At 35.2% G+C, this 230686-nt stretch carries 222 protein-coding genes, 1 tRNA gene, 4 pseudogenes and 1 riboswitch (2 of these 228 only partly in view); of the genes and pseudogenes, 150 read left to right on the top strand and 77 right to left on the bottom strand.

The window, feature by feature from the left end:
- On the bottom strand, nt 1–126 hold the 5' portion of the coding sequence (locus tag BCI01S_RS07375; RefSeq protein WP_061797721.1) for a YhdB family protein. The gene continues 120 nt to the left of window position 1, outside the view; 126 of the gene's 246 nt are visible here — the first part of the coding sequence; the start codon lies at nt 124–126; the stop codon falls past the left edge of the window.
- A gap of 205 nt (nt 127–331) precedes the next feature.
- Between BCI01S_RS07375 and BCI01S_RS07370 the strand changes: the two genes are divergently transcribed.
- The 8 genes and pseudogenes from BCI01S_RS07370 to BCI01S_RS07335 all read left to right on the top strand — a co-directional run bounded on the left by BCI01S_RS07370 (nt 332) and on the right by BCI01S_RS07335 (nt 6478).
- Nucleotides 332–1336 (top strand): M14 family zinc carboxypeptidase, encoded by a 1005-nt coding sequence (locus tag BCI01S_RS07370; RefSeq protein WP_061797715.1) that lies wholly within the window; start codon nt 332–334, stop codon nt 1334–1336.
- Between the two features lie 24 nt (nt 1337–1360).
- On the top strand, nt 1361–1693 hold the full coding sequence (locus BCI01S_RS07365) for a DUF3889 domain-containing protein (RefSeq protein ID WP_047942740.1): 333 nt from the start codon (nt 1361–1363) through the stop codon (nt 1691–1693).
- A gap of 165 nt (nt 1694–1858) precedes the next feature.
- Nucleotides 1859–1960: riboswitch (purine riboswitch) on the top strand.
- A gap of 148 nt (nt 1961–2108) precedes the next feature.
- On the top strand, nt 2109–3404 hold the full coding sequence (locus BCI01S_RS07360) for an NCS2 family permease (RefSeq protein WP_061797709.1): 1296 nt from the start codon (nt 2109–2111) through the stop codon (nt 3402–3404).
- A 245-nt stretch (nt 3405–3649) separates the two neighbouring features.
- Nucleotides 3650–4447 carry an aminoglycoside adenylyltransferase domain-containing protein gene (locus BCI01S_RS07355; protein WP_061797703.1) on the top strand — a complete coding sequence of 266 codons (798 nt, stop codon included), beginning with the start codon at nt 3650–3652 and terminating at the stop codon, nt 4445–4447.
- Nucleotides 4448–4653: 206 nt separating this feature from the next.
- Nucleotides 4654–4827: pseudogene (locus BCI01S_RS25900) on the top strand (cysteine hydrolase); the annotation flags it as partial.
- 180 nt (nt 4828–5007) lie between these two features.
- Nucleotides 5008–5562: a TetR/AcrR family transcriptional regulator gene (locus BCI01S_RS07345; RefSeq protein ID WP_061797696.1), complete on the top strand. Its 555-nt coding sequence runs from the start codon at nt 5008–5010 to the stop codon at nt 5560–5562.
- A 1-nt stretch (nt 5563) separates the two neighbouring features.
- Complete coding sequence (locus tag BCI01S_RS07340; RefSeq protein ID WP_061797909.1) at nt 5564–5920, top strand: DMT family transporter; 357 nt, start codon at nt 5564–5566, stop codon at nt 5918–5920.
- A 144-nt stretch (nt 5921–6064) separates the two neighbouring features.
- Nucleotides 6065–6478 carry a YvaD family protein gene (locus tag BCI01S_RS07335; protein WP_061797694.1) on the top strand — a complete coding sequence of 138 codons (414 nt, stop codon included), beginning with the start codon at nt 6065–6067 and terminating at the stop codon, nt 6476–6478.
- A 142-nt stretch (nt 6479–6620) separates the two neighbouring features.
- Here the strand turns inward: BCI01S_RS07335 and BCI01S_RS07330 are convergent, their stop codons facing one another.
- From BCI01S_RS07330 to BCI01S_RS07320, 3 genes are all read right to left on the bottom strand, one after another.
- On the bottom strand, nt 6621–7490 hold the full coding sequence (locus tag BCI01S_RS07330; protein ID WP_061797691.1) for a carbohydrate ABC transporter permease: 870 nt from the start codon (nt 7488–7490) through the stop codon (nt 6621–6623).
- On the bottom strand, nt 7487–8386 hold the full coding sequence (locus BCI01S_RS07325) for a carbohydrate ABC transporter permease (RefSeq protein WP_061797906.1): 900 nt from the start codon (nt 8384–8386) through the stop codon (nt 7487–7489). The genes BCI01S_RS07330 and BCI01S_RS07325 overlap by 4 nt, the downstream gene beginning before the upstream one ends.
- Nucleotides 8387–8555: 169 nt before the next feature.
- Complete coding sequence (locus tag BCI01S_RS07320; RefSeq protein ID WP_061797686.1) at nt 8556–9848, bottom strand: ABC transporter substrate-binding protein; 1293 nt, start codon at nt 9846–9848, stop codon at nt 8556–8558.
- Nucleotides 9849–10168: 320 nt separating this feature from the next.
- On the opposite strand from BCI01S_RS07320, the gene BCI01S_RS07315 reads away from it, so the two are divergent.
- Entirely contained in the window at nt 10169–10369 is a 201-nt protein-coding gene (locus BCI01S_RS07315) for a hypothetical protein (RefSeq protein ID WP_061797682.1), read from the top strand.
- A 290-nt stretch (nt 10370–10659) separates the two neighbouring features.
- Here BCI01S_RS07315 and BCI01S_RS07310 read toward each other — a convergent pair.
- A pseudogene (locus BCI01S_RS07310) lies at nt 10660–11209 on the bottom strand (substrate-binding domain-containing protein); the annotation flags it as partial.
- On the opposite strand from BCI01S_RS07310, the pseudogene BCI01S_RS25895 reads away from it, so the two are divergent.
- The 11 genes and pseudogenes from BCI01S_RS25895 to BCI01S_RS07265 all read left to right on the top strand — a co-directional run.
- Nucleotides 11207–11431, top strand: a pseudogene (locus tag BCI01S_RS25895) (hypothetical protein); the annotation flags it as partial. The pseudogenes BCI01S_RS07310 and BCI01S_RS25895 sit on opposite strands and share 3 nt — an antisense overlap.
- 99 nt (nt 11432–11530) lie before the next feature.
- Nucleotides 11531–11893, top strand: a complete 363-nt coding sequence (locus BCI01S_RS07300; protein WP_061797672.1) for a hypothetical protein — start codon at nt 11531–11533, stop codon at nt 11891–11893.
- A 786-nt stretch (nt 11894–12679) separates the two neighbouring features.
- A complete protein-coding gene (locus BCI01S_RS07295; protein ID WP_061797668.1) occupies nt 12680–13684 on the top strand; it encodes a DUF3231 family protein in 1005 nt (334 codons plus the stop codon).
- A 214-nt stretch (nt 13685–13898) separates the two neighbouring features.
- Nucleotides 13899–14042 (top strand): hypothetical protein, encoded by a 144-nt coding sequence (locus BCI01S_RS25190; protein WP_156485397.1) that lies wholly within the window; start codon nt 13899–13901, stop codon nt 14040–14042.
- 43 nt (nt 14043–14085) lie between these two features.
- A complete protein-coding gene (locus BCI01S_RS07290) occupies nt 14086–15033 on the top strand; it encodes a helix-turn-helix transcriptional regulator (RefSeq protein ID WP_061797666.1) in 948 nt (315 codons plus the stop codon).
- 67 nt (nt 15034–15100) lie between these two features.
- Entirely contained in the window at nt 15101–15640 is a 540-nt protein-coding gene (locus tag BCI01S_RS07285; protein ID WP_061797662.1) for a DinB family protein, read from the top strand.
- An 11-nt stretch (nt 15641–15651) separates the two neighbouring features.
- On the top strand, nt 15652–15828 hold the full coding sequence (locus BCI01S_RS24670) for an EVE domain-containing protein (RefSeq protein WP_235844457.1): 177 nt from the start codon (nt 15652–15654) through the stop codon (nt 15826–15828).
- A 213-nt stretch (nt 15829–16041) separates the two neighbouring features.
- Nucleotides 16042–16425, top strand: a complete 384-nt coding sequence (locus BCI01S_RS07280) for a VOC family protein (RefSeq protein WP_061797659.1) — start codon at nt 16042–16044, stop codon at nt 16423–16425.
- A gap of 257 nt (nt 16426–16682) precedes the next feature.
- Nucleotides 16683–17234: a hypothetical protein gene (locus BCI01S_RS07275; RefSeq protein WP_235844456.1), complete on the top strand. Its 552-nt coding sequence runs from the start codon at nt 16683–16685 to the stop codon at nt 17232–17234.
- A gap of 177 nt (nt 17235–17411) precedes the next feature.
- Nucleotides 17412–17801 carry a tautomerase family protein gene (locus tag BCI01S_RS07270; RefSeq protein WP_061797649.1) on the top strand — a complete coding sequence of 130 codons (390 nt, stop codon included), beginning with the start codon at nt 17412–17414 and terminating at the stop codon, nt 17799–17801.
- Between the two features lie 221 nt (nt 17802–18022).
- Nucleotides 18023–18403, top strand: coding sequence for a DUF4279 domain-containing protein (locus tag BCI01S_RS07265; RefSeq protein ID WP_373694324.1), 381 nt, complete (start codon nt 18023–18025; stop codon nt 18401–18403).
- Between the two features lie 624 nt (nt 18404–19027).
- Here the strand turns inward: BCI01S_RS07265 and BCI01S_RS07255 are convergent.
- The 5 genes from BCI01S_RS07255 to corA form a co-directional block, all read right to left on the bottom strand.
- On the bottom strand, nt 19028–20008 hold the full coding sequence (locus BCI01S_RS07255; protein ID WP_061797640.1) for an ABC transporter permease: 981 nt from the start codon (nt 20006–20008) through the stop codon (nt 19028–19030).
- On the bottom strand, nt 20001–20915 hold the full coding sequence (locus BCI01S_RS07250) for an ABC transporter ATP-binding protein (RefSeq protein WP_082810010.1): 915 nt from the start codon (nt 20913–20915) through the stop codon (nt 20001–20003). Before BCI01S_RS07250 ends, BCI01S_RS07255 begins: the two co-directional genes overlap by 8 nt.
- Entirely contained in the window at nt 20908–21702 is a 795-nt protein-coding gene (locus tag BCI01S_RS07245; RefSeq protein ID WP_061797632.1) for an SGNH/GDSL hydrolase family protein, read from the bottom strand. Before BCI01S_RS07245 ends, BCI01S_RS07250 begins: the two co-directional genes overlap by 8 nt.
- A gap of 196 nt (nt 21703–21898) precedes the next feature.
- A complete protein-coding gene (locus BCI01S_RS07240) occupies nt 21899–22744 on the bottom strand; it encodes a YitT family protein (RefSeq protein ID WP_369989488.1) in 846 nt (281 codons plus the stop codon).
- 175 nt (nt 22745–22919) lie between these two features.
- A complete protein-coding gene (gene corA, locus BCI01S_RS07235) occupies nt 22920–23867 on the bottom strand; it encodes a magnesium/cobalt transporter CorA (protein WP_061797628.1) in 948 nt (315 codons plus the stop codon).
- Nucleotides 23868–24099: 232 nt separating this feature from the next.
- Here corA and BCI01S_RS07230 point away from each other — a divergent pair, with 232 nt between their 5' ends.
- The gene (locus BCI01S_RS07230) at nt 24100–24798 is read left to right on the top strand and encodes a response regulator transcription factor (protein WP_061797625.1); all 699 of its coding nucleotides are present in this window, start codon (nt 24100–24102) and stop codon (nt 24796–24798) included.
- A gap of 268 nt (nt 24799–25066) precedes the next feature.
- On the opposite strand, the gene BCI01S_RS07225 is transcribed toward BCI01S_RS07230, so the two are convergent.
- From BCI01S_RS07225 to BCI01S_RS07215, 3 genes are all read right to left on the bottom strand, one after another.
- Nucleotides 25067–26443 carry a hemolysin family protein gene (locus BCI01S_RS07225; RefSeq protein ID WP_047945012.1) on the bottom strand — a complete coding sequence of 459 codons (1377 nt, stop codon included), beginning with the start codon at nt 26441–26443 and terminating at the stop codon, nt 25067–25069.
- A 497-nt stretch (nt 26444–26940) separates the two neighbouring features.
- Nucleotides 26941–28278: a hemolysin family protein gene (locus BCI01S_RS07220; protein ID WP_235844455.1), complete on the bottom strand. Its 1338-nt coding sequence runs from the start codon at nt 28276–28278 to the stop codon at nt 26941–26943.
- Between the two features lie 299 nt (nt 28279–28577).
- Nucleotides 28578–29126: a GNAT family N-acetyltransferase gene (locus BCI01S_RS07215; RefSeq protein WP_061797621.1), complete on the bottom strand. Its 549-nt coding sequence runs from the start codon at nt 29124–29126 to the stop codon at nt 28578–28580.
- A 311-nt stretch (nt 29127–29437) separates the two neighbouring features.
- Between BCI01S_RS07215 and BCI01S_RS07210 the strand changes: the two genes are divergently transcribed.
- From BCI01S_RS07210 to BCI01S_RS07185, 5 genes are all read left to right on the top strand, one after another.
- The gene (locus BCI01S_RS07210) at nt 29438–30736 is read left to right on the top strand and encodes a methyl-accepting chemotaxis protein (RefSeq protein WP_167555726.1); all 1299 of its coding nucleotides are present in this window, start codon (nt 29438–29440) and stop codon (nt 30734–30736) included.
- Nucleotides 30737–30972: 236 nt separating this feature from the next.
- Nucleotides 30973–31425, top strand: coding sequence for a helix-turn-helix transcriptional regulator (locus BCI01S_RS07205; protein WP_047943022.1), 453 nt, complete (start codon nt 30973–30975; stop codon nt 31423–31425).
- A 487-nt stretch (nt 31426–31912) separates the two neighbouring features.
- Complete coding sequence (locus BCI01S_RS07195) at nt 31913–33202, top strand: MFS transporter (protein WP_047943023.1); 1290 nt, start codon at nt 31913–31915, stop codon at nt 33200–33202.
- Between the two features lie 418 nt (nt 33203–33620).
- Nucleotides 33621–35381, top strand: coding sequence for an ABC transporter ATP-binding protein (locus BCI01S_RS07190; protein WP_047943024.1), 1761 nt, complete (start codon nt 33621–33623; stop codon nt 35379–35381).
- Nucleotides 35378–37390, top strand: coding sequence for an ABC transporter ATP-binding protein (locus tag BCI01S_RS07185; protein ID WP_061797611.1), 2013 nt, complete (start codon nt 35378–35380; stop codon nt 37388–37390). The genes BCI01S_RS07190 and BCI01S_RS07185 overlap by 4 nt, the downstream gene beginning before the upstream one ends.
- Before the next feature lie 432 nt (nt 37391–37822).
- Here BCI01S_RS07185 and BCI01S_RS07180 read toward each other — a convergent pair whose 3' ends face one another.
- Nucleotides 37823–38632, bottom strand: coding sequence for an alpha/beta hydrolase (locus BCI01S_RS07180; RefSeq protein WP_047943026.1), 810 nt, complete (start codon nt 38630–38632; stop codon nt 37823–37825).
- 127 nt (nt 38633–38759) lie between these two features.
- Between BCI01S_RS07180 and BCI01S_RS07175 the strand changes: the two genes are divergently transcribed.
- The 5 genes from BCI01S_RS07175 to BCI01S_RS07155 all read left to right on the top strand — a co-directional run bounded on the left by BCI01S_RS07175 (nt 38760) and on the right by BCI01S_RS07155 (nt 44342).
- The gene (locus tag BCI01S_RS07175; RefSeq protein WP_061797604.1) at nt 38760–40379 is read left to right on the top strand and encodes an AraC family transcriptional regulator; all 1620 of its coding nucleotides are present in this window, start codon (nt 38760–38762) and stop codon (nt 40377–40379) included.
- 103 nt (nt 40380–40482) lie between these two features.
- Nucleotides 40483–41439 (top strand): iron-hydroxamate ABC transporter substrate-binding protein, encoded by a 957-nt coding sequence (locus tag BCI01S_RS07170; RefSeq protein WP_061797598.1) that lies wholly within the window; start codon nt 40483–40485, stop codon nt 41437–41439.
- Between the two features lie 90 nt (nt 41440–41529).
- A complete protein-coding gene (locus tag BCI01S_RS07165) occupies nt 41530–42552 on the top strand; it encodes a FecCD family ABC transporter permease (RefSeq protein WP_061797900.1) in 1023 nt (340 codons plus the stop codon).
- Nucleotides 42536–43576 carry a FecCD family ABC transporter permease gene (locus BCI01S_RS07160; protein WP_061797596.1) on the top strand — a complete coding sequence of 347 codons (1041 nt, stop codon included), beginning with the start codon at nt 42536–42538 and terminating at the stop codon, nt 43574–43576. The genes BCI01S_RS07165 and BCI01S_RS07160 overlap by 17 nt, the downstream gene beginning before the upstream one ends.
- A 10-nt stretch (nt 43577–43586) precedes the next feature.
- Nucleotides 43587–44342 (top strand): alpha/beta hydrolase, encoded by a 756-nt coding sequence (locus BCI01S_RS07155; RefSeq protein WP_061797590.1) that lies wholly within the window; start codon nt 43587–43589, stop codon nt 44340–44342.
- 53 nt (nt 44343–44395) lie between these two features.
- Here BCI01S_RS07155 and BCI01S_RS07150 read toward each other — a convergent pair whose 3' ends face one another.
- Nucleotides 44396–44599 (bottom strand): alpha/beta-type small acid-soluble spore protein, encoded by a 204-nt coding sequence (locus tag BCI01S_RS07150; protein WP_031535675.1) that lies wholly within the window; start codon nt 44597–44599, stop codon nt 44396–44398.
- A 114-nt stretch (nt 44600–44713) separates the two neighbouring features.
- On the opposite strand from BCI01S_RS07150, the gene BCI01S_RS26435 reads away from it, so the two are divergent.
- Entirely contained in the window at nt 44714–45163 is a 450-nt protein-coding gene (locus BCI01S_RS26435; RefSeq protein ID WP_373694325.1) for a hypothetical protein, read from the top strand.
- Between the two features lie 65 nt (nt 45164–45228).
- On the opposite strand, the gene BCI01S_RS07140 is transcribed toward BCI01S_RS26435, so the two are convergent.
- The 7 genes from BCI01S_RS07140 to BCI01S_RS07115 all read right to left on the bottom strand — a co-directional run bounded on the left by BCI01S_RS07140 (nt 45229) and on the right by BCI01S_RS07115 (nt 53075).
- Nucleotides 45229–46326 (bottom strand): ABC transporter ATP-binding protein, encoded by a 1098-nt coding sequence (locus tag BCI01S_RS07140; RefSeq protein ID WP_061797584.1) that lies wholly within the window; start codon nt 46324–46326, stop codon nt 45229–45231.
- Nucleotides 46327–46487: 161 nt separating this feature from the next.
- Nucleotides 46488–47390 carry a PucR family transcriptional regulator gene (locus BCI01S_RS07135; protein WP_061797579.1) on the bottom strand — a complete coding sequence of 301 codons (903 nt, stop codon included), beginning with the start codon at nt 47388–47390 and terminating at the stop codon, nt 46488–46490.
- A 471-nt stretch (nt 47391–47861) separates the two neighbouring features.
- A complete protein-coding gene (locus BCI01S_RS25620; protein WP_162837586.1) occupies nt 47862–48038 on the bottom strand; it encodes a hypothetical protein in 177 nt (58 codons plus the stop codon).
- 11 nt (nt 48039–48049) lie between these two features.
- The gene (locus BCI01S_RS07130; RefSeq protein WP_047943033.1) at nt 48050–49267 is read right to left on the bottom strand and encodes a YheC/YheD family endospore coat-associated protein; all 1218 of its coding nucleotides are present in this window, start codon (nt 49265–49267) and stop codon (nt 48050–48052) included.
- On the bottom strand, nt 49264–50628 hold the full coding sequence (locus BCI01S_RS07125) for a YheC/YheD family endospore coat-associated protein (RefSeq protein ID WP_047943035.1): 1365 nt from the start codon (nt 50626–50628) through the stop codon (nt 49264–49266). Before BCI01S_RS07125 ends, BCI01S_RS07130 begins: the two co-directional genes overlap by 4 nt.
- Nucleotides 50594–51694: a YheC/YheD family endospore coat-associated protein gene (locus tag BCI01S_RS07120; protein WP_047943036.1), complete on the bottom strand. Its 1101-nt coding sequence runs from the start codon at nt 51692–51694 to the stop codon at nt 50594–50596. The genes BCI01S_RS07125 and BCI01S_RS07120 overlap by 35 nt, the downstream gene beginning before the upstream one ends.
- Entirely contained in the window at nt 51687–53075 is a 1389-nt protein-coding gene (locus BCI01S_RS07115) for a YheC/YheD family endospore coat-associated protein (RefSeq protein WP_061797573.1), read from the bottom strand. The genes BCI01S_RS07120 and BCI01S_RS07115 overlap by 8 nt, the downstream gene beginning before the upstream one ends.
- 252 nt (nt 53076–53327) lie before the next feature.
- Between BCI01S_RS07115 and BCI01S_RS07110 the strand changes: the two genes are divergently transcribed.
- Nucleotides 53328–53684, top strand: a complete 357-nt coding sequence (locus BCI01S_RS07110; RefSeq protein ID WP_047943039.1) for a YlbF/YmcA family competence regulator — start codon at nt 53328–53330, stop codon at nt 53682–53684.
- Nucleotides 53685–53815: 131 nt separating this feature from the next.
- On the opposite strand, the gene BCI01S_RS07105 is transcribed toward BCI01S_RS07110, so the two are convergent.
- Nucleotides 53816–54016, bottom strand: coding sequence for an alpha/beta-type small acid-soluble spore protein (locus tag BCI01S_RS07105; RefSeq protein ID WP_047943041.1), 201 nt, complete (start codon nt 54014–54016; stop codon nt 53816–53818).
- A 280-nt stretch (nt 54017–54296) separates the two neighbouring features.
- On the opposite strand from BCI01S_RS07105, the gene BCI01S_RS07100 reads away from it, so the two are divergent.
- The 11 genes from BCI01S_RS07100 (at nt 54297) to BCI01S_RS07050 (ending at nt 67341) form a co-directional block, all read left to right on the top strand.
- Entirely contained in the window at nt 54297–55163 is an 867-nt protein-coding gene (locus BCI01S_RS07100) for a Cof-type HAD-IIB family hydrolase (RefSeq protein WP_047943043.1), read from the top strand.
- A 176-nt stretch (nt 55164–55339) separates the two neighbouring features.
- A complete protein-coding gene (locus BCI01S_RS07095; protein WP_047943044.1) occupies nt 55340–56851 on the top strand; it encodes a coproporphyrinogen III oxidase in 1512 nt (503 codons plus the stop codon).
- A gap of 217 nt (nt 56852–57068) precedes the next feature.
- Entirely contained in the window at nt 57069–58367 is a 1299-nt protein-coding gene (locus BCI01S_RS07090; protein ID WP_047943046.1) for an NCS2 family permease, read from the top strand.
- A gap of 180 nt (nt 58368–58547) precedes the next feature.
- Nucleotides 58548–59447 carry an ABC transporter ATP-binding protein gene (locus BCI01S_RS07085; RefSeq protein ID WP_047943048.1) on the top strand — a complete coding sequence of 300 codons (900 nt, stop codon included), beginning with the start codon at nt 58548–58550 and terminating at the stop codon, nt 59445–59447.
- A complete protein-coding gene (locus BCI01S_RS07080; RefSeq protein ID WP_061797568.1) occupies nt 59440–60687 on the top strand; it encodes an ABC transporter permease in 1248 nt (415 codons plus the stop codon). Before BCI01S_RS07085 ends, BCI01S_RS07080 begins: the two co-directional genes overlap by 8 nt.
- A 130-nt stretch (nt 60688–60817) precedes the next feature.
- A complete protein-coding gene (locus tag BCI01S_RS07075) occupies nt 60818–62029 on the top strand; it encodes a metallophosphoesterase family protein (RefSeq protein WP_061797566.1) in 1212 nt (403 codons plus the stop codon).
- 1 nt (nt 62030) lies between these two features.
- Nucleotides 62031–65027 (top strand): ATP-binding protein, encoded by a 2997-nt coding sequence (locus tag BCI01S_RS07070; RefSeq protein WP_061797564.1) that lies wholly within the window; start codon nt 62031–62033, stop codon nt 65025–65027.
- A gap of 2 nt (nt 65028–65029) precedes the next feature.
- The gene (gene yhaM, locus BCI01S_RS07065) at nt 65030–66031 is read left to right on the top strand and encodes a 3'-5' exoribonuclease YhaM (protein ID WP_235844453.1); all 1002 of its coding nucleotides are present in this window, start codon (nt 65030–65032) and stop codon (nt 66029–66031) included.
- Nucleotides 66032–66190: 159 nt separating this feature from the next.
- Complete coding sequence (locus BCI01S_RS07060) at nt 66191–66385, top strand: sporulation YhaL family protein (protein WP_047943053.1); 195 nt, start codon at nt 66191–66193, stop codon at nt 66383–66385.
- A gap of 694 nt (nt 66386–67079) precedes the next feature.
- Nucleotides 67080–67163, top strand: coding sequence for a YjcZ family sporulation protein (locus BCI01S_RS07055; protein ID WP_035416275.1), 84 nt, complete (start codon nt 67080–67082; stop codon nt 67161–67163).
- A gap of 88 nt (nt 67164–67251) precedes the next feature.
- Nucleotides 67252–67341, top strand: a complete 90-nt coding sequence (locus BCI01S_RS07050) for a YjcZ family sporulation protein (protein ID WP_035416274.1) — start codon at nt 67252–67254, stop codon at nt 67339–67341.
- Nucleotides 67342–67445: 104 nt separating this feature from the next.
- Here the strand turns inward: BCI01S_RS07050 and BCI01S_RS07045 are convergent, their stop codons facing one another.
- The 3 genes from BCI01S_RS07045 to BCI01S_RS07035 all read right to left on the bottom strand — a co-directional run bounded on the left by BCI01S_RS07045 (nt 67446) and on the right by BCI01S_RS07035 (nt 69318).
- A complete protein-coding gene (locus BCI01S_RS07045; protein ID WP_035416273.1) occupies nt 67446–67625 on the bottom strand; it encodes a hypothetical protein in 180 nt (59 codons plus the stop codon).
- A 218-nt stretch (nt 67626–67843) separates the two neighbouring features.
- Complete coding sequence (locus BCI01S_RS07040) at nt 67844–68398, bottom strand: DUF3267 domain-containing protein (RefSeq protein WP_047943055.1); 555 nt, start codon at nt 68396–68398, stop codon at nt 67844–67846.
- Between the two features lie 350 nt (nt 68399–68748).
- Complete coding sequence (locus tag BCI01S_RS07035; RefSeq protein WP_047943056.1) at nt 68749–69318, bottom strand: HTH-type transcriptional regulator Hpr; 570 nt, start codon at nt 69316–69318, stop codon at nt 68749–68751.
- A 224-nt stretch (nt 69319–69542) separates the two neighbouring features.
- On the opposite strand from BCI01S_RS07035, the gene BCI01S_RS26170 reads away from it, so the two are divergent.
- Nucleotides 69543–69668 carry a hypothetical protein gene (locus BCI01S_RS26170; RefSeq protein ID WP_268874801.1) on the top strand — a complete coding sequence of 42 codons (126 nt, stop codon included), beginning with the start codon at nt 69543–69545 and terminating at the stop codon, nt 69666–69668.
- A 122-nt stretch (nt 69669–69790) separates the two neighbouring features.
- On the opposite strand, the gene BCI01S_RS07030 is transcribed toward BCI01S_RS26170, so the two are convergent.
- The 3 genes from BCI01S_RS07030 to BCI01S_RS07020 form a co-directional block, all read right to left on the bottom strand.
- The gene (locus BCI01S_RS07030; RefSeq protein ID WP_047943058.1) at nt 69791–70141 is read right to left on the bottom strand and encodes a YtxH domain-containing protein; all 351 of its coding nucleotides are present in this window, start codon (nt 70139–70141) and stop codon (nt 69791–69793) included.
- A 90-nt stretch (nt 70142–70231) separates the two neighbouring features.
- A complete protein-coding gene (gene serC, locus BCI01S_RS07025) occupies nt 70232–71317 on the bottom strand; it encodes a 3-phosphoserine/phosphohydroxythreonine transaminase (RefSeq protein WP_061797561.1) in 1086 nt (361 codons plus the stop codon).
- Between the two features lie 309 nt (nt 71318–71626).
- On the bottom strand, nt 71627–72049 hold the full coding sequence (locus tag BCI01S_RS07020; RefSeq protein ID WP_061797558.1) for an HIT family protein: 423 nt from the start codon (nt 72047–72049) through the stop codon (nt 71627–71629).
- A 697-nt stretch (nt 72050–72746) separates the two neighbouring features.
- Between BCI01S_RS07020 and BCI01S_RS07015 the strand changes: the two genes are divergently transcribed.
- The 3 genes from BCI01S_RS07015 to BCI01S_RS07005 all read left to right on the top strand — a co-directional run bounded on the left by BCI01S_RS07015 (nt 72747) and on the right by BCI01S_RS07005 (nt 75542).
- Nucleotides 72747–73487 (top strand): ABC transporter ATP-binding protein, encoded by a 741-nt coding sequence (locus BCI01S_RS07015; RefSeq protein ID WP_047943061.1) that lies wholly within the window; start codon nt 72747–72749, stop codon nt 73485–73487.
- Nucleotides 73480–74700 carry an ABC transporter permease gene (locus tag BCI01S_RS07010; RefSeq protein WP_047943062.1) on the top strand — a complete coding sequence of 407 codons (1221 nt, stop codon included), beginning with the start codon at nt 73480–73482 and terminating at the stop codon, nt 74698–74700. The genes BCI01S_RS07015 and BCI01S_RS07010 overlap by 8 nt, the downstream gene beginning before the upstream one ends.
- Nucleotides 74701–74822: 122 nt before the next feature.
- Nucleotides 74823–75542, top strand: a complete 720-nt coding sequence (locus BCI01S_RS07005) for an EcsC family protein (protein WP_061797555.1) — start codon at nt 74823–74825, stop codon at nt 75540–75542.
- Between the two features lie 50 nt (nt 75543–75592).
- Here the strand turns inward: BCI01S_RS07005 and BCI01S_RS07000 are convergent, their stop codons facing one another.
- Nucleotides 75593–76801, bottom strand: a complete 1209-nt coding sequence (locus BCI01S_RS07000) for a M20 family metallopeptidase (protein ID WP_061797549.1) — start codon at nt 76799–76801, stop codon at nt 75593–75595.
- A gap of 167 nt (nt 76802–76968) precedes the next feature.
- Here BCI01S_RS07000 and BCI01S_RS06995 point away from each other — a divergent pair, with 167 nt between their 5' ends.
- Nucleotides 76969–77637 (top strand): phosphatase PAP2 family protein, encoded by a 669-nt coding sequence (locus tag BCI01S_RS06995; RefSeq protein ID WP_061797543.1) that lies wholly within the window; start codon nt 76969–76971, stop codon nt 77635–77637.
- A gap of 146 nt (nt 77638–77783) precedes the next feature.
- Here BCI01S_RS06995 and BCI01S_RS06990 read toward each other — a convergent pair whose 3' ends face one another.
- Nucleotides 77784–79187 carry a hypothetical protein gene (locus BCI01S_RS06990; RefSeq protein WP_061797537.1) on the bottom strand — a complete coding sequence of 468 codons (1404 nt, stop codon included), beginning with the start codon at nt 79185–79187 and terminating at the stop codon, nt 77784–77786.
- A 340-nt stretch (nt 79188–79527) separates the two neighbouring features.
- Between BCI01S_RS06990 and liaF the strand changes: the two genes are divergently transcribed.
- From liaF to BCI01S_RS06975, 3 genes are read left to right on the top strand one after another with little or no spacing between them, the layout of a single operon-like run.
- A complete protein-coding gene (gene liaF / locus BCI01S_RS06985) occupies nt 79528–80262 on the top strand; it encodes a cell wall-active antibiotics response protein LiaF (RefSeq protein ID WP_167555725.1) in 735 nt (244 codons plus the stop codon).
- Between the two features lie 9 nt (nt 80263–80271).
- On the top strand, nt 80272–81303 hold the full coding sequence (locus tag BCI01S_RS06980; RefSeq protein WP_061797529.1) for a sensor histidine kinase: 1032 nt from the start codon (nt 80272–80274) through the stop codon (nt 81301–81303).
- Nucleotides 81296–81931 (top strand): response regulator, encoded by a 636-nt coding sequence (locus BCI01S_RS06975; protein ID WP_047943071.1) that lies wholly within the window; start codon nt 81296–81298, stop codon nt 81929–81931. The genes BCI01S_RS06980 and BCI01S_RS06975 overlap by 8 nt, the downstream gene beginning before the upstream one ends.
- A gap of 28 nt (nt 81932–81959) precedes the next feature.
- Here BCI01S_RS06975 and BCI01S_RS06970 read toward each other — a convergent pair whose 3' ends face one another.
- Complete coding sequence (locus BCI01S_RS06970) at nt 81960–82484, bottom strand: hypothetical protein (protein ID WP_047943072.1); 525 nt, start codon at nt 82482–82484, stop codon at nt 81960–81962.
- 547 nt (nt 82485–83031) lie between these two features.
- Here BCI01S_RS06970 and hemE point away from each other — a divergent pair.
- The 6 genes from hemE (at nt 83032) to BCI01S_RS06935 (ending at nt 91026) form a co-directional block, all read left to right on the top strand.
- Nucleotides 83032–84093, top strand: coding sequence for a uroporphyrinogen decarboxylase (hemE, locus tag BCI01S_RS06960; protein WP_061797523.1), 1062 nt, complete (start codon nt 83032–83034; stop codon nt 84091–84093).
- 67 nt (nt 84094–84160) lie between these two features.
- Complete coding sequence (gene hemH, locus BCI01S_RS06955) at nt 84161–85105, top strand: ferrochelatase (RefSeq protein WP_061797518.1); 945 nt, start codon at nt 84161–84163, stop codon at nt 85103–85105.
- Nucleotides 85106–85363: 258 nt separating this feature from the next.
- The gene (locus tag BCI01S_RS06950) at nt 85364–85948 is read left to right on the top strand and encodes a TetR/AcrR family transcriptional regulator (protein ID WP_047943077.1); all 585 of its coding nucleotides are present in this window, start codon (nt 85364–85366) and stop codon (nt 85946–85948) included.
- 112 nt (nt 85949–86060) lie between these two features.
- The gene (locus tag BCI01S_RS06945; RefSeq protein WP_061797513.1) at nt 86061–88280 is read left to right on the top strand and encodes a YhgE/Pip domain-containing protein; all 2220 of its coding nucleotides are present in this window, start codon (nt 86061–86063) and stop codon (nt 88278–88280) included.
- Between the two features lie 256 nt (nt 88281–88536).
- The gene (gene lplA / locus BCI01S_RS06940) at nt 88537–89526 is read left to right on the top strand and encodes a lipoate--protein ligase (RefSeq protein WP_047943079.1); all 990 of its coding nucleotides are present in this window, start codon (nt 88537–88539) and stop codon (nt 89524–89526) included.
- 222 nt (nt 89527–89748) lie between these two features.
- The gene (locus BCI01S_RS06935; RefSeq protein ID WP_061797511.1) at nt 89749–91026 is read left to right on the top strand and encodes a M48 family metallopeptidase; all 1278 of its coding nucleotides are present in this window, start codon (nt 89749–89751) and stop codon (nt 91024–91026) included.
- A 95-nt stretch (nt 91027–91121) separates the two neighbouring features.
- On the opposite strand, the gene BCI01S_RS06930 is transcribed toward BCI01S_RS06935, so the two are convergent.
- Nucleotides 91122–91352 (bottom strand): IDEAL domain-containing protein, encoded by a 231-nt coding sequence (locus BCI01S_RS06930; RefSeq protein ID WP_061797508.1) that lies wholly within the window; start codon nt 91350–91352, stop codon nt 91122–91124.
- Between the two features lie 188 nt (nt 91353–91540).
- On the opposite strand from BCI01S_RS06930, the gene BCI01S_RS06925 reads away from it, so the two are divergent.
- On the top strand, nt 91541–92122 hold the full coding sequence (locus BCI01S_RS06925) for a competence protein ComK (RefSeq protein WP_061797506.1): 582 nt from the start codon (nt 91541–91543) through the stop codon (nt 92120–92122).
- 20 nt (nt 92123–92142) lie between these two features.
- On the opposite strand, the gene BCI01S_RS06920 is transcribed toward BCI01S_RS06925, so the two are convergent.
- Nucleotides 92143–92508: a YhjD family protein gene (locus tag BCI01S_RS06920; RefSeq protein ID WP_061797503.1), complete on the bottom strand. Its 366-nt coding sequence runs from the start codon at nt 92506–92508 to the stop codon at nt 92143–92145.
- Nucleotides 92509–92749: 241 nt separating this feature from the next.
- On the opposite strand from BCI01S_RS06920, the gene BCI01S_RS06915 reads away from it, so the two are divergent.
- From BCI01S_RS06915 to addA, 6 genes are all read left to right on the top strand, one after another.
- Nucleotides 92750–94735: a S9 family peptidase gene (locus BCI01S_RS06915; RefSeq protein ID WP_061797498.1), complete on the top strand. Its 1986-nt coding sequence runs from the start codon at nt 92750–92752 to the stop codon at nt 94733–94735.
- Nucleotides 94736–95057: 322 nt separating this feature from the next.
- Nucleotides 95058–95999 carry an LCP family protein gene (locus tag BCI01S_RS06910; RefSeq protein WP_047943088.1) on the top strand — a complete coding sequence of 314 codons (942 nt, stop codon included), beginning with the start codon at nt 95058–95060 and terminating at the stop codon, nt 95997–95999.
- Between the two features lie 216 nt (nt 96000–96215).
- Complete coding sequence (locus BCI01S_RS06905; RefSeq protein WP_047943089.1) at nt 96216–96836, top strand: TVP38/TMEM64 family protein; 621 nt, start codon at nt 96216–96218, stop codon at nt 96834–96836.
- Nucleotides 96837–96873: 37 nt separating this feature from the next.
- Complete coding sequence (lepB, locus tag BCI01S_RS06900; RefSeq protein ID WP_061797496.1) at nt 96874–97428, top strand: signal peptidase I; 555 nt, start codon at nt 96874–96876, stop codon at nt 97426–97428.
- Between the two features lie 258 nt (nt 97429–97686).
- Nucleotides 97687–101178 (top strand): helicase-exonuclease AddAB subunit AddB, encoded by a 3492-nt coding sequence (addB, locus tag BCI01S_RS06895; RefSeq protein WP_061797494.1) that lies wholly within the window; start codon nt 97687–97689, stop codon nt 101176–101178.
- The gene (gene addA / locus BCI01S_RS06890; protein ID WP_082810008.1) at nt 101165–104908 is read left to right on the top strand and encodes a helicase-exonuclease AddAB subunit AddA; all 3744 of its coding nucleotides are present in this window, start codon (nt 101165–101167) and stop codon (nt 104906–104908) included. The genes addB and addA overlap by 14 nt, the downstream gene beginning before the upstream one ends.
- 86 nt (nt 104909–104994) lie before the next feature.
- On the opposite strand, the gene BCI01S_RS06885 is transcribed toward addA, so the two are convergent.
- The 7 genes from BCI01S_RS06885 to BCI01S_RS06855 form a co-directional block, all read right to left on the bottom strand.
- Complete coding sequence (locus BCI01S_RS06885; protein WP_047943093.1) at nt 104995–105213, bottom strand: spore germination protein; 219 nt, start codon at nt 105211–105213, stop codon at nt 104995–104997.
- Nucleotides 105214–105267: 54 nt separating this feature from the next.
- On the bottom strand, nt 105268–105486 hold the full coding sequence (locus BCI01S_RS06880; RefSeq protein ID WP_047943094.1) for a spore germination protein: 219 nt from the start codon (nt 105484–105486) through the stop codon (nt 105268–105270).
- 82 nt (nt 105487–105568) lie between these two features.
- A complete protein-coding gene (locus BCI01S_RS06875; protein ID WP_082138364.1) occupies nt 105569–106081 on the bottom strand; it encodes a spore germination protein GerPE in 513 nt (170 codons plus the stop codon).
- Nucleotides 106082–106083: 2 nt separating this feature from the next.
- Nucleotides 106084–106263 (bottom strand): spore germination protein GerPD, encoded by a 180-nt coding sequence (locus tag BCI01S_RS06870; protein WP_047943096.1) that lies wholly within the window; start codon nt 106261–106263, stop codon nt 106084–106086.
- A complete protein-coding gene (gene gerPC, locus BCI01S_RS06865) occupies nt 106260–106895 on the bottom strand; it encodes a spore germination protein GerPC (RefSeq protein WP_047943097.1) in 636 nt (211 codons plus the stop codon). Before gerPC ends, BCI01S_RS06870 begins: the two co-directional genes overlap by 4 nt.
- 36 nt (nt 106896–106931) lie before the next feature.
- Nucleotides 106932–107171 carry a spore germination protein GerPB gene (locus BCI01S_RS06860; protein ID WP_061797492.1) on the bottom strand — a complete coding sequence of 80 codons (240 nt, stop codon included), beginning with the start codon at nt 107169–107171 and terminating at the stop codon, nt 106932–106934.
- Nucleotides 107172–107195: 24 nt separating this feature from the next.
- Nucleotides 107196–107417 carry a spore germination protein gene (locus tag BCI01S_RS06855; protein WP_047943099.1) on the bottom strand — a complete coding sequence of 74 codons (222 nt, stop codon included), beginning with the start codon at nt 107415–107417 and terminating at the stop codon, nt 107196–107198.
- Nucleotides 107418–107707: 290 nt separating this feature from the next.
- Between BCI01S_RS06855 and BCI01S_RS06850 the strand changes: the two genes are divergently transcribed.
- The 4 genes from BCI01S_RS06850 to BCI01S_RS06835 all read left to right on the top strand — a co-directional run bounded on the left by BCI01S_RS06850 (nt 107708) and on the right by BCI01S_RS06835 (nt 110849).
- The gene (locus tag BCI01S_RS06850) at nt 107708–108613 is read left to right on the top strand and encodes a fumarylacetoacetate hydrolase family protein (protein ID WP_061797488.1); all 906 of its coding nucleotides are present in this window, start codon (nt 107708–107710) and stop codon (nt 108611–108613) included.
- A gap of 65 nt (nt 108614–108678) precedes the next feature.
- Nucleotides 108679–109017: a DUF1516 family protein gene (locus tag BCI01S_RS06845; protein ID WP_047943101.1), complete on the top strand. Its 339-nt coding sequence runs from the start codon at nt 108679–108681 to the stop codon at nt 109015–109017.
- Complete coding sequence (locus tag BCI01S_RS06840) at nt 109001–110245, top strand: sensor histidine kinase (protein WP_061797485.1); 1245 nt, start codon at nt 109001–109003, stop codon at nt 110243–110245. The genes BCI01S_RS06845 and BCI01S_RS06840 overlap by 17 nt, the downstream gene beginning before the upstream one ends.
- Nucleotides 110205–110849, top strand: a complete 645-nt coding sequence (locus tag BCI01S_RS06835) for a response regulator transcription factor (RefSeq protein ID WP_047943102.1) — start codon at nt 110205–110207, stop codon at nt 110847–110849. Before BCI01S_RS06840 ends, BCI01S_RS06835 begins: the two co-directional genes overlap by 41 nt.
- A 148-nt stretch (nt 110850–110997) precedes the next feature.
- Here BCI01S_RS06835 and BCI01S_RS06830 read toward each other — a convergent pair whose 3' ends face one another.
- Both BCI01S_RS06830 and BCI01S_RS06825 read right to left on the bottom strand, forming a co-directional pair.
- The gene (locus BCI01S_RS06830; RefSeq protein WP_047943103.1) at nt 110998–111837 is read right to left on the bottom strand and encodes a YitT family protein; all 840 of its coding nucleotides are present in this window, start codon (nt 111835–111837) and stop codon (nt 110998–111000) included.
- Nucleotides 111838–112232: 395 nt separating this feature from the next.
- A complete protein-coding gene (locus tag BCI01S_RS06825; protein WP_061797483.1) occupies nt 112233–113561 on the bottom strand; it encodes a hemolysin family protein in 1329 nt (442 codons plus the stop codon).
- A gap of 198 nt (nt 113562–113759) precedes the next feature.
- On the opposite strand from BCI01S_RS06825, the gene BCI01S_RS06820 reads away from it, so the two are divergent.
- From BCI01S_RS06820 to BCI01S_RS06805, 5 genes are all read left to right on the top strand, one after another.
- A complete protein-coding gene (locus tag BCI01S_RS06820; protein WP_047943105.1) occupies nt 113760–114692 on the top strand; it encodes an ABC transporter ATP-binding protein in 933 nt (310 codons plus the stop codon).
- An 11-nt stretch (nt 114693–114703) separates the two neighbouring features.
- Nucleotides 114704–115960 (top strand): ABC transporter permease, encoded by a 1257-nt coding sequence (locus tag BCI01S_RS06815; RefSeq protein ID WP_047943106.1) that lies wholly within the window; start codon nt 114704–114706, stop codon nt 115958–115960.
- The gene (locus BCI01S_RS06810; RefSeq protein ID WP_047943107.1) at nt 115957–117051 is read left to right on the top strand and encodes an ABC transporter permease; all 1095 of its coding nucleotides are present in this window, start codon (nt 115957–115959) and stop codon (nt 117049–117051) included. Before BCI01S_RS06815 ends, BCI01S_RS06810 begins: the two co-directional genes overlap by 4 nt.
- A gap of 92 nt (nt 117052–117143) precedes the next feature.
- Nucleotides 117144–117272, top strand: coding sequence for a hypothetical protein (locus tag BCI01S_RS26165; protein ID WP_268874800.1), 129 nt, complete (start codon nt 117144–117146; stop codon nt 117270–117272).
- A 189-nt stretch (nt 117273–117461) separates the two neighbouring features.
- A complete protein-coding gene (locus tag BCI01S_RS06805; protein ID WP_047943108.1) occupies nt 117462–118223 on the top strand; it encodes a class I SAM-dependent methyltransferase in 762 nt (253 codons plus the stop codon).
- Between the two features lie 202 nt (nt 118224–118425).
- Here BCI01S_RS06805 and BCI01S_RS06800 read toward each other — a convergent pair whose 3' ends face one another.
- Nucleotides 118426–119280 (bottom strand): MurR/RpiR family transcriptional regulator, encoded by an 855-nt coding sequence (locus tag BCI01S_RS06800; RefSeq protein ID WP_047943109.1) that lies wholly within the window; start codon nt 119278–119280, stop codon nt 118426–118428.
- A 166-nt stretch (nt 119281–119446) separates the two neighbouring features.
- Here BCI01S_RS06800 and BCI01S_RS06795 point away from each other — a divergent pair, with 166 nt between their 5' ends.
- A complete protein-coding gene (locus BCI01S_RS06795; protein ID WP_047943110.1) occupies nt 119447–120463 on the top strand; it encodes a Gfo/Idh/MocA family oxidoreductase in 1017 nt (338 codons plus the stop codon).
- A gap of 1 nt (nt 120464) precedes the next feature.
- Nucleotides 120465–121463, top strand: coding sequence for a Gfo/Idh/MocA family protein (locus tag BCI01S_RS06790; protein WP_047943111.1), 999 nt, complete (start codon nt 120465–120467; stop codon nt 121461–121463).
- 117 nt (nt 121464–121580) lie between these two features.
- Here BCI01S_RS06790 and BCI01S_RS06785 read toward each other — a convergent pair whose 3' ends face one another.
- Complete coding sequence (locus BCI01S_RS06785) at nt 121581–122483, bottom strand: ArsR/SmtB family transcription factor (protein ID WP_061797481.1); 903 nt, start codon at nt 122481–122483, stop codon at nt 121581–121583.
- 168 nt (nt 122484–122651) lie between these two features.
- Complete coding sequence (locus BCI01S_RS25185; RefSeq protein ID WP_047943113.1) at nt 122652–123515, bottom strand: AraC family transcriptional regulator; 864 nt, start codon at nt 123513–123515, stop codon at nt 122652–122654.
- A gap of 139 nt (nt 123516–123654) precedes the next feature.
- Between BCI01S_RS25185 and BCI01S_RS06775 the strand changes: the two genes are divergently transcribed.
- Together BCI01S_RS06775 and BCI01S_RS06770 are read left to right on the top strand one after the other, a co-directional pair.
- The gene (locus BCI01S_RS06775; protein ID WP_047943114.1) at nt 123655–125619 is read left to right on the top strand and encodes a glycoside hydrolase family 127 protein; all 1965 of its coding nucleotides are present in this window, start codon (nt 123655–123657) and stop codon (nt 125617–125619) included.
- 421 nt (nt 125620–126040) lie between these two features.
- Nucleotides 126041–126532 carry a GNAT family N-acetyltransferase gene (locus tag BCI01S_RS06770; RefSeq protein ID WP_047943115.1) on the top strand — a complete coding sequence of 164 codons (492 nt, stop codon included), beginning with the start codon at nt 126041–126043 and terminating at the stop codon, nt 126530–126532.
- Between the two features lie 79 nt (nt 126533–126611).
- Here BCI01S_RS06770 and BCI01S_RS06765 read toward each other — a convergent pair whose 3' ends face one another.
- A complete protein-coding gene (locus BCI01S_RS06765; protein ID WP_047943116.1) occupies nt 126612–127175 on the bottom strand; it encodes a DUF2777 domain-containing protein in 564 nt (187 codons plus the stop codon).
- 38 nt (nt 127176–127213) lie between these two features.
- Nucleotides 127214–127351 (bottom strand): hypothetical protein, encoded by a 138-nt coding sequence (locus tag BCI01S_RS25180; RefSeq protein ID WP_156485392.1) that lies wholly within the window; start codon nt 127349–127351, stop codon nt 127214–127216.
- Nucleotides 127352–127415: 64 nt separating this feature from the next.
- Here BCI01S_RS25180 and asnB point away from each other — a divergent pair, with 64 nt between their 5' ends.
- Nucleotides 127416–129263, top strand: coding sequence for an asparagine synthase (glutamine-hydrolyzing) (gene asnB / locus BCI01S_RS06760; RefSeq protein WP_047943117.1), 1848 nt, complete (start codon nt 127416–127418; stop codon nt 129261–129263).
- A gap of 186 nt (nt 129264–129449) precedes the next feature.
- Here the strand turns inward: asnB and BCI01S_RS25740 are convergent, their stop codons facing one another.
- The 6 genes from BCI01S_RS25740 to BCI01S_RS06740 form a co-directional block, all read right to left on the bottom strand.
- Nucleotides 129450–129587 carry a hypothetical protein gene (locus BCI01S_RS25740; RefSeq protein ID WP_235844464.1) on the bottom strand — a complete coding sequence of 46 codons (138 nt, stop codon included), beginning with the start codon at nt 129585–129587 and terminating at the stop codon, nt 129450–129452.
- 170 nt (nt 129588–129757) lie between these two features.
- Entirely contained in the window at nt 129758–129928 is a 171-nt protein-coding gene (locus BCI01S_RS25735) for a GerAB/ArcD/ProY family transporter (RefSeq protein WP_172885224.1), read from the bottom strand.
- A gap of 255 nt (nt 129929–130183) precedes the next feature.
- Nucleotides 130184–131089, bottom strand: a complete 906-nt coding sequence (locus BCI01S_RS06755; RefSeq protein ID WP_047943118.1) for a DMT family transporter — start codon at nt 131087–131089, stop codon at nt 130184–130186.
- Nucleotides 131090–131227: 138 nt separating this feature from the next.
- Complete coding sequence (locus BCI01S_RS06750; RefSeq protein ID WP_061797876.1) at nt 131228–133006, bottom strand: alpha-glycosidase; 1779 nt, start codon at nt 133004–133006, stop codon at nt 131228–131230.
- 158 nt (nt 133007–133164) lie between these two features.
- Entirely contained in the window at nt 133165–134040 is an 876-nt protein-coding gene (locus BCI01S_RS06745) for an SDR family oxidoreductase (RefSeq protein ID WP_047943119.1), read from the bottom strand.
- A gap of 382 nt (nt 134041–134422) precedes the next feature.
- Entirely contained in the window at nt 134423–134917 is a 495-nt protein-coding gene (locus BCI01S_RS06740; protein WP_047943120.1) for a YajQ family cyclic di-GMP-binding protein, read from the bottom strand.
- A gap of 197 nt (nt 134918–135114) precedes the next feature.
- On the opposite strand from BCI01S_RS06740, the gene BCI01S_RS06735 reads away from it, so the two are divergent.
- On the top strand, nt 135115–135996 hold the full coding sequence (locus BCI01S_RS06735) for a CvfB family protein (protein ID WP_047942505.1): 882 nt from the start codon (nt 135115–135117) through the stop codon (nt 135994–135996).
- A gap of 258 nt (nt 135997–136254) precedes the next feature.
- On the opposite strand, the gene BCI01S_RS24660 is transcribed toward BCI01S_RS06735, so the two are convergent.
- Together BCI01S_RS24660 and BCI01S_RS06730 are read right to left on the bottom strand one after the other, a co-directional pair.
- On the bottom strand, nt 136255–136386 hold the full coding sequence (locus BCI01S_RS24660; protein WP_082138337.1) for a DUF3941 domain-containing protein: 132 nt from the start codon (nt 136384–136386) through the stop codon (nt 136255–136257).
- Nucleotides 136387–136476: 90 nt separating this feature from the next.
- Nucleotides 136477–137337 (bottom strand): DegV family protein, encoded by an 861-nt coding sequence (locus tag BCI01S_RS06730; RefSeq protein WP_047942504.1) that lies wholly within the window; start codon nt 137335–137337, stop codon nt 136477–136479.
- 207 nt (nt 137338–137544) lie between these two features.
- On the opposite strand from BCI01S_RS06730, the gene BCI01S_RS06725 reads away from it, so the two are divergent.
- Together BCI01S_RS06725 and BCI01S_RS06720 are read left to right on the top strand one after the other, a co-directional pair.
- Nucleotides 137545–138369, top strand: coding sequence for a YitT family protein (locus BCI01S_RS06725; RefSeq protein ID WP_047942503.1), 825 nt, complete (start codon nt 137545–137547; stop codon nt 138367–138369).
- A gap of 13 nt (nt 138370–138382) precedes the next feature.
- Nucleotides 138383–138745 carry a hypothetical protein gene (locus BCI01S_RS06720; RefSeq protein WP_053215682.1) on the top strand — a complete coding sequence of 121 codons (363 nt, stop codon included), beginning with the start codon at nt 138383–138385 and terminating at the stop codon, nt 138743–138745.
- Nucleotides 138746–138874: 129 nt separating this feature from the next.
- On the opposite strand, the gene BCI01S_RS06715 is transcribed toward BCI01S_RS06720, so the two are convergent.
- The 3 genes from BCI01S_RS06715 to BCI01S_RS06710 form a co-directional block, all read right to left on the bottom strand.
- On the bottom strand, nt 138875–139060 hold the full coding sequence (locus BCI01S_RS06715) for a DUF3813 domain-containing protein (RefSeq protein ID WP_047942502.1): 186 nt from the start codon (nt 139058–139060) through the stop codon (nt 138875–138877).
- Nucleotides 139061–139213 carry a hypothetical protein gene (locus tag BCI01S_RS25615; protein WP_162837581.1) on the bottom strand — a complete coding sequence of 51 codons (153 nt, stop codon included), beginning with the start codon at nt 139211–139213 and terminating at the stop codon, nt 139061–139063.
- A 135-nt stretch (nt 139214–139348) separates the two neighbouring features.
- A complete protein-coding gene (locus BCI01S_RS06710; protein WP_047942500.1) occupies nt 139349–140167 on the bottom strand; it encodes a Cof-type HAD-IIB family hydrolase in 819 nt (272 codons plus the stop codon).
- A gap of 320 nt (nt 140168–140487) precedes the next feature.
- Between BCI01S_RS06710 and BCI01S_RS06705 the strand changes: the two genes are divergently transcribed.
- The 4 genes from BCI01S_RS06705 (at nt 140488) to BCI01S_RS06690 (ending at nt 144209) form a co-directional block, all read left to right on the top strand.
- On the top strand, nt 140488–141276 hold the full coding sequence (locus BCI01S_RS06705; protein WP_047942499.1) for an alpha/beta fold hydrolase: 789 nt from the start codon (nt 140488–140490) through the stop codon (nt 141274–141276).
- Between the two features lie 120 nt (nt 141277–141396).
- Nucleotides 141397–141705, top strand: a complete 309-nt coding sequence (locus BCI01S_RS06700; protein WP_047942498.1) for a metal-sulfur cluster assembly factor — start codon at nt 141397–141399, stop codon at nt 141703–141705.
- Nucleotides 141706–141838: 133 nt separating this feature from the next.
- Nucleotides 141839–142840, top strand: coding sequence for a GTP 3',8-cyclase MoaA (moaA, locus tag BCI01S_RS06695; protein WP_061797479.1), 1002 nt, complete (start codon nt 141839–141841; stop codon nt 142838–142840).
- Between the two features lie 103 nt (nt 142841–142943).
- Complete coding sequence (locus BCI01S_RS06690) at nt 142944–144209, top strand: molybdopterin molybdotransferase MoeA (RefSeq protein ID WP_047942496.1); 1266 nt, start codon at nt 142944–142946, stop codon at nt 144207–144209.
- Nucleotides 144210–144263: 54 nt separating this feature from the next.
- On the opposite strand, the gene BCI01S_RS06685 is transcribed toward BCI01S_RS06690, so the two are convergent.
- Complete coding sequence (locus BCI01S_RS06685) at nt 144264–145949, bottom strand: L-lactate permease (protein ID WP_061797477.1); 1686 nt, start codon at nt 145947–145949, stop codon at nt 144264–144266.
- Between the two features lie 254 nt (nt 145950–146203).
- Here BCI01S_RS06685 and BCI01S_RS06680 point away from each other — a divergent pair, with 254 nt between their 5' ends.
- The 13 genes from BCI01S_RS06680 to clpB all read left to right on the top strand — a co-directional run bounded on the left by BCI01S_RS06680 (nt 146204) and on the right by clpB (nt 163484).
- Nucleotides 146204–146941, top strand: coding sequence for a FadR/GntR family transcriptional regulator (locus BCI01S_RS06680; protein ID WP_061797474.1), 738 nt, complete (start codon nt 146204–146206; stop codon nt 146939–146941).
- A gap of 433 nt (nt 146942–147374) precedes the next feature.
- Nucleotides 147375–148094 (top strand): (Fe-S)-binding protein, encoded by a 720-nt coding sequence (locus BCI01S_RS06675; RefSeq protein ID WP_047942491.1) that lies wholly within the window; start codon nt 147375–147377, stop codon nt 148092–148094.
- 18 nt (nt 148095–148112) lie between these two features.
- Nucleotides 148113–149540: a LutB/LldF family L-lactate oxidation iron-sulfur protein gene (locus BCI01S_RS06670; protein ID WP_047942489.1), complete on the top strand. Its 1428-nt coding sequence runs from the start codon at nt 148113–148115 to the stop codon at nt 149538–149540.
- Nucleotides 149540–150256: a LutC/YkgG family protein gene (locus BCI01S_RS06665; RefSeq protein ID WP_047942488.1), complete on the top strand. Its 717-nt coding sequence runs from the start codon at nt 149540–149542 to the stop codon at nt 150254–150256. The genes BCI01S_RS06670 and BCI01S_RS06665 overlap by 1 nt, the downstream gene beginning before the upstream one ends.
- 550 nt (nt 150257–150806) lie before the next feature.
- The gene (gene argC / locus BCI01S_RS06660) at nt 150807–151841 is read left to right on the top strand and encodes an N-acetyl-gamma-glutamyl-phosphate reductase (RefSeq protein ID WP_047942487.1); all 1035 of its coding nucleotides are present in this window, start codon (nt 150807–150809) and stop codon (nt 151839–151841) included.
- Nucleotides 151842–151862: 21 nt separating this feature from the next.
- Nucleotides 151863–153089 carry a bifunctional ornithine acetyltransferase/N-acetylglutamate synthase gene (gene argJ / locus BCI01S_RS06655; RefSeq protein ID WP_144545354.1) on the top strand — a complete coding sequence of 409 codons (1227 nt, stop codon included), beginning with the start codon at nt 151863–151865 and terminating at the stop codon, nt 153087–153089.
- Nucleotides 153090–153100: 11 nt separating this feature from the next.
- A complete protein-coding gene (argB, locus tag BCI01S_RS06650) occupies nt 153101–153874 on the top strand; it encodes an acetylglutamate kinase (RefSeq protein ID WP_047942484.1) in 774 nt (257 codons plus the stop codon).
- Nucleotides 153871–155028, top strand: a complete 1158-nt coding sequence (gene argD / locus BCI01S_RS06645; protein ID WP_047942482.1) for an acetylornithine transaminase — start codon at nt 153871–153873, stop codon at nt 155026–155028. The genes argB and argD overlap by 4 nt, the downstream gene beginning before the upstream one ends.
- A gap of 78 nt (nt 155029–155106) precedes the next feature.
- Nucleotides 155107–156189: a carbamoyl phosphate synthase small subunit gene (locus tag BCI01S_RS06640; protein WP_047942481.1), complete on the top strand. Its 1083-nt coding sequence runs from the start codon at nt 155107–155109 to the stop codon at nt 156187–156189.
- Nucleotides 156182–159304: a carbamoyl-phosphate synthase (glutamine-hydrolyzing) large subunit gene (gene carB, locus BCI01S_RS06635; RefSeq protein WP_047942479.1), complete on the top strand. Its 3123-nt coding sequence runs from the start codon at nt 156182–156184 to the stop codon at nt 159302–159304. Before BCI01S_RS06640 ends, carB begins: the two co-directional genes overlap by 8 nt.
- Nucleotides 159301–160248 (top strand): ornithine carbamoyltransferase, encoded by a 948-nt coding sequence (argF, locus tag BCI01S_RS06630; RefSeq protein WP_095258834.1) that lies wholly within the window; start codon nt 159301–159303, stop codon nt 160246–160248. The genes carB and argF overlap by 4 nt, the downstream gene beginning before the upstream one ends.
- 244 nt (nt 160249–160492) lie before the next feature.
- A complete protein-coding gene (locus BCI01S_RS06625) occupies nt 160493–160672 on the top strand; it encodes a YjzC family protein (RefSeq protein ID WP_047942478.1) in 180 nt (59 codons plus the stop codon).
- A gap of 211 nt (nt 160673–160883) precedes the next feature.
- Nucleotides 160884–163484 (top strand): ATP-dependent chaperone ClpB, encoded by a 2601-nt coding sequence (gene clpB, locus BCI01S_RS06620; protein ID WP_061797471.1) that lies wholly within the window; start codon nt 160884–160886, stop codon nt 163482–163484.
- Between the two features lie 174 nt (nt 163485–163658).
- Here clpB and BCI01S_RS06615 read toward each other — a convergent pair whose 3' ends face one another.
- Nucleotides 163659–163838: a YjzD family protein gene (locus BCI01S_RS06615; protein WP_235844452.1), complete on the bottom strand. Its 180-nt coding sequence runs from the start codon at nt 163836–163838 to the stop codon at nt 163659–163661.
- A gap of 296 nt (nt 163839–164134) precedes the next feature.
- Here BCI01S_RS06615 and BCI01S_RS06610 point away from each other — a divergent pair, with 296 nt between their 5' ends.
- The 11 genes from BCI01S_RS06610 (at nt 164135) to BCI01S_RS06560 (ending at nt 174086) form a co-directional block, all read left to right on the top strand.
- Entirely contained in the window at nt 164135–164872 is a 738-nt protein-coding gene (locus BCI01S_RS06610; protein WP_061797466.1) for a lipase family protein, read from the top strand.
- Nucleotides 164873–165036: 164 nt separating this feature from the next.
- The gene (locus tag BCI01S_RS06605; RefSeq protein ID WP_047942473.1) at nt 165037–165822 is read left to right on the top strand and encodes a Rossmann-fold NAD(P)-binding domain-containing protein; all 786 of its coding nucleotides are present in this window, start codon (nt 165037–165039) and stop codon (nt 165820–165822) included.
- 22 nt (nt 165823–165844) lie between these two features.
- Nucleotides 165845–166855 carry a BMP family ABC transporter substrate-binding protein gene (locus BCI01S_RS06600; protein WP_235844451.1) on the top strand — a complete coding sequence of 337 codons (1011 nt, stop codon included), beginning with the start codon at nt 165845–165847 and terminating at the stop codon, nt 166853–166855.
- A 262-nt stretch (nt 166856–167117) separates the two neighbouring features.
- Entirely contained in the window at nt 167118–167918 is an 801-nt protein-coding gene (locus tag BCI01S_RS06595) for an SDR family oxidoreductase (protein WP_061797462.1), read from the top strand.
- Nucleotides 167919–168037: 119 nt separating this feature from the next.
- Entirely contained in the window at nt 168038–169972 is a 1935-nt protein-coding gene (locus BCI01S_RS06590; RefSeq protein ID WP_156485391.1) for a BglG family transcription antiterminator, read from the top strand.
- An 11-nt stretch (nt 169973–169983) separates the two neighbouring features.
- Nucleotides 169984–170433, top strand: coding sequence for a transcriptional regulator GutM (locus tag BCI01S_RS06585; protein ID WP_061797461.1), 450 nt, complete (start codon nt 169984–169986; stop codon nt 170431–170433).
- A gap of 15 nt (nt 170434–170448) precedes the next feature.
- Nucleotides 170449–171000 carry a PTS glucitol/sorbitol transporter subunit IIC gene (gene srlA, locus BCI01S_RS06580; protein ID WP_061797460.1) on the top strand — a complete coding sequence of 184 codons (552 nt, stop codon included), beginning with the start codon at nt 170449–170451 and terminating at the stop codon, nt 170998–171000.
- A gap of 16 nt (nt 171001–171016) precedes the next feature.
- Nucleotides 171017–172039, top strand: coding sequence for a PTS glucitol/sorbitol transporter subunit IIB (gene srlE, locus BCI01S_RS06575; RefSeq protein ID WP_047942467.1), 1023 nt, complete (start codon nt 171017–171019; stop codon nt 172037–172039).
- Complete coding sequence (locus tag BCI01S_RS06570; protein ID WP_285850738.1) at nt 172020–172463, top strand: PTS glucitol/sorbitol transporter subunit IIA; 444 nt, start codon at nt 172020–172022, stop codon at nt 172461–172463. The genes srlE and BCI01S_RS06570 overlap by 20 nt, the downstream gene beginning before the upstream one ends.
- 148 nt (nt 172464–172611) lie before the next feature.
- Nucleotides 172612–173289 (top strand): transaldolase family protein, encoded by a 678-nt coding sequence (locus BCI01S_RS06565; RefSeq protein WP_061797456.1) that lies wholly within the window; start codon nt 172612–172614, stop codon nt 173287–173289.
- Nucleotides 173290–173309: 20 nt separating this feature from the next.
- Complete coding sequence (locus BCI01S_RS06560) at nt 173310–174086, top strand: Cof-type HAD-IIB family hydrolase (RefSeq protein ID WP_061797453.1); 777 nt, start codon at nt 173310–173312, stop codon at nt 174084–174086.
- A gap of 64 nt (nt 174087–174150) precedes the next feature.
- Here BCI01S_RS06560 and BCI01S_RS06555 read toward each other — a convergent pair whose 3' ends face one another.
- Nucleotides 174151–174549, bottom strand: coding sequence for a hypothetical protein (locus tag BCI01S_RS06555; protein ID WP_053215681.1), 399 nt, complete (start codon nt 174547–174549; stop codon nt 174151–174153).
- Nucleotides 174550–174939: 390 nt separating this feature from the next.
- Here BCI01S_RS06555 and BCI01S_RS06550 point away from each other — a divergent pair, with 390 nt between their 5' ends.
- The 5 genes from BCI01S_RS06550 (at nt 174940) to BCI01S_RS06530 (ending at nt 180098) form a co-directional block, all read left to right on the top strand.
- Nucleotides 174940–175878, top strand: a complete 939-nt coding sequence (locus BCI01S_RS06550; protein ID WP_047942464.1) for a beta-ketoacyl-ACP synthase III — start codon at nt 174940–174942, stop codon at nt 175876–175878.
- A 70-nt stretch (nt 175879–175948) separates the two neighbouring features.
- Complete coding sequence (fabF, locus tag BCI01S_RS06545) at nt 175949–177190, top strand: beta-ketoacyl-ACP synthase II (RefSeq protein WP_047942462.1); 1242 nt, start codon at nt 175949–175951, stop codon at nt 177188–177190.
- Nucleotides 177191–177459: 269 nt separating this feature from the next.
- A complete protein-coding gene (locus BCI01S_RS06540) occupies nt 177460–177882 on the top strand; it encodes a Fur family transcriptional regulator (RefSeq protein ID WP_047942461.1) in 423 nt (140 codons plus the stop codon).
- Between the two features lie 336 nt (nt 177883–178218).
- Nucleotides 178219–178974, top strand: a complete 756-nt coding sequence (locus BCI01S_RS06535; protein WP_156485390.1) for a DUF2268 domain-containing putative Zn-dependent protease — start codon at nt 178219–178221, stop codon at nt 178972–178974.
- Between the two features lie 377 nt (nt 178975–179351).
- The gene (locus tag BCI01S_RS06530; RefSeq protein ID WP_047942457.1) at nt 179352–180098 is read left to right on the top strand and encodes a YjbA family protein; all 747 of its coding nucleotides are present in this window, start codon (nt 179352–179354) and stop codon (nt 180096–180098) included.
- Nucleotides 180099–180612: 514 nt separating this feature from the next.
- On the opposite strand, the gene trpS is transcribed toward BCI01S_RS06530, so the two are convergent.
- On the bottom strand, nt 180613–181602 hold the full coding sequence (gene trpS / locus BCI01S_RS06525; protein WP_047942455.1) for a tryptophan--tRNA ligase: 990 nt from the start codon (nt 181600–181602) through the stop codon (nt 180613–180615).
- 672 nt (nt 181603–182274) lie between these two features.
- Between trpS and BCI01S_RS06520 the strand changes: the two genes are divergently transcribed.
- The 12 genes from BCI01S_RS06520 to pepF all read left to right on the top strand — a co-directional run bounded on the left by BCI01S_RS06520 (nt 182275) and on the right by pepF (nt 197250).
- On the top strand, nt 182275–183888 hold the full coding sequence (locus BCI01S_RS06520; RefSeq protein WP_061797451.1) for a peptide ABC transporter substrate-binding protein: 1614 nt from the start codon (nt 182275–182277) through the stop codon (nt 183886–183888).
- A gap of 191 nt (nt 183889–184079) precedes the next feature.
- On the top strand, nt 184080–185015 hold the full coding sequence (locus BCI01S_RS06515; protein WP_047942453.1) for an ABC transporter permease: 936 nt from the start codon (nt 184080–184082) through the stop codon (nt 185013–185015).
- Nucleotides 185016–185017: 2 nt separating this feature from the next.
- Nucleotides 185018–185935, top strand: coding sequence for an ABC transporter permease (locus BCI01S_RS06510; protein ID WP_047942451.1), 918 nt, complete (start codon nt 185018–185020; stop codon nt 185933–185935).
- 12 nt (nt 185936–185947) lie between these two features.
- A complete protein-coding gene (locus tag BCI01S_RS06505; RefSeq protein WP_061797449.1) occupies nt 185948–187015 on the top strand; it encodes an ABC transporter ATP-binding protein in 1068 nt (355 codons plus the stop codon).
- Between the two features lies 1 nt (nt 187016).
- On the top strand, nt 187017–187943 hold the full coding sequence (locus BCI01S_RS06500; RefSeq protein ID WP_061797448.1) for an ABC transporter ATP-binding protein: 927 nt from the start codon (nt 187017–187019) through the stop codon (nt 187941–187943).
- A gap of 175 nt (nt 187944–188118) precedes the next feature.
- Nucleotides 188119–189324 (top strand): putative glycoside hydrolase, encoded by a 1206-nt coding sequence (locus BCI01S_RS06495; RefSeq protein ID WP_047942447.1) that lies wholly within the window; start codon nt 188119–188121, stop codon nt 189322–189324.
- A 5-nt stretch (nt 189325–189329) separates the two neighbouring features.
- Nucleotides 189330–189905, top strand: coding sequence for a GNAT family N-acetyltransferase (locus tag BCI01S_RS06490; RefSeq protein ID WP_061797445.1), 576 nt, complete (start codon nt 189330–189332; stop codon nt 189903–189905).
- A 584-nt stretch (nt 189906–190489) separates the two neighbouring features.
- Nucleotides 190490–190885, top strand: a complete 396-nt coding sequence (spxA, locus tag BCI01S_RS06485) for a transcriptional regulator SpxA (protein WP_061797442.1) — start codon at nt 190490–190492, stop codon at nt 190883–190885.
- A gap of 518 nt (nt 190886–191403) precedes the next feature.
- Complete coding sequence (gene mecA, locus BCI01S_RS06480; RefSeq protein WP_047942445.1) at nt 191404–192066, top strand: adaptor protein MecA; 663 nt, start codon at nt 191404–191406, stop codon at nt 192064–192066.
- Between the two features lie 294 nt (nt 192067–192360).
- Nucleotides 192361–193878: a cardiolipin synthase gene (cls, locus tag BCI01S_RS06475; RefSeq protein ID WP_047942536.1), complete on the top strand. Its 1518-nt coding sequence runs from the start codon at nt 192361–192363 to the stop codon at nt 193876–193878.
- A gap of 199 nt (nt 193879–194077) precedes the next feature.
- Nucleotides 194078–195247 (top strand): competence protein CoiA, encoded by a 1170-nt coding sequence (locus BCI01S_RS06470; protein WP_061797440.1) that lies wholly within the window; start codon nt 194078–194080, stop codon nt 195245–195247.
- A 179-nt stretch (nt 195248–195426) separates the two neighbouring features.
- On the top strand, nt 195427–197250 hold the full coding sequence (gene pepF / locus BCI01S_RS06465) for an oligoendopeptidase F (protein ID WP_047942535.1): 1824 nt from the start codon (nt 195427–195429) through the stop codon (nt 197248–197250).
- A gap of 331 nt (nt 197251–197581) precedes the next feature.
- On the opposite strand, the gene BCI01S_RS06455 is transcribed toward pepF, so the two are convergent.
- The 4 genes from BCI01S_RS06455 to BCI01S_RS06440 all read right to left on the bottom strand — a co-directional run bounded on the left by BCI01S_RS06455 (nt 197582) and on the right by BCI01S_RS06440 (nt 200341).
- The gene (locus tag BCI01S_RS06455; protein ID WP_047942441.1) at nt 197582–198454 is read right to left on the bottom strand and encodes a ClpXP adapter SpxH family protein; all 873 of its coding nucleotides are present in this window, start codon (nt 198452–198454) and stop codon (nt 197582–197584) included.
- Nucleotides 198454–198861 (bottom strand): globin domain-containing protein, encoded by a 408-nt coding sequence (locus BCI01S_RS06450; protein ID WP_047942439.1) that lies wholly within the window; start codon nt 198859–198861, stop codon nt 198454–198456. Before BCI01S_RS06450 ends, BCI01S_RS06455 begins: the two co-directional genes overlap by 1 nt.
- Before the next feature lie 106 nt (nt 198862–198967).
- Nucleotides 198968–199594 (bottom strand): lytic transglycosylase domain-containing protein, encoded by a 627-nt coding sequence (locus BCI01S_RS06445; protein WP_047942438.1) that lies wholly within the window; start codon nt 199592–199594, stop codon nt 198968–198970.
- A gap of 159 nt (nt 199595–199753) precedes the next feature.
- Nucleotides 199754–200341, bottom strand: coding sequence for a CYTH domain-containing protein (locus BCI01S_RS06440; protein WP_047942437.1), 588 nt, complete (start codon nt 200339–200341; stop codon nt 199754–199756).
- Between the two features lie 338 nt (nt 200342–200679).
- Between BCI01S_RS06440 and BCI01S_RS06435 the strand changes: the two genes are divergently transcribed.
- The 4 genes from BCI01S_RS06435 to BCI01S_RS06420 all read left to right on the top strand — a co-directional run bounded on the left by BCI01S_RS06435 (nt 200680) and on the right by BCI01S_RS06420 (nt 203633).
- Nucleotides 200680–201048 carry a UPF0738 family protein gene (locus BCI01S_RS06435; protein ID WP_061797435.1) on the top strand — a complete coding sequence of 123 codons (369 nt, stop codon included), beginning with the start codon at nt 200680–200682 and terminating at the stop codon, nt 201046–201048.
- A gap of 149 nt (nt 201049–201197) precedes the next feature.
- Nucleotides 201198–201830 carry a GTP diphosphokinase gene (yjbM, locus tag BCI01S_RS06430; RefSeq protein ID WP_047942435.1) on the top strand — a complete coding sequence of 211 codons (633 nt, stop codon included), beginning with the start codon at nt 201198–201200 and terminating at the stop codon, nt 201828–201830.
- A gap of 78 nt (nt 201831–201908) precedes the next feature.
- A complete protein-coding gene (locus BCI01S_RS06425; protein WP_047942434.1) occupies nt 201909–202703 on the top strand; it encodes an NAD kinase in 795 nt (264 codons plus the stop codon).
- A gap of 45 nt (nt 202704–202748) precedes the next feature.
- On the top strand, nt 202749–203633 hold the full coding sequence (locus BCI01S_RS06420) for an RluA family pseudouridine synthase (protein ID WP_061797851.1): 885 nt from the start codon (nt 202749–202751) through the stop codon (nt 203631–203633).
- A gap of 40 nt (nt 203634–203673) precedes the next feature.
- Here BCI01S_RS06420 and prpE read toward each other — a convergent pair whose 3' ends face one another.
- The gene (gene prpE / locus BCI01S_RS06415; protein WP_061797433.1) at nt 203674–204432 is read right to left on the bottom strand and encodes a bis(5'-nucleosyl)-tetraphosphatase PrpE; all 759 of its coding nucleotides are present in this window, start codon (nt 204430–204432) and stop codon (nt 203674–203676) included.
- Between the two features lie 181 nt (nt 204433–204613).
- Between prpE and mgtE the strand changes: the two genes are divergently transcribed.
- The 4 genes from mgtE (at nt 204614) to BCI01S_RS06395 (ending at nt 209584) form a co-directional block, all read left to right on the top strand.
- Complete coding sequence (mgtE, locus tag BCI01S_RS06410; RefSeq protein ID WP_047942432.1) at nt 204614–205984, top strand: magnesium transporter; 1371 nt, start codon at nt 204614–204616, stop codon at nt 205982–205984.
- Between the two features lie 19 nt (nt 205985–206003).
- Entirely contained in the window at nt 206004–207857 is a 1854-nt protein-coding gene (locus BCI01S_RS06405) for a monovalent cation:proton antiporter family protein (protein WP_047942431.1), read from the top strand.
- A 263-nt stretch (nt 207858–208120) separates the two neighbouring features.
- Nucleotides 208121–208894 carry an enoyl-ACP reductase FabI gene (fabI, locus tag BCI01S_RS06400; RefSeq protein WP_047942430.1) on the top strand — a complete coding sequence of 258 codons (774 nt, stop codon included), beginning with the start codon at nt 208121–208123 and terminating at the stop codon, nt 208892–208894.
- Between the two features lie 183 nt (nt 208895–209077).
- A complete protein-coding gene (locus BCI01S_RS06395; protein ID WP_047942429.1) occupies nt 209078–209584 on the top strand; it encodes a CotO family spore coat protein in 507 nt (168 codons plus the stop codon).
- A 395-nt stretch (nt 209585–209979) separates the two neighbouring features.
- Here the strand turns inward: BCI01S_RS06395 and BCI01S_RS06390 are convergent, their stop codons facing one another.
- On the bottom strand, nt 209980–210468 hold the full coding sequence (locus BCI01S_RS06390; RefSeq protein WP_047942428.1) for a CotY/CotZ family spore coat protein: 489 nt from the start codon (nt 210466–210468) through the stop codon (nt 209980–209982).
- A 154-nt stretch (nt 210469–210622) separates the two neighbouring features.
- On the opposite strand from BCI01S_RS06390, the gene BCI01S_RS06385 reads away from it, so the two are divergent.
- The 8 genes and pseudogenes from BCI01S_RS06385 to spoVIF all read left to right on the top strand — a co-directional run bounded on the left by BCI01S_RS06385 (nt 210623) and on the right by spoVIF (nt 216372).
- Complete coding sequence (locus BCI01S_RS06385) at nt 210623–210985, top strand: DUF1360 domain-containing protein (RefSeq protein ID WP_309325346.1); 363 nt, start codon at nt 210623–210625, stop codon at nt 210983–210985.
- Between the two features lie 382 nt (nt 210986–211367).
- Nucleotides 211368–211847: a hypothetical protein gene (locus BCI01S_RS06380; protein ID WP_047942426.1), complete on the top strand. Its 480-nt coding sequence runs from the start codon at nt 211368–211370 to the stop codon at nt 211845–211847.
- 12 nt (nt 211848–211859) lie between these two features.
- On the top strand, nt 211860–212342 hold the full coding sequence (spoVAC, locus tag BCI01S_RS06375) for a stage V sporulation protein AC (protein WP_047942425.1): 483 nt from the start codon (nt 211860–211862) through the stop codon (nt 212340–212342).
- Nucleotides 212342–213352, top strand: a complete 1011-nt coding sequence (gene spoVAD, locus BCI01S_RS06370) for a stage V sporulation protein AD (RefSeq protein ID WP_061797430.1) — start codon at nt 212342–212344, stop codon at nt 213350–213352. The genes spoVAC and spoVAD overlap by 1 nt, the downstream gene beginning before the upstream one ends.
- Before the next feature lie 57 nt (nt 213353–213409).
- Nucleotides 213410–213766, top strand: coding sequence for a stage V sporulation protein AE (gene spoVAE, locus BCI01S_RS06365; protein ID WP_061797428.1), 357 nt, complete (start codon nt 213410–213412; stop codon nt 213764–213766).
- 219 nt (nt 213767–213985) lie between these two features.
- A pseudogene (locus BCI01S_RS26160) lies at nt 213986–214069 on the top strand (YjcZ family sporulation protein); the annotation flags it as partial.
- Nucleotides 214070–214671: 602 nt separating this feature from the next.
- Complete coding sequence (ltrA, locus tag BCI01S_RS06355) at nt 214672–215934, top strand: group II intron reverse transcriptase/maturase (RefSeq protein WP_061797426.1); 1263 nt, start codon at nt 214672–214674, stop codon at nt 215932–215934.
- Between the two features lie 183 nt (nt 215935–216117).
- The gene (gene spoVIF, locus BCI01S_RS06350; protein WP_047942421.1) at nt 216118–216372 is read left to right on the top strand and encodes a sporulation-specific transcription regulator SpoVIF; all 255 of its coding nucleotides are present in this window, start codon (nt 216118–216120) and stop codon (nt 216370–216372) included.
- A 109-nt stretch (nt 216373–216481) separates the two neighbouring features.
- Here spoVIF and BCI01S_RS06345 read toward each other — a convergent pair whose 3' ends face one another.
- Nucleotides 216482–218812, bottom strand: a complete 2331-nt coding sequence (locus tag BCI01S_RS06345) for a UvrD-helicase domain-containing protein (RefSeq protein ID WP_061797424.1) — start codon at nt 218810–218812, stop codon at nt 216482–216484.
- 161 nt (nt 218813–218973) lie between these two features.
- On the opposite strand from BCI01S_RS06345, the gene BCI01S_RS06340 reads away from it, so the two are divergent.
- On the top strand, nt 218974–219231 hold the full coding sequence (locus BCI01S_RS06340; RefSeq protein ID WP_047942419.1) for a hypothetical protein: 258 nt from the start codon (nt 218974–218976) through the stop codon (nt 219229–219231).
- 6 nt (nt 219232–219237) lie between these two features.
- Here the strand turns inward: BCI01S_RS06340 and BCI01S_RS06335 are convergent, their stop codons facing one another.
- The 4 genes from BCI01S_RS06335 to BCI01S_RS06320 all read right to left on the bottom strand — a co-directional run bounded on the left by BCI01S_RS06335 (nt 219238) and on the right by BCI01S_RS06320 (nt 221949).
- Nucleotides 219238–219921, bottom strand: a complete 684-nt coding sequence (locus BCI01S_RS06335; protein WP_047942418.1) for a YetF domain-containing protein — start codon at nt 219919–219921, stop codon at nt 219238–219240.
- 163 nt (nt 219922–220084) lie between these two features.
- Nucleotides 220085–220510 (bottom strand): GNAT family N-acetyltransferase, encoded by a 426-nt coding sequence (locus BCI01S_RS06330; protein ID WP_047942417.1) that lies wholly within the window; start codon nt 220508–220510, stop codon nt 220085–220087.
- 6 nt (nt 220511–220516) lie between these two features.
- A complete protein-coding gene (locus BCI01S_RS06325; RefSeq protein WP_047942416.1) occupies nt 220517–221026 on the bottom strand; it encodes a YjcG family protein in 510 nt (169 codons plus the stop codon).
- Nucleotides 221027–221223: 197 nt separating this feature from the next.
- A complete protein-coding gene (locus BCI01S_RS06320) occupies nt 221224–221949 on the bottom strand; it encodes an alpha/beta hydrolase (protein ID WP_047942415.1) in 726 nt (241 codons plus the stop codon).
- A 209-nt stretch (nt 221950–222158) separates the two neighbouring features.
- Here BCI01S_RS06320 and BCI01S_RS06315 point away from each other — a divergent pair, with 209 nt between their 5' ends.
- Nucleotides 222159–224003, top strand: a complete 1845-nt coding sequence (locus BCI01S_RS06315) for an anaerobic ribonucleoside triphosphate reductase (RefSeq protein ID WP_061797421.1) — start codon at nt 222159–222161, stop codon at nt 224001–224003.
- Nucleotides 224000–224488, top strand: coding sequence for an anaerobic ribonucleoside-triphosphate reductase activating protein (gene nrdG, locus BCI01S_RS06310; RefSeq protein ID WP_047942412.1), 489 nt, complete (start codon nt 224000–224002; stop codon nt 224486–224488). Before BCI01S_RS06315 ends, nrdG begins: the two co-directional genes overlap by 4 nt.
- Before the next feature lie 143 nt (nt 224489–224631).
- Here nrdG and BCI01S_RS06305 read toward each other — a convergent pair whose 3' ends face one another.
- On the bottom strand, nt 224632–225162 hold the full coding sequence (locus tag BCI01S_RS06305) for a DoxX family protein (RefSeq protein ID WP_047942411.1): 531 nt from the start codon (nt 225160–225162) through the stop codon (nt 224632–224634).
- Nucleotides 225163–225430: 268 nt separating this feature from the next.
- Between BCI01S_RS06305 and ssuE the strand changes: the two genes are divergently transcribed.
- Both ssuE and BCI01S_RS06295 read left to right on the top strand, forming a co-directional pair.
- Nucleotides 225431–225958, top strand: a complete 528-nt coding sequence (gene ssuE / locus BCI01S_RS06300; RefSeq protein ID WP_047942410.1) for an NADPH-dependent FMN reductase — start codon at nt 225431–225433, stop codon at nt 225956–225958.
- A 125-nt stretch (nt 225959–226083) separates the two neighbouring features.
- Nucleotides 226084–226155: transfer RNA gene (locus BCI01S_RS06295), tRNA-Val, on the top strand.
- 374 nt (nt 226156–226529) lie between these two features.
- Here the strand turns inward: BCI01S_RS06295 and BCI01S_RS06290 are convergent.
- Both BCI01S_RS06290 and BCI01S_RS06285 read right to left on the bottom strand, forming a co-directional pair.
- Entirely contained in the window at nt 226530–226751 is a 222-nt protein-coding gene (locus tag BCI01S_RS06290) for a hypothetical protein (RefSeq protein WP_047942409.1), read from the bottom strand.
- A 144-nt stretch (nt 226752–226895) separates the two neighbouring features.
- Nucleotides 226896–228314 (bottom strand): polysaccharide deacetylase family protein, encoded by a 1419-nt coding sequence (locus BCI01S_RS06285; RefSeq protein ID WP_061797419.1) that lies wholly within the window; start codon nt 228312–228314, stop codon nt 226896–226898.
- Between the two features lie 265 nt (nt 228315–228579).
- Here BCI01S_RS06285 and BCI01S_RS06280 point away from each other — a divergent pair, with 265 nt between their 5' ends.
- Nucleotides 228580–229911: a GntT/GntP/DsdX family permease gene (locus BCI01S_RS06280; protein WP_061797417.1), complete on the top strand. Its 1332-nt coding sequence runs from the start codon at nt 228580–228582 to the stop codon at nt 229909–229911.
- A gap of 393 nt (nt 229912–230304) precedes the next feature.
- A protein-coding gene (locus BCI01S_RS06275; RefSeq protein ID WP_235844450.1) for an ABC transporter ATP-binding protein crosses the window boundary here: on the top strand, nt 230305–230686 show its 5' portion. The gene runs 377 nt beyond the window's last position; 382 of the gene's 759 nt are visible here — the first part of the coding sequence; its start codon is at nt 230305–230307; the stop codon falls past the right edge of the window.

Genomic DNA, 230686 nt, shown 5'->3' with positions numbered 1-230686 from the left:
ATGCAGAAATTGTTCAATTTTTTTTGAGAGAAAGTTATCATGGGTTCTTACCATCAATATGAGAAGATTATCCCACTCTGATCGATGAGTATAGTATAGGGCTCGATCATAATCTGTTTTGTTCATCTTAATGCCTCCTTTTGTGGGAAGGAGATGATTATATTATATGGATAAAGGTAAGAATGTTACCCACTAAAAGTTGGCTATATTGATTTCAAAGGATTTTCTATTTTTACCTGTATAAATTCTTATGGCTTCATTGAAGATAAATTCAACGCAATATGAATAAGGACTCCTGCATATCCACAATATAAAGAAAAAAGGGGTTATTATGAAAAGGCGACTTATTATTATTTTAACTGCAATTTCAGTCTTTCTTTGTGTAAATACAAAGGAGTCCTACGCGAAATCAGTTGTAGATGCGAGTGAAGTGTATACATATGAAAACTTTCAAGACGATGTCTGGATTTTAAAAAGTAAATATAAGAAACAGCTCCAAGTCCATGCGATTGGGAAATCAGAATTTGGCCGAAAAATTTATGCGATCCAAATAGGGACAGGAAAGAAAAGTATCCTTTTGTCAGGTGCACATCATGGAAGGGAATGGATTACTTCTTTATTAACCATGAAAATGGCAGAGGATATTGCAGGGACAATAAAGAATGGAGACAATTTTCTTGGTTCCTATTCGATTTGGATTGTACCGATGATCAATCCAGATGGAGTCACCATTCAACAGGGGAAAATCAACAAATTTCCGTTTTTCTCGAAAATAAAAATAAAGAAGATGAATGGCGGCCAAAATGATTTTACGCGTTGGAAAAGTAATGGGCTAGGAGTGGATCTAAATCGACAATATCCTGCTGGATGGGAGTATATAAAGGATTCCAAAAAAGAACCTTTTTATAAAAATTATAAAGGGAAAGCTCCATTTGAAGCACAAGAGGTACAAGCCATAGTCAAGTTAACAGAAAAAATAAAACCAACCATTGCAGTTGCTTACCATTCTTCTGGTCAGGAGATTTTTTGGCAATATAATAATGGGGCGAATGAGAACAGAGATCGGATGATTGCAGAAGTTCTCGCAAAGGAAACTGGGTACAAGATTGGGATTCCTCCGAAAGATGCCGTAGGGGGCGGATTTACAGATTGGTTTATTACGACCTATCATTTACCCGCATATACAATTGAAATATGTCCATTGGTAGATGAGCGCCACCCTTCCTTGACAAACTTTTCTAAAGAATGGGCCAGAAATAAAACCATTCCCAGAACGCTGATTGAGGAAGCAAAAAAAATAGATGCGATACATAAAAAAATGCTGGGAGATTCATAATAAGAAAAAACATTGGAGGTAAATATGAAGACTAAATCTTTATCCGTTCTTATTGTTAGTATATCAGTATTAGTTATGGCATTTATGTTTCCATCGCATCATTTAGCTGTCCAGGAGTTAGATTATAAGAAATTTGGGTCTGTTGCAATTGCTGTAGTAAAGGCAGATTATCCAGAAGAGTCTGTAACTGATTATAAATATTTAGGGCGTAAAAAAATATCTCCGCAAGAAGAACAAGATTCCTTTCAATTTCTCGTAAAAGAGGGTGGAAAGGAAAAAACAGTTATTGTTACGGTGAATCATAATACAAAAAATGATAAATTCATCTCATTAGTAGTAGAAGAAGCAAAGCCATAAAAAAGACCGAAATGGTCTTTTTTTATGGCTTTTACCGAATTATTTTCCTTTAATTCTTTTTACATTCAATCTTCTCAGTACTTTGATTTGTTACTAGACAATCCTATTCCAATTTATACTATTGACATAATAAATTAATCTTGTTATTATTCTCCTATTGTTTTTTTTAAAGAATAGATAGAACCTTGTATAAATTCAAGAATATGGCTTGAAAGTTTCTACCAGCTACCAATAAATAGCTTGTCTACAAGGAATGGAAATTTTATAACATTTTTATTCCGTTTTGTAGAAAAGCTTTGACCAAATAAGGGTCAAAGTTTTTTTTATTAAGGGGAAAATAAAATGAATTAGTGGTAAAACTAATCTTAGAATCACTCCCTATCGATCTATAATTTAGCAAATAGGAGACGACAACATGAGAGATTTTTTTAAATTTGCAGAACGGAACACTTCTTATGCGCAGGAAACACTTGCAGGAATAACCACTTTCCTGTCTATAGCGTATATATTAGTTGTAAATCCAATTATCTTAAGCCAATCTGGGATGGATAGCGGGGCTGTATTCACAGCAACTGCGCTCACTGCAATCATCGGAACATTACTTATAGGTTTACTTGCTAACTTTCCAATCGCAATTGCACCTAGTATGGGCCTGAATTCGTTCTTCACTTTTTCTGTATGTATAGGAATGGGAATAGAATGGCAGGTCGCTTTAACTGGTGTTTTTGTTGCAGGAATCATTTTTATGTTATTAAGTTTAATGAAAATCCGCGAGAAGATCATTAATATCATTCCAGCGAGTTTAAAACATGCAATCGCTGCTGGAATTGGATTTTTCATTACGTTTATTGGGTTGAAAAATGGTGGAATTATTATTGGTAATCCAGATACATTTGTCTCGATTGGTGATTTATCGTCCCCTATGACTCTGCTGGCAATTATAGGTCTTATTATTACAATTGTTATGTTAGTACGCGGCATTAACGGCGGGATTTTTTATGGAATGGTCATTACTACGATTGTGGGAATGATTTTTGGATTAATAGAAGTTCCCTCTTCGCTTGTTGGAGATATACCAAGCCTTAAACCAACATTTGGTGTTGTGTTTTCTCATTTAGATAAGATTTTTACGCCAGAAATACTAACAGTTATCTTTACCTTTTTAATTGTTGCCTTCTTTGATACTGCAGGTGCATTAATTGCCTTAACTAGCCAAGCAGGAATGATGAAGGATAATAAGATTCCTAATATCGGTAAAGGGTTGCTTGCTGATTCTGCTGCAGGTGCTATTGGAGCTATTTTAGGTACATCGACACCAGCTACGAGTGTGGAATCTTCTGCAGGTATTGCTGTCGGAGGAAGAACAGGTTTTACGTCTGTCGTCATTGCAGCTTGTTTTGTAATTGCATTGTTCTTTTCCCCACTTGTTGCCGTGATTTCAGTAGAAGTTACAGCTGCTGCATTAATTGTGGTAGGGGCATTAATGGCAATGGAAATTAGGAGAATAGACTGGACGAAGTTAGAAATTGTCATTCCATCCTTTTTAACAATTATTATGATGCCTCTTACTTCTAGTGTGGCAATCGGGATTGGATTAGGATTTGTTTTTTATCCAATATGTTTAGTAGCACAAAAGCGTTATAAAGAAGTTCATCCAATTATGTATGTACTTTGCTTGTTATTCATTTTATACTTTGCTTTTATCGTGTGAAGCTTTTAGTAGTTAAGGATGATAAAATATCATACAGTATATGCATTGAAAGAAAAAGGATAGAAGAGTGGAAGGCATTCGCTCTATCTATCTTTTTTTTGTACGATGTTCTTATTTCCTCAGAGAACAGCAATATGGTAGTTGTGAATGTTTACATTGGCGATAGTTAGTATTAATATTAACTAAAATTACTATTTTTAACAAATAAGCATATTGGTAACGGAGTAAGAACAGGGGGGGGAAAGATGGGGGATGTTTGGAAAACATGTTCTTCTGAAGTGAAGGATTTTGTCTTTCATCTAAATAAAAGTATGAAGGAAATTATAAAAGACAATTACCTTGGTTTTTATATACATGGTTCTTTGGCTATGGGAGGATTTAATCCTAAAAGCAGCGATGTGGATGTTTTGGTTATTACGCATCAATCATTAGAAGTAGAAGATAAAAGAAAATTAGCGCGGTTCTTATTAGGTTATTCCAATTCTCCATATCCCATTGAAATAAGTTTTCTAAATACGGGTCAATTACGGCATTGGCAGCATCCATGTGTATTTGACTTTCATTATAGTGAGTTTTGGAGAGAACGCTTCGAAAGAGATTTGTTAAATGGTACCTATCAGTATATAAATGGTGATATTCATTCAGATGCCGATTTAGCAGCTCATTTAACGATTACTTATCAAAGAGGCATATGTGTAGAAGGTAAACCTATAAAGGAAGTATTTCCTTTAGTTCCAAGCGCAGATTATACATCTTCCATACTAGGTGACTATTATGATTGTTTGAAAAATAACGAAAAAGACCCTATTTATTGTTCGTTAAATTTAATAAGAGTATTTTGGTTTCTTAAAGAAGGAGTCGTTTCCTCCAAGCAAGAAGCTGGTAAATGGGGGCTTAAAACATTCCCAAAGGATGTAAGGATCATCATTAGTAAAGTCGTCGATTCTTATGAAAATGGAAATGTTACTAATACTTTTGAGAAAGACGAACTTGTCTCATTAAGAGATTATATTGCCGATAAGGTTCAAAAACTATTAAACTAACGAATGTTTATATGGGAGATTGCTTGAAAAGAAACCATTTTGATTAACGACTCTTCAAAATGGTTTCTTTTTACTTATAGTAAAAATAGGGGATGCTAAAAGAATTTGTGTAGTTCTGTTGGACAATTATTAATACAAGGAAAGCAGAGTGATAAAATGGAATTATATGAAGACGGTTTCTCTCGATATGGGTTTGTCAAGCTACTTTTGACGTAACGTTAGTAGGTGATGGACACTCTACTTTGGGCAATGATGTAATAAAGGAAGAACAAATCATCAAGCACCATAATACAACTCTTCATGGACATTACAATATGGAACATTTTTCAGTTGTCAGAAATTTAACGGAGGACCTGTTTCAACCAATTCATGATTCTTTTAGTGAAAATCTAGTAAGTTATCTCTACTATAATGCAGCTCCTCTCAATTCGGAAATAGAGTTCGAGTATCTGTCATTATTACATTTTATAACAAAAACTATTGTGCAAATTTAGATATTATATTATACTGGTACCGATAAAACCGAATGAGTTTCATTCGTATTGGTAGGAGGTCTGTTTTTGCATAATAGAATTATTGATGAAACAATTAGATTGATTCAAGTAAAAGGATTTAGTTTTACAGTGAGTGAGTTAGCTGCTAATTTAGGAACAAGCAAACGAACAATTTATCAATACTTTTCTTCAAAAGATCAGATTGTTGACGAGATTATCGAAAAACTTATTCATAGTATAAAGCAAAATGAAGAAGAGATTGTTATGGATGAGAATACAAATGTGTTAGATAAGATTAAACTTATCCTTTGTAGTACTCCTGAAGAGTTCGGGATTATGGATATTCGCTTATTGTCCGATTTAAAAAAGCACCATTTTCAACAATGGGAGAAATTAGATATTTTCCTAAGAGAAGAATGGTCAATTGTTCTTACTTTGATGAAGCAAGGGATAGAACAAGGAAACCTTCGAGATATTAATCTAGATATCTTTATTGAATTGTATCTAGGTGCCATTAATCAAATTTATGCTTCGCAAAGCTCATTAACAATTAAAGAAAAATTAGAAGCAGTTATGGATATATTGTTGAATGGCATTTCGAAATATAAGGATGGTGATTAATATTTCTTGGCTATATTTATGTTTGGCAATAATATTTGAGGTTGCTGGTACAACAAGTATGAAATTATCTGAAGGCTTAACAAAGTTATTACCAAGTATTTTATTAATATTCTTCTATCTAAACAGTTTAGTATTTTTAACTTTGGCATTAAAGACGATCGAAATCTCTGTGGCTTATGCAATCTGGTCAGGTATAGGAATCCTAATTATTTCAATTATTGGAGTATATTATTTTAATGAGAGTTTAAGTCTTGTGAAAATAATTGCGATTTGTCTTATTATTATCGGCGTTGTAACTCTTAACTTTACTGTCGATCATAGTGAAGCATCTGATTACAAATCTCAGATGAGCGAGTAGTCATACTAGTTATTTAAATTTTATGCTATTTTACTTCTATTACCTGCAGGGATGAATACTCTTTTAATTCTTTATTGTAGCTATGACTACATTTGTTCTTATTTCAGCAGTAAAGAAATATTAAAATAAGAAAGGATTTTGTTAATGAAATATTTAAAGCCTTTTTTTCTCATCACAGATATAGGCTTTATCATTTATTGGATTATTACATATTTCAGTCTTATTCCTATAGACTGGGCCTTTAAGGATTATGATAATCCCATTATTATTGCTTGGAACTGGTCGTTTTTGCCTTTAGATATTTTCATCTCAGCAACAGGTCTCTATAGCTTATACTTATATAAGAAAACAAGCGCAAAATGGAAGCCGTATGCCTTAATTTCATTAGTGCTGACCTTTTGTTCGGGTTTGCAGGCTATTGCATTTTGGGGATTTAGTTTAGAGTTTGATTTAAGCTGGTGGGCAGTAAATTTGTATTTAATGATTTACCCACTGTTTTTTATTCCCTTTTTTATTAAAAGTGACAAATCAACTTCTAAAGAGTTGGCTGTAAAGTAGATCTGTAATTATTACCGGCAACAAGATTTGTTTAATCACATTGATTTTAAAAAAATTTCTTCAAAAGAATAAATTATATATGGAGAGTGAAGAAATCCATAAAAAAGTACCACCCGTTCACCGGATGGTACTTTTATCAATATTAACCTTTTCTGCTCGAAGAAATATTGGAGCCTTCGATAAAATAGCGTTGAAAGAAGAAAAATAATAATAACACGGGCAATAAAACCATTACGGACATGGACATTAAATAATGCCATTGTGTCTGTACTGTTCCTTTGAAAGTTGTCAGGCCGATTTGTAAGGTGTATAAATTCTCGTCATTTATGTATAGCAATGGTCCTAATAAATCGTTCCAGGCTCCATTGAAGGAAAAAATAGCTACTGTTATTAAGGCTGGTCTAGTTAATGGTAAAATAATTTTCCACCAAATTTGCAAGTGACTGGCTCCATCTAGCATTGCTGCTTCAATTAGCTCATCAGGGATAGAGGCAGTAAACTGTCGTAATAGAAAAATGAAAAACGTGCTCCCTAAAAAGGCTGGTACTATTAATGGTAAATAAGTGTTCAGCCAACCTAATTTAGAAAATAAAATATACTGCGGTACTAATGTGACAAAACCAGGGATCAGCATTGTTGAAATAACTAGAACAAACAAGATATTCTTTCCTTTAAAAGGGATTTTTGCAAAACCATATGCGATTAATGAATTTACTAATACATTTCCAATCATGACGAAAACAGCAATAAATAAAGTATTCATTGTCCATCTTGTAAAGGCAGCTGTTTTCCATGCTTCTATGTAATTAGAAAAATGAAATTCTTTCGGTATCAAGGATGGAGGATATTGAGCTATTTCGGCTGGAGATTTTAGTGACGTCGATATCATCCAAAATAAAGGTGATAAAATAATGATACTTCCAGTTAATAATAAGAAAAGAACGAATAGCTTTCTAAGCTTTATGGACGAAGATTTTTGTTTGGATAATTTAGAAGTGCTTATAGATTTCATTTATCATTTCCTCCTTCATAATGAACCCAGCGTTTACTGATTTTTAGCTGAAATACAGTAAGAATCATGATAATAACGAATAATATCCATGCCATTCCAGAGGCATATCCCATATCAAATGTTTTAAAGGCATTATTCCACATATGTAAATTATAGAATAAGAGTGAATTTGCTGGTCCGCCATTTCCTGATTCCGACATTACGTATGCTTCCTGGAAAATTTGAAAAGAACCGATTGTGCTTGTTACTAAATCAAAAAAAATTACCGGAGAAACCATGGGCAAGGTGATATGAAAAAACTTTTGAAATATATTAGCACCATCTATTTCGGCAGCTTCATACAAATTTTTCGATACCCCCTGTAAACTAGCTAAATACAGAAGCATGCCTCCACCTACGCTCCATATCTTCATGAGTATTAATGCAGGCTTTGTCCATTTAGGATCAAACAGCCAAGCAGGTCCTTCTATTCCAATCCAGCTTAACATGGTATTGACCATTCCAGTGGAGGGGCTTAGCAATTGCATCCATAAAAAATAAACCGCTACACCTGAAAGTACTGCAGGTAAATAAAAAATGGTGCGAAAAATTTTCATTCCCTTAACCTTCTGATTAAGCAAAACCGCGAGCAGCAAGGCTCCTGCTGTGGTTATCGGCACAGAAAAAAGTACATAATATAAAGTATTCCATAATGATGTCCAAAACATATCGTCTACTGTAAACATCTGTTTATAGTTTGCTAGGCCAATAAAATTCATTTTCGATGTTATATTGTAGTCAGTAAAACTTGCATAGAAAGAAAAGAGCATAGGACCCAGCATTAGTCCGATGAATCCGATAATCCATGGGCTGATAAATAGATAGCCAATCACATTATTTTTTCTTGCTCTTGTCATTTTTGCCGTTTTTATAGGTCGTTTCTTTTTCGGTGATTCTAAATTTTTGGAGATGCCTATTTCTGTTTTTCCCGTCATAAAGTTTTCTTCTCCTTTATTGATGATTTTTCTTCATTGTCCCTTTTCAAATATAGAGAAGAGAAGGAATTACTATCCCTTCTCTTACGTATTATTGCTTCAACTTTTTGACTTGCTCCTCGGCCTGTTTAAGCCCTTTTTCTGGGGTAGTTTTTTCCAGCATTACATTATCGATAATCGGGTTGATTGTATTTTGATAATCAGGATATTCAACAGGTGTTGGGTATATATTCGTTACTTCCAGATTTTTGACCATTGCATTATATATTTCCTTTTCCATCCCTGTTAAATGAGTGGCTGCTGTTTCTGCACCCTTAATATTTGCCACATTGTCAAAATTCTTTTCAGCCCAATACGTTTGTGCTTCTGAACCTGTTAAATATTTTATAAATTCCATCGCTTCCTTAGGATGCTTGGAGCCTTTTGGAATTTCAGCAACAAATCCTCCACCTTCGGCCCAATGCCCTTCTCCTTCTTCAAAGGAAGGGATAGCTGCTACTCCCACCTCTAAGTCCTTACCATAGTCACGAATTTGGGTATAGAATGTACCAACATCCATCCACATAGCAACTTTACCCGCTATAAAGGGATTTGATTGTTCACTCCCAAACTCCGCTTGGAATGCTTGAACTGTTTTATCCCCTAGACGATTTTTCCATTGTAGCAGCCATTCTAAAGCGGCAATTTTTCTTGGAGTATGGATTGCTAGCTCTCCATTATTCATATAGCCTGTACCATTGTCTGCATTAGTCATCCACGAGGAGGGTCCTGTACTTCCCCACAATGGGTAAAAGCCAATTCTTTCATATGTATTTCCTTGTTTTTTATCTAATTTTTCTGCATATTCTTCTAGTTCTGTCCATGTGGAAGGTGGTTGATTAGGATCAAGACCTGCTTCTTCAAAAGCTTTTTTATTATAGAATAAGAGTCTAGTATCTGTATTAAAGGGCACTCCATAAACCTTATCTTTATGTACAACTGCGTTCCATAAATGTGGATAGAACTGCTTTTGGAAATTATCATCCACATATTCCGTGATTTCCTCTACTTGTTGATTCTCTGCTCTTTGGGCAACTGTATTAATATCATTTATGATGACATCAGCTGGACTACCGGCAGCAACGGAAGCTAAATTTTTCGTCCAGATGTCTCCCCATGGCAAGTAAGTATGTTTTACTAGAATTTTATCTTGTGATTCATTGAAATCCTTTACGATTTTCTCGATAATGGGTCTTCGTGTTTCCGATCCCCAGAAACTCCAAAAATTAACTACAGTCTTTCCGTCCTGTGTTTTCCCACTTGCACTGGAATCCTTGCTGGAACAACCAGAAAGAATTCCGATTATCATCATCATTACTATAAAAAAAGAAATACTTTTTTTCATAATTTTTCCTCCAGTAAGTAAGTTAGTTACCGCAATTTATAAAATACCCTTATCATTATCTATTAAACATATAACCGTCTATTTTAGATTTCCCTGCATTTTATATATTCACTATACTAAGGGAGCTACTATTGAAAATGTGCGGGAGTTCGTAGAAATAGGGCGTTCCAGCTTTCATTAGGGGAGGAAAACCTTTTCGCAGTCTAGAATCTTAGAGGAATACTTAATGGAAATTCTTTTAAGTTTGCGTATATTGAAAGGAGATATTGTAATAAAAGGGAGCGTTTAATAGGGTAGTAGATTTAAAGAGTAATGCTCAAATGGAGCCTATTGTTGGAATGTTTTCCTCCATGGTAGAAAGTAATTTTCAAAGACTTAAATCGATTGTGGCGGGTATGAAGCAGGAGGAGTTAGAATATAAAGTTTCTATCGAAATTGAACAGTTCTGCTCAATTACTGAGGCATTTAATGTGGACATTGGGTTTATAGAATTAAAGGAAAGTTATTACCAAAAGAATTAGAGGATAAATATGGACAAATGCTGGATAAAACAACCAATTACCTTATTAGAAGTTCTTCTAAATGATTATGACCAACCTTAAGCTTATTTAAATCTTATGTTACCAGTTAAGAGATAAAGAGTTAAATCATAGTATAGGAGAACATGAATACATCTATTTAAAATCATGGGGGTGAAGGGAGGAGAATAAGTGAAACTTCTATTTTATGAATCAGGATAAGGTAAGGCATCTAGTTAATAAACCAAGATGCCTTTTTTTGGCAGAAAGAATTTTTTATAAGAATCAATCGCTCATATGCTCTTATTAATAGCCTTTATAGCTAATACTTCTTTTGCTGCTTCTATGAAAGATAATATAATAGGTGAAAGCCATTTGTCTTTATGCCATAACATTTGGGTATAAACATGTAAGTCTGGATTTTGCCATGGAAGAGCAACATGGTCACCCCGTTCAACTTCAGCTTCGACTGTTATTTCAGGAGGAAGGCAATACCAATTTCTGTAATTGCACATTGTTTAATCGCTTCAGCGTTTTGAAATTCTAAATAAGTAACAGTATCAATACCTTTTTTCTCAAAAGACTGATCAAACATAGTTCGATAGATACACCCTTTTTCATTAACCAGAAATACTTCTCCGTGAAAATCTTCTTCCGGCAGGACAGTATTTTTGCAAGAGGATAATCACGTGCTGCAAAAAATCGAAAGGTTTCTTCTATTAAAGGCTCTACTTCAAGCCCTGTGGAAAGAATGGGTTCGTCGAGCATAAAAACTATATCTGCAGTTCCATCAAAGAGCGTTTGTTTAAGCTCTAGATTTGAAACGGAACGGAAGAGGAGACGCTCAAAAGTATTAAAGCGCTTACGTTAGTTATGCCAGGACGCACAGAACTTTTCTGTACTTCTGCAGATAACGCATACGAGGCAAAGCTTATACCTAATTCTGAATTTTATCCTATTAATTCCGTCTGGGGACATTTTGCGGGGCGTGGAATAAATAAAGCTAATAATAAATTTATTGATGATAACTTAAAACGTTTGTTGGCACAAAGTAAAAAGGAATAAGTTTTCTATATGATTCTTTGTTAAAATATATGGCTAGGAATTGTTTATCGTTTTTTCTGCAAAATAGATTACCAATGAAAAGACAAAGGAGGTTTGCAGATGAGAAATATTAGCCAAGAAATTCAAGATTTGTCCATTAAATCCTTGGAATCAACTTTAAACAAACTTTCAAACGCCTATAATAGTATGACAGAAAAAGGTGCAAATACAACCATTGTTAAAAAGAGACGAAATTCCATAAAGATAGGATTGGAGAGCCTCAAAGACGCATGGGGTAGGGGAGACTTTCTCTATGATAAAGAGAATATTTTGGCGTCTAAAGATATTTTACAGGGGATTATGCCATCAATAGAAAAACAGATAGCAAAAGCGAAGGAAGGTAGTTCCCAAGAAACATTAAATAAGCGTCGCTTAGCTGCAATTAAACTAGCAATCGAATCCTTGGAGAACCGTCTAAAATGAATCGATTTTTTATTTTTGATTAAAAATACTTTTGTTATTGTGCTAACGGGTGCTTTCCTGAAAGAAGGAAAGCACTTTTTTATGGTTCCAGAGAGCTTAATCGAGGTAATAAAAAAACTTCTCCTGGTAGGATAAAGTTACTGTTCCCACCCATTTATCTCATTTTATTGGTATCGTTTATCATTTGAACAGTTTTTGCTTTATCTGCACTATTCATTCTGAAATAGTATGTATATCCTTATAATTAAATTTGATCAAAAATACTCGATAAATTCATATTTTAAGGGGAAAGAAAAGATAAACTTTAATTACCCAAAGCCAGTACATTTTATAAAGACGGATAGTAATCAAGAAAATGTTGAACAAATTATGCATTTAATTTGTTCGTCGTATCCATATAGCGGGTGGGATTCCTGCCAAGTAAGAACGAGCCATTCGCTTGTAGCGAATCTGGGAGGATTAAAGTACTTTAGTCTTTAAACATAGAAAGTTAGGAGGGGGTCGAAAGCCATAATTTTGAAGGGATGAATCTCCATAACCATTTGTAAACTGAGAGGGCTGTTGCCTTTTCATGCGGAAGAAAGAAACGGCCTTTAAATCAATAGTTATACTGTTATTATTCAGCTTATTTACATGATTAATACTTATTATTTGAAAGGGTTTGAAAGAAGTGTATAGTTGGGCGGAGCAGGAATAATGTTAGGGCAACTCGATTTCACGGTATATATAGCTTTGTACTGAGCATACTTAAATTAGAAAAAATATTATTGTAAAAGGAGATTTTCAATGGAGCCAAGACATTCAGTAGGCTTATCATCAACTGAAATTGCAGGTTTGTGGGGAACTTATATATCCGATAGTTTGTCCATCTGTCTTACAAAGCATTTCTTACATCATTCGAACTATAAAGATGTTAACCCTCTAATTCAACTAACTTTAGATATATCTAATAAACATATAGAAGAAATAGAAAGTATATTTAAAAGTGAAGGTTTTCCTATTCCAAAGGGATTTTCAGATGATGATCTTGACCTCACAGCACCACCTTTGTTTTTTGATTTATTTTCAGTAAGCTATATCTATGGGATGAGTCGGATAGGTTTAATGAACTATAGTATTCAGCTTTCTAATGTTGCAAGAGAAGATATTAGAACTTTTTTCTCTAATTGTTTGACTTCTTCATTAGACCTTTATAATAAATCAGTTGATCTGATGCTATCTAAAGGAATATATGATAGACCAACAATGATTCCATATCCTGATTCAGTCGAGTTTGTTACTAAAGAAGGCCTATTATCTAAATTTATTGAACCAAAACGACCACTAAATGTACTTGAAATTTCTGAAATGTTTTTTAACATTGAAAGGAACTATTTTGGTTTAATCTTACTCACAGCTTTTATTCAAGTTGTAAAAGATAAAGAGATAAAAAATTATTTAATTAAAGGAAAAGAGTTAGCTAAAAAACAAATACGCTTTCTGAATGATGCCTTAATTAAAGATGATTTACTTGGCACTATCATGATTAATACCGAAGTTTCAACCTCTACTATATCTCCATTTTCGGAAAGGTTAATTATGAACCTTGTAACCACGCTTAATACGCAAGGGTTGACCTATATTGGGCATGCATTATCTATCACATCACGAATTGACCTGTCTACTGAATATTTGAAATTAATTCCTGAAATTTTGAAGTTTGGAAAGGATGGGGCTGATATTTTAATGGACAGGGGATGGATGGAGGAACCACCACATGCCCCAAATAGAAAAGAATTAGGGGGATATTAAAACCAGGAGCGTTGTTGATCTCAGTTCAACAACGCTTTTGTTAATGTAAGCTGCATCATTTTTCCTTATTGGACTAACGGGGCATTTAGTACAAAACTTTTTATGATATTATAAGAAATAAATCTGCAAATTGAGGATAGAGATGATTAATTCTGCTGAAGAATATTTGTTAGATTAAGAATTGGTGAACATGGATGGAAACCAGAGAGTTGCTATGGGGAATTTTAGTTGGATAGCGAAATTTAGAATCGTTACGAGGCAACAAATCGAAGCATTTAGCGCGTATACATTGCAAAGTGGATCCTTTTTTAGAAATCTGCATGCTGCTATTCAACTATTGGGCGGGAACTTTGATTGAATTAATAGATTTTTGAAAGATAAACTGTGGAGGACAGCAAAAAATGAACAAAACCGAGCGGCAGCTTGCAATCACGCTTGAATTACAGCGAAGCAAAACGCTGAGGGCAGAAGATTTAGCTTCTCAATTTGAGACAAGTGTGCGTACGATATATAGGGACATTCAAGCACTAAGTGAGGCTGGGGTTCCGATTTTAGGCGCTCCTGGTCTGGGTTATTCCTTAATGGAAGGATATTTTCTGCCCCCGGTTAGTTTTACAGCAGAAGAGGCAGTATCTCTGCTCATGGGAGCTGATTTTATTGAACAAAGGTTGGATACTGATTACGGTATTTATGCTAAGACTGCTAAAAGAAAAATCGAGGCTACTTTATCGGAATCAGTTCGCAACCAGTCAACACTTGTTCGGGAAACCATGCGACTGCTTCATATAGGTGAACCATCAACTGAAGATAGGGTAAGAACTTATCTTAATCAAGTTCGTGACGCAATATTGAAACAATGCAAAATCAGTTTTGTGTATATCAAAAATATGCCAGGAAATGATGGGAAGCGGAAAAATAAGCGTAAGGTTTCTCCATATGGATTAACACTAGTTCATGGAAATTGGATATTAATCGCACACTGTGATTTGAGACAAGATATACGTCATTTTCGCTTGTCACGGATGACCGAACTTTCTGTGTTGGAGGAACGATTTCTTTTACCAAATAATTTTGACCTAAGCAGCTATCGGCCACCTGACAATCGAGATGAAAAAATCTTAATTAGGGCAACCCCAGAAATCGCCGACAAGATTATAGAGGCAGTTAATTTTTATATTGATACCATTGAAGAGCGGGAGAAGGAGGTTATCTTTCAATTTCGTGTTCGATATCCGGAGGAAATATTGCATTTTTTACTTGGCTTTGGCGGAGATATTGAGGTGATTGAACCGAAATCTTTGCGTCACAAGGTTCGAGAAGTAGCGAGAAAAATTTTAGAACACTACTGACATACACCTGTCAGTAGTGTTTTTTTATACTATGAATATATCAAAATGATGAGGAGTTGCTAGATGGATGAGTAGTACAAAAGAAGTTTTGAAGTCATTTGAAATTACAGTAGAAAGATATTTGGCAGAACTAAAAAAATTTAATATGGAGAAATTAAATAGAAAGTTGAACGAGGATGATTGGTCCATTGGACAGATGTATGTACATTTAATTCAATCAGCTTTTATTCATCTGCATAATGCCGAGCAATGTTTAGATGGCAGCGAATCGACATTGAATCCAGCGATGGAAAAAACGGAGCAGGGGAAGGCAGTGTTTAAAATAGAACAATTTCCTGCCGTTCGTATTAAGGTCCCTGCTTCGCCGAATTATACTCCGCAACCACCTGAGAGCATGGAGTACCTGGTAGATGGGCTTCATAGGGTTGTAGAACGGATGAGGAATATGGAGTCAATCTTACATCAATCGGTCGTAAGTAATAAGATGCTTCATCCGGCATTTGGTGCATTAAACGCACAGGAGTGGTTTTTGTTGATTGTAATGCATTACAGACATCATTTCTTACAACTAGATCGGTTGAAAACGAGTTTAGCATTTGAGGAGTAGGGGATTGAGTCATGGCGGATCTAACAAGTCAGAATAGCAGATATTGGATTGGTGTTGAATCCGCCTCTCATAAAAATTTAGCCATAGAAGGTGGGTTTGCAAAGCTGTGTCACGGTATGGCAGCCAATCACTTTTGCGTCAAATGTCTGCAGGTGATTGGCTGCTATATTACATTTATTGATATCTAATGTAAGAAGCAGAGTAAAAGAAGGAATTTACAAGTGTACACTAACTGCAAATGAATATTTTTTATGTAACTATAGGTTCAGGTTTATTGTAGAGAGAACCATTGTTTCTCCCAAAAATTGAGCTGACTTTATTATTCGCTCTTAATAGTATAATATAAATAGTTAATGAGACTAGAGCAACATACATTTCAATATCAAAGGAGGAAAAGAAATATGAAAATCATTGTTACCAGTATATTCGTACAAGATCAAGACAAGGCACTTGAGTTTTATTCAGAAACCTTGGGCTTTGTAAAAAAGCATGACGTTCCAGCAGGAGAATATAGGTGGATAACGCTTGTTTCTCCCGAAGACAAAGAAGGTACCGAGCTTTTGCTCGAACCTAATAACCATCCAGCCGCTAAAGAGTATCAAAAGAAACTGTTTACCGAAGGCATCCCGGTTACAATGTTTGGCGTGGCAGATATTCGTAAAGAGTATGAACGATTATTGGAAAACGGCGTGAAGTTTACAATGGAGCCGAAAAAAATGGGCGAAGTAACAATAGCTGTTTTCGACGATACATGCGGCAACCTTATTCAGATAATGCAGGAGTAACTTTATGATAGAATATATTATCCAATAATGTGTTTTTTCTAAACAATTTAACAACAACTTTATGACCCCTGTCTTAATTTTAGGACAGGGGTATCGCATTTTTTATTGAGGGAGGTTAGTTAAACAAGAAGATAAGGTATCATTGAGTTATATAAATCAATAAAGGAAGTGTACAAGTGTTTTATTTTTCAAAAAAGAAGAAAATACGAGGTTGGAAAAGACATAAAAGAAAAATCGAAAGATGGAAGCAAAATGCAATGAATTTAGATATGGACTACTTAAGGAATTATCAAAGACAATACGAAAAATTATGGATTAATCCTTTTTATAAATTAGAACGAAGAAATCCTCCTAATTGGTATAAAAGCCTTTTACTTGATGCAATGATCGAAGTTTACCTAGAGTGGCATCAAAAAATGAAAAAAGAAGATGAAGACTTTTATTTGAAACTCTGGCTTTATGACCCTCATTTTATTAATTCACAAATTGTTGTCGCATATAGAAATTGTCTTGATTTTTATGATGAAACCTTCAAAAGAAGGCAAGAAAATAAGGGGTTTCCATTTGATAAATTTCATTCTTTGAGAGACAAGTTAGAACAATTTGAATGGGATTTGCATATAGAGAGTGATTATTACGATGAAAATGACTTAAATGAATGGTTAGAAGAAGGTGCTTTAACCGAAAAAGAAGTATCAAGAATTAAGGGGAAAGTCTATGATGCCGTAAGAATTAAAGATGAAGATGGGAGTTTCCTGCAATATAGTCTCGACAAGGGTGATGTTTGGATAGGGACTTTAAAGAGATAAGATAATACACTAGTTCTTTAGCTAACTGTTGCATTGATTCAAGAAGGATGAATGCACTTTTATCTATTAAGGTATTAAAGGAGCAGGATAGTTGAAGAAGGATTTTTATAAAGTTTATTGAATATCTTTTAATTAAGTCAGATGAGTTTAGAGTAGATAAGGAAGGATGAATCGAGAATGGCACAAATTAGAGTGTTTGGTCTCAAAGAAAGTTTAAACCCAATTAAAAAACAATTATCTGAGGTAATACATTCTTGTGTTATGGATGCATTTCAGTATCCATCAGAAAAGAGGTTTCATCGCTTCTTTCCTATGGATAAAGATGATTTTTTATTTGCGGACGGAAGAACAGAGGATTATACCATAATTGAAATAAGTATATTTGAAGGTAGGACAATAGAAAGTAAGAAGAAGTTGATTAATTTACTGTTCAAACGAATTAAAAACGAGTTAAACATAACCTCTTGTGATGTGGAAATCACCATATATGAAACCCCTAAACATAATTGGGGAATTAGGGGATTACCAGGTGATGAACTTACACTAAATTATAAAGTTAATATTTGAAAATAAGGTGGTCAGCTGATTGCTCAACGAACGAGTGCTGAGCACAAAAAGATTCGCTGCGGCGTTCCTTTTTTGTTATGGGGCTAACGGGGAAGGATAGTTCAATAATGAATTGCATAATCATTTTATGGAAAATCGGACTCAATGGGGGATTTTCACTTGGATAAAACTCAGGTTAAGGTTTATTTTAATTTATACGGAGATAACTTTCCAATTACAATGTGACTGAGATACTGGGAAATAAACCAACTAAATCCTATAAAAAGGGTGAAGTCATAGCAAAAAAATATAATCCAAATGTTGTTTCAACTAAAGTCCAATTTCGAAAAGAAACCGCTTGGAAATTCGGTACGGACTATCAAGAATCCTATGATGTAAAAGAACAACTGGACCAGATTATAGGACCATTAAAAAATAAAGCAACTATTATTAATCAGTTAAAATCCAAGTATAATCTGGAATGTAATTTCTCAATATTAATAATTATGGAAAATGGGGAAACGCCAGGTTTACAACTTGATAATGAACAAATTGAATTCGCAAATAGTATTAGAGCTGAATTTGATATTGATTTGTATGCTAACCCTTACAAGGGCATTTGAATAATCCCTTATTGAAGTAATGGTGGATTAATTAAAGAAGGGATTAACGCTATTTATAGGGGAGTTGGAATTGTATGAACCTCTTTAAATTTTTTGTTTATCAAGTCATTTTTTCTATGATTGGTATAGCAAATAATTATTTTTTTAAGGACTTTATTTATGAACAGTTCCATATCAATAATAAATTAATTGTTTCACTGATAAAGACACCTATTGATTTGATAATAATTTATTTCGTCTTTAAGTTATATTTCTTATTAAAAATTAAGTTGAGATATAAGATTTTAATTCATATAGGTGCTTTTATTGTTGGGTTTTTAATTTTAGGGCTAATACTTAATCAAATTGTTATTTAAAATCTAATGGTCAAGGAATGAGTTCTTATTCAACTAAACCAGCTAGGAGAACAGTTTAGTTGTCGGGATCAAGTCCCACGGGTGCGTTCGTTCTTCCCCGGCTACTAGCAATCTATAAATTGAATAAAAAATAGTCAACCAGAATTCTCTGGCTGACCTTATAATACGAAAGGGTGCGTTAGTCAAACAAGCTGAAAGTATATAAGCAAAAACGGAACTTCTCCCAAAATGGGAAGTTCCGTTTTTATGCGTATAACAACATTAAACTTTAGTAAACATCCCTTCTCGTAAAGACAAGGAAGGAGATAATAATCCCTGCTAATCCCCAAATAGATAGTACCATCAGGGAAAATGGCAGGGACATGCCTTCTATTGGCGGTATATTCCCTTGGAGATAATCTGTTAGACGCAAGTTTACCATGAAAAAGTATTTGGCTGATTCCCATGAAGAAGCGATCGAACTAATGATAGTACCAGAAATCAAGAATGCGAGCATAGCGCCCATTCCTGCAGCTGTACTTTTAATAAGGACAGAGAACATAAAGGAAAGTGTCCCTACGACAACAGACACAAACCAGCCGAGTCCAAAAATCATGAGAATGTATTGCCATTGCGGGACTAAATGGACATTGGCAGTATTTAATTCACCAGCCTCCACGGTAAATCCAGTTAGCATTGGTGCGGTCCACCCTGTATATCCAAAGAATAATCCGGAAATAAGATAAGAAAATAGCCCGAACATAAGTAAGATAAAGGAGACCGAGAGAATAAGCGTAATATATTTGCTTAAAAGAATTTTCCAACGCCGTACCGGTCTTGTCAGCAGCAGCTTAATGGTCCCTAAACTTTTTTCTGAAGAAACCATATCAGCTGAAATAATCATTACCATTAACGGTAGAAGCAGCTGAATGGAATTATCGAGAAACACGCGCAAAAAGGTGGGAGCACCTGGATCTTGCGGGTTGATGTTATGATCGAGATAATACTGACTTTGGTCGATGCGAACTTTTAACTGGGAGCGGAATTCTTCGGAAATCCCACTTGAACCGATTCTGTTTTGCATATCGACAATTGATTGCTGCAGGGTGACACGCCAGTCTGTATCGCCAATTCTTTTTTTGACATTTTCCATTTCACGATGCTGTGCGTAGGTGAACATCGTGATCATTATTCCGATAATAATCGTTACAACCAATAATCGCTTACTTTTCACAAGCTTTAGCATTTCATTATAGATGAGTTTATTCACCGGCAGAATCACCTCCTGTCAGCTCTAAGAACAGATGCTCAAGAGAAGGGATTTGCCGATTCATTTCTTTTATAGCGACATTGGCTTCCATCAATGAACGGCTCCACATAGAAACTTCTTCTTCTATGTAGGGGGTAATCACCATTTCTTCCCGGACTGTGACAGATGGAGCAAGTTTATTCAAGATTTCTATTCCCTTTTCTAACGGGGTAAATCGCCAAATTAATTTTTCCTTTTGCGTCAGTAAAGTATGTACTGATTCAGTATGGATAATTTTTCCGTCTAAAATAATGGATACACGATCACATAAGAGCTGAATCTCACTTAATAAATGGCTGGATACTAATACACTTAGACCTTCTTCTTTTGCCAGAAAACGAATGAACTGCCTCATTTCTCTTATACCAGAAGGGTCTAATCCATTGGTTGGTTCATCTAGTATCAAAACTTTCGGCCTGCTTAATAATGCCTGTCCAATTCCAAGACGCTGGCGCATTCCTAGGGAATATGTTTTTACTTTGTCATGAATGCGTTCCGTTAATCCTACTAATTCCACAACTTCTGCTATTCGCTTATCATCTGCATTTGTCAGCATTCGGGCAAAGTATTTTAAGTTTTCCCATCCGGTCAAATAAGGATAAAGCTCTGGATTTTCCACAATACAGCCTAAGCGCTCCATTGCTTTGGCAAAATCTTTTTTGACATCATAGCCGCAAATGGATATTTGACCAGAGGTAGGTTTGATTAATCCAACAAGCATCCGGATGGTTGTTGTTTTCCCAGCACCATTTGGTCCAAGAAAACCAAATACTTCTCCGCTTTTTAATTCAAAGCTAATGTCTTTAATAATAGCCCGCTTTCCGATTTTTTTCGTTAAATGCGAAACTGATAACGTAATGTCACTCATTGTCATTTACCTCCCAGGAAATAAGGGATGCTACCCGTTCAGCCATCAGCTGATAGCCCTTTTTATTTGGATGGAAATGGTCAGAATATAAATATTGCTGAACATTCTGCTGAAAAATATCATAGGTTGGAACAAAAATAGTTTGCGGATAATTAGCACATATTTCAGCAGTCGCATTATTCCAAGTGCGGACTACCTGGGAAGTTAAAGCACTATTGTCTAAATCATTAAAAGGATTATATAAGCCCATTAAATAGATGGAGGCGTCTTTATTAATGGATCGAATCGATGTAAGTACCGCCTGCAATTGCTTGGAATAAGCTTTCATTAATTTGTTTATAGAATCTTCATTGAGTTCGGATAAGGATTCTCCCCCTTGAAAAAGATCGTTCCCGCCAATTGTTATAAAGAGAAGATCAGCATGAGTTATTTGTCTTTGTACTTCGTCTTCTTTTACTTGTTCGGCCAATTTATCGGTCGTTAATCCTTTGATCCCATAGTTGGTAATAGTGATATCTTCCTCTGTTTTTTCTTCTAGAGCATCAGAAAGATAACCAACATAACCCTTCCCAGTATCATCGCCGGTTCCACGGGTAAGGGAATCACCTAGAGCTAAAAGGCGGATGCCATCTTTCTCCATTTCTTTTATTTTCTCTTCACTAGCTATTTTGGCGCTTCTTTCAGGCTGAATGTTATAGTCGATTAATACCCAGCCTAAGCCAATTAGCCAAAGTAAACAAACAAAGCTTGAGCCGATTATAATCGATAATGTTATGTTTTTCCGCAAATCATAACCTCCTATCAAATGAAATTTTTCACAAAAAAGAAGAGAAATAAACCTAGGAATAGTTTTGATTTTCTATTTTCCTGACTAAGTATGGAGTTATTTGGAAGGTTCCAAAGTGCCCATAGAAGGAAGATTGCGTAGAAAGAGGGAGCCTAAAAAATGTTTAGCTTTTTAGGCAATAACAAAGAGAAAAATATTAATGAATATCTTTTTTCTTAAACCTGCCTCCGCGAACTTCCGAGATGTTGGCAACGGCAAGAAAGGCAGCAGGGTCCAACTCTTCAATAATTGTTTTAAGTTTTGCTTCTTCGAGACGGTTAATGACACAGAAAATGACTTTTTTCGTGTCACCAGTATAGGCACCTTCACCCTTTAGATATGTAACGCCGCGCCCAAGTCTTGCTAATATCGTTTCTCCGATGATTTCTGAATGATCGCTAATAATCCAGACTGATTTTGATTCATCCAGACCAGCTATAACAATATCAATGACCTTAAAAGCAATAAAATAGGCAATTAGTGAATACATTGCTCGATTCCACGAGAAAACAAATCCAGCACTAATAAAGATGAAGACGTTAAAAAACATAATGATTTCGCCAACAGAAAAGGGGCTTTTTTTACTGAAAAGGAGAGCTAATACCTCTGTTCCATCAAGGGAGCCGCCGAAACGGAGGACAATTCCCACACCAATGCCGAGGATAATACCACCAAATACCGTTGCGAGAAGTAAATCAGATGTAAATACAGGTACATCGTGTAATAAAATTGTAGTAAGAGAAAGGACTGTGATACCTAGCATAGTGGAAAGAGTAAAGGTCTTGCCAATTTGCTTGTAGCCGATATAGAAGAAGGGAATATTAAGTAAAAAGATAAAATAGCCTAATTTCGCACCAGATAAATGGGAGAGAATGATAGAAATTCCGACAATTCCTCCATCTAGTATTTTATTAGGAACAAGAAACTCCTCAATGCCTATTCCCATTAAAATACTGCCGATAATAATGAAAATTATTCTCTTTGCTAAAACTCTTTTCGGCATAATCTTATGCTGTGGTTTTTCTAGGATAGCCTCTGTTTGAAAATTTGATGACTCCATCGTTAATCCCCCCAAATTCTATGTAATAATCCTATATGGTGAAAATAGTGATAATTCTATTTTATCATAATAGTTTTGAAATATAGCTAATCAATGCTCTGCATTTAATAACAGAATATTATTTAAACCATCCTTTTCTTTTGAACAATATAAACATGCCCACTCCTATGCTGGCCATAACAAATAATAGAAGGAAGTATCCATATTGCCAGTGCAGCTCCGGCATATTTAAAAAGTTCATCCCATATAAGCCTGCTAAGAAACTTAGTGGCATAAAAATAGTTGTAATAACAGTAAGGATTTGCATAATTCGATTGGAATGATGAGAATTATAGGATAGATAACTATCCCTTATGTCTGTTGTTAATTCACGATTGGATTCAATTAATTCACTGATTTTTAATAAATGGTCATAGATATCAGAATAATATTCTCTTTTCATTAAGAGAGCAGCCAGTTTTTCCGTATTAATCATTTGATGTAATAAATCTTTCATTGGGACGACTGTATGTCGCAAGGAAAGCAGCTGGTGCCTAGTAGAAAATAATTCATCCAGCAATGCTTCCATCGTTTTATTAGTAGGATTTTCATCGATTTCTGCGAGAGAATCCTCAATTTCATAGACAATAGGAAAATAATTATCTACAAGGTGATCGAGTAGCTGATAAAGAACCGTGTATTGTGTCCATGCTGCAGTTTCCTCTTTTAGTAACATTTCTTTTACGGCATTGACTTCCACAGAGGCATGATGATGGAAAGTAACGATAAAATTTTTCCCCAAAAAAATATTAAGCTCGTCCTTCTTCACTGTTTTAGGATTTAAACAATGAGTGACAAAAAAGGTATAGGTTTCAAAATAATCAATTTTAGGCCTTTGTAAATTATGAAGACAATCTTCAATAGATAAGGGGTGAAAATTAAAAGGATGATGTAATTTTTCAATTTCTTCATCGATTGGCTGATCAAAGTCAACCCAAAACCATTCATAATCACCTGCAACTAGCTCTTCAACGGAAAGATTAGTGAGTAGCTGCTTCTCTTTATTTATAGCGAGAGAATGAATCATATCAATAACTCCTTTATAGGTGGTGTTATTAACTAGGATAGTTCATTTTATTAGTTTACTACAATTAAAAAACTTTTTATGCAGAAATATTGGATGAATCGTTTAGAGTTTTGGTTGTTTCAAATAAAGACACTATTTTTCTTCCTTTTCGCTAGCTGGAAATGAAACTTGCACATTACATCTGCTATAATAAGTAGCAAAGAAGGAATGCTAGAAAATAGGAAGTGTTAGGATGAAAATACTTGTAATCGAAGATAATGAGAGTGTTTGCTCCATGCTGGAAATGTTTTTCTTAAAAGAAGGATATGAAGGGAATTTTATTCACAATGGAAAAGAAGCTTTAGACTTTTTCCTAGAAAATCAAAACTGGGATATTATCATTATTGATTGGATGCTGCCAGGAATGGAAGGCGTTACGATTTGCCGTAAGATTAGAGAAGTTAGTTCTGTTCCGATTATTATGCTTACTGCAAAAGACAGCGAATCAGATCAAGTGCTTGGCCTGGAGATGGGGGCAGATGATTACGTAACAAAACCATTCAGCCCGTTGACATTGATGGCAAGAATTAAAGCGGTAACGAGAAGATACCAAAAAGAAACAACGAACCAGGTTGAAGACAAGTTTCTTACAACAGAGCATTTTAAAATAAGCAAGGAAACAAGAGAAGTCATCTATAATAATAAAGTAATGACTAATTTAACACCGAAAGAATTTGATCTACTCTATTATTTAATCAGTAATCCAAAACAAGTTTTCACAAGGGAACAGCTATTAGATCGAGTGTGGGGCTATCAGTTCTATGGGGATGAGAGAACGGTAGATGTCCATATCAAACGGTTAAGAAATAAGATTGGCACAAAGGAACAACCTTTTATTCATACTATTTGGGGTGTAGGTTATAAATTTGATGAGTCAATGGTGAATGACTAAAGAAGAGAAAATTTATTTCCATTCTGCTTCAATCAGCTACGGCCATTGAATGAAATCTCTTAGAAGGAGAACATAGCCTTAACGAGTACCCTATCGAAAGCGAAGTGTATTCAGGCTGCGGTGATCACCACAAACCTTCGTTCTTAAATTTAATTAACCCCCGAACAATTATACGAGTATTTTTTAGTGTGTACGTATAATTGTTCGGGGGTATATTTGATTGAAATACTTATGTCCCACCCTCTATTTAAAGTTGGTATTAAATGTTTTAGGACACAATCTCAGCCTCAGATGAAGGAGAGGGAATGGATTGCTGCACCGTAATATGCTTTGTTTGCTGTACCGGGACATCGGATAATTTTTTTACTTCGACGTATTTAATATGATGGTCTTCCATTTCCACAATTTTAAAAGCGTAAGATTTGAACATAACTGTGTCTCCTTCTGACGCTTCGTAATTAGAAGTGAGAATCCAGCCGCCTAATGTATCGATGACTTCATCGTTTATGTCTATTTGCAGTAAAGCATTTACTTCATTTATTAACACCTTAGCATCCAAGATATAATGATTTTCCTTTATAGTGCGTACAGTAGGGACCTCTTCCTGATCAAATTCATCCCATATATCGCCAACAATTTCCTCAATAATATCTTCCACTGTAACTAATCCAGATGTTCCACCATATTCATCCATTAAGATGGCCATATGAATACGATCTTTTTGCATTTTTAACAATAGATCTTGAATAGGATAGGTTTCAATTACACGGATGACAGGCCTTATATATGGCTTTAATGTTTTAGTCGTTAGATCTCTTGATTTAAGTAACTCTGTCATGATTTCTTTTACATTAATCATGCCGATAATATGATCTTTATCCCCATCTGTAATTGGATATCGAGTAAATTGCTCTTTTTGGATAAGGTTAAGCAACTCCTCTAATGTACTTGATTGTTCAAGAGAAGCAATTTCTGTTCGTGGTACCATAATTTCTTTAGCTATTCGATCATCAAAATCAAAAATATTATTTACATATTTAAACTCCGATTGGTTGATTTCACCATTTTTATAACTTTCAGAAACAATAATACGAAGTTCTTCTTCTGTATGTGCTAACTCATGCTCAGAAGCAGCCTTTATTCCAAACATTCTTGTAATAATTCTAGAAGAGCCATTCAAAGTCCATATAAAGGGATAAAGCAGTTTATAAAATAGGATTAATGGTTTTGCTGCCCATAAAGTAATTTGTTCTGCCTTATGAATGGCGAATGTTTTGGGAGCAAGTTCACCAACTACTACATGTAAAAAAGTAATGAAGGCGAATGCTAAAGAGAAGGATAAGACGGTTATTGCTGTATCAGGAACATGGATAATTTGTAGTAATGGTGCTAAAACGTGCTGAACTGTTTCTTCGCCAATCCAACCAATACCGAGCGCTGTAACAGTTATCCCTAATTGGCAGGCAGATAAGTATTCATCGAGATTGCTAGTAACCTTTTTGGCGGAAAGGGCATTTTTATGACCTTCCTCTATAAGCTGATTAATCCTTGAACTACGAACTCTAATAATAGCAAACTCTGAAGCTACAAAAAAAGCAGTCAAAGCAATTAAAATGGCTATTATAACCAAGTTAAATATGTCCAAATAAATTTCCTTATCTCGTTTACCGAGTAAGGAGTCACCTCCTGATTAATTCAGATTGAAATGAGCGAAATCTCTATCGAGTACAATCTAGTAATAAAGTTCTTTATTTTCTACACATAATCACAGTTTTTCCAGCCATGAGGATGCACCAGTGATTTATATTTTATAAAAAAATTACATTTATAAAGCAGGTTCGATGCGGAAGCTAGTATAATAAACGTTTGTATGAAAGAAGCTGTATGAAGTTTCTTTATTTAGATAAACAATCCCATTATACCACCTCGCAATTGTTTAGTTTTACTAATTATTATACGGTAAGCCAAACTATCCAGTCAAACTTGATAACGATTACTTTTTTAATTTTCTGTCTATAAAATAAATATATGAGAAAAGAGAAATTTCATGTTAATTGTCTTATATCCAAGATATGAAAGAAGAGGGAACAAAAATAGTACGATGAACCGTTCTTACACATAAAACGGCTCATCGTACAAAATTTATTTATCTTCTGCTAAGGGTGCAGGTATTTTTTGAACATCAAAGCTAAAAATATGCTGTCGAATCATTTTATCAATCTTGAATAAGTAGCCATTATATTCGATTGTTTCCCCTTTTTTTAAATTCGGATTTTGATATAAAATCCATCCACCAAGTGTATGAATATCTTCTCGATCGATTGATAGCGATAAAACCTCGTTTACCTCTGTCAGGGGAAGCTTGGAATCAAGAATATAGTGATGATCATTAATTTTTTGAATAAGAGGCGTTTCCTCTTCGTCAAATTCATCTCTAATCTCGCCAACGATTTCTTCTAAGATATCTTCCGCGGAAATTAGACCAGCTGTTCCACCGAATTCATCATGAAGAATGGCAATAGACGTTCTTTCCTTCTGCATCTTTAAGAAAACAGCTTGAATTGGAGTTGTTTCGATTATATGAATAATCGGCTGTGCATACTCCAATAATGATTTATTTTCATAACCTTCATTTTTTAACCAGTCCGTTAGTAATTGTTTAATATGGATAAAGCCAATAATGCTGTCTTTATCATCATTTTTGGTAAGTGGATACCTCGTATAGCGTTCTTTTTGAATAATATTTATTGCTTCATCAATAGATAAATGGTCTGATAAAGTAACCATTTCTGTTCTTGGAATCATAATTTCATTTGCTAGCCGGTTATCAAAAGCAAAAATACGATTAACATAGTTGTATTCAGATAAACTAATTTCCCCATTATTATAACTTTCCTTTAGTACAATCTGCAGTTCTTCTTCTGACAAGGCGTCACTATTGGTTGTAGGATTGGTAATTCCCCATAACTTCGCTACTTGTCTAGATGATTTGTTGAGAATCCATATAAAAGGATACATAATGTTATAAAACCAGATTAATGGTTTACTCACTAATAAAGAGACCTTCTCTGTAAGGATAATAGCAACAGACTTCGGAAAGAGCTCTCCAATCACTACATTAATATATGTAATAATAGAAAAAGATAAAACAAAGGCTAAACCTTGTGATAAAGCAGCTGGTACAGCCAACTCATTCATTAAAGGCTGAATCAATTTTAAAATAGTAGGTTGTCCCAACCATCCTAATCCTAAAGACGTAATAGTAATTCCTAATTGGCAAGCCGAAAGATAAGCATCAATATTTTCAATGATTTTTTTTACAGTACGCGCATTTTTGTGGCCTTCCTCTGCAAGTTGCTCAATTCTTGCAGGTCGCACACGAACAATAGAAAATTCTGTTGCTACAAAAAAAGCAGAAAAAGCAGTCAGTATGACAATTAATAGTAGTTGCATTCCAATCATTATTTCGTTCATCACCATTCTTTTGTTCTCAAGGCAGTATTAGTTTACAATCTTTTTTGTATCCTAAAACTTCTATTTTCTTATATTATACCTTTTCTTACATAAAATAAAATCTTGGAAGATAAAGAGAGGAAGAGGATTCAAGCGATTCTTTGTTATTATTCCACTCTTAACGGGCAATAAAACGGCTAAAATAGAAAATGTGTGTTAGCGAAATTTGCCCGTAAAGTAGTTAAGTGTATAAACCTCCAGTAAGATGAGAAATACGTCCTGCAGATAAAAAATTCTTTCTTCTCGTGTACATGTGGAATAGAAATCTAATATTTGGCTGCCCATTCTCTGGCCAGCATGCTATAGGAATATAGGTCATGGAAATGGTCATAAAGAAATTCGCCATCTCTGATAATTCCTTCTTTTTTAAAGGAAAGTTTCTCAGGAATTGCTTGGCTTTTGCTATTTTTCACCCCACATTGTATTTCGATTCTGTTTAGCTTTAAATAGTAAAACGCATAATTTAAGATAGCAACAACACATTTTGTCATAATGCCATGCCCTTGTGCATCTTCAGCTAAAAAATAGCCGATGCTAGCTTTGCGGCTTGCCCAATCAATTTGTTGTAATGTAACCATTCCTACTAATCTACTATTAAAAAAAATACCTGCATTTAGTTCTGTTTGCTCTGTGAAAAGTTGATTCCATATGGGAATGATTGTTTGATATTGATAAGGAGAAGTTATTTGATCCACCCATGGAAGCCATTTTCTTAAATACTTCCTATTTTTATTCACTAATTGAAATAGTTCATGAGAGTCCGTCCGCTCTAATAAACGTAATTTAATCTGTTGATCTACAAATATATTAAACAACATCAGTCATCCTTTCTAATTTTCTAAGAAGGAGATATCGTTGTATTTTATGCTTAGAAAAAAATTTGGCTAAGTAAACTTTCCGATTCTTACGTGAATCAATAAAAATTAGGCATTTCTCCTATTTTTATTTCTGTAAAAAAATTTATAAAAGAATTACAAATAAAGGCTAAAAAATGGGTAAAAATTACCGATATTAAAGACATAGAGAGAGAACAAAGTTATTATATGTGAAAGCGTTTTAAGGATATTTAAAGGTGTTGCTAGGAGATGGCTCCTTATTATGGACGGCGGAAGAGAGGATGTTACGAATGAAAAAGAAAGATAATTTTAAAGGGAAATCGCTTATTGGGTTTAATGTGCTTCTCCTTATTACTACTTGTATTAGTGCTTTTAGCGGGTTTTTTATTGCTAAAAACGAAAATTTGCAAGGTTTGTTATCCTTCACTTATAGCGATTATTTAATCATAGTAGCTTCAGTAATTATTCTTACTATATTAAGCGCACTGGTTTTTAATGTGCTAATGAAGGGGAAATTAAAAGCCATATCCCGTCTTAATGACAAGGTACATAGGTTGGCACATGGTGATTTATCTGTTGAATTCAATGATAAATCGAAAGATGAAATTGGCCAGCTGAATCGTTCTATTAGCGAATTGCAAGAAAAGTTTGCCTTCCTTGTTTCAAGCTTGAAAAATGTAAATGAAACTGGAATAAGTCAAGCTAGTGATGTATCTGTAATTGCTGAGGAAACATTGGCTAGTGCCGAAGAAATTGGTAGAGCAATGGCTGAAATTGCTGAGGGAGCTGTTAGCCAGGCTTCCGAATTAGAAGAAGTGAAAAGAGAGATAGATAGCTTAACCAATTCCATCGATAATATGGAAGGGAAAAATCAAATCATTAAGAAAGCAACTGAAAATGCTCAAGAAGCATCACATAATGGACAAAAGACTATTAATACTTTAAAAATTTGTAATGAAAATGCTAGCAAATCAACGAATGAAGTAAGTATTGGAATTAGTGGCTTATATCAAAAAGTCTTAGATATCTCTAAAATTACTTCTACAATTAATAGAATAGCAGAACAAACAAACCTGCTTGCTTTAAATGCAAGCATTGAAGCTGCTAGAGCCGGTGAGCATGGAAAAGGCTTCTCAGTTGTTGCCAATGAAGTTCGTAATTTAGCAGAAGAGACAAATTCGGCTACTAAACAGATTCAAGATATGATTCAAAATATCGAGAAAGAAATGGAAAGCACGGTTATGTCCATTTATGAAACAACTAATCAAACTGCTGAATTAGATACTGCCGTAAAGGATACAGAAAAAGAATTTACAGCAATTGCTAGGGCTGTAGTAAATAGTATTGAGGCAGTGAAAGAAATGAGAGTAGAGCTAAATCGAGTTGTAGAGCAAAATAATCATATTTCTAGCTCTATTGCAAAAGTATCAGAAGTATCAGAGTCAGTTGCAGCGGCAGTGGAACAAATTGCTTCTAGTACAGATGAACAAACTTCTGCTATTGGAAATGTGGCAAAAACAGCAGAAATAATGAAGAGCAGTAACGAGGAATTAAAGGATTCGCTAACACAATACAATCTAGCAAAATAATAAACAGGAAAGCCTTGTTTTCATGGAGAACATAGGCTTTTTTATTTTTATTTAGCTTCTTCTATTACTAGTTCTTTTTTTAGGAAGTAAAGCAAATATTTAGTCAAATAAAGTTGGAGAATAAAAATAAATTTTAAATAACAAATAGTTTTAAATTGAAATTTGTCTAAAGGAAGCTTATAATATAGTAAATATGGTGTAAAATTACACATAACTAATAAGGGAATGAAGAAACTTTGACTAGAGAAGAAATTATTGAGAGTGTATCAGAAAAGATGAGATTAATACGCACAGAAGCGGGATATACCCAAGATAAGATGGCAGAGGTTATTGGCTTGTCAAAAAAGACGTTAGTGCAAATTGAGAAAGGTAGGCTATATGCTGGCTGGTCTACTGTAGTAGCGGTTTGCGCACTCTTTAGAGAAACTGAAACAGTTCGCTTCTTATTTGGTAATGAACCTTTAGAGGTGTTGGAGACCGTTGCTCGTGATGGAATGGATTACCGAAAAGAGAAAACATTGGGCGGAAAAGTATGGTGGAGAGAAGTAGAAAAAAAGAACGGATTTATTCTGCAGCAGAATATCATTAGTCAGCATTTTCGTATTATTGACGAAGATCATTTCCGGATTTTTTCTAGCTTTGACGAAAAAGAATCAAAGGATCGTTTTAATGAACTTTTAGGCGAATAAGCACCGTGAAATAAGATATAGGCTGTTTTTAAATTAATCTTGAATGACTGACCAATTCAAGATTAATTTAGGGACAGCCTATTTGTTTTGGAGAAAAGGTATATGTCCGTGCATGTCCGTGCAAGTTTTGCTTGCTACTTGCTAAGGGGACAGAAGCGTTCTTTGTGCCTGAGAGGAAGAGAAGTCAAGGGAAAAGGGAAAAGAGGACGGGTCACTGTACCGAAAGAAAGCAGAACAAAGAAAGAAGAGAACAGTGAGAGCAAAGAGCCTCCCATCCTGCTGATATAGTTAATAAGTAACAACAGAGCAATCTCTATTTTTCATCGGAAGAGAACCCCCACTTCCTTACTGAAATGGAGGGGCATCAGCCTTTATAATGGAATTTCTTTCCGTCTGTAGACCGACGAAGAAACCATCGGATGAATGTTCTTATTCCAAAGGAAGAAAGCTAAAATGAACTCATCAACTAAAGGATGAGGGATAATAGATGAAGAAATTTGCAGAAATATTCAAAAATACGAGCTTTACTAGACTCTTTATTGCCAATGTCACTTCCCAAATGGGCAGTGTTATTGGTTTAACGGCTTTTATGTTTTATATTCTCGATCGTTTCTCTGAGCAGCCTGCTTATGCAACAGTGACTGAATTAATGTTTTCTTTGCCAACTTTAGCGGTGTTTTTTTTAGTCGGAGTTGTAGCAGATCGGATGGACCGCCAAAAGATTGCCTATTATTGTGAGATGATTGCAGCTGTATTGTCACTATTTGTGTTGGGGGCAGTTCTTATTGGCTGGATGCCACTTATTTTTATGATGTTGTTTTTAAGAAGTGCCGTTCAAAAATTCTTTTTCCCAGCGGAACAAGGTATTCTGCAAGGCGTATTAAAAAAAGATGATTTTACAACCGCAGCAGGATTAAATCAATTAGTGAATAGTATCTTTATGTTATTTGGTAATGCGATTGGAATATTTGTTTATTGGACACTAGGCATTTATGGCGCAATCTTAGTGGATGTAGCAACCTTAACTATTAGCGGATTGCTTATTAAATCAATGAAGCTGGATGAAACTGTTCGAAAACCTAATGGCAGTCATACTTTAAAGGAATTAAATATTCGCTTTATATGGAGTGACTTTATGATTGGCTTAAAATATATATTGACCAATAAGTTATTGATGGCATTAATATACGGATTTATTGCCTTTGGAGTGGTCAATGGTGGATTTAGCGTCATGCAGGTCTTTATTTTGAAATATAAACTAGCACCTGATAATTACGAACAAGTATCGATTTATTTTGGAATTGTCTTTGGAGCAGGGGTTATGATTGGAAGTTTCCTTTCCTCTCTTCTTGCACAGAAGGTTAAATTGTATAAGTTGATTATCACTGGCGCATTTTATATTGCCATAATGACTATTTTGGCATCTTATTCACCGAATATCTTAGTCTTCTTAACCATCTGTTTCTTCTTAGCACTGGGGCTTCCGCTGATTAATATTGCAATAGGAGGCTGGATGCCGACGATTATTGAGCCGAAGATGATGGGAAGAGTTCAAGGGTGGATAACCCCGTTAATGATGCTGTCACAGTCTATTACATTAGGACTTATCTCTATTGGTTATCCTAAATGGTTTTCTATTGAAATAATATACTGGTTTGTCGGTGCTTGCTTCCTTTTAGTCGGTTTTTATTACAGCCTAGTATTACCTAAATTGGCAAAAGAAAAGGAGGCAAAAGACGCAATAGCTGGAAAAGAAGAAGTTCAATTAAATTATTAAAAATCTTTAATTTTCGGAATAATGGCAATTGACATTATAAAATCTACATGTTAATCTCAATTATATTGGAAAATAAATGTAGAGAAAGGAGGAGTTACCGATGAGAAGACTAAATAGACATGATGTATTTATAACTTCATATGTCGGTAACCTTCTGCTTTCTTTTCGATCATTTTAGTGCGGATGTAGATGGTTGCCATATAGGTAGCCTGTGTAGTTTTCTGTCATAAAAGAGATAGATCGCATGGTTGCGGTCTGTCTCTTTTTTGTGGAAAAATTCTTAATTGGGTGATCAACATTTGTTTTCAAAAAATAAAGGAGGAGAAGGTAATGATTGTTATGATCAAAGAAGCAAGAAAGGCATTAAAGGATTTAGAAAGTGGCTAGTTGCAGATGAAGAGAGACAGGGGATGAGTGAATGTTTTCGATATTTTTTAAATTAAAATGGTTTTTTAAAGAACATTGGAAGAGTTATACAATAGCTATTATTCTTTTAATTTTTGTAGGGTTTATAGAAGTGTTACCGCCCAGAATCCTCGGCATGTTTATTGATGAACTAACGATTGGATCATTAACGAGCAATAAGACATTGGTCTATATACTTGGGGTGGCAGGGATCACCATAAGTACGTATATTATCACTTATTTTTGGATGTATAAGCTATTTGGTGGAGCCAATATTTTAGAATTGAAGTTAAGAAGTAAATTTATGAATCATCTATTTAAGATGACGCCAACTTTTTTTGAAAAAAATAAAACAGGCGATCTAATGGCCAGAGCAACCAATGATTTAAAGGCTGTTTCCGTTACAGCAGGATTTGGAATTTTGACATTGGTTGATTCTACGATTTTTATGCTGACGATTTTAATTACAATGGTGATTACCGTAAGCTGGAAATTAACATTGGCAGCAATTCTTCCACTGCCTATTATGGCCATTATCATGCAAATATATGGGGAGAGAATCCATAAACGCTTTATGGAAGCACAGGATGCATTTGGTGATATGAATGATAGTGTTCTTCAGTCTATTTCAGGAGTCCGAGTAATCCGTGCTTATGTTTTGGAAAAAGAAGAACAAAAACAATTCCATCATTTCACAGAAGATGTCTATAAGAAGAATTTACATGTGGCTAAAATAGATTCTTTATTTGATCCAACTGTTCGAATTCTTGTTGGTTTAAGCTATCTAATTGGACTTGGATATGGTGCTTACTTAGTGTTTCAACAGCAGTTGACAATTGGGCAGCTTGTTACATTCAATGTTTATTTAGGAATGATTGTTTGGCCAATGTTCGCTGTTGGTGAATTAATGAATATTATGCAGCGAGGCAACGCTTCTTTAGATCGGGTCCAGGAAACATTGAGTTACAAGGCGGATGTAAGTAATCCGGAGAATGGAAAGACAGAAGAAGTTCCTGAAATTATTCAGTTCAAAGATGTGCAATTTCAATATCCATCGTCTAAACAAGAGAATCTTCGTGACATCTATTTGACCATTAGAAGAGGAGAAACAGTTGGGATTGTTGGGAAAACAGGTAGTGGAAAGACAACGATAATTAAACAGCTGCTTCGAGAATATCCGAAAGGGGAAGGGAAGCTGGTGATTAATGGGAATAGCATTGATTCCATTGATTTGCATACATTAAGAGGCTGGATTGGCTATGTTCCCCAAGATCATGTCCTTTTTTCAAAAACAGTGAGAGAAAATATCTTATTTGGAAAAGAAGGTGCTGCTGAAGGAGAATTAGAAGAAGCAATTCGTCTTGCCTCTTTTGACCAGGATATCGAAATGCTTCCAGAGGGGTTAGAAACACTTGTAGGGGAAAAAGGAGTAGCTTTGTCTGGGGGACAAAAGCAGCGGATATCGATTGCGAGAGCACTTATCCGTAAACCAGAAATTCTCATTCTAGATGATTCTTTATCAGCGGTAGATGCAAAAACAGAACAAAAAATTATCACGAATATAAAGAAAGAACGACAAGCAAAAACAACGATTATTTCGACTCATCGAATGACTGCTGTTCAGCATGCCGATCATATTATTGTGATGGAAGATGGCCATATTGCAGAACATGGAACACATGAGGAGTTAATGAAACAAAATGGCTGGTATAAGGAACAATATATAACGCAACAGACAAAAGTGGAGGCAGATGAAGCGGAGGTGAAAGCATGACTACTGGTAAACGATTATTTCAATATGCATTAAAATTCAAAGGTATTATTATTGCTGCGTTAATCATGCTGACAATTGCTGTTATCGCCGATCTGGCTGGTCCATTTGTTGCTAAAAAGGTAATTGATGATCATATAACGGGGATTGAATCACAATGGTATCAAACAGAACCAACAAAAGAGGCAGTAAAATATAAGGGGAATTTCTACAAAAAAGCAGCGTATCTTGATTCCGATGAAGAAAAGCTTGCAGAAGTAAGAATCCTCCAAGTGGGAAGACAATTTCTTTTTGTGGAAGGGAAGATTTCATTTGATGGAAGTCGCGAGTTTCATGACGGAACATTGACTATAAGAAAAGGGACAGACGTAGAAACATATCCTGCCACGCTGTTATCAAATGCGGAAGTATTTGATTTCTATAAACCCGAGATTACGCCTATTTTAAAGCTGTTATCTTTTTATTTTGGATTAGTCATTATTTCTGCCATTTTCCAATATGGCCAGCACTATTTATTACAAAAGTCAGCCAACCGAATTATTCAGAAAATGCGCGAAGATGTATTTGCCCAAATTCAGCGGTTGCCTATCAAATATTTCGATAATCTTCCTGCAGGTAAAGTAGTTGCTAGAGTAACAAACGATACAGAAGCAATTAGGGAACTATATGTAACAGTCCTATCCAACTTCTTCTCTAGTGGAATTAATATTATTGGAATCTATATTGCCTTATTTATCTTAAATCCACCACTTGCGGCAATATGTTTAATTTTACTGCCGATTTTATATATATGGATGATCGGATATCGCAAATTTGCTTCCCGATACAATCATGTTATTCGAGCGAAAATTAGTGATATTAATGGAATGGTTAATGAATCTATTCAAGGGATGCATATCATTCAGGCGTTTAGCAAAGAAAAACAAACGAGAAAAGAATTTGAGAATTTAAATAACGAGCATTTTCGCTATCAAAATAAGATGCTTCGGTTAAACAGTCTTACTTCCCATAACTTAGTGAACGTGTTAAGAAACATCGTATTTGTTGTTTTCATCTGGTATGTTGCTGGTCAGTCTTTATCAGCAGCTACAGCACTTTCTCTTGGAATGCTCTATGCCTTTGTTGATTATATAAACCGACTATTCCAGCCAGTACAAGGTATTGTCAATCAATTGGCCAATTTAGAACAAGCACTTGTTGCAGGGGAACGAGTATTTGAATTATTGGATGAAGATGGAATAGATGTGAAAGATGTTACATTAGAAAGATATAAAGGAAATGTCACCTTTGATCAAGTTAACTTTGCCTATAAAGATAACGACTATGTGTTAAAGAATATTTCCTTTAAAGCAAAACAAGGTGAAACAGTTGCATTGGTTGGTCATACGGGATCTGGAAAAAGCTCGATTATGAATCTTTTATTCCGTTTTTATGATATTCAATCAGGAAAGATTAAGATAGATGGAAAAGATATTATGTCATTTTCAAAGCAAGATCTTCGTAAATATATGGGAATTGTTCTCCAAGATCCTTTTCTATTTACAGGAACTATCGCGTCCAATGTAACCTTAAACGATCCTTCTATTTCACGAGAAGCTGTGGAGAAAGCATTGAAGGATGTTGGGGCAGATAGAGTATTAAAGCATTTAGAAAAAGGATATGATGAGCCTGTGATAGAAAAGGGAAGTACTTTATCCAGCGGACAAAGACAGCTCATTTCCTTTGCAAGAGCTCTGGCCTTTGATCCAGCAATCCTAATTCTAGATGAAGCAACAAGCAGTATTGATACAGAAACAGAACAAATAATTCAACATGCAATGGAAGTCCTAAAAGAAGGCAGAACGACTTTTATTATAGCCCATCGTTTATCAACGATTCGCAATGCGGATCAAATACTTGTCCTTGATCATGGGGAGATAGTAGAAAAAGGGAACCATGACGAATTAATGGCAAGAAAGGGCAAGTATTATCAGATGTATCAGTTGCAGCAAGGGGCAAGTTTAGTAAGTTAGGAAAAGTTAATTATTGTGGAGAAATAGGAACACCCGAGATTTGCCGCATTCGTTTTATATGGCAAGCCTCGGGTGTTTTTTTGCTGTAAACTTTAACTATTCTATTATTTTGCAAACGCTAGTACCATTTTTTGGTTATGGGAAGACTTCCTTAACTTAGTATGCTATTTTTATAAAAATAGCGATATCAAAACGGATTAAATTGACTTCTCCGCAGTTTAAACAAAATGGTATAAATTTTATTTGCGCTATTTATAGACATTTTGTTTGTTTTAAAGGCCATAAAGTCTGTACCTTCTGTACATTCACTTCTTCCGCATTTAAGTTCATTTTTATTTTGATAATAACCACGCCTCCATCTCTTCTATCCGATTTAACCTCCAAAAAAGGGATTAGCCCACCTGATTGCTTTAAAACCTTTTTTAGTAAAATTCATTTATCATTTATAAAACGTATCGTTTTATTGATTAATGGCAGTAATACAGTAAGATGATCTTCTTCTTTAAATTCATGAAAAATATGCTGGAAGGAAGGAGAATGATAATACTGCAATTTCTCAGAGAGAGTAATTGCCTTTTGATGCATTTGTGTAAAATGTGATTTCTCTTTTTCTCCAACGGTAAGCAGCAATTTATTTGTGTCTAGATTGTTTAGCCTTTTGGGAAAGAAGTCTAGCTCTTTTAATAGCTGCTCTTCGTTCCAATGGATGGATGGGCTGCTTGCCAGATAATATTGAAACGAAGAAGGGACGGTGAAGAGTGTATAAAGAACAAAAAGACCTCCGAGTGAATGACCAGCAATCATTTGCTTTTTTGTGTTTATTGGAATGTTTTGCGCTACTAATGGCTTTAATTTCTGTTCGATAAAGGAAAGAAATTGTCTGCCGCCGCCAAGAGGAGGCCATTGTGTGCCAGTTGGATTTTTAGGAAGCTGTGTCTGGTCTGCATGAAAAGTAAAGTCGAAATATCTTTCCTCACTATAAGGTTCAGTAGTTTCATAGCCTATACCAATGATAACAGCAGGATGTAATCCGGTTTTTTCTCGTGTTCTAGTCTGCAAGCGTACCGCTTCTACATAACTACCAAAATTAGCGTTGCCGTCCAAAAGATAGAGGACAGGAAATCCATCTTCAGGAACGGGGATATTTGGGATATAGACAAAGAGTTTATATTTTTTTGTCTCATCAATAGAATATGTCCAAATTTCTGTATTGGGAATATAAAAGCTTTCTTTCCATTTCATCAAGAATATCGCCACCTATTTCTTTCTATGCAATAATTTGGTAAAATAAGTGATAATGATTATCAATATTAATTAGGTGAATATATTGTACATATAAATAAAGAAAATAACAAGAGAGGAAAATGAGATGATTCATAACTGGGAGAGTATGGAATTAGACTATGGCCGTATAGAACGATTATATGACAAGAAGATAGAGCGAGTTTTATCGACTAGTTATCTATTTATTTATATTAATAGGGGAGAAGGGATGCTATCGATTGATATCGATAAGTTTCTCTTCAGTAAAGGGGATCTTTTATTTATTCCAGCGGATAGCACCTATCAACTTCAATTTAAAAAAACTTGCAGTGCAGATTATTATTTGCTGCCATTTCAATTGTATCAAACGAAAGCGATAAATAGGGATACATATACAAAAGTAGTGCTAAAGAATGAGAAAAGTATCTTGAAATCATTTGTTTTTCAGTCAGCTGACACAATTCAACCTATAATGGAGGACCTGTTCAAATTAGAACAAGATGAATCAATAAATAATCATTTTCTAAAAAAGGCAAAACGTTCGATGATTTTTCATTATTTTGTGACCAATCAACAGCAAAAAATTCCAAAAGATACAATGATTGCGATAGAAGAGACCAAAAGATATATGGAGAAGCATTATGCTGATGCGATTTCTACCGCTTTATTAGCAAAAAGAGCGGGGCTAAGCCCTAAATACTACTCCCAGCTTTTTAAAAAAGAGTATGGAATAGGTGTGCAGGATTTTTTAACAGAAATCCGTATACGCGGGGCAAAAGAATTACTAATCAAAACATCGAATAGCTTGCGAGTAATTGCAGCAAGCGTTGGTTATGCGGATGAATTTTATTTAAGTAGAGTGTTCAAAAAAATCGTTGGAATACCGCCAACGATTTATAGGAAGAAGCGAGAGGTGAAGATTGCATCTTATGATTTTTCGACTACCGGTCATTTACTTGCACTTCAGATAATTCCCTATGCAGCTCCACTGCATCCTAAATGGACCAATTATTATTATCAGAATTTTCGAGATGATATTCTTATCCATTTAAATACCTACAAGATTCATTCAGAATGGGAAAACAACATACAAAAACTGTCTGCAGTGAAACTAGATAAAATAATCGCGAAGGATGACATATCAGCTGAAGAGAAGCAGGAACTCGAAAAAATTGCACCAGTCTATTATTATTCATTCAAAAATAGCAGTTGGAAAAACCAATTGTTAGAAATAGCGACCTATATTAATTGCGAAACAGACGCAGAAAACTTTTTAAAAATATATGAAGATAAAGTAAAGGAAACAAGAAAGTTATTGAAGGAATCATTGCAGAACGAAGCTGTGTTAGTAGTAAGCCTATTTAAAAATACAATAGTCCTCAATCGTTCTAGAACAGCTATTGAGCTTGTGTATAAAGATTTAGGATTTACGTCAGCACAGCCTGAAGAAGATATTCAATTAAGCGAAGCCATTACACTTTCTGACTTAGTAAGCTTAAATCCAACTTATTTATTTGTTAATATTCGCCAGGATATGGAGACAATTGACGCTTGGGACAAATTGAAATGCTCAATAGAATGGAATTGTATAGCAGCAGTTAAAAATAGGAAAGTTGCTTTTATCCATTCAGATCCATGGAATGAGTATTCTGCAAGTTCCCATTTAAGAGTTCTTGATAATCTCCGAGAGCTGATGATAGAAAAGGAAAAAGTACAAGCATATTAGCGGAAATTATCCATGTTATAATCAGAGCTTTTTTCAGTATAATTCTAATTGATAAAGGTTATCAATCTCAATTAGGGTTATATAGAGAAAGGAAAGAGAGTATATGAAAAAGAATTTATTTTTTATTTTCCTAGCGGCTTTTTTATTATTAACAGCTTGTAGTCAAACGGGAGAAAAAGATACATCTTCATCGATAAAAGATAGTAAAGGGGACGGACAAAGTACGACTCAAGAGGTTACCTATTTAGGGGAAAAATACGAAATTCCTGCAAAAGTGGAGACAATTGTAACAGCAAGCCAAGAAGCGATGGAAGATGCAGCGATGCTGGGGATTAAACCAGCAGGTGCCATTGCAACAGCTGGAAAATTCCCTGCTTATCTAGGCGACTCGATGTCGGAAGCAGAGCAAATTGGCGAAAAAATGCAGCCAAGTGTAGAAAAGCTCTTGCAGCTAAAACCAGATGTTATTCTGGGCACAAGTAAATTTCAACCAGAGGTGGCGGACAACCTAAATAAAGTTGCACCAATGATTCCTGTTTCTCACATTTCAACAAACTGGAAAGATAATTTAATATTACTAGGGCAATTGACAAATAAAACAGAAAAGGCAGAAACAATCATTGCGGATTATGAAAAAAACGTTACAGAGACAAAAGAAGGCATTCAAGATAAGCTGGCTGAGAAAAAAGTTGTTATGCTGAGATTAAGAGGCGGCAGCTTATATATTTATCCTGAAACGGTATATTTTAACCCCGTTCTATATGGAGACCTTGGCCTTGATGTTCCTGAAGAAGTAAAAAAAGCAAAAGCACAGGAAATGATTTCATTAGAGAAATTAGCGGAAATGAATCCAGATTACTTATTTATTCAGTTTGAGGAAACAGAAAACACCGATAGTCCAACAGCATTAGCTGATTTAGAGAATAATTCTATTTGGAAGAGCCTTGATGCTGTTAAAAATAATCAAGTGTATGAAAATGTAGTCGATCCATTGGCAGCTGGGGGAACTGCATGGAGTAAAACAACTTTTCTTAAAGCTTTTGCTGGTTTATTTAAATAAGAGAGCGAACAAGGAAACGGAATTATCCCCACCTCATTTCTCCATCTTGGTGGGGGTCTTTTTTTGAAAGGAGGTTCATTCGATCAGGTGATGTCAAATTTGGATAAAGAGACAGTAAGAGCATATGCGATTATATATAGTGCGCCTTTTTTATGTGTTGCAGTTATTCTTTTATCTATTTCGTTAGGGACAATGAATATTTCATTAAAGGAAGTCTTTGATGCCTTTTTTAATTTTGATGCAGAAAATGTGGAGCATACCATTATCCGGACAGCCAGATTTCCTAGAGCAGCAGGAACATTATTAATAGGCGGCCTTTTGGCAATGTCCGGAGCTATGATGCAGGGAATGACAAGGAATTATTTAGCATCGCCGTCCATAATGGGAGTTTCGGATGGTGCAGCATTTATGGTAACACTTGCTTTTGTATTTTTTCCAGGATTGAACTCCTTTCAAATGGTTGCTTTTTCTTTTCTCGGATCTGCCTTAGGTGTTTTCTTAGTTTTAGGTTTAGCTTCCGTTGTGAAGAATGGTTTTTCTCCTTTAAGACTTGCTATTATAGGCACCGTTTTTGGATCTTTTTTAAGCAGTTTATCTTCTGCCATTGCCTCCTATTTTCAAGTATCCCAAAATATGAGCTTCTGGTATAATGCCCGCTTGCACCAGCTTAATAATGATCTATTGCTTATTTGCTTTCCTATAGCCATTATTGGAATTGTTTTGGCATTATCGCTTTCCAAATCGATTGCTATTTTATCGTTAGGAAAAGAAATTGCTACATCCCTTGGTCAGAAAACATTCATTATTCAACTTTTAACGATGACAGCAGTTGTAGTGATGACGGGGATCTCTGTTTCGCTGGCGGGAAAAATAGGTTTCGTCGGTTTAATTATTCCCCATATTACAAGAATGATAGTTGGAGTTGACTATCGAAAAATAATTCCATGCTCTGGAATTATAGGGGCCATATTTCTCGTTATATGTGATACTCTCAGTCGCTTCATTAATTACCCTTTTGAATCGCCAATTGGAATCGTAACAGCCTTCTTAGGTGTTCCTTTCTTCTTGTATTTAATAAAGACAAAGGGAGGAGGGAATACTCAACGTGGATAATGAAAGAAAAAGAACCTATGTATCGATCTATGTATTAATTGCTTTATGTCTCATCATCATGATCATTAGTTTATCCAAAGGAGAATATATTCTTTCTTTTCAAGATATAGGAAGGAGTATTTTTCGTTATCATCCTGATGCTAATACGGATCTAGTTATATTTGAGTTCCGTCTGCCTAGAATTATTTTGGCCATTTTTGTTGGCTTCGGATTGGGGATTGCAGGTTCTATCCTGCAGAGTATAACGAAAAATGGTCTTGCGGATCCTGGAATATTAGGAATTAACAGTGGAGCCGGAGCTGCGATTGTTGCCTATATGTTTTTCTTTCAAGGAGTGCTTAATCTTAATCTTAATAAGGATAGCTTATGGATTGTGTTAAGTATGCAGCTTATTGGCTTAGTTGGAGGATTTATTGCTGCATTTGTTATTTTTTTATTAGCAAAAGATAGAGAAAGACTGAACTCGCAAAAACTCATTTTAACTGGAATAGCCATAAATTCTGGATTTGGTTCTTTGGCCATGTATATGTCCTTAAAAATGAAAGCACAGGATTTTGAAATGGCAGCAGTATGGCTGACTGGAAGTATTTATAATGCCAATTGGTTATTTATTCTTGCAATGTTACCATGGTTTTTACTAATCATTCCATTTATTATTCGAAAGGCGTACTCGCTTGATTTATTTCAATTGCAAGAAACAGTAATGATTGGTTTAGGAGTAAAAGTGGAAAAAGAAAAATGGCTATTATTATTATGTGCTGTTGGCATGATTGGAGCATGTGTGTCTGTTTCAGGGAGCATAGGTTTTATTGGACTAATGTCTCCACATATGGCAAGACTGTTAGTTGGATTAAAACATCGAAATTCTATGATAGTTTGTGGGTTAATTGGCAGCCTCTTCATGTTAATAGCAGATTTTATCGGCAGAACAATTGTCGCACCTGCAGAAATTTCAGCTGGGATAATTTTAAGTATAATTGGCGCACCTTATTTTGTTTATTTATTAGTAAAAGCTAAAGTGTAGAGGTAGATAAATGGATGGTCACAGAAGTAGGAAAATGAGGGGAACGTTAAGGGAGGTCCAGATACAAACTCGAACTTTGAGTATCTACCTGCCACCTTCTTATAATAAATTATCAAGTAGTTTTCCAGTAATCTACGTTCATGATGGAGGAAATCTTTTTCATCCTATCTTACATGAATTAGAAGAATTATTCTCTTTAGATATAGCAGAGGAAGTAATACTTGTAGGAATTGAACCAAAGGAGAGGCTTAATGAGTATACGCCTTGGTATTCACCTAGTCTTAATCCCACTTTGCCTCCATTTAAGGGGGAAGGAAAAGCCTATTTATCCTTTGTTACGCAAACGATTAAACCATATATTGATACAATGTTTCAAACAAAAGCAGATCGACAAAACACAGGAATGATAGGAGCCTCCTTAGGAGGGCTGATTTCTTTATATGCCATGTATGACTTTGCTGACTATTTTTCTAAATTTGGGCTCCTTTCCCCGTCACTATGGTATCCGCACAGCCTTTCCTATGTACAAAAAAATGAGATGCAGAAGGAGAATAGTGTTTTTTTGTATGTTGGTGAGGACGAGGGAAAGAGCAAGGGGAATATCCAAAGGTATATGGTTGAAAATGTTTTGCTGGTAAATGAAGTATTTTTTAAAAAACTGCCAAAGGAACAATATCAATTTATTCTGGGAGAAAGTGCGGATCATAAAAGAGAGTACTTTATTCAAGAATTTCTCCATGCGATAAAGTGGTTATACACTAAATAAAGCAAGCCCCCCTAAAAATTAGGAGGGCTCTAGCCATTATATTAAATTTTCAATTAGCCTTGAAATCCACCTAGTTGCTTTTCAGCCATTTGTACTAAGCGTTTTGTGATTTCTCCACCAACAGATCCGTTAGCGCGAGAAGTTGTTTCTGCACCAAGGTTTACACCAAATTCAGATGCAATTTCGTATTTCATTTGGTCTAGAGCTTGAGATACTCCTGGTACTAAAAGTTGATTTGAAGAATTGTTGTTTGCCATTGTGTTCCAGCTCCTTCTAGTTGTTTTTTTGGTTGGGTTAACTGGAATTGCACCAGTCTGTAAGATATATCTTACTACCACTAGGTATAACCCAATAATCATGGAAAGTGATAGATGCTTATGTTTGCTCTTACCTTGGTTGCTGCTTGTACTATTATTATGGTTGGATTTCATTATCTTATTCTAGAAAAAATCAAGGAAATTAATTCCTTTTATTCCTGCTGGATAGTTTCTAAATCAATAGAGAAACTAAAGGTAAGAATAAATTTAACGCATAAAAAAGATGATTTTAGGGGCGGAATCAAGAGAGGTGGATTTGAAATGGGCTCCATTTGTCCTATCTGTAATGGCTTGGAAAGTTTAGAAAGAACTTGCTCTAATTGTGGTTATCGCATAGAAGACAAGGGCAGAGTGATGGATTATTATGATGACTATAGTGCCTATATGCCGATTGATCAAATGAAGCTAGAAAACGGCTATCAGGATTTATCTGCACATTTATGCCCCCATCTTGTGCTTTGTCCACAATGTGGACAAGAAGAGGTATTGTTTATCCAGGAATAGAGGCTAACCATTAATAAAAGCTTACCATGCATCAGCAAGGTAAGCTTTGAATTTAACTTTTTTTATTAGCGAATACGAAGTTCTGTTTCTTTATCAAAGAAGTGACCTTTATTCATATCAAGTGCTAATTTTACAGATTGACCAGCTTGAAGGTCTGCTCTAGAATCTAAGCGAGCAACAAATTCCTTCCCAGAAAGAGTAGAATATACAAGACTTTCTGCACCTGTTAATTCAAACACTTCTACTTTCGCATCAAAACTTGTATTTTCTGAACTATTTAAGAATACCAATTCATCGTGAATATCTTCTGGTCGGATACCAAAAATAACTTCTTTACCGATATAATTTTGTTCACGTAATGTCTTTAATTTTCCTTCTGGAATAATGAAAGCATTATCGCCGAGTACTAATTTATTGTCTACTACTTTTCCTTCAAAGAAGTTCATTGCTGGTGAACCAATGAATCCGCCAACGAAAACATTTTCAGGTTTCTCATAGACTTCTTTTGGAGCACCAACTTGTTGGATAACTCCGTCCTTCATAACAACAAGTCTTGAAGCCATTGTCATTGCTTCTGTTTGGTCATGCGTTACATAAATAGTAGTAGTTTGCAGTCTTTGATGAAGCTTTGAAATTTCAGCACGCATTTGCACACGTAATTTAGCATCTAAGTTTGATAATGGCTCATCCATTAAGAATACTTTTGCATCACGAACAATAGCACGGCCTAGTGCGACCCTTTGACGTTGTCCACCGGATAATGCTTTTGGTTTTCTTTTTAAATATTCTTCTAATCCTAAAATTCTTGCAGCGTTATTTACTCTTTCTTCAATTTCCGCTTTAGGGAATTTACGAAGCTTTAAACCAAATGCCATATTATCATAAACTGTCATATGTGGGTATAGAGCGTAGTTTTGGAAAACCATCGCGATATCACGATCTTTTGGTGCAACATCATTCACACGTAACTCATCAATATAGAAATCACCTTTTGAAATATCTTCAAGACCAGCAATCATACGTAGAGTTGTAGACTTACCGCAACCAGAAGGACCAACAAATACGATAAATTCTTTATCCTGAATGTGTAAATTAAAATCTTTAACCGCTTCTACTTTTTCATCATAGATTTTATAAATATTCTTTAACACTAGTTCTGCCATTTTGTTTTCCCCCTACCAATTTGATAATTCTACTTTACCATTTTTGTTACCGTTTTCAAATTGGCGAAATGCATGAAAAACGCTTACAGAGTTTTGAGCAAAATGCCTAAGAACTTGTATAGAAATTTCTCCATAAAAAAAGCCAATAATGGCTTTATGAGCTACTTCCCGCTAGTGTAGAATAGGCAGGAAAGATAGGTGGTGATATAGGAATGATAATTCTTTAGGTTCAAACCTGTTTTTTCTGTAAACTTATCAAGTCGGTATTGTAAGGTATTGCGATGGATAAACAATTGTTTTGCTGTATTAGTGCTGTGTCCATTATTTTCAATAAATGTTTTGATGGTAAGCAGTAATTCTTTGTCTTCTTCAAAAATGGAAAACCATTCTTTAAATAAATCAAGTTCGTCTTCCTTCAGTCTGCTGATTAACAGGTTAGGAAGAATCGTTTCTAAGCTAAGAACGGTGGATTTCGGCATAAATGCTAAACCCTTTGAAAATAAGTTTCGTTCTTGTCCAAAAATAACCGGAATAGAACTATTAAGTTTCAGCTCTTTTCCCATGTAAAAGCAAATGGAAAAAAAGAAATCGGATTGCAAAGCTTGTGCAAGAGCGGTGAAATCTTCCTCCTCTAAATATTGTGCATTCTGCTCTATTACAGCCCCTTCATTGGAGCCGTTCCAAATAATAAGACTATTTTCATGAATAAAACCATCAAATGCCGATTCAATTAATTTTCTTTCAATAGAAGCCGTATCACCTTTAATATGAAACTGGATAAAACGTACTGTCTCCATATTTTTGAAAGAGGGCTGTTCTCCGTTAAAATATAGATATTGATTCCAAGCATATTCTTCCTTTTCTAGAGTTTCATCTGGTTGGAAAAAATCATAGCAAGCTTTCAATAATTCTAGCTGAGAGCCATCAATCTCCTGTTTTTGAATCCCAATCCAATCATCTTGAAAATCAACCTTGAACCAATAGTAATCGGAAAGCTGTGATGGTGAAGGGGGGGCTGCTTGCTCCAAACTATGTTTATAATAGGCTAATAATTTATGCTTCAATAGATGGATCCCTCCGAAATTTTTTCATAATTTTATTCTATACCGTTTTATAGAAAAGGGGCAAGTGATGATGATGGTTTATGGTGAGGAAGTTTGGCTGAAAAGAGTGGTGTTTTGGCTGATAAAAGGGGAGTTTGGCTGAAAAGAGTGGTGTTTTGGCTGATAAAAAGGGAGTTTGGCTGAAAAGAGTGGTGTTTTGGCTGATAAAAGGGGAGTTTGGCTGAAAAGTCCGGTGTTTTGGTGGATAAAATAAAAGTTTGGCTGAAAAGAGTGATGTTTTGGCTGATAAAATAAAAGTTTGGCTGATAAACCAAAAGTTTGGCTGAAAAGCCCACAGATTTGAGTGATAAAACAAAAATCTGGCTGGAAAATCCGTCACATTAGCTGACAAAATCTTAAAATCAATCGAATGAAAGCAAAAAAGCATCCCCTTTGCCAATAATAAGCGAAAGGAGGGGATGCCTAAACAGTTTATTCGATTAGATGAGGGGGTTCTTCTTCCGGTAGTTCTCTTGCTTCCTCCATATTTGTGTTATTTTCTCTATTTATTACTGCTCCACCTGCTAACCCTTCATTTATGATTCGATCAATATCTAAATAAGCTTTTTCTTTTCCCTCGTATGCGAGATCTTTTTTAGCTTTTTTCATGATAATCCCTCCTAAGTTTTAGGATGGGTCATCTCCTGCGATTTATTCTGAAAGGGGAAATTAGTTAATGAATAAAAAAGCTTTATTAGCTGCTGGCATCGTTTTTCTTCAATTTCTTTTTCGTCAAATAACATTGGTTTGGCATTAATCTCGAAAAGATAATACCGGCCATTCTTATCAACACAGGCGTCGATGGAAAATTCTCCGGTAAAACCATATTTTTGCGTTAACAAGATTCCACAGTGATCAACTATTTTTTGGAAAAATAAGTCATGCTCTTTTTGTTGTACTTCCTGATAGGAAAGTAATTTTCCGCCGGAAGGTATATGGGTTGTAACATTCTGCTGGGTTGATTGTCTCACCCCCACCCCAGTAAGGACATAGTGATTTTCTTCAAAGGTAACTAATAGGCGAAAATCATAGCGATTTCCATTGTATAAAGCTCCGTCAATTTCTTCTTGGAGCAAATACTGTCTTTGGAGCCAATCTTGCTGATACTGTTCCCAGACTTGATTTAAAGTAGAGTAGTATTTGGTCTCCTCGGTTGTACTGACATGGATAGAATCGTTTTGTTTTAATCTGATACGGTAAATATTTTTCCCCTTAAAGCCTTCTACTGGTTTTAAATAAATATTTTTATACGTAAGCAGAAAATCAGCAAAGTCTTCTTTCTGCTTTAAAAGAATGGTTTTAGGCAAATGCTCTTTTAATAAGGGAGAATCACGAAATAATTGATGAAGCTCCCATTTATTAATAAATGAAGCGTTAAAAAAGGGGATTTCTTGTTCTTTCAATAAAGATACGGCTGTCTGAAAGGGTTCCTGCTTCTCTGTTTTTCGAAAAGGAACACGATTATAGACGATGTTTGGTAACGGAGTAATCGCTTTTATCCAACTGTTTCTGCTGGAACAAAATATATATCCCGTTAGTTTTTCTGTCTGTAAGTTTTCAGGAGGAAAGATAACGATAATTCCTCCTGCATGGTGTTGAAGTTTTTCCTGTAGCTGTTTAAAGAGCTCTCCATTTCCAATTAATTTATTATGCTTATTTCTTGCAATCATAATTCCGATTAATGGACCAACCTTATTTTCGTGTGGGACAATTGGGAAAGCTGCATGGTTGGCAGCTGGCTTTGAAGTAGCTAAGCGCATGTTAGATGTCCCAAAAAAGTAAGTGTCCCGCGAGGCTGTGTACCAACATTCTTTTTCGGAATCATAAAAAATATTCATTGGTAGATATCCTCAAGACTTTTAATACTTTGATCCATTAGGAAGACTGCGTATTCGAGTGATTTTCTGCGTGTTTCTAAATCGAATTTTCTAAGAGAAGGATGCTTAAAAATACTTCTTCCCGGCTTTGCATTGGCTTCGAATAACCATACGCGTCCTTTTCGGTCCAATCCTAAATCAAAGCCGATTTCTCCGATATATCCTTCCATTTGTTTTTCCAGGGCCTTACTTATTTGCAAGGAAGCCTTAGATAGTTTATTGCTTATTTCTTCGCAATTAAGATCTGTATTGGTTAATTCCTCGATTGCTTTAACCGTACCACCATTATTAAGATGAGTGGTAACACTGCCGGTGCCTGCAATTTTTGCGGCCATTGCCGTCATTTCCCATTTGCCATCTTTATTTTTATTGGTATGCACACGGAAATCAACTGATTTTTTTTCTGAACGAATTAAGTGAATACCTTGTTGAACGATATAATGAGATAAATTCTGATTTTCAAATAAGTGATTCATTAATCCTTCTAAATGATCAAATTTCATCAAGCGATTGCCCTGCTCCTCATCTTTAAAGCGAGTATAATAGCAGCCATCCTTTTTATCAAATAGTATTTGGTAGATTCCCTTACCAAGGCTTCCATTTTTAGGCTTGATATAAACATTGCCAAAGTTGCTCAGCATTCTTTCAATGACAGAAAAATTAGTGAGTGCATGGGTTTCAGGCAAATAATCGGAAATACTGTCATCCTGAAGAAGCCGTTCATAAATATCGAGCTTGTTAAAGAAGCCAGGATTATACCAGGATATAGAATATTCTTTCTGTAATCGGGTTTTAACGGTCTGGATTCGGTGGAGATTTTCAATTCGGCGATTTGGGATACGGTCATAAACGACATTAGGAAAAGGAACCTCTACTGATTTCCAGCCATCTTCATAAAATAGTCCATGAATCGTTCCTGTTTCCCAATTAATATGCTGCTCTCCAAATAGGAAAGCAATGACTCCAACTGTTTTTTGGACAGAAAGAAGTTTAGAAAATAGAATCGAACGATCTCCGATTGGGCGAACTTTAATTGTTGAAAAGCCTGAAGTGAATATGCCTACGAGTGGTCCAATATAGATGGTTTCGTCATCTGAAAATAAGTGCACATTTGAACTGCTGGAAGGCAGTAGTAAATCTTTAAAAAGATCGGAACTAATGCCTATCATATTTTTTGATTTTTTATGTTTTTTTATAGTGGCTTCTTTGCTGACGGCTCCAAATGCAATCATTTTCAAATTTTTATTTGTTTCAAAGTCCGTTGGTAAGTAGACAGTATGTTCGCTGTTAGAGATTATTTCGATAGGATATAGTTTCTTCATCTCGATTCCTCCTTTTTTCATCAGCAAGTTTAGCAGCATAAAGGATTGGGGCTTTATAGAGCTTTTCACATAGATGTGGATATGCTGTCATGATTACCTTTCTCCCTGGTTTTGAATTTACATCAAGCATCCATAACGACCCATTTGGTGAAATGCCAATATCTACGCCAATCTCAAATAATGCAGAGAAGGAATTTTCTAAAATAGAAGGAAGGAGAGTAAGAATTTCCTCCATCTCTTGTTTAAGAAAGCCTTTTAATGGAAAGTGAGCAGTTTGAAACCAATCTTCAAATGGGAAAATCGACGCACCAGCACTTAAATTAGAAATAATTCTTCCTTTTTCGCCAATGCGGACTCCTTTTTCGATAATGTTCCATTCTTCGTTTGGATTTTTTTGCAGAAAAGCACGAATATCAAATGGCTGGTCTTCTTTGTTAGCAAGGGGAAGATGTGCTTGCATGATATAAGCGTTTCTATTTAAAAGCTGGTCAAGCCATTTATTAAAAGTCACCCGATCCGAAAATATTTTTTCTATTGTTTTTTCTTTTTTATCTGTTCTAACTAAGATTTCATTATTTTGCTTTCTAATAAAATAAAGTCCATTTCCTTGAGAACCATTTATTGGTTTAATAATGACGGGATTTAAGTGTTGAAAATTTATTTGTTTGGCTGATTGTAAGAGAAAAGTTTCAGGAATATATGCAGAAAGTTCTGACTCGCATAATATTTGGTATAGTTTCCATTTATTTGGCAATCCATTGCCGAGAAAGGTAATTGTTGGCTGTTTTTTCAGCCACTGAATAATATTTTTGCATTGAATGGAATGTGAATCATCATGATAAAAGCAGCGATCATATAGAATAGAAGGAACTGGAAATTCTGCTTCTATCCAACTATCTGAATCTGGTATATATTGTTTTCCTTTTACGGTATGTGTAAAGGGATGATAAGTAGAAGGGACAAAATGATAAATAGTAAATCCGAAATCCCTTCCATATTTTGCGATTTGGTGAATGTAATGATTTTCATGGTCGAGGGATAATGACATGATCCCGAAATTATTCATCGTCTGATAGCTCCTTTAAACAAGGGGAAAAGGAAAGTGTAATAAAATATTCAAGTAAAGCTTTTGTGGATGGCCTTGTTTTTTCAATATGTTCCTCTAATTTCTTAGAAGGTTTAGAGTTTACCTCAATGATCCATAAGTGTCCTTGTTTATCCATACCGATGTCAATTCCAAGTTCACCTAAGTATCCATCTGTATTTTTATTGAGGAGATTGGCAATTTTGATTGCTAATATTTTTAATTCCTCTAATTTTTGTTCTGCATTTTCTGTATGCAGCAATTCATTTAACACAGCTTTTGCAGGCTTCATCTCTGCGCCTTGGGCAAGATTGGCAACAATTGCATTCTTTTGGGCAATCCTAGCAACGGTAGATGTTATCGTCCAGTTCCCTTGGTAGTTTTTGTGGCAAAGAATACGAAAGTCAAGGGCGCGCCCTTGCCATTTTTGAAAGTCTATTCCTTGCTGGCAAATATAGGATCTTCTCTTACTATAGCGTTCTAGCCATTTCCAGAGTTTTTTTTCTTCCGTGAAAAGCTGGCTTTTTCCTTTCTTTTTTCCAGAAGAAATGGTAGCAATATAATTATTGTTAATGGACTCAATATGAATGATATTTCTGCCTTGGCTTCCATGAACAGGTTTCACATAGAGAACTGGAAAATGCTTTAGCATAAAGTGTAAGTTTTCAGCAGTTAAAGGCTCCGTTACCGGTAAATGGAGAGCAGCTGCTGCATCTTTAACGAGAAGTTGATATGTTTCATCCTTTGAAAAAAATTTACTATTAAAAATAGGAATTTCTTTGTCTTCTAATATTTTTTTGAGCTTCAAAAAAGAAGTACTTGCCTCTGCCTTTCGCGAATGAAGGCGATTATAAATAACATTCGGATAAGGGAATGGTTGTTTAGACCAGGTGTTATTAGCAAAAAAATAACCGTGAACGAAATCATCTTGAACATGCTGTAATCCGAACAGATAAAAGAATCCGCCTATTTGCGTTAATTCTTCCGTCAATTCCTTGCATAGATGTTGAATAGCAGGAAAAGAAATATCCTCTTTATCGTCGTTCACTTCTGTTAATATACCAATAACAGGGCCTAAATGGATTATTTGATTCTTGTGATAATAGGGCAGAAGATAGGTGTTGATTTCTTTAGGAATGGGCAAGTTTTTTTCTAAATCTGTACTAAAAACAATATCTTGTTTTTCAAGAGAATGTGTTTGTACATTTACTGGAATAAGCATTTTAGCTATACATACATAAACGGCATCATGGAGATCCACTTGTAAAAATTTTAATAAAGAGGGACTGATTGCAATAGATAATCCTTTTAATGTTTTTTGAAAATCATCTTTTTTTGTTAGTTGCAAAAATTTCAGAGTCATCCAGATTCCCCATTTGTTTTCAAGTTATGAAGAGGCAATACGGATATTCGCCTATTTTGGTGCTGATATATCTTATGAAAGATGAGCAGAGTTGTGAAAGACATAGGAAAAAGATTTATCGATTAGATGGGAAGAACAGCATATATAAGTTTTTAGAAGCTTTCTTGAATTTCTGAAATAGAGGTATTTCTGGTATTATGATGCATAGTTTGTTATAGTGGAGTCAATTGTTAATGAAAAGGAGTTGTTTAAATGGCAGTAAATTTACATGATCCTGCTAATGCTTTAGAGAAAGCGATTCGTCAAAGTGATGAATATACAGAATTGAAAAAGATGTATGATACGGTAAATGGAGATCCTTCTGCGAAAGCAATGTTTGATAATTTCCGTAATATTCAATTACAGCTTCAGCAAAAGCAAATGTCTGGTCAGGAAATTACACAAGAAGAAGTAGAACAAGCCCAAAAAACAGTAGCACTTGTTCAACAACACGAAAGTATTTCGAAACTGATGGAAGCAGAACAACGTATGAGCGTATTAATTGGTGAATTGAACCAAATCATCATGAAACCATTAGAAGAGCTTTATGGTCCTGCTCAACAACAATAATACTGGCAAAACTCCTCTACTTTTAGTAGGGGTTTTTTTTGTAGCGGGATGTCTTTCTTTTTGCTATTTTTATAAAACAAGAGGACGGCATGGCGCCGTCCTCCATTTAGCCAAATTTATTTAATTATTACTTAGAATCTGCTGCCGCCAAGTTGTTGCTCAGCCATTTGTACTAATCTTTTAGTGATTTCGCCACCAACAGAACCGTTAGCGCGTGAAGTAGTTTCAGCTCCAAGGTTTACTCCAAACTCTGATGCAATTTCATATTTCATTTGATCCAATGCTTGAGATACTCCAGGAACTAATAATTGATTTGAATTGTTATTTGCCATGATGAATGTTTCCTCCTTGAGTAATTTAATTTGTGTTACGTTTATTATTTTAAAAAAAATGACCTATTTTATTCAAAAAAGTAAAAAGAAATTTTTTCCATAGAGATGGATACCAGAATGGATTAGATTTTACTATCTAACAACCAACCCTTACATTGCAAAATCTTACTAGAATAAATCCATACATCTTTTGTTTAATCTTCCCTCAAAAGTTCTATTATGCTTGTTTTCTACATAAATGATATATAAAGACAATACATCGAAGAAATGGGGGAAATTTATGATATATCGCTTACTAGCTTTAAATATCGATGGTACTCTCCTTCAATCAAATGGGCGCTTAACGAAAGCGACGAAAGAGGCGATTGAATATGTACAGCAAAAGGGAATTTATGTAACGCTTGTAACCGCAAGGAGCTTGCCCTCTGCGAAAAAGGTGGCAAAAGCGTTGAAATTAAATAGTTACATCGTGGCACACGAAGGAGCATTAGTGGCCAATCATGAAGATGATACTATTTTTGTTAAACGAATCGCAGAAGACCTTACATCAGATATTGTCCGATTCTTAGAAGGATTCATATGCCAAATTCGTTTAGTGCATGAAAAATTCTCACTAGCTAACAAATCAAAACTCCATCATAACATGCTTGCAAAAACGGTCTTGTCGTCTGGAGATCCAGTCTTTTATTCCCACCAATTTGTCGATGTTTTAAGTGATGTTTTATTAGAAGAACCAGTAAGTCCGCCCAAAATGGAAGTTTATTTTGAAGAGAAAAAAGACTGCCAGGATGCAAAAGAAGTGCTTGAAAAGATGTTTGACAATATCCATATTGTTCAACATAATGAGCTGCGTCTAGATATTTTACCAGCTGGTGTATCGAAACGAAGCGGGTTGTTACTTTTAGGGGAGAAGCTTGGAATAAAGAGCAGCGAAATGGTTGCCATAGGAGACGGCTTAGACGATTTAGAGGTAATTGAAGCAGTAGGTCTTGGTGTGGCAATGGGAAATGCTCCAAATCAGTTGAAAATTGCGGCTGACTGGGTAACGAGATCTAATGATCAAGAAGGGGTTGCTTATATGGTCAAGGAACATTTCCGTAAACAGCATCCCATTGATTTTTTGCGCAAGATGAATATTATAAAATAGCTATTATTTATATTTTTATAGAGGAGAAGTCATACGGAGACTTCTCCTGTTCCCTTTTTTTGAATAGCTAACAGAAAGTCTTTTGACCTTTCTAGTTATTTTTTTTACACTACAGTATAATTGGTTAAATAAAGCATGATAATATTTCAGAATAAAAGGTGAGTTGAAAAATAACGATGAAACAAATATATATAAAAGGGTTAACAGATGAACGTTATATTAGGCCGTTAGAGCACATAGGCAATTTGTTTTTTGAAGATACAAAGGTGCTTTATAGGGAACCAGAAGAAAAGGCAGACCTTCATGTTGAGTTCGAAACAGAAATTATTGGACATGAATTTATCGTAAAAGGCAAGCTCAAGGAATTAAAAGAAGAAACTATATGTAACGGCCATGCAGATCTTAGTCAATTAACGGATAAAGAAATATTTAAGCAAATGAAAAAAGCCATTTCCAAAAGTTATTTATTAATGCTGCAAGAGTATACAGGTATGGTGCAGAAATGGGGGATTTTAACGGGCATTCGCCCAACAAAACTTCTTCATCGTCATATGCAAAAGCAAACACCGATAGAAGAGGCGCATCAATCTCTTCGTGAGGAATATTTAATGTCCGATGAAAAAATCGAGCTCATGCAGAAAATCATTGATCGCCAACTAGCAGTGATTCCTGATTTATATGATTTGAAAAAAGAAGTAAGCATCTATATTGGAATTCCGTTTTGTCCGACAAAATGTGCTTACTGTACGTTCCCAGCGTATGCCATTAATGGACGACAAGGCTCTGTTTCCTCCTTTTTAGGCGGTCTTCATTATGAAATGGAAAAGATAGGGGACTGGCTGAAAGAAAAAAATATTAATATAACAACCGTCTATTATGGTGGAGGGACACCAACAAGTATTTCAGCCGAAGAAATGGACATGCTTTATGAGCGTATGCATGATTCTTTTCCAAATGTAGAAAACATTCGTGAAATCACGGTTGAAGCAGGCAGACCGGATACGATTACGCCAGATAAACTGGAAGTGTTAAAAAAATACAATATCGATCGAATTAGTATTAATCCCCAATCGTATACACAACAAACCTTAAAAGCGATTGGCAGGCATCATACAGTAGAAGAAACAATTGATAAATATCATTTAGCACGTAAGCATGGCATGAATAATATTAATATGGATTTAATTATTGGACTTCCAGGTGAAGGTGTGGAGGAATTTCAATATTCTCTTGATAAAACAGAAGAGTTAATGCCTGAATCACTGACTGTTCATACCCTGTCATTTAAACGTGCGTCTGAAATGACGCGTAATAAATCCAGATACAAGGTAGCAGATAGAGAGGAAATTCAGGAAATGATGAAGATGGCGGAAGAATGGACAGAGAAACATGATTATGTTCCTTACTATTTATACCGTCAGAAAAATATTCTAGGAAATTTAGAGAATGTCGGCTATTCGAAGAAAAACCAGGAAAGTATCTATAATATTATGATGATGGAAGAACTGCAGACGGTTATTGGTGTAGGCTGTGGAGCGTCCAGCAAGTTTATTCATCCTGTTACGGGGAAGATTACCCAATTCTCTAATCCCAAGCATCCTAAAACATATAATGAAAGTTTCGTGGAATATACAGATAAAAAAATTGCTTTGTTAAATGAACATTTTTCATTAGAAGCATCTAAATAAGGATCATTAAAAATCTATTAGAACTATTTCCGTTCTGGTAGATTTTTTTTGTTTCTGTGAATTATTTTCGTATGGAAAAGAAAGACTGGTGTCAAACTAATAAAGGTATTTCACTAAATTGCCATTTTTCGATCGAGAAAAATAGTTGCTTTTTGCAGTAAAAACGAATAACATAGATAATGTTGTTTTTAAATGTTCGTTTTTTGGAGGTTCTTTCATGTTTAAGTTAAAGGAAAATAATACAACTGTGAAAACAGAGTTAATGGCAGGATTCACAACTTTCTTAACAATGGTTTACATAGTAGTAGTCAATCCAGGAATTTTAAAAGAAGCAGGAATTCCATTTGACCAAGTATTCCTAGCAACCATCATAGCAGCTACTATCGGGACATTGTGGATGGCTTTATTTGCAAACTATCCTATTGCTATTGCACCGGGTATGGGGTTAAACGCATACTTTGCTTTTTCGGTTGTTGGAAATAATAACGTCGATTATACGGTAGCACTGTCTGCAGTATTTGTTGCCGGTATTATTTTTGTTATCTTGTCATTAACATCATTTAGAGAAAAGTTAATTCAAGCTATTCCAGATAATTTGAAACATGGAATAACAGCTGGTATTGGTTTATTTATAGCATTTATCGGGTTGAGACAAACGGGAATTATTGTTGCCAATCCAGAAAATCTAGTTGGACTAGGAGATCTTCAGTCTCCCACTGTTATAATCGCCCTTATTGGTTTAGCTATTACGATTGTTCTGTTTAGTCTGAATATGAAAGGTGCGTTATTTATTGGGATGATTGTAACAAGCATTATCGCTTACTTTACTGGTTACTTATCCTTTGAAAATGGAATTATGGCAAGCCCGCATTTACCAGAAGGCCTTATCATTAGCAATCCAATTTCAGCATTTGGCGATGTTATTCAACATGGATTGTACGCTGTCGTTTTCTCCTTTTTATTGGTAACGATTTTTGATACCACTGGTACGATGATTGGGGTGGCTGAGCAAGCTGGATTAATAAAAAATAATAAGCTTCCAAAAGCAAGGCAGGCACTTCTTGCTGATTCACTTGGAACATCTGTTGGCGCAATGTTTGGGACAAGCCCAACCACTGCTTTTATTGAATCGACATCAGGTGTTGCAGCAGGCGGCCGTACTGGTTTAACTGGTGTTACAATTGCGGTTTTATTTATTATTTCTGCCTTTTTTGCTCCTTTAGTGAGCAGCATTTCTGGTTTATCTGCTATTACAGCTCCAGCCCTAATAATTGTAGGAAGCTTGATGATGGGGGCAATAAGTGATGTGAAATGGTCAGAGTTTGATGAAGCATTCCCAGCCTTTATAGTCATCCTAAGCATGCCGCTTACATCAAGCATCGCAACAGGAATTGCTCTTGGATTTATCTCTTATCCATTATTAAAGCTAGTAAAAGGAAAGGGAAAGACGGTTCATCCACTCGTTTACGTATTTGCCGTATTATTCCTTTATCAATTAGTGTTTTTACCACATTAAAGAAAAAAGCTGCTGCTAGAGACTCAATGGAGTAAACAGCAGCTTTTTTTATGAAAATCAACATAACTCCGTTCTATTCCACTAAATGTTTAAGCATTTTGTATTTCCTACAAATAATAGCCAATATTCATTGAAACCTTTTACTGTTCTATTCGTATAAAAGAGTGAGGAGGGGATTTTGTGTCATTAGAGCTAAGAAACGTGACAAAAAAATTTGGTTCGTTCACAGCAGTAGATGATTTATCTATTTCGATTCCTGAAAATGAAATGTTCGGCTTTCTTGGAGGAAATGGAGCAGGAAAGACGACAACTTTTCGCATGATTTTAGGAATATTAGAAAGTACAGCAGGACAAATAACTTGGGATGGTAAGCCGATTAATTACTCAACAAGTCCATATATTGGATATCTGCCGGAAGAGCGAGGTCTATATCCAAAACTAAAAGTACGAGATCAGCTTATCTATCTAGCGAGACTTAGAGGCATGGAAAAAAAAGCAGCATTAAGTGAGCTAGAATATTGGCTAAACCGCTTTAAGGTTCCTGAATACATGGATAAAAAAGTTGAGGAGCTCTCCAAAGGAAACCAACAAAAAATTCAATTTATTAGTGCTGTTTTACATAAGCCTAAACTACTAATTTTAGATGAGCCATTCAGTGGGTTAGACCCAGTAAATGTGGAGCAGTTAAAAAGTGCTGTAGTAGATTTGAAAAATAAAGGAACAAGTATTGTTTTCTCTAGTCACCGGATGGAGCATGTCGAGGAATTATGCCAGCATCTATGTATCATGCATAAAGGAAAGCCTGTTGTTCATGGCTCGCTTAAGGATATTAAGAGGAGCTTTGGGAAGAAGAATGTAACCATACATGCTGATTTTGATTTGACACATTTAATTCGCTATCCAGGCGTATTAAAATTAAAAGAAACAGCAGAAGGTGTTTCTCTGCAAATTGAAGGAGAAGAAGTTGCGGAGCGAATCTTAAATGATATAGTTGGAAAAGGCTTTATTCGCAAATTTGCATTAGAAGAGCCTTCTTTAAATGATATTTTTATCGAAAAGGTAGGTGCTTCTCTTGAATAGTTTTTGGGTTATCTTATTTCATACCTTTTTAAGTAAGTTCAAAACGAAATCATTTCTAATTACAACGGCTATTACTTTAATATTTGTGGTTGCACTAACAAATATTACTACCATTATCGATACTTTTTCTAGTGATGAAGGAAAGACGGAAGTAGCCGTAATTGATCAAAGCAATTCTTTATTACCAGCAATTCAAGAGGCGACAGAGACGTTAAATGAAGATTTAAAATTAGTTGATTATAAGGACAGTGAAGAAGCAGCTAAACAAGAAGTAGAAGAAGGAAAGTATAGTGGCTTACTGATAGTGGATATGGATGAAAGTAAATTACCTATAGCGACTTATTATACAATGGATATTGCAGAAACAACTATTTCTGATAATATTACCAACAGTATTCAAATGGTTAAAAGTCAATTAGCAGCGAATCAACTCAATTTAACGAATGAGCAGCTTACGAAATTGAATGAACCCGTTGCTTTTGAAAAAATTGCTCTTGAGAAAGATGCAAAGACAGAAGAAGAATTAAACCAGGCTAGAGGGTTAGTCTATGTTCTCTTATTTTTAATATATTTTGCCGTTATCCTATATGCCAATATGATAGCGACAGAAGTGGCGACTGAAAAATCATCCCGAGTAATGGAAATCTTAATTTCAAGTGTATCTCCAATTAAGCATATGTTTGCCAAAATTCTTGGAATCGGATTATTAAGCTTAACACAGCTGGCGATATTGATGCTTGTAGGTTATTTTTCATTAACTCGCAATGAAAGCCTAGGTTCGGTGGAAGGATTCCTCGGATTTAGCGAGGTGCCAGTAAGCACCATTATTTATGCAGCTATCTTCTTTATTTTAGGTTATTTCCTATATGCCACTCTGGCTGCATTGCTAGGTTCGCTTGTAAGTAGAATTGAAGATGTGCAGCAAATGATAACGCCAATGACATTATTAATTGTGGCCGGATTTATGATTGCGATGTTCGGATTAAGCGCACCTGATACCACTTTTGTAACAATTACTTCTTATATCCCATTCTTTACACCAATGCTTATGTTTATGAGAGTAGGAATGCTGAATTTGCCAGTTTGGGAACCTATTTTAGGAATTGTTGTTTTAGTGGCAACCATTATGATTCTTGCTATTTTTGGTGCAAGAGTATATAAAGGCGGAGTTCTTATGTACGGAAAATCTAACTCTTATAAAGATATTAAAAAAGCCCTGCAGCTAACGAAAAAAGAATAATTCGGAAAATGCCTCATAATAAGTGGGGCATTTTTTATTATCCAAAAACAAGCAGCAAATAAGGATAAGAACGTGCATTCGTATTTTTAGCATGGTAGAATAGAAGCAAATAGTTTTAGGACGTGAGAGTATGGGAATATCCTTTATACATTGTGCAGATTTACATTTAGACAGCCCCATGGTTGGATTGAAGAATTTGCCTACAACAATACATAACAAACTAAAAGAAAGTACGTTTACTGCATTTAAAAAGGTTATTGATGCAGCCATCAGCAAAAAAGTAGACTTTATAATTATTGCCGGAGATATATATGATGGGGAAGATAGAAGTATAAAAGCGCAAATTCGCTTTCGAAATGAAATGCTTCGCTTAGAGGAAGAGCAAATAGAAGTGTATCTGATACATGGAAATCATGATCACTTAAATGGAAGCTGGGTACAAATAGAATTGCCTCCTAATGTTCATGTTTTTCCATCAATGGTAACAGTAAAAAAATATGTGAAAAATAATTTATCGGCGAATCTCTATGGGTTTAGTTACGAAACAAGACATATTAAAGAGCGAAGAATTGATGAATACGAACGAAGCGATGATGCGCATTTTCATATAGGAATTTTGCATGGCAATTTAGAGGGATCGACTGAACACAGTGCCTATGCTCCTTTTCAAGTGAGTGATTTGCTTGCTAAAAAAATGGATTATTGGGCATTGGGACATATCCATAAACGGGAATTGTTAGAGTCTGTTCCCCCGATTGTCTATCCAGGAAACACACAAGGAAGACATAAAAAGGAAACAGAAGTAAAGGGATGCTACTATGTGGAACTAAGCGATGGGGATGCCAGCTTAGAATTTATCCCAACATCGGAAGTGATTTGGAAGAATGTGAAAATAGATGCCAGCTCTGTCCATACCTTTGATGATTTATACAAGCTCTGTCGGAAAGAAATGGATGCAATAGGAGATAGGAAATATTCTTACATTATTTCACTAGAGATAGAGCAACTGCGCTTACAAGACTCTTTTCTAGCTTCTGATTTATTGGAGATCCTTCAGCAAGAGGAGATAGAGGCAGACTTCTTTGTCTGGATTAACTCGATAAAAGTACAGGAAAATATAGAATGGTTAAAAGAGAATTTGTTAAGGGAATCGGCATTTTATGAAGAATTATTTGCTGTAACAAAGGATTTCGAACTAGTGAATGAAGCAGTTGCACCTTTATTTCAGCATTCAAAGGCCCATCGCTTTTTAGAAGAGCTTACAGCTGAAGAAAAACAAGAATTAGCAGAAGAGGCAGAAGATTTACTGCTGACAATGCTTGTGAAGAGGGGAGGCAGCTAATGTGGAATTAAAGAAAATAACGATTTACGGATATGGAAAGCTAGAAAATATAACGTTTTCCATTAACTCCCCCATCCATGTGTTTTATGGAGAAAATGAGGCAGGAAAATCGACCATTATGAGTTTTATTCATAGCATCTTATTCGGCTTCCCAACAAAACAGCAAACAGAATTACGCTATGAGCCAAAGCTGCAGCATAAATATGGCGGGAAATTAGACATCTATTTTCCAGAATTCGGACTAACAACAATCGAACGTGTAAAAGGAAAAGCTACAGGGGACGTGACAGTTACTTTAGAGGATGGGAGAAGAGGACAAGAGGAGCTTTTAGATGAACTATTAGCAGGAATCGATAAAGCTCTCTATCAATCAATCTTCTCTTTTAATTTACACGGATTGCAAAATGTCCAGCAATTAAGAGGAGAAGAGCTGGGACGATTTTTGTTTTCCACTGGTGCTGTTGGCTCTGACCGCTTATTGAAAGTAGAAAATGAGCTTCAGAAAGAACTAGATATACGCTATAAGCCTAGCGGGAAGAAGCCTGTCCTTAATGAAAAACTGCAAGTTTTACGAGATAAGCATAGCCAATTAAAAAGTGCAGAGAAGGATAATAATCAATATGAACAATTACTTGCAAAGAAAAGAAAGATAGAACAAGAAAGACAGCTGACAGAAGCAGATTTAAAAAAAGAAGAGCATGAAAAATGGTTATTGGAAGAATGGATAAAAATTAGGGGAATGGTCCGCGAGCAGGAATTGTTAGAGCAAAAATTAGCTGCTTACAAGGACTTCAAGTTTCCTCAAAATGGATTAATTAGATGGGAAGCATTGAAGGAGAAATTGCTTTCTGTAGAAGCTGAAATCCGGCATATAGAAGCACGGATGGAAGAAATGGACCAAGAAATAGCAAGCATTCCTATACAGGAAGAACTTCTTATCGCTGAAAATAATATTTTACTTGCCGTAGAAAAGTTCCCCGTGTATGAACAATTACAAAATCGGCAGACGCAAGTGGAAAATCAAGTTAATAAGATAGAAGAAGATATTGATAGTTTAAAGAGTAAGTTGCATCTACCGATTGAAGAAGAAATATTATTGAGGGAAAGTAATACAAGCATCTTTATAAAAGAGCAATGTGCACAAGCAGCCTCTAAGCAACGGAGATTAAAAGAGCAGAAAGAAGAGCTTGACGAGCGGCTGAAGGATGAGCAAACAGCTTTAGAATCTTTAGAAGAGGCAGTAAAGGAGAATAAGCAGAAGCTCTTGCCAAAAGAAGAAAGAGCTAGATTAGAAGAACGTATAAAAACAGAAAATCAATATAGCTGGAACAAGGAAAAGGCAGAGTTACTTTCTAGAGAAATAAATCAATTGGAAGATCAGAGGAAGTTAGAAGAGAAACGCTTGAAGCATAATACAATGATAACTAGTGTTTTAACGCTGTTTCTTCTACTGGCTGGAGCGGGAGCTTTGTTTTTTGAGCAATGGTTCATAACCGTTATTTGCATCGTTGTATGTGTTGTTTATGTGTTATTTTTCCTGTCTGGAAGAAAATTGGCTAAAAACGAAATCAGCAAAAAAGAGAAGAGATTAGTGCTTATTAAGGAAGAACGGGCTCAGTTGGTCGAAAGCTTTGAAAAAGGACAAGGCATTTCTCGTTATGAAGCTCAGAGGCTTGAAGAGGATACAACGAGAAGAGAGAAATTCACACAGCTCCAATTTAAATTAGAGCAGCAAAATGAAAGTTATGAGAGAGTATTAGAGGGATTTGAAAAGTGGGAAGGGGATTTTCTTTCCCATCAGAAGTTGTTAAGACAATTGGCCGATGAACTTAAAATTCCATATGAACTTGCGACACAACAAATATATGATGCCTTTTTATTAATTGAAGAATGGAAAGGAAAGGATAGAGAAAGAAACTCTTATCATCAAGAACTGGATGAGATTCATCGAGAGCGTGAGGAAATTATTAGCAAGATCAGCAATTTCTTCATACAGTTTTTGGAAGATGAGAAAGATACCATTGCTAATATGTGCTACCGTTTAAAAACGGCACTAAAGGAAGAAAAAAAGAAAACGGATCGAAAAGAAGCATTACGGACAAAGCAAACAGACCTATCAGAGAATCTGGATAAATATCAAACAGAGTATAATCGCTATGTAGAAGAAAAGACTGCTTTATTTTCCCTTGCAGGTGTTGCGGATGAAGAGGCATTTCGTGAAAAAGCCATCTTGGAAACGGAGAGAGCTAAATATAAAGAAAGACTTGCTGCGATTAATGTTCAATTAGAAATGACTAATATATCAAAAGAACATATTTCATTGTATCAACAAATTCTAAATCCCGAGCTGCAATTAGAGGAAAAGAAAACGAAAATGGATAAATTAGCATCTCGCTTACAGGAACTCGTAGAAGAGGCAGCTGCAATTAACTTTACCATTTCTAGAATTGAAGGCGGAGGGACATATACAGATTTATTGCATTCCTTTAAACAAGCTCAGTCGGAGTTCAAGGAAGATGTGAAAGAATGGGCAAAATTTGCTGTAGCCAAACAACTGTTAGCGAAAACCGTTGAACAATATAAACAAAAACAGCTGCCTGCTATGCTGCAACAGGCAGAGGAAAATCTTGCTTTTCTAACGGAAGGGAAATATATTCGGATAGTTCCAAAGGAAGAAGGAGCTGGGTTCTTAGTAGAGAGTCAGCATCATCTTTTTTATGAAGCGAAGGAATTAAGCCAGGGAACGACCGAACAGCTTTACTTATCCATTCGCATTGCTTTGGCGCAAACATTTTATAAAAGCTTTTGTTTTCCGTTTATTATTGATGACAGCTTCGTTAATTTTGATGAAAAACGTACAGAAAAAGTAATTCAATTACTGCAGAAATGTAAAGAAAATCAGCTGATTTTCTTTACTTGTCACCGTCATCTACTAAAATATTTTCCCGATGAAAGCTTGCATGTATTACCAGCAGAGGAAAGAGAAACAAGCTTATAAAGATGGAAGGACTTCGTGCTATACTAAATAAAGAGAAAGATAAAGGAGAGAGTGAGTTGGAGAAAAAAGGAGTACTTCAGTATGAAGTTGGGGAGCAATTTGAATCATATTTATTAATAAAGAATGCAACAAAGGCTATTGCAAGTAACGGAAAACCGTTTATGACGCTTATTTTTCAAGATAAAAGTGGAGAAATTGAAGCAAAGCTTTGGGATGCTACAGAAATGGATGAGCAGAGCTATCGCCCGGAAACGATTGTTAAAGTGAATGGAGATATTCAAAGTTATCGTGGAAAACTGCAATTAAGAATTCGCCAAATTAAGGTGGCAGCAGGAGAAGAGGGCATTCGATTGGCTGATTTCCTTGAAACAGCGCCCTTAACTACAGATGAAATGTTAAGTAAAATTACACATTACATTTTTGAAATGCAGAATCCTAATATACAAAGAATAACAAGACATTTAGTAAAGAAGCATCAAGAAGCGTTTTTGCAATATCCAGCAGCAACGAAAAATCATCATGAATTTGTTTCTGGATTAGCTTATCACGTTGTTAGTATGCTTGATTTGGCGAAGGCGATTGCCTCTCTTTATCCGAGCTTGGATAAAGATTTGCTATATGGAGGGATCATTCTTCATGATCTAGGCAAAGTAATTGAATTATCTGGTCCGATTTCTACTTCTTATACTTTGGAAGGGAATTTGCTTGGACATATTTCTATTATGATTAATGAAATAGGAAAAGCAGCAGATGAATTAGGGATAAGAGGAGAAGAAGTAGTAATACTTCAACACTTAGTATTATCCCATCATGGGAAACCTGAATGGGGAAGCCCGAAAGCGCCGTTAATTAAGGAAGCAGAAATCTTACACTATATTGACAATTTAGACGCCAAAATGAATATGCTAGATCGTGTGTTAGATAGAGTGAAACCAGGTGAATTTACGGAAAGAGTATTTCCGTTAGAAAATCGTTCTTTCTATAAGCCGACTTTCCATAAATAAAACTAAGGAGGAGTTCCCATGGGTTCTCTTCCTTTTTGTGTTGGGAGATTTTAATATAGTTAACTTCCAGCTAGATAAATTATGTTCAAGGGAATAATCTAGTTTTCCTAGCATAGGATGAAATAAAAGATAGAAATTACTAGAAAGGGGAAATTTTCAATGCTAGGAATTCCACTTTGGGTTGTTCTTGTATTAGGAGGAATAGCGATTAGTGCCTTTATGGCGGTTAAAACCGGGAAAGAGGATAGAGCAGCAGAAAATGAAATAATTGAACGAGAAGGAGAGGTATACATGAAAAGGTTAGAAGAAGAGAAAAAACGTAGAGATAGGGAAGAAAGAGTATATGAAAATTAAATGGCACGTAGATATTTTAGAATTATTGAAATAGAGAAGATCGGTGCACCTTTTAGGGAAAGCGGCTGGATATCTCCAAAAAATTCAGATTATGTGTAGAAAGTAGTTGCTTTGATCTTGTAAGACTTGGTCGAAGTTAATAAGGACATCTTATGGAAATTAGAAGATGATAGGTGGGAATAAGGCCTGAAGGGTTACTTATTTAATATCACAAAGGATGACATGTATAAGATTCGTTCCTAACCAGGGGTTCATTTAGGAGGGATTTTGTAGATAGGATCCTTTGTTTTTTTTTGCGGGTAATCTAAACCCTATCTTCTTGCCCTTTCTATCCCTATAAAAAATGGGTATATGTCCTGTTCCGAAATTAGGGCAAATACATATGATAAATTGAGCTTGAAAAAGAGCTCTAAAGAATTCGCTCTTAGCAAATTCAGAAGGTTGTTACGGTTTATAGAGAAAAAAAGACAGTAAGAAGGGTGGACTATTCATAATAATGTTCCTAACAGCAATGTCTTTTATTTAGAACTAGCTTCTTAAGATGTGACCAATAGGGCCTTAGTGTGATTTATATGAGCAAACATTATGGGGCATGTATAAAAGGACTCTTAAGCTATTAAATAAAAGAATAAGAAAAACCGAAACACCATGAAATGAATGAACAAATGGTAGCAACCTTAAAGGAGGTGTTACTATGGGTAACGTTTACGGCGGAGGTTTTGCTTTAATCGTTGTATTGTTTATCTTATTAGTTATCGTTGGCGCTGCATGGCTGTAAGCTATAAGCGTATAAACGGCAATCTTACTAGGGGGTTGCCTAGATGCGCCAAAAAACAACTGGAACGATAAAGAGAGGAGGAATCTTCATGTCTGGTGGAGGAGTTTACGGTGGAGGCTTTGCTTTATTAGTAGTACTATTCATCTTATTAGTAATCATCGGAGCAGCTTGGCTATAAGTTGACCTGAAGGAATATAAAAAGAAGCAGTACGATAGTTGGTTACTTACCAACTACACACTGCTTCTTTTCTACATAGCTCTAATTAATGAAAATAGAGTTTGTTAAAAAAGAATATCTACATAGGAAGAAATCAAAAGAATCGTAATAAGAACATTTATTGTACGAAAAACTTTTGGCTGCTTTTCTTCAGGAATTTCTTTTTGTAAACACAAAGCATTTGTAAGTCTATTAATATTATATAAAATAAAAATAGCTAAAATAATAAAAATGGAGATCATCATTGATTCCCTCCTTATAAGCGGAATTTATTGTATGTTATTTACATTATCAAATAAAAGGATAAAAAGATAGTATTATAAACTTTTTTGATATAAACTTGGAGATTTTGTTCTGGAAAGAACTTAGATGACTCCTTATAATCTATCGATAAGAAAGAATAATCAACATTCCATCTAGTTTTATATCATTATATGAGCGACAAAACAATAATAGACTTCTTTTACGATAATTCACTAACATTATTTATTAATATCTCAAATCCATCCTCATTTTCTTCTACATAACAAGAGCGCGGAGAATGCCATAGATTTTTTATGCGAATAAAGTCAGGAACACAAATCCCTGTATGATAAGCGAAAAGCATTAAAAAATAATGAACATAACTTGTAAAAAGGAAACAAGATAGAAATAATACTCCACTAATGATAACAAATGGAATAATTAAAGCAAAGAGAAACTGCATTTTACCAATTGGTTCTTTAACTTGAATGTGAAGAATTGGTAAAATTTGCAAATGCTTAGTCCAAGTTTTTTTTATTTTATCGCCTAAATGAAGCATAGGTAATAAATGAAGCAGCTTGTGTAATGGATACATAAGTAAAAACATTGCCATAAATAGTAAAAAGTAATCGTCAGAAAGTTTGTTATGTGCAAAATAGCTTATAATTGGTACATATAGAAACAGAAAACAACCAATCATTGTCATAGTAGACAAAATAAATAGGCGCTGAGTTCCATATTTTTTATGGAAGTGGACAGTCTTCCAACAGTTCATGTTAATACCCTCCATAGGGAGAAATTTTTAGTTACTTGTGATGATACGTTCTTGCTTGAATAACTAATAATTGGAAGAATATCTTTTCTTTGCCTTATCTTGCGTTTTAATCAAGCGAACTCACCTTGCTACTTTACGATGAATAGAGTAAAAAATCAATAGTCTCTTTATACAAATTTATGACATTTTTTATATTTAGTAATTCTAAGAAGAAGAAAACCTATTCTCTATGTATTTTTGTTTGAATTTTCCGAAAAAAAGATAAGAAAGCAATCTGCCTTCTTATCTTTTTTACCACCGGTCTAGATTGTCCCAAACCTGGAGTCCTATTCCCCAATTTAATATTATCTCTATTTAGTAAATACTGGTTCTTTTTGCTTTAAATGTCCTTCATCCTCTTCCAAAATATCGTCAAGATTAGTAAAGGATTTCTCAAAAATTTCAATGAAATTGTCCCCATAAATATGTTTAACGATAGTCATTATGTCTAAAAGCTCCGGAAACTTTCCATATAAATTCTTGATTGGTAAGGAGGCGGATAGAGCTGAACTGTTGCTTGGATTGTATTCTTCCATAATTTGAACAAACACTTTTTTCCCTTTGTCCGTAAGGCAAATATACGTATTTCTCTTATCATTTTCTTTTTTCGAGAATTCTAGTAGTCCTCTTTCTTCTAATTTCTTCGAAAAATTAAATGCAGTTGAGACATGCATTACACCGAAATTTGCTACATCTGAAATAGAAGCGCCATTTAGCTGATAAGCAATCCAGAGTATATGGTGTTCATTAATGTTTAAATCGTATGGTTTAATCCAATTTTGCCAGTCCTTCTCAATCGCCTTCCATAATGCTTTACTAAGTTGTCCAATTCTTTGTGTGAAGAGTAAAGCGTCCTTCATAGAAATCTGACTTTCATCCATCCAAAATTCACCTACTTTTCTGTTATCTATAAACATTATGCCAATAAAACAAAAATTAATAAAGATAAAAATTAACAAAATTTTTAGAAATAAGAATTTTTCTTTTAAGAAAGCGCTTTATTGCATAAAAATGTAATATCAGAAATAAAAATTCAGAAGTTGTCTATACATTTTCTCTCAAAAATGAAAGGATAAAATAAGAATTAGAGACAAAGAGGAAACAAATGGAGGAGGGAAAAGTCCCAAAAAAAGTGAATAAAAAATTAAATTATAATAAAAGAGATGTAAAAGTGAAAAAAGAAAAAACAAAAAAAATGAGTGATGAAAAATTATATGCGAATAAGAATTAACATCAAAGTGTTAAAAAATATAACATGAAAAGAAAGGACATGAGCGAATAGAAAAAAAGAGGAAATTCATGTTAGAATTCCTCCTTTTTTCTTAGCTTTTCTGTATAGTAAAAGCGATTAAATTATTTTAAATCATTTTCTAACTCATTAATCGTGGATTGTAGCCCATCTAGTTCTTTTTGAAGTATTTCTTGATGTGGTTTTACTTCTTCCCGCCATGTTTCCAAAGAAAGCTTAAGATCTTCAATAAAAGTACTAAATACCGTTTTACCTTCTACTGTAGCTGTTTTAATAGAGTCTTTTATCTCATTTAAATCTAACTTTAATTCTTGAATATGTTGAAGAAAAGCTTTTCCATTATCACTGCAGGCTTTTCTTACTTCTTTACCCGAGTAAGGAGTAGTTAATAAGGTAGTGATTCCGGCTGCGATTCCTCCAATTAAAAATCCTGATAAGAATGATTTTGCACTCATTTGCTTGCACCTCGCTCTTTTTTTCATCATTATAACGTATTCAAGCCATCATTACTATTGTAAAGGGAATTCTATAGAGCTAAAGTCTTTTTATTGTTGATACTTGAGCTGAAAATCCTTCATAAATGTACTTAATGCTATTACATGTTCGAGGGGAACGGCATTATAAATAGAAGCTCGGCAGCCGCCCACAGAGCGATGCCCGTTTAGACCAACAAATCCTGCTTCCTTTGCTTCACTTAAGAAATCTTTTGTAAGATCTTCTGACTGCAAAGTAAAAGTAACATTCATTTTAGAACGACTTGTTTTTTCTGCATGGCCGCGATAAAAACCATTGCTTTGATCGATTACTTCATATAAATGTTTTGCTTTTTCGTTATTGATGGCAGCAATACCTTCCACTCCACCTTGTTTCTCTACCCATTTTAGAACAAGGGATAAAAGGTATATCCCCAAAGTTGGCGGGGTATTGAATAAAGAATTATTTTTAGCGTGTGTATGATAACTTAACATAGTTGGCAAAGCAGGATCTTCTTTGATTAAATCTTTTCGAATGATCACTACAGTTACTCCAGAGGGGCCAAGGTTTTTTTGGGCGCCAGCATAAATAACTCCAAATTGTGAAACATCAATTGGTGTGCTTAAAATATCACTCGACATGTCCGCAATTAAAGGGACAGATAAATTGCTTGGAAAGCTGCTCCATTGGGTGCCAAAAATGGTATTGTTGCTTGTGATATGGAGATATGCTGCATCATCTGGTATGTTAATCTGTTCATGGTCAGGGATATAGGTATAATTATCGTTTTTACTTGAAGTTGAAATGGCCGTATTACCGAGCTTGGAGGCTTCCTTCATGGCTTTTTCTGACCATACTCCAGTGAGAGCGTAATAAGCTGTTTGACTTTTAGGAAGCAAGTTCATTGGTATCATTGTAAATTGAAGACTTGCTCCACCTTGTAAAAAAAGAATTTCGTAATTATCTGGTATAGAAAGCAGAGATGTAAGTAGTTCCTTTGCTTCATTATGTACAGCTTCATAATCTTTGCTGCGGTGACTTAATTCCATTAAAGACATACCTGTATCATTAAAATTTAACCAATGCTCCTTTGCCTCGTGTAAAACCCATTCTGGTAAAGCTGCAGGACCTGCATTAAAGTTATATGCTCTTTTCAACGTTCTTTCCTCCTAAATTAACTTTTCAAATAGTAAAGCGTTAAAGACAAAAAGATTACCCTTATACTAACAAATTTAGCTGATTTGTACAGATGAAAAAAACACCTTTTTGAAAAAGTGAGAATTTTTCAAAAAGATGCTTTGTTTTTTCATGCTATTAGAAAAATATTTCCTTCCAGATACTAGAATCTTCGTAGTTGTTTTTAAGGAAGGGAGCGGTATTCCAATAAAAAACGAAACTATTATTAAATAGCTTTAGAAAATATGAATTTTTTTAGAAAGTTTTTTCAAGAAAATAAGCTAATGGACTTATCTTACTTTAGAATTAATTTTTTCTGCAATCTCTGTCAGCTCTTCATTTGAATATCCATCAAAATTTGTTTTCCAAACAGCTCCAAAACCATCTCCTTTTCCATAACGTGGAATAAGGTGCATATGATAATGGAAAACAGATTGTCCGGCTTTTTCACCATTGTTGTTAAGGAGATTTAAACCAATTGGTGCATAAGCTTCTTTAATGGCAGAAGCAATACTTGGCACAACTTCAAATAGATTGCTTGCAATTTCAGGAGTTAATTCATAGACATCCTTTACATGTTGTTTTGGTATCACCAATGTATGTCCTTTAGTAACTTGGCTAATATCTAAGAATGCCATTACATGTTCATTTTCAAAAACTTTTTTAGACGGAATTTCTCCAGCAATTATTTTGCAAAAAATACAATCACTCATAAAAATACCTTCCTTCATTATGTATTATCAATATTTTAACACAGGAACTATTTTATTGAACAACAAAAGGAAGAGGGTGCCTTGGAAAGGATCCTCTTATATGGATTGTCCAAGCGAGAAGTTTGAATAAACCTCTTTACTATGGATATACATAATAAGAATACCTTTTAAGGACACCCTCTAATGAAGGAGAGAACTTCTATTTAACGTTATTTAGGGTTCTTCTCTTTGATAAACACCTCATTTAAAAAATGAATTGTGTTAAGCTTTAGAGAAATCGATCATTGTTCAAACGAACCATCCCCTTAAAATGTCTTTATATGTCAAAAACGTATAAAGAATGGATGACTGTCTGCGACAAACACCTCATTTCAAAGTGGAAATGAATTAGGCTGTTTTCGTAATGAAGCAGCTTGGTGTTACTGATCTTCTGTTCCTAACTTGCTTATGCAAGGCAAACATCCCCTTTTATAAACGAATGGAAGCTTTTTTAAAGAATCTGTATAGAATCTTTTGCAAACACCTCATTTAATATTGGAGTTATACGGCAATATTTCTTTGGTGCTCCCCTTCAATAAATAGAATATCCTGAACAAGATTTTATATACGAAGAAAATAAAAATTTTTCTGTGCAATCATTTTTATTTAAGGAAGAATGTTGTTAAACTATAGATAATACATATTGGAGGTACAATAGATGGCGTTGTTAGAAATAAAGAATGTTACTGGAGGGTATACACGGAATCCTGTCTTAAAGGATATTTCCTTTTCTATTCATGCGAATGAAATGGTTGGCTTAATCGGATTAAATGGTGCTGGAAAAAGTACAACTATTCGTCATATCATTGGATTGATGGAGCCGCATAAAGGAGAAATCCTTATTAATGGCAAGACGTTTGAAGGCGATAAAGAGGCATATCGAAAGGAATTTACCTTTGTACCTGAAACGCCTATTTTATATGATGAATTAACATTAGAAGAACATTTAAGAATTACTGCCATGGCATACGGCTTGTCAGAGTCTGATTATCAAAAGCGGATGGAAATATTATTAAAAGAATTTCGCATGGAAAAAAGACTAAAGTGGTTTCCGGCTCATTTTTCGAAAGGAATGAAGCAGAAGGTAATGATTATGTGTGCTTTTCTAGTGGAACCCTCTCTCTATATAGTGGATGAACCATTTGTCGGATTAGATCCTCTTGGGATTCAATCGTTATTAGATCAACTAAAGAAAATGAAGGATGGGGGAGCGGGGATTCTAATGTCTACACACATTCTTGCTACAGCCGAAAGATATTGTGATCGGATTATTATTATTCATGAAGGCCAAATAAAGAGTCAAGGAACCATGGAAGAATTAAGGACAGCCTTTAACATGCCAGCTGCAACATTGGATGATATTTATATCTATCTTACAAAGGAAGAAGAACATGTTTGAATTTAATGAGAAGCAGTTATGGAGAGAGAGAGCTGGGCAGACAGCGAAAGAATATAGTCAATATTTAAAGTATATTCTTAATGGCCATGTTGTCATCGTTTTAGTTTTTTTACTAGGGACTGGAGCCTTCTATTATCAAGCATGGTTAAAAACGATTTCGAATGACTTCCCTGTTGCGCTTATTATGAGCATTATCCTTACTCTTTTTATGACAAATAGTCCAACCTATACTTTTTTAAAGGATGCTGACCGGATCTTTTTAATTGCAGTAGAAACCAAAATGAAAAGGTATTTTCTCCAATCCATGATGATTAGTTTTGTCCTTCAAGGCTACTTGCTTGTCATCATTCTTGCTGCCTTGATGCCGTTATATGCAAAAGTACACGGTGGTGATTTTAGTCGCTTTTGGTATCTACTTATTGTGTTGTTGATAAGTAAAGGAGCTAATTTGCTGATTCGCTGGCAAATACAATACTATGTAAATGTGCGTTATCATCATATAGATAGTGTTGTACGATTTTTGATTAATTTAGCTATTTTGTATTTATTATTTGCTGACTCGTCTCCGTTATTTATTCTTGCTCTTCTTCTAATTATGGCTTTCTTGCTTATATACTTTCAGAAAGCGACAAGCAATAAAGGCGTAAAATGGGAATATTTAATTGAACAAGATGAAAAAAGACTAGCCTCTTTTTATCGCTTTGCCAATATGTTTACAGAGGTACCGAGTTTAAGAAATCGTATAAAACGAAGACGTTTTCTAGATGTATTATTCAGCCGCGTTTCTTTTGCGAGAGAAAAGGTATTTACGCATTTATACTGGAGAACCTATGTCCGTGCAGGAGATTATTTCGGCTTAACGGTTCGGCTAACATTGATAAGTGGAATTTTCATCTTTTTCTTATCTTTTGGACCTGGACAAGTATTCATAAGTGTATTATTTGTTTTCTTAACAGGCTTGCAGCTGCTGCCGCTTTGGAATGCCTATGATAATAAATTGTGGATTACAATTTATCCAGTGGCAGCCTCTGCTAGAGAAAAATCATTTAAACAAATCTTAGCTGTGATTTTAAGTTGCCAAGGAATCATTTTGTCTCTAATTATTGCTTTAAAAGGAGATTGGATGTATGCTTTGATTTCTTTAGTAGTTAATATTGTTTTTATTATCTTCTTTACTTCGTTTTATATAAATAAAAAAGTAAAAAAGGGATAAATAGAAGAGGAGCTTAAACCTTAGTGTGTATTAGAAGGGAAGCTCCTTTTTTAATAATTAACTTCAAAAAATCAGGAACTATTTTTTTTATGGAACGTAAGCATAAGCAAGGAGGAAGATAAATGAATGAATATGAACAAAGAGCGTTAAAAGAAGTAGAAGAGTGGAAACGGAAAATCCAAAAACGGTCTTCTATTTTAAATAGAGTATCAAAAAAAGCGCAAAATAAAATAAATTCTTATATACCAGATAAAGTTCATCAGACCCTTACGGAAGCAATTAAACAGATGATTCAAGCAACACTTGCCGGCAGCAATATTATCAAGAAAAAAAATCCACCTATCTTCCGTTCTTTGCAAGGAAAAGATGAAGAGTTAACCAAAAAAATAAGTCAATTTCAAAAGGTTGCTGTTGTAGAAGGTGCCGGAACGGGGGCTGGTGGGATATTGCTTGGATTGGCTGATTTTCCCTTATTGCTTTCCATTAAAATGAACTTTTTAATGGAAGCCGCAGCCACATATGGTTACGATACGGCTCAAGTGGAAGAAAGAATCTATTTGCTCTATATCTTTCAGTTAGCTTTTTCAAGTGAAGGAAAACGAAGAGAAGTTTTAGAGATAATAGAGAATTGGGAAGAAGAAAAGCATAGAGTTGCTAGCCTTAATTGGCAGGATCTACAGCAGGAATATCGCGATTTTATTGATTTTGTAAAAATGCTGCAATTGGTGCCGGGGATTGGGGCAGCTGTGGGTGCCTACGCTAATTATAATTTAATGGATCAATTGGGAGAAGCAGCTAAGAATGTTTATCGCTGGCGTTATTTTCAGGAACAAAACAAATGAAAAAGGAAAGATTCGTGTGTTTAGAATCTCTTCCTTTTTTTTTATAAATTTTATGAATTTAAGTTAGTACTAGCCTTTGCTGCGCTTAAGGAAATATTATAAGTAATAGCAGCAGAACCTAATGTTTTTGCGGCAATAAGCATAGCCTTTTCATTAATATCAAATTTAGGATGGTGGTGCGGATAAGTCGGACCATTTGTATCAGGCATTGCTCCTGTAAAGAAAAAGGTACCTTTTACATGCTGCAGATAATAAGAGAAGTCCTCGCCAGTTAATTCAGGTTCTCCCTCTAGAACAATCACTCCTGGGACCTTTTCCGCACAATGTGCTAAAAAGGAAGTTTCCTCAGGGTGATTAACGACTGCTGGATAGCCGTCATCGTATTCATATTCATATGTACTATTTGCTGTATAGCACGTGCCTTTTATTACTCTCTCCAGCTCTTCCTTTATAAGTAATTGCGTTTCTTTATCAAACGTCCGGACTGTTCCCCCTAGGATCGCTGTGTCAGCAATCACATTAAAAGCATTACCAGATTCAAGGTAGCCTACTGTTAAAACAGCATGGTGGATAGGATTTACTTTTCTGCTGACAATTTGTTGAAGGTTAAGGACCAGTTGAGATGCGGTAACAAGAGAATCCTTCGTTTTGTGCGGCTGTGCTCCATGTCCCCCTTGACCTTGGATTTTAATTTTAAATTCATCTGCTGCTGCCATCATGGGTCCTGCTTTATAGGAAATAGTCCCTGTGGGAAGTGTCGCCCATAAATGAGTGCCAAATATAGCCTCCACATTTTCCAGGCAGCCTGCTTCAATCATCGCTTTTGCGCCACCTGGATTTGATTCTTCAGCATGCTGGTGAATAAAAACAAAATTCCCTGCTAATTCTTCTTTAAACTCATTTATTACTTTAGCAAGTATTAATAAGGTTGCAGTATGCCCATCATGACCACAGGCGTGCATGACACCTGAAACCTTTGACTTATAAGCAACATCTTTTTCATCTTGGATTGGAAGAGCGTCAAAATCAGCACGGAGCGCAACTGTTTTTCCAGGTTTTCCCCCTGATATTTTTGCGACTACTCCATTACCTCCGACGTTTCCTGTAACTTGAATTCCTAATTTTTCATAGAAAGAGATGATATATTGAGCTGTTTTAACCTCTTTGAATGATAATTCAGGGTATTGATGAAGGTATCTCCGTATTTTAACCATTTCATTATAATAGTTATCTAGTTGTTCCCATATAATTTGTAGCATATCTTCCACCTCGTTTGACTATTTAGAATATTTTTATTATAGCATGTAGTAATAAAGAAGAGAGGTGAAAAGCGGATAAACTATTATGTATCGTAAAGATTATGCCTATCCTTATAAGAGAGATGTTGTTAAAATAAGGTTAAAATGAAATTCATTTAGGAGGAATTATGGATATTAGAAAATCAAAAATGGCTTGGGGATTAATAATCCTGTCATTCTTATTGTTTATCCTGCTAATCCTAGCTGTAAATGGACAAGTAATATTAGCATTTGATACAGAACTAACCCAGTTTATACATACATTGTTTCCAGCTAGTTTTATTCCTTTTTGGGAAGGCATATCATCCATTGCAGATAAAATAGGCATTGGAATTATCGCTTTCCTATTTATTCTTTTTCTTTGGTGGAAAAAGAAAGATTTTGTAGGAATTGCAGCATTTGTCTTTTGTGTTGGACTAGGAAATGAACTGAATAAGTGGGTGAAAGATTTAGTGGCAAGACCTAGACCCTTAGCTGCTGAAGCATTAGAGACAGACAGTTTTAGTTTTCCTAGCGGGCATGCAATGGTAGGATTACTTCTTTATTTGTTTATTGCACATATTCTAGCGAAAGAAATAAAAGGGAATGCAGGAAAGTTGATTTTGGCAGTTATTGCTTTTGTATTCATTTTGCTAATTGGTATAAGTAGAATTGCTTTAGAGGCCCACTATCCAACAGATGTTATTGGTGGTTATTTATTAGGAGGGATCTGGCTGTTTGTATGGGTAGGTTTCTATGAAACATTTTATGATCGATTTCATAAACAAAAAGGAGCAGGAACAAAACTAAGTAGCTAATGGATGATAAAGAAGTTTTAGAAAATTTCATGGAACTTCCTTTTAAAAAGGTTTAAAACCCAAACAATATACGAAGCATACATTAGTATCTTCGTATGATTATTTGGGTTTGCCAGTAAAAATAATTTTTAACTGATTATCGCTAGTTAGATGAGGAACATGGCAAAAATAGTAGTCACTACTAAGCCGATACAGACTGGAAGAAGATTTCTCCTTGCTAATTCAAATGGATCGACATTACAGATTGCAGCAGCCGGGATTAATGCCCAAGGGACTAAAGTTCCACCGCCAACCCAGATGGCAGCAATTTGCCCTAAAGCAGTTAATGTGCTTATTCCACTGCCAATTGCATGGGCAAACAACCCTGCAATAGAACCTGCTAATGAAATGCCGGAGAAGCCAGAACCATCTAAGCCGGTAATAACTCCTACAGCTGTTAGTGTAACGGCGCCAATTTCTTTCGTTAATGGAACAGTGGAAGCAAGAGCAATACCGAGATCATTGACGATTCCGTGGGACTCCTTTGGGAGAAAGTCCCCGATAATCGTATTAAAACCAGAGTCACCTAAATAAAAGAAAGCAGCGATTGGAATAACCGGTCCAAATACTTTAAAACCAAATTGGAATCCTTCGATCAAATAAGTCGTTGTTTTCTCCAAGCCTTTATTTTTGTAGCTTACTAATGTTATTAAAAGAAGAATAAAAATGGATGTTCCACCAACCAGTGCGGTAGCATCTCCCCCTTGTAAATCTAATAAAAACATTGCAACAACATCAAGAATATAGAGAATGGGAATCAGAATGGCGAACAGTTTCTTTTGTGTACTACTTAGTAGTAATTTATTTACTTGGGGAAGAATATCTGATTTATTAATAGAGGTGACACCAGTTGCAAAAGTCAGTGTTCCTCTTTTCATATCGCGCTTAATAAAATAAAATGCAGTAATAGTTGTTACAACCCCCATAACAATGACAAGGGGGATACTTGCATGCATGACGTCTTCGACAGGTATGCCAGCAGCATCTGCTGTAAGTTTCGGTGCAGCTTGGATGATAAAATCTCCTGATAATGCAATCCCATGGCCGAATAAATTCATTGCCATGGCAACAGCAATTCCTGGCAGACCAACCCGTAAAGCTACTGGTAAGAGAACAGCTCCGATCAATGCTACTGCGGGGGATGGCCAGAAAAAGAAAGAAATGAGCATCATTACTATTCCGATCGTCCAATAAGCGAGTCCAGGTGAACGAATAAGTTTGGAAAAGGGAGAAATCATTACATCGTTAATACCTGTTTTCGTCAAAATTTTACTCATTGCAACAATAATAGAGATAACAACAATAGTAGGTAACAATTCTGTAATAGCAAAGATGAAACTATTGAAAATACTGCTAATCGAGGTACTTAAAGATCCGGTCGCTGTTATCGCTAATAGAAAGATTCCAACGATACAAATAAAGGTAGTATCTCTTCTCATTACCATAAAGCCGATGATAAAGACAATAAATAGTACATATATCCAATGAAGTGCTGTTAATTCGATACCCAAATAAATCCAGCTCCTTTCCCGATTTGAAGTGGAGGATGCTATAGGCATCTATCACCATTCGGTTAATACAGATTATGTAGCTGTATGTAAAAGGTGATTGGTACCTCCTTAAAATATAGTGTGTTTCACTTCATTGCTTTGGAATGGGAGGAAGGATTTATTCTAAAAATCCGGAAGAAAAATGTGCCAAAGACTCCTTCTCAAGGTGGAGAAAAAAACATCGAAAGAAGGAGCAAAAAATTACATAAAGGTAGTACAATAGATTTATAGTTGAAAAAGACTGCTTTTTAGAATTTCACAAAAATTCTATCTATAGATGTCTAGGAAAGAAGGGGAGTTTTTGAGAAGATCAATCTCCAAAATAATGTTTTCTATTAGTTTACTTATTGTAGGAGTAATCTTATTACTTGTTAATATTGGTGTCATTTCCTTGGAAATAAAAAAATTATTTGTCATAATATATCCGTTTTTGCTGCTTGTTTATGGTCTGCTTTCGCTCTATCAAATAACATTAAAACGAAAAAGCAATTTATTTTTTACCTTATTTATTCTTATTTTCTCTATTCTTCTCCTTTTGGATCGTTTTCAAGTATTAGAATTTAGATTTATCGATTTTTGGAAATTATGGCCATTAATTATTATTTTAATGGCACTAGGACTCATCAAACCTAAGTTCACTTTTGAATATGACAGTGGCGGAAAACGTTATACAAAGAAATCCTTTCGCATGGGAGATGTTAAGTATAATACAGATAATTGGGCTGTCGAACCGATGGAAATTTCTCATGGGTTAGGAGATGTCTATATTGATTTTAGCAAAGCTTTTATTCCTGAAGGAGAAACCGAGCTGTTTATCCATGCGAGGATTGGGGATGTGAAAATTATTGTTCCAGATGATCTAGCCATTTATGTTCAAGCCGAAGTAAAGATTGGAGAAGTACGAATTCTGCAGTCGGTTAAGGAGGGAATTGGAAATAGTCTGGAGCATAAATCTGCCTATTATGAAGAGGCAATAAAAAAAATAAAGCTAAATATTTTGCTTGATATTGGCGATATTACAGTGCAAAAGGTATAAGGGGGAAACATGAGACAGACAATTAGTCGTTATGGATATTATCGAAATATCATTTTAACAAGTTTGATTATTTCTTTGCTGCTATTTATAAGTATCTATTTACTTCCAAATTTTGCAACGTCTTGGATAGGGAGTTTTGCCTTAGCTGCCATCTTTTTTTTTCTGATAACAGTGGTGGGTTTTTATTTTGCTTTTAAATGGAGCGGTAAAATAAAGAAACAATTAGATGAAATATTTTGGTTTATATCATCTTTAAGGAGAGGAAAAATACCGCCAAAAATGCCGCTTGCAACAAGTGAGTATGTTTATGATGTAAAAGAAGAACTTAATCAGCTCGCTGATTATCAACAAGAGCAAATTCATTCTTTGCAGAGATTAGCAAATGAAAAAACAACGCTCGGGCAAACAGCCCACAATGCCGCAGTAATAGAAGAAAGACAACGACTGGCGAGGGATTTGCATGATGTTGTTAGTCAGCAATTATTTGCATTAAATATGATGTCTTCTGCTGCATATAAAATTTTTGACCGGGATCCTGCTTTAGCCAAGCAGCAGTTACAGGAAATTGTTTCGATTGCGGGAAAAGCGCAAGGGGAAATGCGAGCATTGCTGCTTCATCTAAGACCGATTGAATTAAGCAATGATACGTTGTGTGATGGCATAATCAAGCTTATTCAAGAGCTGAAAGAAAAAACAATGCTTCATTTTTCTGCAAGCATTGATGAAATAGATGGTCTATCTACGGCTGGACAGGAACATCTTTTTCGAATTGTTCAAGAGGCTCTATCCAATGTGCTTCGTCATTCTCATGCAGATAAAGTAAGAATCATTTTGGAAGAACGAGAAGAATATGCTTCTCTACATATAAGTGATAATGGCAAAGGCTTTGATCCGACGATAGAAAGAATTGCATCATATGGGTTAAAGACAATGAGAGAGCGCTGTGAAGAAATTGGTGGAGTGATGGAACTTCGTTCGAAAATGGGAGAAGGAACTTATATTGATATTCGAGTGCCAACAAAGGGGTGGGAAAATGATTAGAGTGGTAGTAGTAGATGATCATGAAATGGTGAGAAAAGGAATTATTTCTTACCTAATGACAGAACCCAATATTCACATTATGGGAGAGGCAAATAGTGGTCAGACTGCAGTTCAGCTTGTACTAAAGGAGAAGCCGGATATTGTGTTAATGGATTTATTAATGGAAAACGGGAATGGTATTGAAGCAACAAAGGCTATTTTAAAAGAGTATCCTAGCTGCAAAGTAATCATAATTACAAGCTTCTATGATGAAGCACAAGTCATTCCGGCAATAGAAGCAGGCGCATTTAGTTATTTATTAAAAACAGCAAGTGCTACAGAGGTCGTGCAAGCAATTAATAAAGCCTATACTGGCGAAGCAGTGATTGAGCCAAAGGTTGCTAACGTGATGGTGAAAAAATTGCGAGCAACAGAAAGAAAGCCACATGATGATTTAACAGAAAGAGAATTAGATGTATTAATGTGTATTGGAGAAGGAATGACTAATCAGGCTATTAGTGAAGAACTATATATTGGAATCAAAACAGTAAAGACACATGTAAGCAACATCTTATCGAAATTAGCAGTAGCCGACCGAACCCAAGCTGCTGTGTATGCCAATAGGAATGGCATTATTAAAACAAGATAGTCATAAGTTCAGCTGGCTACTAGATTAATTACGCTTTTTCTTCATTTGGAATCGTTAATTGTACAAAATACGGTTTTCCATTAAAGATAGAATGCTGGGAACTATTCCAGCTTTTTTCATTACTCTTACCTATGGGAGCTTCTACATTTGCTTCGTGCTGTTTCCATTTTATATAATTCGCTTTTTCTTCCCATAGACAAAAGAGGATATAGGTGTCTCCCTTAGCAGGACGAAGGAAGCGTATAGCTGTCATTGTTTTGTTTGGGATAGATGTAAAGTACTTCATCATCTTATGCTCGAAAACAGGTTTATTTTCTTCACTTACTGGAATATGATTCATGGTAATAAACCCTTTATTTTCTAACATTCCATAACTGAATAAAATGTCATAGCTTCTTGGTTCTTGGAAGAAAGAAGGAGCTTGACTTTCGTGTAGTAGTATCGCCCGATCGCTGGCTTCTTCCTGCATTAATAACAATGTTTCATTCGAAAACTTACTTTCGTATTTTTTCCCTAAATAATCATAGGTTCCGCTAGTAAGATAGATATTCACTAATCTCCCTCCAAGTCATAAGGATATTTTAAGCATACAATAGAAAGCGGAAAGTTACGATAAAACCCTCTTAAACTATTCTCATTTGTATATTAACATTAACTACCGTGTTATTCGAGATGCCTAGTTCCATTTAAAGCTTTTCCCTTATGTTCTCATGATTTAACTTTTTGTATGCGCTGCCTATAATTAGCAAAAGAGGTGTAATCTCCTTTAATTTTGGGTAAAAAATGTCTAAATTGTGACAAAGTGATAAGTTATCTATGCAAAGATAGTAAAAAAGATATATTATTGAAATATATGCATGATTGGGAAAGAAGATTTTTACATATAGTAAAAAAAAGAATGGGATGTCTAGGACAGGCATTCCTTTTTATTGGGATGGTAATAACTTGGAAACAAATGTTGTTCGTAAAAAAACTTGTTTAAAAAACTTTTTACTTGCATATTATTTATAAATATTATAACTTAATAATTATTATAAATAAAAAACGTTAATCACTATATAGAACGAAATACATACCTTTGAAAGGTGGACATCAAAAGGATGAATAAACAGATGAAAGATACATTTATTAAAGCGGCAAAAGGACAGCCCACTGAATATGTTCCGGTATGGTATATGCGACAGGCAGGCCGCTCGCAGCCTGAATACCGAGCAATTAAAGAGAAATATTCTTTATTTGAAATAACGCATCAGCCAGAGCTATGTGCTTATGTTACGAAATTGCCGGTTGATCAGTATGATGTCGATGCTGCAGTATTATATAAAGATATTATGACGCCGCTTCCGGCCATTGGGGTTGATGTGGAAATAAAATCAGGAATCGGACCTGTGATAGAGAATCCTATTCAGTCAATGGAGGATATTACAAGACTTGGTATGTTACATCCTGAGCAAGATATTAAATATGTCCTTGACACGATTAAACTGCTTACAACTGAACAATTAAATGTTCCGTTAATAGGCTTTTCCGGCGCTCCTTTTACTCTTGCTAGTTACATGATTGAAGGTGGACCATCCAAAAACTATCATAAGACAAAAGCGTTTATGTATGCTAAACCAGAAGCTTGGTATGCTTTAATGGAAAAGCTTGGTGATATGGTGGTTACCTACGTAAAGGCGCAAATTAATGCAGGTGCTAGTGCGATTCAAATATTCGATTCGTGGGTAGGTGCTTTAGATGTGGAGGACTATCGATTATTTATAAAGCCGGTCATGAATAGGATTTTTTCTGAGCTGGAGAATGAAAATGTTCCTTTCATTATGCATGGAGTCGGGGCGAGTCATTTGGCGCTTGAATGGAATGATCTTTCCTTAGATGTAGTTGGGCTAGATTGGCGCTTACCTATATCAGAAGCAAGAAAAATGGGAGTAACCAAAGCTGTACAAGGAAATTTAGATCCCGCAGTACTTCTTGCACCATGGAGTGTTATTGAGGAAAAAGCAAAGCAAATCATTGAACAGGGAATAGAGCAGCAAGGCTTTATCTTTAATTTAGGACATGGTGTGTTCCCAGATGTAGATCCAGCTGTGTTGAAAAAATTGACTGGTTTTATTCATGAATATTCCGGTGACTTACTAAGTAGTAAGCGCTCAGGCAAATAAAAGGGATTTTAAGGATAGCTAAAATCAAAAAGATACAAAATAATAGAAAGAAGCGAGGTAATGAAAAATGAGTCGAAAAAAAATGGGGCTTCTCGTTATGGCATATGGTACACCATATAAGGAAGAAGATATTGAAAGATATTATACAGATATTAGACATGGTAGAAAGCCGACAGATGAAATGCTGGCAGATTTAAAAAGTCGCTACGAAGCAATTGGCGGCATTTCTCCATTAGCAAAAATTACGATGGAACAAGCAAAGGGTTTAGAAGCACATCTTAATGAGATACAAGAAGATATTGAATTTAAAATGTATTTAGGATTGAAGCATATTGAACCATTTGTAGAAGATGCAGTAAAGATGATGCATGAAGATGGAATCGAAGAAGCAGTGAGTATTGTGTTAGCCCCTCATTACTCTACCTTTAGTATTAAGGCATATAATAATCGTGCTAAAGAAGAAGCAGAAAAATTAGGGGGCTTAACCATTCATAGTATCGAAAGCTGGTATAAGGAGCCCAAATTTATTCGTTATTGGATTAATCAATTAAAAGAGACATACGCTAAAATGTCACAAGAAGAACGCGAAAATGCAGCGTTAATTGTCTCTGCGCATAGTTTGCCAGAAAAAATCCTTCAATATGGAGATCCTTATCCAGACCAATTAAAGGATACAGCAGAGTTAATTGCAAAGGGAGCAGGTATATCTACTTATTATCTAGGCTGGCAAAGTGCGGGAAATACACCAGATCCTTGGCTTGGTCCAGATGTCCAGGATTTAACAAGAGATTTACATGCGAAATATGGATATAAAGCATTTGTATATGTGCCAGTAGGATTTGTAGCGGAACATCTAGAAGTCTTATATGACAATGATTACGAGTGCTTTGTTGTGACGGAAGAAGTTGGAGCAAGCTATTATCGACCAAAAATGCCAAATGCTCAGCCGGAATTTATTGACGCACTAGCAACAGTGATTTTAAAAGAAATTGCAGTACCTATTAAAGGGTAAAGTGCCGTAAATTATTTTTTGTTGACATTATTATATTGTAAACGGAACCAAGTGATTTTTTCGAAAATCACTTGGTTTCTTTTGTTGCAACGGGTTTAACTCTGTGATATATTCTTTTTTGTACTAACTGACCGAAATGTTATTTTAGTCAGTTTTGTGGTGAATCAATAATGAATGCATAAATGGCTGGAGAGAAAATTTCTTCTACATAACTGGAGAAACTGTTTTTATTCGCATGGAAAGAAAGAGGTGGAATATTTGGCTGTTGATCGTAGGAAGCTTATTTTAGAAGCGGCGACTAAATCATTTTCTATGTTTGGTTATAAAGCAACAACTATGGATCATGTCGCTAAAATTGCAAATGTAGGAAAAGGAACGATCTATACTTTTTTTAAAAATAAAGAGGAGCTCTTTTTTGAAATTGTTAATGATTTAATTAAAGAAATGAAGGAAAGAGCAGATGAGTCATTTGATCCTTCTTCTACGTTTATGGAAAATGCCCATCGTGCACTGATGAATATGCTTGAATACCGTAAAGAGCATCATCTGACGGTTAAGCTTTTTCAAGAACAGCGAGAAATTGGTACGCTGGAAGTAAAGGAAGTAATTAGCCATTTAGAAAATGCGATCTTAAATTATATGAAAACACGTGTACAAGAAGCGATAGATAAAGGAGAGATTGAAACCCAGAATCCAGAGTTGACATCCTTTATTATTATTAAAGTATACTTAGCGCTTATTTTTGAGTGGGAGAAACAACATCCACCTCTTACTACAGAGGAAATAGCTTCTAGTTTTGAATTACATTTATTTCATGGATTAGCAAACCCGCTTAATAAATGAGAAAATAGTCTGTTAGTTATTAAAGTTAATAACCAGGATGTTTTTCTTTTAACTAAGCTATTAGAATTGTTTTTTATAGGATAAATGATTGATTAAAAATGGAGGGAATTATATGAAACAAAGTTTACTAAAGGCAGAGCTGTCCTCTATTTTTAAAAATAAAATGATGCTGATCTCTGTTATCGCTATTGTGTTTGTTCCGGTATTATATGCTGGTATTTATTTATGGGCCTTCTGGGATCCTTATGGAAACTTAGATAAATTGCCTGTTGCCGTTGTGAATGAAGATACTGGGACAGAGATGAATGGAAAAACATTAGATATTGGAAAAGATTTAGTGGAAAATTTAAAGGACAGCGAAGACTTTAATTTTAAATTTGTCGATAAAGAAACTGCTTATAAAAATTTAAAAAATCAGAAGTATTATATGCTGATAGAAATCCCAAAGGATTTTTCCGATAATGCGACAACATTACTTGAAGATAATCCACAAAAATTGGATCTAAAATATGTTTCTAATCCAGGATATAACTTTATTTCTTCTCAAATAGGGAATTCCGCAATTGAAAAAATAAAGCAAGGTGTTAGTAAAGAAGTGACAGAAACCTATGCGGAATCTATTTTTGAAAATATTACGGAAATGTCAGACGGCTTAAAAACAGCAAGTAATGGTGCAAAAGATTTAAAAGATGGAACAGATAAAGTAAAATCGGGTACAGAAGAAGTGTATAAAAATCTAGAAACACTTGCTGAAAAGTCTATACAATTTTCCGATGGTGTTAATAGTGCTAATAATGGAGTGAAAGAGCTTGCCAATGGAGCAGATGATTTAAAGCAAGGATTAACGCAATTGCAATCAGCCCAAGGGGAATTAAATAATGCTGCACAGAAACTGCAAGGGGGAGACCAGGCAATTCTTGATGGTGTTTCGCAAGCCAAAGATGGAATCAACACAGTTAAAGCAAATATTCCTTCGTTAATAGAAGGGACAAATAAGCTGCAAACAGGCTCCAATACTTTAACACAAGGCTTAACAGACTGGAGCGATAAATCAGAACAATTAGCTGCTGGAGCTAATCAGTTGCATGAAGGTGCAACAACCTTACAGGAAACAATTAATGCGATAATGCCCATGCTGCAAGGTTTGCCAGAAGAAAATAAGCAGCAGCTTGTAGCAGCACTTAAAGGGTTGGTGGACGGCAGTTCTTCGATTGCCACCAATACAAAAGCGTTAAGTCAAGCAGCAGACCAGCTTGCAGCCGGCGGAACAAGCTTGTCTAATGGCATAACAGACTTAAATAAAGGGCAAAAACAATTGCAAACAGGCATTAATCAGTTAAGTGATGGAAGCAGCCAGCTAGAAAATGGGGTAAAACAGCAGGTAGCTGGTCAGGAACAATTTGTGGCTGGTATGAATAAGTATGCTTCTGAATTCGCAAAAGCTGTTGATGGTTCTACTAAATTGTCTTCTGGTGCAAATACTTTAGTATCAGGGATGAATACACTTGCAACAGGATCGACTGCTTTATCAGATGGAACCAATTTGCTCAAAGATGGATCAAAAGAATTGGTAAATGGAACATCATCCTTATTAGATGGAAGCAAGGAGCTTTCGTCTAAATTATCAGACGGAGCTGAGGAAGCAAGTTCCATCCATTCTGATGAAAAAACATATGACATGATAGCTGAACCAATCTTAGTTGACCAAGACAAAGTATCGGATGTGCCAAACTATGGAACTGGCTTAGCTCCATATTTCATTTCGCTAGGACTATTTGTTGGTGCATTAATGCTCTCAATTGTGTTCTCTTTTGCAGAACCAGAAGAACAGCCAAAAAGTGGAATTCGTTGGTTCTTAAGCAAAACGATTATTTTGATTGGGGTAGGAATCTTACAGGCTTTAGTTGCCTCCTTTGTGTTGCTAGTCATCTTAGGAATGGAAGTGGAAAGTGTACCATTGTTTATCCTATTTACCATTCTAACTAGTTTAGTGTTTTTCTCGATTATTCAATTTTTGGTTACTTTATTTGGAAACCCAGGACGATTTATTATCGTCATCATCATGATTTTCCAATTAACAACAAGTGCGGGTACTTTCCCATTAGAGTTAATACCAAATGTTTTACAACATATTCACAATCTATTGCCAATGTCTTATTCAGTAGCTGGATTAAAAGCAGTTATCTCTACTGGTGATATGGACTTTATGTGGCATAATGCAGAGATTCTTGGTATTTACCCACTTGTATTCTTTGCAGGTACAGCTGTTTATTTTATTTTTAAATACAAACGGTATTATACAAATAAGGAAGTAGAAGTAACAGTAGAATAATTTGAAAAAGCTGCTAACTTTATATCTTCTTAAGTTACCTCTATTGTGCGAAACCTTGATAGAGTGTGGGGAAGATACATAGTTGCAGCTTTTTATATGGTGTCTAAAAGATCACTCCATTTCTTAAACTTTGCCAATTCGATGAAAAAAGTACAAATGAAGTGATTATTTCCCGTTTTTTCGTTATAGTATAAAAGGGTAATTAAATTCGGGAAAATTGGATATAATTCTACAAAATTATAAGGGGTGTCTTTTTATGCTGTTTATAGATAATAAAGGGATAACAGATCCACGCATTAATCTAGCAATTGAAGAGTATGCTTTGAAAAACTTAGACATAAATGAAACGTATCTTTTATTTTATATAAATGAACCTTCTATCATTATTGGGAAAAACCAGAATACGATAGAAGAAATTAATACTGATTATGTAGAGTCAAATGGCATACATGTTGTTAGAAGATTATCTGGCGGCGGTGCCGTCTATCATGACTTAGGTAATTTAAGCTATAGCTTTATCACGAAAGATGACGGGAATAGCTTTCATAACTTTAGAAAATTCACCGAGCCTGTTGTTCAAGCACTTAAAAGCATGGGAGTAAATGCTGAATTAAGTGGTCGTAATGATCTTCTTGCTGAAGGTAGAAAAATTTCTGGCAATGCACAATTTTCTACAAGAGGAAGAATGTTTACGCACGGAACATTATTATTTGATTCAGAAATGGATCATATTGTGTCAGCGCTAAAAGTGAAAAAAGACAAAATCGAATCCAAAGGGATTAAATCAGTAAGAAGCAGAGTAGCAAACATTACTGAATTTCTTCCAGAAAAAATATCCATTCAAGAATTTCGCAGCCTGTTATTAAGCTATCTTTTTGAAGGGGAAGAGAATATTCAAGAATATGTCTTAACAGCAGAAGATTGGGAAAAAATTCATCAATTATCTAAAGAAAGATATCAAAATTGGGATTGGAATTATGGCAAATCTCCTAAATTCAATTTACAGCATTCACATCGTTTCCCAGTTGGTCAAATCGATGTAAGATTTGATGTAGTAAAAGGAATTGTGAAAAACTGCAAAATTTATGGTGATTTCTTTGGAGTTGGCGATGTAGAAGATATTGAAAAACGACTGATCGGGGTCCGCTATGACCGCTCCGAATTAGAAAAGGCATTAGGCGATATTTCCATAAAGCATTATTTTGGAAATGTGACAAAAGAAGATTTTCTGCAATTGATTTATTGATTATATAGAAGAATAATTTTTAGCATCTTAAATGATAGAAGGTTTCTTCTTATTTTGGATGCTTTTTTTATACCCTTTTTGAAAGTAAGAGTGCAACGGAGAGCTGGACACGCTTTTTTTACATCAAAATAAATAGTGAAAATATCTCCTTTTAGTTCTAAAAAAATTCTTTTTGGACTACTTATTAATAATAGGTTGTACTAGGCAGGCAGGAGGGAGATTATGACTAGAAAAATTGGCTTTTATGCAGTAGTTGCCTATGTGTTATACGGTTTGTTTTTTTATTGGTATTTATTTCAATATACTAGTCCAGCTTTGCCCTTTGAATATCAAGGATCCCAAGCAGATCCAAGTACCTTTTTAAATAGCAGAGAATTAGTATTAAGTGGGGAATATTCACGGGTAAGGAACTTCTTGTTTTTTATTTCTACACCATTTGAATGGCTTTTTTACTTATTTGTTTTGTTATTTGGTTTTTCCAAAGTATTTAAAAAATGGGGAGAGACTTCTGCGAAATATAAGTCGATACAAACGGCTATTTACTTATTTTGGCTGAATATAACTGCCTTTATTATTACCTTTCCACTTAGTTATATTAGTTATTCTGTATCGAAAACCTATCATATTTCTACCCAGAGCTTTCCTTCTTGGATGAAGGATCAATTCATTGATTTTTGGGTGAATTATGTCATTATGTTTCTTATTGTTTCCGTCTTATACTGGCTAATGAGCAAGAGTCAAAAGAGGTGGTGGCTTTATGCCTGGGTATTATCCATTCCTTTTACTTTATTTCTCACGTTTATTCAGCCTGTCGTCATTGACCCGCTATACAATGATTTCACCCCTTTAAAGGATAAAGAATTAGAGGCAGAGATATTGAAGCTTGCGAGTGCTTCTAATATTCCAGCCGAGCATGTTTTTGAAGTAAATATGTCAGATAAAACGAGGGCGTTAAATGCTTATGTTACAGGGATAGGGAGCAATGCAAGAATTGTGCTGTGGGATACTAGTTTAAAGGAATTAGAGAATGACGAAATTTTATTTGTAATGGCACATGAAATGGCTCATTATGTAGAAAAACATATTTATATAGGAATAGGCATCTCCTTATTTTCCTCTTTATTTGGTTTGTATTTTATTTATAAATTGCTGTACTGGATTGTAAATCGATGGGGGACAGAACTTAAAATTGTAAAAGTAGAGGATATACAGTCCTTCCCTTTAATTCTTTTATTAATTTCGATGCTGCTATTTGCTGTAAACCCATTAACTAATGTCATTTCAAGATATGAGGAAAAAAGAGCTGATCATTATGCAGTCGAATTAACAGAAAATCCAGAGGCGGGTATTGTTACATTTCAGAAGCTAGCAAAGACCGGACTGAGTGAAGTGAATCCACCTTTATTGGTAAAAATATTCCGCTATAGCCATCCGACGATGCTGGAGAGAATTAGTAAGCTGGAAGAAGAAAGCATTCGAATACAAAATCAGAAAAAATAATAATCCAAAAATAAAGGATGTCTTAAAGAATTTAATCATAGTAGGTGATTAGACTCTTTAAAGACATCCTTTGGCTTTAAAATAATCCACTATTATCAAGTTCCGAAGCGCTTACATAATAAATTAAATTCGCTGCTCAGTTCGTTGAAGGTTTCTCTGTCATGTTCATCAATGGCTTTATCAATCAAGGACATCAAATTTGCTTTTTCATTATTTAATTGAATTTCAGAAAGCAACATTTCAATATAGAGGTCTTTTACATAAGTATTTGTGTTTTTTTTCTGGCCACTTAACTTTGTAAACTCAGTATAGGACTTATCATTCATTGTCTTTCCCTCCTGATGCCTTTTTAATATTATATGGGAGAAATGGATAATTATCAATTTGTTTTTTTAAAAATTATGAAATTTGATTATAAAGTATGTCTATATTCTGAAAAATTATTTTGTCTTAAGATTCATTAGGTAAAAAGTGCTATTATAGGGGAAGATTACTAAAAAAGGAGGATTTATCGTTGGAAGAAAATTTTTTAATAGTCGATAAGTATTATATTAATTATCATACGCTTGCAGTCTTGCCTTCTATTGTAGCTAATGGCGATATCTATTCAAAGGTATATGAACATAATAATGTTTTCTTATGCAAACTTAGTCCGTTAATGATTGTGAAAGCAACATGTGGTTATCTGGGAAGTTCTTATGAAGGGAGAAGGGAGGGGACTCGCCAACTAATGACCTATTATCATAAACTTCCAATTGTAATTGATGATTTTAATTCCGTTTATTTTTTTCCCACTCATTCTCCTAGGAATAACAACTGTGCATGGATTTCTCTTCATCATATTCTTGATACCAAAAAAATAGAAGCCTCTAAGGTAAGAATAACGTTTCAAAATTTGCAAAGTGTAGAAATAGGGGTTTCGCTCTATACCCTAAGAAATCAAATAATGCGGACAAATTCTCTTAAAACATTACAGCGTTATAATCATGAAGCAAGTATTAATCCCAAGTTAACATATAAAAGTTTACTGGTGGATAAACAAAAAAAATTAGCAGAAGCTCAAATGATGTATAAAAAAAAGCAGAATAGTAATTGAACTTTTTTTATTTGTTTTTGTTAGCTAATAGTAAACCTTTTGTATAAATAATGTTCCAATAATTCTTGAACTTTATTCCGAAGGCGGGGGTTAAAGTAGTTATGATATTCTTCATAGCCGTTATAAATAAATAAAAACATGGTAAATGCTTCATCACGATTTACTTCTTGAATCTTCATTGTATGCTTATACATATAACTCTTCGTTTTTCTTAACTCCGATAGTACTACTTTCATTGCATTTTCGAGTAAATCTATATAAGGTTGTTTTAATTTTAAATTACTTATTTTGATGACCTGCAGATCTCGATTAAGTATTGTTAAAAGCATAGGAAGATAAATAGCTTTTTCCATAACATCTCTTTCTATTTCAGGAATTCTTGTCATACTCGTTACCCCTTTCCTTCAATATGAAACAGAACATTTGTTCTCTGTTTATGATCATACCTTTTTTATTTCCTATTTTCAAGTGAATAATGACAATTTTCGGGTGGGTTACAGATTTGCCTCTGTATGTACGAGGCTCAATTGCTATCTTTGATAAAATATAGAAAAGAAAAAAGGCAGCTGAAGAAGGGAAAGGTATTTCAGTTGTCGAAATATATAATTATTTTAATAAGGAAGGAAGATGGAAGTGAAAGAAAGTAAAAGAATAAATGCAGAAGATTTATATGAATTAAAATCTGTGGTGGATCCTCAAGTAAAAGGGGAAGAATGTTTGTATGTAGTCACTTCCATTTGCAAAGAGACTGATAAATATTATTCCAATATTTATCATAAAGATCTAAACACACTTGAAACAATGCAATGGACGTTTGGGAAACATCGAAATCATTCTCCAAGATGGTCACCGACTGGAGAAGAAGTTGTCTTTATTTCTAATCGTTCTGGAACAAATCAATTATTTTTATTAAGTAAAAAAGGTGGAGAAGCGGAGCAGCTTACTTCTTTAGCGAACGGAGTGAGTAATCCAGTATGGTCACCTGATGGGACAGAAATAGCTTTTCAATGCTATTTAAAAAAAGGAGAAACAGTAGAAAATAAAGAGATGAAAACAGACCAGAAGGAGGAAAAGCTCTCTGCTCTAGAAGTGACAAATATGAAATATAAATCAGACGGAAAGGGCTTTTGGGATGGCAGCTATGATCATATTGCTGTCTTAAATATTAAGAATAAAACAATCACACAACTTACTTCTGGAGAAAATAATTATTATTTGCAAAGCTGGTCACCTGATGGGCAATACATAGCAATTAGTGCAGATGAAAGCAAAGAAAAGGATTTCAGTTTTATCTCTGATATTTATCTCTATAATAGAAAAGAAGACAGTTGGAAGAAGATTACGGAAAGCAATGGAAATTACGGAAAAGCAACATGGACTCCTGATAGTAGAAGATTAGGATTAATAGGGAGCGGCAGAGAGTATGAAAATGCTACCCTATCTCAGCTATGGGTGTATGAGATAGAAACGGATTCTCTACAATGCTTAACTCCAGAATGGGATGTGAATGTTGGGGATTATGCAATCGGTGATTTTCAACAGGGAACTGTAACGCCTGGTATGCTGTGGGGAGAGGACAATGAAAGTTTTACCTTTTTAGCAACAGATCACGGAAATACAGTTGTTTATTTTGGAAATACTTCTGGAGCTATCTATCCATCTCTTATAGATAACCAGCATGTTTATGGTTTATCTACAGGAGGCAGTTTAAAAAAAGCGGTAGTGGCTATTAGCACACCTACACATCCTGGAGATTTATATACATTAAATTTAGAGACTGGCGAAACTCAGCAAATAACAAATATAAATAAGGAGTTTGCCGAAACTCATGCTTTCTCTGAAGCAGAGCCGCTTCAAATTGTGTCTCGGGATGGTTGGGAGCTTCATGGGTGGTTAATGAAGCCACAAGGTTTTAAAGAGGGCGAAAAATATCCGATGGTAGTAGAGATTCATGGAGGACCGCATGCAATGTATGCTAATTCTTATTTTCATGAATTTCAAACATTAGCCTCCAATGGTTTTGCTGTATTATTTATTAATCCGAGAGGAAGCCATGGATATGGACAGCAATTTGTAGATGCTGTACGTGGAGATTATGGTGGAAAGGATTATGAAGATATTATGGATGCCGTTGATTATACAATAGAAACATTTGATTTTATTGATGCTTCTCGCCTAGGGGTTACAGGGGGAAGCTATGGCGGCTTTATGACAAACTGGATTGTTGGACATACAGACCGTTTCAAGGCAGCTGTTACACAGCGCTCGATCTCTAATTGGATTAGTTTCTATGGGGTTAGTGATATAGGGTATTACTTCACTGATTGGCAAATAAAAGCAGATTTAAATGATATAGAAACACTGTGGAAGCATTCTCCGTTAGCCTATGTAAATAATATACAAACACCTTTACTAATATTACATGGTGAAAAAGATTATCGTTGTCCAATTGAACAGGCAGAACAGTTGTTTATTGCGTTAAAGGTACAAAAGAAAGAAACAAAATTTGTCCGTTTTCCAGAATCAAATCATGAACTTTCCAGGAGTGGCAAACCCGCACTTCGAATAGAAAGATTAAACTATATTAACAATTGGTTTTTAGAGTATATATAAGAAATTAAGAGGGCGCCGTTGGGTGCCCTCTTTTTGTTGATATAGGAATATTCTTTTGGAAGAGAAATTTTAAGAGGAGCGTATATGGAAAAAGAGAGAAAAAGGACAATGTTACCTTGCAATGTAATTTTAAGTAGAAAAAAATGTAGAATGGAGCATTTTTTGATATGATAGTAAAAAGAAAGATAATGACAAAGCAATTAAGGGGCTAGATAACAGTAGGAATTTACATGGAAAAGAAGGTCTATAAATTTTTTGCAAAGGTTACAATTAATAATGAAATAATTAAAAAATGAGATTGATATAGAAAGGATTAAAAGAAATGGGGAGAGCGGAGTATAGAAAAGGAAAGAAAAGAAGGAGATTACGAAAAGGAAGAGTCTTCTTTCTATTCCTTATTCTATTTATACTAGCTGTAACTATATATAGTATTTTTCAATTTAAGCAAGGCGAAAAGCAATCGTTAGGGAAGATAGGAATAGACGAGGTTAAATATGAATTTAATGGGGAAAAAGATAGTAATGGGGGCACGAATATTCTTTTACTGGGAAGCGACCAGCGTAAAGGTGAAAAGCAATCTAGAACAGATACAATTATGATTGCCCAATATCATCCAGATAAAGGAACATATAAAATCATATCGTTAATGAGAGACATGTATGTAGATATACCAGGATATGGACAAGGTAGAATCAATACAGCATATACGATTGATGGTCCTGAATTACTAAGACAAACCATTAAACAAAATTTTGATATAGATTTACAATATTATGCAATTGTAAATTTTGAAGGATTTGAAGCAGTAATTGATGAAGCATTCCCAAATGGTGTAGAGATCGATGTAGAAAAGCAAATGTCTAAAAATATTGGTGTGACATTAGAGCCGGGACTACAACATTTAAATGGAAAACAGTTACTGGGATATGTACGCTTCCGACACGATGCAGAATCAGACTTTGGCAGAGTATCAAGACAACAAAAAACATTACAAGCAATCGCTGATCAAGTTTCTGCGGTTCAAACATTTGCAAAATTACCCAAATTGGCAGGAGTTATTATGCCATATATTAATACGAGCATGGATACTGGCGACATGCTATTTATCGGGAAAGATTTACTGACTTCAAAAAGTCATGAGGTAGAATCGTTAAGAGTTCCAGTAGACGGAACTTTTCAAGATATGAGAGTGAATGGGGCTGCTGTATTATCTGTCGATTTAGAAGCGAATAAAGCAGCGATAAAAGAATTTCTAGCGCAATAAATGGAGTGATTTTTAACATACTCTTTATGTTTATTAGCAATGTATGAATAAAATGGAAAAGGCAGGGGAATTTTGGGTCTGCCGATGTTAAAATGAGAATGGCTATATAAGGAGCGGAATGATCCTTGTATTTTATTGGATTAATTAAAAAATCAACACTATTGAAAGAATACACATACGAAAAGATGCGTAAGTTATACAAGGGGTTTTGTGCTCATGGATATAAACTTAATGAAAGAATGGTTTACACTTGATAGAATAATGGATTTAATTGATAGTTATCGTTCATTTGGACCGTTGCCAGGGGTCCTGCTGCCGCTGATAGAAGCGTTTTTACCTTTTTTGCCGCTGTTTGTTTTTATTATGGCTAATGTGAACGCATTTGGATTTTGGCTGGGATTTCTCTATTCATGGGTTGGAACAATTTTAGGAGCATTGCTTGTATTCTCGATTATTAGGAAATATGGAAAAAAAAGAATGCTGAGATTTTTAAGTAATCATAAAAAAGTGCAGAAGCCAATGATCTGGATTGAAAGACATGGATTTGGTCCTTTGTTCTTGCTTTTATGTTTTCCATTTACACCATCTGCACTTGTAAATATAGTAGCTGGTTTATCGAGAATTAGTACAAGCCAATATATTCTGGCAGTAATCGCTGGTAAGCTTGTTATGATTAGTACGATTAGCTTTATTGGTTATGATTTACGATCCATGATTGCTCAGCCATTACGTACGATACCTGTTGTGATTGCTATCTTTATTCTTTGGTTTATTGGAAAAAGAATCGAAATGAAAATGAATAATGTAGGGATTGATGAGAAAGAGAGAAGCCATTAAAAAATGGTTTGTAAATATTGTTTGGAGGAGATAGAGGTTGAAAGAAGCAATAAAGAAAGAAAGCATAGAATGGTTAAAGGCATTTGCTATCGGAATTATCATCTTTATTATAATTCGTGCTTTTTTCTTCTCCAATTATGTAGTGGAAGGCGAGTCGATGATGCCTACCCTGCAGGACGGAAATAAATTAGTTGTTAATAAAGTTGGTTATAAAATGACTGATTTTAATCACTTTGATATTATTGTTTTTCATGCAAATAAAAATGATGATTATGTGAAACGAGTAATTGGCATCCCTGGAGATAAAGTAGAATATAGAGATGACCACCTATTTATAAATGGGAAAAAGTATGAGGAGCCTTTCTTAGATGACTACCGCAAACAAGTTTCTTCAGGAAGGCTGACAGGGAATTTTACATTAAAAGAGATTACTGGAGAAGTTACAGTTCCGAAGGGGAAATTATTTGTATTAGGGGATAATCGATTAGGGAGCTGGGATAGCCGACATTTCGGATTTATTTCTATTGACCAAGTAGTTGGGAAAGTCAGCTTGCGCTATTGGCCATTTAATGAAATACAATTTTCCTTTTAGGGAAGAGTAGGACGTAAGCATCTTTTTTTAATTAATAAAATAGCCAAACAATTATATGAATCTGTATCTTTGTATAATTGTTTGGGTCTACCTTAAGCTGGGATACTTATGTCCCAGCATTTTTTTGTTAAAATTAACGCTTAGAAAAAGAGAAAAATTATCCAGCAGCACTTTTCTATAGAAACATGTGTTTCTATGTTATGATGATAATTACAGAGAAAAAATAATGGAGATAGAAAAAAAGGGGGGGGATTTTGGATGACTGTCCGCTTATTAACAGGTCGATCTGGTACTGGGAAAACAACGTTCTGTATCGAAGAAATCCAAGCGAAACTTGCTGAAAATCCAGAAGGGAATCCGATTATTTATATCGTTCCAGATCAGATGACCTTTATGTCAGATCAACGTTTGTTGTCTGGCTCGAATGTTCAGGGAATGTTTCGTTCACAAGTATATAGTTTTACCCGCCTTGCATGGAGAGTGTTGCAAGAAACAGGCGGAATCAGCCGCTATCACATCAATAGTATGGGTGTAAGCATGTTGATTCGAAAAATTATAGAAGAGAATAAAAATGACCTAACTCTATTTAAAAAGGTTGCCGATAAGAACGGATTTATTGATCAGGTAGAACAATTAGTCACGGAATTTAGAAGATATACTGTTACTCCAGAGGAACTGTTAGCAACGAAAGCACAATTAGAAGGAACAAAAGAACCAACCAAAGCTTTACAGGATAAAATCAGTGACCTTGAATTAATCTATGAAAAATTTGAAGAAAGAATAATTGGAAATTACATTGATGGTGAGGATTATTTCCGTTTGCTTGCGGAAAAGATTAGCGAGTCCTCTTATTTGCAAAATGCTGAAATTTACATTGATGGTTTTTATAGTTTTACGCCTCAAGAGTATTTAATCATTCAGCAGTTAATGCATACATGTGAAAAGGTGACGATTACGAATACATTAGATCCTTTTACTTTCCAAAATGATGACTTAAGTTTATTCCGAATGACAACAGAATCCTTCCAAACAATCCAAGCAATGGCTAAGCAGTTAGGAGTGAAAGTCGAGGTTATCAAGCTTACGGAATTCAAAAAAAATAGCCATCCATCGTTAGTTCATATAGAGAGTCATTTTGATAGTAGACCAGCTGTAGCTTTTACTGAAGATACAACTATTAAATTTGCTGAAAGCGTAAATCCGCGTGCAGAAATAGAAGGGGTTGCACGGGAAATCATAAAACTCGTTAGACATAAAAATTATCGCTATCGAGAGATTAGTTTACTCTCTCGTAATTTGTCAGCTTATCAAAATATTATAGAAACTGTTTTTAGAGATTATCATATACCAATATTTATTGATCAGAAAAGTCGAATGCATGATCATCCTTTGGTGGAGCTGATCCGTTCCTCTTTAGAAATTTTCGATACAAATTGGCGCTATGAGCCTGTGTTTCGTTCGATAAAAACAGAGTTACTATTTCCACTTCATGAACGCAAAAATAATATTAGAGAAAAAGTAGACAGGCTTGAAAACTATTGTCTTGCATATGGAATAAAGGGAAGTAAGTGGACTTCAAAAGAACGCTGGAAGTATCGAAGAATTAAGGGGCTGGAATTTGAACAAGGTGTGCAGACGGACGCAGAAAAGGAATTCGAACAAGAATTAAATGAGCTGCGTCTCTCTTTAACTGCGCCTCTAATCCGCCTTCAAAACCGCTTGAAAAGAGGGAAAAACGGCAGAGCGAAATGTGAAGCACTATATTTATTTTTAGAAGAGCTAGAAGTGCCGGTGAAGATGGAGTATTGGAAGAATGAGTTAGAAAGCAAAGGGGAGCTAGTAAAAGCTGGAGAGCATGATCAAGCATGGAACAGTATAGTAGATCTATTAGATCAATTTGTGGAGATACTAGGGGAAGAGGAATTTTCAACCAAGCAATTTGCAACGGTGATTAGTGCAGGGCTAGATACATTAAAGTTTTCTCTTGTTCCTCCAGCACTGGATCAAGTATTGATTGCTGACTTAGAACAGTCTCGTTTAAATGATATAAAGGTTGCGTTTGTTATCGGTCTAAATGAGGGTGTTTTTCCATCGAGATTTCAGGATGAGGGCATACTTGCAGACACAGATAGAGAATCATTACAACAAAAAGGGATGAAGCTTGCTCCTACAAGCAAAACAAGGTTATTAGACGAGGAGTTTCTTGCATATAAAGCATTTACAACGCCAACGGATTATCTTTATTTAACCTATCCACTGGCAAACGATGAAGGAAAGTCTATCTTGCCATCTACTTATATTAAAAGAATGCAGGATCTATTTCCAAAAGCTGAAACTGTCTATTATATGTCTGATCCGAAAGAATTGTCAGAAGAAGGCCAGCTTGATTATGTGGTTCATTTACAAACAACTTTGTCTTACCTTACTGGCCAGCTTTATTTGAAGAAAAGAGAGTATCCTATCTATGATTTCTGGTGGGATGTTTACAATGAGTATATCGAACACCCAAATTGGAGAGAACCAGCCAAAAAGGTTTTTTCTAGTTTAACTTATCAAAATAAAACCGAGAAATTATCGGAACAAACAAGCAGTGAATTGTATGGAGATACCATATCAGCAAGTGTTTCGAGAATGGAGTTATTTCATGCTTGTCCATTTTCGCATTTTGCTACCCATGGATTAAAGCTTCGTGAACGGCAGGTATATCGTTTAGAAGCGCCTGCTATTGGTGACTTATTTCATGCAGCTTTAAAATATATTGCGGAAACAGTTATGCATCAAGAGTTAATGTGGTCTAGTTTAACAAGAGAGCAATGTGAAAGTTTAGCAAGAGATGCGGTAGAAATGCTCGCACCTAAATTGCAGAATGAGATATTGCTTAGTACTAATAGACATCATTATATAAAAAGAAAGCTAGAACAAATCATTAGCAGAGCTTCTCTTATTTTAAGCGAACATGCCAAACATAGCGGTTTCTCGCCAATTGATTTAGAGCTTGAATTTGGACCAAAAGGGAAGCTGCCATCGATTTCTTTTCCGCTGAAAAACGGTACGAATATGAATCTGATTGGCAGAATCGACCGTGTTGATAAAGCAGAAGTAGGGGATGAAGTATATTTACGTGTAATTGACTATAAATCAAGCGGGCAAGAATTAAATATGAATGAAGTTTACTATGGCTTGTCCTTACAGATGCTGACTTATTTGGACTTAATTATTACAAACAGCACGATTTTGGTGGATAAGGAAGCGAGCCCGGCTGGAGTATTATATTTTCATGTTCATAATCCGATGATTTCCAGTAAAAAAATCCTCACATTAGATGAAATCGAAGAAGAGCTATTAAAGAAATTTAAAATGAATGGGTTAATGCTTGGAGAAGAACGAGTCATTCAGTTAATGGATGAAACATTGGAAAAAGGGAATTCGCCGATTGTACCGGCAGGCTTTAAAACCGATGGCACTCTTACGAAGGCATCGAAGGTAGCTACTAGAGACGACTTTAGCAAAATGCAAAAATTTGTACGTCACAAATATAGAGATTCAGGAAATAAGATTATTAGTGGGGAAGTAGGCATAGAACCTTATCGATTAAATGACAAGAAGCCTTGTACTTTCTGCTCGTTTAAGTCTGTCTGTCAATTTGATGAAGCATTAGAAACAAATCAATATAGACAATTGCCAGCCTACTCAAAAGACGAAGTACTGCAATTAATTAGAGAGGAGGCTAATACAAGTGAAAGAGATTAATATACCAGACAAGCCAGCAGATGTTACCTGGACAGATGATCAGTGGAAAGCAATTATGTCTAGTGGCCAGGATATTTTAGTCGCAGCGGCAGCTGGCTCAGGTAAAACAGCCGTATTAGTAGAAAGAATGATTCGAAAAATCGTATCCGATCAGCCAATTAATGTGGATGAATTGCTCGTTGTTACCTTTACGAACGCATCAGCAGCAGAAATGAAGCACCGGATCGGCGAAGTGCTGGAAAAGGAAATCAATGCAAATCCAGCCTCCCAGCATTTAAAAAGACAGCTGGCCCTTTTAAATAAAGCCCATATTTCTACCATTCATTCTTTCTGTTTAGAAGTTATCCGAAAATATTATTATGTCATTGATTTGGATCCAGGTTTTAGAATTGCGGATGAAACAGAAGGACAATTATTAAGAGATGAATGCTTAGAAGATCTTTTTGAAGAGGAATACGGAAAGGAAAATAATCTCGCTTTTTTTGATTTAGTAGATGCTTTTACAAATGATCGCAGTGATGATGCATTGCAGCGAATGATTCAAGAAATATATGATTTTTCCCGCTCTAATCCATTTCCGTCTGCTTATTTACAGTCTTTAATCGACATGTATGATAAGAAGGAAGATGCAGATATTACTGAATTACCATTTATGAAGCATTTAATCGATGATGTGGAGCTGCAGCTAGACGGTGTGAGGAAGCTGCTTGAGTATGGCTACGAATTGACAAAGCTTCCAGGAGGGCCCGCCCCGAGAGCGAGCAACTTCTTGGACGATTTAGAATTAGTGTCTATTTTAGAAAAGGCAAAGGCACATTCCTGGGAAACTTTATATGAGGCCATGCAGTCATTGAAATTTTCACGGGCAAAACCATGCAAAGGAGACGAATATGATCCAGCGCTAGTGGAAGAGGGACAAAGAATCAGAGATCGTGCCAAAAAAATATTGCAAGAAATGCAAAGCGATCTTTTTACAAGAAAACCACAGAGCTTCTTAAAGGATATGGCGGCGATGAAGCCACATGTGGAGACACTTGTTTATCTAGTGGAGGCCTTTGGGCAAAGATTCCAACAAATAAAAATGGATAAAGGGTTAGTGGACTTTGCTGATTTAGAGCACTTTTGTTTAGCTATCTTAAGTCAACCCGAGGAAACCAATACGGAGCTTATTCCATCAGAAGCAGCATGGTTTTATCGAAATCAGTTTAAAGAAGTGCTTATCGATGAGTATCAGGATGTAAATTTAGTGCAGGAATCTATTTTAAAGCTAGTAACAAAGGATAGTGAATCGGAAGGAAATCTGTTTATGGTTGGCGATGTAAAACAAAGTATTTATCGCTTCCGATTAGCAGAGCCTAATCTATTCTTAGCGAAATATCTTCGGTTTCAAGAACGGGAAGATGCTGGTTATAAAATCGATTTAGCGAAAAATTTTCGCAGTAGAAAAGAAGTTTTAGAAGGAACCAACTTTCTCTTCAAGCAAATTATGGGTGTAAAAGTAGGCGAAATCGAATACGATGAAAGCGCAGAATTAAAGCTAGGTGCAAGTTATCCAGAAGAAACTCCTTATCCGATTGAGGTTGCATTAGTAAATCAGCGTGCTGAGTCAAGTGAAGACATGGAGATGGACGGAGAGTCAACGGGACTTGATGCAGCAGAACTGGAACAATCACAATTGGAAGCAAGAGTAATTGCTGAAAAGGTAAAAGAATTATTTGAAACAAACCAAGAGGTATATGACGCAAAACAAAAAGCATATCGACCAATTCGTTATAAGGATATGGTCATCTTATTGCGGTCTATGACATGGGCTCCGCAAATAATGGAAGAATTAAAGCAGTATAATATCCCGACCTATGCGAATTTAACAACAGGCTATTTTGAATCCACAGAAGTAGATATCATGATGTCTTTACTAAAGATTATCGATAATCCATATCAAGATATTCCGCTTGCTTCAGTTCTTCGCTCTCCTATTGTGGGATTAACGGAAGAGGAATTAAGTAAGCTGCGGATTGCCAAGAAACAAGGAGCTTTTTATGAAGCTATTCAAGCTTTTATTCAATCCAATAATCAGAAAGAAGAAGCTTTGTATGCAAAAATAAGACCGTTCTTTGATAAATTTGCAGATTGGCGCGCTGAAGCAAGAAGAGGGGCGTTATCTGAACTAATTTGGAAGCTTTATCGGGAAACATATTTCTATGATTTTGTGGGGGGATTACCAGCAGGAAATCAGCGTCAGGCAAATTTGCGTGCACTTTATGACAGGGCTCGGCAATATGAAGAAACATCGTTTCGCGGGTTATTCCGCTTCCTTCGTTTTGTAGAGAGAATGAGGGACCGCGGCAATGATTTAGGTGCTGCAAGAGCTTTAACCGAACAAGAAGATGTTATTCGAATTATGACAATTCACAGCAGTAAAGGTTTAGAGTTCCCATTTGTATTTATGGCAGGATTGGGCCGTAATTTCAATACAATGGATTTAAGAAAGAACTTTTTATTGGATAAGGATTTAGGTTTTGCTACGAAATATATTGATGCAAAAAAGCGAATATCTTATCCGTCCCTCCCGCAAATTGCATTTGCTAAAAAGAAAAAGATGGAGTTGCTGGCAGAGGAGATGCGCGTCTTATATGTTGCATTAACTAGAGCAAAGGAAAAGCTGATTTTAATAGGTGCGGTGAAGGATATAGAAAAGGCAAAACAGAAATGGTCCCAAATCGCAGAACATTCCAATTGGCTTTTAAATGAGTTTGATCGTGCCCAAGCGAAGTCATACTTAGATTGGATCGGTCCAGCATTAGTGAGACATCGTGACAACAAATGGATTCATTTAGAAAGTTGGAGGGAAAAAGAGGAAATTTCTTTTCATCCATCTAATTGGGAAGTGAAAATTCTTCAAAAAGAGGAGCTTCTAAACCGATCGGTGGAGGAAGAAAATAAAGAAAATGAATGGCTTGAAATAGTATCGGAAGGAAAGCGAATGGATCGTTTCTCTGCTTATAAAGAAGACATTAAGAGAACTTTCGCATGGTCCTATTCTTCTAAGGAAAGCACCTCTCATCGCTCTAAGCAGTCTGTATCCGAATTGAAGCGCCAAGGAGAACTGCGGGATGCTCAAAGTGGGACAGACCTTGCTGAAAAATGGAAGCAAACGGTCTGGAATCGACCGAAATTCATGCAGGAAAAAAAATTAAGCCCAGCAGAAATCGGAACAGCTATGCATATGGTTATGCAGCATGTAGATGTAAAGGCAGAAGTTACGGCAGCTGGTCTAAAGCAATTATTAGAAGAGATGGTCAAAAAAGAACTATTAACGACTGAGCAGGCCGAAGTTATTGATATTTCTTCTATTTTATCCTTTTTCCAATCACCTTTAGGAAAAAGAATGCAGCAGGCACCAAAGCTTGTACGAGAAATTCCTTTTAATATTGCCTATCCAGCAAGCCGAGTATATGCAGATTGGCAGGGAGAAGAAGAGCCTGTTCTCATTCAAGGAATTATTGATGTATTCTTTGAAGATGACTTAGGTACTGTATTGCTTGATTATAAAACAGACACAATATCTGGTCGTTATAAGAGTGGATATGAAGAAGCAAAACCAATATTAGAATCACGCTATAAAGTGCAAATAGAGCTTTATACAGAAGCATTGGAAAAAATCTTAAAGCGAAAAATAGAAGAGAAATACTTATTCTTCTTTGATGGTGCACATGTGTTAAAGTTGTAAAAATTCTCGTGTCATAGTCGTATAAAATGGCCCCCGCAAAAATTGTGGGAGGCCAAATTAATGTAGAAAACAGAGGAGAATATTTATTAATTATTACCGGATATAGGCTGATCAATCCCGCTGCTATCTGTATAATTACTGGAATTGACTGCATTATTAGTAATTACAAATGCACCATTATTTCCAGTACCTGAACCTATTGTTGATTTTGCATTGTCCTTTGGAGAAATAAATAGGGAATCTCCAAATTGTACAATTCCCTCTCCCGTGTTAACAATTTGAATCGGACCTATTATAGCAGGCATAATTCTTTCCTCCTTGAAAAATATATGAACTCTCGAATGAAAGGGACTTAGCAGCTAGTTATTTGCAACAACTGGTTGATCAAGTAAACTAGTATCTATATAGTTACTAGCGTTTAATCCATTATTTGTTATAATAAATGCTCCCGTATTGGAGGTACCAGAGCCTAAGGTTGCCTTTGAATTTCCTTTGGGAGAAATAAATAATGAATCCCCAAATTGCACAATTCCTTCTCCTACGTTAACAATTTGTACTGGTCCTACAATTGCAGGCATTTTTTAACCTCCTTTTGTGGTATCTATTCTAATCTGATATTAAAATATTCTTCTCGAAAAAATTTTTATCTTCCTCTTTCTATTATTCTAGACTTGTTTCTGTGTTATTAGAAAAAGGAGTTCCTATAAGATTTGTGCCAGTAATGGAAATAGGGCTTTCAGGGGTTGTAGTATTAAATTGACTAGGCTCATTTAATTGGATCAAATTATTTTCTGTTTCCGCTGCAAGTGGTTGCTCTATTTGCCGGATATGTTTAATTCTTGCTTCTGCATATAGATGACGGCAATTGCCTACTTGTAATAAGGAGGCAGAAGATATTCCAATAATATTTATATGATTTACTTTAATGATCGGTTTCCTATTTTCAAAATGACATGTTACATTTTCGATAATAGGAAGTAAGGGAATGGGTTCTGTAAACACAGAATAGTCTTCATATTCTGTTTCCGAACCATAAAAGAACTCTTTTTGTCTTTGGACTGCTAATGCCCTAGAGGCAGATTGATGGTAAGTTGCATCTCCGATTTCTACAATGGAGGAAAAGGATACGGTATTAATAGTGATTAAATCAACAACAGATGTACGCTGTAACATAGTTAAATTTTTGGATGCAGTGGAACAAAAGGGCCAATAATTAAAGATTCGGCTGGTGTATCGAAGGTGGAGGCTAATTGAATCGTTTGTGTATCTCCTATTAAGCAAATAGAGGAGCTGGCAACCCCTATAATATCAATTCTACCTACTTGAAGCTCTCGATTATATACTTGAAAATTCACTCTTTTCCACTTCCTTTCATGTTATCTGGTATATGACTTAAAAATAAATGAACTCCATTTTCCATTTCTTCCTTTAAAGCGTTGATAATTGCTTCATTAGATAAAGTGCTGCCGCTTTGCTTACGGTTAGTATTTTGTTGTAAATAATATTGAATCCTTGTTGGTAATTGCTTTGTAATATCCTCTTGAATAAAGGTGACATAGGATTCCTCTTCGGGCATATTAAGTTCTAATTGCTTTTGCCGAATGATTTCTGGCAATTCTAATTGAATAAATTGATGCATGACCTCTTCTATATCCATGGATCGATTCATCATCTGCTTAGGATCAATGGGTGGATAGAAAGGGGCCTGAGGCTGTTGGGTTGGTGAATTTGGATTAATGGCAAGTTCTTCAATGTTGCTTAAGTCTTCAGGATTAAGTCCGATATTCAAGGTTCCTTCTAACGTTTCCACTTTTAATTGGTCAAAGCTGTAATCGATACGATCAATATGGACAGTTGGCTTTTCGCTGATTGCCGTAACCTCATTCGTAAGATTGGCAACCTGTGCTTCTAAATCTTTAATCCTTTTTTCAAGCAATTGTAAATAATGACGCATATTTTCACTGTATTGATAAAAATCATAAGACATTTCTATCCCCCCTTTTTTCCTTATTGCAAATCCTTCCTATCTTCGAGGAGATTGCAAGGGAACAGCAGGTGAGAAAACGGTATCTTCATCTGCTACATCCATTCCAGGTTCTTCTGGTTGAAGTTCAGGAGCTGATTCTGTAAATCCTCCCGTATTATATAAGTATGAGGCAGGTTTAATAATTCCAGCACTGCCTATCTGTAATACAGAAGAGTTAGAAATCCCCCCGATTTTAATTGAATTTATGGTTATAGATTGTTGGATAAAATAATTCATTAGACACATCACCTTTTAGTCTAATTACGCATTCGCAGCAATTGGCTGATCCAATCCATCGTTATCATACGTATTGGTAGAACTACGGTAGTTGGTAATCTTTAATCCATCCCCTGTATTAAAAGAGCCTGATCCAGAAAAGGTTTTCGCATTAGAGATAGGCATCATTTTGTATACATCGCCAATATTAAAAATAGAGCTACCCCCAACGGATATAACTTGAGCTACTCCAACAATTGCTGGCATATACAACATCCTTTATACAATATTCTTATACATACTATGGAAAATAACGGATTAGGTGATACATTCACCTAGATAGCTTCATACTATTCTTAACTAACATATTCTTTTGAATGATTGTACTATGACAAGAAAAAGGAATAGGAGTTAATTCACTGTTATAAATAGCGATTTTTTGTTTTAGAAACGCTAAGAATGGAGGGGGGGAATTTTATTTGGAAAAATTTTTGAGAAAGTTTATAATTTTCTTAAATGTTCTAATGTATATAATGATATTATAGGGGGATTAATCTATGAAGCTTGCAACGGTTGCGTGGAAGAATAAAGTTTTTATTGGAGTAGTAGGGGAAAAGAGAGTTTTACCTTTAAATGATGCAGAGGAAAAGCATACGGGAAGAAGACCGTATCCAGAAGATCTTATTAAATGTATAGAACAAGAAGGATTCATGAACAAGGTAGAAAGTTTAATGCATTGGGCAGAAGAGCATTATGATAGCACAAATCTTTATATACCAATGGAAAAAGTGAAGTTTCTAGCACCGATTCCTAGACCGCGAAAAAATATCTTTTGTGTTGGCAAAAATTACGAAGAACACGCAATAGAAATGGGAAGTAAAGCGGACATTCCTGAGCATGTGATGATTTTTACGAAAGCTCCCACCACGGTTATTGGCCATATGGAGAATATTATGGAACATAAACAAGTAACAGAGCAGCTTGATTATGAAGGCGAACTAGCTGTTATTATTGGAAAAAAAGGAAAAGGAATTAAGAAAGAGAAGGCATTGGATTATATATTTGGCTATACCATCTTAAATGATATCACCGCTAGAGATCTACAGAAGAAACACAAACAATTTTTTATAGGAAAAAGTTTAGACACGACGGCGCCAATTGGACCATGGATTGTAACAAAGGATAGTATTCCCAACCCGAATGAATTAAATATTACTACTAAAGTAAATGGAGAAATAAGACAACAATCCAATACAAAGCATTTTATTTTTCCAATCGAAGAAGTAATAAGTGTATTGTCTAAAGGGATGACGTTAGAGCCTGGAGATATTATTGCCACAGGAACACCTGCAGGAGTTGGGAAAGGTTTTAACCCACCACGCTTCTTAAAGGCAGGGGATAGCATTGAAATATCGGTGGAAGGAATTGGTACCTTAATAAATCAAGTAGCAGCTGAGGAATAATAAGTCGAAAATAGAGGGATTAAAGTAATCTATGGTAAAATAATGGAGAAAAGGAGGGGATCTATATGAGTTCAACAGATGCTCATGTACTGACATGGATTATTGGGCTAATTCTATTTGCCTTGTCATTCGGTTTACATAAAGCAGGAAAAGAAAAGGGAAGTAAAATCGTACATATGGTGTTACGGGTAGTGTATATTCTGATTATTGGTTCTGGAATTGGCTTAATTGCCAAAACAGGGATGGATTTCATGCATACAATTAAGATGCTTGTAGGCATTTGGGTTATCGGTATGCTTGAAATGGTACTTATTCGCACGAAAAAATCCGAAAATACAAAAACGCTGTGGATTTTATTGGTAGTTTCTTTTGCGCTTGTGTTAGCGATTGGATACAGCATTTAATAGAAACGATCAAGAGGCTTGTAGAAGAGGTATCTTTTACAAGCTTTTTTATAAAGAAGATCAAGGAGAAAAGGGAGAAACAATGAAGGACTTTTCGATAAAAATAGTGGTTCTGGTTTTTTTATGTTTGGGCACTTTATATCAAGCATATAACATTGATGCTTGGCATTTTGCTATGCACTTATTTCTGTTTTCTATTATTATAGGATTCTATTTTCTCGTGCCTGTATTTAAAAGAAAAAGCATACCGTTTCTTACTATCATTGTTATGCTTGAAATAGTCCTCTTTACAGTAGGAAGAGAGTTATATAGCTATCTATTACTAATGCTTTTGTATTTTATGATAGTAATGAGTACTTATATATCAACTAATTTGTTTCGTATTGTCATTAGCTTGTTTCTTTTAATCAATGCTGCAATAGTTATTATAATGTTTCCCTATTTAGCTTTGGTTTGGATAAGTTTTCTTCTGTTAATTTCCTATTTACTTATTCATGTAAATGAGCTGGAGGGGGATTATCGCCAAATAAGAAATACATATGAATCTTTACTAAATGATTATCGGATACAGAAAAGACAATCTTACTATAATGAGCATGCAGCAAGAGTGGAGGAGAGAAATCTAATTGCTAGACAGATGCATGATTCCGTTGGTCATAAATTGACTGCATTAATGATGCAAATCGAACAATTTTGGATTAAGGAGAAAAAGGATCAATATTTAACTTTGAAAAATATGGCAGCTGACAGCTTAGAAGAAACAAGAAAAGCGGTACGTCTTTTACAAGTAGACGAGCCAAGAGGAATTGCTTCTATTATTACGCTGATAAAAAAATTGGAAAGTGAAAACAATATTCACGTCCATTTTACAACCAAGCAAGGGGTACTACAAGCAAACCTTAGTAATAAACAAAGTGCTGTCCTCTATCGATCTGTACAGGAAGGTATCACAAATGCGATGAAGTATGGAAGTTCGAAAGCTGTGCATATTACACTAGGTGTTTCCCCAATTGGGCATTTGACATTTGAAATCAGAAATCCCTATATACATAAGCATCCTTTTCATTTTGGTTTTGGTTTAGAGAATATGAAAAAAAGAATAGAAGAAAGACATGGAAAATTAGAGATTCTTCAATCGAATGGAGAATTTATCCTGCAAGGAAATATTCCTGTTGGGAGGAATGAAGATGATTCGCGTGTTAATTGCGGAGGATCAAGCAATTGTTAGAAATGGTTTAAAGATGATTATTGAACAAGAAGAAGACATCAAGGTCGTTGCTGAAGCGGAAAATGGAAAAGAAGTGTTGTTTTTATTAGAAAAAACAATTGTAGACATTGTTTTAATGGATATTCGTATGCCAATTATGGATGGGATGGAAGCGACGAAAAAAATTCGTCAGCAATTTCCACATATAAAAATACTTATCCTCACTACTTTTAATGATGAAGATTATGCAATAAAGGTATTTCAAGAAGGGGCGAATGGTTTTCTGCTAAAAACAACAGATAATACTACTTTAGTAAATAGTATCAAAAGTTGTTTGGCGGGCGGCATGTCGATACATGATCAAGTTGCCGCAAAATTAATGCCAAAGCTGTTAAAAAAAGAGAACCTGCCTGAGAAAGAACTGAATCAGACAGTTGTGTTAACAACACGAGAAATAGAAATTCTCAAAAAAATAGGCCAAGGGAAAACAAATAAAGAAATTTCCCGTGAGTTATTATTATCTGTTGGAACGATTAAAAATCATATCACTCAAATTCTAGCAAAATTAGAATTAAGAGATCGAACACAATTAGCTATTTATGCGGTGCGGAATGATTATATTTGATTTCATTGCCAGCTAAGTAATAGGAAAGCGAAGTAGAGTCATCTGCGGCTGCTTTCCACTAACCTTCTTTTTTTTGAAATAAAACCCGAACGATTATATAAGAGCTTTATTAGCAGCTCTGTATAATGGTTCGGGTGAAAATGCCTCACTACGCTTTAGAAAGGTGAATAAAGCCCTCGCCGAAGACGTCTCTCACATCATGAATGGTAATAAAAGCATCCTCATCTGTTTGTTTCACGATTTTCTTTAGTTTCACAACTTCTTGTTTATTAATAATAATATAGAGTATTTCCTTGTTCTCTTTTGTATAATAGCCATGACCTGATAGAACAGTTACGCCACGATTTAATTGTTCGTTTACTTGATCCGCAATTTCTGCAGGGTAATTGGAAATAATCGTCACTGCCTTCTTCGGATTAACGCCTTCTATGACAAATTCCATCACCTTTGTTCCAACATAGAGCATAATAATTGTCAGCATCACACCTTCTGCCTTTATTAGGAAGAAGGAGGCAAAAACAACAAGAAGATCAAAAAATAATAAGCCGTAACTTATACTCCAGCCGAGATATTTATTGGTTAGTCTTGCTAGAATAGTCGAGCCAGCTGTTGTACCGCCTACTCTTATAATTAATCCAATTCCAACTCCGGCAAATACGCCGCCGAAAATAACATTAACAAATAATTCGTCAGAATGGATTGACCATGTCTCTGTTAGATGTAAAAATAACGAGTTGAAAAAAACAGCAATAATGGTATAAATAATCATTTGTTTATTTAAAAATTTATAACCGATTATAAGCAAAATGGTGTTTAAAGCAAAGTTGACTATACCTGGAGACCATTGAAATAAGTAATAAGCTATAATGGCTAAACCGGTTACTCCTCCTTCTCCCAAATCATTAGGAATAACAAATAAATTGACAGCCAATGCAAAAAGGAAGGCTCCAAAAATAATCACTAGGATATCCTTTCCGTATTTTTTCATGAAAAAAACCTCCAATAATAACAGAAACTTAATGCAAACTATTACCAGTATAATAAAGGAAAACGCAAATTCATAGGAAAAGTTTTAAAGTAATATGACTTGGTTACTCACTCGGATAAATGTTGGTTCAGCAGGATAGCTGCGGAACATATGAAGAGGGGAATGTAAATGACACTGTAATCGGTATAAATGATAGATTTAAGAACAAAAATGTGACACCATGAAATGGATAATAAAATGAAATCGAGCAGGCGAAAGACAGGGGCTTTCATCCAGTCTAATGGAAAGAGTAGTGTATTTTAGTGTGTGGGGATAATCACATCCATTTATATTTTTGGCTGGGAAACTTATGTCCCAGCCAAAACATAAGTTTAAGTCTGTTCCTTGGAAAACACTTATGTTTCTAAAGAAGTATTTGATGGGGACTGCTCTTCGATTATTTTTGTAACCTTCACTTGACTGATTCTGCGGTCCACAATTTCTTCGACTTGAAATTCGAAATTTTTAAAGAGGATGGTTGGTTTTTCATTCTCATTAGGAATATAGCCAATCCTGCTGATGAGAAAACCACTCAATGTATCATAAATTTCAATCGGCAAGGTAATTTTCAATAACTCTTGCACATCATCTAGACTGATAGTCCCTTGCAATAAATAGGTATGTTCCCCGATAATCTTAATTTCAGGAGGTTTTGGTTCATCGTATTCATCAAAAATATTGCCGACGATTTCTTCCACCAAATCCTCCATTGTCACAATACCGTCTGTTCCGCCGTATTCATCAACGACAATTGCGAAAAGGACATTATTTTTTTGCATCTGGATAAATAATTCATCAATTCTTTTTGATTCTAGTACAAAGTATGGTTCGCGAATAATCCTACTTAGTTGAAAGGAGGTATCTTCTTTACCCATATAGGCTAATAGATCTTTAGAATGTAGGATACCGATAATATTATCCATATTTCCCTCATATACAGGATAGCGAGTATACATTTCACGATTCACAAGAGCAGCTATCTCATTTAGAGTATAATGGGAAGGAATAGCTACCATATTAGATCGATGGGTCATAATATCTGTGACATCTTTATTATCAAATTCGAAAATATTATGTATCATCATTCGCTCATCTTCATCAATACTTCCTCTTTCATTTCCTACATCAATCATCATTTTTATATCTTCTTCTGTTACTTCCTCATCTTCATCATCTGGACGAACGCCGAAAAGCCGTGCAACCAGGTTAGTGGAGAAGGTTAAGAAAGCGACAAATGGCGCTGTTATTTTAGAAAGCATTGTTAGCGGACTTGCGGCGAACATCGCAATTCCTTCTGCTTTCTTCAAAGCAACTCGTTTAGGAACTAATTCACCAAATACAAGCGTGAAATAAGATAACAGCAGCGTAATAATAATGACGGAGATAGAGTCAAGCAATCCTTTGGAGAGAGGAATACCCATACTTAAAAATAACTCTGTTAAGTGACCAGAAAAGCTGTCCGCAGCAAAAGCGCTGGCTAGAAATCCTGCTAGAGTAATCCCAATTTGGATTGTCGCCAGAAATTTACTCGGCTCTGACAGCAATTTATGCACTATTTTAGCCTTCTTGTGGCCAGTGTCAGCCATATGTTTAATTTTATTGTCATTTAAGGAAATGAGCGCAATTTCTGCAGCTGCAAAGAAAGCGTTTAAAGCAATAAGGATGACCAAGACTAGAATGCCCAATTAGTACAGCTCCTTTCCGATGATTATCTTTTATTTGTTTTACCCTTTTTAAATGAAAGTATGCTTAAATAAGCAGCAGCTATTGAATTAGCATAAAAAGATATGACTATAGTCATTTTATTTTTGGAAAAAAATGACCTTTAGGTATAGGAATGGAAGAGTCTTTTCATTATGCTGTATATAGAAAGGATGATGACCTTGTTAGAAATAATAAATTTATCTAAATCTTTTAAAGGGAAGCAAGTTGTGAATTCTGTCAATTTATATTTAGAACGTGGAGAAATTGTAGGCTTACTAGGACCGAATGGTGCAGGTAAATCTACAACAATATCTATGATATCTTCTTTGGTTTCTCCTCAAGAGGGAGACGTACGTTTAAATAATGAAAGTATTTTAAAAACACCGCAGGCTTTACGGAAAGTTCTTGGAGTAGTACCACAAGAACTCGCTGTTTATATGGATTTATCTGCACGAGAAAACTTACTCTTTTTTGGTAAAATGCATCGGATTCCTAAAAAAATTTTACAGAAGAGAGTAGATGAAGTTCTTGAAATTATTGGTTTAAAAGAACGGGAAAAGGATTTGGTCAAAACCTTCTCAGGCGGAATGAAACGGAGATTAAATATTGGTGTCGCTTTAATACATGAACCGGAAATAATTATTATGGATGAACCAACTGTTGGAATTGATCCACAATCCAGAAATTATATTTTAGAAACAGTGAAAAGACTAAATGAAGAAAAGCAAATGACCGTCCTTTATACAAGTCATTATATGGAAGAAGTAGAGTTTCTTTGTAATCGGATTTATATTATGGACCATGGTGAAATCATTGCATCTGGAACGAAGGAGGATATTAAAAATATTTTATCGGCAGAAACAGCCATTAACATTAAGGTGGAAATCGTCAAACATGAATTTACAGAAGCACTCCGTCATCTTGAAAGCATTAAGAATATCTCGATTCAACAATCGGTGATTACGGTTATCGTACCAAGAGGAGTGAATTTGTTAAAAGATATATTGCGGATTGCCGAAGAACAGAAGACAAATGTACTCTCTGTAAATATTGAGGCGCCTACTTTAGAAGATGTGTTCTTGCATTTAACTGGCCGTCAATTAAGAGATTAGGAGGATTCCAGATGCTTTGGCAAATGATAAAAAAAGAATTATTACTGATTTGGAGAAGACCGCGAGAGCTGGTTGTCTTGTTGTTAATGCCGTTTGTGCTTATCACGATACTTGGCAGCGCGTTAGGGGCTTTGGATAATGATAGCGAAATAGAAGTAAAAGCGAAGCTAGCTATGGTGGTAGAGGATCAAGAACAGCAAGCCCAACAAGAAATAATAGAAAAAATAAACCAGTCTCCTCTAAGCGATCAAGAGAAAAAAGCAAAAATAGCGCATATTCAGGCTCTGCAGCCGATAGCTACATTTATGAAAGCAGTCGGGGAAAATCCTGATTTAAAGAAATTCCTTTCCGTTACGGAATATAGTGACCGGACCATAGTAAAGGAAAAGGATTTTGACGGTGTAGTATATATTCCAGAAGGATTTACTTCTGAATTTTATACAAATTTTTTAGAGGAAGAAACCGAACTTCCATCGTGGATAATAAAGACAAAAAACCAAGAGTCCCTTCAGGCAACTATTATCGAGGATATTATGACGAATTATCAAAAAGAGTGGACGTATCTAAAGACAGCCCAAGATCTTCAAATCGATTATTCGACATTAGTTAGTGAAAAGGTAAATGGACAAATCAAAAATATCGAAAAGAAAAAGGAAATCAGCGCTTTTGCTTATTATGGAGTCGGCATGTCTGTGATGTTTGTATTCTATATATCTACAACGGTAGCAGGCTTTGCTTATCAGCAAAAAGAAGAGCTTTTGTATGAACGTATCTTACTGGCAAATGTTCCAAAGTTTGTGTTTTTTGCAGGTGTTTTTACTGTAGCCTTTATTCTATCTTTTTTACAGCAGACCATTTTATTCAGCTTAATAGCAATGATTTATGGAGTCGTCTTTTCTAGTATGATAAACCAATTAGTTGTTATCTTAACGGTAAATCTAATGGCTGCAGCGTTTGCTACTATAGCAACTTCTATTTCTTTTGCTGCTAAGTCACGAAATGTGGAGAGTATTATGTCTTCCTTAATCGTACCTATTCTTGCGTTTATTGGCGGCAGCTTTTTTGATGTAAGTGCGATCGGTGGATTTATGGAAACATTAGGCGAATATTCTCCTGGAGGTGCAGCCCTTACTGCTTATTTAAAAGCATATCAAGGCTATTCATTGGCAGATTTATGGAGCCATCTTAAAGCAATCCTCCTATTTTCTATTACTTTGCTGTTGATTAGTGTGATTACCTTGAAAACAAGAGGAGGGGTTCGCCAATGAATGCAATTCTATGGGGGAAATGTAAGAAATTTATTAGACAGCCAGGTGGATTTATTGTAACCTCCTTCATTTGTATCGTTTTTGCTTATTTAGTTGGGATGTCTTCTTTCACAAAAGTAGAAGTGCCAGTTTATACAGAACAATCGGAGAAAACAACTGATATTCTAGAAGCTTTAAATCAAAGTGAAAGTTATTCGTTTGTTATTTATACAGAAAAAGAAGTAAAAGAACAGTTAGCAAAGGGAAAAACAGATATAGGAGTGTCGATAAATCCAGACACTTATACTATTTTTCGAGTAGCTGATACGTCCAATGTATTAATGGTTCAAAATTATCTTCAAACCTATTATGCGAATATGCTTAAGGAACAAGCGCTGATCAATGGAGCAGCGGATAAAGAAGAAGCTCAAAGGGTGCTTGCACATAATAACGAGACACCAATTATACCTGTAGAAACAGAACAAACATTAACGGATAAAGAAGCAAGCTATAATCAATCACTCCAGTCGCTCTTTGGGTTTACTTTATTCTTCTGTATTTATACCGTTTCCTTTACGGTTATTGAAATTCTAAGAGATAAACAAGGTGGAATATGGGATCGATTTATTTTATCCTCTACTTCAAAAGCACAAATATATTTAGGGAATTTATTATTTAGTTTTTCGATAGGTTATATCCAAATAATAATGATTTTCCTTCTTTTCAGGTATGGATTAAATATTGATTTTAATGGGAATTTTCATTTGGTGTTTGTTCTAATCATTCCATATTTATACGCTATTGTGGCATTGACTATTCTCCTAACAGGTCTTGTGAAAACACCAAGCCAGTTTAATGCCTTTATTCCGTTGGTATCTGTAAGCTTTGCGATGCTTGGCGGAGCCTATTGGCCAATTGAAATTGTTACATCGAAAATAATGATTTTGTTATCCAAAGTTGTTCCTATTACTTATGGAATGGAACTATTAAAAAAAGGTGTTATCGACAGTGCTTCTTGGAATGATATTATGGTTCCGGCAGGGATTCTTTGTTTGATGGGAACAATTATGCTAGGTATTGGCATTCAGCTTATAGAAAAAAGACATGTATAAGAAAATATAAGGTGTAATATTTTGAAAAAATAAAAAATAGTGTATAATTAAGAGTATAGATTTCCAAGTTTAGGAAGAGGGATCTGGAACAATTGATCCGAAAAATAGTGAAAGGCTATTTAGATGTTGTTGTTCTTCCTTTGACATTTTTCATTTCTATTATTTTTGAGCCGAGTGGTAATCTTGTTCGGTTAACAAATGACACCATTAGAGATATGTAGGGTATACACACATAAATATGTTGGATAAGTATCTGTCTTGGAGTGGCAGGTACTTAGTTTCAAAGAGCTTGAAAGAACTAATAAGGGAGAAAGAGTATGAGATCACTGGAACATGAAATATAAAACCATTATTGTAGAGGACCTCCCTCTATTCTTTATTGAAAAATAAAAAATAGGGAGGAATAAAAAGTGACAGATATTAATTTTCATAGGTATTTAGAGGAAATAAACGAGAAATTTTCAGGATGGGACTTTTCTAGCATTTATGATACAGGCAGAATCCAAAACAGCATGATTTCTTGGTCTTACGGGAGCAAAGTAATTTCTGCAATGCAGGAAACCACAGCTGTATTGGATATGGGAACTGGGGGAGGAGAGTTTCTCTCCTTATTGAAAGGCTATTTTCCAAGTATCATTTATGCGACGGAAGGGTACAAGCCGAACGTATCGATTGCCAAAAAGAAGCTTGAGCCATTAGGAGTGAGAGTGATGGAAGTGGTTGATGATAATGAATTGCCATTTCCCGACAATCATTTTGATTTAATCATTAACAGACATGAATCTTACTCTGTAAAAGAAGTGAAAAGAATCTTAAAGCCAAAGGGTATTTTTCTTACCCAGCAAGTTGGAGGTTTAGATTGCAAGGAAATAAATGACTGGTTTGGAGTTCCGCTCAATCCTGAATTTAAAGAGTGGAAACTTTCAGCTGCTCTTAACCAGTTTTCTCTCACTGAATGGGAGGTTCTAGAGTACCAAGAGGAGTTTCCTATCCAGCGTTTCTATGACTTGGGCGCACTTATTTATTATTTAAAGGCGATTCCTTGGCAAGTTCCTGATTTTAGCGTAGAAAAGTACCAGAATGAACTCTATCGTTTGTATCAGCACATCGGGAAAACTGGCTTTTTTGATGCCAGCCAATCTCGTTTTTATCTAAAGGTGAGAAAGCAATAATGTAGAAGTCACAAAAGAAACTCAGTTATTACCTTAAAGGTTTAGCTGAGTTTTTTAGTTTTTTTCAAAAAAAGAAAAATTCATCGAAAAATAGAAGATTGTTTGGCCAGTGGATGCCAGCTGTGCAAGAAAGACTTAGCAGCTAGTGCTGTTTTAAATCCTCTAGTTTAACTATATTTAGACTAAGGGATTTTCTTATATTTTAAAAAGAAAAGCGATCTATTAATTCCGTACTTTTTCTTTGATGCTCTCTGTTCTGTGAGTAATTTATTTGATACAAGCTGGAAAATAAGACATTAAGCACATAATCAATGGATACTTGTGATGCAAAGGTAGCGATTTTGTATGTTTCTTTCTTTTCTAAAGCTGGTATGGTTAAAACAACATCTGCCATTTTGGCTAATTTACTTTCAGGAAAGGCGGTTAGCAATAAAATCGGCACCTTTCTTTCTTTTAATATACGAGCAGCAATGAAGTCCTCATTTGATTTAGCTTCATAAGTAATAAAAAAGGCGCAGTCATTTATATCAATGTTAACAGTGTTATTGGCAAATTCATTACGGGCCGTTGCGATTATGGCATATTTATTTATCTTCAAAAGTTTATTTTGAAAACTTTCGGCCCGAATTTGCGAATCTCCTACAGCATACATAAAGATACGGTTTGCATTGTATAGATACTTAGTCATTTTAAAAAGGGATTCTTCCTTTAAGAGCTCATAGCTTTCTTTGATGGCCTGTTGAGTTAAATACATCATATCCTGGCTGATTTTCATAAGAGAAGCATCATCTTCAAATGGGATATTGGGATTAATTTCAGATAAAACATGGTTTTTTTGCTCAATAGATTTAACAAGCATAATTTTAAAATCTTTAAAACCCTTCATTCCTAACTTTTGTGTAAAGCGAATGATAGAAGTATGGGAAGTAAATGTTTTTTGTGCTAACTCTTGGATTGTCATTCTCTCTATTAAGTTAGCATTTTCCAAAATATATTTTGCAATATTTTTTTCTGCTGTTGTATAATCCGTTCTATTTGCAATTTGTTTTAGCAACAAATCGGCTCACTCCTTTAAAATTGAACATTTTGTTCATTAAATCAGCTTAATTTCAGATGGAAGCTTGAACATTTTATCCTAAATCCGTTCAGGCTAAAGCTTTACATGGAATTCTCTGTTATTCCATCCTATAATGGTCCCATTAAGGAAAAAAGGAGTGTCTTTTATGCTGACAATTGGATACATAGGAAATGGCAAAAGTACAAATAGGTATCATCTTCCTTTTACTTTACAAAGAGACCATATTAAGGTGAAAACAATTTATCGTAGAAATCCAGCCCATGATACATGGAAGAAACATAAACATATTCATTATACTACGGATTTAAATGAGATACTCAAGGATCAAGAGATTCAATTAATCGTAGTAACAACATCTCATGACTCTCATTATTTATTTGCTAAGTTAGCTTTAGATCATAATAAACATGTGCTAGTGGAAAAGCCATTTATGATGTCGGTAGAAGAAGCCGAAGAAATATTTCTGTATGCAAAAGAAAAAGGACTTGTTGTTCAATGCTATCAAAACCGCCGTTATGATTCAGATTTTCTGACAACAAAAAAGGTGATAGAGAGTGGTAAATTAGGAGATTTATTAGAAGTAGAATTGAATTATGACTATTATCGACCAGAAGTGCCAGAAACAGTCCAGGTTTATAATAATTATCGCAGCTTTATGTACGGACATGGTACCCATACGATCGACCAGGTCATATCTTATTTTGGAAAACCGCAGCATGTTCATTATGATGTACGACAATTATTAGGTCAAGGACGAATGAATGACTATTTTGATTTAGACTTTTATTATAATCAGTTAAAGGTTTCGATTAAGTCAAGTTACTTCCGACTAAAAGAAAGACCAAGCTTTGTTGTTTACGGTAAGAAGGGAAGCTTCATTAAACATTCGAAAGATAGACAAGAGGAACATTTAAAACTTTTCTATATGCCTGATGGAGAGGGTTTTGGGGTAGACCAACCAGAACATTATGGCACCCTAACTTATATAGATGAGAATGGAAATTACCATGAAGAAAAAGTTGTGTCAGAGGCAGGGGATTATGGGCGAGTGTATGATGGAATGTATAATACAATCATCTATGGGGAAGAAAAAATAATAAAAGATGAGGAAACGCTATTACAATTGGCAATTTTAGAAGAGGGAATGAAGGGATGTAAATAAAATGAAACTTGGAATAGTGGGAGCAGGAAAGATTGTTCAAGATTTATTACCTATGCTTAAATCTATACCACAAATTGACTTGGTGGCGATTTTTGGAAGACCCAATAAAAAAGAATTTTTGTTAGACTTACAAAAGGAATATCCTATAAACAAAATATATGTGGATTATAAAGAGATGCTTGCAGATACCGATATAGATGTCGTTTACATAGCATTGCCTAATCATCTTCATTATTCCTATACAAAACTAGCTTTAGAAGCCAGAAAACATGTAATTTGTGAGAAGCCTTTTACCTCTAATTTGAATGAATTGAAGGAATTAGAAAGGATTGCCCAAAAGAATGATCTTTATTTAATAGAAGCAATTACTAATCAATACAGAGGGAATTTTTTAAAAATAAAAGAATTGCTGCCTAAGCTAGGAGATATCAAGGTGGTAGAAGCAAATTATTCTCAGTACTCCTCACGTTATGATGCTTTTAAGGAGGGGAACATTTTACCAGCTTTTAATCCAGAGATGTCGGGTGGCGCCTTGATGGATATTAATAGTTATAATATTCATTTCGTTGTTGGGTTATTCGGAAAACCAATGGAGGTGCAGTATTATCCCAATTTGTCACGAGGGATTGATACTTCTGGAGTCTTGATTTTAGAGTATGAGCGCTTTAAAGCGATATGTATAGGTTCAAAAGATAGCTGGGGAGCATCATTTGCGACTATTCAAGGCGATAATGGCTTCTTGACAGTTGATGGACCTGTTAACAGTATAGATTCATTATTTATCAGCAATGCTAGTAATGTAGAAGAGAAGATAAATAAAAATGAGCATAATCATCGAATGTATGAAGAGTTCGTGGCATTTGAAAAAATAATACGCGAGAAAAACAAAAGTGAAATGCTAAAAAGACTAGAACATAGTCTTCAAGTGATGGAGATTCTTACAATAGCGAGAAAAAGGGCAGGAATTGTTTTTGCTGCCGATAAATGGCTAAATGAATAGGTTTGAAAGAAAGTCTTCTATTAATAATAGAGGACTTTTTTTATCGTTAAAGGAAGAAACGAGGAAGGTAAGGGAAACAAGTCACTGTTTCCCAACTTATTAAAGTAAATCCTTCTCTTATAAATAATAGACTTTGAAAATAATGTCCTGCGGGTGATTCCCGAATTTTTTCCCAAAAATAGTGGCACCTCCAACATATTCAGCATCTTCTTTCACTTCAAGTCGAAATGTCCAGCGATCACAGTTGTCATCCAATTCATTAATGGTAATGGCGGATATCGGATCTCCATCAATATATGTACCATGGTTTGTAATTCGCAGTGTTTTAAGAAGTCCGTATTGATTTAAATTATGCGGCCACCATTCAGGAGTAAGTTTACCTCGTGTATCTGCAAAGTCGCCAGGGCTTCTCCAGGTTCCAAGTTCTAGCCCATTTAGTGAAAAGGTAATATCAGAAGGCCAATTATCATTAGAAAATGGAAATTCTGAACATACTTCTAAACTAATTTCAAATTGCTGGATTTTTTCTTCCTTTTTTAAAAAGTTTGGGATGGTGTATTGGATAAAGCCTTGAGTAAACCACAAAATTTCTGCTTCCACTCTTTTTGGATCCATAAAGAGTTTCGGTTCATCTACTCTGCCAATAAAATCCTTTTCTGAAGCTAATCCACAGGTTGGCTTTAAATCATAATCAGTATAATGACCAATTGGAACAGAAGTTTCGTAAGAAGCAAAAGAATGATAGATTTTCTTCGGAAAGTTGATTTCAATGTGGTCCACTTTTAACATGGAAATTTTCTGTAAGCCAGACTTCCCTGGAACCTTTTCGGTCTTTATTAGACCTGCATCTTCTAATTTTTTTACATGCTTTGTTACAATAGCACTGCTGATGCCCAATTCTTTGGCAAGCTCTTTTATATTCATTTTATTTTTAGACAGTAACTGAATAATTGTCATTCGAACTTCACTTGCTAAAGCTTCGTACACGACTAAAGAGGATTTATCGATCCCCAATTGCATATAGACCCCTTCTTTCAGTATGTTTAATTAACTATAAAGTTTCCTTCTTATACAAAAAATAACATGTAAATTAACCTCTGTAAATGTTTTCTTTTAGTGTAAGGGGTGATTAATGTTAATGTTAATATTTTTATTGATAAAGTTTGTTAAGTTTATAGAATTGTTATCTTAAGTATTATTTAATTTAATATGCCTTAAAGCAGAACGGAAAGCAGTTGGTGTCATGTTTTCTGTTTGCTTAAATACTCTCATAAAATATTTCTCATCTTTAAAACCACAATCGGCAGCAACTTTTGTAACAGTATCATTCGTATTCAATAATAATGATTTTGCCTTCTCCATTCTAACTTGAAGAATAAATTGGCTGATCGTTGTCCCGGTATTTTTGGAAAAAGTATGTGATAAGTAAGCTTTATTATATCCAAAATGATTGGCGATCTCTTCAATTGTTAAGGGGTGATTGCTGTTCATCCGAATCCATTCTTTTACATAGTGTAAGAAACGATTATGTGGTTCCCTCTCTTCGGTATCTTCATAGACACTACGGGCTTCCTCACTAAGTTCTAGCAGAATCGCTGTTACTAAATAATCTAGAAATCCATTATTTGTTTGAGATGATTTCATGCTTGCGATTAATTGATTTAACAAAATGATGGTTTTACAAAGATTCATTTCAGATGAATACAAAGGTAAATATATTTCTGGAGTAGAGCTTTTTCGTACGAAGGGATCTGAAACAGTCTCTTTTCCTTGAGGGAGATAAAAGTGGAACCAATAAAAGGACAGGCCTTTTTCTGAGGGTTTATTACCTTTAAAAGATGTGTTGGCAGGAATGAAAAGAAATTCATTTTCTTTTAATTCATATGCGGTATTATCTACCTCTAAATAAAGAGTACCGGAAATACATAGGATAATTTCTTCATTTGGATTTCTTCTTGGTGCATGAGACCATGAAACATCTGATACAAATAAACCAGCTGAATGAAAGGGTACCGCTCCTTTTAGATGGGAATATATATACGTTGCTGGCATCTTTTTTCCTCCTTTTGAAGATATGGTAGCATGATCATCTAGTTTATGTCCACCACATCTATTTGTTATCCTACTTACATCATGAACGAAACCAGTTAAACTATTGTAAGCGATATCAGAAAAGAATGGAGGAATTAAATTGTTAAGAGAATTTGCCATAAACAAGGTGCATATAAAGGATACATTTTGGAATTATTATGTCAAAAATATTAAGAACAAGACAATTCCCTTTCAATATAAAGTGATGGATAACGATATGGATATTAATATTGAGCGGGAAAGGGAGGATGAGAGTTTACCAGCAGAGAAAAGCAATGCTCTCGAAAATTTTCGTATAGCAGCTGGATTAAAAGATGGAGAACATTACGGATGGTTCTTTCAAGATAGTGATGTGTACAAATGGCTAGAAGCAGTTTCTTACAGTTTGCAAATTTCTCCAGATAAGGAATTAGAGGAGCTTGCTGACAGTGTCATCGATTTAATTGGCAAGGCACAAGAAAAAGATGGCTATTTACAAACTTTTTTTCAAGTGAAATTTCCTAATAGAAAATATCGTGAGCTGCACTATAGTCATGAATTATATTGCGCTGGACACTTAATGGAAGCGGCTATAGGCTATACAGAAGCTACAGGGAAAAGAGAACTATTGCAGATTGCATTAAAAGTAGTAGACAATATCGCAAAGCATTTTGGTTATGAAGAAGGAAAAATACAGGGAGCTGATGGTCACCAAGAAATTGAACTGGCGTTAGCAAAGTTATATGAGTTTACTGGGAAGAAGAAATATTTAGATTTAGCAGTCTTCTTTATAGATGTGAGGGGAAAAGATCCATTATTCTATGACAAGCAAGTAGAGCAAAACAATAAAGACGGAATAACAAATGATTATCCAAAGATTGATTTAAAGTATTTACAAGCATATACTCAGCCCAAAAAACAGACAAAAGCAGTAGGGCATGCTGTTCGAATGTTGTATATGGCAACTGGGATGGCAAGAATTGCAAAACATTCAAACGATGAACAACTATTTATGGCTTGTAAAGAAATTTGGCGGGACGTTATCTCGAAAAAGATGTATATAACTGCAGGTGTTGGTTCCACTGTACATGGGGAGGCATTTACAGGTGAATATGATTTGCCGAATGACACCATGTATTGTGAGACATGTGCATCCATCGCTCTTATTTATTTTGCGTATGAGATGTTTAAAATAGAACCAAAGGCAGAATACATAGAGATTATGGAACGAGCATTATATAATGGTGTTCTCTCTGGAGCATCTATTGAGGGGAAACATTTTTTCTATGTGAATCCACTAGAAGTATATCCGTCTATAAGTAAGAATAATCCTGGACAAGGGCATGTGAAGTACCAGCGGCCAAATTGGCTTGGTTGTGCTTGCTGTCCTCCAAACTTTGCTCGAACAATCGGTTCGATACAGCGTTACTTTTATACATGGGATGAAGAAGGACAAATCATTTACAGCAATCTATTTGTTGCTAGTAAGCTAGACTTCCCCGGAGGCTCTTTAGAGCAAATGACAGAATTTCCGAAGCAAAATAGAGTGAAATATCACCTCAAAACGGATGGGCAATTCGCTACTTTAAAAATTCGTATTCCCCAGTGGTTAAAAAATCCGTTACTATATGTGGAAGGAATTCCAGTCGAAATGAATTTGATTGATGGTTATGTGGAATTAAAAAGGAAGTGGAATGGAGAAATAGTGGAACTTGTCTTTGAGACACCAGTATTGGCTGTCACAGCAAATCCTAACGTAGTTGCCGATGTTAATCGTATAGCTATACAAAGAGGTCCTTTTGTTTACTGTGCAGAATCGATAGATAATGAAGAGAAATTACAAACCTATCATGTCAATCCCAAAAATCTTGAGCGGGCAAAGGTATGCTATCAGCCAGGTATATTAAATGGAATTACCCAACTTATGGTAGAAGCAGATCATGAACTAGTCGATAAAAGTTGGCAGGAAACATTATACCAATTTAATTTCAAGGGGAATATAGAAAAAAAAGAACTTACACTCATTCCTTATTATTCCTGGGGAAATAGAGGAGAATGTGAGATGGTTGTATGGCTATATAAGTAGAGTGCTTAAAGCGTAAGGATAGAATAGACTTCCTTATGCTTTTTTTGCTTTTTTGAAGAAATAATGGACACATGGGAGACGGCTACCTTCGTTTTGGAAACATGATGACTATAACAATAGCAGTTGATTTTAGAGAATGGAGTAAGCTTTTGAATTCTGATAAAATCAAGTTAATTATATTTAGAAAGAGTGCAATCAAATGAATAGGGGGATAGGATTGAAAGAAGAAGAGAGAAAGTTTCATCGACCGTTTGGCGTGTTTGATGTTAATAAAACGATTTATCCATTCATTATGCTTCTCCACTTGTACTAAAGGCAATAGAGTGGATACAAACAGGTTCAATTGGAGTTGAAGTAACTTGGCATGAGAAATGGGAAGTGAAGAAATCCCTCCAAATAGAAGGAAGAAAGGAGAGCAAAGATGATTATTAGAAAAGCGAAGGATGAGGATGCCAAAAGGATTGCAAAGGTACATGTAGATAGTTGGCGCACTACTTATAAAGGAATAGTTCCAGATTTATTTTTAGAAAGGCTTAATTATGAGGAAAGAGAAGAGATATGGAAGAAAGCAATCCCGACTGGAAGTGTCTTTGTTGCTGAAAATGAAACTGGAGAAATTATAGGTTTCGCTAATGGCGGAAAAGAAAGAAGTGGACAATATCCAGGTTATGTTGGCGAGTTATACGCCATCTACCTTTTGGAAGCCTTTCAAGGACAAGGGATAGGAAGCTTGTTAGTAAAAAAAGTAATGGAATATTTAAAAGAACTCGGGCTTTTCCCGATGGTTATTTTGGCTATATCAGAGAATCCAGCTTGTAAGTTTTATGAAGCCATTGGCGGGAAAAAAATCGGAACAGAAGAAGCGGAAATTGGCGGCAAAAAATTAACAGAAGTTGTTTTTGGGTGGAAATAAGGAGACTTCTTTTTGCTCATCAGACAGTAAAAACTGTCGGCAGTCATTTATTCTGCCGACAGTCTACCCATATCACTTTTTAAGAAGTTAATTTTTCCACAATCATTCGTTTCCCAGTATTTAAGGTGAATTCAAAGCGATCTGTGCTTTTTTCATTATAAAAGAAATGATGATTAACACTACAAAGTCCTTCTTCATTATCAAAAATCATCATATTAACCCCATTCTTTCGCTTTTCCTCCTTTAAAAAAGTAAGATGATTATAACAGTATATACAATCATATATGGAGAACTTCATCGAATTTAAAGTAGTGATAAATTGATAAAAACTATCGTCGCTTAAGTCGTCTAATAATTCTTCTAAAGCAAACACAAGGTGTTTTCTTATGCGGATAGGGTCTTCATGCTCTAGAAAATGAATGGTACCAGAAACATTTACTTTGCCATCCTCCAGGAGAATACCTTTTCGCCAGCGATTGAAAGTACGAATCTCAATTTCTTGATGCAAATATTCATCCAGCATCGCTGCTTCTTCTGTTTCTTCATCAAAAAAAATCCATTGATTATTTATATATTCGACTGTACCTTTCGTAAAGGCACGTGTTTGAAATTCAATAAGTTTTGATCTATGCTGATTGTTCATTGTAAACCTCCCAAAGATTACACGCCCATAAATTCTTTTTAGACAGATAAACAAAATTTTATAACTAATCCTTCTTTTTCCTTCATTAAAACATTGAAAACGATTAATTTCTCTTTTTTGAATGGAACAAATGATAAACCTGTTATGGACAAATAACCATTTTTGATTTGGTGCATAGAATACCTCATACTGATTGATTGGTATCTAATCATAAGTTCCACGAAAGAAAGGATGATAATCATGTGTGGAATAACAGGTTGGGTTGATTACAAAAAAGATTTAAGAAACGAATCGGAAATTTTATCGGCTATGGCTGAAACATTGGCAAAAAGAGGCCCTGATGATACTAATGTTTGGACTGCATTACATGCAGGATTCGGTCATAAACGCTTAGTGGTAGTAGATCCGCTAAATGGTATTCAACCAATGACAAAAGAAAAACAAGGATTTCACTACACTATTTGCTACAATGGTGAGTTGTATAATACCGAAGACATAAGAAAAGAATTACTAATAAAAGGATATTCATTTCAAGGTCATTCTGATACAGAAGTTTTACTTACTTCCTATATTGAGTGGGGAGAAGATTGTCTGCAGTACTTAAACGGGATATTTGCCTTTGCTGTTTGGGATGAGAAACGAAACTCCTTATTTATTGGAAGAGATCGTTTAGGAGTGAAACCATTATTTTACATGGAAATTAGCACTGGTTTTATTTTTGGATCTGAATTGAAAGCATTGCTAGCCCATCCAAATGTGAAAGCAGAGCTGGATAGAGAAGGGTTAGCTGAGGTGTTTGCACTTGGACCCTCTCATACACCAGGAAGCGGTATTTTCAAAGGGATTAAAGAGCTTCGGCCAGGGCATGCATTAAAGTTTACCCAGGATGGACTGAAAGTATGGCGTTATTGGAATGTGAAGAGTGAAGAACATACGGATAGCTTTGAGGAAACGGTCGAAAAAGTGCGATTTCTTTTTAAAGATGCTGTGACAAGACAATTAGTATCAGATGTACCATTAAGCACGTTTCTTTCAGGTGGAGTCGATTCAAGTGCTATTACAGCAATTGCTTCCATGGAATATGAAAGAACAGGGAAAGGACAGCTTCATACGTATTCCATCGATTATGAAGGCAATGATAAGTTCTTTAAAGCAAATGAATTTCAACCAAATTCAGATGGTGTCTATATAAAAAAAATGACAGATACATTTGGAACCATTCACCATAACTGTATCATCACCCAAGAAACATTGGCTGAATTTTTACATGAGGCAGTAACAGTCAGAGATGTGCCTGGTATGGCGGATGTAGATTCTTCCCTTTTATGGTTTTGCCGAGAAATAAAGAAGGATTTTGTCGTTAGTTTATCTGGGGAATGTGCAGATGAAATTTTTGGAGGCTATCCATGGTTTAGAAGAGAGGCTGATTTGCAAAGAGGAGGCTTCCCATGGATGAGATCGATTCAAGAACGACAAAACTTATTGAAAGATTCATGGAGTAATAAATTGCAATTAGAAGATTATATGATGGATAAATATAATCAAACCATTGCAGAAACACCAAAGTTAGCGGGAGAAAGTAAAGAAGATGCTAAGCGTCGAGAATTGTTTTATCTCAACCAATTATGGTTTATGACTACTTTATTAGAGCGGAAAGATAGAATGAGTATGGGAGCAAGCCTAGAGGTACGTGTCCCATTTGCTGACCATCGCTTAGTTGAATATGTGTGGAATGTACCATGGGAAATGAAGAATTACATGGGAAGAGAGAAAGGGTTATTACGGAAAGCGTTAGAAGGAATCCTCCCAGATGAAGTGCTCTATCGCAAAAAAAGTCCATATCCTAAAACACATAATCCTATTTACACAAAAACAGTAACGAATATGCTGAAAAGCGCTTTAACGGATAAAAGTTCTGTTTTATATGAGTTCTTTGATAAGGAACGTCTCACTAAAATTATTGAAACAGAAGGTTCTGCATTTAAAGAACCATGGTTTGGCCAATTGATGACAGGTCCACAACTACTTGCCCATTTAGTACAAATCCATCATTGGTTTAAAGACTATCAGATTAATATTGTCGAATAAATAGTGAATAATTAAACAATCCCTAGCTGGCAGAAATGACTCGCTATCTAGGGATTTTTTTGTGATTTAACCTTCTTGATTAATAGAACAAATAATAAAAAGCAAGGGAAAGCAAATTGTTGAGGCATATATAAGAGATACGGAACCACCACTGCACCTTCTCGAAGATGGTCATTTTTTTCCATACTAATGAAAAATAGAAAACATCGAAATAAGACAAATAATCGGTACAACATAGAAGCGATAGGACTGTTTAAAAATATATTCTAATCCCTTTAAGCCGGAGTAGATAAAGATAGAGTCCTTGATAACTTTTCCTAATATGATAATAAAAACAGCTAGAGCATCAATTCTCTCAATAAACTCTCCAATTGAAAGTTCTTGCGGCTAGATAAAAAAATAAAGGGAATAGACAAGGGTAATAGGGATTGCCATAAATCTATTGAACCCAAACTCAATAATTTCAAACAAATTTTTAGAAGGTACTAGCTCATTTATATGTAGAAAAAAGAAGACACAATTAAGCCGGTTATGGTAGATAGAAGTATGGTAATCCATGCATCCTCTTTTGCTGTAATACCAAGCACCACCACAAGCGTTGTCCCTAAGTTAAAGCCTATAATAGTGGCAAATAACTGACTTAAAGATAGATTTTCTTTTAACATGAAAAAGGAATCTTCTAATTGGAAATTTGATAGATGCTTAAAGTAGTGTCTGCTGTTTTACTAGGAATATGCAGAAGAGGAAAAGATTTTTGCAATTTCTAAGGAATTGATTGGTGGGGTTTGGAATGAAAAAGACCGGAATAATATTCCAGCCTAAGATTTACACTATTAACTATTACACTTAAATATATTGAATAGCTCGCCTTTTAAAAATTATATTTGATTATGTTTTAGTCTTACTGTTTTCTTGCTCATCTAACCAATTGGTTTTTCTTGTGTAATGGTAGATTTAGGTTGCTTTTGTAGGAGGAAAAAGAACACCCCGAACAAAACGAGTAATCCACCTAAAAGTTGTGTGAGGATTAATTGCTCATTTAATAGTAAAACAGCTAAAAGCGTAGCTCCGACTGGCTCACCGAGAATACTCATGGAAATAGTAGTTGCATTAATATAATTAAGTAACCAATTATTAATGACATGTGCAAGTGTCGGAACAATTGCAAGCAAAACAAAGATGCCCCATTCTCTGCCAGAATAGCCAGTTAACGCTTCGCCAGCCAGTAGATTATAAACGGTTAACAAACAGGCAGCAAAAAAGAAAACAGTAAAGGTATAGATCCAGTGGGTCATTTTTTTGATAATATTTTGGCCGATTAATAAGTAGCCGACTACAGCAATTACACTTAAGAAGGAAAGAAGATCCCCTATAATAGCATTGCTGTCTAATCCAATATCTCCCCAGCCAATCATCATCGCCCCAATAATGGCAATCCCCATAGTCATAATAGCTGTAGAGGTAGTTCTTTCCCGAAAGAAAATAAACCCGCCAAGGAGAGAAACAATAGGCTGTAAAGCCAATATAATCGTAGAGCTGGCTACAGTAGTAAACTTAAGAGAACTAAACCATAGGGCAAAATGTAAGGCCAAAAAAGAGCCTGAGAAAAATAAGAATGCCCAATCTCCTTTTGTTAGTTTTTTGAAATCATTTCGATGGATGTAGACCATAGGAATCATAATAAGACAAGCAAGCCACATTCTGTACATACTTAAAATAGTGGCAGGTGCTTCCGACCATTTTACGAAAATCGCAGAAAACGAGATAGCGATAATCGATATAAGGAGTGGAATCCCAATGGATTTAGGTGTTGATTGCTGATTCACTTTGTTTCCCCCTGACAATTGTAACAATTCGATATAATAGTAAATATAGTACGTTCAAAGGCAGGAAACAATCATTATTTTTCATTTCTTGGAAAAAAAGAATCAGGTGATCATCTTAATCGATGTTCACCTGATAGATTACCTTATATGGATATATTTATAATTCATATTGAAACGAAGGATGCTACATTCATATGGTCCTAGTATTACGGCAAGATCATCTGATTCAGCAGCATACTCTTCTTCTGTTAATAAAAGAGAGATTTTTTTTCTGCGTAATGGAAAAGGTAGAAGAAATTGTGCTTCCTTGTCACTCTTATTGATAACGGTTAAAAGGATTTCATCTTCTTCTTTTGTATAATAGGCTAAACAGGAATCAGACTGGGATAAAAAATAAAAAGTGCCATTATTGATAAGAAGGGAACTTTGTTTGCGTACTTGAATCAATCGCTTAACAAATTCTTTTAGCTCCGTATCATGTACTTCTGTATTCCAAGGCATACATTTTCGACATCCAGGATCGCTGCCGCCACCTAAGCCGATTTCATCTCCATAATATATACAAGGGGTGCCAGGGTAGGTGAAAAGAAAAGTAAATAAAAGCTTCACACGTTCTTTCCGGTAACTGCATTCATGAAGGATTCGCGGTGTGTCATGACTGCCGATAATATTAAACAATACATTATTGACTGTATCTGGATAGGCCTGTAAGGTTGTAGTCATTTCTTCCATAAATTGTTGAGGAGAAATCATATCATATGCAAAAAATTGCAATGCTTTTGTTAGTAATGGATAATTCATCACCGAATCAAATTGGTCTCCTCTTAACCATGGTATGGAATCATGCCAAATTTCCCCGAGAATAAAAATGTCAGGCTTTAATGATTTTACAACAGATCGGAAGGAACGCCAAAATTCATGGTCAATCTCATTGGCAACATCTAAGCGCCAGCCATCAATATCACATTCTGTAATCCAATATTCCGCTACATAAAGTAGATATTCTTTTACTTCTGGATTGGCTGTATTAAATTTAGGCATAGCTTCATAGAAACCGAATGTTTCATAATGCAGCATATCATTCTCTTTTAAAGGAAATTTATGGATATGGAACCAATCTTTATAGCGTGAACGCTCTTCATTCTTTAGCACATCTTGAAAGGGCGGGAAATGATAGCCGCAATGATTAAAAACGGCATCAAGCATCACTCGAATTCCACGATTATGACATTCTTTCACAAGGTTCTTAAGCATCTCCCTATCGCCAAATTGCGGGTCTACTTCTAAATAGTTAATCGTATCGTATTTATGATTGCTTTCAGCGTGAAAAATAGGAGTAAGATAAATCCCTGTAATTCCAAGGTCTGTAAGATAGTCTAGGGCGTCCATAATGCCTTGAAGGTCTCCGCCGAAGAAATTATATAAGCCAGGTTCCTCTTGTCCCCATTGTGCAGTATCCACTGGATTTAAAGAGCTATCCCCATTGCGGAAACGCTCTGGAAAAATTTGATACCAAATCGTTTGTGATACCCAAGATGGTGGAGTAAAAACGTCTTTCAGGTGAAGATATGGCAAGCAAAAGTAAAAGCCAGCATCTTCTGGAATAAATGGAAAGAATCCTTTTTCTGTATAAGTTACTTGCTGTTCCGAATCTCGGAGAATAAAGCCATAGCGAACTCTTTTTTTATTTGTTATCGTGCAATGCCAATAATCAAATAGAGAATCAGAACCGCTTTTTTCCATCGATAACCGCTGGGATACCCATTGATAGTCGACTATTTCGTATTGATCTCCATAGATTAATTCTATTTCAGTGACATTTGTCTTTTTTGTCCGGATCCGGATATGGAGAGCGTCTTTATTTTGTAAATAACAGTAATTATCTCCACTGCGATGGTAAATAGAGGCTAAATCAATCACTTTTCTCACACTCCCTTTGTAATCTTGCTATCTCTTTTGCCACTAGTGTTGCCAGATTAGCTAGATTTTAAAAGAAGAGAAGAGAATTGTCTGCATAGAAAGAACCGCTCGCAAAATGCATGCGAGCGGTTCTGAGTGAATTTATATGAAAAGATTTAGCCGTTAACAATCGTACCGCCGTTGACATGGATAACCTGTCCAGTTACATAGGTAGAATCATTGCTGGCTAAATATACATACGCTGGGGCAAGTTCACAAGGTTGGCCAGCGCGTTTAAAAGGAGTATTTCCTCCAAATGAAGCAACTTGCTCACTATCAAAAGTAGATGGGATAAGTGGAGTCCAAATTGGTCCTGGTGCTACCCCATTGACTCGAATCCCTTGTTCCGCAAGAGAGCCTGATAAGGAGCGAGTGAAAGCCGTAATAGCTCCTTTTGTTGCGGAATAATCAATTAATGTCTCATTACCTTTATACGCAGTAATAGACGTTGTATTAATAATCGCATCTCCTTTTTGTAAGTGGGGCAGAGTGGCTTTTGTTAAGTGAAACATTGAGAAAATATTGGTGCGGAAAGTTTTTTCTAATTGTTCTGACGTGATATCTAGAATGCTTGATTGTGGATGTTGCTCTGCAGCATTATTTACGAGAATATTAACCTTGCCAAATTCTGAAACTGTCTTTTTTACAACCTCTTTACAGAAGCCTTCATCACCAATATCTCCAGCAAGCAGTAAGCACTTTACTCCTTCAGCTTCAACTAATTCTTTCGTCTTTTGGGCATCGTCATGCTCATCTAAGTATACGATAGTGATATCAGCACCTTCTTTTGCATAATAGATAGCAACAGAACGGCCGATTCCACTATCGCCTCCAGTGATGATAGCAGTTTTTCCTTTTAATTTTTCAGAGCCTTTATAAGAGGGATCGACATCTTTAGGTATAGGATTCATCTCTGTCTGAATGCCTGGCTGCTGATCTTGATGCTGTGGTGGAAATGTTTGTTGTAATTGTTCCTTATTACTATTAGTCAATTCAATCACTCCTTCTAATTCTGTACATGTTTACTTATTTTTCCCAAATTTTTTTAAATAAACATGGTAAAAATAGGGTTGAGTGATATGGAGTTGTGGAAAAGAAGGGGTAAGCATGATGAAAGTTTTTGATTAAAGTGGCGTTCCTTTGTTTAATGAACACCATAATTATCTTGTTTTGAAAGAAAAGTGGTGTTCATCCGCATGATGAACGTTAAAAATACATTTTTTGAAAGAAAAGTGGTGTTCATCCGCATGATGAACACCATAAATACCTTGTTTTGAAAGAAAAGTGGTGTTCATACACATGATGAACACCATAAATATCTTGTGCTGAAAGAAAAGTGGCGTTGACCAGCTTGGTGTTCGTTGTTATTTCTAATTAACGATAATTGACAAACTGTACATCAATCGTAATTTTTGATTCATCTTTCACAGCAGCAATAATTTTTTGTAAATCATCACGGCTTTTAGCAGTAACCCGAATTTGATCATCCTGTTGTTGAGTTTTCACTTTTAAGCCACTGTTTTTAATTAATGTATTAATAATTTTGGCATTATCTCTATCAATTCCCTGCACTAATTTCGCTCTTTGACGAACTGTACCGCCGGAAGCACCTTCGATTTTGCCATAATCTAAGTTTTTAATAGGAATACCACGTTTAAACATTTTGCTAATAAGGACATCTTTTAGCTGTTCTAATTTATATTCATCATCTGAAACAAGAACCAGTTCTTCTTTGTCCAGCGTCACATTACTTTTGCTCCCTTTAAAATCATAGCGATTTTGAATTTCTTTCATTGCAAGCTGGACAGCATTCGTAACCTCCGAAAAATCTACCTTGGATACAATGTCAAATGAACTTTCTTTTGCCATATTTACCTCCTGATTAATTGGAATTTAGCACGAATTAAAAGCATCTGTAGTAAATCCAATTTCTTTTATGCTTGTATTATAGTAAAATTAAGCAGTTGTAACAACTTTAGGCATGAAGTATTCGTTAATAAGGGAATAATTAGGATAGCAGAATATAGATAAAGTTGAAATAGACAAGAATTTAAGGAGGAAACAAAATGTCGTTAAGAGATTATATGGGACGCGTAGAAATATTAACAGTTGCTAGGATTGCATCTTTTGGGTATTTTTTGACAATTGAAGAGGAAGACGAGGATGTGCTTTTACACTTTAGTGAAACTGATCAGAAATTTGAAGAAGGTGATGAAGTCCGCGTTTTTATTTACAGTGATTCACAGGGAAGAGCTTGCTCAAGTACCTTTATTCCATCTATTGCGGTTGGTAAATACGACTGGGTGAAAGTAACAGACCGCAAAGAAGGAATTGGCTGTTTCTTTGATATTGGGTTGAAAAAGGACATGCTGTTAGGAGAAGATGATTTACCAGTACATGAAGAGGTATGGCCAGAAGTGGGCGATATGCTTTATATAACATTAAAGGTAAATAAGAATAACTATTTATATGTAAAACCAGCAACAGATCCTGTTATTGAAGAGATGGCAGCAAAAGCAACAAGAGAAGATTTTAATAAAAATATTCATGGGTACATTTATCGAACAGCAAAAGTAGGAAGCTGGATTTATACAGCAGAAGGCTATAAAGGATTTATCCATGAATCTGAGCGAGGCAAGGAACCAAGATTAGGGGAAAAAGTAAATGGGCGCATCATAGATGTTAAGCTTGATGGAACAGTAAATGTATCGTTATTGCCAAGAAAAGAAGAAGCGCTTGATAAAGATTCCCAACTAATTTTGGATTATTTAATAACTCGAAAAGGCGCAATGCCTTATGGAGACAAGAGTATGCCAGAGGATATAAAGGAACGCTTTAATTTAAGCAAAGGTTCGTTTAAACGAGCACTTGGGAGACTAATGAAAGAAAATAAAGTATACCAAGAAGAAGGCTGGACATATTTAAAGGAAGATAATCAAAAAAATTAAAATGTAGGTTAAATAGGGGATTTCAAAGTGGTTATAGCTTTGGGATGCCCTTTTTCTTTAGAAAAGATCTAGGAATTCAGGAGGTGCTCGTCTTAGAGCCTGTTTCGACAGTAGAAGAAGTCAAAAGGGAACAAAAAACTAATTTCCATCACTTTACAGAAGATAGAGATATACAAAAACTGAACTAGAGTCTCAATCAAAAAGAACTGCCTTAAAATCTGGCAGCTCTTTTTTCGTATTCATCTAGCAACCATCTTCTTACAGATGGTCTGTCTTTTTACTATATTGATGTTTGCCTTTTTTGCGGTTTTTTTCACGCATCATGTTCTTTTCATGACGCAATGCATTATTGTCTTTTGCTTTTTTATCATTATCAGAAGTATGTGGCATAAAAAAATACTCCTTTCAACGTCAGCTTTTGTTCAGTTAGAACATTGTTAGTATGAGTGAAAGAAGTAAATTTTATACTTTTTACCGTGCTTATTCAGGTAGCTTATTTAAGAAGAAAATAGCGATTGTTCCAGCACCAGTGTGCGAGCCTACAGATGCACCGATAGAGGAAATGAATACTTCTTTTGGCTGGAATTTTTCCATAATCATTTCTTTTACTTCCGCAGCTGTTGCTTCATCATCTGCGTGACTGATCGCGAACACTTGTTGATCCAGCTTATCTCCTCGTTCTGCTATTAGGTCAATCATTCTGCGCAGGAGTTTCTTTTTGCCGCGAATTTTTTCAAGAGGAACCAATTTCCCGTCTTCAACATGTAATAAAGGTTTTATATTTAGTAATCCACCAAGGAACGCAGAGGCCTTCGAAACACGTCCGCCTTTTGCTAAATATTCTAGATCTTCGACAGTAAATAAGTGCTCCATATGCTCGCATATGAATTGGAGTCGTGGTATAATTTCACTTACGTCTTTACCTTGATCGCGGAGTTTCACTGCTTCTTGAACAACTAAACCAGCACCTAATGATGCACATTTGCTATCAATAATGGTTAAAGCAAAGTCGGGATATTCCTCCTTTACTTGTTCTGAAATCATTACTGCTGTTTGGTATGTTCCAGATAATTGCGAAGAAAAAGCAATATAAATACCTTTTTCTTTATTTTGAGCCAATGTTGTAAAAACATCTTTAAATAAAGCTGGCGACACTTGTGATGTTTTTGGAACTTGTCCACTGCGTATGGCATTATAAACAGTGGCTGGTTCAATCGTTTTTAAATCCTCGTATTCTTTACCGTCTAAGTTAACCTTTAGCGGTAATAGTGTAACCTCGTTCTTCTCATAATAGGATAGAGGTAAATCACTCGCACTATCTGCTAGGATTTTAAAAGTCATATTCATTCCACTTCTTTCTTTTTTTTATAAAAACATATGGTTATTGGAGTACGGTTATGATAAATAACGATAATCTCTTTGAAAATGCCTTGTTTTTTGAAAACAAGGCATACTTATTTGTAGTTTATAAAACTTTTAGAGAAAAAACAATTGAATAGTTAAAGTAAAAATAGTAAAAATTACTATATATCGTATTGGAGGACACTTATGTATTGGTTATTAACAAAAAAATTAATCGTTGTTATCTTTGGGGCACTATTAAATGCGATTGCTATGAATTTTTTCTTGATACCTGCTGATGTATATGCCAGTGGTTTTGCGGGAGTGGCTCAGCTTATATCCAAAATAACGCCTATTTCTACAGGGGTTTTACTATTTATCCTTAATGTTCCAATCGCAATAGTTGGTTGGATTAAAGTCGGAAAATCATTTACCTTTTTTAGTTTTTTAAGTGTTGCTTTTATGTCTTTGTTTATGGAAATCATTCCGGAAACAAGCTATTCTCATGATATTTTGTTAAATGCAGTTTTTGGCGGTGTCATTGCGGCTGTGGGGGTTGGATTAACGTTAAAGTGGGGGGCCTCAACGGGTGGCATGGACATCATCGCCATGATTCTTTCACGTATGCAGGATAAGCCTGTCGGTACGTATTTCTTTATTCTAAATGGAGCTATTATTATCACAGCTGGTGCTATGTTCGGATGGGAAAAAGCGTTATATACGCTTGTGAATCTATATGCAGCAACCAAAGTGATTGATACGATACATACAGCCCATCAAAAATTAACGGTGATGATTATTACGAAGAAAACAGCTGAGCTAAAAGTAGCAATCCATGAAAAATTAGTAAGAGGAATTACGATTTTGCCAGCAAGAGGAGCATTTTCCAATGAGCCAAAGGAAATGCTAATGATTGTCGTGACTCGTTATGAGTTATTTGATATCGAACGGATCATTAAAGAAGTGGATCCACAAGCATTTACAAATGTTGTGCAAACAACAGCCGTACTCGGTTTCTTTAGAAAAGCTTAAAGGAGGAACTATATTGAAAAAAGCGACTGTCGTATTCTTATGCATGTTAATTAGCAGCTTCCTGCCGTTTCTAACCATAACAGCAGCAGCAAACTCAGGGAAAGAGCAAGTCAAGATAGAAGATGTAACTGTTAGTGGTACAAAAGGGAATTATCTTGTGAAAGGAAAAGCAATTACGACAGGGACTATTTTTTATTCTGTCGAAGATGGTCACAATGAATTCATCGCAAACCAGAAATTACAAGTTAGTAATAAGCAATTCTTGCTGAAAATTCATTTAGAGGAAAAAGATTTACCGACGAATGGAACAATCATTTTATTTTTTTCTGAAGAAGGAAAAGAGCCATATTCCGTAGTGTTAGAAACATTTTCGTAAGGGGAATAAAAACAAATGGTACTCCGGTTTATACTTTCCGTAATAAAAAGCAGCCCATAAAAGGCCCTTCTCCCAAGCATTTGTTTTTCTAGCGCTTATGGAGGCTTCCTTCTTGGACTGCATTTTTTATTAGTGTGTCTGAATTTGCTCTAGCTCTTTTTGTAATGCAGCTAATTGGTGTTGTTCGGCTGTTGTGGTATTTGCGTAAGCAGAGCTTATCGCATTCTTTGCTTTATCCACTAAGCCATCATTCCCATTCCCATATTTAGCTGCTTCAACTGCTTGTCTGGCTTCTTGAAAAAGTCTATTTCCCATTTATTCTAATCCTCCATGAGACTGTCTTTCATTTGACATTTTATAGCTCTCGGCTTCAGCATATGTCATATGATAAGGGATACGTTCGGAATGCTTGGATACAGAATCTACTCCTTGTTGTACGAAGCGTTTCGATTTATTTCGTTTTCCCATTGAATGATCCCTCCGAGTGTTAGAGTATAATTGGAAAGACAAAAGAAGCATTGATTTTCCCGGAAACAGTAGTGACCGTTTCGCTTATAGTATGGACGTAATTTTAGTCTTTAAAGACGGTAATGATAACCAGCTTTAGAGAACACGAAGATTTAAAACTTCGTTTAAATATACAGCAATTCCGTCTTCTTCATTGGATAAAGTAACATCCTTAGCAAGGGTCTTTAGTTCCTCAATCGCATTTCCCATAGCGACACCTTTTCCAGCATACTCAATCATTTCAAAATCATTGTCTTCATCGCCGAATGCGATAATATTTCTTTGTGGGATTTGATAGTAATCAGAAACTTTTTGTAAGCCAATCGCTTTATTTATTCCTAACTTAACAATTTCGATCACATGAAAAGGATCTGCCCAACGGCGATGTTCAATTAGATCGGCATGAACCTCAGATAAATGCTTGCGAATGGCTGCAACATGTTCTTCCTCCGCATGAATAAGAATAGAAGTAGGTGCTGCTTCTAAAAATTCCAATAAATTTCCGACAGTTACTTTGGGATTTCCTAATGAAAAAATGTCAATCAATTTCTCATCATGATAATGATAATAAACCTCATCCATTACTTCCGCAATAATATTGTGAAAAGAATAATCATTGCATGCAGCGACAATATCCCTTGCTGTTTGTATATCAAGGGGAGAATGATAAAAGCCCCATTTGGTATCCTTAGGATGATGAATAAAAGCTCCATTAAAGTTAACGATAGGAGTATGTAAATTTAATTCATGATAGATCGCTTCACTTGCGCGGAAGGGTCTCCCTGTTGCAATCATTACTTCATGACCATCCTCCATTGCTTTTTGGATAACTTTTTTGGTAAGAGGAGAAATGGTTTTATCGTCTTTTAATAACGTTCCGTCAAGGTCTAAGGCAATTAGATGTTTTTCTGTCATAGTGTCTCCTTTAGTGTCAATATAGTAATTTTATTCTAGCTTTAAGGGGCGTAATTTTCGAAAAAAAAGCCACTTCATGTTACACTTACTTATACATATAAAATATTATTACACTTTATTCGTTAATTCTACTTTCACTTATGTTAAGTTATGTAAAATCAATGATAGAGATAAATTTCCTTTCTATTCTTTACGCTTATGGCTTGATTAGAGGGAAATAACTGTCCTTAAAGTCCGATTGGTTTCACAAATCATCAAAGAGGAAGTTTTACTTTATTTTACATGAATCATTTATTTTTTCCAAAAAGGAGGGGCGAGCGATGATTTTGGTTGAAAAATTACATATAGAGGAAATACCTGTACTGCATATTGTAAAAAAAGACCACTATGATCAAAAACGACCATATATTCAATTTACCCATGGCTTCACTAGTGCAAAGGAACACAATCTTCATTTTGCTTATCATTTAGCAGAGAAGGGATTTCGTGTTGTATTGCCTGATTGTTTGTATCATGGAGAGCGAGACCAAGGATTATCAGCGATGGAATTAAACATGCATTTTTGGAATATCGTGATGAAGACGATTGAGGAAATAGAAGTGATAAAAGATTATTTCAGCGACAAAGAGCTAATCGATGATCAATATATTGGGATCGTAGGAACAAGTATGGGGGGAATCGTTACATTAGGTGCATTAAGAAAGTATCCTTGGATTAATACGGCAGTAAGCTTAATGGGAATGCCATATTATGAGAAATTTGCCCATTATACCATTTCAGAAGTGAAGAAAAGGGGCTATGAGCTGCCGCTAAGTGATCATGAAATAGAAGATTTAATTAAACAGTTAGAGGAATTGGACCTTAGTAAGGCACCAGAAAAATTACAAAAACGTCCTCTTATGTTCTGGCATGGCAAAAAAGATGAAGTTGTACCTTATGCTTATTCCCACCAATTTTATGAGCATATAAAACCTTTATATAAAGATGCGCCAGATCGCCTAACATATCTTTCTGAAGATAATACTGGCCATAAAGTAAGCAGAAGAGCCATGCTGAAAACGGTGGAATGGTTTGAGAAACATTTAGCAGAAGGATTAATTAAAGCGTGATTCAAATCCTTTTTTCAAATCATAATTATTTGTTATAGTGTAACTATAAAGATAAAGCTTCCTTTTTTAGAAGATATTTAAATACGTTTTACCATAAATAAAAATAAGGGGTGCCTTTGAATGAATGAAGAATTAAAAGACAGTATAATGGGTGCACTAGAGCTTGTTATCGATCCAGAGCTTGGAATTGATATTGTAAACTTAGGATTAGTTTATGACTTAGAGCTGAATGAAGATGGATTATTGGTTGTAACCATGACGCTAACAGCAATGGGATGTCCACTTGCAGGCGTTATTGTGGATCAAGTAAAAGCAGCTTTAACAGATATTCCAGAAGTTAAAGACACAGAAGTAAATATCGTTTGGTCGCCAGCTTGGACAAAAGATAGAATGTCCAGATATGCAAAAATTGCCTTAGGTGTACGATAAACAGGGAGTGAAGAAGAAGGGAAACCTTCTTTTTTTCTTTGTTTTTAATATACTGTATATTATGAAAAATGGTATGATAAAAATATAAAAGTGGAATTTTGGTGAATGTATAGGAAAAGGAAGTGAGAATGATATGAAGGATCTTTTAAATCGTCCATTAAGAGATTTGCGCATTAGTGTGATTGACCGCTGCAATTTAAGGTGTCAATACTGCATGCCGAAAGAAATATTTGGTCCAGATTATCCCTTTCTTCCTCCAAGTGAATTATTAACTTATGATGAGATAGAAAGAATTGCCAAGATATTTGTAGAATTGGGAGTCGAGAAGATTCGCTTAACTGGTGGAGAACCATTGTTACGCAAGGATTTGCCAGTGCTAGTTGACAGGCTTATTCGACTGGAAGGTCTAGAGGATATTGCATTGACAACAAATGGAATCTTTCTTCCTAAATATGCCCATGATTTAAAGGAGGCTGGTCTTAAGCGCGTAAATATTAGTTTAGATAGTATAAATGATGAATTGTTTGGTCAGATGAATGGGCGCAATGTAGGAGCTGCTCCCGTAAAAAAAGGGATAGAGGCAGCCCAGAATGCTGGCTTAGGTATAAAAATCAATATGGTAATCAAAAAAGGAATGAACGATTCTGAAATAATTCCAATGGCAACCTACTGTAAAGAAAATGAGCTAGAACTTCGGTTTATTGAATATATGGATGTTGGCAGTACTAACGGATGGAAAATGAAAGATGTTATTACCAAAAAAGAAATATATGCGAAATTACAAGAGTCTTTTGAATTGGAGCCTGTAGAGGCTGATTATTTTGGGGAAGTAGCTAAAAAGTATAAATATAAGGATGCAAATGTGCTGGTCGGCTTCATTACCTCCGTTTCCGAATCGTTTTGCTCTAGCTGTACAAGAGCGCGGCTCTCTGCAAATGGCCAACTGTATACCTGTCTTTTTAATGGGAATGGCCATAATATTCGTGATTTTCTTAGAGAAGGAGCAGATGATTCAGCTTTAGAAGGCTTTATAAAAAACATTTGGGAACAAAGAAGGGATCGTTATTCCGATGAAAGAACGGAAGAAACAGTAAAACAGCGAAAAAAAGTCGAAATGTCTTATATAGGCGGATAGAATGCCGCAGATTAAATGACAAAATGAACAGAAGAGATTTGGAGGAATGGTGGAAGGATATACATCATTCTTTTTGGTTCATGGAAATAAGGAGTGAAAGTCGATGACAGTGGAAAATAGAGTTCCTATCCTAATAGAAGAGGCAATAAGCAGAGTGATGGAACACAAGAGAGAAGGAGAAAAGGAATATGTTTCAATCTATCATTGCAATGGCCGTTATTTAAGTGAAGATATAAAGGCAATACATGATGTGCCTAAATTTAATCGTTCCAGCTATGATGGATTTGCATTACGAGCAAAGGATACAAATGGAGCATCATATGAAATGCCTGTTGAGTTTGAAATAATTGATGAAATTGGTGCTGGGCAAGTTTCGACCAAAAAAATAGGTGAGTACCAAGCAATCAGGATTATGACAGGAGCCATGTTACCACGTGATGCCGATGCAGTAATCATGCTTGAGAAGACGGTAGAGCGGAAAAAAAATGGCCAAACATATATAAAAATAGATCATATGTTACATAAAGGAGAAAATATCTCTTTTCAAGGAGAGGATGTAAAAAAGGGGGAAGTCTTATTAAAAAAAGGAACTAAAATCAATCCAGGAGTAGTGGCGGTTTTAGCAACATTTGGTATAGAACAAGTTCCAGTTGCCAAAAAACCAACTATAGGTTTATTTGCAACTGGAACGGAATTATTGGAAGTGCATGAGGAACTGGAGGAAGGAAAAATAAGGAACAGCAATGCCTATATGATACTAGCACAAATTGAACGAGCAGGAGCGGTTCCTCGCTATTTCGGCAAGTTGCCAGATGTCATGGAAATAAGTTTTGAAGCTATTCGCCAAAAAATAGATTCGGTTGATATGTTGATAACAACAGGTGGTGTTTCAGTTGGCGATTATGATTTATTGCCAGAAATTTACCGTAAGCTTGGAGCAGAAGTTCTTTTTAATAAAATTGCAATGAGGCCTGGCAGTGTCACTACGGTAGCGAATTTAAATGGTAAATTATTATTTGGACTTTCAGGGAACCCATCTGCTTGCTATGTTGGTTTTGAGTTATTTACAAATCCGATCATAAAAAGCCTTTTATTTATAGAAAACCCGCGCTTACCTATTGTGGACGCGGTATTAAAAGAGAATTTCCCAGATGCCAATTCCTTTACTCGACTTATTAGAAGTAGGGTATCTATTGTAAATGGAAAGATAGAAACTCGGACTAGCGGTATGGACAAATCAAATATTGTTAGTAGTTTGGCATCTGCCAATGGGCTTACAATTTTGCCAGGAGGGGAATCTGGATACAAATGTGGGGATATAGTAAAGGTAATACTGTTGGAAGAGGTTCAGAATCAATTATTATTGTAGATCGGAAAAAGAAGAGCATTTTCATCTAAGAGACTGCTCTTCTTTTTAATTTTTTTAAGGGATCATCCAAGAAAGTACATTGTGTTGCAGGAAAGTAATGAGACATACTATTAATAGTAGGAATACACTATGTTTTAAGGTAAAGCGTAGTAGCTCGGATTCTTTACCAGCAAGACCAACAGCTGCACAAGCTACAGCGATAGATTGTGGAGAAATCATTTTTCCTGTAACTCCTCCACTTGAGTTAGCTGCAATAGCAAGGACAGGATCCATACCAACAGACAATGAAGTTACTTTTTGCAGATTTCCAAACATTAAATTGGCAGATGTATCAGAACCAGTAATAAATACACCAAGCCAACCCAATACGGGAGAAAAGAATGGAAATAAAGCTCCTGTCTTAGCTAAGGTCATTCCAAGTGTTGTCGACATACCAGAGGCATTTGTTACATAGGCAAAACCGACTACAGACGAAATGGTTAAAATTGGAAATTTTAACTCGTGAAGGGTTTCCTTTGCTGTAGCATACACATCTTTCCAAGAAAGGCGGGCAATATATTTTGTTACAATACAAGAAAATAAAATGGCAGTTCCGGCAGCTCCTAACACTTCTAATTTGAAAATAGCTGCAACTGCTTCACCAGTGCCATTAATAATTTTATTGTTAAGTAATGGAACTTCTGGCAGAAAAGTCAATCGTTCCCCCAACCCATTAATACCTTTTAAAATAAAATTTGTCCCTTCATAATGGCCAGTTAGTGCATTTTTTATAACAGGTATCCCCCAAAGGGAAATGAAAGCAGTTAATACTAAAAAAGGAGACCATGCATGAAAAATCTGACCAGGAGAGTATGTAGGATCTGGAGCTTTTTTTATCTCAGCTGAAGCGGCTGTTTCTAATTCACCTTTAAATCGGAAAATTGTTTTTGGTTTCCAGAACTTTAGTAAAATAACTAATGCAAATAAGGAAACTAACGCAGATAAAATATCAGGCAATTCAGGTCCGAGGAAGTTAGAAGATAAATATTGTGTAAGTGCAAATGATATACCTGATACTAAAATAGCGGGAAGTACTTCCCATACACGTTTAAAACCCGCCATAATAATTACAAGATAAAACGGAATGAATACGGAAATAAAAGGCAATTGTCGACCAACCATTTTAGATATTTCAAAAGCCGGAATACCAGTTGGTCCCTCAACAGCAGTAATTGGGATACCTATCGCTCCGAATGCAACAGGTGCCGTGTTAGCTAATAAACAGATGCCTGCAGCATATAATGGATTAAAGCCTAATCCAGCTAAAAGAGCAGCAGAAATAGCAACAGGTGCTCCAAAGCCAGCAGCGCCTTCTAAAAATGCCCCAAATGAGAAAGCTACAAGCAATGCTTGAAGTCTACGATCCTCTGTAATAGACAAAATAAAATTTCGTATGATAGAAAATTGTCCGCTTTTCACTGTTAATTTATATAAAAGCACTGACGTGACAATAATCCAGCCAATAGGTAATAAGCCATAAACAATGCCTTGGCTCGCAGACATAATACTCATTCCAATAGGCATATTGAAAGCGGTTACGGAAAGGAGTAAAGCAAGAAGCAGGGTTGTAATTCCAGCCATATGTCCCTTCATGCGTTTGATGGCAAGTGCCCAAAAAAAATATAAGATTGGAATTACGGCAACTATCGCGGATAATGCTAAATTGTCGCCAACAGCGGTGAAGTCTTGAGTAAACGTCATTATTTCAGCCCCCTTAATTTTCTACTTACGATTTCTTTCTAATGAATGTTTGATCTAAATTATCAGATGAAGTAATCGTTATCATAAATAAATTGTAAAATATTAGGTCATCTGATGACTCGATGAACCTATTATAAAATGAGAGTTTTTAAAAAACAACATAAAATTGACAATATTATGTCTTTTTTTATGCAAAATGTAACTTTTAGCAGTATAATAACAATAAAAAGGATGAACGCGTTGGAGGTAGAACGATGGAATTTAAGCAGATCCGCCCAAAAAAAATTTATGAAGAAATTGCAGAAGCCTTGCATGAAGGAATTCGCTCAGGAGCTTTAAAGCCTGGAGAAAAGTTGGCATCTGTACAGCAGCTTGCCGAAAACTTCCAAGTAAGCCGTTCAGCCGTTAGGGAAGCACTTTCCGCATTAAAAGCTAAAGGTTTAATTGAAATGAAGCAAGGGGAAGGTACTTATGTGAAAAGGTTTGAAGCCGATCAAATTTCTTTTTCTTTTCCTACAGCAATTTTGATGAAGGAAAAAGATCTAAATCACCTCCTTGAAGTAAGAAGGATTATGGAGGTAGGTGCTGCAGCTGCAGCAGCTGCAGCAGCGAATAAACGTACAAACGAAGATTTGCAAAAAATGAAACAGGCGCTAGAAGAAATGAAACAGGCAAATGGAGTAGAAGAATTAGGTGAAAAGTCAGATTTAAACTTCCATTTAGGCGTAGCAGCAGCTTCACAAAATCCTTTGCTGGTAAATTTATTGCTCAACGTTTCGGATATTATGCAGGAAGCAATGAAAGAAACAAGACGTTTATGGCTGTTTTCTAAACAAACAACAACGGAACGACTTTATGAGGAACATCTTACTATTTATGAGTCTATTTTAGAAAGAAACGCGGAAAAAGCGAGTGAGGCGATGCTTTATCATTTACAAAAGGTAGAAGCAGTGCTTCAAAAGTATTTTGCTGAAAAAGAACAGAAGGTATGATCCGCTATTGGAAAATTGATATTTGCATTTTTTATTCTTGCAAATTTTAGCGACAAAGTCTATATTAATGAAAACGCTTCATGGAAATATTTATTTAAAATTACTGTAATGAGGATGGAACATAAAATATATAGGACTTGGTATAAACCGCTGTTTATTTAGACATACATAATCTCAAATGTCTCACTAATCCCAGCTGAGTATGCTTGTGTTCTGGTTGTTCTAACCTTCCAACTAATTCATTTTTCTAAAATCTACTAATTTTTGGGAAGTAGTCTAAATAAGCAAAATCAATAGGGGGGAAGTATGTAACTCTTTTTATCTATTTATCGTGAGTCAGTCTTATTGTAAACGAGTCATCTGATGACCTGTTCATAGGAATATAAACATCAAATGGATAGTACATTTATTCTTAAAAAGGGGGATATTTAGGATGAAAGTGACATTATTTGCTACATGTCTAGTTGATATGTTTCAAAGTGATGTGGGGAAAGCAACGGTTGAACTGTTAGAAAGACTGGGATGTGAAATCGATTTTCCTACGACACAAATATGCTGTGGGCAGCCATCTTATAATAGTGGGTATGTAAAGGAAACAAAGGAAGTGATGAAAACAATGATGAAATCCTTCCAAGATGCAGAGTATATTGTCTGCCCCTCTGGTTCTTGTGCCTATATGTTCCATGAGTATCAGCATATTTTTAAAGGGGATCCAGTATGGGAGCCGATTGCAAAAGAACTTGCCGCTAAAACTTTTGAACTAACACAGTTTATTGTAGATGTCTTAAAAGTAGAAGATGTAGGTGCAACTTTCAAGGGGAAGGTTACCTACCATACATCCTGTCATATGACGAGATTACTAGGGGTTAAAGAGGCTCCTATTAAGCTATTAAAAAATGTGAAAGGAGTAGAGTATACGGAATTACCATTAAAGGAAAATTGCTGTGGTTTTGGAGGAACTTTTTCTGTGAAAATGGGGCAAATATCTGAGCAGATGGTGGACGAAAAAGTAGCCTGTGTAGAATCAACGAATGCCGAGTATGTAGTTAGTGCAGATGCAGGCTGCTTGATGAATATTGGGGGAAGAATTGATCGAAAGGGTAAACCAATTAAAGCATTACATATAGCAGAAATTTTAAATAGTCGAGCATAACAGAGGGGATGATAAGCTATGTCGATGAAAACAAGTTCACAAAAATTTAAAGATAGAGTGTCGACAGAACTAGAAAATGACTTTATGCGTGGGGCTGTCTCCAAAGCACAGCAAACGATTCAAACGAGAAAAAATAATGTGACAGAGGCGATGGGAAACTGGGAGGAATGGCGTTCGCACGGGGAAGAAATTCGCCAGCATGTTTTAGAAAATCTGGATTATTATTTATATGAATTAAGCGAACAGGTGGCAAAACGTGGCGGTCATGTCTATTTTGCAAAAACTGCAGCAGAGGCAAGTGCCTATATTGAACAAGTGGCAATAGATAAAAACGTGAAAAAAGTAGTAAAAGCAAAGTCAATGGTAACAGAGGAAATTTCGTTAAATCAAAAGTTAGAAGAGGCAGGGTGTGAAGTAATTGAAACCGATTTAGGGGAATATATTCTGCAAGTAGATGACCATGATCCTCCATCTCATATTGTTGTTCCGGCATTGCATAAAAATAAAGAACAAATCCGGGATGTATTCACAAAAAAATTAAACTATACAAATACAGAAAAACCAGAAGAATTAGCATGGCATGCAAGACAAGTACTTCGAAATGAATATTTAACTGCAGATATGGGAATTACAGGCTGTAATTTTGCTGTAGCAGAAACAGGTTCGATTACACTCGTAACAAATGAAGGTAATGCCGATTTAGTTGCAGCTCTTCCAAAAACACAAGTTGTCGTAATGGGAATGGAGCGCATTGTTCCCACTTTTAATGAAATGGAAGTATTAGTGGGAATGTTGACAAGAAGTGCCGTTGGCCAAAAGCTTACAAGTTATGTAACAACATTAACGGGTCCAAAAGAAGCTGGGGATGTGGACGGACCAGAGGACTTTCATCTAGTGATTGTAGATAATGGACGTTCAGATATTTTAGGTGGAGAGTTTCAATCTGTTCTCCAATGTATTCGCTGTGCAGCCTGTGTAAATGTTTGCCCTGTATATAGACAGGTTGGTGGACATTCCTATGGCTCTATTTACTCTGGACCAATTGGAGCAGTACTTTCTCCACTGTTAGGCGGATACGAAGAATATAAAGAGCTTCCCTATGCTTCTACTCTTTGTGCAGCATGTACAGATGCATGCCCAGTTAAAATTCCGCTTCATGAGCTGCTCCATAAGCATCGACAAGTAATTGTGGAAAAGGAAGGGAAAGCCCCCATTTCTGAAAAAATGATATTCAAAGCATTTGGCATCGGTGCTTCTTCGCCAAAGCTGTATAATATAGGCTCGAAAATAGCACCAGCTGTGACGAAACCATTAGTAAAAGGAGACAAAATTACAAAAGGGATCGGAATGTTAAAAGAATGGACAGATATTCGTGATCTTCCTGCCCCAAATAAAGAGAGATTTCGTGATTGGTTCAAGAATCGAGAGAAGGGGGAAGGACAATAATGACAGGAACAATTCACAATAGAGATGCTTTTCTTGAAACCATTGCCTCGAGATTAGGCAGACAAAGAAAAACAAAACTTGAAAGGCCGAAATGGAATTATTACCCACAAGAAGAAGTGCTTAAAGATGCGACAAAGGATGAGTTAGTTGAAGTATTAAAATCCCAATGCACACTTATTCATACAGATTTAGTCATTACTTCACAAAAGGAATTGAAGCATACACTTCATCATTTAATAAAAGAGTTTGGCGGAGGAAAGGTTGTTACTTGGAAGGATCCACGTTATCAGCAATATGGATTAGAATCACTATTTAAAGAGAAACTGCCTGATGAAAATATCGATGTATTTGAATGGGATGCCTCTTTAGGAAAAGAAAATATTTCCAAAGCAGAACAGGCGAATATAGGGATTACCATAAGTGAACTTACGTTAGCGGAATCAGGTACAGTTGTTGTGTATAGTGGAAAAGATCGTGGCAGAACAGTCAGTTTTTTACCTATAAATAGTATTGTAATCGTTCCAAAAAGTACAATTGTGCCAAGAATGACTCAAGCAGCAAAAGTTTTACGGGAAAAAGTACAAAACGGAGAAGTACTCCCGTCTTGTATTAATTATATTACAGGGCCAAGTAACTCGGCAGATATTGAAATGGATTTAGTGGTTGGTGTCCATGGCCCTGTAAAAGCTGCCTATATTGTGGTAGAAGATCTATAGATAAGCATTTTGTGAAAATTTCTGACACCACGAGATAAAACCCTCATATGATGATGTTGTTAAATGAATTTCTATTGACGTAATTTTAGGAAGAAAATGAGAGATGAATTTTTGATTAGCATGTTTTTTATAAAGTTTGCTGTTTAGTGCTAGCAGTCTGAATACACTTTCCTTTCGGTAGTCACTCGAGTATTTTCGAAGACTAGAATGTCTCTAAAAGCTTACATAGGAGTCTAAGTGTATTTTGGCTGCTTTGTTTTTGATAAATTGCTTTATAAAATGGCATGTATGCAAGCTAAATAAATTTGCAATTTCTGATGTTAATATTTTTGTCTAATTCAAATCCGCTTTGTTTCTTAATTATTCTTCACCAATCATGGAAAATATTATCCCCATATACCTTATTAATTATCAGAAAAATAAGAAAAATATCACTTTTATGAAAAAGTGTTGATTTTATATGCAGTAGTTTTTATAATAAGAGAATCTTAGATTAATAAATATAAATAAAAATGATTAAATATACATTTATAGTCGAAAGGAGGAAGTTATGAAAGTATCTATAATCGGTACAACAGGATATGGTGGTGCAGAATTAATCAGAATTTTGCATAGTCATCCTTCATTCACAATTAAGTCTGTACATACAACAAGAGATGAAGTCCCAGTATGGAATGAATATCCTCATTTATTTAATATAATGGAAAACAAACTAGAACCAATTAATCCAGAAAAAATAGCAAAAGAATGCGATATTGTTTTTTTTGCTACTCCTACAGGTGTATCTGGAAAGCTGGTTCAAGAATTCGCAGATAAAGAGATTCAAATGGTTGATTTATCTGGAGATCTTCGCTTAAGGAATACAGACGATTATCAGAAATGGTATAAAAAGGAGCCTGTTTCCACAGACCTTATTAATAGCTTTGTTTATGGGCTTTCTGAATGGAATAAAGAAAACATTGCTTCCAGTACGAGAATATCTAATCCGGGATGTTATCCGACTGCTACGCTCTTAGGATTAGCACCCCTAGTAAAAGAAAACATGATATTGCCAAATAGTATTATAGTGGATGCTAAATCTGGTATTTCTGGAGCGGGAAGGAGTCCTTCAAGGGCTAATATGTATGCTGAGATGAGCGAAAATTTAAAAATTTATAAAGTGAATGAACATCAGCATATTCCAGAAATAGAGCAGCAGTTAGCTGATTGGAATTCTGAGTCGAAAGCTATTACTTTTTCTACCCATCTTTTGCCGGCAAGCAGAGGAATAATGGCAACTATATATGCTACTTTAAGTAAAAGTGTCACAAATGAGCAAATCCATGGTTTATATACAGAAATTTATACAAACAGTCCTTTTGTACGAGTGAGACCACTTCATACCTATCCTTCGATAAAAGAAGTTACAGGCTCTAATTTTTGTGATATTGGAATAAATGTGGATGAACGTACTGGCAGGATAACGATTGTATCGGTTATTGATAATTTAATGAAAGGGGCTGCGGGTCAGGCCGTTCAAAACGCAAATATTATGAATGGCTATGAGGAAACAGCTGGTTTGCAGTTTCTGCCGCTTTACCCATAAGGAGGAGCCGACGTGCAGATTATGAATAATATTCAATCCCATATAGAAGAAATAAAGGATGGGAGTATAGTAACACCAATTGGCTATAAAGCTGCAGGTGTTCATGCTGGACTACGGTACAACAAGAAAGATATTGGCGCAATAGTAAGTGCCGTTCCAGCAAATTGTGCCGCTGTATACACAGCAAGTCACTTTCAAGCTGCACCATTAAAAGTAACGCAGGAATCTATTGCCAAAGAAAAACGAATTCAAGCAATTGTCGTAAATAGTGCTTGTGCAAATGCCTGTACAGGAGAAAAAGGCTTAAAGGATGCCTACGAAATGAGAAAAATTATGGCAACTTATCTTCAAATAAAGGAAGAATATGTGGCAGTTTCTTCAACAGGTGTAATTGGTGAATATCTGCAAATGGATAAAATAAAAGAAGGAATTAATCAATTAATCTTTCATTCCACTCCACAAAATGCAGAAGCATTTCAAGAAGCCATTTTGACAACTGATACAGTAATGAAAAAATGCTGCTTTTCTGCAACTATTGCGGGGGTAACTGTTACGATGGGAGGAACAGCAAAGGGATCTGGTATGATTCATCCTAATATGGCAACAATGCTTGGATTTATTACGACAGATGCAGCCATCCCATCGGAAGTTCTTCAAGCTGCGTTAAGTAAGGTGATTCCTACTACCTTTAATCAAATTACAGTAGACGGAGATACTTCTACAAATGATACAGTCCTTGTACTGGCAAATGGCATGGCAAAAAACGAACCTCTTACCGAAGAACATCCTGATTATCCGGTCTTTTTGGAGCTTTTATCTACAACATGTGAGAGTCTGGCTAAACAGATTGCTAAAGATGGTGAAGGGGCAACAAAGCTAATTGAAGTAAAGGTTTCAGGAAGCAATAATGACGAAGAAGCACGCGTTATTGCTAAACAAATAGTAGGATCTAATTTAGTGAAAACTGCAATTTATGGATCAGATGCTAACTGGGGAAGAATTATCACCGCTATCGGTCAAACAAAAACAGCCGTTAATCCATCAAGAGTAGACATAGCGATTGGCGATATCCTTATGCTTAAGGAAAGTGAACCACAGTCGTTTTCAGAACAAACGGCAATCGAGTATTTAAACCAAGATTTTATTCAGATATTTGTAGATTTGCATAATGGCAAAGGCGAAGGAAAAGCCTGGGGCTGCGATTTATCTTATGATTATGTCAAGATAAATGCCAGCTACAGAACTTGAGGTGATACCTAGTGAAAACCATTGTTATAAAATGTGGCGGAAGTGTAATCGATCAACTAACTTCAGAATTTTTTACTAGTTTAAAAAGGTTAAAGAATAAAGGCTATCAACTAGTTTTCGTCCATGGAGGCGGTCCCGATATCAATGAAATGCTTGATTATTTTCAAGTGAAAGCTGCCTTTCATAATGGACTCCGTAAAACGACGAAAGAGGCGTTAGAAATAGTCGAGATGGTCCTGTCAGGCAAAACAAACCGTAAGCTTGTTCAGTTATTAAGAGAACATGACTTGAATGGGATTGGCCTTAATGGAACAGATAATAATTGCATAAAAGCTTCTCTTATTGATGAAGAAAAGCTTGGACTCGTCGGGGAGGTATCCGAAGTTAATATCAGGTTGATTTCCTCCCTTTTAGAGGAAAATTTGATTCCCGTCCTAACACCATTAGGGATTACAGAAGACGGAAGAAAATTAAATATTAATGCAGATTATGTAGCATCAGCAGTTGCGAAGTATTTACATGCCGAACAATGCCTTTTTGTAACAGATGTAGCAGGAATTTTAATAGATGGAGAACTTCAAGCAAGAATGGCACAAGAGGAAATCACTCATTACATCAACACTGGACAGATTAATGGGGGCATGATTCCGAAGGTTACCTCTGCTATCGCAGCACTGGAGAGTGGATTAAATAGTGTTATGATTATATCAGGAAAAAAACAGTTTTTTGATGGCGAAGAATTAATCGGAACAAAAATTGTTGTGAAAGAAGGGATTGTAGAATGAGTCATTTATTCCCAACCTACTCAAAGTGGGAAATAGAGCCAGAATCTGCGCAGGGGAGTTATTTGTATAGTAAGAATGGTGGCGTTTATTTAGATTTTACTTCAGGAATAGGGGTATGCAATTTAGGACATTGCCATCCAGAAGTAAAAGCTGCTGTTGAGCATCAATTAAATAAATTTTGGCATGTTTCCAATCTTTTTCCATTAGCTGTGCAGGAAAAGGCAGCAGAAATATTAACGAATGCATCTGGATTGGATCTTGTTTTCTTTGCGAATAGTGGGGCAGAGGCAAATGAGGCAGCCATTAAACTGGCAAGAAAAGCAACGGGAAAAACAAAAATTCTTACTTTCAAGCAATCCTTTCATGGAAGAACCTTTGCAACAATGTCAGCAACTGGACAGGATAAAATAAAGCAAGGCTATGGGCCGATGCTGGAGACATTTGAGTATGTTCCATTTAACGATTTAAATGCATTAAAAGAACAATTAACAGAAGACGTAGCTGCCGTGATGCTTGAAGTAGTGCAAGGAGAAGGCGGTATATATGTAGCTTCTCAAGAATTTTTACAAGGTGTTGAAGCACTTTGCAAAGAAAAGGGTGTCTTGCTGCTAATTGATGAAATTCAAACAGGAATGGGCAGAACAGGAAAAGCATTTGCCTTTCAACACTTTGGTATTAAACCAGATATTATTAGTGTGGCAAAAGGAATGGCAAATGGAATTCCAACAGGAGCTATTGTGGCAGATGGAAAGCTAAAGGAATTCTTTGGTCCAGGCAGCCATGGTACCACATTTGGAGGAAATCCTTTAGCGATGGCAGCAGCTATTAAAACAATGGAAATAATCTTTGAACCAGCTTTCTTAGAAGCAGTCGAGAAAAAAAGTGAATGGGTATTTAGCCTTTTAAAAGAAAAATTAGCCGGAAATCAACATGTAAAGGACATTCGAGGTTTAGGATTGATGATTGGAATTGAATTGGATATACCCGTTGCTTCTATATTAGGAGAATTAAGAAAAGAAGGCTTAATCGTTTTAAATGCTGGGGAAAAGGTTATACGTTTATTGCCAAGTCTTAATACTTCACCGGAAGATTTTATTAAGGGAATGGAAATAATGCAAAAAAGTTTAAATATTCATGCAAAAGTAACAATCTAATGTGTATTTTTTTGCATGATAATGTATAATTATAAGAAATAAAGAGTAACTATACATTCATTATAGAGGTGTTAACAAATGGAAGGTTATCTTCACTTAAGCAATGGTGTGAAATATAAAGGCGATTTCGTTACAAATAGCGATGCCAAAGAGATAAAGGGAGAAATCGTATTTTTCACTGGAATGACAGGATATCAGGAAGTACTAACAGATCCTTCCTATAAAGACCAAATTATTGTTTTTACGTACCCGTTAATTGGAAACTATGGCATAAACAAAGAAGATTTTGAAAGTAAAAAGCCGCATGTAGCAGGTGTTATTGTATATGAATCGAATAGTGACGCATTTCATTATCAAGCTGAATATTCCTTACAGCAATATTTAAATAAATGGAATATCCCAATGCTAGCACATGTTGATACCCGTTCTATTGTAAAAAATATAAGAAAATCTGGTTCTATGCCAGCCATTATAACAGAAGAGAAAGAAGTTTCTGTACCAACATTTGCTTTAAAGGAGGATGTTAAAGTAGCAAAGGTTTCGGAAATGAACTTTCAAACGTATGGGCAGGGTGAATATCATATTGTCCTTGTTGATTTTGGAAAAAAGGAAAGTATGTTAACAGCATTATTAGAGCGTGAGTGTCAAGTAACGGTCGTTCCCTATAATACACCATTTACTAGTATTAAATCACTGCAGCCTGACGGCATTCTCTTATCAAATGGACCTGGGAATCCAAAGGAGTTAATCAGTATTTTACCAACGATTAAAGCAGTGATTAAGCATTACCCAACTCTTGGTATTTGTTTAGGACATCAGCTTGCAGCATTAGCTTTAGGGGCAGAAACTACCAAACTATCATTTGGACATAGAGGAGCCAATCATCCTGTAATGGATCGGAAGAAAAAGAAAGTGATTATGTCCTCTCAAAATCATAGCTATGTAGTAAAAGAAGAAAGTCTATCTGCTACAGGTTGTGAAGCAAGATTTTATAATCTTCACGATGGATCAGTAGAAGGGCTGTCTCACAGCATTTATCCACTGCAGACGGTACAGTTTCATCCAGAGGCAAATCCAGGTCCTTCAGAAGGATGTTATATATTTGATGAATTTATAGAAAATGTTAAAGCAAATAATGGGAGAGTTTTTGCATATGCCTAAAGACACGACGATAAAAACCATACTTGTAATAGGCTCAGGACCAATTGTAATTGGTCAGGCAGCTGAATTTGATTATGCTGGCACACAAGCATGCATGGCTTTGAAAGAAGAAGGATATAAAGTCATCCTTGTAAATAATAATCCGGCAACGATAATGACAGATGAAACTTTTGCTGATTCGATTTATTTTGAACCATTGACAGTAGATGTTTTAGAAAAGATTATTCAAAAAGAAAAGCCTGATGGAATTCTTGCTACTTTAGGAGGGCAAACGGGATTAAATCTGGCATTTCAATTGAGTGAACAAGGCATCTTAGAAAAGTATCAAGTAAAATTGCTGGGAAGCTCTATTGAATCAATCAAAAAGGGAGAAGATAGAGAAGCATTTAGAGAATTAATGTATCAATTAAATGAACCAGTACCAGAAAGTAAAATTGTGCATAAAGTCGAAGAAGCGATAGACTTTGCAAATGAAATTGGCTTTCCTATCATTGTTCGTCCTGCCTATACCTTAGGTGGAACAGGCGGTGGTATCGCTGGGGATATGGAAGAATTCATTAGTCTAGTATCTGGCGGTTTGAAGGAAAGTGCCATTGGTCAATGCTTAGTGGAAAGAAGTATTGCTGGCTTTAAGGAAGTAGAATATGAGGTAATGCGTGATAGTATGAATACATGTATTACCATTTGCAATATGGAAAACATCGATCCAGTCGGAATTCACACGGGCGATAGTATTGTTATTGCTCCGTCCCAAACATTAACAGATGTAGAATATCAAATGCTTCGTTCTGCTTCTATTAAAATCATTTCTGCCCTAGGAATTATAGGTGGATGCAATATCCAATTTGCACTAGATCCGAACAGTAAGAAATATTATTTAATTGAAGTAAATCCAAGGGTGAGTAGATCATCCGCCCTTGCATCAAAAGCTACTGGGTATCCGATTGCTAGAATGGCTGCAAAATTGGCAGTTGGTTATTGTCTCAATGAGCTAATAAATCCAGTAACAGGAGATACATTTGCAAGCTTTGAACCGGCATTAGATTATGTCGTAGTAAAAATACCAAAGTGGCCATTTGATAAATTTCCTACTGTATCAAGAAAACTCGGCACGCAAATGAAGGCGACAGGAGAAGTAATGGGAATAGACCGCAATATGGAGCGGGCCTTGCTAAAAGCAATCCATTCTCTTGAGATAAAGGGAAATGATTTAACCCTTCCAGAATTAAAGCATATGCCAGTGGAAGTGTTATACGAGAAAATGCTGGAACAAACGGATGAAAGATTTTTTATTATTTTAGAACTAATTAGGAAAGAGGAGCCACTTGCTAAAATACATGATTTAACAAAAATCGATTTATTCTTCCTTCATCGATTTAAAAGATTGATTGAGATGGAGAAAGAAATATTCCATACTTCCCTCCAAACAGTAACAAAAGAGAGTTTACTGAAATGGAAAGAAAAGGGGTTTAGTGATGCTTTCTTAGCAAATGCGTGGAATTGCTTTGAAAAAGAGGTAAGAGAAAAACGCAAACAATTACAAGTGATGCCTATTTATAAAATGGTTGATACTTGTGCAGCAGAATTTGAAGCAAAAACTAATTACTACTATTCCAGCTATTATGGTGAAAATGAGCAAAATAAAAGTACTAAACGAAAAGTACTTGTTATCGGCAGTGGTCCCATCAGAATTGGTCAAGGGATAGAGTTCGACTATTGCTCGGTTCATGGCGTATTTGCCTTAAAAGATGAAGGTCTGGAAACAATCATTATTAATAATAATCCAGAGACCGTGAGTACAGATTTTGCCACGGCAGATCGTCTATATTTTGAACCATTAAGCGTGGAAGATATTATGAATGTTATCGAATCAGAAGGGATAGAAGATGTCATTGTCCAATTAGGGGGTCAAACTGCTCTTAATGTAGCAAAAGAACTGGAATCCTATGGTGTCCATATTCTTGGAACAAACAGTGACACAATCGATGTTTTAGAAGATAGAGATTTATTTTATAAGCTATTGGAAGAAGAAGATATTCCTCATATCCAAGGAGATATCGCAGAAAATGAGCAGCAGATTATTGCTTCAGTCCAGAAGATAGGCTATCCAGTTCTTATCCGTCCATCTTATGTGATTGGCGGTAAGGGAATGGAACGGATAAATAATGAAGCAGAATTACAATCCTATTTACAAACAGAGGTACCTTACCCTGTCCTTGTTGATCAGTTTATGGAAGCTTCAGAAGCAGAGCTGGACTTAGCAACAGATGGAGTCGATATTTGTGTTCCAACGATTATGGAACACATCGAGAAAACGGGAGTACATTCAGGAGATAGTCTATCTATATTGCCTGCTAAAAATTTATCAGTAAGCGTAAAAGAAAAAATGATCACTTACGCTAAAAAGATTGTTCAGCATACAGGCTATAAAGGACTAATGAACATCCAGTATATCATCAATAAGGAAGAGGTATATGTATTGGAAGTAAATCCTCGCGCTAGTCGAACAGTACCGATTGTAAGCAAAGTAACTGGTGTACCATTAGTACAAATTGCGACAAAAATATTGCTTGGGACATATACATTGACCGAAAAAGAAAAAACATATTCGGATGATATAGAATTTACTTGTATTAAGTATCCTGTTTATTCCAATTATGCTTTAAAAGGGCTAGATTCTAAATTGGGACCAGAAATGCGTTCTACAGGAGAAGGAATTGCACTTGCAGAAACGCTAGAAGATGCGTTGAAAAAAGTATTTCACCCTACTTTAAAGAAACTGCCAAAGCAGGAGATGAAAATTGTTTTAAAAACAACAGAAGATCTAGCAGATCTTTATGATAAAGCAGACCAAGTCCAATTATCAGTTGAAATCGCTGATAACCAATCAGTAGAATCGTTACTAGCAGATAAGAGTACGGTTGCCTTTTATAATCCAACAAACTTACAAGAAGATCGACAATCTCGCGAATTAGCAACGAGAAATCGTATTATTACCTTCACGCAAAAAGAAAGTCTCGAAGCATTTATTTCCTCTTTTAAAGGAAAAGACATAACCGTTCATTCGATTCAGGAATGGCATACAAATATAAGAAAAGGAGTGAGTACAGTATGATGATTACATCTAATCTAGATTTAAAGGGAAAAGATTTATTAACATTGGCTGACTATTCAAAAGAAACAATCCTTGAATTATTAGATAAGGCGAAGGCAATAAAAGAATCCCACTTAAAGGGAGAAATAATTGCCCCTCTAAAAGGAAAAACATTAGGAATGATTTTTGAGAAATCATCAACGCGAACAAGAGTCTCCTTTGAAGCTGGGATGCTTCAGCTGGGAGGGCATGCTCTATATTTAAATAGTCGAGATCTGCAAATTGGCAGAGGGGAGACTATTTCAGACACCGCAAAAGTGTTATCCCAATATGTAGATGCCATTATGATTCGTACTTTTTCTCACGATATTGTCGAAGAATTAGCAGAGCATGCAACCATTCCTATTATTAATGGATTAACGGACTTATATCATCCATGTCAAGCATTAGCAGATTTACTTACTTTATTGGAAGTAAAAGGGAGTTTGGAAGGTCTAAAGCTTGCGTATATTGGTGATGGAAATAATGTGGCTCATTCTTTACTTATCGCTTGCTCGAAAGTAGGGGCAGATATTTCCATTGCGACACCACCAAATTATGAAGTCGATAAAAAAGTGGCGGAACTAGCCTATTCTTTTGCAAAAATAAGTGGCAGTAAAATTGTCCTTACTCATAATCCTATAGAAGCTGTTCGGGATGCCGATGCCATCTATTCAGATGTATGGACCAGTATGGGGCAAGAAGCGGAGAATGAGCAGCGTTTAAAAGATTTCCAAGGCTTTCAAATTAATGCAGAATTAGTGAACCATGCAAAATCGGATTATATTTTTTTACACTGTTTACCAGCCCATCGTGAAGAAGAAGTAACATCAGAAATTATCGATGGAAGTCATTCCTACGTCTTTCAGCAGGCCGGCAATAGATTACATGCCCAAAAAGCATTATTGGTGGAAATTTTAAAATAATTTGTATGAAGACTGTTAACAGATATATTGTGTGTTAACAGTCTTTTTAGGTTATTTTTTTAAAATAGATATGGACTTATAGCATGCTCGAATGAAAATGTATTTATTCCAATAAAAAGCCAGTCATTATTTTCCGTAATGTTCACTTTGAAAAAAGGTAATACTAATAAGCAGTTAAGTAACACATATTTGCTTCGTGTTTACTTAGCTTTTGAATTGGTAATGGATAAAGGAGGAGTTTATTTTGGGTCAAAATAGACAGTTTCGTCCAGGGCAAAAGGCACCAAACAATGGATTGTATATAGAAATTGGTGAAACCGGAAGTAACGTAAATAATCCTCAAATGCTAAAACTGAAAGCTGGAGACCGCTTTCCAGAAACATCGAATCATAATCGATTATGGACATATCAAAGAAAACCATAATAAGTTAACCCCAATATTATACGATGATACCCATACTCGTATAATGATTTAAAAAGGGATTTCTCTAAAGAGTCTGCTTCATGATGATTATCTCCTTGAGATCATTGTTTTGAATATACTCTTTGTCCAAGAGAGATCCCTTTACATATGGATAAATTATACTATAATAAAAACAAAGGTCAAAAAAGGTCAAAAAAAGGAGTCTTGTAAAATGAACGTAGAGCAGATGACAGAAAGAGTCCAACTAGCCATAACTGAAGCACAATCCCTTGCAAGAAAAGAAAGTCATCAAGAAATAGATGATATTCATTTATTTATGGCAATTCTTCATCAACAGGATAATTTAATGACGGCCATTTTAAACAAGTTACAAAAAGATCCAAATAGAGTGAGCGATAAATTAGCGGAAGAATTAAAGAAAAAGCCACAAGTATCATTTAGTGGTTCTCAACAAGGTACGGTATATATAACTGCTGGTTTGCAGCAGCTTTTAATGAAAGCAGAAGAAGAGATGCGGGAATGGGAAGATGAATACTTATCTGTAGAGCATCTTATACTGTCAGCCTATAAAGTAGAATCCTCTGCAATAGGAAGAATATTGAAAGAGGAAGATATTTCATTAGCGGAAATAAAGAAAGTAATAAAAGAGATAAGGGGGACACAGAGAGTGACAAGCAAAAATCCCGAAGCGACATATGAAGTACTTAGTAAATATGGACGAGACTTAGTAGAAGAAGTAAAGTTGGGCAAGCTTGACCCAGTGATTGGTCGTGATAATGAAATTCGTAATGTAATCCGTATACTATCAAGAAAGACCAAAAATAATCCTGTTTTAATTGGGGAACCGGGAGTGGGAAAAACGGCTATTGTAGAAGGTTTAGCACAAAGGATCGTTCGAAAAGATGTCCCAGAAGGCCTAAAAGATAAAACTATTTTTTCTTTAGATATGGGGGCATTAGTAGCAGGAGCTAAATTTAGAGGCGAATTTGAAGAACGTTTAAAAGCTGTTTTACAAGAAGTGAAAAATAGTGATGGCAGAATCATCTTATTTATTGATGAATTGCATACAATTGTCGGGGCAGGAAAAACAGATGGTGCAATGGATGCAGGAAATATGCTTAAACCGATGCTGGCAAGAGGAGAGCTTCACTGTATTGGTGCCACAACATTAGATGAACATCGTCAATATATTGAAAAAGATCCTGCACTTGAACGCCGCTTTCAGCAGGTTTTAGTCTCGGAGCCGACAGTGGAAGATACGATTGCTATACTAAGAGGACTCAAAGAAAGATTTGAAATTCATCATGGTGTAAATATTCAAGATCGTTCTATTATTGCAGCTGCAACTTTATCGGACAGGTATATAACAGAACGCTTCTTGCCGGATAAAGCTATCGATTTAATAGACGAAGCTTGCGCGATGATTCGTACAGAAATCGATTCGATGCCAATTGAAATAGATGAACTAACAAGAAAAATTATGCAGCTTGAAATTGAGGAAGCGGCATTGCATGGAGAAGAGGATGAGCAAAGTAAAGCGAGACTTGCGGTTATTGCAAAGGAATTAGCTAATCTCAGAGAACGTTCTAATGTCTTAAAAGCAAAATGGCAGCAGGAAAAGGATGCTTTACAATCCATCCATGAGAAAAAAGAACAGCTTGAACGAAAAAAGAGAGAGTTAGAGGATGCAGAAAATAATTATGATTTAAATAAAGCAGCTGAGCTAAGACATGGCAGCATTCCAAAATTAGAAAAAGAAATTAAGGAGATGGAAGAAAAGACAAAACAAGGACAAGAGAACCGTCTCCTTCGAGAAGAAGTGACAGAAGAGGAAATTGCCAATATTGTTGCAAGGTGGACTGGGATTCCTGTATCCAAGCTAGTGGAGAAAGAGAGAGAAAAATTATTACGCTTAGAAGCAATTCTGCAAGAAAGAGTGGTTGGCCAAGCAGAGGCAGTGCAGTTAGTCAGTGATGCAGTATTAAGAGCGAGAGCAGGAATAAAAGATCCAAACAGACCAATTGGCTCCTTCTTATTTTTAGGACCTACAGGTGTTGGGAAAACGGAACTTGCCAAAACCTTAGCGGCAACGCTTTTTGATAGTGAAGAGCAAATGATTCGTATCGATATGTCCGAGTATATGGAAAAACATGCTGTGTCTCGTTTAATCGGTGCTCCTCCAGGATATATAGGCTATGAAGAAGGGGGACAATTAACAGAAGCAATCAGAAGAAAACCATATTCTGTTGTCCTATTAGATGAAGTAGAGAAAGCTCATCCAGAAGTATTCAATATTCTGCTTCAAGTTCTTGATGATGGCAGGATTACAGATTCGAGAGGACGAACAGTGGACTTTAAAAATACAGTCATCATCATGACATCCAATATTGGTTCCCATCTTTTATTAGAAACGGGAGAAGCAGAGGAAATACCCGAAGTAATAAGAGAAGGCGTTATGAATCAATTAAATGGACATTTTAGACCAGAATTTTTAAACAGAATTGATGAAGTTATTTTATTCAAACCTTTATCACTCGGAAATATTAAAGATATAGTATCCAAGCTAGTTGTTCAATTACAAGCACGCCTTACAGATCAGCATATCACTATTGATATGACGGAAAAGGCGAAAGAATTTGTTGCAAGAAATGGGTTTGATCCAAAATTTGGAGCAAGACCACTTCGTAGATATTTACAGAAAACAATTGAAACACTGCTGGCAAAAGATATAATTGCTGGTAAAGTAAAAGAAAGTGATCATGTTTTAATTGATGAAGAAGAGGAACAAATAATTTTAAAACATACTTTGTAATTTTCGACTATTAAGTGTTTGTAACAGCCTGAATACAATTGGACAAATTAGTAAATATTTGTATTCAGGCATTTTTTTATGGCTGCAATAAAAAGGTGATTAAACAAAATACACGAATAGAATTCCCCTATTAGTGCATATATTTAATCACCCAATCTTACGATATACAGATTTTTAATGAGAACCTTTTTCATGAGCAGGTTCATCTGGAATAATTGCTGATAAAATGAAAACTAGTACGGAAAAGACAGCTGTCAGAATTAGCCCCATTGAAAAATTAAAAGGAACCCCATTCATTGAACCAACAACATAAACTAACATTTGAGCAAGTAAAAATGTCCAAAAAATTGTCATTATGTAACGCAACCGAAATCACCTCTTTATAGCTTGCTTATCATAACCATCTTACCACATCGAAGCTAAATAATAAATGTGAATGATAGAGCTTTCTTAAATTCTTCACTTTTTCCATTATAAATAGTATTTCCGATTATGTTAATATGTCATTCCTTTAACAGAAATAGATAAAAAATCTGATTATTTTCTGAGATGACTCCGCATTTCTTCTTGAAATATAGGCAAACTCCCTTACGTTTTAATAAAAGAGACATACATTATTAGAAGGAAAATGCTAAAAAGGAGTTTTTAAGATGGAGAACCGGAACTTCCTGTTAGATACCGAATGGAACATGATACATTATCCTCATCGACCTAATGGTTTCGGTATCTTAATAATTGGAGACGAAAGAAATTATGTAACCGACAGTAATAGTTTTTGGAACCAAAATGAAGGAAAGCGGAATTTAATTGAATCGTTACGGGATAATGGATATACGATATTTTATTCCAATCTATATGGAAAGAACTGGGGCAGCGAAAAAGCTTTGCAATTGGCGAAAAGATTATATGAACATATTATTCGAACAGAAATATTAAACCAGAGAATTCATATAATTGCTGAAGGAATGGGGGCACTGACAGCGATCCAATTAATGATGGAGATGAAAGACAATATTCGATCTGTTGTTTTGCTAAACCCAATTTTATCTTTAAAAGAACATTTAGATAGAGAGAAAGAGCATAAGTTTTTTATAAAAAAGTTAACGAATGAGATAAGTATCGCTTTCAATACCAATAAGCAGGAGTTATTCGAAGTAGTAAAGGATAAAAAGGAGTATCAGTTAGATGAGGCTGAAATCCCAACTAAAATAATTCATATTTTGCATAATGGTAGATCTTATTACCAATCAAATGGATTAAAAAAAGCTTCTGTAATTTGGGAAGAAAAAGACCTGCCTATTTTTGTATCCTATGTATTACCAGAGAAAAGGAGTGCCATTCCGAAACAAATTGCAACGTTTTTTAAGAAATATGAGAAGACACTTTGAAAGAAAAGATGGTGTTCAAGTAGCAAAGGCTATATTAGAACACCATCTTTTTTGAACTTTTCATATGAAAATGGCTTCTGAAGAAAGCTTTTATTAAGCAGATGAAATAATTGTCTTTTTTACTGCATATGATACATTAAGTAATTTTAAGGGGAGGCTTCTTCATGAAGAAAGCTGTAATATTTGGCGTTTATCAGTTTGTGGGCTTTCATATATGCTCCACCTTACTAGAAGAAGGAGAGGAAATAATCGGCATCTCCTATCCGGAAATTTCGATAGAAGATTTAGAAGATAAGAGAATGGAAATTGGGCGCAATGCGAATTTTAGTGAGAAAAGCTTGGATAAGCTCCCTTTTATTCTCCAAGATCCAAATGTACAACATATATACTTTGACCTCTATACAATAAAACAAATATCAATATACGAAAAGATCCAAAATCTGTTTTCAAATTTTCGAGACAAAGAAACGAGCTGCGGTAAAAAGTTGACATTTTTAGTGAATATTACTTCTAGAGAGGCAGAAAGAGATTTTACAACCTTTTTAAAAGATAATTTAGTTGACCATGATATACAAGTAATCCATTTACCAACACTTTATGGTCCATGGCAGCCAAGTGATTTTTTATTTCAACAGATTGTAGAGGGAAAAGAGAAGAACGATATTCAGTTAAATGTCCGCGAGTATACAATGGATGCAATTTTTATTGAAGATGCGGTAAGGGAAGTAGTAAAAATGACAACGAAAGGACAAAATAATGATATTCTATTAAAGAGTAAGGAAATAAACCATTGGCAAAGATGCTTAGAACAATTACAATGGGATATACCAAAAACAAAAAGGGTTCTGCAATTATCTCGAAATTTACAAGAAGTAATCATTGAAAACAAAGGGACAATAGAGGATAACATAGAAAAGCAAAAGAAGCATTACGTATTTAATAGAATTTAGTAGTATTATAGGAGTAAATACAATGAAAAGTGCATGGATGAACATTCGTAAATCAATAATTAGGGGAAAGATTTTTTTTATCCTTCCTCTAATGGCGTGTGTTCTTTTCCTTTTTCTATTCTTTCATAATTCACTGGGGAAACAAGGAAAATTAGAAAAAGTTGGTCTTCTTGTAGTTGGAACAGTAAATGATCAGGCATGGGGGACGCAAGGATATAAAGGATTATTAAATATACATACGAAACTTGGGGTAGATGTGTTTTATAAAGAGTCTATTGATTCTTACACAATTGCAGAAAGAGCAGTGAAGGAATTACAGGGAAAAGGGGTTAATTTAATTTTTGGCCACGGCGGAAACTTTGTGCAGTATTTTAACATTCTTTCTCAAAAATTTCCCTCCATCCATTTTGTTAGTTTAAATGGAAGAGAACCTGCAACACAATCGAATACAAGTAATATTAAACTAGAGAATTATCCGATGGGTTTTTTTAGCGGGATGGTTGCCGGTCATATGACAAGAACAAATATGGTAGGCGTTATTGGTGCATACGATTGGCAAGAGGAGGCCAATGGTTTTGAAGCAGGGGTCCACTACATCAATAAGGATGTAAAGGTCTTGAAAGAATTCGTTAATGATTGGGATAACCGTGAAAAAGCGATGAGTCTGTTAGATAAGGAGATCAGTCAAAATGTAGACGTGGTTTATCCAGTCGGTGATGGTTTTCATGTGGGGATCATTGAAAGAATGAAAGAAAATGGTTTATACGCGATTGGATATATTTCAGATCAGTCTTCTATAGGAAAATATGCGGTCTTAACAAGCACCATTCAAGATATACCCAAGCTGTATGGGCAAATCGCTCAAGCATTTAATGAGGGGAAACTAAAGTCTGGAAATCGTGCATGTGGAATTAGAGACGATACCATTTTTCTAGGGAAATATAGTCCCAATGTTGATAAAGAGTTTATAGAACGGTTGGAGAAAGACTTAGAACGCTATAAGAACACAGGCAAATTGCCGAATGAAATTTAAATTAAAATAGAAAATCAAAAACAATTTTTCAAAAGAAAGCTTGATATCTTTTGAAAAATTGTTTTTTTTTTGAACCAAAAAATTTAAAAAGTGACCAGAAATACTCACTGCTTTGGCTGAAATGGAAGGAAATCATGCATTTTTAAATTAATACAGGAGTCTGCACAATTATGTGCAAATAAAGGTATTAATGTAATAAAGAATGAGCTTTATACTAAAAACATAGTGGTGAAAACGCTTAATAATGAGGAGGGAAATATAAATGAATAATTCATGGTTAGACCTGGAAGGGAAAGTTGCCATTGTAACAGGTGGATCTTCTGGGATTGGTTTTGCTATTGCAAAAGAGTTAGTTAATAATGGTGCGAAGGTGATTATCTCTGATTTAGTAGGAGAAGAGGGGCAGCAAGCAGATGGTTCTTTTCTTATAAAATGTGATGTCACCAATAAAGAAAGTGTTGATCGAATGATTAATAAAGTTATTGAACAATATGGAAAGCTTGATATTTTAGTTAATAATGCTGGGGTGAACTTACCAAGATTGCTAGTTGATATAAAAGGAGAGAAACCACAATATGAATTAAATGAAAAAGATTTTGACTTTATGGTTGCGGTTAATCAAAAAGGTCCATATCTTTGTGCACAAGCGGCAGCGAAGGAAATGCTGAAGCAAGGTAAAGGGGTAATTATTAATGTTGCTTCTGAAGCGGGTCAAGAAGGATCGGCAGGTCAGAGTTGTTATTCTGCTACCAAAGGAGCGCTAATCTCATTTTCTCGCGCATGGGCAAAAGAGTTAGGAGCATATAATATTCGCGTAGTTGCTATTGCTCCAGGAATATTAGAGAAAACAGGTTTGCGCACGAGTGCTTACAATGAAGCTTTAGCTTATACTCGAGGTGTTACTGTAGACGATTTATCAACTGATTACAGTAAATCAATTCCGATTGGCAGGGAGGGTAAATTAAAAGAGGTTGGTGATTTAGTGTCCTATCTTGCTTCAGATAGAGCTAGTTATATTACAGGGACGACCTTTAATATATCAGGTGGAAAATCACGTGGCTAATAAACTAGCCATTTAATGAATAAATCAGTTAATATACCAATGCTTTATGATATATTTAGTGAATTGAATATAAGCATAGTTCATATATGAACAACAGGATATAAGGGTGTGGTAATTAAATGACTGATTTAAATTCCAGTAGTCGCATAGGGAAAATTATAGAATTAACTGCTAAAAAAATGTATTGTCCTTTAGATTATCTTGCGCAGCAAATGGGGATAAGTGCAAGAACTGTTCGGCTAGTAATTAAGCAATTTAATAAAGAATTAGAAGGAATAGCTGAATTGATTAATGAAAGAGGGAAAGGTTTTTTTTTGAAAATTCACAATCAGGAAAAGCTTAATAGGGTTATAGAGCAGTTTAATAATCTCTCTCAAATGGTTGATTCACCTCAAAGAAGAATCGCAACTGTTATCGATATGTTATTGAATGATGATGGAATAATAACTATGGATGAAATGGCCTTTGAGTTAAATTTAGGAAGAACAACATTAGTGAATGAATTAAAAAAAGCATCAGTGGCTCTCGAAACGTATAATCTTGCCATCAAAGGAAAACAGAACAAGGGGATGTATTTAAAAGGTAGAGAAATAGATTTGCGATTTTTTATATTGGATAATTTATTTCCATATCTTTTTACCGAAGATTCATTGGATAAAGATATTAAAGAAGCAATTATAGAAGTCGCCAATCATTATGACTTTGAGATAAGTACGAAAGATAGATTGCTTCATTCTATTATTATTATGCTTGATCGTTTTTTAAAAGGTCACCCCATAAAAGAAATGGATGATAACTACCATAAGATAGTAAATTCACCTGATTTCAATATAGCCTTAGAAATAAGCAAAGTTCTTGAAAGGAAATTATCTATAAGCCTACCTAGATGTGAGATTCTTTTTATTGCATTGCCAATCGTCGGGAGAAGGACACCAATTAATAGCCATTCCATTGAAGGTGTTATAGTAACAAAGGAAATCACGAATCTTTTGGATAATAGTATCACTAATTTAGGCTTTAATTTAAATAAGGTAAAAGAAAGTGGAGATTTTTATAAGGATTTACAATATCATCTTACTTTTATGATAAATCGATTAATGTTTAATATCCAATTGAAAAATCCTTTATTAGATGATATCAAAGGAAAGTACCCCTTGGCATATCAAATGTCAGAAATAGTTGGAGAAAGTATTTTCAAAGAATATGGAATGAAAGTTTCAGCAGAAGAACTTGGATATATCGCATTATATTTTGGTGTTTTCATTGAGAATAACAAGGACAATCTTAAGAAATTAGAACAGGTAGTAGTTGTATGTGGAACTGGTAGAGGGACAGCAAAAATTGTAGCAATGCAGCTGAAAAAAATACTCGACCCCCATACTAAAATAGATATCTTTTCTGAAAATGAATTAAGTAAGAATACATTAGATAAGTATGATATTGTCTTTTCGACAGTTAATATACCCTATGCCATTCAAACGCCGTTAGTTATCATTAGTGAAATCTTTGATGAGAAAAAGGTTCTGCAACAAATCGAACATATTAGTTACTTAGATAAATTTGAAATTAAAGAAAATAGTAGTACAAGTTTCCATTCTGTTATTAAACTACTGCTAAATAAACAAAAATTCTTTATTTTAGATAAATCGTTAAGTTACTCAGAAAATCTAAATTGGATGGTTGATCAGCTAACTTTAAATGGTTATGTGGATGATGCCTTCAAACAGCGCTTGCAAATAAGAGAAGAAAAAGGGTCGATGATATTTGATAAATATATTGCACTTTCACATACCCTCCATTATCAGTCAGACAAAATAGAGCTGGCGGTAGGGATTTTTCCAGAAACAGTCTGGCAGGATAATCATGCGTTAAAGTTAGTATTTTTGTTAGCCTTACCAGAACATACAGAATATGATGCTGGTTTATTAGTGGAAATTTATGATGAAATTATTAATATATCTTCTAATACAAAATTGGTGAATAAATTGATTCAAGTTAAAAAATATGAAGATTTATGTCTTTATCTCGAGGATGGAATAGAGAAGGATATTTAGGATGTGAATGAATGGAACTAATTATAATTATGCTTTTAATAGCAGGAGCATTTGTTATTCAAATGGGATTGGGATTTTTACAGATTAAACATTTTACTAAAGGCTATACGGAACTTAGAAGAATGGGAAAAGTAGCGATTGGGAAGAAACCTGGCCGGATTAAAGCAGGCACCATTGTTTTGTTTGCAATCAATAATAATGGCAGAATCCTTGCCGCAAAAAAAATGCAAGGAGTCACCGTAATGGCGAAATTTCGAGATTTGCCAGGTTTTCTTGATAAGAATATTAGAAATTTAAAAGATGAAGATTTAAAGCATTGCAATAAATTACTAAGAGATGCAATTTTAGATGCCTCAAATAATTACAAGATAATTATGAATGGTGGAGTCGTGCCAGAAAAAGATAGTTTCTTTAAAAGAATGATGATACGAGCAGAAAATGCCGTTTCATTTAAAAAATAAGAAGAGGTGTAATTCATGGATTATATCATAAAGTTTGCTGAAGGATTTAGAAATTTATTTGATACAGGAGCAGAGACGTTCATTTCCTGGATGACAGGTATAGTTCCAGTAGTGTTATTACTACTGGTAGCGATGAATACTATCATTCAATTAATAGGTGAAAATCGTATTAATCGTTTAGCGTCGGCTTCTTCCAAAAATCCCTTATTAAGATATTTAGTTTTACCATTATTAGGGACATTTATGTTAGGTAATCCAATGGGGTTATCGTTAGGAAGATTTTTACCAGAGAAATATAAACCTAGTTATTATGCATCTGCATCTTATTTCTGTCACACAAGTAATGGGCTATTTCCTCATATTAACCCAGGAGAGCTATTTATTTTCCTAGGAATTGCCGCAGGAATAGAACAATTAGGCTTTAGCACGGCTGATTTAGCGGCTAGGTACTTCCTAGTGGGATTAGTTATGAATTTCTTCGCAGGTTGGATTACGGATTTTACAACGAAAATGGTAGAAAAACAGCAAGGAATAAAATTAAATTCCGAAGTGAAATTAAATCATTAAGATGGAGGATTCCGATATGGCACATTATCGAACGATAAAAATAAAAAAAGGAAATGGTGGATTTGGTGGTCCGCTGATAGTTACTCCAACGGAGCAAAGAAATAAAATTGTGTATATTACTGGTGGAGGAGCAAAACCAGATATAGTTGATAAAATTGTGGAATTAACTGGAGCGGAGCCGGTAAATGGATTTAAAACATCTGTACCTGATGAGCAAATTGCCATTGCAATTATAGATTGTGGTGGGACATTAAGATGTGGGATTTATCCACAAAAAAGAATACCAACGATTAATATAATGCCTACAGGAAAAAGCGGCCCTTTAGCAAAATTTATCACAGAAGACATTTATGTGTCTGCGGTAGGATTAAATCAAATTGAACTTATGGAAAACGAAGCTGTCTTGGAGAATGCGAGTTCAGTAGATAAAGAAGATAATATACCTAAGAAAGAGTATAAATATAGTACAGACAAAAAAATCTCTCAAACTTTGGCTGAAAATCATAAACAAGGACTTCTAACAAAAATAGGGCTTGGAGCAGGGAAAGTAATCAGTACTTTTTATCAAGCTGGTCGTGAAGCAGTTCAAACATTAATTAATACAATTATTCCATTTATGGCATTTGTATCATTATTAATTGGTATCATTCAAGGTTCCGGAATTGGAAACGTATTCGCTAATTTAATGTCTCCATTAGCAGGAAACATTATTGGTCTCTTATTAATTGGTTTAATATGCTCTTTACCATTTCTATCACCGTTATTGGGACCTGGGGCGGTAATTGCCCAAATTATCGGAACTTTAATAGGTGTTGAAATTGGTAAGGGTAATATTCCACCGAACTTAGCGTTACCTGCAGTTTTTGCTATAAATACACAATGTGCAGCAGATTTTATTCCTGTCGGGTTAGGTCTAGCAGAGGCAGAAGCGGAAACAGTGGAAGTAGGGGTACCGTCCGTATTATATTCAAGATTTTTAATAGGGGTACCACGAGTATTCGTTGCTTGGTTAGCAAGCTTTGGATTATATAGTAATTAAGAAAGAGGATAATAAAACAACTAATGGAGGCGAATGGCATATCAATATGCCGGTTAAGATGAAAACAATTTACGAAAACACAATTAATAGTATAGGGCCATTAGCCACAAGCTTTCTAGAAGAAAAGATGATCATTCTCTTTGGAGAAGGAGCACCTAAAGAATTAGCAGAATTTTGCTACGGAATTGAAGTGGTTGGTGTCAAGGATAAGATAAAAACAGGTCAAAAAGTAATGATAAATAATGAATCATATGAAATAACATCTGTTGGTGAGATTGTAGAACAAAATTTAACATCTATGGGACATATTACATTACGCTTTAATGGGGCTACAACTCCTGAACTTCCTGGTACTCTTTATATAGAGGATAAAGACATGCCAGTTTTAGAAATTGGTACGAAAATACGAATTGTTTCCGAGTAAAAAGATTCGATAGGAGATTTCCAATTAGAAATTATAATCATTGCAATGAGTTAAGTAAAAATAAGGTGCAAGTAGATAATGAATTGGGAATCTTCTATTTTTAATTTTTTGCCAAATTTTTTTAAAAAGAAAAGAGGAGAATCTTTCCGTGAGACTATATATTGATTCAGCAAATCTTGAGCAAATTGAAAGAATAAATGAATATTATCCTATTTCTGGTGTGACTACTAATCCTTCTATTCTCGTAAAGGAAAAAAAGCCCTATATTCAAGTTCTTCAAGATATTCGGAAAATTCTAGGAGAAGATAAAGAGCTTTTTATTCAAGTTATTGCAGATAATGCAAGTGAAATAGTAAAGGAAGCTGAGTATTTCCAAACAAGGATTTCAGGGAAGATAATTATAAAAATTCCTGTTACGGAAGAAGGAATAAAAGCAATAAAAGCGTTAACTGCAAAAAAAATACCAACGTTAGCCACAACCATATATACTCCATTTCAAGCGTTAATCGCGGCAAAAGCAGGAGCAAAGTATGTTGCTCCTTATGTTAATCGGATTGATGATTTATTAGGAGATGGCATTCGTGTAGTGAGTGAAATAGTTACTCTGTTTACCACACATAAAATTAGTACCGAAGTATTAGCGGCAAGTTTTAAAAACGTTCAACAGGGCTATGAAGCATGTTTAACTGGAGCTCATACCATAACTGTAGCTCCTGAAATAATTGAAAAATTAATTGATTTTCCAGCAACTACTAGAGATGTTAGAGTCTTTCAGAGTCAGTGGGAGGATACGTTTGGAAAGGCTGGGAATCCCCTTCTTAAGTAAATAAATGGAGCGAAACAAATATGGAAACGAACAAAATTGTATTTTTTGATTTAGATGGAACACTTCTGACTAGTAAGCTTACTGTGTCAGATAGTTCCATTGCGGCAATAAAAAAATTAAAGGAAAACGGTGTTGAGCCTATTATAGCTACAGGTAGAACATTAATGGAAATAGGATATATATTAGAAGCTACAGGTATTAATTCAGTAGTTGCTATGAATGGACAGTATGTAGTGTATAAAGGAACAACGATTTATGAAAATCCATTAGAAGTAAGTGTAGTAAAAGAACTTCATCTGGATGCAATGAAAAATAGGCATGAAATGGCGTTCTATAATGCGGAAAAGATTTGCGTTACAAATGAGGGGGCTACTTTAATTAGGAAGAATTATGAAAGAGTAGGTGGGAAATATCCTCCTATAAATGAAGGCTTGTACAATCAAGAACCCATTCATTTAATGTTAATTTTTTGTGAACCAGATGAAGAAGTCTATTATCAGGAGAAGTTCCCACATTTTCAGTTTATAAGAAATTCACCTTATGGATGTGATATCTACCCCAAAGGAAGGTCAAAGGCAACAGGCATAAAGTATTTGTTAACTCATTTAAATTGTTCTGTTGAGAATACGTATGCATTTGGAGACGGATTAAATGATTTAGAAATGTTTGAACTCGTTAAATATCCAGTTGCAATGGGAAACGCATTTGATATTGTAAAAAAATCAGCCAGCTATGTTACAACTAGTAACGACGAGGATGGTATCGTAAATGAATTACACTTATGTGGAATCATTTGATCCGTTAGTAAAAATTAAAAATCATAAAAGAGGATGGATTAACAAGTAATGATATTTTGCAAAGTTAATCCATCCATTTTTTTATAAATGGGGTAATTTTCTTAAAAATAGGTTTTAAGTCATTTGCTGATGTCATTAACAAATCAACGTTTTTTATCAGAAGTTCCAAGTCAATTTGATTTAAAAAATTTGCAACCGCATCAATATTTACATTTTCATCTTTTTCTTCTACTTGCTGTGTTTTTCCGCCACTTCTTCCAAGAATCCAATCATCCCCTTTCTCTCTTCTGCTGTAGGATGGTTGTTTGTCGTTATGCTGGAAATGTTCAACCTGCTGCTTTTTTCTAACAGATTGACGGTTTGTACCAAACATAAACATGGAAAAGTGATCAATTGCTGTCTCTTCCTCTTCTATTTTTTCATTATCTTTTTCATCATAGAATTCCTCTTTAAGATCCTCCACACTATTTCCTCCTATTTCACGATTATGGAATGATGCTCTTAATATGCTATGATAAATATCAAGGAATGCTTAGACCAATGTAATAGAAAGTAAAATATGTTGCAAAAGGGTAGAGGAATTTGATAAAATTAGTACCAAGTCATAATAATTGATAATAATATAATACTGTATGAATAATGTTTTCTTTGGAATAACAGTGAGAATAAACGAAGAAAACGGTATAAGCTTCTTTGTCTGTGAATTACCAAAGGCACCGATTTAAACTCAACAGACTGGCATCATTTAAGCAATCATTCTAATAGGATTTAATGAAAAGACTGTTTATACTAATTAACAGTCATAAACGAAACATATACCGGATAACCGGTGACTATAAAGGAGCTGAAAGCTTTGGGAACAGGAATAATTGGTATTGGCCGTGAACTTCCAGAGAAAATTTTAACAAACTTTGATTTAGAAAAAATGGTTGATACGAATGATGAATGGATTAGAACAAGAACTGGGATAGAAGAACGAAGAATTGCAGACGACAATACAGATACATCTGATATTGCATTAGCTGCAGCAAAGAAAGCAATTGATGATGCAGGTATTCACCCAGAAGATATTGATATGATTATGGTGGCAACTGTTACGCCAGATCAATCATTCCCTTCTGTTGCCTGTATGATTCAAGAAAAACTAGGAGCTAAAAAAGCAGCAGCGATGGATTTAAGTGCTGCATGTGCAGGTTTTATGTATGGGATGATAACTGCCCAACAATTTATTGATACAGGTGTTTATAAATATATACTTGTTGTTGGGGTAGAAAAGCTTTCTAAAATTACGAACTGGGAAGATCGCAATACTGCTGTTCTCTTTGGTGATGGTGCAGGAGCTGCTGTATTAGGGAAGGTTTCTGAAGGAAGAGGCATTCTTTCTTTTGAGCTAGGGGCAGATGGTTCAGGTGGAAAACATCTTTATTTAGATGAGGAAGACTATATTTACATGAATGGTAGAGAAGTTTTTAAATTTGCTGTTCGCCAAATGGGAGAAAGCAGTGAGAATGTTTTGGTGAAAGCTGGATTATCTAAAGAAGACGTAGACTTTCTTATTCCCCACCAAGCTAATATTCGCATAATGGAAGCATCCAGACAAAGATTAAACTTACCAGAAGAAAAACTATCGAAAACGGTTCATAAATATGGAAATACAAGTGCAGCATCTATTCCGATTTCATTGGTGGAGGAACTAGAAGCTGGTAAAATCAAAGATGATGATGTACTTGTAATGGTTGGTTTTGGTGGAGGTTTGACATGGGGCGCGATTGCAATGCGCTGGGGCAGATAATAAATTTCTTCCTATATAAATAGAATATACTTTTTAAGTTGATGATAATTACAAAAAAGGAGAAAAAGTCATGAGTACAAATAAAAGAGTAGTTGTTACTGGTATTGGTGCTGTAACACCGCTTGGTAATGATGCAATAACTACCTGGAAAAATATTGTTGCGGGAGTTTCTGGAATTGGCCCATTAACTAGAATAAATGCAGATGAATATCCAGCTAAAGTTGCAGCAGAAGTGAAGGACTTTAATCCAGAGGATTTTATGGATAAAAAAGATGCTAGAAAAATGGATCGCTTTACACAATATGCAGTCGCAGCTTCCCTGATGGCTGTAAAGGATGCTGAATTGCAAATCACTGATGAAAATGCACCGCGTGTTGGGGTTTGGATTGGGTCAGGTATTGGCGGAATGGAGACATTCGAAAATCAATATGAAACTTTCCAAAAAAGAGGATATAAACGAGTAAGTCCTTTCTTCGTACCAATGTTAATTCCAGATATGGCATCAGGACAGGTATCTATTACATTAGGAGCAAGAGGCGTGAATTCTTGTACAGTTACTGCTTGTGCAACGGGAACAAACTCAATCGGAGATGCCTTTAAAGTAATTCAGCGTGGCGATGCAGATGCGATGATTACTGGTGGAGCTGAAGCGCCGATTACTAAAATGTCAGTAGCAGGCTTCTGTGCAAATACGGCCTTATCCTTTAACCCAGATCCGAAAACAGCAAGCCGACCATTTGATGCAAATCGTGATGGCTTTGTTATTGGAGAAGGAGCAGGAATTGTTGTTCTAGAAGAATTAGAGCATGCATTAGCAAGAGGAGCTAAAATCTATGCAGAAATAGTTGGATATGGTTCAACTGGAGATGCTTATCATATTACTTCCCCTGCACCAGGAGGCGAAGGTGGAGCAAGAGCAATGAAAATGGCAATCAATGATGCAGGACTTACTCCAGAAGATGTTTCATATATTAATGCCCATGGTACAAGTACTGCTTATAATGATAAGTTTGAAACAATGGCTGTCAAAGAAGTATTTGGAGACTATGCTTATAAAGTACCAATGAGTTCAACCAAATCAATGACAGGTCACTTACTAGGTGCAGCAGGGGGAATAGAAGCTATTTTTAGCGTATTAGCCATAAAAGATAGCATCGTGCCACCAACGATTAATTTTGAAACAGCAGATCCAGATTGTGATCTAGACTATGTTATCAACACACATAGAAAACAAGAAGTAAATGTAGCAATGAGTAATTCCCTAGGATTCGGTGGTCATAACGCTACAATTGTGTTTAAAAAATATCAATAATTAATGGTTTTTGTTTGAAAGAGCATTTAATAAAAAACTGCTAAGCTTCATTTATAAATCGAGGCTTAGCAGTTTTTTTATTACAAAAATAAATCATCGACTCTTTATTTATAATAATTTTAAATTAATATTGACTATTATTATAAAGTGTATATAATTAAAACTATAATTCTATTATTTAACATAGAAAATTCGGAGTGAATCAGCTTAGAAAGAAAACGCTTTCTTAAGAAGGTGAACTAGCATATTACGTAGAAAGGAAGAATTCTATGCTTAGTATAGAAAGAGCTAAAAACCTCTTAAAAGAAAAAAATATACGTTTAACACCACAACGGCTAGAATTAATTAACATACTTTCTAAAGACAACAAGCATTGGACAGTAGATGAAATTTACCATGTCCTAAATGAGAATATGCCTTCGGTAAGTATTACAACTGTTTATAATAATGTCCATCTATTTACGGAATTACAGTTATTAAAAGAGATACAATTCGGAGAAGGATTAAGTAAATATGAATGGAAGAAAGAGGATCATTATCATATTGTCTGTAGCAATTGTGGAGAAATAGTGGATATTTGGTATCCTACTTTAAGGGAGGTAGAGGCATTTGCGAAATCCATATCTAAGTTCCATATCAGTTCCCACAGCCTCCAATTTTATGGAACCTGTGAGCAGTGTTCAAATGCGTGAACGAAAAAAAGAAAATATTTGTTTAGAATGTAAACAACCAATAAAAAAATTGAAGCATTCCATCCGATGTGGATGTGGAAGTAGAATATTGAAAGATTTACAGAAATAAAAGCTAGATATATAAATTTATTTCGATTACAGAGAAAAGGGATAGACAAGAAGAACTGGGAGTGGAGTTCTTTATTGTCTATCCCTTTTTGTATAGGTAGTTTTGAAAAGACTGGCTGCTATCAAGGTTAAATAGTATCATACACTGCCAGCTATGGAACCTCTAATTTTGAAATCCATATACTGTTTAAATGAATAGGAAAAAATGAGTGAAGAGGGGAAATAGCGGTGGGGGTAATCAAAACAAATAAATGGTTAGAAGATAATTTTTATGAACCAACTACAATATGTGCACATTTTCAATCAGCATTTGATGGAGATAAGCCTCAAAATATATATCGATATTTAATGAGATTTGGAATGTATAAGCCATCAAGACATTCGAGACAAGCATTTGAGAAGATGAAGGAACAAGATACGTGGAATAAATTAGAGCGGATTTTTTCAAAGTATAAAAAAAAATGGAAGGGACCAGATATACCCATATATGTATTTCCCTTTCAGTCTTCATGGAGAGGAGAAGAAAATAAATCGGGTGTATCATTTCCTGATCAGCTTTTCTTATTTATTGGTGATGTAGAAAATGAAAAAGAGCTAGAAGCCCTTTTTATTCATGAATATCATCATGTATGCCGAATTCATTACCAAAAAAAAGCTATAGAAGATTATACTTTATTAGATTCCATCATAATGGAAGGGTTAGCAGAACTTGCGGTGAAAGAAAACTGCGGAGAAGCTTATAATGCCACTTGGTGTCACTTATATAATGAAGAAGAAATAAAGCAATTTTGGGAGACGGAGCTTAAGGAATATTTACATGTAAAAAAAACAGAAGAGAAACATGATGATTTATTGTACGGTTATAGACGCTATCCACGCCTTATTGGCTATAATACAGGTTTTTATCTTGTTAATTCATTACATTCCAAGCACAAAATCTTAGAAAAAGATTATTTCACAATTAAAAGTGAAGCTTTTTTGTAAAATCACACTACTATTTGAATGGCGAGTTTAGCAAAATGGCTCGCTATTTTTATGGAAACACGAAAGGGAATCTCCTCTTAACAAAAAGAAAAAGACATGTTAACGAAAGTTTGTACATATTATGTTAATAGGTTATAAAAGTGGCATGGATGAATCCGAAACTAACCTAGTAAAAAAGAATCGTTCCATTTAAGGATGAACTTTGGCAATATATTTAAAGAGAAAAATGATATTCCGCTATTTATATGTCTATTACTAGAAAACTGGAATGCAAAGAGAAAATCGTATGAAAAAAATAATCCTTTGAAAATAGGAATAAATTTACTAAGCTCTGACAATACTTATGGACAAACAGTTGTTGAAGTGAGGGATAAAATATGCAGTATCTTCATGATGTTTGGGTAAATTGGTTTGAAGGGGAAGAAAACGGATATAATGTATGTCACTTTCATGAATGGAGAAAAGATGATGGTGTTGAATTATTGGACCAAGTGCCACTTTTGAAAGTAGATTCATGCTTATATAATTACATAGAAAATGACTTGGCAGAAATACCGCGACAATTATTAGAAGAGATTTATCAGAAGGCATATCTACGAAAGAATCATGAACGAATTCAATTGGATTATTGTTTTGTTGTTTCTGATGGGATTGGTCTGTTAGTAGTAGATACAATCGGATACTCTGTTCCAATTCGAAAAAGCCGAATGATACCTAGACAAGAACAATTGGCTTATGAATTGCTTGAAAATCAAGAAACGATTTATTATAACTTTCAAAACACCGAAGAGAAAAAAGAGTTCCATATTCTATCACCTGATCCTCATGTGATGAATGGATTAACGAGAAAAGAAAGACAATTAAAGCAATTATTGTTTATGGCATTAGATCAATTACATTCTTCTGAAAATGTAGCAGAAGTTCGTTATTGGTACACAGAATGGAGCCCAGAACGCTATTTTGAGATTCAGCATTTAGATTTTGAACATGCGTGGAATGAACTATATGAGTGTACAAAATACGGATGGTCTAAAAAGCATGAACAGTTTTGTGAGAATATTATAAAAGGTCAGCCTTTTTTTGAAAAACTCTGGGAAATGGAGCATGGCCCGAAAGTAAATTAATAGTAACCAATTAATAAAATGAATAGGATAAAAAAGCCAGAGTCTTAAGTATCCTAGCACTAAGTTAAACCCAAACAATTTGAGGAGATACCAAGTGATATTTCCTGTGATTGTTTGGGTTTTATTCCCTTTTTAGAAGGGGGATCGTTAGGAGGACACTCAACTCCTGCGGGAAGTAGAGCAAAGCCTAAGACCCCAAGGCTTAGGTTGCTCCCCGGCGCATAGAGTGTCTGTAGCGTAATGGAACGAATTGGTTTCCCTACTAATTTAGAGATTGTTCGTCTTTATCCATTAATTATTTTGTTATGTCCTACTCTCTTCTGCGAATTTTTATCAGGATAAGGTAACAGAGAGGGCTGCTCTGTTATAAAGATAAATTCACCTCGATATTAATTTTTCTCTCACCTCTTATAACCCCGTGTAAACTGTAATTCCCCATCTGAAATCTTCACCCTGCTTGATTTGAAGCATAAAAAAACGATGGAGTTAGCCATCGTTTTGATAAGGGAGGAGCTTAACGTCGTTTCCGTCCTAATCCCATTGCATTTTCCATTTTTTTAATCATTTTCCCTGCCACCTTATTTGCTTTTGCCGCACCTTCGTCTAAAATGTCATCTAATTCCGTTGAATTCATTAGCTCATTGTATTTTTCCTGAATTGGTTTTAATGCATCCACTACAACGTTGGCTAAGTCAGACTTGAAATCTCCATATCCTTTTCCTTCGTACTTCTCTTCAAGGCTTTGGATACTTTCCCCTGAAAGAATAGAATAAATAGATAAAAGGTTGGAAACCCCTGGTTTATTCTCTCTATCGAATTTAACGATACCTTCAGAGTCTGTTACCGCACTTTTAATCTTCTTCGTAATCTGTGCTGGCTCGTCCAATAAAGTGATGGTTGCCTTATTATTTGTATCAGATTTACTCATTTTCTTTGTAGGATCCTGTAAGGACATAATGCGAGCTCCTACTTTTGGAATGCGTACTTCAGGAATTGTAAGAATATCATTATATTTTTTATTAAAACGCTCGGCTAGATCACGAGTTAATTCTAGATGTTGTTTTTGATCTTCTCCAACTGGAACAATATCTGTACTATATAGAAGGATGTCTGCAGCCATTAATGGTGGATAGGTTAATAATGCAGCAGAAACAGCATCTTTACCAGTTGATTTGTCTTTGAATTGTGTCATTCTTTCTAATTCGCCAATATAAGAAATACACTGCATCAACCAAGCTCCTTGGGCATGGGCTGGTACTTCTGATTGAATAAATAAAGTCGCTTTATTAGGGTCGATTCCTACAGCTAAGTACAGAGCTGCTAAGCTGCGAATATTGTTTCGAAGTACCATGCGATCTTGAGGCACTGTAATGGCATGTTGATCCACAATACAGAAGAAACAATTGTATTCATCTTGCAGCTCCACGAATTGACTTAATGCACCTATATAATTCCCTAATGTAATGGTGCCGCTTGGTTGAATCCCAGAAAAGATAGTTTTCATCAAATACTTCCTCCAATATGTATTCTAGACCCCTGATTAGTTTATGGATGTTTCTAATCAAGCGGTTTATTCTATTTAATAGTTTATTTTAGAGCCATGTTTATCTGCAAGAGAAACAGTTTTCTTCAAGCAAATACGTTAGTACTGTTAAAAATAGAATCTAGAAACTTAATTATCAATATCATTATTATAACCATTTTAGCATGATTAGTTGATATGCAAAGGCTGTTTTCTTAAAGTTTGACAAATTTTAAGAAAAAAGAATGGATGCAACTAATGATGCAAGGAATAATTTTGAATTCTGATAAATTTATATTAATATAATTATTCTGTAGATTTATATATTTCAGATTTGTTTTTATTCTACAAAATTCTACAAAATTCTTGCGTGTTGAATAATCCAACTATATAATTGTCATTGCGAATGGATTAGATAGTAATATTTCAGACTATTTAAAAACATGTAAGAATACATAAATAATTTGTAATGAATGAAAAATTATTCCTATATAATATTTTGTGCGTTTTACCGTGCTGCTATTTTAATTGGAAACGGTCATTTATTCTAATTGACTGACTATTTAGGAAATGACTGCTTGTGTATTCTGAGGTTTAGAGTGGGAAAGCTATTTTCGAAGTTCCATTTGAGGAAATTATTAAGGGGGTAATTACATGAGAAAAAGAATGCTTGTGCTAATGAGCTTAGTGCTTATAATCAGTGCTTTTCTTGCTGCATGTGGTAATAACAAAGGTGGTAGTGATAAATCATCACAAAATCTTCGTTTAAATATTGTTTCAGAACCACCAACATTACATCCAGCATTAGCTACAGATTCAACATCTGGTGGAGTGTTAATTCAAACTTTTGAAGGGTTAACTCGAATTGATAAAGATGGAGTTCCGCAGCCAGCTATGGCAGAAAAAGTAGATATATCAGATGATCAGTTAACTTACACGTTCAAAATCCGCGAAGATGCAAAATGGACAAACGGTGATCCAGTAACGGCAGCAGACTTTGAATATGCCTGGAAATGGGCAATTGATCCTCAAAACCAATCACAGTATGCTTATCAACTATATGCCATTAAAGGTGCTGAAGCAGCAAATAATGGTAAAGGTAGTCTTGATGATGTTGCTATTAAAACAGTAAATGAAAAAACGTTAGAAGTAACCTTGGTAAACCCAACGCCATATTTCTTACAATTGCTAGCTTTCTATACCTATTTCCCAGTTAATAAAAACGTTGCAGAAGCAAATCCAGATTGGTATAAAAATGCTGGAGATGATTATGTAACGAATGGTCCTTTCAAAATGACGGAATGGAATCATAGTGAGTCTATCCTTTTAGAAAAGAACGAAGACTATTGGGATGCAGACAAGGTTAAATTAGAAACAGTAGAAATGACAATGGTAGAAGATCCAACAACAGAATTAAGCATGTTTGATAACGATGAATTAGATTGGGCTGGCTTACCTTTTGGTGCATTACCTACTGATTCTATTAAAGCTTTAAAAGATAAAGGTGACCTAAATATCAAAGCGATAGCAGGTACTTATTGGTATAAATTTAATACAAAAGAAAAGCCATTTAACAATGAAAATATTCGTAAAGCTTTAACATATGCGATAGATCGTAAAGCAATTGTTGAGCAAATTACACAAGGTGGACAAATTCCAGCAACGGCAGTTGTTCCTCCAACCATGTTTTCAGAAAACGAAAAAGGTTATTTTAAAGATAATGATATCAAAGCAGCAAAAGCAGCTCTGGAAAAAGGTTTAAAAGAGGAAGGCTATGCTAGTGTAAAAGACTTACCAAAAATCACATTATCATATAATACCGGTGAAGCACATGCTAAGATTGCACAAGCGGTTCAAGATATGTGGAAGAAAAATCTTGGAATTAATGTTGAGCTAGATAATGAAGAATGGCAAGTTTATCTAGAGAAAATTGATTCTGGTGACTACCAGGTTGGACGTATGTCATGGTCTGGTGACTATAATGATGCATTTAATTTCCTAGAATTATACCGTGATGCAAACGGAGGAAATAATGATACTGGGTGGGAAAATCCTGAATACAAAAAACTTCTTGATGCTTCACAAAAAGAAACAGATGAGGCAAAACGCAAACAATTATTACAAGATGCAGAAACTATTTTAATGAACGAACTTCCAATTGCACCTGTTTATTTCTATACAAATACATGGGTACAAAAAGATAATCTAAAAGATGTAGTCATTTCAGGTTTAGGGGAAGCACAGTTAAAATGGGCACATTTTGAATAATACAATAGTTGGCTTTGTTCATTCATCATACTATAGGAAATTCGAACTTTAATTTTTTATGAAAGTACAAAGCTAAAGAGAAAAAAGAGGCTGCCTTATTTAACGAGTGATACTTTCTAAGTAAGCTCGTTTCCTAGGGCATCCTCTTCCTTGCTAATTGGCATTGGTTTAGAAAAAATGGAGGTAAAACCATGATAAAGTACTTAACAAAACGTTTGCTGTTTATGGCGCTATCCTTATGGTTAATCATAACAGCTACGTTTTTCTTCATGAGGATGGCACCAGGTAACCCATTTACATCGGAAAAGAAAATGCCGCCTGCAATCGAAGCAAATTTAAACGCCCATTATGGACTTGATCAGCCTTGGTATGTCCAATATGGAGAGTATTTGCTAAGAGTTGTTCAATGGGATTTTGGTCCATCTTTTAAATATAAGAGCCAAACGGTGAATCAATTAATCAATGAAGGATTCCCGGTATCATTAGTCTTGGGCGTAGAAGCAATTTTTATCGCTTTAGCCATTGGTGTTACATTAGGGGTAATTGCTGCTTTAAGACATAATAAATGGCAAGATTATCTGGCGATGATTGTCGCAGTATTAGGAATATCAGTACCTTCGTTTATTATGGCAGCTTTTCTGCAATATATTTTCGCGATGAAGCTGGGGATATTCCCTGTAGCAAGATGGGGAACATTTATGCAAAGTGTCCTGCCTGCAATCGCATTAGCAGCTGGACCAACAGCATTTATTGCTCGTTTAACTAGATCTTCAATGTTAGAAGTGTTAAGCAATGATTATATTAAAACGGCAAAAGCAAAAGGAATAAGCGGCTTTAATATTACTGTAAAGCACGCCATCCGCAATGCGATTCTTCCCGTTGTTTCATACATGGGGCCCTTATCGGCGGGAATTGTTACAGGTAGTTTTGTTATTGAGAAAATCTTCGGTATTCCAGGTCTCGGATCACAGTTTGTCAAAAGTATAAATAACCGTGATTATACAGCGATTATGGGAGTAACTGTTTTCTATAGTATTATCCTGTTAGTATCTGTTCTTCTTGTCGACTTATTGTACGGATTAATAGATCCTCGAATTAAACTATCGGGCGGGAAGAAAGGAGCGTAAAGATGCAAGAAATTTCGAAAGATAAATTTGAAATAGTTGGCAATAGCAGCATAGAGTCAGAGAAAATATCCAAAGCAAGTTTGTCGTTTTGGAAAGATGTTTTTACTCGTTTTAAGAAAAATAAGCTTGCGGTTTTTGGACTTGTTCTTTTAATTCTTTTAATTGTTATGTCTTTAATAGGGCCGTTATTAACTCCGTACAATTATTATGAGAATGATTATACAAAAACGAATCAGCCTCCAAGTGCTGAACATTATTTTGGCACAGATGACCTTGGCCGAGATATGTTTGCTCGAATTTGGTATGGTGCGAAAATATCGTTATTTATTGGGGTAGCGGCAGCCTTGATTGATTTAGTTATCGGCGTAATCTGGGGAGGGATTGCAGGTTATAAAGGTGGAAAAACCGATGAAGTAATGATGCGTATAGCGGATGTATTATATGGTATTCCTTACCTTTTACTAGTAATTCTTTTAATGGTTGTTCTTGGCCAGGGAATATGGACGATGATTCTGGCAATGAGTATAACTGGTTGGATTAATATGGCGAGAATGGTCCGTGGACAAGTATTATCCTTAAAGAGCCAAGAATATATTCTTGCTTCCAGAACGTTAGGAGCAAGTGTATCAAGAATTATGAGCAAACATTTAGTCCCAAATGCAATGGGGCCAATTCTTGTGACATTAACTTTAACTGTACCTAATGCTATTTTTACAGAGGCATTTTTAAGCTATCTTGGTTTAGGATTAACTCCTCCATTAGCCAGCTGGGGAACGATGGCCAATGATGGAATCGGAGCACTGCAATATTATCCATGGAGATTATTTTTCCCTGCACTGTTTATATGTTTAACAATATTTGCCTTTAATGTTATTGGCGATGGAATCCGAGATGCTCTTGATCCAAGACTACGCAAGTAAGGAGTGAGATACATGGAAAAATTATTAGAAGTAAAGGATTTACAAGTCTCATTCCATACGTATGGAGGAGAAGTGCAGGCAGTTCGTGGAGTATCCTTTGATTTATACAAAGGGGAAACATTAGCTATTGTTGGTGAATCCGGATCAGGTAAAAGTGTTACGTCCCAAACATTAATGAAATTAATCCCGATGCCTCCTGGCCATATTAAAGCAGGACAAATTTTATTTAATGGAGAAGATATTGTTCAAAAAACGGATAAAGAGATGGAAAGTATCCGTGGGAAGGAAATGAGTATGATCTTCCAAGATCCTATGACATCTTTGAATCCGACTATGCGTATTGGTACACAAATCATGGAAGTACTGATAAAACATCAGCAAATGAACAAGGAAAAGGCAAAAAAGAAAGCTGTTGAATTGTTAAGCTTAGTTGGAATTCCTAAACCAGAGAAAAGGGTGGATCAATATCCGCATGAATTTTCTGGTGGGATGAGACAACGTGCGATGATTGCCATTGCTTTAGCTGCTAACCCACATCTATTAATTGCAGATGAACCAACAACAGCTTTAGATGTTACGATTCAAGCGCAAATTTTAGATTTAATGAAAGATTTGCAAGAGAAAATGAATACGAGTATTATCTTCATTACCCATGATTTAGGGGTAGTCGCAAATGTGGCTGATCGTGTTGCTGTAATGTATGCTGGTCAAATTGTTGAAATGGGAACAGTTGATGAAATATTCTACGATCCAAGACATCCTTATACATGGGGGCTTCTTGCATCTATGCCAAGTTTAGACAATGATAATGAAGATGAGCTTGCTGCTATTCCGGGAACACCTCCAGATTTAACGAATCCTCCTATAGGAGATGCATTTGCTGCGAGAAATCCATACGCATTAGCAATTGATTTTGAACAAGAGCCGCCAGTGTATCAAGTGTCTGAAACACATTTTGTGAAATCATGGTTACTGCATCCGAATGCGCCGGCAGTAGAACCACCAGCTTCAGTTAAAGAAAGAATAAGAACGTTACCCTCTAACTTTGAAACACCAGTATTAGTAAAGGGGGATAAATAAATTGAAAGAAAAGTTATTAGAAATAAAAAATCTGAAGCAATATTTCAATGTTGATACTCCTAATGTTGTCAAAGCAGTAGATGATATTACCTTTGATATTTTCAAAGGAGAGACATTAGGTTTGGTAGGCGAATCTGGTTGTGGAAAATCGACAACTGGCAGAACGATTATCCGCCTCTATGATGCAACAGGCGGTCAAGTTTTATTTAATGGAGAAGATGTTCATGGAAGAAAATCAAGGACAGAATTAAAGAGATTTAATCGTAAAATGCAAATGATATTCCAAGATCCATATGCTTCTTTAAATCCTCGAATGACCGTTGCTGATATAATTGCAGAAGGCATTGATATTCACGGTTTAGCGAAAAACAAAAAAGAGAGAATGGAAAAAGTATATGAGCTGCTTCATACAGTTGGTTTAAATAAAGAGCATGCCAATCGTTATCCGCATGAGTTCTCAGGCGGACAAAGACAAAGAATTGGAATTGCACGTGCATTAGCTGTAGATCCAGACTTTATCATTGCAGATGAACCAATCTCTGCATTAGATGTTTCCATTCAAGCACAGGTTGTAAACTTGATGAAGAGGCTTCAAAAGGAAAAGGGGCTTACCTATCTATTTATTGCCCATGATTTATCCATGGTGAAATATATTAGTGATCGTATTGGTGTGATGTATTTCGGAAAATTAGTGGAAATAGCGCCTGCAGATGAATTATACAATAATCCGATTCACCCATATACACAGTCGTTATTATCAGCGATTCCTCTGCCAGATCCAGAAACAGAGCGAACAAGAAAAAGAACGGTTTATGATCCAGCAGTTCATCAATATCAAGAGGGTGAAGAGCTTAAAATGAGAGAAATTAAACCAGGACATTTTGTTTATTGCTCTGAAAGTGAATATAAAAAATATAAAGCACAATGAGAATAAGTAAATTCCAAGCCGACAATCCTTGATTGTCGGCTTTTTAGAATGGATGCCTACGTACAGTTGGAAATTGCTAGATTATGCTTGTTTGTGTTTGTTACAATAAAAGGGATACATCATGGATAGAGTCTCAATAGATAATAGATACTGTATGTAGATGGGAGTTTTCACGATGAAAAAGAAAATATTATCCATTGGATTAAGCATATATTTGTTGATTCCCAATATCGCATTTGCAAAAGGGGAAAAGATAATTCCTAAACATCCAACTAAACAAGTGAAAATTATGGTAAAGCATTTACCAGCTTCTTTACCTAGAATGAAGACTAATTTCGATTTTACTTACCCGGATGCTGTGAGGGGGATTTATGTAAACAGTCATTCCATTGAAGGAAACAAATGGAGTCAATTAATGGAATTAGTGAAAACAACAGATTTGAATGCTATGGTTATTGATTATAAAGAAGATCATGGTAATTTGACTTTTATGCCGGAAGCGGATTCACCTTATAGAGAAATTGGCAGCCAATCGATAAAAAATATGACAAAGCTTTTAGAGGAGCTTGAAAAGGAGAAAATTTATCCGATTGCGCGAATTGTTGTCTTTAAAGATTCTGTATTGGCTAAGGAAAAGCCCGAATGGTCTTTTGTCCAAGGAGAGAAGGTTTGGACGAATGGGAGAGGGGAAGCGTTTGTTAACCCGTTTGAAAAAAAGGTCTGGGATTATAACATTAATATTGCTATCGAGGCAGCAAAAATGGGGTTTCAAGAGATACAGTTTGATTATGTGCGTTTTCCAGAAGGATTTGAAAATAAAGGAGATATACTAAACTATACGAAAGGAGATTATCGTAAATTAGATAAGAGTGAAGGGGAGAAACGAGTAGAAGCAGTTACGGACTTTGTTCAATATGCAAAAGAAAAATTAGAGCCATATAATGTGAAGGTTTCTGTTGATATATTTGGATATACAGCAACCTTAGAAGAAGCTCCTGGAATTGGCCAGAATTTTTCAAAAATAAGCAAACATGTCGATGTTATTTCTTCTATGATTTATCCAAGTCACTGGACAAATTATTTTGGGATTGAAAAGCCAGATTTATTCCCCTATGAACTTGTAAGGGAGTATATTAAAGTAGAAAAGCAAAAATTAAATCAATTAGAGAATCCACCTATTTCAAGACCATGGCTACAGGATTTTACAGCTGCCTGGCTGGGCAAAGATAATTATCAAGTATATGGAAAAGAAGAGGTTCAAAAACAAATTGAAGCTTTGAATGATCAAGGAGTTAATGAGTTTTTATTATGGAATGCTGGGAATAATTATACAAAGAATGTCGATTATACACCGAAAAATAAAGAGAATAAAGGAGATTAAATTAGATGCATTGGTATGATAAGTTAAATCAATATTTCCCTGTGGAAGAAATGAAATCACAAGAACATATGGAAGCGTTACTCAAGGACTTTCCAGAATATTATCATAAGGATGAAGGAAAGTATCATGTGTTAATGTATGTGGAAGCAGAGGATTTTGTTTTTGTCGATTATTTATTTGTCTCTGACAAAGCAAGAGGACAGGGGCTTGGTCATCAATTAGTGGAAAAGCTGAAAGAAAAGGGAAAACCTATTATTTTGGAAGTGGAACCGATAAATTATAAAGATAGTGATACTCAAAAAAGACTGAAATTTTATCAGCGTGAAGGGTTTAAGCATGCAACTTCTATTGGTTATAAACGTTTATCGTTAGCAACTAGGGAAGTGAATGCAATGGAAATTCTCTACTGGGCTCCTAATAATGAAGGAGAAGAGGTTGTTTATCAAGCATTGGTAAGAACGTATAATAAAATTCATACCTATAAAGATTTCCAATTTTACGGAGAATCGTATGAACCAGTCGATGAAGTAGTTCAATTAAATATGGAACAAAAACGAAAAAATTTATTCGATGAAATTTGATTAAAGTGTAATAAAACAGCTACCCTCAAGGTGACAGCCCTCCTACAAAATGAGCGGTCACCTTGTAACGAAGATAACTGCTGACGATAAGCTGCCATATATAAAGAAGAGTTTTATTAAAATCTTTTTATATTTTCATTAAAATCTGCTTAATTGAGAATATATAGGGGTTTAATAGAAAGAAATAATGGGTATATAATCAGAAAATATATATTTAGAACAAATATTTTAACAGATGAGATAATTTTTTGAAACTTTTTTGGTTTTCAAACGTCTATAATGATAAGTAACAAAATAACTGAAGGATTCGTACTTTCATAACGAGTTTTTCTTACATAAAGGAGGAGAATCACAGCAATTACCTTAATTAGTAGCAGCTTATATACAGAAATTAATGATACTTGTGGATAAATTTTTTAAAACATATACCATAAAGCAAACAATTAGTGTATAATAATTAATATAAATTACTTGATTGAATTAATTATAATTTAAGAATTATCAAGAAGATAACTCAAGTTATTTATAATCATAATGAATGTAGTTAATTACATGTCTAAATAAAGGGAGCGTGAATTTGTAAAATGGTAACATTATACACTTCAACAAGTTGTACATCCTGCAGAAAAGCAAAAGCATGGTTAGAGGAACATGAAATTGCTTATAAAGAAAGAAATATATTTTCTGAACCGCTTTCTATTGAGGAAATTAAAGAAATTCTTCGTATGACGGAAGATGGAACAGATGAAATTATTTCAACAAGAAGTAAAACTTTTCAAAAGTTAAATGTGAATTTAGAAACAATGCCATTACAAGATTTGTTTGGTATTATTCAAAATAATCCAGGTCTATTAAGACGTCCTATAATCATTGACGAAAAAAGACTACAAGTAGGATACAATGAAGATGAAATTCGCAGATTCTTACCAAGAAAAGTTCGTACTTTCCAGTTAAGAGAAGCACAAAGATTAGTTAACTAATTAGGAACAAAGTATAAAAAATCTGACATAAGGCGGCACTAAATGAAAATTTAGTACCGTTCAGTCAGGTTTTTCTTTTTTATATAGTAATTAAGAAAAAACAGAGGCATTCCTATTGCTTAAGGTAGAAACCAATCTAACTTGATTAGATAGTCTGGTTAAAGTGTTAGTAATTGCCTGGACTTTTTAGTTTGAAATAATTTCTATGAGGTAATACTACTAAATATAACGGTACAGGAATATGGTATTAAAAGAACTAATTACTGAGTTTAAATAAGGCTTCATTTATTTAGATAATTGAAAATTGTGAATGCTTTTGAATAGGCATTTAATGGTTTTTTCCATTCCCAAGATATTTTAATTCCATTTATACTGCTTTTGTCATAAAATATAAAGTACAAGGTACAATACAAGGAAAAATAAAAATTTTATTTCAGATAATTTACTTGTAAGAAATAAAACAATCTGTATGGGGGTCTCTTGTCCCTTCCATCATAGTCTGAAGGGAGTGTTAGCGTATGGAAATTGAAAGAATTAATGATCATACAGTAAAGTTTTATATTTCGTATATTGATATAGAAGAACGTGGATTTAAGCGTGAGGAGATTTGGTATAATCGGGAACGCAGTGAAGAATTGTTTTGGGAAATGATGGATGAAGTACATCAAGAGGAAGACTTCATATTTGATGGACCATTATGGATTCAAGTTCAAGCTCTAGAAAAAGGGTTGGAAATCTTGGTTACAAAAGCACAGCTTTCGAAAGACGGACAGAAATTTGAAATTTCTATTCCAGAGGATAAGCTAAAGGATTTACCAATTGATGAACGTTTTGAAGATTTAATGGATCAGCACTTTACGATTAAAGAGGGAGAAGAAGAGTTCGATGAAAGTCTCGAGTTCCTCTTAACGTTTAATGACTTTGAGGATATTATTTCTTTATCCAAGATGCAAGGGCTGGAAGGAATCGATACAAAACTTTATAACTACAATGGAAAATATTACTTATTTGTCCAATTTCTTGATGAAGAAATTGCAGAAGAGGAAGTAGAAAATGCATTAAGTATTTTACTTGAATATGCTCAAGAAGATTCTAAAATGACCATTCATGTTCTCCAAGAATATGGTAAAGTTATTATTGAGAATGAAGTCTTTATGGAATTAAGAAAGTACTTTCACTAAATTATTAGCAGTTCTAATCATATACAAAAAAATTAAAGAAGCTCTACAATGTTTGGCCGTGTCCATTCATTGTAGAGTTTCTTTGCATATTATGAGAAAAATAATCCTTCAGAATTAATAGAAACCTCTTTAAGAAAGGGCAAATTTTTAATATAAATAGAATAGTTTCTTCCCTAATAAATTGATCATGGAGCATCTGTGGAGTAATTTATGGTAATTATGGGTATATATATAGGAATAAAGAGATAACTCTAAGCTTAATGTAAGTAAATTGGGAGAATGGCGGTGTCTATTATGAATCATACTGCTAGGTTAGGCTTATTTTTTATCGTAGCAGCTCTTTTTGTTTATGTGTTTAATATATTTTTCTCTATACAGGGAGGAATTTACGGACAATTAAGTTTAGTGATCAGTTTATCAGTTGTTTTTATCGGTTTGGTTATTTTCTTTGAAAATCGACATCCCACACAAACATTAACCTGGTTAATAGTCTTGGGGAGTTTTCCAATTATCGGGTTTGTCTTTTATCTATTCTTTGGCAGAAACTATCGAAAAGAAAGAATTTACCGTAAAAAATATTTTCTAGATAAAGAAGCATTTCTGAAGATTGAACAAGAAATTGGTTCTAGGAGAGAAGAAAAGAGAAAGATACTCGATGGACATCAACGCAACTTATTTCACCTAGCTGAGAAACTTGGAAATACGCCTATTTCCTTCGGTACCTCAACAGAGGTATTAACAGATGGAGAGGAAACATTTTCAGCTATTTTGAAAGAACTGAAGAAAGCAAAACATCATATTCACTTAGAATATTACATTGTAAGAGATGATGCCATTGGTCAGGAGATAAAGGATATATTAGTCGAAAAAGCAAGAGCTGGGGTACAGGTGCGATTTTTATATGATGCAGTTGGTTCTTGGAAGCTGTCAAAAAAATTTTGTGTAGAGATGAAAGAGGCAGGGATTGAAGTTATCGCTTTTGGTCCAGTTAAAATGCCTTTTTTTAATAGTAAATTTAATTTCAGAAACCATCGTAAAATTATCATAATTGATGGCAATATTGGTTTTGTTGGCGGTCTTAATATTGGCGACGAATATTTGGGAAGAAATCCTTCGATCGGATACTGGAGGGATACTCATTTATTAGTAAAAGGAAATGCTGTTAGATCCTTACAATTAATTTTTCTGCAAGATTGGTTCTATATGACAAACCATAGCTTTTTGACAGAGGAATATTTAACGCCTATTTCTGAGGAAAACTCGCATGGTGGGGTACAGTTGATTGCGGGGGGACCTGACAATGAATGGAGCGTCATCAAAAGTATCTTTTTTAGTATGATTACTACGGCAAAAGAATCGATTTGGATTGCTACCCCTTACTTTATTCCAGATGAAGATATATTTTCTGCTATTAAAATTGCTTCATTAAGTGGTGTAGATGTGCGTATTCTCGTTCCTAGTAAACCGGATAAAAGAATTGTTTTCCATGCTTCCCGCTCTTATTTCCCAGAGTTACTAGAATCCGGCGTCAGGGTCTTTGAATATAACCGCGGATTTATGCATAGTAAAATTATTATTGTAGATGGAGAAATTGCCTCCATCGGGACATGCAATATGGATATGAGAAGCTTTCATTTAAATTTTGAAGTTAGCGCATTTTTATATAAAACAAGAAGTACGGAAAAGCTTGTAAAAGACTTTCTGGAAGATATAAATCAATCAATCGAATTAGAAGAAGAGACCTTTAATAAGAGACATTATGGCTATAGAATGCTTGAATCTACTTCAAGATTATTATCACCTTTATTATAAAGTGGTTTTGATTTTATATAAAGAGCACGTATTTATTCATTACTTATTTGAAGGTAATGGGCAAAAATGAGCTCTTTTTTCGTATGGTTACATGTTCTATAAAAAAGAAGGAAAATTCAAATAAGAAGAAAGTTTAAGAAGGGATTCTAAGAATAAACAAGAATAAGTATAGAATAAATCGAAAAGGAGGAAATTTATTTTGTTTACAGCCATAACAGAAGCTGGCGAAATAATCAACTTGTTCACTAGGAAGGAGAAAGATGATTTAAAAGGCTTACGGCAAACTCCATTATATTGTCCAGAATGTAAAGGACGTGTTCTCTTAAAAATGGGAGAAAAAAAGATAACACATTTTGCCCATGAAAGGAAAGCATGTTGTTCAAGTAATGGAGAGGCGGAGTCTACTTATCATTTACAAGGAAAGTTGCAATTATATCAAAAATTAGCTGAATTGAATCTTCACCCCCAAGTAGAGCCTTATTATCCAGAAATAAAGCAGCGGGCAGATATTAGCTTTGTCTTTCATAAGAAGCAGTATGTGATTGAATATCAATGTGCTAAGATTTCTCCACAGTTAATAAAGAAACGTACAGAAGGTTATCGAAAAGTAAATATTCATCCTATTTGGATTATCGGCTTTTGTCATTTAAAGAAGTGGAATCCAATCAAATTGAAACTTTCTACATTTATTTATCAGTTTTTCATCTTATACCACAACCAATATCTTCTGCCCTCTTATTGTCCATATGACCGGGCATTTTATTTGATTCAAAACCCAATACCAATATCCATCTCCCAATTCTTTGTGACTACTTTTTGCTATCCTTTAGTAAAAATAGAGGGAAAGCCGCCTCTAATTCCCAGAAAAAAATGGCATTTTACTTATTGGCGAGAGATTATTCATCGGCAAAAAACAAAGGATATACATTACCAAACAAATGATCAATTTTTAAAAGAGTTGTATGTTCATGATCTGCATCCTCATTTCTTACCTCCATTTATTGGAATCCCTTTAAAGGAAGGGTTTCTCCTCGAAACAGCACCATTATATTGGCAGGCTACTATTTTTCTTGATAGCTTTAAAGAAGAGATGAAAATATACCCCCTTCAAAAGATTTATGTGAATTTCCATAAGAGAATCGATAGTAGACAAATTAAAATAAGAGATTTTCCTTTTATAAGCGAGGCAGACTGGAGAAAAGCGGTTAAACAATATTTACACATTCTGGTGGAACTGAAGGTTATAGAGGAAGTAAAACCTCATTTTTATCGGATGCTTTATAAGAAGAAAATCAGAAATTATGAAATACAGGAACAAGAAGAAGCAAGGTTCTATAAACAATTAAAAAAATTGGTTAATAAGCAATAAAGATAAATGAAATAACATAAAATACATATGCTAATGTATATGTAGAAAAATTATTCATGCATTAAAATCGGAAATAGATCGAAAATTTGGTAGAATAAGAAGGAATTGGTTTGGAAATCGGAGAATATTTAATAATGTTTATTTTCGAATTCCGAAATAAAAAGAGTGGAGGATGGAATATGTCAGCAGAAACAGGAGTAAAAAAATTACCACTGCGTAATGAGGTTCCAGTAGAAGATACTTGGAGATTAGAGGATATATTTGCAAGTGATGAAGAATGGGATAAAGAATTTGAAGAAGTAAAGAAATTATCTCAAAAAGCAACAGAGTATCAAGGGAAGCTTTCCGAAAGTGCAGATGTTCTTTATGAAGCTTTGCAATATCAAGATGAGCTTTTATCAAGACTTGGGAAATTATATACATATGCACATATGCGTTATGATCAAGATACGACTAATAGCTTCTATCAAGGCGTAGACGGACGTATTAAAAGTTTATATGCACATGCTGCAAGTGCGTTAGCTTACATGGTTCCGGAATTATTATCCATTGATGAAAAAGTTATCAATGCTTATTTAGAAGAAAATAATGAATTGAAGCTGTATAAGAAGGCTTTAGAAGAAATCAATTTACAAAGACCACATGTGTTAAATGCTGAACAGGAAGCTCTGCTTGCACAAGCATCAGAGGTATTAGATTCTTCTAGCAATACATTTGGGATGCTGAATAATGCCGATTTGGAGTTTCCAAGCATTAAGGATGAAAACGGAGAAGAAGTAGAAGTTACACATGGTCGTTATTCTCGCTTTCTGGAAAGTGCAGATCAACGTGTACGCCGCGATGCATTTATGGCTGTCTATGATACTTATGGCAAATTTAGAAATACATTTGCTTCCACATTGAGTGGAGAAGTAAAAAGTCATACATTTAATGCGAAAATAAGAAACTATAATTCGCCACGACATGCTGCACTGGCTGCTAATAATATTCCAGAACAAGTGTATGAAAATCTAGTGGAAACGATTAATAAGAATTTACCATTATTACATCGTTATGTGAAATTGCGTAAAAAAGTCCTTGGCCTAGAAAAACTGCATATGTATGACTTATATACACCACTAGTAAAAGACGTAAAAATGGAAATTCCTTATGAAGAAGCGAAAGAATTAGTAATAAAGGGCTTGGCTCCACTTGGTGAGGAATATGCGTCTATCTTAAAAGAAGGCTTTGAAAACCGCTGGGTGGATGTACATGAGAATAAAGGGAAAAGAAGTGGTGCTTATTCTTCTGGATCCTATGGAACCAATCCATATATTTTAATGAACTGGCAGGATAATGTAAACAATCTATTTACGTTAGCACATGAATTCGGGCATTCTGTGCACAGCTATTATACAAGAAAATCACAGCCATATCCTTATGGTAATTATTCCATCTTTGTTGCAGAGGTAGCCTCTACTTGCAATGAATCCTTATTGAACGATTACTTGCTAAAAACAATAACTGACAAACAAAAGCGTCTATATTTATTGAATCATTTCTTAGAGGGCTTCCGTGGTACGGTATTCCGTCAAACGATGTTTGCTGAATTTGAACAATTAATTCATGAAAAAGCAAGTAATAATGAGCCATTAACTGCTGATTTACTGACAAAGGAATACTATGCTTTAAATCAGAAGTATTTTGGGGAAGAAGATATTATTATTGATGAGGAAATTGGCTTAGAGTGGTCAAGAATTCCGCATTTCTACTATAATTTCTATGTATATCAATATGCAACTGGCTATAGTGCTGCAACAGCATTAAGTAAACAAATATTAGAAGAGGGGACACCGGCAGTGGAACGATATATTGAGTTCTTAAAGGCTGGAAGTTCTGATTATCCAATTGAAGTACTTAAAAAAGCTGGAGTGGATATGACAAGCAAAACGCCAATCGAAGAGGCATGCCAAGTTTTTGAAGAAAAATTGAATGAGATGGAAAGCTTATTAAACGAAATTTAATTGACTTAAGAATAGTAAAGCGTGTGTTAGAGGAAAACTCTATTACACGCTTTTTTTCGTTTGCGATCAGTCTGAATTTATGAAGATTTTGTGAACATCATCCCAGTTGTATTGCAGAATATAATTAAATTATGATACTATTTAGTTGTAAAGTTAATCACAAACAAACTTATACCCCTTTGTTTGACCGTGAAAAATTTCTCCCATCCCCTTTGTTCGTAAAAGTAAAAAAGGCCTTGCCTTGAGACAGCAAGTCCTTTTTTATTTTTTTCGTCTTTCAATAATAAAAAAATAGACATGGCATCTTTATAGATTACCACATCCCCCAGTTTTAACCGATATATTTCCAAAATACCCCATATTTAGCTGGTATTTGTTCTACTAGTTGTCGTAATTGCAATTTCTTCATTTCTTTTTCAATTTCTTGAATAGATTTATTATAAACAACAGATAATTCCTTTGATGCAACAAGTTTAAAGCATTCTAAAAAGTTTTCTAGTGGAGGTGGAGCTGCTTTTTCTGGCTGAATCTGCAGCATTTCCTCGATAATTTGTACATATACCTCATATGGATAGTAACCAGTAACTTTTATGCCTTCGTCTTCAATATTCTCATTAAAGAAGACTAATGTTGGTATTTCATTTACTTCCATTTCCCTTGTAATTTTTAAATCACATTGAAAAGCTTTAGCTGCACTATTTGAATGAATATCTGATATAAATTCTATTACATCGATTCCTACACTTTTAGCACAGGACTTAAGAACTTCAAAGGTAGCAATATTCTTTTTCTCTAGAAATAATAGTTCTTGTAATTTTCGCAAGAATTTCATCCCAGATTTCCGACCCTGCAATTCTGCTGCTTTAAGTGCAATGGAAGGTAGGTGTGGGGAAACGATAGGGTTATCAAACCATAAAGAACCATCACATGACATTCCTGAACGGCTAGCGGTTTTTTCCCAAAACTCGGCAATATTCGCATGCTTGCTCTTCTTACTGCAATTTAAGGAAGATAATCTACCGCTTAATACATGTTTAAGGGAGAAATACCGTCCATATTCAATCTGCAATTTTTTCATAATAGGCTCAAGCGCCCAGCATTCAGGACAGAGTGGGTCGATAAACATATATATTTCGAGTGGTTTTCTATCTTGGCAATTGTCATCAGCTGTTTTCGGCTTGGATATAGAAATGTCTTTTTCCATCACGTGTTATCACCTTTTTTAGTTTCAATTTCCTCCGAATTAACCATATGTTTTGCTGTCAGCACGAGTCTTGAAAAAATCTCTTCTCGTATTTCGCTATCTAAGTCTACTTCTTCCATGGCTTCATCCATACAAGATAACCATGCCAAGGCGCGCTTTTCTGTTATTGGAAAAGGTAAATGTCTCGCTCTCAGCATTGGATGTCCATGTTCATTAGAGTAAAGAGGTGGACCACCTAAAAATTGTGTAAGAAATTGTTTTTGCTTACGAGCAGTTTCTGTTAAATCTTTTGGGAAGATAGGAGCTAGGTCAGGATGTTGACCAACACGATTGTAGAATGCATCTACAAGTTTATTTAATGTGGCTTCACCAATTTTTTCATAAGGTGTCGACATTTTCTCGACCATATTTAAAACTCCTTTAGCGTTCTTTTATAGCAGTACTTTAACTATATTGTAACAATCGATATTTCATTGTACAAATAAATAGCTTGTAAACAGGTCGAGAGGGAAATTATGCCGTATAATGCTGCGTTACTTTAGCTACGTAATTCTGTGTTTCCTTAAAGGGCGGAATGCCACCATATTTATCCACATTACCAGGTCCAGCATTGTAGGCTGCTAAAGCAAGTTCAACATTTCCGTTATATTTATCTAACATTTGTTTTAAGTATTTGCTGCCACCCATAATATTGTCTAGTGGGTTAAAAACATTTTGCACACCTAATGATGTTGCTGTGCTCGGCATTAGCTGCATTAATCCAGATGCCCCGGCATAGCTTGTTGCATTAGGATTGAAATTGGATTCCACTTTGATAACAGAGCTGATTAATTTTTCCGGTAAGTTATATTTTTCAGCTGCTGCTTTAATCATTTCATCGAAATCAGAAGTGGTAGTTGCCGATGAAGAAGACAGCTTTGTTAAACTTAATGGCATAAGAGAACCAGTACTTGCTAAGCCTAATGGTATGGAGGCTGCTCCTAGTGTATTATTTTCAATTGAATCCGTTAATTTTGTTTCGGATGATAACATATTACTCAGAAAATCTTGGAAGAGGGTAGATGAACTACCGGTGTTTTGTGAATTTAAACCTTGTAAAGCTTGGAGTTCAAGCATTACCTTAAACTGATCAATTTTCATTGCTTTCCTCCATTTACGAAAAATAAGACATTTGCAATTAAGTAACAACACTTTTGCAGTGAACAAAATAGAAGCAATAAAGTGGGGGAGAACCTTTATTGCTGGGTACAATGGTGTAGAATAATCTAGCAAATTAATCGTATTTTTTAATATACTAAATTACTTCTGTTTATATTTTTCTTCATAAAATCTACGTACTTTGTTTTTGGTTTTTCGAACGGGAATTTTTAAGGTGGCTAATAGCTCCTGAAAGTAAATTTCTCCTTCTTCCCGATTGCTTACTTCATATTCTAACTCATAATCTTCTTTTTTTAAATAGAAACTATGGTCCAAAACTAGTAAACCATTTCCAATTTGTTTTTCTGCCCTAATTGTTCGTAGGCTTCCAAAATATATAATAGATGCAGGATCAATGTTCATGTTTCTTAACAAACTAGAAATTTGCTCATCATTTATTTTCCCAGTAGAGAAAATATCATCGCTTTCCGCTTTGGAAAGAGTTTTATTTGTTTCTAGAAGCCCGTCTGGATGAGGTTGCTTTAATGTTAATTCATATTCTGCCTTTTTTTTACGAATTCTAAGTGCGGAGTGATTAGCTTTTAAAGCAAAATCACTTGTATCAAAATAATGATTTTCTTGTTCAAATAAATCTTCCTTTCCCACTTGAAAATGGGTTAGGAGCAGTTCATATTCTTCTTTTGTTAACATATTTTTAAATTCGATTTCAATGTTTTGATTTTTAGACATATATAGATCCTTTCTTAAACCTTCTTGTCTATTATTATAATAGGAGATAGAGAAACAAGCTATGTTCGTGTTTCCATTATCTCAGTCGTTAGTCCTCCAGTTTGTACACTGCTGACAAGGCGCTTCCGCTTTTCTATCTGTCTAGCTGCAGCGCCTAGCGGTTAGCAAACTTCAGACTAGCTCCCTACGATAAGTCAACATCGATTCGCTGACGCTTATCGTGTTTCCTTTATCTCAGTCGCTAGTCCTCCAGTTTGTACACCGCTGACAAGGCGCTTCCGCTTTTCTATGATAATTCTTGTGGTTGTGGTAAAATATGCATAGTTGGAGGGTGAATAATGAAACAAAAATGGCAGATTAAAGAGACGATTAAAAAGGAAAATGAACTAGTATTTCAACTGCAAGAGGATGTCAATTTAGAAAATGCGAAGGCATGTGGTCAAATACTTGTTGATTCTGATGCTCTTGCGTTTATATATTTACTTGAAAAGGAAAATGAATATGTTTATCTAGAAATTCCGGAAAGCGTATGGAAGGATTGTAAACAGGCGTTAGAGTCAAATAGTTCATTTTTTGTAAAAGATGAGAAGGGGCATTTATTGCTTGAAAACTTCAAAGAGGAATTAGAATATTTAATTGAGAATATTCGAGGAAATGGAAATTATGGAGAGGATATGGAAAAAGGAGTTTCATCCGTTTTTCTATAATGATTTGTTAGATTGAATAGAAGCAGATTTATACATGTTTTAATGGTGTAACTCTGCCTGTTTTGAAAAAAAATAGATAGTAATCGACAAATCTTCTATAAAAGAAATGCCTCGTCTGAAAAGAACCTTGGAATTGAGGTGTTATATATATGAAACAGTGGGATCAATTTTTGGCGCCATATAAACAAGCGGTAGATGAGCTAAAGGTTAAACTCAAAGGAATGAGACGTCAATTTGATCATGAAGATGATCATTCTCCAATAGAATTTGTAACAGGACGTGTAAAACCAATAGCAAGTATATTGGATAAGGCAAATGAAAAGGGCATATCTTTAGATAAACTAGAAACAGAAATGCAAGATATCGCGGGACTTCGGATGATGTGTCCATTTGTTGACGATATTATAAGAGTTGTTGAACTATTAAGACAAAGAAATGATTTTGAGATTGTAGAAGAGAGAGATTACATCTTACATAGGAAAGAAAGCGGCTATCGTTCTTACCACGTGGTAATTGTCTATCCAGTACAAACCATAAATGGGGAAAAGAAACTATTAGTCGAAATTCAAATTCGTACGCTTGCAATGAATTTTTGGGCGACGATTGAACATTCGCTAAATTATAAGTATAAAGGCCAATTTCCCGAAGATATTAAAATGAGATTGCAAGGAGCTGCAGAAGCTGCCTTTCGATTAGATAAAGAAATGTCTTTAATCCGGGGCGAAATTCAAGAAGCACAGGCTTTCTTTAACCGCAAGAAAGAAAATGATAAGAATAAGTAGTTTTTAGTTATAAATCACAAAAGAAAATTCAAAGATATTCTGCATTTCTAAAAACTGAGAAGAGGAGCTACCAAACTTATGAAATTTGCCGTTACCTCAAAGGGTGATTCGAAATCAGAAAACTTAGTCCAAATAATAAAACAATATTTGCTTGATTTTGAATTGGAATATGATGAAGAAGAGCCGGATATTGTTGTCTCCGTAGGGGGAGATGGGACACTTCTTTATGCATTTCATCGATACAGCAATCGTTTAGATAAAACAGCCTTTGTTGGGATGCATACTGGTCATTTAGGTTTTTATGCAGACTGGACGCCAGCTGAGTTAGAAAAACTCGTCATTGCGATAGCAAAAACGCCATATAACATTATTGAATATCCAATTTTAGAAGTGATAGTTCGTTATCAAAATGAGGAGAAAGAAACGAGATATTTAGCATTAAATGAATCAACGGTGAAAAGTATGGAAGGAACCTTTGTTATGGACGTAGAAATGAGCGGCAAACATTTCGAACGATTTAGAGGGGATGGTCTTTGTGTATCTACCCCTTCTGGAAGTACTGCTTATAATAAAGCTTTAGGCGGAGCGATTGTGCATCCTTCCATTGAAGCAATACAGTTGGCAGAAATGGCTTCCATAAATAATAGAGTCTTTCGAACGGTTGGCTCCCCATTAATTTTACCGAAACATCATACATGTGTATTAAAGCCAGTAAATGAACCTAATTTTCAAATCTCTATTGATCATTTGAATCTATTACATAAAAAAGTACATTCGATTCAATATCGAGTAGCAGAAGAAAAAGTACGGTTTGCAAGGTTTCGACCGTTTCCGTTTTGGAAACGAGTACATGATTCTTTCATTTCTGAATAAGAAAGAGACAGGAGCGATAGCTTGAGCTTTACGTTAGAGTGGGTTATGCAGCAGGAAAAAGGCATGACCATTAAGGAATTTTTGAAGACTCAACAAATCTCTAAGGCAGCTATAACAGATATAAAGTTTAAGGGTGGGAAGATTCTTGTTAACGAAAAAGAAGAAAATGTTCGCTATACGTTAAAGGAAGGCGATCAATTAGTGGTTTCTTTTCCACCGGAGCTGCCTAGTAGCGGCTTAATTCCAGAACAGATCTTGTTAAACATTGTCTTTGAGGATGAGTATCTATTAATTGTACAAAAAGAATATGGGATGAATACGATACCATCAAGAGAGCATCCTAGTGGTAGTTTGGCTAATGCTTTAGTAGGCTACTATCAAAAGCAAGGAATTGAAGCAACAACCCATATTGTCACGAGATTAGATCGGGATACATCTGGATTAGTGCTGATTGCGAAACATCGTCACATTCACCATTTACTTAGTGAACAGCAAAAAGGCGGTGATGTAAAAAGAAAATATCTCGCTTTTGCTGAAGGGCAAATTTCTCCGTTAGCTGCTACCATTAATGAGCCAATTGGCAGATGCTCGGACAGTATTATTAAAAGAGAAGTAAGGAAAGATGGCCAATCAGCCATTACACAATATCGTGTATTAGCACAGGATAAGCATTTATCTCTTGTGGAATTGTCTTTAGAGACTGGAAGAACGCACCAGATTCGTGTTCATCTAGCTTATCAGGGACATCCGCTTTTAGGTGACGATTTATATGGAGGAAAACGAGATTGGATAAATCGGCAAGCTCTACATTGTTTTTATCTTAAGTTTACGCATCCTGTGACGAAACAATCGATTACTTTTACAGTTGATCTCCCTGATGATATGAAAAGGCTCGAACAGAAATTAAAAAAGAGTGAAGAATCCATTTAAAAGGAACCTTCACTCTTTTTACTTATTTTGCTAAACTGAATTAATGATTCTTTGCTGTTTCTGTATCGAATGTGCGAAATTTTTCATCTATAAGAGGCATACTGGAACACACAGATTCAACAGTTAGTTCTGGATATTGAAGTGCCGTTAATTTCCCTCCGAAGACCGCGCCGGTATCTATGTTGTATGTTCGATTCATTTCTCTTACATTGCGCACAGGGGTGTGTCCATATACAACAATCGGTTTTCCTTTATACTTTTTGGCCCAATCTCTTCTTACAGGAGAACCGTTCCCATGAACCTCTCCGGTGATATCGCCATAAAGCACAAAGGTTTTTACTTTATTATGGTACTGTCCAATATAATCTTCACGAATACCTGCATGGGCAATGACAATTTTTTGATTGTCTAAGATATGGTATAATGGTGCATTTTCGTATAACTCTTTAAACATCCTTCTTATTCTTTGTTGTTCCTTTTTATTTAATTGCTCCCATTCGGCAACAGTTGTTTCCAAGCCATGGGCAATTTTTACCTTTCTTCCTAAGAAGAAACGGTATAGTTTATCACAATGGTTTCCAGGTACATAATAAGCTAACTCTTTCTTAACTAATAAATAAACCGTTTCGATAACCGTTAAGGAAGCGGGACCTCGATCTGTTAAATCACCAACAAAGGCAAGCTTTCTTCCTGCTGGATGCAAAGGATAACCTTGGTCCCAACTATAGCCTAATTTTTCAGTTAAAAGCGTAAATTCCTCGTAACATCCATGGATATCTCCAATGATATCAAGCTTCATTAAAATCACTCCTTTACCTTTTACTATACCCAATTGCTATAATGTGCATTTTTGTTAATTGTTTCTCTATTTGGGGAATTATAAAGAGAGTAATTTGTTTATGTATAAATAAAAGACAAATTGTTTATCTTTTGTTACTATAAAAATCATATTATTTTTTTATGAGAGGAGGAAGAACTAGATGGTAGAGAAAATATTAACAAATGAAGCACAGCATGCTGTAATTCTCCATTCTTTACAAAATGAAAACTTACAAGAATTCCGAAAAAATTTCCTTGATTTACATCCATATGATCAAGCTTCATTTTTTAAGGAAATGGAGATTGAAGAAAGAGCTCAAGTTTTTGAATATTTAGCTCCAAGTGAAATTGCAGAGATGTTCGAGAACTTACAAATGGATAATTGGGAATATCAAGCGTTGTTTGCTAAACTATTACCCGATTACGTTGCAGAGACATTAGCGAATATGTCCGTTGATGATGCTGTCGATATTTTAAATGTGTTGGATAAAGAGCAAGTAGAAAGCTATTTGGCAATAATGGACCAGCCGACTACGGCACGTCTTAAAGCACTTATGCACTATGAAGAGTCTACAGCCGGGAGTATTATGACAGTTGACTACATTAGTTTATCTGCAGAACAAACGGTAGCATCTGCTATGGAGATCCTGAAAAGAGAAGCTCCTAATGCGGAAACAATCTACTATATATATGTTGTTAATGAACAAAAGCAATTAGTAGGCGTTGTCTCGTTGCGAAGTTTAATTGTTAGTGATAATCAGACGCTCATAAAGGAAATTATGAATGATCGCATTTATTCTGTTTCTGTAAGTGAAGACCAAGAGGAAGTAGCAAGAAAAATGCAAGACTATGATTTCTTGGCATTGCCTGTGGTTGATTTTCAAAAAAGGCTGCTTGGGATTATTACCATTGATGATATTGTAGACGTCATGCAAGAAGAGGCTTCGGAGGATTATTCTAAATTTGCTGCTGTTTCAAACATGGATTTCGTTGACCAGCATCCCTTTTCTGCTGCTAAAAAGAGATTGCCATGGCTAATTATCTTATTATTTCTTGGCATGTTTACTGCAAGCTTAATTGGTCGATTTGAAAAAACATTAGACCAAGTTGCTATCCTTGCTGTATTTATTCCGCTTATTGCAGGAATGGCTGGAAATACCGGAACACAAGCCTTAGCTGTAGCCGTTCGTGGGATAGCTACTGGGAATATTGGCAAAGAAAGCAGTTGGAAGTTAATAGGAAGAGAAGCGGGGACTGGGCTTATTACCGGAACAATCTGTGGGTTGCTTGTTATGGTTGTGGTGTATATATGGAAGGGTGATTTCTTTTTAGGAATGCTAGTGGGCATTTCGATTCTTGGAACACTAATTGTTGCTACAATAGCTGGGGCAATCATTCCTCTTATTATGCATAAATTTAAAATTGATCCAGCCGTTGCCTCAGGGCCGTTTATTACGACAATAAATGATATCATCAGTATTTTGATTTATTTTGGTATGGCAACAATGTTTATGAGTTATTTAACAAATTAGAAAAAAAGGAGGGATAGGGATGGCACATGGTGCATCTTTCGCATCACTAGTTATCGTGGTGACGGTAGCTCTATTAACCCCCATTATTTTGCAGCGACTTAAATTGAATGTCATTCCGGTAGTTGTTGCCGAAATTTTGATGGGATTAATTATAGGAAAAAGCGGATTTAATCTAGTCGAACAGGATATGTGGCTAGAAACGCTATCAACATTAGGATTTATCTTTTTAATGTTTTTAAGTGGGTTAGAGATAGACTTTTCTGCTTTCTCTAGTAAGAAAAAAAGAGAGACTCTGCCTAATGGAGAATTGGAGCCAAAATCCTTTCAAACGGCAATTATTATTTTTGCAGCAATTCTCGTTCTTTCCATTGGATTAAGCTTCTTGTTTGTATTCGCTGGTTTTGTTGATAGTACTTTCTTAATGACAATAATTATTGCAACTATCTCTTTAGGAGTTGTAGTACCTACTTTAAAAGAAGCAAATATAATGAAATCAGTTATTGGGCAAATTATTTTGCTGGTGGCTGTAATTGCAGACTTAGTCACGATGATTTTGCTTGCTGTTTTTGCTTCTATCCATGAATCAGGAGGAAATACTTGGCTGCTATTAATTCTTTTTGGAGCAGGGTTAATTCTTTACTTTGTTGGTAGAAGAATAAAAAATAAAAAATTTATGGATACTCTTTCCCGCGGAACCGTGCAAATTGGTACGAGAGCAGTATTTGCACTAATCATTTTTCTTGTTGCACTTTCCGAATCTGTTGGAGCGGAGCATATCTTGGGCGCTTTCTTGGCAGGGGTCCTAGTGTCATTATTATCGCCAAATGAGGAATTGGTTCATCAGCTTGATTCCTTTGGTTATGGATTTCTAATTCCTATATTCTTTGTGATGATTGGTGTGGAGATGGATATATGGTCATTATTTACTGATCTTAAACTATTGCTATTTATCCCATTACTATTAGTGGCATTATTAGTAAGTAAGCTGCTGCCAATCTATTATTTAAAAAAATGGTATGATACTAAAACAATTGTTGCATCTGGATTTTTATTAACTTCAACCTTATCCCTTGTAATTGCAGCAGCGACAATTGGGGAGCGATTGAATATTATTACTACCCAAATGAGTGGTACTTTTATTCTGGTAGCGATTATTTCTTGTATCATTACGCCAGTTGTCTTTAAAAAGCTATTCCCTAAAGAGGCTGCACGTGAAAAAGTGATAAATGTTTCTATTATTGGGGTTAATCAGGTAACCATGCAGGTTTATCAAGAGTTAAAGTCCACATTGTATGATGTTACTTTTTATCATAAAAAACAAGAAAAACATGATTTTCAAATTGCGGACTCCCTATTTGAAATCATTGAGTTGGAAAATTATTCAGAGGATATACTGCAACAAACAGATATTTATGGAGCTGATATTGTTGTTGTTTCCACAGGAGATTCTTACTTAAATGCTGAGATGAGCTTGATGATAAAAAGGGCAGGGGTAGACCGAGTTATTTGTCGTGTCGAGAACATGGAGAAAGAAGAAGTGCTGCGCAGAGAAGATATCGAAGTTTTCTCTATGCTTACTTCAACGAAGGCATTATTAACGGCATTAATTCAATCACCAAATATATTTGCCTTACTTGGTAATACGGAAACAGCATTACATGAGATTACTTTAAGAAACAAAGAATTTGAAGGGATGTCCTTGCGCTCGTTCCCATTTACGGGAGACGTTATTTTCGTTCGCATTTTCAGAGGCTCTGATTTTGTTATTCCACATGGAGATACAGAATTACAGCTTAATGATCATCTTCTTGTTACAGGATCACACTCGTATGTAACAGAATTAAAACGCCAACTAGAGTTTAATTATAAGTAAGCAAGTAAACCAAGCTTTCTCTTTCTTTTGATAAAAGGAAGAGAAAGCTTTTTTCAGAGTTTGGTTCCTTTTAATGGGAATGAAAGTAGATAAAGGGAAGATGGGACTAATGAATAGTTTTTGCTGAAAGAAATGATAGAGTTTTTTAAATAGAAGAAAATGATTAAATCGCCTATTACAACAGTGCTTTCTTTTTTTGCGTTTTTGTAGTAAAATTAGTACTAGGTACTAATAACTTGTAATAGTATATAGGAGGAATAAGAATGACTTTTTCGTTAAAAGGCAAAACCTATGTAGTTATGGGTGTTGCGAATAAAAGAAGTATTGCATGGGGAATTGCGACTTCCTTGCATAAAGCAGGTGCTCGTTTAATTTTTACTTATGCAGGGGAAAGATTAGAAAAAAGCGTTCGTGACCTTGTTGCAACTTTAGATTCAACAGATAGTATTGTTTTACCATGCGATGTTACTAATGACCAAGAGATTGCTACTTGTTTTGAAACAATAAAAAAAGAAGTAGGAACTATTCATGGCATTGCTCATTGTATTGCTTTTGCTCATAAAGAAGAGCTGCAAGGTGACTATATGAATACAACAAGAGACGGATTCTTGCTTGCCCATAATATTAGCTCTTATTCTTTAACTGCTGTAGCAAAAGAAGCTAAAGGGTTAATGACAGAAGGGGGAAGCATTGTTACACTTACTTATTTAGGCGGAGAGCGCGCTATTAGAAATTATAATGTAATGGGTGTTGCTAAAGCTTCATTAGATGCTAGTGTTCGTTACTTAGCTGCTGACCTAGGAAAAGAAGGGATTCGAGTTAACTCTATTTCTGCAGGTCCAATTCGTACATTATCAGCAAAAGGAATCAGTGATTTCAATTCCATTCTTAAAGAAATTGAAGAACGTTCTCCACTTAGAAGAACAACTACTCCAGAAGAAGTAGGCGATACAGCATTATTCTTATTCAGTGATTTAGCAAGAGGGATAACAGGAGAAAACATTCATGTTGACTCAGGTTTCCATATTGTTGGTTAATTTCATGCAAGACAGCCGATCAGTTGATTGACTGTCTTTTTTTTGTTCTTTTTCTTTGCGCCAATTCTACTCTTTGTACTACCTTTCTTTTTTTGTTATTTCAAGTTACATATTAGGCGAATCATGCATACATTAGGATGAATCCTATAAATTTTGTGTTATCTGTTTTAGGAGGTGATAAAGATGTATAGTGAGAATAGTAAACCTTATCTTTCTCAGTCAGGCACAAAAACGATGAAGGGCAATATGCAAGTGAGCTATTCAGCAAATATTTCTAAACAGAAACAATACAAAGAGCTGATGGAAAAAAAGCAGAAGGAAGAGGCGCTCCAAGAAGTAAAAGCGAAAAAAGATTCTGTGAAAGAAGGAGTCGAAAAACAAGGCACTACAAATGTGCAAGAACAAATTCAAACCTATCAGGAACAGCAAGTGGAAAAAGTACCAAGAAAACCCGCCTTTAAACGATTAAAAAGCTTTAAAGAAATGGGAATTGTCGAGAAATTAGAGTACTTACTTCATTTTCCAAAACAGTTACCTCCAGTCCCATGTTTGGTTGTAACTGCTAAGGAGAAAGTTCGTGGATTTGTTGTTGATTTAAATGCAGATAAAGTCGATATAAAATTAATGGATCAGACAATCGTTACTTTAAATATAGCATCGATTGAAGAGATTAAAATGATTGGTATTTAAACATTCTTTCCCGGTTAATAGAAGACGGTTATTTCAAATTGGATATTATGGTGTCATCAATATAATAGCGGCATTATTCACTATATTACTCGCTAGGATATATTTGTCACTATTTATCCATTTGGAATAATCTTTTTTTATTTATCGAAGTTATAAAAGCTGAATATTGTACAAGCATAAAAAATGCTTAAGAATTAGGGAGGATTTAAGGAGTAATAAACTTCACGATACAATATTCAACAAATTTGTGAACATATAGAATCAAACTCGTCTGATAACATGCCTGCTTCTTCCTATGCATAAAATATAAGGCGGAGAGAAAGGAGTGACCATAAAAACGGAGGCGTCTTAAAGACGACCTCCGAGTGTATAGCATTTACAAAGTTAGTAATTCCTTAGTCACAAACATTTAAGTCAACGTCAGCGATACATTGAACAGCACAGAAGCAGTTTAAGTCAACAGTTATACAGCTTGAAGTGCGTTGGAATCCTTCTAATTCACAAATTTTGCTTAAGTCGATTCCTTTGTGTCCAACGATATCTAGAGTTTCCCCATCTTTACCAATAGGAGCAAGAACTCTCAATACTGCACAGCAGTTATCAAAAATATCTTCAACTCTGAAAAAGATGGAAACACAGTTGCAGTCATGACCTGTAAAGAATGCATGGAATGGAGAGCCATCTGCACTACTTAATACGAATACACGTGTATCTGCTTTTTTACGTTTTGTTGGAGATACAAGAGATCCTAAAGGCTCTGAGAAACAGTTAGTTTCACATTCGCAATTGTCTTCAGCGCTATCCTGGATATCTTTAATGGCACGAACCACTTCGCAAACGCAGCTGGATGTACCGTGAATATCTTCTTTTTTTCCACAACCCATAATTGTTTTCCTCCTTGTTTGTTTCTTTCTTTATGTTTCTTACATTACTAACATATTGCCGAAGAGCCTTATGGGTTACGGACAAACGCCTTTTTTCTTGAAATTTGGGCATATGACCATTCGTTTAGAATATTTTGGACAATCGGAGAGGAGAATGGAGATGGAAATCCATTGGATGGAGTTTTTTTTACTCATTTTGGCAAGCTTTCGTGTAACAAGATTGATTGTGTTTGATCAGATTACTGAATTTTTCCGGAAAATATTCTTAGAAGAAATAGAGGAACAAAATAAAGACGGGCAAACAGAAGTTTATATTATCCCTAAGTCAGGGAAAATTCGCGGCTTTATTGGTGAATTAATTAGTTGCTATTGGTGTACCGGAGTATGGGTTGCAATCTTTCTTACCATTTTATATTATTTCTTTCCAGTTATTTGTGAACCATTTGTTCTTGTCTTTGCGATAGCTGGAGGAGCGTCTTTGTTAGAAGCTATTTTACAACGAGTGTTTGTTGAATAGTTACCAAATGCTAGGCTAGTTGTTTACACATACATTTTTTCCTGACATACAATGTGATAAGAACATTAAAAATTAATGTTTTTATACATGTATAAATCATCATTATTGGAGGGATTGGAGTTGCTGGGAAAAAAAGTACCTAAAGTGACTGAGCCAGTAAAGGCGCAACCGACTAAAGCAAAGAGAAAAAAATCTGGATGTAACTGTGGAAAAAAATTAGCAAAATAACAAAAAATACCCGACTTTGTGCGGGTATTTTTTATGACTTAAACCCAGTTTGTAAAAATTGGATATTTTTTGTTGTAGAAACATCTAATAATTATTGCCTAAATCGAAAAAAATAAAGATACATTAATTCATCTTTACATAGGAAGGGAAGAATATGACAAATAGAAGGCATGCATCTTATCTATTGATTTTTAGCATATGTGTATTCTTAGCTGGTTGTGCGAAGGAAACACCGAATAGCCGATGGTCAATGCTTAAAAGGATTAATCCAGCGCCAATTGCTCTTTATACAGAGACTGATGGAAACCAAGAAAAATTAGTAGAAGGAATAAAAGAAGAAACGAATACCATTTCGTCCATTTATGATGTTGCAGTAATCAAGGGGAAGAAAGATACATTAGTTGCATATAAGGTAAAGCAAATGGCCAGGTTTAAAATGAAAAGTATTGAAAAGGAATTAACGAAGAAGCTTGAAGCAAAATATCCAGATGAAAGATTCACTGTCTCTAGTGATTTTAAGATATTCTTAGAGACCATCCGCTTATGGGATAATATCCAGAAGCCGGACTATAGTAAAGAAAAAGCAGATAAACGTTTGAAAGAGATTATTCAATTGAATAATGAATTAACGTAAGGAGGGAAAAAGGTGGCGGATAGTAAGAAAAAAAACAAGACACCACAGCAGCAGCAATATGAAAAATTCGAGCAAAAATTTGAAACGAAACGACCTGTTCTTAAGAACTGCATTAAAGCATTTTTTGTAGGTGGATTTATTTGTATGATTGGTCAATTTATTTCTTACTTCTATATATATTTCTTTCATTTTACGGAACAAACATCGGGAAATCCAACTTCTGCTACCATTATATTTCTTTCGATGTTATTGACTGGATTTGGAGTTTATGACCGGTTAGGCCAGTTTGCTGGTGCTGGGAGCGCAGTTCCAGTATCAGGATTTGGTAATAGCATTATTTCTGCCGCAATTGAACATCGCACAGAGGGATTTGTGCTAGGAGTCGGAGGAAATATTTTTAAGCTAGCTGGTTCGGTTATATTGTTCGGTGTTTTTTCGGCATTTGTAGTTGCTCTTATAAAAACACTATTTATTATGATGACGGGGGGATTCTAATGCTTCAGGGAAAACAGTCCTGGGTATTTCAAAATCATCCAGTAATAAAATCTACCGGAGTATCAGGCGGTCCTTTTGAAGCAAATGGAAGATTAGCTGCTGATTTTGACGTATTACATGATGATTTATGGATGGGAAAAACCTCGTATGAACAGGCTCATCGCATTTTATTGGAAGAAGCAGCACAAACAGCCATGAAAAAAGGAGAACTCAAGCGAGAAGATATCCAGTTCTTTTTAGCAGGTGATTTAATCAACCAAATTACACCTTCCAGTTTTGCTGCAAGAGATTTGCAAATCCCTTATTTCGGATTATTTGGTGCTTGCTCCACGTCTATGGAGGGTTTAGCACTTGCTTCCTTTATGGTGAATTATCAAGGAGCTAATAATGTATTAACAGGTGCTTCTAGTCATAACGCAGCAGTCGAAAAACAGTTTCGTTATCCAACAGAATATGGTGGCCAAAAACCGCCGACTGCTCAATGGACCGTAACAGGTGCCGGTGTTGCTTTAATTACGAAGAATCAGTCAGATGAGCGACTTCCCTACACAACCTCTGCAACAATAGGGAAAGTCGTAGATATGGGATTAGCAGATCCTTTTAATATGGGTGGGGCAATGGCTCCAGCAGCTGCTGATACTATCCTTGCTCACTTCCAAGATTTACAATTAGATCCTTCTTATTATGATTTAATTGTAACAGGCGATTTAGGAAAAATCGGCAGAGAAACGGTAATAGCCCTTTTAAAGGAAAAAGGGTTAACAATTGATGAAAAAATAATGAAAGATTGTGGCTTGTTAATATATACAAATGACCAGCCTGTACAATCTGGAGGCAGCGGTGCAGGTTGTTCCGCAACAGTAATGTACGGGCATTTATTAAATGAAATGAAGAAAGGTATGTATAAAAGAATCCTCTGTGTCGCCACTGGTGCGCTTCTCTCACCGCTTACCGTTCAACAAGGGGAAACAATACCTTGTATCGCTCATGCTGTATCAATCGAAATTTAATTCAGTGCTTTTTCTTTATAGAATGCTTATTTATAAAAGAAAGAAGGAGGAATCTATATGCTCCCAATGTTTTTTTGGGCCTTTGTGATTGGTGGCATAATTTGTGTCATTGGTCAGCTTATGTTTGATGTTGCAAAGCTCACGCCTGCACATTCATTAACAACATTAGTTGTGGCTGGTGCAGTTTTAGATGGATTTGGACTATACGAGCCGTTTGCTGACTTTGCAGGAGCAGGTGCGACAATACCAATTTCAAGCTTTGGGAATGCCTTAGTACATGGGGCGATGCAAGAAGCTGAAAAGCATGGCATTATCGGTGTATTAACAGGTATGTTTGAAGTGACAAGCTCTGGAATATCAGCAGCAATCGTATTTGGCTTTATAGGAGCACTACTGTTTAAACCTAAAGGATAATGCAGTATATCTTATAAAAGAAAAGCAGACACGGAAAAGTGTTGCTTAAACGGAGAAATAAATGATTAACTCTGTGACAATCGTACATTCTATTCGTTAATAGTAGCTTGCCTACACATAAACTTCAATTCCCCATATTCTGTTAAGGAGTACAAGGAGAAGCGAGGTGATGCAGGAATGTGTTATGGCGGATATGGCTATGGCGGCGGCTATGGCGGAGGAGGATATGGAATTTCTTCTTTTGCATTAATCGTTGTTTTATTTATCCTTTTAATTATCGTAGGAGCTAGCTTCTACAGCTAATTCATTTAGTCATTGGGAAAAGGAGTTCTCTTGCAAAGAGAGCTCCTTTCTTGGTGTGCCCGGCATGGGTGCAATCTTAAGGGTGAAAGTCCCGAACTGCGAAGGCAGAAGTAGCAGTTAGCTTAACGCAAGGGTGTCCGTGGTGACGCGGAATCTGAAGGAAGCGGGCGGCAAACTTCCGGTCTGAGGGACACGAACTTCATAGAAGGCTAGGTATCATTGGATGAGTTTGCCAAACAAAACAAAGTCCTTTCTGCCGAAGGTGATACAAAGTAAATGAAGCAGATAGATGGAAGGAAAGATTGCACTCTTACCCGGGGAGGTCTGATGGATACGTGAAGTACTCTTCCTAACCTACTTAGCGATAAGTAGCTGAACCATCAGAAGTCAGCCGATGTCATAGTACAAATCGGTCTAGAACGATTTGGAAGGACGGAACAATTAAGAGAGAATAGCCCTTGGCTTTCAGTAGGTCATGAGGAACACAGAAAACATAGTACCTCACTTGAGGAAGGAAACGGTGAATTCCGTGGGGGATCTCTTGGAGGGTGGAGTGACCACTGGCATAAGAAGATAAGCTATTCACGGAAGGAAGAATAACGATGCTTTTAAATCAAATCCTGTCACGGGAAAATATGCTTCAAGCATTAAAACGAGTAGAACAGAATAAAGGAAGTCATGGAGTAGATTGGATGCCCGTACAAATCCTACGACAGCACATAGTCGAAAACTGGCATTCTATCAGAGAGGCTATTTTCAAGGGTACTTATGAGCCAATGCCTGTCCGAAGAGTCGAAATCCCGAAATCTGATGGAGGTGTTCGGCTACTAGGTATTCCAACCGTGAAAGATCGTTTGATTCAACAAGCCATTGCCCAAGTATTGTCAAAGATATATGACCCGATGTTCTCCGAACATAGCTATGGCTTTCGACCAAACCGAAGCGCCCATGATGCGGTAAGGAAAGCAAAGGGATATATCAAAGAAGGATATAGATGGGTTGTAGACATGGATTTAGAGAAGTTCTTTGATAAGGTCAACCATGATAGACTCATGGGTACACTTGCGAAAAGAATCAATGACAAACCACTATTAAAGCTAATCCGCAAATATTTACAGGCGGGCGTTATGATGGATGGAGTTATTTCAAGTACAGAAAAAGGAACGCCACAAGGCGGACCATTAAGTCCATTACTCTCTAACATAGTTCTGGATGAACTAGATAAAGAGCTAGAAAGTCGAGGGCATAAATTCGTTCGTTACGCAGATGACTGTAATGTTTACGTAAAATCGAAGCGGGCAGGAGAACGAACAAGGGCAAGCATTCAACGATTCATCGAAAAGAAGCTTCGATTAAAAGTGAATGAGAAGAAGTCAGCAGTAGACCGACCATGGAAACGGAAGTTTCTAGGGTTTAGCTTCACGTCTTCTAAAGAACCAAAGATTCGTATCGCAAAAGAAAGCTTAAAACGAATGAAGATGAAAATACGAGAAATCACTTCCAGAAAGATGCCCTATTCTATGAGATATCGGATGGAGAAATTAAACCAATATCTAATGGGTTGGTGTGGATATTTTGCATTAGCGGATACTAAATCACTGTTTATAAAATTAGATGGTTGGATACGAAGAAGACTTCGCATGTGCCAATGGAAAGACTGGAAGAAACCAAAGACAAGGATTCGCAACCTTATACATCTAGGTGTCCCAAAAGGGAAGGCTTATGAATGGGGAAATAGCCGGAAGGGCTATTGGCGCGTCTCGAACAGTCCTATATTAGATAAAACCCTCGATATCTCCTATTGGAATAATCAAGGGTTTAAAAGTCTACAAACTCGTTATAAATTCTTGCGTCATTTATCTTAATTGAACCGCCGTATACGGAACCGTACGTACGGTGGTGTGAGAGGTCGGGAGTTAACCACTCCCTCCTACTCGATTTTTATTTAAGCACTTTGTTCATTTTTTGTTTTCTTTTTCTTGAGTTTTCACCTTTTATTCTTTCCTTCATAGAATATAAAGTAGCTCATCGAAGGAGGAAACACAGGTATGAACAATAATTTCTTTAAAAACATTGAGTCTAAAACTGGCGTTAATATGAAGGATATTTTAGAACTAGCGAATTCCTTACAAAATGCTAATTTTAAAGATGAAAAAACAGTAAGAAGTGTCATTCGCAGAGTATCACAAATTGCTGGAAAATCTGTTCCTAAGCAAACAGAAGATAAGATTGTTGAATCAATTATTAAAGATGGCAAACAGCTTGATTTTAATACATTATCTAAAATGATTAACAAGAAGTAAAAATGAAAAAGGGTAGCTACTCGAATTGACGATATAGTTACCCTATTTTTTTCCTGTTAAATGATTCTTGTAAGAATGTATCTCAGTAAGGCTTGAATTACTGATTCTTTTATAATAGTCGATTCTTTTCAGCTGCATTAATAGCAACCATAGTCAAGGGTGATAATAAACGCGAAGCCTTTGCTTTTTTCCCTCTTAAATACATAGGAATCGATAAATATAGTTCTTGTTGGGCCCTTGTCATCGCAACATAGAGAAGGCGACGTTCTTCTTCTATCGGCATGAAGTTATTATTGCGGAACGATTCTAATGCAAAGTCATGGGGAATGGAACCATCAACCGTACCAACAATGTAGACTGTTTTATATTCTAAACCTTTGGCGCGATGAATCGTGCTTAATGTGATTACATTATCTTCGTTTCGATATTGCTTTCGTAATTCTTCATTCATGGCAGTCATATGGTCTGTATATTGAACAAATTCTTTAATCGATTGGAACTTACGTGCAACAACCTTTAAATCGCGAATATCATCAGAGCCTTTATCCCATTGATTTCCTTCGTTTCCCCGTTTTTTTATAAATTCCTGAAAGCCTAATTCCTTTTCAATATAATTAATAGCATCTAGAGGAGAATAACGAATTAATCGTTTTACTATTTCTGGAATCTTTTTCAATCTGCTTTCTTGAAAAGCGAATCCTGTTTTAATAAAAACTAGGCAATCTAAAAAGCTGCAATCTTCTAATATACTTATTGCTTTAATATCTTGTAATACCGTTTTTTTTAAGAATAGGGTTGGGAGAATATCAGCAACTGCTTGCTGGTCATCTGGATCATGAATGAGCTTTAAATAAGCCATCATACTTTTCACAATAAACCTTTGATAGAAAGAACCTGACTCTTGTTCTAAACGAAATGGCAGACTGGAAGAAGCTAATCGCTCAAACATGGCACGGCTATTTGTATTAGTTCGAAAGAGAATCGCAAAATCCTTCGGTTCATAGCCTGTCTTTATTTTCTCCTGAATATCGGTCAAAATCATCGTAGCTTCTTCTTCCTCATCATAAGGATAAAAGGCAATGGGAGTTTGGCCAGAATAGCCAGTTATCATTTTTTTTGCTCGTCTCTTCGTATTTTTACTGATTGTAGATTTAGCGATGGATACAATTTCTTGGGAAGAGCGGTAATTATAATCAAGAATAATCGTTTTAGCATTTGGATAATCTTTTTCAAAATCTAAAAGGTATTTTGGATCACTACCACGAAAAGAATAGATAGATTGATCATCATCTCCTACTGCATAGATAGAATGAGCTGACCTTGCCATTAGCTTCATCCATTCGTACTGAACTTTATTGATGTCTTGAAATTCATCTAATAAGAAATGAGTAAAACGCTTTTGATAGGTTTCTAAAATAGCTGGATTTTCAAGAAAGAAATGATAGCCGCCCAGAAGCATATCATCAAAGTCATATAAATTTCGCTGTATTTTTTTTGTTTCATATCCACTATATAGCTGGGCAACTTTCTTTTCCCAGTCATTAAGAGGCTCTATTTCATGGGGAAGAAGCATACTATTTTTCCATGCACCGATTAATTGAAGAGCTGCATCGAAAGGGAAGTCTTTTTCATCTATTTGCCTTTCACGGGCAATTTCCTTTAACAAAAGCTCTCGCTGCCAATTACTGCTTAATAATTTATTTCGCTGCCATTTCTCCCGTTCATGAAAAATTAAAATTTGGTAGAGAATGCTATGAAAAGTCCCAGAAACAATTTTTTGCACAATCCCTTTATTCATCATTGGATAGTGCAAGAGTCTTTCCTTCATTTCATTTGCGGCTTTATTTGTGAAGGTAACGAGCATGATGGTTGACGGATCTACCTTTTTCTCCTGTATGAGATAAGCTGCTCTCATTGTTAACACTCGGGTTTTCCCACTTCCGGCCCCTGCAAGAACTAGAATGGGGCCATCATCTATTGCGACAGCCTCACTTTGTGTAATATCAAGAGAATAGCCGTTTTGTTTCAGTGTATTTAAATAAGATTCTTTTGGAAAAGTAACTGGTTGACTAGCAGCGACATCAGATGTATGGGTAATCGCCTTTATAGACATAGGCGGTTTAAAAGGAGTAATTTCTGTATGGTCTTTGGAAATATTTCTACTCTTAGGAATCCGGAACCCATTTCTTTCTTCATAATCGGTTTCAGTCATAGCAGCTTGTTCCTGTGCAACAGCAGATGCTTCTGTCATACAGGGCTGTTTAGCTGAATAGTGATAAAAATAGGGAGTACTTTTTAACCCTAAATAAAGTTTTACTGCTTCTCCACATACAGAGCATGCGAGAAATCCATTTTTGCCAGCTTCATAAATTTTCTGTAATTCTTGTCTGTCAATGGTATTTAAGGAAATAAGTCTATCATAATAAAAAGCTGTTAACATAGGAAACCTCGAATCTATTAATAAATCTGTAGCTGTACATAAGTTTGAAATAATATCTATCATATCAAAAACAGATGATTGTTTAAAGAGTAGAAAAGGGGTTTGCTTTTTGGAAAAGAAGGGAAAAGGATAAAATAATAAACTAGAAGGGACAGATTCTGATGGGATATATTCTGCCAATTTCTCATTATCAAGCCGAGCAGTACGCGGTCAGAGACATTGTAAGCAAAACACGGAATTATAAGAAAGAAGAGATTTATCCAGCGGCTAAAATCGTTAATTTTTCTAACAATCTAGAGTTAAAGTATCCTTCTCAGACGTCTTACCAGAAGAAACAAAGGCATGAAGAACAAGTAGCCAATGAGAAGTTAATTGCAGAACTAACTGGAAAAGGCACTTATTTTCATGCACAAATCTAAATTGCTTTAATTCATTTGGTAGCTTTGCACATATAAAGGCGATCCTTCCTGCCATTCGGCATAGAGGATATCTTTTGGAGATTGAACATTTTGTTTTTTCAATTCTTGCATTAATTGCTCTTCATTCCAACCGATTCGAGGTAAATTTTCTTTGATGATTTCGCCATCAAGAATAACACTTATTGGAAGAGCTGTGATTTCCAACGATAAATTCATATCTTGCTTTGTGGGATTCCTGTATGCTGATTTCTTGAGTACACTTATCGTCCCATCTGTTTCTAAAATCGCATAAGCACATTCTGCTATTGAAAAAACATCTTTTGCACGAAGTAAATGTTGTAATTGGTTAATATCCAAATGATTTTTCTGTAATTCCTTAAAATCAATCTTGCCTTTATTGATAACAATGGATGGTTTTCCTTCTAAAAGTTGTCTGGTTTTCCGAAACTTTTGGGTGATGAATTCTGTTATGTAAATTAATCCTCCCCAAACAAGAATAGAGTACATTATTTCTTTTATTCCTGTCTCTGTATCATACATAGCATTTCCGACAAGCTCTCCTAGTACTAAAACAGAAACAAAGTCAAAGGTAGTAATTTGCGTGATTTGTGTTTTTCCTAATACTTTTGTTAAAAGCAGCAATAAAATATAGCCGATAATTAGTTCGCTAAATATATGTGTGAATTCCAATTCAACTCACCCTTTCCTCCATCTATTGTAGGCAGATGGAGGAAAATTAAACCTCAAACCTCTGTTTTCGATAATTGCGGAAACAAAAAAGGCAGCTCTATGGCGGATAATCACAAGCTTTAAAGGTAAGCTGTGCTTTCAACCATTGGGCAGCCTTAAAATTTTATAAATGCTTAATCATCGTTTTATGTGGAATACCAGCATCTAGGAATTCATCCGAGATGACTTCATATCCTAGTTTGCTATAAAAGGGAATTGCCTGTGTTTGGGCATTCAGTTTTAAGGCAGGAGCCCCATTATTTAAGGCATATTCCTCGATTTTATTCATAACGGCTTTTCCAGCTCCACCTTTTCGATTAGTGGAGAGGATGCAGATTCTTTCTACCTTTCCGTATTCATCAAATGTCCGGTAACGTCCAGCACCAATAGGTTTTTTGTCGTCATCATAGAGGACAAAATGAACGCTATCCTCTTCATATGCATCTATTTCTTCTTCTATTGGTACATTCTGCTCCTGTACAAAAACAGTTTGACGAACATAAAAGGCATCTTTTAACTCTTTATCTGTTTTAACGATAACTACTTCCACTTTCCACTATTCCTTTCCTAAACGGAATGTTTCATAGACTGTCCAAGAGCCATTTTCCAATTCATATAGCAAATGGAAACGATCCGCTGTTTCTTCAAAATGATAGTTTTGCATGCGTAAATTACTGTATAAGTCTAAATGTTCATCACTCGATAAATCCTGCCCAAGTGTAATATGCGGCACAAATGGATGCTCTGGACTAACACCCAATGTACTGATTAGTTCTTGGTGAAGATGTTCTAAGTCTGTACTTGGTTCAATCTTTAAATAAACAACATTGCTTACGGGTTTAAAAGAACTGACCTTTGTCACTTTAATGGGAATAGAATGATAATGACTTGCAATCGTTGCTAGTTTTTTACTTACTTCTTCAATTTCCTCATTATTAGCTTCAAAATCACCAATTAACGTGATATGTGGGGGAATTAAAGCGTATTTCGGGTCATATCTTTTTCGAAGTGAATTAGCTAAATCCTGCAAATCCTTACCAGGGAAAATAGCAATACCGTATTTCATTCGACGAACCTCCATTTCAAAATAAAAGAGTGTACAAAGATATAGAAGATAGACTATCTATTATTACGATTTCAATGTTCTATATGTAAGATATTATAACAAAATTAGTCATTTAAGTTCAAAGATTTCAGAAAAAATCCTAATGGTTAACGAGATACTCCGTTAGGTAATAAAAACAGTCAATCGAATGCCCTTTTTTAAGAAGGAAACATTTTCAGGAGCATTTTTGCAATATAAGGCTGCCAATATTTCCATGTATGATCCCCATTAAATTCTTCATATGAATAATCAGCATTTGTTGTTTGCAAAACATGAGATAATTCTCGGTTAGGAGTCAGAAAATCCTCTGTTGTGTTGATGGTTGTTTTTACAGCTGTTTCCCCTATACCGATAATATGATCTATTTCTAGTAAATGAAAAGAATCGAATTTATGAACAGCATCAAAGACGCCATCATTTACTAAAGGGGATTGCAACATAATTTTTCCAAAAGTATGCGGATATTTTAAAGCGGTCATGAATGATACAGTTGCACCTAATGAATCGCCAATGAGTCCACGTCCCATTCCCATTTGGAAGGTGGGAAACTGTTTATCTAAATAGGGAACAAGTTCATGCGCTAAGAAACGAATATATGCTTTATTCTGTGCGCCATCAGGATGATATTTCCTGCGACGATCATGAACAGAGGAATAGGGGATTCCAACAATAATGGTATCCGCAATTTGATGATTGCCATGTAATTCATCAGCTACTCTGCCGATTCGGCCAAATTGAAAATAATCTTTCCCATCTTGTGCAATAAGTAAATGATATTTATAAAGAGGAGAAAATGCTGGTGGGAGATAGATTAATAAAGTCACTTCTTCTCCTAATTCTTTACTAAAGATAGTTTCCTCTTTAATTGTCCCTTTTGTTGTCATAGTTATCCTTCCTTTATTACGGATGATTTTACAATTAGTTTATCAATAAAAGCACTTTGTGAATAGTATAAAGCTAGAGCGATAGGAATTTTTCTATGTTTGTATTTCTATATATTGTGTATTTTTTGTGAAATAAACACAATATATAGTGAAATGATGATTCGTTCTATTATAATGGATAAGGATTCCTTTAGAATGGAGTGAATTAAATGAGTAATGAAGTTCAACTATTAAATCAATTTGTAGAAATAATTAACAGCAACAATCAAGACTTTATCCAAGAAAATGCAAATGTAGATGGAATGTCGCCGATGAGTCATATGATGCAATTTGCTGCGACAGCTTCTAAATATTATACAATGGAACATTTATTATCGGAAAAGGTAAAACAATCACATGAAGAAGGATATATTCATATTCATGATCTAGACTTTTATTCTTCTGGTACTACAACATGCTGTCAAATCCCGTTGGCCAAAATCTTAAAAAACGGTTTTAATACTGGTCATGGATATATGAGAGAACCAAAATCAATTATGAGTGCAATGGCTCTTACTTCAATTATTTTGCAAGCTAATCAAAATCAGCAGCATGGCGGACAATCCATCCCTATGTTAGACTATGATCTTGCGCCATATATACAGAAAACATATAGAAAAAATAAAGAACGATTAAAGGAGGTAATTCAAAAAAAGGAGGAACTAGAGAAAAAGGCCTGGGAATGGACAGAAAGAGAAACCTATCAAGCTTGTGAGGCATTTATACATAATTGCAACAGCATGCACTCCCGCGGCGGTGGACAGACGCCATTTGTTTCTGTAAATTTAGGAACAGATCAATCAGTAGAAGGAAGAATGGTGACAAAGAATTTATTATTGGCAACCCAAGCAGGACTTGGGGCAGGAGAAACGCCCATTTTTCCAATTATCGTATTTAAAGTAAAAGACGGAATTAATTATCAAAAGAATGACCCCAATTATGATTTATTCCGATTAGCGATGGAGACGACAAGTAAACGATTATTTCCCAATTTTGTTTTTATAGATGCCCCATTTAATTTAGCTTATTATAATGGCACTCCTCAATCAGAAGTCGCCACAATGGGGTGTCGCACTAGAGTGATGGGAAATATCCATGGAAGTGAACAAACAATAGGAAGAGGGAATTTATCTTTCACAAGTGTTAATCTTCCTTTATTGGCTTTAGAGTCAACGACGGTAGAATCATTTTTCCGCAAACTGGATGAAACGATCGACTTGGTTATTGATCAACTCCTTGAAAGATTTTATTATCAAGGAAAGAAAAAAGTAGCGAATTTCAAGTTTTTATATGGACAAGGTGTTTGGCAAGGCGGAGAAGAACTGAATGTGGATGATCCACTAGAAGAACTTCTGAAGCAAGGTACATTATCGATTGGGTTTGTTGGTTTAGCGGAATGCCTAGTATCCTTGCTTGGTGTCCATCATGGAGAAAGTGAAAAGGCGTATGAAATTGGTTTACGTATTGTTCAGTTTATGCGCCAAAAGGCAGACAAAGCCTTGGAAAAATATCAGCTAAACTTCTCTCTTCTTGCAACTCCAGCAGAATCCTTCGCTGGAAAAGCATTAAGAGCTGCTCGAAAGAAATTTGGGATTATTAAAGGGGTGACAGATAGAGAATACTTTACGAATAGTTTTCATATTCCCGTTTATTTTCCCATTTCTATTCATGAAAAAATTCAGCGCGAAGCACCGTTTCATGCGTTAACAAATGCTGGTCATATTACGTATGTAGAATTGGACGGCGATGCCAGTAAGAATGTAGACGCTATAGAAATAATCGTACGGACGATGAAAGAGGCAGGGATTGGCTACGGAAGCATTAATCATCCAGTGGATCGATGCATGACTTGTGGACATAAAGGAATAATCGATAATGAATGCCCAAATTGTGGGGAGGAAAATGAGAACCAGATTGAAAGGATTCGGAGAATAACTGGTTATCTTGTTGGATCACTTAATCGGTGGAATAATGCAAAACGGGCAGAAGAACGGGAAAGGGTCAAACATCGATGAGAGTATTATCGATTGTGGAAGACAGCATAGTAGATGGTCCAGGTTTGCGAACTACTATCTTTTTTGCAGGGTGTACGCATTATTGTAGAGGATGCCATAATCCAGAAAGTTGGAAAATAAATGGCGGAACAGAAATGTCGATTGACGAAATAATGAGGAAAGTAAAGCAAAATCCCTTAAACGATATTACCTTTAGTGGCGGCGAGCCCATGCTACAAATAACAGAGCTTAAGCAATTAGCTAAGGAATGTAAACAATTAAATAAAAATATTTGGTGTTATACTGGATTTCTTTGGGAAGAATTGAGAGCAGCCCAATCTGATGAATTTACCCAACTAAGTATGTATGTAGATGTTTTAGTAGATGGTCGGTTTGTGCTAGAACAAAAAGATTTAAGTTTATTATTTAAAGGAAGCTGCAATCAACGGATTATTGACTGTCAAAAAAGTCTAAAAGAGGATAGGGTTTGTTTAATTAATGAATGATAAGAGAGAGGAAGAGGCCGTGAGATAATTATTTTCACTAAATATAAAACCGAACAATTATACGTAAATGTTAAGGGAAATCGTATAATTGTTCGGTTTTTTTCTTACAGGTCATCCGCTTAAATTTCCTAGCAACTTTCTATTTATGTTAAACGAGGTTTTTTTGTAAATTCTGCATTATGATCTTCTTTTTTAAAGATTGTTTTTCTGATATATGGTAATACCCATCGATCTAATCCGTAGTAACCTGCATTTGCTCCAGCAAACATAATGATCATGCCCATTAAGATATCTGTTGGGTTATGAGAGATGGTGCCTGCAAGCAAGAAACAGAAATTCATAATGACACCAAAGAATGCTGCTGCCGTTGTTAAACAACCTAAAATTAACCCAAGACCAACTAATACCTCCCCAATTGGTACGAGCACATTAAATAGTCCAACATTTGGTAAAGCAAATCCTTCGACAAAACTTGTATACCATCCATAAACCGCGGTTCCGTCTGGTCCTGTAACTGGATTAGTAACGGCATTTGTTAAAAATCCAGAAGCGTCAAATCCTCCGCCAGTTAATTTACCAAATCCAGAAGTAAACCAAGAATAACCTAGCACCAAACGTATAATGGTTAAAAGCCCAGCTGCGACTTTATTTTCTCTTAAAAAACTCATAAACATAAAAATCATCCCTTCTTTTTTTGTTTTTATTATTTACAAGTTAAATATATCAAATACTCTTAAGAAAAAAGTGAGATTGTGATTTAATTCACAATATGTACAAAAGAATATGACGGAATTGTGAACATATTTATATGGAAAGTAATAAATATTGCATTTAATTTAGAAATCACCATTTCAGCACGGTTCTTCTTTTTCGTGTTAGAATAATGGATAAATAAAAAACATCGTTTTTATAATGGGAATTTATTATAAAGGAGAGGCTTTCATGACAACGGTAACCATCATAGCTGGTGGACATAAAATAGACTCACGATTAACAGGTATTTTACAATTTGCGGTAGATTATTTAGGAAAGAAGAATGTGGGTGTTCATATTATTCAAGTTCATCAATTACCAAGTGAGGCCTTAATTACAGCAGATTTTATGAACAAGGATATAATAGAGGCAAGACAGAAAGTAGAACAAAGTAATGGTGTCATTGTATTATCACCTGTATTTCAGGCGTCTTATTCCGGAATTATTAAGACTTTTCTTGATTTATTGCCACAAAAGAGTCTTCGAAATAAGGCAATTCTTCCGCTGATGCTAGGAGGAACTATTGCCCATCTATTAGTAATGGATTATGCTTTAAAGCCTGTATTAGCAAACCTAGGTGCTACGAATTTATTAACTGGAGCTTATGTAACAGATAATCAAATTGCGAAGCAAGACAATCAAAACTATGTTTTAGATATCGATTCAGAAGCAAGGATTACGAATCAATTAGACCAGTTACTGGAGGGAATTCAATAATTGTGGAAAAGTGATGGCAGACCATCACTTTTTCTATATTTTCCTAGAATGTGGAGAGAGGACATGGTATGATAAGGACAGAAGCAGAATTTTAAAAGATGCAGGTAATAATAATCTATAATCATGACTTGTTAGCTCAGTGGGAGAGCACTTGCTTGACAGGCAAGGGGTCACTGGTTCGAACCCAGTACAGGTCATTATAAAGGAACGTAGAAAAAAGCTTCTCATTAGAGAAGCTTTCAGCTTGTTGACAAAATTTAGCAAATGTAAATGGAATTATTATGCATTGATTGGAGGGGAAGGGGTGAGACTCCTGTGGGATCTGCGAGACAGTCTGAGACCCTGCCACGGAAATCAACTCTTATTTAAAAGATGTATATTTATAAACTAAGACAAACTCCTAATTACTGAATTAGGAGTTTGTCGACGGTCTGAAAGCTTCTCAAAAGCTTCTCATTAGAGAAGCTTTTTCTTTGTAAACGTACTTCAAAATTTTATTAATTTGAATAGTCCTGCTAACCAAATACATAATAAACAGCATTTTTTAAGCACTTGGTAGATGCGGAAAATATCAATACCATGGTCCTCTATTTAACGGTACATTTGGACCTAAGTAAGGGTAATAAGCTTGAGTTCCTTGTGGCCTTGGAGCAATATAATACATTTGTCCACCAATCAAATAGTAATAAGAGTTTTCCTTTCCAAGAAGTTGTTGGTTCCATGCTCCATATGTCGGCTGGGGGAAGTTTTGATAAATTACGCCATCTAGCCCAGTGATAATGGTTGGCTGCATATGGTTGCCTCCTTTATTTTTAATTTATCTTATGTGAAGTTTGATAAATAGATAGTTGTTTCCTGGTTATAAAGAAAAAAGCACCAAAAATTTTGGTGCTTACAAAGATTGATTTTATTATAAAACAAAAAATCTATTACATTTTTATTTACTATTTCTCTCCTCCTGTACGGCCCTTAATTGAGAAATAGTTACAAGTTGATACCCTTCTTTCGTTAGCTTTTCAATAATTTCCACTGCTGCATCAGCGCTTTTTTCATATATATCATGCATAAGAATAATGCTTTCATCACTCGCTGCTTTCATAACTTTATCAACAATTTTCTTTTTCGATGGATGTTTCCAGTCTTCTGGATCAATGGTCCAAAGCACAATCTCTTTATCTAGTTCTTTTTTTAGTTCAGGCTGAATGGCTCCATAGGGCGGGCGAATAAGGGTAGGTTCCATTCCTGTTACTTTTTTTATTAAATTATCTGTATCTTGAAATTCCTTTAAGGCTCTCTTCTTATTCATTTTAGTGAGAAGCGGATGATTCCATGAGTGATTCCCTATTTCATGCCCGTTCTCAATCGTTTCCTGAAGGATGTTTGGATAATATTGAACCCGCTCACCAAGAACAAAAAACGTAGCATGGCCATTATATTTCTTTAATGCTTTGAGAATTTTTTTTGTTGGTTTATTACTTGGACCATCATCGAATGTTAAAGCAATGACTTTTTTTGATGGATCAATTTTCGCTCCTTCTGGTAATTCGGTAGCCAATTTTTTCGGTTTTGCTTCTGCAAGTAAATTTTTATTTTTCTCTTCCTCTTGATAGATTGCTAGTAATTTATCTTGTAAGATATCTTTTTTGATGGCAAGTTCTTGAACACCTAGTTTTTCTGCAGCAATTTGGTTAGAAGGAAAATAAAAAAGGATAGAATCATTTAGAATCGCAAAGTGTTGAAAGTTATTTTCATTTGGTGAAGTTCCTTGTTTTACTAACGCTTTGTCTGTTGCTAGGTCTTTATCCTTTATTAATTCGCCATAACTGATTTTTGAAAGGAGAAATAGATAATTGCTTTTTTCTTGGAAAATGTCTTTTAATGAAAGCTGTTTATGTGTCTGTAAATCAAATGTTAAACTTTCTGTTGTCAAATTCCCTTTAGGTCCTGTAATATATTCAAACGTCTCAAAAAGAATCGAGATTGTTTGTTTGCTGTAATGCGTAATCGTGTAGGAAATATGTAAGGAAGTTTCCTGTGTAACCGGAACATTTGATTTCTGAATTCGTTTATCATATTCAGTAATTTTGCTTGTAATATATTTTTTCAATGCAGCAGTGATTTCTTCATCTGGAAGGATTGGATAGCTGGTCCAGTAGCCTCCATGCTTTTCATCTTTAGTATATGAGTTTATTTCAATTGTCTTATAATTTTGATCATATTGTATTTTGACCTCTGGCTGTTTTTCTGAGGGTTCAGCAGCCTGTTTTTTGTCACTATCGAAAAATTTGAAAATAAATACTAAAAGAGTGAGGCAAATAAAAAGTATGAAAATATTTCTCCATTTTAAGCGTTTCATGTTGTTAACTCCTTACTTGAAAATAAAAGATAATGCTTTATTAATATAGACGTAATAGAAGGGGAAATGGTTTTACATTTAATTAAATTCTTCAAAAAAGATTAATGGCAATATATATTAAAGTTATGTATTGAATTATATTTTTCTTTAACTCAATGAATAAAAAATTTTCTTTAATATAATATTGATAAAAGAAAAATTTTTTCGTATAATATTCCTATCAAATGAAAACACTTTCAAACCTAAGAGAAAAGGTGGTAATAATATGGATGCCTATTTATTGATTATTGCATTACTTTCCATTGTCATTGTTATTGTTGGAGTTTCCCTTTTTAAGTGGCACGCTTTTATTAGTTTAACAGTGGCGAGTTTATTTTTAGCAGTTTTTTCAGGACTATCTTTTGATAAGATTGTAAGCGCTTATGAGACAGGGGTAGGTGGCGTATTAGGTCACTTAGTTGGTATATTGGCATTAGGTACAATTTTAGGAAAAATGCTCTCTGAATCAGGAGCAGGCTTAAGAATTGCAAATTTTTTTGTAAACGTTTTTGGAGAAAAGAAATTACCTTGGGCCATGTTTTTCTCGGGGTTTATCATTGGAATTCCAGTATTTTTTGAGGTTGGTATTTTAATATTATTGCCGTTGGTTATTTCCATTCAAAAGGCAACAAAGAAAAATATTTTATTGATTGCATTACCTGGTATTGCGGGATTATCCATTGTACATGGACTGGTTCCGCCACATCCTGGAGCAATTGCTGCTATCGGTATTTTTGATGCTAATTTAGGCAGGGTCTTATTATACTCCTTGATTATTGCATTACCTGCAGGGATTATCGGGGGACCATTATTTGCAAAGTGGATCAATAGCCGTGTTTTTCCTAAAGGAGATTCAACACTTATTACGGCAGAGCCTATAGCAGAAGAGAAATTGCCAAGTACAGGCGTATCCTTCCTATCTATCTTATTACCTGTTATTTTAATGATCATTGGAACCGCTGCCCCTTACTTGACGATTTTCTCAGAAGGCGTAAGAAATGTACTTGCCTTTGTTGGAAGTCCGTTATTATCGTTATTAATTGCTGTATTTTTCGCTTTTTATTTCCTTGGTATGCGTCAAGGAATGGATAAAGAGAGTATCAAAAAGTTTACAGAAGATTGTTTCTTGCCAGTCGGTTCCATTTTACTAATTATCGGTGCTGGCGGTGCATTCAAACAAGTGTTAATTGATAGTGGAGTAGGCGATACAATTGGAACAATGTCAGAGAGTTTATCATTATCCCCACTTGTATTAGCTTTTATGATTGCAGGATTGATCCGGATAGCAACTGGTTCTGCAACAGTAGCCTTAACGACAGCAGCAGGAATAGTGTCACCAATCATCGCAGGGATGTCTGGCGTAAATGTGGAACTATTAGTGATTGCAACTGGTGCTGGTTCCTTGATGTTCTCCCATGTAAATGATGCCGGGTTCTGGATGGTAAAGGAATATTTAGGACTAACAGTCGAAGAAACCTTCAAAACATGGACAGTATTAGAAACGATATTATCATTCATTGCATTTGCAGGCGTCTTGATTTTAGATTTAATTGTTTAAAAGTTCACCTACTATTTTTATGTAGGAGTAAAGAAGCTCTATTCGCCTCTAGAAAACTTTAAGCCCGTATTTAAACAGACCAAATTTTGTGTATAAGTAATCGAGAAGGTACTGGTGGAGTCTTCTATGATTGTAATAAAGGTGTAAATTATAACTAACTTTTAATAGTCCATTTTAGATAAAGTCATTTTTTCATCAGCATACTAATAAAATATCACTTAGATTAGAACCTACTAAATATTCTGATAGAATTATAGGTATTGATAAAAGGGAAGATTATAGAGGAGAGGTACATTTGAAGAATTAAATAGTAAAAAAGGACTCTATTAAAAATGTACATATCTTAGTCAAATTGGTATAATGAGGAAAATAAAGCGGTGGAGGTGGAACAGATTGGTAACTAATCCAGTTCTAGTTGTTAGTAATCTTTCAAAAATCTATAAAGGTACAGGTTATGCGGTACAAGCATTAAAAAATGTTTCTTTTAAACTATATGAAGGTGAAATGATTGTTATTATGGGAACAAGTGGATCTGGTAAAAGTACTTTGTTAAATGTATTGGCTGCTCTAGATATACCTGATCAAGGAGAAATTCAATTATATGGACAAAGCCAAAAAGAAATTTACAAAGAACCTAATGCAACTTTTTATCGTCGGGATAATATTGGATTTATCTTTCAATCTTTCCACCTTTTGAAGGATTTAACAGTGGAAGAAAATATTGCTTTACCACTTGTTTTAAAGGGAGATAAGAAGACTCATATTGATGAAAAAG

The organism is Niallia circulans NBRC 13626, from assembly GCF_001591585.1.
In the GTDB taxonomy this organism is placed as follows: domain Bacteria; phylum Bacillota; class Bacilli; order Bacillales; family Cytobacillaceae; genus Niallia; species Niallia circulans.
The sequence above is the reverse complement of the archived record's forward strand: the minus strand, read 5'-3'. Positions and strand labels throughout refer to the sequence as shown.

Excerpts from the sequence above, each read along its gene's own strand:
- BCI01S_RS07370 (WP_061797715.1), top strand. The coding sequence starts at position 332 with ATGAAAAGGCGACTTATTATTATTTTAACTGCAATTTCAGTCTTTCTT.
- BCI01S_RS07365 (WP_047942740.1), top strand. The coding sequence starts at position 1,361 with ATGAAGACTAAATCTTTATCCGTTCTTATTGTTAGTATATCAGTATTA.
- BCI01S_RS07360 (WP_061797709.1), top strand. The coding sequence starts at position 2,109 with ATGAGAGATTTTTTTAAATTTGCAGAACGGAACACTTCTTATGCGCAG.
- BCI01S_RS07355 (WP_061797703.1), top strand. The coding sequence starts at position 3,650 with ATGGGGGATGTTTGGAAAACATGTTCTTCTGAAGTGAAGGATTTTGTC.
- BCI01S_RS07335 (WP_061797694.1), top strand. The coding sequence starts at position 6,065 with ATGAAATATTTAAAGCCTTTTTTTCTCATCACAGATATAGGCTTTATC.
- BCI01S_RS07330 (WP_061797691.1), bottom strand. The coding sequence starts at position 7,490 with ATGAAATCTATAAGCACTTCTAAATTATCCAAACAAAAATCTTCGTCC.
- BCI01S_RS07325 (WP_061797906.1), bottom strand. The coding sequence starts at position 8,386 with ATGACAAGAGCAAGAAAAAATAATGTGATTGGCTATCTATTTATCAGC.
- BCI01S_RS07320 (WP_061797686.1), bottom strand. The coding sequence starts at position 9,848 with ATGAAAAAAAGTATTTCTTTTTTTATAGTAATGATGATGATAATCGGA.
- BCI01S_RS07315 (WP_061797682.1), top strand. The coding sequence starts at position 10,169 with ATGGAGCCTATTGTTGGAATGTTTTCCTCCATGGTAGAAAGTAATTTT.
- BCI01S_RS07300 (WP_061797672.1), top strand. The coding sequence starts at position 11,531 with ATGAGAAATATTAGCCAAGAAATTCAAGATTTGTCCATTAAATCCTTG.
- BCI01S_RS07295 (WP_061797668.1), top strand. The coding sequence starts at position 12,680 with ATGGAGCCAAGACATTCAGTAGGCTTATCATCAACTGAAATTGCAGGT.
- BCI01S_RS25190 (WP_156485397.1), top strand. The coding sequence starts at position 13,899 with ATGGGGAATTTTAGTTGGATAGCGAAATTTAGAATCGTTACGAGGCAA.
- BCI01S_RS07290 (WP_061797666.1), top strand. The coding sequence starts at position 14,086 with ATGAACAAAACCGAGCGGCAGCTTGCAATCACGCTTGAATTACAGCGA.
- BCI01S_RS07285 (WP_061797662.1), top strand. The coding sequence starts at position 15,101 with ATGAGTAGTACAAAAGAAGTTTTGAAGTCATTTGAAATTACAGTAGAA.
- BCI01S_RS24670 (WP_235844457.1), top strand. The coding sequence starts at position 15,652 with ATGGCGGATCTAACAAGTCAGAATAGCAGATATTGGATTGGTGTTGAA.
- BCI01S_RS07280 (WP_061797659.1), top strand. The coding sequence starts at position 16,042 with ATGAAAATCATTGTTACCAGTATATTCGTACAAGATCAAGACAAGGCA.
- BCI01S_RS07275 (WP_235844456.1), top strand. The coding sequence starts at position 16,683 with ATGAATTTAGATATGGACTACTTAAGGAATTATCAAAGACAATACGAA.
- BCI01S_RS07270 (WP_061797649.1), top strand. The coding sequence starts at position 17,412 with ATGGCACAAATTAGAGTGTTTGGTCTCAAAGAAAGTTTAAACCCAATT.
- BCI01S_RS07250 (WP_082810010.1), bottom strand. The coding sequence starts at position 20,915 with ATGAGTGACATTACGTTATCAGTTTCGCATTTAACGAAAAAAATCGGA.
- BCI01S_RS07240 (WP_369989488.1), bottom strand. The coding sequence starts at position 22,744 with ATGCCGAAAAGAGTTTTAGCAAAGAGAATAATTTTCATTATTATCGGC.
- corA (WP_061797628.1), bottom strand. The coding sequence starts at position 23,867 with ATGATTCATTCTCTCGCTATAAATAAAGAGAAGCAGCTACTCACTAAT.
- BCI01S_RS07230 (WP_061797625.1), top strand. The coding sequence starts at position 24,100 with ATGAAAATACTTGTAATCGAAGATAATGAGAGTGTTTGCTCCATGCTG.
- BCI01S_RS07220 (WP_235844455.1), bottom strand. The coding sequence starts at position 28,278 with ATGGTGATGAACGAAATAATGATTGGAATGCAACTACTATTAATTGTC.
- BCI01S_RS07210 (WP_167555726.1), top strand. The coding sequence starts at position 29,438 with ATGAAAAAGAAAGATAATTTTAAAGGGAAATCGCTTATTGGGTTTAAT.
- BCI01S_RS07195 (WP_047943023.1), top strand. The coding sequence starts at position 31,913 with ATGAAGAAATTTGCAGAAATATTCAAAAATACGAGCTTTACTAGACTC.
- BCI01S_RS07190 (WP_047943024.1), top strand. The coding sequence starts at position 33,621 with ATGTTTTCGATATTTTTTAAATTAAAATGGTTTTTTAAAGAACATTGG.
- BCI01S_RS07185 (WP_061797611.1), top strand. The coding sequence starts at position 35,378 with ATGACTACTGGTAAACGATTATTTCAATATGCATTAAAATTCAAAGGT.
- BCI01S_RS07180 (WP_047943026.1), bottom strand. The coding sequence starts at position 38,632 with ATGAAATGGAAAGAAAGCTTTTATATTCCCAATACAGAAATTTGGACA.
- BCI01S_RS07175 (WP_061797604.1), top strand. The coding sequence starts at position 38,760 with ATGATTCATAACTGGGAGAGTATGGAATTAGACTATGGCCGTATAGAA.
- BCI01S_RS07170 (WP_061797598.1), top strand. The coding sequence starts at position 40,483 with ATGAAAAAGAATTTATTTTTTATTTTCCTAGCGGCTTTTTTATTATTA.
- BCI01S_RS07165 (WP_061797900.1), top strand. The coding sequence starts at position 41,530 with ATGTCAAATTTGGATAAAGAGACAGTAAGAGCATATGCGATTATATAT.
- BCI01S_RS07155 (WP_061797590.1), top strand. The coding sequence starts at position 43,587 with ATGGATGGTCACAGAAGTAGGAAAATGAGGGGAACGTTAAGGGAGGTC.
- BCI01S_RS07150 (WP_031535675.1), bottom strand. The coding sequence starts at position 44,599 with ATGGCAAACAACAATTCTTCAAATCAACTTTTAGTACCAGGAGTATCT.
- BCI01S_RS26435 (WP_373694325.1), top strand. The coding sequence starts at position 44,714 with ATGCTTATGTTTGCTCTTACCTTGGTTGCTGCTTGTACTATTATTATG.
- BCI01S_RS07140 (WP_061797584.1), bottom strand. The coding sequence starts at position 46,326 with ATGGCAGAACTAGTGTTAAAGAATATTTATAAAATCTATGATGAAAAA.
- BCI01S_RS25620 (WP_162837586.1), bottom strand. The coding sequence starts at position 48,038 with ATGAAAAAAGCTAAAAAAGATCTCGCATACGAGGGAAAAGAAAAAGCT.
- BCI01S_RS07130 (WP_047943033.1), bottom strand. The coding sequence starts at position 49,267 with ATGAATATTTTTTATGATTCCGAAAAAGAATGTTGGTACACAGCCTCG.
- BCI01S_RS07125 (WP_047943035.1), bottom strand. The coding sequence starts at position 50,628 with ATGAAGAAACTATATCCTATCGAAATAATCTCTAACAGCGAACATACT.
- BCI01S_RS07120 (WP_047943036.1), bottom strand. The coding sequence starts at position 51,694 with ATGAATAATTTCGGGATCATGTCATTATCCCTCGACCATGAAAATCAT.
- BCI01S_RS07115 (WP_061797573.1), bottom strand. The coding sequence starts at position 53,075 with ATGACTCTGAAATTTTTGCAACTAACAAAAAAAGATGATTTTCAAAAA.
- BCI01S_RS07110 (WP_047943039.1), top strand. The coding sequence starts at position 53,328 with ATGGCAGTAAATTTACATGATCCTGCTAATGCTTTAGAGAAAGCGATT.
- BCI01S_RS07105 (WP_047943041.1), bottom strand. The coding sequence starts at position 54,016 with ATGGCAAATAACAATTCAAATCAATTATTAGTTCCTGGAGTATCTCAA.
- BCI01S_RS07100 (WP_047943043.1), top strand. The coding sequence starts at position 54,297 with ATGATATATCGCTTACTAGCTTTAAATATCGATGGTACTCTCCTTCAA.
- BCI01S_RS07095 (WP_047943044.1), top strand. The coding sequence starts at position 55,340 with ATGAAACAAATATATATAAAAGGGTTAACAGATGAACGTTATATTAGG.
- BCI01S_RS07090 (WP_047943046.1), top strand. The coding sequence starts at position 57,069 with ATGTTTAAGTTAAAGGAAAATAATACAACTGTGAAAACAGAGTTAATG.
- BCI01S_RS07075 (WP_061797566.1), top strand. The coding sequence starts at position 60,818 with ATGGGAATATCCTTTATACATTGTGCAGATTTACATTTAGACAGCCCC.
- yhaM (WP_235844453.1), top strand. The coding sequence starts at position 65,030 with ATGGAAGGACTTCGTGCTATACTAAATAAAGAGAAAGATAAAGGAGAG.
- BCI01S_RS07060 (WP_047943053.1), top strand. The coding sequence starts at position 66,191 with ATGCTAGGAATTCCACTTTGGGTTGTTCTTGTATTAGGAGGAATAGCG.
- BCI01S_RS07055 (WP_035416275.1), top strand. The coding sequence starts at position 67,080 with ATGGGTAACGTTTACGGCGGAGGTTTTGCTTTAATCGTTGTATTGTTT.
- BCI01S_RS07050 (WP_035416274.1), top strand. The coding sequence starts at position 67,252 with ATGTCTGGTGGAGGAGTTTACGGTGGAGGCTTTGCTTTATTAGTAGTA.
- BCI01S_RS07045 (WP_035416273.1), bottom strand. The coding sequence starts at position 67,625 with ATGATGATCTCCATTTTTATTATTTTAGCTATTTTTATTTTATATAAT.
- BCI01S_RS07040 (WP_047943055.1), bottom strand. The coding sequence starts at position 68,398 with ATGAACTGTTGGAAGACTGTCCACTTCCATAAAAAATATGGAACTCAG.
- BCI01S_RS07035 (WP_047943056.1), bottom strand. The coding sequence starts at position 69,318 with ATGGATGAAAGTCAGATTTCTATGAAGGACGCTTTACTCTTCACACAA.
- BCI01S_RS26170 (WP_268874801.1), top strand. The coding sequence starts at position 69,543 with ATGGAGGAGGGAAAAGTCCCAAAAAAAGTGAATAAAAAATTAAATTAT.
- BCI01S_RS07030 (WP_047943058.1), bottom strand. The coding sequence starts at position 70,141 with ATGAGTGCAAAATCATTCTTATCAGGATTTTTAATTGGAGGAATCGCA.
- BCI01S_RS07020 (WP_061797558.1), bottom strand. The coding sequence starts at position 72,049 with ATGAGTGATTGTATTTTTTGCAAAATAATTGCTGGAGAAATTCCGTCT.
- BCI01S_RS07015 (WP_047943061.1), top strand. The coding sequence starts at position 72,747 with ATGGCGTTGTTAGAAATAAAGAATGTTACTGGAGGGTATACACGGAAT.
- BCI01S_RS07010 (WP_047943062.1), top strand. The coding sequence starts at position 73,480 with ATGTTTGAATTTAATGAGAAGCAGTTATGGAGAGAGAGAGCTGGGCAG.
- BCI01S_RS07005 (WP_061797555.1), top strand. The coding sequence starts at position 74,823 with ATGAATGAATATGAACAAAGAGCGTTAAAAGAAGTAGAAGAGTGGAAA.
- BCI01S_RS07000 (WP_061797549.1), bottom strand. The coding sequence starts at position 76,801 with ATGCTACAAATTATATGGGAACAACTAGATAACTATTATAATGAAATG.
- BCI01S_RS06995 (WP_061797543.1), top strand. The coding sequence starts at position 76,969 with ATGGATATTAGAAAATCAAAAATGGCTTGGGGATTAATAATCCTGTCA.
- BCI01S_RS06980 (WP_061797529.1), top strand. The coding sequence starts at position 80,272 with ATGAGACAGACAATTAGTCGTTATGGATATTATCGAAATATCATTTTA.
- BCI01S_RS06975 (WP_047943071.1), top strand. The coding sequence starts at position 81,296 with ATGATTAGAGTGGTAGTAGTAGATGATCATGAAATGGTGAGAAAAGGA.
- hemE (WP_061797523.1), top strand. The coding sequence starts at position 83,032 with ATGAATAAACAGATGAAAGATACATTTATTAAAGCGGCAAAAGGACAG.
- hemH (WP_061797518.1), top strand. The coding sequence starts at position 84,161 with ATGAGTCGAAAAAAAATGGGGCTTCTCGTTATGGCATATGGTACACCA.
- BCI01S_RS06945 (WP_061797513.1), top strand. The coding sequence starts at position 86,061 with ATGAAACAAAGTTTACTAAAGGCAGAGCTGTCCTCTATTTTTAAAAAT.
- lplA (WP_047943079.1), top strand. The coding sequence starts at position 88,537 with ATGCTGTTTATAGATAATAAAGGGATAACAGATCCACGCATTAATCTA.
- BCI01S_RS06935 (WP_061797511.1), top strand. The coding sequence starts at position 89,749 with ATGACTAGAAAAATTGGCTTTTATGCAGTAGTTGCCTATGTGTTATAC.
- BCI01S_RS06930 (WP_061797508.1), bottom strand. The coding sequence starts at position 91,352 with ATGAATGATAAGTCCTATACTGAGTTTACAAAGTTAAGTGGCCAGAAA.
- BCI01S_RS06920 (WP_061797503.1), bottom strand. The coding sequence starts at position 92,508 with ATGACAAGAATTCCTGAAATAGAAAGAGATGTTATGGAAAAAGCTATT.
- BCI01S_RS06915 (WP_061797498.1), top strand. The coding sequence starts at position 92,750 with ATGGAAGTGAAAGAAAGTAAAAGAATAAATGCAGAAGATTTATATGAA.
- BCI01S_RS06910 (WP_047943088.1), top strand. The coding sequence starts at position 95,058 with ATGGGGAGAGCGGAGTATAGAAAAGGAAAGAAAAGAAGGAGATTACGA.
- BCI01S_RS06905 (WP_047943089.1), top strand. The coding sequence starts at position 96,216 with ATGGATATAAACTTAATGAAAGAATGGTTTACACTTGATAGAATAATG.
- addB (WP_061797494.1), top strand. The coding sequence starts at position 97,687 with ATGACTGTCCGCTTATTAACAGGTCGATCTGGTACTGGGAAAACAACG.
- BCI01S_RS06885 (WP_047943093.1), bottom strand. The coding sequence starts at position 105,213 with ATGCCTGCTATAATAGGTCCGATTCAAATTGTTAACACGGGAGAGGGA.
- BCI01S_RS06880 (WP_047943094.1), bottom strand. The coding sequence starts at position 105,486 with ATGCCTGCAATTGTAGGACCAGTACAAATTGTTAACGTAGGAGAAGGA.
- BCI01S_RS06875 (WP_082138364.1), bottom strand. The coding sequence starts at position 106,081 with ATGTTACAGCGTACATCTGTTGTTGATTTAATCACTATTAATACCGTA.
- gerPC (WP_047943097.1), bottom strand. The coding sequence starts at position 106,895 with ATGTCTTATGATTTTTATCAATACAGTGAAAATATGCGTCATTATTTA.
- BCI01S_RS06860 (WP_061797492.1), bottom strand. The coding sequence starts at position 107,171 with ATGAATTATTTTATCCAACAATCTATAACCATAAATTCAATTAAAATC.
- BCI01S_RS06855 (WP_047943099.1), bottom strand. The coding sequence starts at position 107,417 with ATGCCAGCAATTGTTGGAGTAGCTCAAGTTATATCCGTTGGGGGTAGC.
- BCI01S_RS06850 (WP_061797488.1), top strand. The coding sequence starts at position 107,708 with ATGAAGCTTGCAACGGTTGCGTGGAAGAATAAAGTTTTTATTGGAGTA.
- BCI01S_RS06845 (WP_047943101.1), top strand. The coding sequence starts at position 108,679 with ATGAGTTCAACAGATGCTCATGTACTGACATGGATTATTGGGCTAATT.
- BCI01S_RS06835 (WP_047943102.1), top strand. The coding sequence starts at position 110,205 with ATGATTCGCGTGTTAATTGCGGAGGATCAAGCAATTGTTAGAAATGGT.
- BCI01S_RS06830 (WP_047943103.1), bottom strand. The coding sequence starts at position 111,837 with ATGAAAAAATACGGAAAGGATATCCTAGTGATTATTTTTGGAGCCTTC.
- BCI01S_RS06815 (WP_047943106.1), top strand. The coding sequence starts at position 114,704 with ATGCTTTGGCAAATGATAAAAAAAGAATTATTACTGATTTGGAGAAGA.
- BCI01S_RS06810 (WP_047943107.1), top strand. The coding sequence starts at position 115,957 with ATGAATGCAATTCTATGGGGGAAATGTAAGAAATTTATTAGACAGCCA.
- BCI01S_RS06795 (WP_047943110.1), top strand. The coding sequence starts at position 119,447 with ATGCTGACAATTGGATACATAGGAAATGGCAAAAGTACAAATAGGTAT.
- BCI01S_RS06790 (WP_047943111.1), top strand. The coding sequence starts at position 120,465 with ATGAAACTTGGAATAGTGGGAGCAGGAAAGATTGTTCAAGATTTATTA.
- BCI01S_RS06785 (WP_061797481.1), bottom strand. The coding sequence starts at position 122,483 with ATGCAATTGGGGATCGATAAATCCTCTTTAGTCGTGTACGAAGCTTTA.
- BCI01S_RS25185 (WP_047943113.1), bottom strand. The coding sequence starts at position 123,515 with ATGCCAGCAACGTATATATATTCCCATCTAAAAGGAGCGGTACCCTTT.
- BCI01S_RS06770 (WP_047943115.1), top strand. The coding sequence starts at position 126,041 with ATGATTATTAGAAAAGCGAAGGATGAGGATGCCAAAAGGATTGCAAAG.
- BCI01S_RS06765 (WP_047943116.1), bottom strand. The coding sequence starts at position 127,175 with ATGAACAATCAGCATAGATCAAAACTTATTGAATTTCAAACACGTGCC.
- BCI01S_RS25180 (WP_156485392.1), bottom strand. The coding sequence starts at position 127,351 with ATGCACCAAATCAAAAATGGTTATTTGTCCATAACAGGTTTATCATTT.
- asnB (WP_047943117.1), top strand. The coding sequence starts at position 127,416 with ATGTGTGGAATAACAGGTTGGGTTGATTACAAAAAAGATTTAAGAAAC.
- BCI01S_RS25735 (WP_172885224.1), bottom strand. The coding sequence starts at position 129,928 with ATGTTAAAAGAAAATCTATCTTTAAGTCAGTTATTTGCCACTATTATA.
- BCI01S_RS06740 (WP_047943120.1), bottom strand. The coding sequence starts at position 134,917 with ATGGCAAAAGAAAGTTCATTTGACATTGTATCCAAGGTAGATTTTTCG.
- BCI01S_RS06735 (WP_047942505.1), top strand. The coding sequence starts at position 135,115 with ATGTCGTTAAGAGATTATATGGGACGCGTAGAAATATTAACAGTTGCT.
- BCI01S_RS24660 (WP_082138337.1), bottom strand. The coding sequence starts at position 136,386 with ATGCCACATACTTCTGATAATGATAAAAAAGCAAAAGACAATAATGCA.
- BCI01S_RS06730 (WP_047942504.1), bottom strand. The coding sequence starts at position 137,337 with ATGACTTTTAAAATCCTAGCAGATAGTGCGAGTGATTTACCTCTATCC.
- BCI01S_RS06725 (WP_047942503.1), top strand. The coding sequence starts at position 137,545 with ATGTATTGGTTATTAACAAAAAAATTAATCGTTGTTATCTTTGGGGCA.
- BCI01S_RS06715 (WP_047942502.1), bottom strand. The coding sequence starts at position 139,060 with ATGGGAAATAGACTTTTTCAAGAAGCCAGACAAGCAGTTGAAGCAGCT.
- BCI01S_RS25615 (WP_162837581.1), bottom strand. The coding sequence starts at position 139,213 with ATGGGAAAACGAAATAAATCGAAACGCTTCGTACAACAAGGAGTAGAT.
- BCI01S_RS06710 (WP_047942500.1), bottom strand. The coding sequence starts at position 140,167 with ATGACAGAAAAACATCTAATTGCCTTAGACCTTGACGGAACGTTATTA.
- BCI01S_RS06705 (WP_047942499.1), top strand. The coding sequence starts at position 140,488 with ATGATTTTGGTTGAAAAATTACATATAGAGGAAATACCTGTACTGCAT.
- BCI01S_RS06700 (WP_047942498.1), top strand. The coding sequence starts at position 141,397 with ATGAATGAAGAATTAAAAGACAGTATAATGGGTGCACTAGAGCTTGTT.
- moaA (WP_061797479.1), top strand. The coding sequence starts at position 141,839 with ATGAAGGATCTTTTAAATCGTCCATTAAGAGATTTGCGCATTAGTGTG.
- BCI01S_RS06690 (WP_047942496.1), top strand. The coding sequence starts at position 142,944 with ATGACAGTGGAAAATAGAGTTCCTATCCTAATAGAAGAGGCAATAAGC.
- BCI01S_RS06685 (WP_061797477.1), bottom strand. The coding sequence starts at position 145,949 with ATGACGTTTACTCAAGACTTCACCGCTGTTGGCGACAATTTAGCATTA.
- BCI01S_RS06680 (WP_061797474.1), top strand. The coding sequence starts at position 146,204 with ATGGAATTTAAGCAGATCCGCCCAAAAAAAATTTATGAAGAAATTGCA.
- BCI01S_RS06675 (WP_047942491.1), top strand. The coding sequence starts at position 147,375 with ATGAAAGTGACATTATTTGCTACATGTCTAGTTGATATGTTTCAAAGT.
- BCI01S_RS06670 (WP_047942489.1), top strand. The coding sequence starts at position 148,113 with ATGTCGATGAAAACAAGTTCACAAAAATTTAAAGATAGAGTGTCGACA.
- BCI01S_RS06665 (WP_047942488.1), top strand. The coding sequence starts at position 149,540 with ATGACAGGAACAATTCACAATAGAGATGCTTTTCTTGAAACCATTGCC.
- argC (WP_047942487.1), top strand. The coding sequence starts at position 150,807 with ATGAAAGTATCTATAATCGGTACAACAGGATATGGTGGTGCAGAATTA.
- argJ (WP_144545354.1), top strand. The coding sequence starts at position 151,863 with ATGAATAATATTCAATCCCATATAGAAGAAATAAAGGATGGGAGTATA.
- argD (WP_047942482.1), top strand. The coding sequence starts at position 153,871 with ATGAGTCATTTATTCCCAACCTACTCAAAGTGGGAAATAGAGCCAGAA.
- BCI01S_RS06640 (WP_047942481.1), top strand. The coding sequence starts at position 155,107 with ATGGAAGGTTATCTTCACTTAAGCAATGGTGTGAAATATAAAGGCGAT.
- carB (WP_047942479.1), top strand. The coding sequence starts at position 156,182 with ATGCCTAAAGACACGACGATAAAAACCATACTTGTAATAGGCTCAGGA.
- argF (WP_095258834.1), top strand. The coding sequence starts at position 159,301 with ATGATGATTACATCTAATCTAGATTTAAAGGGAAAAGATTTATTAACA.
- clpB (WP_061797471.1), top strand. The coding sequence starts at position 160,884 with ATGAACGTAGAGCAGATGACAGAAAGAGTCCAACTAGCCATAACTGAA.
- BCI01S_RS06615 (WP_235844452.1), bottom strand. The coding sequence starts at position 163,838 with ATGACAATTTTTTGGACATTTTTACTTGCTCAAATGTTAGTTTATGTT.
- BCI01S_RS06610 (WP_061797466.1), top strand. The coding sequence starts at position 164,135 with ATGGAGAACCGGAACTTCCTGTTAGATACCGAATGGAACATGATACAT.
- BCI01S_RS06605 (WP_047942473.1), top strand. The coding sequence starts at position 165,037 with ATGAAGAAAGCTGTAATATTTGGCGTTTATCAGTTTGTGGGCTTTCAT.
- BCI01S_RS06600 (WP_235844451.1), top strand. The coding sequence starts at position 165,845 with ATGAAAAGTGCATGGATGAACATTCGTAAATCAATAATTAGGGGAAAG.
- BCI01S_RS06595 (WP_061797462.1), top strand. The coding sequence starts at position 167,118 with ATGAATAATTCATGGTTAGACCTGGAAGGGAAAGTTGCCATTGTAACA.
- BCI01S_RS06590 (WP_156485391.1), top strand. The coding sequence starts at position 168,038 with ATGACTGATTTAAATTCCAGTAGTCGCATAGGGAAAATTATAGAATTA.
- BCI01S_RS06585 (WP_061797461.1), top strand. The coding sequence starts at position 169,984 with ATGGAACTAATTATAATTATGCTTTTAATAGCAGGAGCATTTGTTATT.
- srlA (WP_061797460.1), top strand. The coding sequence starts at position 170,449 with ATGGATTATATCATAAAGTTTGCTGAAGGATTTAGAAATTTATTTGAT.
- srlE (WP_047942467.1), top strand. The coding sequence starts at position 171,017 with ATGGCACATTATCGAACGATAAAAATAAAAAAAGGAAATGGTGGATTT.
- BCI01S_RS06560 (WP_061797453.1), top strand. The coding sequence starts at position 173,310 with ATGGAAACGAACAAAATTGTATTTTTTGATTTAGATGGAACACTTCTG.
- fabF (WP_047942462.1), top strand. The coding sequence starts at position 175,949 with ATGAGTACAAATAAAAGAGTAGTTGTTACTGGTATTGGTGCTGTAACA.
- BCI01S_RS06540 (WP_047942461.1), top strand. The coding sequence starts at position 177,460 with ATGCTTAGTATAGAAAGAGCTAAAAACCTCTTAAAAGAAAAAAATATA.
- BCI01S_RS06530 (WP_047942457.1), top strand. The coding sequence starts at position 179,352 with ATGCAGTATCTTCATGATGTTTGGGTAAATTGGTTTGAAGGGGAAGAA.
- trpS (WP_047942455.1), bottom strand. The coding sequence starts at position 181,602 with ATGAAAACTATCTTTTCTGGGATTCAACCAAGCGGCACCATTACATTA.
- BCI01S_RS06520 (WP_061797451.1), top strand. The coding sequence starts at position 182,275 with ATGAGAAAAAGAATGCTTGTGCTAATGAGCTTAGTGCTTATAATCAGT.
- BCI01S_RS06515 (WP_047942453.1), top strand. The coding sequence starts at position 184,080 with ATGATAAAGTACTTAACAAAACGTTTGCTGTTTATGGCGCTATCCTTA.
- BCI01S_RS06510 (WP_047942451.1), top strand. The coding sequence starts at position 185,018 with ATGCAAGAAATTTCGAAAGATAAATTTGAAATAGTTGGCAATAGCAGC.
- BCI01S_RS06505 (WP_061797449.1), top strand. The coding sequence starts at position 185,948 with ATGGAAAAATTATTAGAAGTAAAGGATTTACAAGTCTCATTCCATACG.
- BCI01S_RS06495 (WP_047942447.1), top strand. The coding sequence starts at position 188,119 with ATGAAAAAGAAAATATTATCCATTGGATTAAGCATATATTTGTTGATT.
- BCI01S_RS06490 (WP_061797445.1), top strand. The coding sequence starts at position 189,330 with ATGCATTGGTATGATAAGTTAAATCAATATTTCCCTGTGGAAGAAATG.
- spxA (WP_061797442.1), top strand. The coding sequence starts at position 190,490 with ATGGTAACATTATACACTTCAACAAGTTGTACATCCTGCAGAAAAGCA.
- mecA (WP_047942445.1), top strand. The coding sequence starts at position 191,404 with ATGGAAATTGAAAGAATTAATGATCATACAGTAAAGTTTTATATTTCG.
- cls (WP_047942536.1), top strand. The coding sequence starts at position 192,361 with ATGAATCATACTGCTAGGTTAGGCTTATTTTTTATCGTAGCAGCTCTT.
- pepF (WP_047942535.1), top strand. The coding sequence starts at position 195,427 with ATGTCAGCAGAAACAGGAGTAAAAAAATTACCACTGCGTAATGAGGTT.
- BCI01S_RS06455 (WP_047942441.1), bottom strand. The coding sequence starts at position 198,454 with ATGGAAAAAGACATTTCTATATCCAAGCCGAAAACAGCTGATGACAAT.
- BCI01S_RS06450 (WP_047942439.1), bottom strand. The coding sequence starts at position 198,861 with ATGGTCGAGAAAATGTCGACACCTTATGAAAAAATTGGTGAAGCCACA.
- BCI01S_RS06445 (WP_047942438.1), bottom strand. The coding sequence starts at position 199,594 with ATGAAAATTGATCAGTTTAAGGTAATGCTTGAACTCCAAGCTTTACAA.
- BCI01S_RS06440 (WP_047942437.1), bottom strand. The coding sequence starts at position 200,341 with ATGTCTAAAAATCAAAACATTGAAATCGAATTTAAAAATATGTTAACA.
- BCI01S_RS06435 (WP_061797435.1), top strand. The coding sequence starts at position 200,680 with ATGAAACAAAAATGGCAGATTAAAGAGACGATTAAAAAGGAAAATGAA.
- yjbM (WP_047942435.1), top strand. The coding sequence starts at position 201,198 with ATGAAACAGTGGGATCAATTTTTGGCGCCATATAAACAAGCGGTAGAT.
- BCI01S_RS06425 (WP_047942434.1), top strand. The coding sequence starts at position 201,909 with ATGAAATTTGCCGTTACCTCAAAGGGTGATTCGAAATCAGAAAACTTA.
- BCI01S_RS06420 (WP_061797851.1), top strand. The coding sequence starts at position 202,749 with ATGCAGCAGGAAAAAGGCATGACCATTAAGGAATTTTTGAAGACTCAA.
- prpE (WP_061797433.1), bottom strand. The coding sequence starts at position 204,432 with ATGAAGCTTGATATCATTGGAGATATCCATGGATGTTACGAGGAATTT.
- mgtE (WP_047942432.1), top strand. The coding sequence starts at position 204,614 with ATGGTAGAGAAAATATTAACAAATGAAGCACAGCATGCTGTAATTCTC.
- BCI01S_RS06405 (WP_047942431.1), top strand. The coding sequence starts at position 206,004 with ATGGCACATGGTGCATCTTTCGCATCACTAGTTATCGTGGTGACGGTA.
- fabI (WP_047942430.1), top strand. The coding sequence starts at position 208,121 with ATGACTTTTTCGTTAAAAGGCAAAACCTATGTAGTTATGGGTGTTGCG.
- BCI01S_RS06395 (WP_047942429.1), top strand. The coding sequence starts at position 209,078 with ATGTATAGTGAGAATAGTAAACCTTATCTTTCTCAGTCAGGCACAAAA.
- BCI01S_RS06390 (WP_047942428.1), bottom strand. The coding sequence starts at position 210,468 with ATGGGTTGTGGAAAAAAAGAAGATATTCACGGTACATCCAGCTGCGTT.
- BCI01S_RS06385 (WP_309325346.1), top strand. The coding sequence starts at position 210,623 with ATGGAGATGGAAATCCATTGGATGGAGTTTTTTTTACTCATTTTGGCA.
- BCI01S_RS06380 (WP_047942426.1), top strand. The coding sequence starts at position 211,368 with ATGACAAATAGAAGGCATGCATCTTATCTATTGATTTTTAGCATATGT.
- spoVAD (WP_061797430.1), top strand. The coding sequence starts at position 212,342 with ATGCTTCAGGGAAAACAGTCCTGGGTATTTCAAAATCATCCAGTAATA.
- spoVAE (WP_061797428.1), top strand. The coding sequence starts at position 213,410 with ATGCTCCCAATGTTTTTTTGGGCCTTTGTGATTGGTGGCATAATTTGT.
- ltrA (WP_061797426.1), top strand. The coding sequence starts at position 214,672 with ATGCTTTTAAATCAAATCCTGTCACGGGAAAATATGCTTCAAGCATTA.
- spoVIF (WP_047942421.1), top strand. The coding sequence starts at position 216,118 with ATGAACAATAATTTCTTTAAAAACATTGAGTCTAAAACTGGCGTTAAT.
- BCI01S_RS06345 (WP_061797424.1), bottom strand. The coding sequence starts at position 218,812 with ATGTTAACAGCTTTTTATTATGATAGACTTATTTCCTTAAATACCATT.
- BCI01S_RS06340 (WP_047942419.1), top strand. The coding sequence starts at position 218,974 with ATGGGATATATTCTGCCAATTTCTCATTATCAAGCCGAGCAGTACGCG.
- BCI01S_RS06325 (WP_047942416.1), bottom strand. The coding sequence starts at position 221,026 with ATGAAATACGGTATTGCTATTTTCCCTGGTAAGGATTTGCAGGATTTA.
- BCI01S_RS06320 (WP_047942415.1), bottom strand. The coding sequence starts at position 221,949 with ATGACAACAAAAGGGACAATTAAAGAGGAAACTATCTTTAGTAAAGAA.
- BCI01S_RS06315 (WP_061797421.1), top strand. The coding sequence starts at position 222,159 with ATGAGTAATGAAGTTCAACTATTAAATCAATTTGTAGAAATAATTAAC.
- nrdG (WP_047942412.1), top strand. The coding sequence starts at position 224,000 with ATGAGAGTATTATCGATTGTGGAAGACAGCATAGTAGATGGTCCAGGT.
- BCI01S_RS06305 (WP_047942411.1), bottom strand. The coding sequence starts at position 225,162 with ATGTTTATGAGTTTTTTAAGAGAAAATAAAGTCGCAGCTGGGCTTTTA.
- ssuE (WP_047942410.1), top strand. The coding sequence starts at position 225,431 with ATGACAACGGTAACCATCATAGCTGGTGGACATAAAATAGACTCACGA.
- BCI01S_RS06290 (WP_047942409.1), bottom strand. The coding sequence starts at position 226,751 with ATGCAGCCAACCATTATCACTGGGCTAGATGGCGTAATTTATCAAAAC.
- BCI01S_RS06285 (WP_061797419.1), bottom strand. The coding sequence starts at position 228,314 with ATGAAACGCTTAAAATGGAGAAATATTTTCATACTTTTTATTTGCCTC.
- BCI01S_RS06280 (WP_061797417.1), top strand. The coding sequence starts at position 228,580 with ATGGATGCCTATTTATTGATTATTGCATTACTTTCCATTGTCATTGTT.